195 protein-coding genes, 3 tRNA genes and 5 pseudogenes are annotated in these 218,080 nt (G+C 68.5%); 93 read left to right on the top strand and 110 right to left on the bottom strand.

From position 1 onward, the window contains the following. Nucleotides 1-1,969: hypothetical protein (locus tag AC3A6X_RS26115; protein WP_487844903.1), on the top strand; the 1,969-nt coding region annotated here is incomplete at its 5' end. Between the two features lie 102 nt (nucleotides 1,970-2,071). On the opposite strand, the gene AC3A6X_RS26110 is transcribed toward AC3A6X_RS26115, so the two are convergent. The 7 genes and pseudogenes from AC3A6X_RS26110 to AC3A6X_RS26080 all read right to left on the bottom strand — a co-directional run bounded on the left by AC3A6X_RS26110 (nucleotide 2,072) and on the right by AC3A6X_RS26080 (nucleotide 13,787). Continuing rightward, a complete protein-coding gene (locus tag AC3A6X_RS26110; protein ID WP_487844902.1) occupies nucleotides 2,072-3,226 on the bottom strand; it encodes a porin in 1,155 nt (384 codons plus the stop codon). A gap of 455 nt (nucleotides 3,227-3,681) precedes the next feature. After that, nucleotides 3,682-4,506: an undecaprenyl-diphosphate phosphatase gene (locus AC3A6X_RS26105; RefSeq protein ID WP_106561362.1), complete on the bottom strand. Its 825-nt coding sequence runs from the start codon at nucleotides 4,504-4,506 to the stop codon at nucleotides 3,682-3,684. Between the two features lie 70 nt (nucleotides 4,507-4,576). Next, nucleotides 4,577-6,797 (bottom strand): annotated as a pseudogene (locus AC3A6X_RS26100) (autotransporter family protein); the annotation flags it as partial. Nucleotides 6,798-7,028: 231 nt separating this feature from the next. Next, nucleotides 7,029-10,592, bottom strand: a pseudogene (locus tag AC3A6X_RS26095) (autotransporter-associated beta strand repeat-containing protein); the annotation flags it as partial. Between the two features lie 261 nt (nucleotides 10,593-10,853). Further along, a complete protein-coding gene (locus AC3A6X_RS26090) occupies nucleotides 10,854-11,504 on the bottom strand; it encodes an aspartate/glutamate racemase family protein (RefSeq protein WP_487844901.1) in 651 nt (216 codons plus the stop codon). Nucleotides 11,505-11,520: 16 nt separating this feature from the next. Next, on the bottom strand, nucleotides 11,521-12,426 hold the full coding sequence (locus tag AC3A6X_RS26085) for a transporter substrate-binding domain-containing protein (RefSeq protein ID WP_487844900.1): 906 nt from the start codon (nucleotides 12,424-12,426) through the stop codon (nucleotides 11,521-11,523). 20 nt (nucleotides 12,427-12,446) lie between these two features. Beyond that, a complete protein-coding gene (locus tag AC3A6X_RS26080; RefSeq protein WP_487844899.1) occupies nucleotides 12,447-13,787 on the bottom strand; it encodes an aspartate aminotransferase family protein in 1,341 nt (446 codons plus the stop codon). Nucleotides 13,788-13,910: 123 nt separating this feature from the next. Between AC3A6X_RS26080 and AC3A6X_RS26075 the strand changes: the two genes are divergently transcribed. Then, nucleotides 13,911-14,780 carry a MurR/RpiR family transcriptional regulator gene (locus AC3A6X_RS26075; protein WP_487844898.1) on the top strand — a complete coding sequence of 290 codons (870 nt, stop codon included), beginning with the start codon at nucleotides 13,911-13,913 and terminating at the stop codon, nucleotides 14,778-14,780. 142 nt (nucleotides 14,781-14,922) lie between these two features. Here the strand turns inward: AC3A6X_RS26075 and AC3A6X_RS26070 are convergent, their stop codons facing one another. From AC3A6X_RS26070 to AC3A6X_RS26055, 4 genes are read right to left on the bottom strand one after another with little or no spacing between them, the layout of a single operon-like run. After that, nucleotides 14,923-16,371, bottom strand: coding sequence for an efflux transporter outer membrane subunit (locus AC3A6X_RS26070; RefSeq protein ID WP_487844897.1), 1,449 nt, complete (start codon nucleotides 16,369-16,371; stop codon nucleotides 14,923-14,925). Between the two features lie 32 nt (nucleotides 16,372-16,403). Continuing rightward, nucleotides 16,404-19,715: an efflux RND transporter permease subunit gene (locus AC3A6X_RS26065; protein WP_487844896.1), complete on the bottom strand. Its 3,312-nt coding sequence runs from the start codon at nucleotides 19,713-19,715 to the stop codon at nucleotides 16,404-16,406. A gap of 18 nt (nucleotides 19,716-19,733) precedes the next feature. Then, nucleotides 19,734-22,856, bottom strand: a complete 3,123-nt coding sequence (locus tag AC3A6X_RS26060) for an efflux RND transporter permease subunit (RefSeq protein ID WP_487844895.1) — start codon at nucleotides 22,854-22,856, stop codon at nucleotides 19,734-19,736. Nucleotides 22,857-22,869: 13 nt separating this feature from the next. After that, a complete protein-coding gene (locus AC3A6X_RS26055; protein WP_487844894.1) occupies nucleotides 22,870-24,156 on the bottom strand; it encodes an efflux RND transporter periplasmic adaptor subunit in 1,287 nt (428 codons plus the stop codon). Nucleotides 24,157-24,382: 226 nt separating this feature from the next. Here AC3A6X_RS26055 and AC3A6X_RS26050 point away from each other — a divergent pair, with 226 nt between their 5' ends. The 4 genes from AC3A6X_RS26050 to AC3A6X_RS26035 all read left to right on the top strand — a co-directional run bounded on the left by AC3A6X_RS26050 (nucleotide 24,383) and on the right by AC3A6X_RS26035 (nucleotide 27,174). Next, nucleotides 24,383-24,910: a DUF6622 family protein gene (locus tag AC3A6X_RS26050; RefSeq protein ID WP_487844893.1), complete on the top strand. Its 528-nt coding sequence runs from the start codon at nucleotides 24,383-24,385 to the stop codon at nucleotides 24,908-24,910. Nucleotides 24,911-24,974: 64 nt separating this feature from the next. Then, complete coding sequence (locus tag AC3A6X_RS26045) at nucleotides 24,975-25,265, top strand: 2TM domain-containing protein (protein ID WP_487844892.1); 291 nt, start codon at nucleotides 24,975-24,977, stop codon at nucleotides 25,263-25,265. Continuing rightward, nucleotides 25,262-26,335 (top strand): sensor histidine kinase, encoded by a 1,074-nt coding sequence (locus AC3A6X_RS26040; RefSeq protein ID WP_487844891.1) that lies wholly within the window; start codon nucleotides 25,262-25,264, stop codon nucleotides 26,333-26,335. The genes AC3A6X_RS26045 and AC3A6X_RS26040 overlap by 4 nt, the downstream gene beginning before the upstream one ends. Beyond that, the gene (locus AC3A6X_RS26035; protein ID WP_487844890.1) at nucleotides 26,332-27,174 is read left to right on the top strand and encodes a LytR/AlgR family response regulator transcription factor; all 843 of its coding nucleotides are present in this window, start codon (nucleotides 26,332-26,334) and stop codon (nucleotides 27,172-27,174) included. The genes AC3A6X_RS26040 and AC3A6X_RS26035 overlap by 4 nt, the downstream gene beginning before the upstream one ends. 153 nt (nucleotides 27,175-27,327) lie before the next feature. Here AC3A6X_RS26035 and AC3A6X_RS26030 read toward each other — a convergent pair whose 3' ends face one another. Further along, nucleotides 27,328-27,684 (bottom strand): hypothetical protein, encoded by a 357-nt coding sequence (locus AC3A6X_RS26030; RefSeq protein WP_487844889.1) that lies wholly within the window; start codon nucleotides 27,682-27,684, stop codon nucleotides 27,328-27,330. A gap of 137 nt (nucleotides 27,685-27,821) precedes the next feature. Between AC3A6X_RS26030 and AC3A6X_RS26025 the strand changes: the two genes are divergently transcribed. Then, nucleotides 27,822-29,621 carry a glutamine--tRNA ligase/YqeY domain fusion protein gene (locus AC3A6X_RS26025; RefSeq protein WP_487844888.1) on the top strand — a complete coding sequence of 600 codons (1,800 nt, stop codon included), beginning with the start codon at nucleotides 27,822-27,824 and terminating at the stop codon, nucleotides 29,619-29,621. A gap of 14 nt (nucleotides 29,622-29,635) precedes the next feature. Here AC3A6X_RS26025 and AC3A6X_RS26020 read toward each other — a convergent pair whose 3' ends face one another. After that, nucleotides 29,636-30,574: a M14 family metallopeptidase gene (locus AC3A6X_RS26020; RefSeq protein WP_487844887.1), complete on the bottom strand. Its 939-nt coding sequence runs from the start codon at nucleotides 30,572-30,574 to the stop codon at nucleotides 29,636-29,638. A gap of 127 nt (nucleotides 30,575-30,701) precedes the next feature. Here AC3A6X_RS26020 and AC3A6X_RS26015 point away from each other — a divergent pair, with 127 nt between their 5' ends. Together AC3A6X_RS26015 and AC3A6X_RS26010 are read left to right on the top strand one after the other, a co-directional pair. Further along, a complete protein-coding gene (locus AC3A6X_RS26015) occupies nucleotides 30,702-32,369 on the top strand; it encodes an HsdM family class I SAM-dependent methyltransferase (protein ID WP_487844886.1) in 1,668 nt (555 codons plus the stop codon). Then, nucleotides 32,366-33,697, top strand: a complete 1,332-nt coding sequence (locus tag AC3A6X_RS26010) for a restriction endonuclease subunit S (RefSeq protein ID WP_487844885.1) — start codon at nucleotides 32,366-32,368, stop codon at nucleotides 33,695-33,697. Before AC3A6X_RS26015 ends, AC3A6X_RS26010 begins: the two co-directional genes overlap by 4 nt. 16 nt (nucleotides 33,698-33,713) lie before the next feature. Here AC3A6X_RS26010 and AC3A6X_RS26005 read toward each other — a convergent pair whose 3' ends face one another. The 4 genes from AC3A6X_RS26005 to AC3A6X_RS25990 all read right to left on the bottom strand — a co-directional run bounded on the left by AC3A6X_RS26005 (nucleotide 33,714) and on the right by AC3A6X_RS25990 (nucleotide 37,249). Beyond that, a complete protein-coding gene (locus AC3A6X_RS26005) occupies nucleotides 33,714-34,001 on the bottom strand; it encodes a putative quinol monooxygenase (RefSeq protein WP_487844884.1) in 288 nt (95 codons plus the stop codon). Between the two features lie 86 nt (nucleotides 34,002-34,087). Beyond that, nucleotides 34,088-35,257 carry a DUF4172 domain-containing protein gene (locus AC3A6X_RS26000; protein WP_487844883.1) on the bottom strand — a complete coding sequence of 390 codons (1,170 nt, stop codon included), beginning with the start codon at nucleotides 35,255-35,257 and terminating at the stop codon, nucleotides 34,088-34,090. Nucleotides 35,258-35,340: 83 nt separating this feature from the next. Beyond that, a complete protein-coding gene (gene ylqF / locus AC3A6X_RS25995; RefSeq protein ID WP_487844882.1) occupies nucleotides 35,341-36,297 on the bottom strand; it encodes a ribosome biogenesis GTPase YlqF in 957 nt (318 codons plus the stop codon). Nucleotides 36,298-36,358: 61 nt separating this feature from the next. Next, entirely contained in the window at nucleotides 36,359-37,249 is an 891-nt protein-coding gene (locus AC3A6X_RS25990; protein ID WP_487844881.1) for a LytTR family DNA-binding domain-containing protein, read from the bottom strand. A gap of 141 nt (nucleotides 37,250-37,390) precedes the next feature. Here AC3A6X_RS25990 and AC3A6X_RS25985 point away from each other — a divergent pair, with 141 nt between their 5' ends. Then, nucleotides 37,391-38,572 (top strand): acyltransferase family protein, encoded by a 1,182-nt coding sequence (locus AC3A6X_RS25985; RefSeq protein ID WP_487844880.1) that lies wholly within the window; start codon nucleotides 37,391-37,393, stop codon nucleotides 38,570-38,572. A gap of 56 nt (nucleotides 38,573-38,628) precedes the next feature. Here the strand turns inward: AC3A6X_RS25985 and AC3A6X_RS25980 are convergent, their stop codons facing one another. From AC3A6X_RS25980 to AC3A6X_RS25965, 4 genes are all read right to left on the bottom strand, one after another. Further along, nucleotides 38,629-39,543 (bottom strand): aminotransferase class IV, encoded by a 915-nt coding sequence (locus AC3A6X_RS25980; RefSeq protein ID WP_487844879.1) that lies wholly within the window; start codon nucleotides 39,541-39,543, stop codon nucleotides 38,629-38,631. A 20-nt stretch (nucleotides 39,544-39,563) separates the two neighbouring features. Beyond that, complete coding sequence (locus AC3A6X_RS25975; RefSeq protein ID WP_487844878.1) at nucleotides 39,564-40,037, bottom strand: MerR family transcriptional regulator; 474 nt, start codon at nucleotides 40,035-40,037, stop codon at nucleotides 39,564-39,566. Next, nucleotides 40,027-40,446, bottom strand: a complete 420-nt coding sequence (locus AC3A6X_RS25970; protein ID WP_487844877.1) for a nuclear transport factor 2 family protein — start codon at nucleotides 40,444-40,446, stop codon at nucleotides 40,027-40,029. The genes AC3A6X_RS25975 and AC3A6X_RS25970 overlap by 11 nt, the downstream gene beginning before the upstream one ends. 100 nt (nucleotides 40,447-40,546) lie before the next feature. After that, the gene (locus tag AC3A6X_RS25965) at nucleotides 40,547-40,924 is read right to left on the bottom strand and encodes a response regulator (protein ID WP_487844907.1); all 378 of its coding nucleotides are present in this window, start codon (nucleotides 40,922-40,924) and stop codon (nucleotides 40,547-40,549) included. A 145-nt stretch (nucleotides 40,925-41,069) separates the two neighbouring features. Here AC3A6X_RS25965 and AC3A6X_RS25960 point away from each other — a divergent pair, with 145 nt between their 5' ends. Beyond that, complete coding sequence (locus tag AC3A6X_RS25960) at nucleotides 41,070-42,086, top strand: ornithine cyclodeaminase (protein WP_487844876.1); 1,017 nt, start codon at nucleotides 41,070-41,072, stop codon at nucleotides 42,084-42,086. Here the strand turns inward: AC3A6X_RS25960 and gshA are convergent. Then, nucleotides 42,081-43,658, bottom strand: a complete 1,578-nt coding sequence (gene gshA / locus AC3A6X_RS25955; protein WP_487844875.1) for a glutamate--cysteine ligase — start codon at nucleotides 43,656-43,658, stop codon at nucleotides 42,081-42,083. The two genes, AC3A6X_RS25960 and gshA, sit on opposite strands and share 6 nt — an antisense overlap. A 185-nt stretch (nucleotides 43,659-43,843) precedes the next feature. Here gshA and AC3A6X_RS25950 point away from each other — a divergent pair, with 185 nt between their 5' ends. Further along, nucleotides 43,844-45,094 (top strand): DUF2252 domain-containing protein, encoded by a 1,251-nt coding sequence (locus AC3A6X_RS25950; RefSeq protein ID WP_487844874.1) that lies wholly within the window; start codon nucleotides 43,844-43,846, stop codon nucleotides 45,092-45,094. On the opposite strand, the gene AC3A6X_RS25945 is transcribed toward AC3A6X_RS25950, so the two are convergent. After that, nucleotides 45,057-45,725, bottom strand: a complete 669-nt coding sequence (locus tag AC3A6X_RS25945) for an alpha/beta hydrolase (RefSeq protein WP_487844873.1) — start codon at nucleotides 45,723-45,725, stop codon at nucleotides 45,057-45,059. The two genes, AC3A6X_RS25950 and AC3A6X_RS25945, sit on opposite strands and share 38 nt — an antisense overlap. Nucleotides 45,726-45,929: 204 nt before the next feature. Between AC3A6X_RS25945 and AC3A6X_RS25940 the strand changes: the two genes are divergently transcribed. Next, nucleotides 45,930-47,267 (top strand): MFS transporter, encoded by a 1,338-nt coding sequence (locus AC3A6X_RS25940; protein ID WP_487844872.1) that lies wholly within the window; start codon nucleotides 45,930-45,932, stop codon nucleotides 47,265-47,267. Nucleotides 47,268-47,428: 161 nt separating this feature from the next. After that, nucleotides 47,429-50,167: a YadA family autotransporter adhesin gene (locus tag AC3A6X_RS25935; protein ID WP_487844871.1), complete on the top strand. Its 2,739-nt coding sequence runs from the start codon at nucleotides 47,429-47,431 to the stop codon at nucleotides 50,165-50,167. Between the two features lie 18 nt (nucleotides 50,168-50,185). Here AC3A6X_RS25935 and AC3A6X_RS25930 read toward each other — a convergent pair whose 3' ends face one another. After that, nucleotides 50,186-50,578 (bottom strand): hypothetical protein, encoded by a 393-nt coding sequence (locus tag AC3A6X_RS25930; RefSeq protein WP_487844870.1) that lies wholly within the window; start codon nucleotides 50,576-50,578, stop codon nucleotides 50,186-50,188. A 95-nt stretch (nucleotides 50,579-50,673) separates the two neighbouring features. Then, entirely contained in the window at nucleotides 50,674-53,499 is a 2,826-nt protein-coding gene (locus AC3A6X_RS25925; RefSeq protein ID WP_487844869.1) for an autotransporter outer membrane beta-barrel domain-containing protein, read from the bottom strand. 150 nt (nucleotides 53,500-53,649) lie between these two features. On the opposite strand from AC3A6X_RS25925, the gene AC3A6X_RS25920 reads away from it, so the two are divergent. After that, on the top strand, nucleotides 53,650-53,868 hold the full coding sequence (locus AC3A6X_RS25920) for a hypothetical protein (RefSeq protein ID WP_106558694.1): 219 nt from the start codon (nucleotides 53,650-53,652) through the stop codon (nucleotides 53,866-53,868). Continuing rightward, entirely contained in the window at nucleotides 53,868-54,917 is a 1,050-nt protein-coding gene (gene mnmH / locus AC3A6X_RS25915; RefSeq protein ID WP_487844868.1) for a tRNA 2-selenouridine(34) synthase MnmH, read from the top strand. Before AC3A6X_RS25920 ends, mnmH begins: the two co-directional genes overlap by 1 nt. Here the strand turns inward: mnmH and AC3A6X_RS25910 are convergent. After that, entirely contained in the window at nucleotides 54,909-55,826 is a 918-nt protein-coding gene (locus AC3A6X_RS25910) for a DUF808 domain-containing protein (protein WP_487844867.1), read from the bottom strand. The genes mnmH and AC3A6X_RS25910 overlap by 9 nt on opposite strands. Nucleotides 55,827-55,848: 22 nt before the next feature. Next, entirely contained in the window at nucleotides 55,849-56,367 is a 519-nt protein-coding gene (locus tag AC3A6X_RS25905) for an N-acetyltransferase family protein (protein ID WP_487844866.1), read from the bottom strand. Here AC3A6X_RS25905 and AC3A6X_RS25900 point away from each other — a divergent pair. Both AC3A6X_RS25900 and AC3A6X_RS25895 read left to right on the top strand, forming a co-directional pair. After that, nucleotides 56,305-56,595: a hypothetical protein gene (locus AC3A6X_RS25900; RefSeq protein ID WP_487844908.1), complete on the top strand. Its 291-nt coding sequence runs from the start codon at nucleotides 56,305-56,307 to the stop codon at nucleotides 56,593-56,595. The genes AC3A6X_RS25905 and AC3A6X_RS25900 overlap by 63 nt on opposite strands. Next, nucleotides 56,592-56,894: a 2Fe-2S iron-sulfur cluster-binding protein gene (locus AC3A6X_RS25895; RefSeq protein ID WP_487844865.1), complete on the top strand. Its 303-nt coding sequence runs from the start codon at nucleotides 56,592-56,594 to the stop codon at nucleotides 56,892-56,894. Before AC3A6X_RS25900 ends, AC3A6X_RS25895 begins: the two co-directional genes overlap by 4 nt. Here AC3A6X_RS25895 and AC3A6X_RS25890 read toward each other — a convergent pair. Further along, entirely contained in the window at nucleotides 56,891-58,126 is a 1,236-nt protein-coding gene (locus tag AC3A6X_RS25890) for an MFS transporter (protein ID WP_487844906.1), read from the bottom strand. The two genes, AC3A6X_RS25895 and AC3A6X_RS25890, sit on opposite strands and share 4 nt — an antisense overlap. Before the next feature lie 107 nt (nucleotides 58,127-58,233). Here AC3A6X_RS25890 and AC3A6X_RS25885 point away from each other — a divergent pair, with 107 nt between their 5' ends. Continuing rightward, nucleotides 58,234-58,875: an RluA family pseudouridine synthase gene (locus AC3A6X_RS25885; RefSeq protein ID WP_487844864.1), complete on the top strand. Its 642-nt coding sequence runs from the start codon at nucleotides 58,234-58,236 to the stop codon at nucleotides 58,873-58,875. A 19-nt stretch (nucleotides 58,876-58,894) separates the two neighbouring features. Here AC3A6X_RS25885 and AC3A6X_RS25880 read toward each other — a convergent pair whose 3' ends face one another. From AC3A6X_RS25880 to egtB, 5 genes are all read right to left on the bottom strand, one after another. Further along, nucleotides 58,895-59,332: a universal stress protein gene (locus AC3A6X_RS25880; protein WP_106558688.1), complete on the bottom strand. Its 438-nt coding sequence runs from the start codon at nucleotides 59,330-59,332 to the stop codon at nucleotides 58,895-58,897. 108 nt (nucleotides 59,333-59,440) lie between these two features. Beyond that, nucleotides 59,441-60,184: a 2OG-Fe dioxygenase family protein gene (locus AC3A6X_RS25875; RefSeq protein ID WP_487844863.1), complete on the bottom strand. Its 744-nt coding sequence runs from the start codon at nucleotides 60,182-60,184 to the stop codon at nucleotides 59,441-59,443. Beyond that, the gene (locus tag AC3A6X_RS25870) at nucleotides 60,181-60,462 is read right to left on the bottom strand and encodes a DUF427 domain-containing protein (RefSeq protein ID WP_309964130.1); all 282 of its coding nucleotides are present in this window, start codon (nucleotides 60,460-60,462) and stop codon (nucleotides 60,181-60,183) included. The genes AC3A6X_RS25875 and AC3A6X_RS25870 overlap by 4 nt, the downstream gene beginning before the upstream one ends. Nucleotides 60,463-60,499: 37 nt before the next feature. Next, nucleotides 60,500-61,486 (bottom strand): L-histidine N(alpha)-methyltransferase, encoded by a 987-nt coding sequence (gene egtD, locus AC3A6X_RS25865; RefSeq protein WP_487844862.1) that lies wholly within the window; start codon nucleotides 61,484-61,486, stop codon nucleotides 60,500-60,502. After that, complete coding sequence (gene egtB, locus AC3A6X_RS25860; RefSeq protein ID WP_487844861.1) at nucleotides 61,486-62,736, bottom strand: ergothioneine biosynthesis protein EgtB; 1,251 nt, start codon at nucleotides 62,734-62,736, stop codon at nucleotides 61,486-61,488. Before egtB ends, egtD begins: the two co-directional genes overlap by 1 nt. 168 nt (nucleotides 62,737-62,904) lie before the next feature. Between egtB and AC3A6X_RS25855 the strand changes: the two genes are divergently transcribed. The 5 genes from AC3A6X_RS25855 (at nucleotide 62,905) to AC3A6X_RS25835 (ending at nucleotide 66,128) form a co-directional block, all read left to right on the top strand. After that, nucleotides 62,905-64,251 carry an NAD(P)/FAD-dependent oxidoreductase gene (locus AC3A6X_RS25855; RefSeq protein ID WP_487844860.1) on the top strand — a complete coding sequence of 449 codons (1,347 nt, stop codon included), beginning with the start codon at nucleotides 62,905-62,907 and terminating at the stop codon, nucleotides 64,249-64,251. 62 nt (nucleotides 64,252-64,313) lie between these two features. After that, nucleotides 64,314-64,724 carry a VOC family protein gene (locus AC3A6X_RS25850; RefSeq protein ID WP_487844859.1) on the top strand — a complete coding sequence of 137 codons (411 nt, stop codon included), beginning with the start codon at nucleotides 64,314-64,316 and terminating at the stop codon, nucleotides 64,722-64,724. Between the two features lie 63 nt (nucleotides 64,725-64,787). Further along, a complete protein-coding gene (locus tag AC3A6X_RS25845; protein WP_309964117.1) occupies nucleotides 64,788-65,210 on the top strand; it encodes a GNAT family acetyltransferase in 423 nt (140 codons plus the stop codon). Beyond that, nucleotides 65,207-65,692 (top strand): RidA family protein, encoded by a 486-nt coding sequence (locus AC3A6X_RS25840; RefSeq protein WP_487844858.1) that lies wholly within the window; start codon nucleotides 65,207-65,209, stop codon nucleotides 65,690-65,692. Before AC3A6X_RS25845 ends, AC3A6X_RS25840 begins: the two co-directional genes overlap by 4 nt. Before the next feature lie 46 nt (nucleotides 65,693-65,738). After that, nucleotides 65,739-66,128 carry a lysozyme inhibitor LprI family protein gene (locus AC3A6X_RS25835; protein WP_487844857.1) on the top strand — a complete coding sequence of 130 codons (390 nt, stop codon included), beginning with the start codon at nucleotides 65,739-65,741 and terminating at the stop codon, nucleotides 66,126-66,128. Nucleotides 66,129-66,150: 22 nt separating this feature from the next. Here AC3A6X_RS25835 and AC3A6X_RS25830 read toward each other — a convergent pair whose 3' ends face one another. Beyond that, on the bottom strand, nucleotides 66,151-67,842 hold the full coding sequence (locus AC3A6X_RS25830; RefSeq protein ID WP_487844856.1) for a long-chain fatty acid--CoA ligase: 1,692 nt from the start codon (nucleotides 67,840-67,842) through the stop codon (nucleotides 66,151-66,153). A 189-nt stretch (nucleotides 67,843-68,031) separates the two neighbouring features. Here AC3A6X_RS25830 and AC3A6X_RS25825 point away from each other — a divergent pair, with 189 nt between their 5' ends. From AC3A6X_RS25825 to AC3A6X_RS25785, 9 genes are all read left to right on the top strand, one after another. Further along, nucleotides 68,032-68,472: an OsmC family protein gene (locus AC3A6X_RS25825; protein WP_162574215.1), complete on the top strand. Its 441-nt coding sequence runs from the start codon at nucleotides 68,032-68,034 to the stop codon at nucleotides 68,470-68,472. Nucleotides 68,473-68,514: 42 nt separating this feature from the next. Beyond that, on the top strand, nucleotides 68,515-69,480 hold the full coding sequence (locus AC3A6X_RS25820; RefSeq protein ID WP_487844855.1) for a Bug family tripartite tricarboxylate transporter substrate binding protein: 966 nt from the start codon (nucleotides 68,515-68,517) through the stop codon (nucleotides 69,478-69,480). Nucleotides 69,481-69,558: 78 nt separating this feature from the next. Beyond that, nucleotides 69,559-70,353, top strand: a complete 795-nt coding sequence (locus tag AC3A6X_RS25815) for a GntR family transcriptional regulator (protein WP_487844854.1) — start codon at nucleotides 69,559-69,561, stop codon at nucleotides 70,351-70,353. After that, complete coding sequence (locus AC3A6X_RS25810) at nucleotides 70,350-71,141, top strand: transporter substrate-binding domain-containing protein (protein ID WP_487844853.1); 792 nt, start codon at nucleotides 70,350-70,352, stop codon at nucleotides 71,139-71,141. The genes AC3A6X_RS25815 and AC3A6X_RS25810 overlap by 4 nt, the downstream gene beginning before the upstream one ends. A 131-nt stretch (nucleotides 71,142-71,272) precedes the next feature. After that, nucleotides 71,273-71,929 carry an amino acid ABC transporter permease gene (locus AC3A6X_RS25805; protein ID WP_487844852.1) on the top strand — a complete coding sequence of 219 codons (657 nt, stop codon included), beginning with the start codon at nucleotides 71,273-71,275 and terminating at the stop codon, nucleotides 71,927-71,929. A gap of 7 nt (nucleotides 71,930-71,936) precedes the next feature. Next, nucleotides 71,937-72,590 (top strand): amino acid ABC transporter permease, encoded by a 654-nt coding sequence (locus AC3A6X_RS25800; RefSeq protein ID WP_309964092.1) that lies wholly within the window; start codon nucleotides 71,937-71,939, stop codon nucleotides 72,588-72,590. Next, nucleotides 72,574-73,359 (top strand): amino acid ABC transporter ATP-binding protein, encoded by a 786-nt coding sequence (locus tag AC3A6X_RS25795; RefSeq protein WP_487844851.1) that lies wholly within the window; start codon nucleotides 72,574-72,576, stop codon nucleotides 73,357-73,359. Before AC3A6X_RS25800 ends, AC3A6X_RS25795 begins: the two co-directional genes overlap by 17 nt. A 30-nt stretch (nucleotides 73,360-73,389) precedes the next feature. Next, nucleotides 73,390-73,968 (top strand): DUF1439 domain-containing protein, encoded by a 579-nt coding sequence (locus AC3A6X_RS25790; RefSeq protein WP_487844850.1) that lies wholly within the window; start codon nucleotides 73,390-73,392, stop codon nucleotides 73,966-73,968. After that, nucleotides 73,965-74,954, top strand: a complete 990-nt coding sequence (locus tag AC3A6X_RS25785) for a glycerophosphodiester phosphodiesterase (protein WP_487844849.1) — start codon at nucleotides 73,965-73,967, stop codon at nucleotides 74,952-74,954. Before AC3A6X_RS25790 ends, AC3A6X_RS25785 begins: the two co-directional genes overlap by 4 nt. A 20-nt stretch (nucleotides 74,955-74,974) precedes the next feature. Here AC3A6X_RS25785 and AC3A6X_RS25780 read toward each other — a convergent pair whose 3' ends face one another. Then, complete coding sequence (locus tag AC3A6X_RS25780) at nucleotides 74,975-75,448, bottom strand: Cd(II)/Pb(II)-responsive transcriptional regulator (protein ID WP_487844848.1); 474 nt, start codon at nucleotides 75,446-75,448, stop codon at nucleotides 74,975-74,977. 55 nt (nucleotides 75,449-75,503) lie between these two features. Between AC3A6X_RS25780 and AC3A6X_RS25775 the strand changes: the two genes are divergently transcribed. Together AC3A6X_RS25775 and AC3A6X_RS25770 are read left to right on the top strand one after the other, a co-directional pair. Beyond that, complete coding sequence (locus AC3A6X_RS25775; RefSeq protein ID WP_487844847.1) at nucleotides 75,504-76,154, top strand: cation efflux transmembrane domain-containing protein; 651 nt, start codon at nucleotides 75,504-75,506, stop codon at nucleotides 76,152-76,154. A 94-nt stretch (nucleotides 76,155-76,248) separates the two neighbouring features. Continuing rightward, nucleotides 76,249-77,277, top strand: a complete 1,029-nt coding sequence (locus tag AC3A6X_RS25770) for a P1 family peptidase (protein WP_487844846.1) — start codon at nucleotides 76,249-76,251, stop codon at nucleotides 77,275-77,277. A 220-nt stretch (nucleotides 77,278-77,497) separates the two neighbouring features. On the opposite strand, the gene argC is transcribed toward AC3A6X_RS25770, so the two are convergent. The 9 genes from argC to AC3A6X_RS25725 all read right to left on the bottom strand — a co-directional run bounded on the left by argC (nucleotide 77,498) and on the right by AC3A6X_RS25725 (nucleotide 86,634). After that, nucleotides 77,498-78,478 carry an N-acetyl-gamma-glutamyl-phosphate reductase gene (gene argC / locus AC3A6X_RS25765; protein WP_487844845.1) on the bottom strand — a complete coding sequence of 327 codons (981 nt, stop codon included), beginning with the start codon at nucleotides 78,476-78,478 and terminating at the stop codon, nucleotides 77,498-77,500. Between the two features lie 161 nt (nucleotides 78,479-78,639). Further along, nucleotides 78,640-79,152 (bottom strand): N-acetyltransferase family protein, encoded by a 513-nt coding sequence (locus AC3A6X_RS25760; protein WP_487844844.1) that lies wholly within the window; start codon nucleotides 79,150-79,152, stop codon nucleotides 78,640-78,642. 10 nt (nucleotides 79,153-79,162) lie between these two features. Continuing rightward, complete coding sequence (locus AC3A6X_RS25755) at nucleotides 79,163-80,035, bottom strand: alpha/beta hydrolase family protein (protein WP_487844843.1); 873 nt, start codon at nucleotides 80,033-80,035, stop codon at nucleotides 79,163-79,165. 391 nt (nucleotides 80,036-80,426) lie between these two features. Continuing rightward, the gene (locus tag AC3A6X_RS25750) at nucleotides 80,427-81,209 is read right to left on the bottom strand and encodes a LuxR family transcriptional regulator (RefSeq protein ID WP_487844842.1); all 783 of its coding nucleotides are present in this window, start codon (nucleotides 81,207-81,209) and stop codon (nucleotides 80,427-80,429) included. Between the two features lie 21 nt (nucleotides 81,210-81,230). Further along, the gene (locus tag AC3A6X_RS25745; RefSeq protein ID WP_487844841.1) at nucleotides 81,231-83,330 is read right to left on the bottom strand and encodes a peptidase domain-containing ABC transporter; all 2,100 of its coding nucleotides are present in this window, start codon (nucleotides 83,328-83,330) and stop codon (nucleotides 81,231-81,233) included. 7 nt (nucleotides 83,331-83,337) lie between these two features. Continuing rightward, nucleotides 83,338-84,615, bottom strand: coding sequence for an HlyD family secretion protein (locus AC3A6X_RS25740; protein WP_487844840.1), 1,278 nt, complete (start codon nucleotides 84,613-84,615; stop codon nucleotides 83,338-83,340). Nucleotides 84,616-84,621: 6 nt separating this feature from the next. Then, nucleotides 84,622-84,900, bottom strand: a complete 279-nt coding sequence (locus AC3A6X_RS25735; RefSeq protein ID WP_487844839.1) for a hypothetical protein — start codon at nucleotides 84,898-84,900, stop codon at nucleotides 84,622-84,624. A 526-nt stretch (nucleotides 84,901-85,426) separates the two neighbouring features. Next, nucleotides 85,427-85,651, bottom strand: a complete 225-nt coding sequence (locus AC3A6X_RS25730; RefSeq protein ID WP_487844838.1) for a hypothetical protein — start codon at nucleotides 85,649-85,651, stop codon at nucleotides 85,427-85,429. A gap of 74 nt (nucleotides 85,652-85,725) precedes the next feature. Then, nucleotides 85,726-86,634: a helix-turn-helix transcriptional regulator gene (locus tag AC3A6X_RS25725; protein ID WP_487844837.1), complete on the bottom strand. Its 909-nt coding sequence runs from the start codon at nucleotides 86,632-86,634 to the stop codon at nucleotides 85,726-85,728. Between the two features lie 28 nt (nucleotides 86,635-86,662). Here AC3A6X_RS25725 and AC3A6X_RS25720 point away from each other — a divergent pair, with 28 nt between their 5' ends. Further along, nucleotides 86,663-88,006, top strand: coding sequence for a TAXI family TRAP transporter solute-binding subunit (locus tag AC3A6X_RS25720; RefSeq protein WP_487844836.1), 1,344 nt, complete (start codon nucleotides 86,663-86,665; stop codon nucleotides 88,004-88,006). Here AC3A6X_RS25720 and AC3A6X_RS25715 read toward each other — a convergent pair whose 3' ends face one another. The 3 genes from AC3A6X_RS25715 to ettA all read right to left on the bottom strand — a co-directional run bounded on the left by AC3A6X_RS25715 (nucleotide 88,007) and on the right by ettA (nucleotide 91,547). Further along, complete coding sequence (locus AC3A6X_RS25715; RefSeq protein ID WP_487844835.1) at nucleotides 88,007-88,357, bottom strand: hypothetical protein; 351 nt, start codon at nucleotides 88,355-88,357, stop codon at nucleotides 88,007-88,009. A gap of 129 nt (nucleotides 88,358-88,486) precedes the next feature. Next, nucleotides 88,487-89,590 carry a PQQ-dependent sugar dehydrogenase gene (locus AC3A6X_RS25710; protein ID WP_487844834.1) on the bottom strand — a complete coding sequence of 368 codons (1,104 nt, stop codon included), beginning with the start codon at nucleotides 89,588-89,590 and terminating at the stop codon, nucleotides 88,487-88,489. A gap of 295 nt (nucleotides 89,591-89,885) precedes the next feature. Further along, entirely contained in the window at nucleotides 89,886-91,547 is a 1,662-nt protein-coding gene (gene ettA, locus AC3A6X_RS25705) for an energy-dependent translational throttle protein EttA (protein ID WP_309964077.1), read from the bottom strand. Between the two features lie 246 nt (nucleotides 91,548-91,793). Here ettA and AC3A6X_RS25700 point away from each other — a divergent pair, with 246 nt between their 5' ends. From AC3A6X_RS25700 to AC3A6X_RS25685, 4 genes are all read left to right on the top strand, one after another. Beyond that, the gene (locus AC3A6X_RS25700; protein ID WP_487844833.1) at nucleotides 91,794-93,014 is read left to right on the top strand and encodes a methyltransferase domain-containing protein; all 1,221 of its coding nucleotides are present in this window, start codon (nucleotides 91,794-91,796) and stop codon (nucleotides 93,012-93,014) included. A 222-nt stretch (nucleotides 93,015-93,236) separates the two neighbouring features. Beyond that, nucleotides 93,237-95,054: a DEAD/DEAH box helicase gene (locus AC3A6X_RS25695; protein WP_487844832.1), complete on the top strand. Its 1,818-nt coding sequence runs from the start codon at nucleotides 93,237-93,239 to the stop codon at nucleotides 95,052-95,054. Nucleotides 95,055-95,179: 125 nt separating this feature from the next. Then, nucleotides 95,180-96,979 carry a bifunctional metallophosphatase/5'-nucleotidase gene (locus tag AC3A6X_RS25690; RefSeq protein WP_487844831.1) on the top strand — a complete coding sequence of 600 codons (1,800 nt, stop codon included), beginning with the start codon at nucleotides 95,180-95,182 and terminating at the stop codon, nucleotides 96,977-96,979. A gap of 50 nt (nucleotides 96,980-97,029) precedes the next feature. Next, nucleotides 97,030-98,082 (top strand): hypothetical protein, encoded by a 1,053-nt coding sequence (locus AC3A6X_RS25685; protein WP_487844830.1) that lies wholly within the window; start codon nucleotides 97,030-97,032, stop codon nucleotides 98,080-98,082. 61 nt (nucleotides 98,083-98,143) lie between these two features. Here AC3A6X_RS25685 and AC3A6X_RS25680 read toward each other — a convergent pair whose 3' ends face one another. From AC3A6X_RS25680 to AC3A6X_RS25655, 6 genes are all read right to left on the bottom strand, one after another. Then, nucleotides 98,144-99,214 (bottom strand): ABC transporter ATP-binding protein, encoded by a 1,071-nt coding sequence (locus tag AC3A6X_RS25680; protein ID WP_487844829.1) that lies wholly within the window; start codon nucleotides 99,212-99,214, stop codon nucleotides 98,144-98,146. Between the two features lie 14 nt (nucleotides 99,215-99,228). Next, nucleotides 99,229-100,080 carry a carbohydrate ABC transporter permease gene (locus tag AC3A6X_RS25675; RefSeq protein ID WP_487844828.1) on the bottom strand — a complete coding sequence of 284 codons (852 nt, stop codon included), beginning with the start codon at nucleotides 100,078-100,080 and terminating at the stop codon, nucleotides 99,229-99,231. Continuing rightward, nucleotides 100,077-100,946 (bottom strand): carbohydrate ABC transporter permease, encoded by an 870-nt coding sequence (locus AC3A6X_RS25670; protein ID WP_487844827.1) that lies wholly within the window; start codon nucleotides 100,944-100,946, stop codon nucleotides 100,077-100,079. The genes AC3A6X_RS25675 and AC3A6X_RS25670 overlap by 4 nt, the downstream gene beginning before the upstream one ends. A gap of 92 nt (nucleotides 100,947-101,038) precedes the next feature. Then, a complete protein-coding gene (locus tag AC3A6X_RS25665) occupies nucleotides 101,039-102,415 on the bottom strand; it encodes an ABC transporter substrate-binding protein (RefSeq protein WP_487844826.1) in 1,377 nt (458 codons plus the stop codon). A gap of 62 nt (nucleotides 102,416-102,477) precedes the next feature. Further along, nucleotides 102,478-103,224 carry a FadR/GntR family transcriptional regulator gene (locus AC3A6X_RS25660; RefSeq protein ID WP_487844825.1) on the bottom strand — a complete coding sequence of 249 codons (747 nt, stop codon included), beginning with the start codon at nucleotides 103,222-103,224 and terminating at the stop codon, nucleotides 102,478-102,480. Between the two features lie 6 nt (nucleotides 103,225-103,230). After that, complete coding sequence (locus AC3A6X_RS25655; RefSeq protein WP_487844824.1) at nucleotides 103,231-104,190, bottom strand: 2-hydroxyacid dehydrogenase; 960 nt, start codon at nucleotides 104,188-104,190, stop codon at nucleotides 103,231-103,233. A 163-nt stretch (nucleotides 104,191-104,353) separates the two neighbouring features. Here AC3A6X_RS25655 and AC3A6X_RS25650 point away from each other — a divergent pair, with 163 nt between their 5' ends. The 6 genes from AC3A6X_RS25650 to AC3A6X_RS25625 all read left to right on the top strand — a co-directional run bounded on the left by AC3A6X_RS25650 (nucleotide 104,354) and on the right by AC3A6X_RS25625 (nucleotide 110,497). Then, on the top strand, nucleotides 104,354-106,090 hold the full coding sequence (locus tag AC3A6X_RS25650) for an IlvD/Edd family dehydratase (RefSeq protein ID WP_487844823.1): 1,737 nt from the start codon (nucleotides 104,354-104,356) through the stop codon (nucleotides 106,088-106,090). Nucleotides 106,091-106,125: 35 nt separating this feature from the next. Continuing rightward, nucleotides 106,126-107,019: a 2-dehydro-3-deoxygalactonokinase gene (locus AC3A6X_RS25645; protein WP_487844822.1), complete on the top strand. Its 894-nt coding sequence runs from the start codon at nucleotides 106,126-106,128 to the stop codon at nucleotides 107,017-107,019. 55 nt (nucleotides 107,020-107,074) lie between these two features. Beyond that, the gene (locus AC3A6X_RS25640; RefSeq protein WP_487844821.1) at nucleotides 107,075-107,716 is read left to right on the top strand and encodes a 2-dehydro-3-deoxy-6-phosphogalactonate aldolase; all 642 of its coding nucleotides are present in this window, start codon (nucleotides 107,075-107,077) and stop codon (nucleotides 107,714-107,716) included. Nucleotides 107,717-107,745: 29 nt separating this feature from the next. Further along, nucleotides 107,746-108,513 (top strand): aldolase, encoded by a 768-nt coding sequence (locus tag AC3A6X_RS25635; protein ID WP_487844820.1) that lies wholly within the window; start codon nucleotides 107,746-107,748, stop codon nucleotides 108,511-108,513. 213 nt (nucleotides 108,514-108,726) lie between these two features. Beyond that, on the top strand, nucleotides 108,727-109,935 hold the full coding sequence (locus AC3A6X_RS25630; RefSeq protein WP_487844819.1) for an NEL-type E3 ubiquitin ligase domain-containing protein: 1,209 nt from the start codon (nucleotides 108,727-108,729) through the stop codon (nucleotides 109,933-109,935). Between the two features lie 121 nt (nucleotides 109,936-110,056). Continuing rightward, nucleotides 110,057-110,497 (top strand): hypothetical protein, encoded by a 441-nt coding sequence (locus AC3A6X_RS25625; protein ID WP_487844818.1) that lies wholly within the window; start codon nucleotides 110,057-110,059, stop codon nucleotides 110,495-110,497. Nucleotides 110,498-110,699: 202 nt separating this feature from the next. On the opposite strand, the gene AC3A6X_RS25620 is transcribed toward AC3A6X_RS25625, so the two are convergent. The 4 genes from AC3A6X_RS25620 to AC3A6X_RS25605 are packed head-to-tail and all read right to left on the bottom strand — an operon-like array spanning nucleotide 110,700 to nucleotide 114,573. Beyond that, nucleotides 110,700-111,401 carry an SDR family oxidoreductase gene (locus AC3A6X_RS25620; protein WP_487844817.1) on the bottom strand — a complete coding sequence of 234 codons (702 nt, stop codon included), beginning with the start codon at nucleotides 111,399-111,401 and terminating at the stop codon, nucleotides 110,700-110,702. Between the two features lie 38 nt (nucleotides 111,402-111,439). Further along, complete coding sequence (locus AC3A6X_RS25615; protein WP_487844816.1) at nucleotides 111,440-112,843, bottom strand: MATE family efflux transporter; 1,404 nt, start codon at nucleotides 112,841-112,843, stop codon at nucleotides 111,440-111,442. 13 nt (nucleotides 112,844-112,856) lie between these two features. Continuing rightward, the gene (locus AC3A6X_RS25610) at nucleotides 112,857-114,116 is read right to left on the bottom strand and encodes an MFS transporter (RefSeq protein ID WP_487844815.1); all 1,260 of its coding nucleotides are present in this window, start codon (nucleotides 114,114-114,116) and stop codon (nucleotides 112,857-112,859) included. Further along, complete coding sequence (locus tag AC3A6X_RS25605) at nucleotides 114,109-114,573, bottom strand: MarR family winged helix-turn-helix transcriptional regulator (RefSeq protein WP_309964028.1); 465 nt, start codon at nucleotides 114,571-114,573, stop codon at nucleotides 114,109-114,111. The genes AC3A6X_RS25610 and AC3A6X_RS25605 overlap by 8 nt, the downstream gene beginning before the upstream one ends. Before the next feature lie 59 nt (nucleotides 114,574-114,632). On the opposite strand from AC3A6X_RS25605, the gene AC3A6X_RS25600 reads away from it, so the two are divergent. Then, a complete protein-coding gene (locus AC3A6X_RS25600; RefSeq protein ID WP_487844814.1) occupies nucleotides 114,633-115,169 on the top strand; it encodes a PaaI family thioesterase in 537 nt (178 codons plus the stop codon). 6 nt (nucleotides 115,170-115,175) lie between these two features. Here AC3A6X_RS25600 and AC3A6X_RS25595 read toward each other — a convergent pair whose 3' ends face one another. Beyond that, nucleotides 115,176-116,378 (bottom strand): iron-containing alcohol dehydrogenase, encoded by a 1,203-nt coding sequence (locus tag AC3A6X_RS25595; RefSeq protein ID WP_487844813.1) that lies wholly within the window; start codon nucleotides 116,376-116,378, stop codon nucleotides 115,176-115,178. 146 nt (nucleotides 116,379-116,524) lie between these two features. Between AC3A6X_RS25595 and AC3A6X_RS25590 the strand changes: the two genes are divergently transcribed. Continuing rightward, on the top strand, nucleotides 116,525-117,340 hold the full coding sequence (locus AC3A6X_RS25590) for an IclR family transcriptional regulator (protein WP_487844812.1): 816 nt from the start codon (nucleotides 116,525-116,527) through the stop codon (nucleotides 117,338-117,340). A gap of 8 nt (nucleotides 117,341-117,348) precedes the next feature. On the opposite strand, the gene AC3A6X_RS25585 is transcribed toward AC3A6X_RS25590, so the two are convergent. Genes AC3A6X_RS25585 through AC3A6X_RS25565 form a run of 5 tightly spaced genes read right to left on the bottom strand, consistent with a single transcriptional unit; the run spans nucleotide 117,349 to nucleotide 122,286 of the window. Continuing rightward, on the bottom strand, nucleotides 117,349-118,335 hold the full coding sequence (locus tag AC3A6X_RS25585) for a Bug family tripartite tricarboxylate transporter substrate binding protein (RefSeq protein WP_487844811.1): 987 nt from the start codon (nucleotides 118,333-118,335) through the stop codon (nucleotides 117,349-117,351). A gap of 14 nt (nucleotides 118,336-118,349) precedes the next feature. Further along, nucleotides 118,350-118,964 carry a DsbA family protein gene (locus AC3A6X_RS25580; protein ID WP_487844810.1) on the bottom strand — a complete coding sequence of 205 codons (615 nt, stop codon included), beginning with the start codon at nucleotides 118,962-118,964 and terminating at the stop codon, nucleotides 118,350-118,352. A gap of 28 nt (nucleotides 118,965-118,992) precedes the next feature. Further along, nucleotides 118,993-119,721 (bottom strand): SDR family oxidoreductase, encoded by a 729-nt coding sequence (locus tag AC3A6X_RS25575; protein ID WP_309964016.1) that lies wholly within the window; start codon nucleotides 119,719-119,721, stop codon nucleotides 118,993-118,995. A gap of 37 nt (nucleotides 119,722-119,758) precedes the next feature. Beyond that, nucleotides 119,759-120,733, bottom strand: a complete 975-nt coding sequence (locus AC3A6X_RS25570; protein ID WP_487844905.1) for an NAD(P)H-dependent flavin oxidoreductase — start codon at nucleotides 120,731-120,733, stop codon at nucleotides 119,759-119,761. After that, nucleotides 120,730-122,286 carry a class I adenylate-forming enzyme family protein gene (locus AC3A6X_RS25565; protein ID WP_487844809.1) on the bottom strand — a complete coding sequence of 519 codons (1,557 nt, stop codon included), beginning with the start codon at nucleotides 122,284-122,286 and terminating at the stop codon, nucleotides 120,730-120,732. Before AC3A6X_RS25565 ends, AC3A6X_RS25570 begins: the two co-directional genes overlap by 4 nt. 298 nt (nucleotides 122,287-122,584) lie before the next feature. On the opposite strand from AC3A6X_RS25565, the gene AC3A6X_RS25560 reads away from it, so the two are divergent. The 6 genes from AC3A6X_RS25560 (at nucleotide 122,585) to AC3A6X_RS25535 (ending at nucleotide 128,056) form a co-directional block, all read left to right on the top strand. Beyond that, complete coding sequence (locus tag AC3A6X_RS25560) at nucleotides 122,585-123,637, top strand: Fe(3+) ABC transporter substrate-binding protein (protein WP_487844808.1); 1,053 nt, start codon at nucleotides 122,585-122,587, stop codon at nucleotides 123,635-123,637. Between the two features lie 160 nt (nucleotides 123,638-123,797). Beyond that, nucleotides 123,798-125,438 (top strand): ABC transporter permease, encoded by a 1,641-nt coding sequence (locus tag AC3A6X_RS25555; RefSeq protein WP_487844807.1) that lies wholly within the window; start codon nucleotides 123,798-123,800, stop codon nucleotides 125,436-125,438. Continuing rightward, nucleotides 125,435-126,109: an ABC transporter ATP-binding protein gene (locus tag AC3A6X_RS25550; RefSeq protein ID WP_487844806.1), complete on the top strand. Its 675-nt coding sequence runs from the start codon at nucleotides 125,435-125,437 to the stop codon at nucleotides 126,107-126,109. The genes AC3A6X_RS25555 and AC3A6X_RS25550 overlap by 4 nt, the downstream gene beginning before the upstream one ends. 98 nt (nucleotides 126,110-126,207) lie before the next feature. Beyond that, nucleotides 126,208-126,897 carry a glutathione S-transferase family protein gene (locus tag AC3A6X_RS25545; RefSeq protein ID WP_487844805.1) on the top strand — a complete coding sequence of 230 codons (690 nt, stop codon included), beginning with the start codon at nucleotides 126,208-126,210 and terminating at the stop codon, nucleotides 126,895-126,897. A 43-nt stretch (nucleotides 126,898-126,940) separates the two neighbouring features. Then, nucleotides 126,941-127,351: a lactoylglutathione lyase gene (gene gloA, locus AC3A6X_RS25540; RefSeq protein WP_487844804.1), complete on the top strand. Its 411-nt coding sequence runs from the start codon at nucleotides 126,941-126,943 to the stop codon at nucleotides 127,349-127,351. A 123-nt stretch (nucleotides 127,352-127,474) separates the two neighbouring features. Next, nucleotides 127,475-128,056, top strand: coding sequence for a hypothetical protein (locus tag AC3A6X_RS25535; RefSeq protein ID WP_487844803.1), 582 nt, complete (start codon nucleotides 127,475-127,477; stop codon nucleotides 128,054-128,056). A gap of 113 nt (nucleotides 128,057-128,169) precedes the next feature. Here AC3A6X_RS25535 and AC3A6X_RS25530 read toward each other — a convergent pair whose 3' ends face one another. From AC3A6X_RS25530 to AC3A6X_RS25515, 4 genes are all read right to left on the bottom strand, one after another. After that, entirely contained in the window at nucleotides 128,170-128,895 is a 726-nt protein-coding gene (locus tag AC3A6X_RS25530; protein WP_487844802.1) for a haloacid dehalogenase type II, read from the bottom strand. Further along, complete coding sequence (gene eda / locus AC3A6X_RS25525; protein ID WP_487844801.1) at nucleotides 128,892-129,536, bottom strand: bifunctional 4-hydroxy-2-oxoglutarate aldolase/2-dehydro-3-deoxy-phosphogluconate aldolase; 645 nt, start codon at nucleotides 129,534-129,536, stop codon at nucleotides 128,892-128,894. The genes AC3A6X_RS25530 and eda overlap by 4 nt, the downstream gene beginning before the upstream one ends. Next, nucleotides 129,527-131,365: a phosphogluconate dehydratase gene (gene edd / locus AC3A6X_RS25520; protein ID WP_487844800.1), complete on the bottom strand. Its 1,839-nt coding sequence runs from the start codon at nucleotides 131,363-131,365 to the stop codon at nucleotides 129,527-129,529. The genes eda and edd overlap by 10 nt, the downstream gene beginning before the upstream one ends. Nucleotides 131,366-131,481: 116 nt before the next feature. Then, nucleotides 131,482-132,015, bottom strand: a complete 534-nt coding sequence (locus AC3A6X_RS25515; RefSeq protein ID WP_487844799.1) for an OmpA family protein — start codon at nucleotides 132,013-132,015, stop codon at nucleotides 131,482-131,484. Between the two features lie 120 nt (nucleotides 132,016-132,135). On the opposite strand from AC3A6X_RS25515, the gene AC3A6X_RS25510 reads away from it, so the two are divergent. Continuing rightward, the gene (locus AC3A6X_RS25510; RefSeq protein WP_487844798.1) at nucleotides 132,136-132,798 is read left to right on the top strand and encodes a gamma-glutamylcyclotransferase; all 663 of its coding nucleotides are present in this window, start codon (nucleotides 132,136-132,138) and stop codon (nucleotides 132,796-132,798) included. A 2-nt stretch (nucleotides 132,799-132,800) separates the two neighbouring features. Next, nucleotides 132,801-133,340 (top strand): superoxide dismutase family protein, encoded by a 540-nt coding sequence (locus tag AC3A6X_RS25505; RefSeq protein WP_487844797.1) that lies wholly within the window; start codon nucleotides 132,801-132,803, stop codon nucleotides 133,338-133,340. 40 nt (nucleotides 133,341-133,380) lie between these two features. Here AC3A6X_RS25505 and AC3A6X_RS25500 read toward each other — a convergent pair whose 3' ends face one another. Then, nucleotides 133,381-133,935 (bottom strand): nucleotidyltransferase family protein, encoded by a 555-nt coding sequence (locus AC3A6X_RS25500; protein ID WP_487844796.1) that lies wholly within the window; start codon nucleotides 133,933-133,935, stop codon nucleotides 133,381-133,383. Between the two features lie 42 nt (nucleotides 133,936-133,977). Here AC3A6X_RS25500 and pdxH point away from each other — a divergent pair, with 42 nt between their 5' ends. Beyond that, a complete protein-coding gene (gene pdxH / locus AC3A6X_RS25495; protein ID WP_487844795.1) occupies nucleotides 133,978-134,625 on the top strand; it encodes a pyridoxamine 5'-phosphate oxidase in 648 nt (215 codons plus the stop codon). Nucleotides 134,626-134,634: 9 nt separating this feature from the next. On the opposite strand, the gene AC3A6X_RS25490 is transcribed toward pdxH, so the two are convergent. Beyond that, complete coding sequence (locus AC3A6X_RS25490; RefSeq protein WP_487844794.1) at nucleotides 134,635-135,582, bottom strand: AEC family transporter; 948 nt, start codon at nucleotides 135,580-135,582, stop codon at nucleotides 134,635-134,637. Between the two features lie 119 nt (nucleotides 135,583-135,701). On the opposite strand from AC3A6X_RS25490, the gene AC3A6X_RS25485 reads away from it, so the two are divergent. Beyond that, nucleotides 135,702-136,712, top strand: coding sequence for an aldo/keto reductase (locus tag AC3A6X_RS25485; RefSeq protein ID WP_487844793.1), 1,011 nt, complete (start codon nucleotides 135,702-135,704; stop codon nucleotides 136,710-136,712). Between the two features lie 30 nt (nucleotides 136,713-136,742). Here the strand turns inward: AC3A6X_RS25485 and AC3A6X_RS25480 are convergent, their stop codons facing one another. From AC3A6X_RS25480 to msrA, 3 genes are all read right to left on the bottom strand, one after another. After that, nucleotides 136,743-138,848, bottom strand: a complete 2,106-nt coding sequence (locus AC3A6X_RS25480) for a TonB-dependent receptor (protein ID WP_487844792.1) — start codon at nucleotides 138,846-138,848, stop codon at nucleotides 136,743-136,745. 78 nt (nucleotides 138,849-138,926) lie between these two features. Beyond that, complete coding sequence (locus AC3A6X_RS25475; protein WP_487844791.1) at nucleotides 138,927-139,304, bottom strand: hypothetical protein; 378 nt, start codon at nucleotides 139,302-139,304, stop codon at nucleotides 138,927-138,929. Nucleotides 139,305-139,313: 9 nt separating this feature from the next. Then, nucleotides 139,314-139,868, bottom strand: coding sequence for a peptide-methionine (S)-S-oxide reductase MsrA (gene msrA, locus AC3A6X_RS25470; RefSeq protein WP_487844790.1), 555 nt, complete (start codon nucleotides 139,866-139,868; stop codon nucleotides 139,314-139,316). A gap of 106 nt (nucleotides 139,869-139,974) precedes the next feature. On the opposite strand from msrA, the gene AC3A6X_RS25465 reads away from it, so the two are divergent. The 8 genes from AC3A6X_RS25465 to AC3A6X_RS25430 all read left to right on the top strand — a co-directional run bounded on the left by AC3A6X_RS25465 (nucleotide 139,975) and on the right by AC3A6X_RS25430 (nucleotide 149,070). Beyond that, the gene (locus AC3A6X_RS25465; RefSeq protein ID WP_487844789.1) at nucleotides 139,975-140,652 is read left to right on the top strand and encodes a TetR/AcrR family transcriptional regulator; all 678 of its coding nucleotides are present in this window, start codon (nucleotides 139,975-139,977) and stop codon (nucleotides 140,650-140,652) included. Beyond that, a complete protein-coding gene (locus tag AC3A6X_RS25460; protein ID WP_487844788.1) occupies nucleotides 140,649-141,800 on the top strand; it encodes an efflux RND transporter periplasmic adaptor subunit in 1,152 nt (383 codons plus the stop codon). The genes AC3A6X_RS25465 and AC3A6X_RS25460 overlap by 4 nt, the downstream gene beginning before the upstream one ends. Nucleotides 141,801-141,812: 12 nt before the next feature. Beyond that, a complete protein-coding gene (locus tag AC3A6X_RS25455) occupies nucleotides 141,813-145,046 on the top strand; it encodes an efflux RND transporter permease subunit (protein WP_487844787.1) in 3,234 nt (1,077 codons plus the stop codon). Nucleotides 145,047-145,095: 49 nt separating this feature from the next. Then, nucleotides 145,096-145,779 carry a protein-L-isoaspartate O-methyltransferase family protein gene (locus tag AC3A6X_RS25450; RefSeq protein WP_487844786.1) on the top strand — a complete coding sequence of 228 codons (684 nt, stop codon included), beginning with the start codon at nucleotides 145,096-145,098 and terminating at the stop codon, nucleotides 145,777-145,779. Next, nucleotides 145,779-146,117, top strand: a complete 339-nt coding sequence (locus AC3A6X_RS25445) for a rhodanese-like domain-containing protein (RefSeq protein WP_487844785.1) — start codon at nucleotides 145,779-145,781, stop codon at nucleotides 146,115-146,117. Before AC3A6X_RS25450 ends, AC3A6X_RS25445 begins: the two co-directional genes overlap by 1 nt. 22 nt (nucleotides 146,118-146,139) lie before the next feature. Then, entirely contained in the window at nucleotides 146,140-147,663 is a 1,524-nt protein-coding gene (locus AC3A6X_RS25440) for a TolC family outer membrane protein (protein ID WP_487844784.1), read from the top strand. 137 nt (nucleotides 147,664-147,800) lie between these two features. After that, nucleotides 147,801-148,532 (top strand): oxygen-binding di-iron domain-containing protein, encoded by a 732-nt coding sequence (locus AC3A6X_RS25435; RefSeq protein ID WP_487844783.1) that lies wholly within the window; start codon nucleotides 147,801-147,803, stop codon nucleotides 148,530-148,532. Nucleotides 148,533-148,569: 37 nt separating this feature from the next. Further along, complete coding sequence (locus AC3A6X_RS25430) at nucleotides 148,570-149,070, top strand: CDGSH iron-sulfur domain-containing protein (RefSeq protein WP_487844782.1); 501 nt, start codon at nucleotides 148,570-148,572, stop codon at nucleotides 149,068-149,070. A 33-nt stretch (nucleotides 149,071-149,103) separates the two neighbouring features. Here AC3A6X_RS25430 and AC3A6X_RS25425 read toward each other — a convergent pair whose 3' ends face one another. The 3 genes and pseudogenes from AC3A6X_RS25425 to AC3A6X_RS25415 form a co-directional block, all read right to left on the bottom strand. Then, nucleotides 149,104-149,745, bottom strand: a complete 642-nt coding sequence (locus tag AC3A6X_RS25425) for a hypothetical protein (protein ID WP_487844781.1) — start codon at nucleotides 149,743-149,745, stop codon at nucleotides 149,104-149,106. Between the two features lie 110 nt (nucleotides 149,746-149,855). After that, complete coding sequence (locus AC3A6X_RS25420) at nucleotides 149,856-150,221, bottom strand: nuclear transport factor 2 family protein (protein ID WP_487844780.1); 366 nt, start codon at nucleotides 150,219-150,221, stop codon at nucleotides 149,856-149,858. Nucleotides 150,222-150,309: 88 nt separating this feature from the next. After that, nucleotides 150,310-150,390, bottom strand: a pseudogene (locus AC3A6X_RS25415) (hydrolase); the annotation flags it as partial. Nucleotides 150,391-150,514: 124 nt separating this feature from the next. Here AC3A6X_RS25415 and AC3A6X_RS25410 point away from each other — a divergent pair. The 4 genes from AC3A6X_RS25410 to AC3A6X_RS25395 are packed head-to-tail and all read left to right on the top strand — an operon-like array spanning nucleotide 150,515 to nucleotide 154,356. Continuing rightward, nucleotides 150,515-151,006: a thermonuclease family protein gene (locus tag AC3A6X_RS25410; protein ID WP_487844779.1), complete on the top strand. Its 492-nt coding sequence runs from the start codon at nucleotides 150,515-150,517 to the stop codon at nucleotides 151,004-151,006. A gap of 31 nt (nucleotides 151,007-151,037) precedes the next feature. Beyond that, nucleotides 151,038-152,003, top strand: a complete 966-nt coding sequence (locus AC3A6X_RS25405; protein WP_487844778.1) for a protein kinase family protein — start codon at nucleotides 151,038-151,040, stop codon at nucleotides 152,001-152,003. 30 nt (nucleotides 152,004-152,033) lie between these two features. After that, on the top strand, nucleotides 152,034-153,011 hold the full coding sequence (locus tag AC3A6X_RS25400) for a VWA domain-containing protein (protein ID WP_487844777.1): 978 nt from the start codon (nucleotides 152,034-152,036) through the stop codon (nucleotides 153,009-153,011). Between the two features lie 10 nt (nucleotides 153,012-153,021). After that, a complete protein-coding gene (locus tag AC3A6X_RS25395) occupies nucleotides 153,022-154,356 on the top strand; it encodes an adenylosuccinate synthetase (protein WP_487844776.1) in 1,335 nt (444 codons plus the stop codon). 2 nt (nucleotides 154,357-154,358) lie between these two features. On the opposite strand, the gene AC3A6X_RS25390 is transcribed toward AC3A6X_RS25395, so the two are convergent. Then, entirely contained in the window at nucleotides 154,359-155,675 is a 1,317-nt protein-coding gene (locus AC3A6X_RS25390; RefSeq protein ID WP_487844775.1) for a hemolysin family protein, read from the bottom strand. A gap of 24 nt (nucleotides 155,676-155,699) precedes the next feature. On the opposite strand from AC3A6X_RS25390, the gene AC3A6X_RS25385 reads away from it, so the two are divergent. Next, nucleotides 155,700-156,560 (top strand): symmetrical bis(5'-nucleosyl)-tetraphosphatase, encoded by an 861-nt coding sequence (locus AC3A6X_RS25385; protein ID WP_487844774.1) that lies wholly within the window; start codon nucleotides 155,700-155,702, stop codon nucleotides 156,558-156,560. On the opposite strand, the gene AC3A6X_RS25380 is transcribed toward AC3A6X_RS25385, so the two are convergent. From AC3A6X_RS25380 to guaD, 4 genes are all read right to left on the bottom strand, one after another. Then, on the bottom strand, nucleotides 156,553-158,019 hold the full coding sequence (locus tag AC3A6X_RS25380) for a DEAD/DEAH box helicase (protein WP_487844773.1): 1,467 nt from the start codon (nucleotides 158,017-158,019) through the stop codon (nucleotides 156,553-156,555). The genes AC3A6X_RS25385 and AC3A6X_RS25380 overlap by 8 nt on opposite strands. A 97-nt stretch (nucleotides 158,020-158,116) precedes the next feature. Beyond that, nucleotides 158,117-158,995, bottom strand: a complete 879-nt coding sequence (ypfJ, locus tag AC3A6X_RS25375; protein WP_487844772.1) for a KPN_02809 family neutral zinc metallopeptidase — start codon at nucleotides 158,993-158,995, stop codon at nucleotides 158,117-158,119. Between the two features lie 156 nt (nucleotides 158,996-159,151). Then, nucleotides 159,152-159,718 (bottom strand): dCTP deaminase, encoded by a 567-nt coding sequence (dcd, locus tag AC3A6X_RS25370; protein WP_106555705.1) that lies wholly within the window; start codon nucleotides 159,716-159,718, stop codon nucleotides 159,152-159,154. 57 nt (nucleotides 159,719-159,775) lie between these two features. Beyond that, nucleotides 159,776-161,065: a guanine deaminase gene (guaD, locus tag AC3A6X_RS25365; protein WP_487844771.1), complete on the bottom strand. Its 1,290-nt coding sequence runs from the start codon at nucleotides 161,063-161,065 to the stop codon at nucleotides 159,776-159,778. A 185-nt stretch (nucleotides 161,066-161,250) separates the two neighbouring features. Here guaD and AC3A6X_RS25360 point away from each other — a divergent pair, with 185 nt between their 5' ends. Both AC3A6X_RS25360 and AC3A6X_RS25355 read left to right on the top strand, forming a co-directional pair. Further along, entirely contained in the window at nucleotides 161,251-162,396 is a 1,146-nt protein-coding gene (locus tag AC3A6X_RS25360) for a glycosyltransferase family 4 protein (protein WP_487844770.1), read from the top strand. Next, the gene (locus AC3A6X_RS25355; protein ID WP_487844769.1) at nucleotides 162,393-163,055 is read left to right on the top strand and encodes an acyltransferase; all 663 of its coding nucleotides are present in this window, start codon (nucleotides 162,393-162,395) and stop codon (nucleotides 163,053-163,055) included. The genes AC3A6X_RS25360 and AC3A6X_RS25355 overlap by 4 nt, the downstream gene beginning before the upstream one ends. Before the next feature lie 123 nt (nucleotides 163,056-163,178). Here AC3A6X_RS25355 and AC3A6X_RS25350 read toward each other — a convergent pair whose 3' ends face one another. Next, complete coding sequence (locus tag AC3A6X_RS25350; RefSeq protein WP_487844768.1) at nucleotides 163,179-164,267, bottom strand: BMP family ABC transporter substrate-binding protein; 1,089 nt, start codon at nucleotides 164,265-164,267, stop codon at nucleotides 163,179-163,181. A 224-nt stretch (nucleotides 164,268-164,491) separates the two neighbouring features. On the opposite strand from AC3A6X_RS25350, the gene AC3A6X_RS25345 reads away from it, so the two are divergent. After that, nucleotides 164,492-165,235, top strand: a complete 744-nt coding sequence (locus tag AC3A6X_RS25345; RefSeq protein WP_487844767.1) for an EAL domain-containing protein — start codon at nucleotides 164,492-164,494, stop codon at nucleotides 165,233-165,235. Nucleotides 165,236-165,267: 32 nt separating this feature from the next. Here AC3A6X_RS25345 and AC3A6X_RS25340 read toward each other — a convergent pair whose 3' ends face one another. From AC3A6X_RS25340 to AC3A6X_RS25325, 4 genes are all read right to left on the bottom strand, one after another. Beyond that, nucleotides 165,268-167,151, bottom strand: coding sequence for a GspE/PulE family protein (locus tag AC3A6X_RS25340; RefSeq protein WP_487844766.1), 1,884 nt, complete (start codon nucleotides 167,149-167,151; stop codon nucleotides 165,268-165,270). A 115-nt stretch (nucleotides 167,152-167,266) separates the two neighbouring features. Beyond that, nucleotides 167,267-170,311, bottom strand: coding sequence for a sensor domain-containing diguanylate cyclase (locus AC3A6X_RS25335; RefSeq protein WP_487844765.1), 3,045 nt, complete (start codon nucleotides 170,309-170,311; stop codon nucleotides 167,267-167,269). A 137-nt stretch (nucleotides 170,312-170,448) separates the two neighbouring features. Then, nucleotides 170,449-170,988, bottom strand: coding sequence for an N-acetyltransferase family protein (locus AC3A6X_RS25330; protein WP_487844764.1), 540 nt, complete (start codon nucleotides 170,986-170,988; stop codon nucleotides 170,449-170,451). 1 nt (nucleotide 170,989) lies between these two features. After that, nucleotides 170,990-171,580, bottom strand: a complete 591-nt coding sequence (locus tag AC3A6X_RS25325; protein WP_487844763.1) for a helix-turn-helix domain-containing protein — start codon at nucleotides 171,578-171,580, stop codon at nucleotides 170,990-170,992. 206 nt (nucleotides 171,581-171,786) lie between these two features. On the opposite strand from AC3A6X_RS25325, the gene AC3A6X_RS25320 reads away from it, so the two are divergent. Both AC3A6X_RS25320 and AC3A6X_RS25315 read left to right on the top strand, forming a co-directional pair. Further along, on the top strand, nucleotides 171,787-172,173 hold the full coding sequence (locus AC3A6X_RS25320; protein ID WP_309963923.1) for a hypothetical protein: 387 nt from the start codon (nucleotides 171,787-171,789) through the stop codon (nucleotides 172,171-172,173). Between the two features lie 18 nt (nucleotides 172,174-172,191). Further along, a pseudogene (locus AC3A6X_RS25315) lies at nucleotides 172,192-172,344 on the top strand (pyridoxamine 5'-phosphate oxidase family protein); the annotation flags it as partial. A 13-nt stretch (nucleotides 172,345-172,357) separates the two neighbouring features. Here the strand turns inward: AC3A6X_RS25315 and AC3A6X_RS25310 are convergent. The 11 genes from AC3A6X_RS25310 to xdhA all read right to left on the bottom strand — a co-directional run bounded on the left by AC3A6X_RS25310 (nucleotide 172,358) and on the right by xdhA (nucleotide 187,212). Continuing rightward, complete coding sequence (locus AC3A6X_RS25310) at nucleotides 172,358-173,383, bottom strand: GSU2403 family nucleotidyltransferase fold protein (RefSeq protein WP_487844762.1); 1,026 nt, start codon at nucleotides 173,381-173,383, stop codon at nucleotides 172,358-172,360. Between the two features lie 61 nt (nucleotides 173,384-173,444). Beyond that, nucleotides 173,445-174,503 carry an adenosine deaminase gene (locus AC3A6X_RS25305; protein WP_487844761.1) on the bottom strand — a complete coding sequence of 353 codons (1,059 nt, stop codon included), beginning with the start codon at nucleotides 174,501-174,503 and terminating at the stop codon, nucleotides 173,445-173,447. Between the two features lie 149 nt (nucleotides 174,504-174,652). After that, nucleotides 174,653-175,660: a Rieske 2Fe-2S domain-containing protein gene (locus tag AC3A6X_RS25300; RefSeq protein ID WP_487844760.1), complete on the bottom strand. Its 1,008-nt coding sequence runs from the start codon at nucleotides 175,658-175,660 to the stop codon at nucleotides 174,653-174,655. Between the two features lie 61 nt (nucleotides 175,661-175,721). Further along, nucleotides 175,722-176,891, bottom strand: a complete 1,170-nt coding sequence (locus AC3A6X_RS25295) for a BMP family ABC transporter substrate-binding protein (RefSeq protein WP_487844759.1) — start codon at nucleotides 176,889-176,891, stop codon at nucleotides 175,722-175,724. Between the two features lie 49 nt (nucleotides 176,892-176,940). Then, on the bottom strand, nucleotides 176,941-177,861 hold the full coding sequence (locus tag AC3A6X_RS25290; protein WP_309963904.1) for an ABC transporter permease: 921 nt from the start codon (nucleotides 177,859-177,861) through the stop codon (nucleotides 176,941-176,943). Between the two features lie 85 nt (nucleotides 177,862-177,946). Continuing rightward, the gene (locus AC3A6X_RS25285; protein WP_487844758.1) at nucleotides 177,947-179,101 is read right to left on the bottom strand and encodes an ABC transporter permease; all 1,155 of its coding nucleotides are present in this window, start codon (nucleotides 179,099-179,101) and stop codon (nucleotides 177,947-177,949) included. Continuing rightward, nucleotides 179,094-180,632: an ABC transporter ATP-binding protein gene (locus AC3A6X_RS25280; RefSeq protein ID WP_487844757.1), complete on the bottom strand. Its 1,539-nt coding sequence runs from the start codon at nucleotides 180,630-180,632 to the stop codon at nucleotides 179,094-179,096. Before AC3A6X_RS25280 ends, AC3A6X_RS25285 begins: the two co-directional genes overlap by 8 nt. Nucleotides 180,633-180,715: 83 nt before the next feature. Beyond that, the gene (locus tag AC3A6X_RS25275; RefSeq protein ID WP_239142917.1) at nucleotides 180,716-182,062 is read right to left on the bottom strand and encodes an NCS2 family permease; all 1,347 of its coding nucleotides are present in this window, start codon (nucleotides 182,060-182,062) and stop codon (nucleotides 180,716-180,718) included. A 92-nt stretch (nucleotides 182,063-182,154) separates the two neighbouring features. Beyond that, the gene (locus tag AC3A6X_RS25270) at nucleotides 182,155-183,108 is read right to left on the bottom strand and encodes a LysR family transcriptional regulator (protein ID WP_309963897.1); all 954 of its coding nucleotides are present in this window, start codon (nucleotides 183,106-183,108) and stop codon (nucleotides 182,155-182,157) included. An 82-nt stretch (nucleotides 183,109-183,190) separates the two neighbouring features. After that, on the bottom strand, nucleotides 183,191-185,617 hold the full coding sequence (gene xdhB / locus AC3A6X_RS25265; protein WP_487844756.1) for a xanthine dehydrogenase molybdopterin binding subunit: 2,427 nt from the start codon (nucleotides 185,615-185,617) through the stop codon (nucleotides 183,191-183,193). A gap of 2 nt (nucleotides 185,618-185,619) precedes the next feature. Beyond that, the gene (gene xdhA, locus AC3A6X_RS25260; protein WP_487844755.1) at nucleotides 185,620-187,212 is read right to left on the bottom strand and encodes a xanthine dehydrogenase small subunit; all 1,593 of its coding nucleotides are present in this window, start codon (nucleotides 187,210-187,212) and stop codon (nucleotides 185,620-185,622) included. Nucleotides 187,213-187,407: 195 nt separating this feature from the next. Between xdhA and AC3A6X_RS25255 the strand changes: the two genes are divergently transcribed. The 4 genes and pseudogenes from AC3A6X_RS25255 to AC3A6X_RS25240 all read left to right on the top strand — a co-directional run. Beyond that, complete coding sequence (locus AC3A6X_RS25255) at nucleotides 187,408-188,079, top strand: alpha/beta hydrolase family protein (RefSeq protein WP_487844754.1); 672 nt, start codon at nucleotides 187,408-187,410, stop codon at nucleotides 188,077-188,079. A 3-nt stretch (nucleotides 188,080-188,082) separates the two neighbouring features. Continuing rightward, a complete protein-coding gene (locus tag AC3A6X_RS25250; RefSeq protein ID WP_487844753.1) occupies nucleotides 188,083-189,042 on the top strand; it encodes a diacylglycerol/lipid kinase family protein in 960 nt (319 codons plus the stop codon). After that, nucleotides 189,039-189,851, top strand: coding sequence for a metallophosphoesterase family protein (locus tag AC3A6X_RS25245; protein WP_487844752.1), 813 nt, complete (start codon nucleotides 189,039-189,041; stop codon nucleotides 189,849-189,851). Before AC3A6X_RS25250 ends, AC3A6X_RS25245 begins: the two co-directional genes overlap by 4 nt. Continuing rightward, nucleotides 189,844-189,993, top strand: a pseudogene (locus AC3A6X_RS25240) (type II toxin-antitoxin system TacA family antitoxin); the annotation flags it as partial. The gene AC3A6X_RS25245 and the pseudogene AC3A6X_RS25240, both read left to right, overlap by 8 nt. 145 nt (nucleotides 189,994-190,138) lie before the next feature. Here AC3A6X_RS25240 and AC3A6X_RS25235 read toward each other — a convergent pair. After that, nucleotides 190,139-191,071: a dihydrodipicolinate synthase family protein gene (locus AC3A6X_RS25235; RefSeq protein ID WP_487844751.1), complete on the bottom strand. Its 933-nt coding sequence runs from the start codon at nucleotides 191,069-191,071 to the stop codon at nucleotides 190,139-190,141. A gap of 20 nt (nucleotides 191,072-191,091) precedes the next feature. Further along, nucleotides 191,092-192,846, bottom strand: a complete 1,755-nt coding sequence (locus tag AC3A6X_RS25230) for an IlvD/Edd family dehydratase (RefSeq protein WP_487844750.1) — start codon at nucleotides 192,844-192,846, stop codon at nucleotides 191,092-191,094. A gap of 485 nt (nucleotides 192,847-193,331) precedes the next feature. Between AC3A6X_RS25230 and AC3A6X_RS25225 the strand changes: the two genes are divergently transcribed. From AC3A6X_RS25225 to AC3A6X_RS25200, 6 genes are all read left to right on the top strand, one after another. Then, nucleotides 193,332-193,802: an Ohr family peroxiredoxin gene (locus AC3A6X_RS25225; RefSeq protein WP_487844749.1), complete on the top strand. Its 471-nt coding sequence runs from the start codon at nucleotides 193,332-193,334 to the stop codon at nucleotides 193,800-193,802. A gap of 127 nt (nucleotides 193,803-193,929) precedes the next feature. Next, on the top strand, nucleotides 193,930-194,592 hold the full coding sequence (locus tag AC3A6X_RS25220; protein WP_487844748.1) for a response regulator transcription factor: 663 nt from the start codon (nucleotides 193,930-193,932) through the stop codon (nucleotides 194,590-194,592). A gap of 124 nt (nucleotides 194,593-194,716) precedes the next feature. After that, nucleotides 194,717-195,094: a response regulator transcription factor gene (locus AC3A6X_RS25215; RefSeq protein ID WP_487844747.1), complete on the top strand. Its 378-nt coding sequence runs from the start codon at nucleotides 194,717-194,719 to the stop codon at nucleotides 195,092-195,094. Continuing rightward, entirely contained in the window at nucleotides 195,091-200,208 is a 5,118-nt protein-coding gene (locus tag AC3A6X_RS25210; RefSeq protein WP_487844746.1) for a trifunctional serine/threonine-protein kinase/ATP-binding protein/sensor histidine kinase, read from the top strand. Before AC3A6X_RS25215 ends, AC3A6X_RS25210 begins: the two co-directional genes overlap by 4 nt. Nucleotides 200,209-200,398: 190 nt before the next feature. Next, nucleotides 200,399-200,872 carry a lecithin retinol acyltransferase family protein gene (locus tag AC3A6X_RS25205; RefSeq protein ID WP_487844745.1) on the top strand — a complete coding sequence of 158 codons (474 nt, stop codon included), beginning with the start codon at nucleotides 200,399-200,401 and terminating at the stop codon, nucleotides 200,870-200,872. A 20-nt stretch (nucleotides 200,873-200,892) separates the two neighbouring features. Next, the gene (locus AC3A6X_RS25200; protein WP_487844744.1) at nucleotides 200,893-202,461 is read left to right on the top strand and encodes a phospholipase D-like domain-containing protein; all 1,569 of its coding nucleotides are present in this window, start codon (nucleotides 200,893-200,895) and stop codon (nucleotides 202,459-202,461) included. Between the two features lie 75 nt (nucleotides 202,462-202,536). Here the strand turns inward: AC3A6X_RS25200 and AC3A6X_RS25195 are convergent, their stop codons facing one another. Next, complete coding sequence (locus AC3A6X_RS25195) at nucleotides 202,537-202,731, bottom strand: hypothetical protein (protein ID WP_487844743.1); 195 nt, start codon at nucleotides 202,729-202,731, stop codon at nucleotides 202,537-202,539. A 69-nt stretch (nucleotides 202,732-202,800) separates the two neighbouring features. Between AC3A6X_RS25195 and AC3A6X_RS25190 the strand changes: the two genes are divergently transcribed. Both AC3A6X_RS25190 and AC3A6X_RS25185 read left to right on the top strand, forming a co-directional pair. After that, entirely contained in the window at nucleotides 202,801-204,117 is a 1,317-nt protein-coding gene (locus AC3A6X_RS25190) for an epoxide hydrolase family protein (protein WP_487844742.1), read from the top strand. Nucleotides 204,118-204,201: 84 nt separating this feature from the next. Next, nucleotides 204,202-205,356 carry an epoxide hydrolase family protein gene (locus AC3A6X_RS25185; protein WP_487844741.1) on the top strand — a complete coding sequence of 385 codons (1,155 nt, stop codon included), beginning with the start codon at nucleotides 204,202-204,204 and terminating at the stop codon, nucleotides 205,354-205,356. A gap of 111 nt (nucleotides 205,357-205,467) precedes the next feature. Here AC3A6X_RS25185 and AC3A6X_RS25180 read toward each other — a convergent pair. The 9 genes from AC3A6X_RS25180 to folC all read right to left on the bottom strand — a co-directional run bounded on the left by AC3A6X_RS25180 (nucleotide 205,468) and on the right by folC (nucleotide 212,748). Continuing rightward, a tRNA-Asp gene (locus AC3A6X_RS25180) sits at nucleotides 205,468-205,544 on the bottom strand. 70 nt (nucleotides 205,545-205,614) lie between these two features. Continuing rightward, nucleotides 205,615-205,690 (bottom strand) — tRNA-Glu (locus tag AC3A6X_RS25175). A gap of 52 nt (nucleotides 205,691-205,742) precedes the next feature. Then, a tRNA-Ala gene (locus tag AC3A6X_RS25170) sits at nucleotides 205,743-205,818 on the bottom strand. Nucleotides 205,819-205,853: 35 nt separating this feature from the next. Further along, nucleotides 205,854-207,236, bottom strand: coding sequence for a glutamate--tRNA ligase (gene gltX / locus AC3A6X_RS25165; protein WP_487844740.1), 1,383 nt, complete (start codon nucleotides 207,234-207,236; stop codon nucleotides 205,854-205,856). Nucleotides 207,237-207,240: 4 nt separating this feature from the next. Further along, nucleotides 207,241-208,455, bottom strand: coding sequence for an O-succinylhomoserine sulfhydrylase (locus AC3A6X_RS25160; protein ID WP_487844739.1), 1,215 nt, complete (start codon nucleotides 208,453-208,455; stop codon nucleotides 207,241-207,243). Between the two features lie 4 nt (nucleotides 208,456-208,459). Continuing rightward, nucleotides 208,460-209,977 (bottom strand): amidophosphoribosyltransferase, encoded by a 1,518-nt coding sequence (purF, locus tag AC3A6X_RS25155; RefSeq protein ID WP_309963863.1) that lies wholly within the window; start codon nucleotides 209,975-209,977, stop codon nucleotides 208,460-208,462. Between the two features lie 18 nt (nucleotides 209,978-209,995). Then, complete coding sequence (locus AC3A6X_RS25150) at nucleotides 209,996-210,481, bottom strand: CvpA family protein (protein WP_487844738.1); 486 nt, start codon at nucleotides 210,479-210,481, stop codon at nucleotides 209,996-209,998. Nucleotides 210,482-210,487: 6 nt separating this feature from the next. Next, the gene (locus AC3A6X_RS25145; protein ID WP_487844737.1) at nucleotides 210,488-211,378 is read right to left on the bottom strand and encodes an SPOR domain-containing protein; all 891 of its coding nucleotides are present in this window, start codon (nucleotides 211,376-211,378) and stop codon (nucleotides 210,488-210,490) included. 62 nt (nucleotides 211,379-211,440) lie between these two features. Next, nucleotides 211,441-212,748 (bottom strand): bifunctional tetrahydrofolate synthase/dihydrofolate synthase, encoded by a 1,308-nt coding sequence (gene folC / locus AC3A6X_RS25140; protein ID WP_487844904.1) that lies wholly within the window; start codon nucleotides 212,746-212,748, stop codon nucleotides 211,441-211,443. A gap of 34 nt (nucleotides 212,749-212,782) precedes the next feature. On the opposite strand from folC, the gene AC3A6X_RS25135 reads away from it, so the two are divergent. The 4 genes from AC3A6X_RS25135 to argG all read left to right on the top strand — a co-directional run bounded on the left by AC3A6X_RS25135 (nucleotide 212,783) and on the right by argG (nucleotide 215,548). Next, complete coding sequence (locus AC3A6X_RS25135; protein WP_487844736.1) at nucleotides 212,783-213,136, top strand: ArsC family reductase; 354 nt, start codon at nucleotides 212,783-212,785, stop codon at nucleotides 213,134-213,136. Nucleotides 213,137-213,210: 74 nt separating this feature from the next. Next, nucleotides 213,211-213,753, top strand: a complete 543-nt coding sequence (locus AC3A6X_RS25130; protein ID WP_487844735.1) for a hypothetical protein — start codon at nucleotides 213,211-213,213, stop codon at nucleotides 213,751-213,753. A gap of 120 nt (nucleotides 213,754-213,873) precedes the next feature. After that, nucleotides 213,874-214,197, top strand: a complete 324-nt coding sequence (gene ppnP / locus AC3A6X_RS25125; RefSeq protein WP_487844734.1) for a pyrimidine/purine nucleoside phosphorylase — start codon at nucleotides 213,874-213,876, stop codon at nucleotides 214,195-214,197. A 16-nt stretch (nucleotides 214,198-214,213) separates the two neighbouring features. Next, the gene (gene argG / locus AC3A6X_RS25120) at nucleotides 214,214-215,548 is read left to right on the top strand and encodes an argininosuccinate synthase (protein WP_487844733.1); all 1,335 of its coding nucleotides are present in this window, start codon (nucleotides 214,214-214,216) and stop codon (nucleotides 215,546-215,548) included. Between the two features lie 66 nt (nucleotides 215,549-215,614). Here the strand turns inward: argG and AC3A6X_RS25115 are convergent, their stop codons facing one another. Together AC3A6X_RS25115 and murB are read right to left on the bottom strand one after the other, a co-directional pair. Beyond that, a complete protein-coding gene (locus AC3A6X_RS25115) occupies nucleotides 215,615-216,412 on the bottom strand; it encodes a glycine-rich domain-containing protein (RefSeq protein ID WP_487844732.1) in 798 nt (265 codons plus the stop codon). Next, nucleotides 216,409-217,461, bottom strand: a complete 1,053-nt coding sequence (murB, locus tag AC3A6X_RS25110; RefSeq protein ID WP_487844731.1) for a UDP-N-acetylmuramate dehydrogenase — start codon at nucleotides 217,459-217,461, stop codon at nucleotides 216,409-216,411. Before murB ends, AC3A6X_RS25115 begins: the two co-directional genes overlap by 4 nt. 44 nt (nucleotides 217,462-217,505) lie before the next feature. Here murB and AC3A6X_RS25105 point away from each other — a divergent pair, with 44 nt between their 5' ends. Further along, complete coding sequence (locus AC3A6X_RS25105; RefSeq protein WP_309963848.1) at nucleotides 217,506-217,991, top strand: YajQ family cyclic di-GMP-binding protein; 486 nt, start codon at nucleotides 217,506-217,508, stop codon at nucleotides 217,989-217,991. Nucleotides 217,992-218,080 lie beyond the last annotated feature (89 nt).

Genomic DNA, 218,080 nt, shown 5'->3' with positions numbered 1-218,080 from the left:
TGCGACGGAGCAAACCAGCCCCGTCGCCCCCGCCCCCGCCCCTGCCGCTGCTCCTGACCCTGCTCCCCTTCCCAAGCCTGCTCCCGCGCCCTTACCCATCGCCGGCGACGTGGTGGACAGCTCCGGCGCGATCGTCGCAAGCGCCTACGAGAGCATCGCCTACAAGTTCGGCTTGCCCGAGGGCGTTGCGTACCGCTTCGGGCCGGCGGCCAGCAAGACCGGCGTCGGCACATTGCCCTTGCAAGCAGACGTGGGCGCGATCAACCACGGGCCAGGCAACGATCTCTACTACCAGCTCGGTGCGGAAAACAACGCCGCGTACAACTACTACGTGAGCATTCATGGCGCGGCGATCGGCACGCCCGCCAGCGGGAGCTCGTTGTCGAACGCGCTCGGATGGTTCCAGACGCAGGCGACCGACCGGGTGACGTTCATGCAACGCCCGCAGTTGTTGTGGCAAGACCGGCGACTGCTGCCGAGCGCGATCGATCAGTACTACGCCACGGGCGTGTTGTCGCCGAACGACCCGGCAGACCTGCCCATCGTCGAAGACCGCGGCGAGAACGCAGCGGACAGCCCCTCGACACGCCTCTCGCTGATAGCGACACAAGGCAGCCCGACAAAAGCGGCGACCATCTTCACGGTCGGCACGTACACCGCGCAGAACCGCGCCAGCGTCAAGCTCGCCCTCGGCAAGGTGCCGACCGCCATCTCCGTCACCGGCGGCGGCGAGTTCGCCTTCGTCACGGTGTGGGACACCCTCAACCGCAAGGGCCAGGTCGCCGTGATCTCGCTCGGCGGCAGCTGCCAGGGCTGCACGCTCAATGGTCCCAAGTACGACTGGTGGCACGACTGGATGGACATGGTGCATCCCGGCTTCTTCAACCAGGGCAACTACATCTTCATGAAGGTGCTCGGCTACGTCGATCTGCCTGCCAACATGAAGGCGCCGACCTCCATCAAGGTGACCACCGGCATGCACCCGTATGCGGCCGTCGTGTACACCGGCAGCGGTGGCTTGTCGGGCATGGCCAAGGAAGCCTCGCCCATGGCCAGCAACCGGGCCAAGCTGCTGCCCGGCGGCGAGTACTACGAGAAGTACGCCAAGGGCGGCGTGGCCGTGGTGGCTTCGAAGTCGGAGAAGACCGTGGCCTTCCTCGACCTCGGCCCGCTCTTCAAGTACACGAACGACATGTACCTGGGCGGCGCCGCGAGCAACCTGGAGACGCAGAACGTCGGCCTCGCCTCCACCCAGTGGCCTTACCTGCTCGCGGATCGTCCGCAGGCCACGCCGACGGTCATCAAGACGATCACGCTGGCCGACAAGCCGACGAGCGTGCTGACGACCTCGACCTACAACCACTGGAGCAAGGACGATCGGCGTCGCATGGCGCCGCCGAACGACATGTACTGGGAATCGAATCCGCACTACCCACGCGCATGGGTTGCCACCGAGAACGGCAAGGTGCACATGTACGCACTGGGGGCGTACGTGCAGGGGCCCAAGCCGGCGGCCGGCACGCCCGCCGAGATCGCGGAAGTCGGCGTCGTGACAGGCCTCGGCAGCAACATCACGCACCTGGCGGCGGCCAAGGACTACCCGAACCAGACGGATACCCTCAACACGATGCTGATCTTCACCGATCGGGCCAATCGGAAATGGGGCTGGGTGAAGTTCGCCGGCGACGGCAACAGCGGCACCATCCTGCGCACGATGGAAGACTCCCGCGTCGACCCGATCATGGTGACGATGTCCGACAACTACTCCACGCGGGGCAACATCGTCAGCGTGGCGAACTACAGCGGCCAGAGCATCGACAACTACCGCTTCGGCGACCTGATCTACCCGGACACCAACTTCTGTTCCGCGGCTGGTGCCTGCCCGACACTTGCGTCCAACGGCGAGTACGCCGGCAAGCTGGCCCTGCCCTTCAAGCCGTTCGCGGTCCACGCGTCGAACGTGCCGTGACGCGCTGAGCCAGTAGCCGTCAAAGACAGCAGCCGCCGATGCATGCGACGCATGCACCGGCGGCTGCACAACACATGGCCCGCCGTAGCGGGCCATGCGCGCTTAGAACGCGTGGCGGATGCCGAAGTCGTAGCCCGTGGAGCTGCGCGGCAGGCCTGCGCCGTAGCTCACGCCGCCGTAGCCCGTGGTGCTCGCGGAGACCAGGCTGCCCGTGTAGGCCGCGTCGTTCTTGTTGCTGACGCGAGCGACCGTCGCATAGAGCGCGGTGCGCTTCGACAGGTTGTGGACGTAGCCGATGGCCAGCTTGTTCACGCGCGGGTCGTCGCCGGTGAGACCGTAGGCGCCTTCGTTGTAGCGCACGGCGGAGTACGACGCGCGGATCAGGCCCGGGCCCACCGGCATGGTGGCGCCGAGCAGGTAGCCGTTGTAGCTGTCGTGGTAGGTGATGGCCGGGATCTCGAACTTGTTCTGCACGCTGGAGAGCTCGCCGAACAGCTTGACCATGCCGAAGTCATAGGAAGCGCCGAGGTTGACGGTCTGCACCTTGCGCGTCAGCGCGGTGGTGTCCACCGCGAGGTTCTGTCCCGCCGAGACCGCGACGTCGAGCGGGCCGTTCGCATAACCGAAGCGGCCACCGATGTAGCGGCCGGCATTGGTGTTGGCGGTGGTCGTGGTCGACGAGGTGCTGGTGTCGGTGTTCTCGTGGAAGCTGTACTGCAGCTGGCCGTAGAAGCCGCCGAGGTTCGGCGGCAGGAAGTAGCCGATCGCGTTGCTGGCGCGCACGTAGTTGGCGTTGTCGATGCCGGCGCTTCCGCTCACGGTGTTGATCACGTTGGCACCCGAGCCGTTGGTGCCGAAGGGATCGAAGACCGTGTCGTTCCAGAAGGTGGGCGTGTAGTCGCGGCCCAGGCGCAGTTCACCGAAGCCGCCGGAGAGGCTGACGGTGGAGCGGCGGTTGAAGGTCGAGACACCGGTCGCGCCGTCGTCGTTGGTGATCGGCGCTTCGAGCCAGAAGCTGGCAGCCAGGCCACCGCCCAGGTCTTCCGTGCCGCGGAAGCCGAGGCGGCTGGAGTTGTAGCCCGAGTTGGCGAGGCTCCATTTGCTCTGCGTGACGCTGACGCCGGTCGCGGCATTGCGCGAGGTGGCGGATTGATAGGCCACGCCCGCATCGACCACACCGAACAGGGTAACGGACGATTGAGCGGCTGCCAGGCCGGTCGCGGCCAGAGCGGCGATCACGGTCAGTGATTTTTTCATTCAGGGTTCTCCGGTTTCAAGCGATCCTTGCGCGGCGACGGACCATGGCCCGATTGCCATGCCGAAGCCGCTCAAGGTGTCATGTCGCCGCTCTTCATCAAGCAGCTGAGGGCATGGTCTCGTTCAAGTCCGGAGGAATCTGGTAGTTGCGGCCCGGCGCGCATGAAGTGTTGCTTGCATGCAGCACACGCTGTCTCGCGAAGGCGCAAGCCGATGAGCCGCATCCTGCTGGTGCAGGAAAGGCTGGACGCCGCCCTGGCGCTGCTCGACGAACTGCAGCGCGCCGGCCACGAGGTCGAGCCGGTCGAGGACGGCGCCGCGGCCCTGCATCGCATGCTGACCTCGCCGCCCGAACTCACCCTGCTCGGCAGCGGATTCGTTACGGCGTCGGCTTCGTGTGGGATGCGCCGGCGAGCGCCGATCATTGAGCGGCGGCACCTGCGACGGCGCAGCGCCTATTCGGCCCACACCACGGCCCCGCTCCACGCGGTGGCCAGCACCACGATGCCGAAGGCGATGCGGTACCAGGCGAAGGGCACGAAGCTGTGGCTGCTGATGTACTTCAGCAGCCAGCGCACGCACAGCCACGCGCTCGCGAAAGAGAAGACGAGACCGACCGCGAACATCGGCAGGTCCGCCGCCGACAGCAGCGCCCGCTCCTTGTAGAGGCTGTAGGCGCCCGCGCCGATCAGCGTCGGGATGGCGAGGAAGAAAGAGAAGTCCGTCGCCGCCTTGCGCGACAGGCCCAGCAGCATGCCGCCGATGATGGTCGCGCCGCTGCGGCTGGTGCCCGGGATCATCGCGAAGCACTGCACCAGGCCGACCTTGAGCGCGTCCCACGGCGTCATGTCGTCCACGTGCTCCACACGCACCGCGCCGGGCGGGCGCTTCTCGGCCCAGAGGATGATGAAGCCGCCGATGATGAAGGTGCTGGCGACCACCACCGCGGTGAACAGGTGCGCCTTGATCAGCTTGCCGAACAGCAGCCCCAGCACCACCGCGGGCAGGAAGCCGATGAGCACGTTGAGCACCAGGCGCTGCGCCTTGTGCTGCCGCGGCAGCGCCACCAGGGTGGAATGGATCTTCTGCCAGTAGACGATGATCACGGCGAGGATGGCGCCGGTCTGGATCGCGATGTCGAAGACCTTGGCCTTGTCGTCGTCGAAGCCCAGCAGCGAACCGGCCAGGATCAGGTGGCCGGTCGACGAGATGGGCAGGAACTCGGTCAGTCCCTCGACGATGCCCATGATGGCGGCCTTGGCCAGCAAAACGATATCCACGCGCGCTCCTTTTTCAAGAGCGCCGATTATCGCGAGGAGGCCGGTCAGCTTCCGTTCAGCACGCCTTGCTCTACCAACGCACCCTGAGGCCTACGGAACCGTTGAGCTGCGACTTCACGCGGGTGTCTCCACCTGATGCCCACAGCTTGCCCACTTCACCGTAGAGGCTGGTCGATTCGCTCAGGCGCAGCGTGAAGCCTGCGGCCAGCTCGGTGGAGGTGCTGCCCGTGCTGCTGGCGATGGCCGTGCTGGCAGCTGGATTGATGAAGCGGGTGCTGTCGTTGCCGCCCGAGGCGCGGTACAGGTTCACTCGCGCATAGGGCTGCAGCCGGCCTGCACTCGTGGCGATGTCGCCCTTCACGCGCACGCCCACGCGGGCGACCCAGTTGCCGTCACGCTCCTGGCGCACGCGCGCGCCGGTGATGTCTACGTCGTCGAGGTCCAGGCGCTGATGCACCAGCTGGGCCTGCGGCTGGATCTGCCAGCCCTCGCCGAGCGCGAAGGACTGGCCGATCTCCAGCGAGGCGCTCAGGCTGCTGCCCTTGCCCTTGGTGCGCAGAGTGGTCTGCGGCTTGACCTCGTAGCTGTGGCGCCCGGCCTGCAGCACGGCATCGGCGTAGAAGCCGCTGTCGCTGCTGTAGGTGGCGTAGCCGCCCAGGTACTGGCTGCGCAGGTCGTTGCTGCCGACGGCCAGGTTGGCGATGCCGCGGGCGAAGCCCTTGACCTGGAGATCGCCGTCGAGTTGGCCGACGTAGAGGCCGGCGCGCCAGTTGGGGGGCGGTCCACAGGTCGGTGCCGGCCTGCAAGCCGCTCAGGCGGCCATCGCTGTGCGGGCTGACGGTGCCGCTTTGCTGGATGTTCAAGCGGGTGCTGAGGACGCGGCCCCAGGCACGGCGCTCGCCAGTGGGGGGCGTTGTTGCGCTGCCTTGAGCGCCGGCAGCCATCTTCACATCGTCGTCGCCGATGCGCTGGTGCAGGTTGCCAAGCATCGCGAGGTTGCCCTGGCGCAGCTGCTCGGGCAGGGCTGCGAAAAGAGGGACTTCGGCACGGTAGGTGGGCACCTGGATGGGGGCTGCTGCTGGAGCCGGCGGTGGGGAAGGTGGAACCGCGGGTGCTGGAGGCTCCCCGGGCGCCGGCGGGGCTGGGGGTGTCGGGGGTGCGGGCGGGGCCGGCGGGATGATGGTGCTGGTGGAGCGCAGGTACCAGTTCTCTCCGGCACCGGCGGCATCGCCGGCCTGCAGGCGGTATTCGTAGGCCCCTGCATCCACATGGCCGCCCTGCAGGGCGAAGGCATCCTTGGTGCTCTGCGCGGTGGTGGTGGCGCCGTTGAGGGCGCTCACGAGCTCGATGCCGTTGCCGGTGGTGAGCGCCCCCAGTCCGCCGAGGTTGACGACCTGCACGGTGGTGCGGCCGCTGGCGACGGCACTCGGCCCGCTGAGGACAAGCCGGTCGCTCGCGCTGGCGCTGTCGCCCAGGAAGGTGCCCAGGCGCAGGAGGCCGTTGTTGCCCACGTAGGGGCCGGTGACGGTGAGGGTGGTGCCAGGAGTAGCGCCGATGAGCGAGACGGTGCCGGCGTTGGTGAGGCCCGCCACGTTCTGGCTGAAGCCGGCAAGGTCGAGCGTGGCACCCGCGGCGACGCTGTGTGCGGAAGCCGGACTGAAGGTGTTGGGCACACCAGCACGCAAGGTGCCCTCGGTGACTGCAGTGGCGCCGGTGTAGGTGTTGGCGCCCGAGAGGATGAGGGTGCCGCTTCCGATCTTGCTGAGGTCGCCAGGCCCGGTGATGGCGCCCGTCAGAGTCGCAGTGAAGGGGCCGGTGTCGACGATGGGATCGACGGCATCGGTGAAGGCAATGGCGTTGTCCAGGGTGAGCCCATCGGCGGCGAAGCGCAGCGTGGTGCCTTCATGCATGGCGAGCTCGCCAGTGCCCAGAGCGCGGTTGTTGCGCACGGCGACACGGCCCTCCTTGAGGTCGGTGCCGCCGCTGTAGCTGTTCTCGCCACTGAGCGTCAGGGTGCCGGCACCGGTCTTGGTCAGGACGCCGGCCCCGTCGACAGCCCCCTGCTGCGTCAGCATCGTTTCCGCAAGGGTGTCGATCGCACCGCCCTGCGTGTCGAGCGTGATGGCACGGTTCATCGTGATGTCGGCAGTGGTCTTCAGAGCCCCGCCGTTGAAGACGAGGCGGCCGGCGGCATCGCCCAGGTGGGCGTTGTCGGATACGGAGACCGCGCCCGCATTGAAAACCGTGCCGCCGGTGTAGTTGTTGAAGCCCATCAATATCAGCGTCCCTGCGCCGGTTTTGGTGAGGGCACCCGCGCCGCTGACGACGCCGCTCGCGGTGAGATCGACATCGGTCTGCAGAGTACCGCCGCCCGCGCCGAGGTTGACGCCGCGCGCGGTGGTGAAGGCACCGGTGGTGCGCAGGGTGCCGCCATCGAGGTTCAGCGGGCCTGCGGCTGCGCCCAGATTCTGATCTGCAGAGATCGACAGTGCACCCCCTGCGACGGTGGTGCCGCCTGCGTAGGTGTTGGTCCCGGTCAACGTCAGCGTGCCGGCGCCGGTCTTGGTCAAGGAGCCGCTGCCGGCGAGGGAGGTGGCAAGGCTTGCATCGCCGGACTGATCGATGAAGAGTGCGGCGTTGTTGGTGATGGCGCCGCTGCCGAAGCTGGCGGCGCTGCCGGTCACGGCGCCGGCGTTGATGGTGGTGCCGCCCGCGTACGTGTTCTCGCCTGTCAGGGTCAGCATGCCCGCACCGGTCTTGGTCAGGCCGCCCGCCCCGCCGATCACGCCTTGGTGCGTCAACGCCGTGCCCGCGAGCGTGTCGATCGTGCCGCCCTGCGCATCGAGCGTGGTGGCACGGTTCATCGTGATGTCGGCGGTGGTCTGCAGGGTGCCGCCGCCGAACGCGAGACCGCCTGCCGCATCGCCAAGGTTGGCATTGCTGGATACGGAGAGCACGCCCGCGTTGAGGCGCGTGCCGCCCCTGTAGCTGTTGTCGGCGGTCAGGAAGGTGGTGCCGGTGCCGGATTGAGTCAACCCGCCCGTGCCGCTGATCGAGTCGCCGAACGTCAGCGCGTTGGAGCGGTTGATGGCCAGCGTGCCGTTGGTGTCGATCGGCCCCGTGATCGAGCCGACCGTGCCGCCATTGCCGAGCTGAAACGTGCTGTCCGCCGCGATGGTCGTGCTCGCCGGGGCGAGGTCCCGGTCAATGATCCACGTTCCGCCGCCTTGGCCGACCAGCTTGCCGGCGAACTGGATGCCATCGGTCACCGCATTCGAAAGCAGTTGCTGGCCTGATCCATCCAGTATCAGGCTCGATGCGGTGTTGGTGCCGATGTCCAGATTGCCTTGCAGCGACGAGCCGGTAAACAGCGTCGCCGTGTTGACGAAGCCCGTGCGATTGGGATCGAACACTACGCGCCCGACCAAGGCGCCCTTGTTGATAAGCGTCGCGTCACCGCCATCGATGTAGACGGAGGCCGCCCTGATGGAGAAAGGAAGGTCTTGGCTCCGGATCGTCGAATTGACATCATTGACCACAGTGCCGCCGTTGAGCATGAGGACGCCCACGAGCGCGCCCGTGATGGTTCCACCAGCTTCGTTGACGACTGTGACAGGGCCACCCTGCACACCGATGCCATTGCCTCCTTGGATCAGGCCGCCGGTATTGGTGACAGCCCCGGCCCCACCCTCCAGCGTCACGCCAGCACCATCTCCGATGATGGTCCCGGTCGCGGAGTTGTTGACTGTGCCGCCACGCACCGCAACCGCGACACCTGGCCCGGCGGGATTGCTCGCCGTGATCGCACCGGAATTGTTGAGCGTGCCCTGATTGCTGACGAACACCGCGTTGTCGATATGGACGCCAGCATCGACCTGAAGCGTAGCATTCCGATTGGCGCTGTTGTCGACCGTGATGTCTCCGGAGCCCGCCGCGCCCGTCGTTGCGAGCTCGAGCGTACCGCCGGCAACGGTGGTGCCACCGCTGTAGGTGTTGGTCCCCGTCAGCGCCAGCGCGCCGGCACCGCTCTTGACCAGGGTACCGCTGCCGGTGATGGTGTTGGCGAAGGCGGCATTCACGGACTGATCGATCCGCAGCGCGGCGTTGTTGGCGATAGCGCCGCTGCCGAAGCTCGTGGCGCTGCCGGTCAGGGTGCCGCTGCTGATCGTGGTGCCGCCGCTGTAGGTGTTGATGCCCGAGAGCGTCTGGGTGCCGCTCGACAGCGTCACCCCGCCCGTACCGCCGATGACGCCGGCAAACGTTCCGTTCGCGTTGGACAGCGTCAGGGTCTGGGCTCCCAGGGTGACGCTGCCGTTGCCCGCCAGGCTCGTGAGCGTGGCACCGTTGAGGGTGCCGCTGATGTCCAGGTTGCCATTGGCAATGACAGCGCTCGATGCAGCGATGCTGCCCGCGCCGCTCAGCGCCAGCGTCCCCTCGCTGATGTTGGTGGTGCCGGTGTACGTGCTGTCCCCGGTGAGCGTCAACGTGCCGTCGCCGATCTTGGTCAGCGACCCCGCTCCGCTGATCGTGCCGGCATACACGGCGGACACGGCGCTGTTGGCGTTGCCGCTGCCTTGATCGAAGGTGACGCCCGGGTTGCCGGCAGGCGACGCGGGTGCGAAGTTGATGTGGCCGGCGAAGGTGTTCGCATCGCCTTGCAGCGTGCCGTCTTCGATCGACCAGTGCTGGCCGGCGCTGCCGTTGCCCGTGAGCCGCCAGGTGCTCGCGCCGGTCTTGGCAAAGTGCGCAAAGCCCACGTACTGCGTGCCGGCGTACGAGGCCGGCAAGGTGCCCACGATGTTGGAAACATTGAAGGCGGCCGATGGGCTCGCATCGCCGCCGAGCACCAGCGCGTCACCGCCATAGGCCGCCGGCCTGCTGACCACATTGCCAATGAAGGCATAGCCGGCCTGCAGGGTGAGCGTGTTGTTGCCACCGGACAGCTCGACGGCGTTCGCGCGCGTCGCGCCGCCATTGCCGCTCAGGCCACCGCTGATGGTGCCGGCGTTGGTGATGCTCACATTGCCGGTTGCCACGACACCGGCACCTCCAACGCCAGGGAGAAGGCGAGGGTTAGGCGGGACATTCGGGTTGTAGCTGGTCGACGAGCCCCCCACGCCGCCCTGGATCGTGCCTGCGTTCAGTACGGTGCCACCGGATGTGAGCAAGACACCAGCGCCGCCGTTGCCGCCAACGAGAGAATTGCTTCTTGAATAGTTGCCCGCGCCGCCCGCGCCTCCGGCAATGACGCCGGTGTTGTCGATCCCGCCGCCTCCGGTGAGTGCAATGCCCATGCCGCCGTCGCCGCCGGTGTCTTCGCCCAGGTTGCCCCCTGCGGATTGCCCCCCTTTTCCCCCTGACACGGAACCACTGTTCGAAAAGCTGATTGCGTCTGTGAACAAGGCCCCGCCGCCACCGGCGCCACCGCCGCCGCTGCCCGCGTATTGCCCGACGCTGCCAGAGAAGCGCATGCCCCCGCGGCCGCCGCTCCCACCGTCACCACCTTCGATCTGCGACGAGTTGCCTGCAAGGCCAGCGCCCGAGAGGACCAGGCCAAACCCACCGCCGCCGCCACCACCACCGCCGCCGCCGCCTTCGACATCTCCGTCTCCGCCCTGCGCGCCGTTCTGGCCTGCCCCACCGATCAGCGGGACGGTGTTGATCCCTTGGGTCGTGCTGGCGACGCTTCCGCCGCTACCGCCCTGCCCGCCCGCGCCCGTCACGTGTTCGCCATGCCCGCCCGTGCCGCCTTTGCCTCCGACACCGGTCGACAAGCTGACACCGCCACCGCCACCGCCACCGCCACCGTCGCCGCTGAGATCGCTCGATCCAGTCGATCCATCTGGAACAGCCGACGAACCGCCGGCGGCGACCCCGTCGCGGCCCCCTCCCTCGCCCCCTTCGAGGCCCAGGGACTGGGCCTGCACCTGCGTCGTTGTCGCGGCGCTCAGGGCCAGCACGACGATGCAAGCCCTCGCGATGCGCGAAGCGCTGTTGCTGCATTTGCCTCGCGCGCGGGCGTTCTCGGGAGCAGCCACCCAGGCGCCCAGCGCGGGGTTCCAAAGACTGCGATACGTTCTGTTCATGGGCGGTCCCGGGTCGTTCTCGGGCCATCCGTGCGACATGCACGTGGTGGGCAAGGCCGCCTGCGTAGCGACCAATGGCTCCGACCACGCGCCGGGAGCTCAGGCCGCAGTTTGTAGAACCGAGGGGCTGGCGACCATGGAATGGTAGAAATGCCAGGGGGCGCAGTCAGGACAAAGCGAGAAAAAGCGAGAATTCATCCGCAACCCGGCATGCCCGTCCGCGGATCGGCATGCGCACATGGATCGAGGAGCCGACGCCTGTTATGAATGCCTTGTCAGGCGCGTGCGCAAGGCTCTCACCGCGCTGTCGACTGTGGTCAGCACCGGCAACCCGGAAGCCGCCTCGCAGGCTGCACGGGCGCGTGCCATGCTGAACTGGGCAAGCGCAATGCGGGTACAGCCCTTGTCGCGTAGGGCACGGGCTTGCACCGCGATGCGCTCATCGTGCGTCCGGGTGTCGCCCGCGTTGAGCGCGTCGAGCGCCCCTTCGGCCAGCGCGAGTTCGAGCTCGACGCCGGCCGGAAATTCCGGCGGCATGGATTCGAGCGTCGGCCCGAAGGTGGCAATCAGCCCGAGCTTGCCGGCGCCGGCCGCCGCCTCCGCGATCATGGCCTCGTTGGGCTTGAGCACCGGCATCCCCGCATGCCGCCGCGCCACCGCCTCGATGCACGGCCCGAAGGCCGAGCAGGTGAAGAGAATGCCTTGCGCGCCGGTGTCGACGGCGTACTGCGCCAGCCGCTGAAAGCGCTCGTGCATCGCCGCGTCCAGCCCTCGCCCTTGGCGCGCCAGGTCGGCCGAGAGGCTGTCGTCGAGCAGGTTCATCCGCAGCGCCTCGGGCCAGTCGCGCTCGAAGGCGGCGTTGATGGGAGCCACCGAGTGAGCGAGCGCATGGATCAGGGCGATGCGGGTCATGAATGAAGCTCCGGGCTCAGATACCCTTCGACGACGGATTGGCAAATCCCTCCTTCGTCTCGGCATTGAGCGGGTAGTTGATGTTGATGTTCTTGGGCGGGATCGGCGACATGAACCACTGGTTGTAGAGCTTCTCCATCTCGCCCGACTTCATCATGCCACCGACCACGCGGTCGACCAGCGCCTTCATCTGCGGATCGTCCTTGCGGAACATCAGCGCCTGGTTCTCGGTACGCAGGCTCTCGCCAGTGATGATGAAGTCCTTGGGGTTGCGCGCATTGGCCATCTGCCCGGCCAGCAGGATGTCGTCGAGCACGAAGGCCTGGGCGCGGCCGCTCTCCACCAGCAGGAAGGAGTCGGTGTGATCCTTGCCCGCGAGGTTGTTCACTTCCAGGTTGCGGCCCTTGTCGGCCTCGCGCAGCAGGCGGAAGGAGGTGGTGCCGGTGGTGGTGACCACCGTCTTGCCCTGCAGGTCAGCGATGCTCCTGATGCCCGAATCGGCCTTCACCAGCATGCGCACGTTGTAGCGGAAGATGTCCGGCGAGAAGGCCACCTGCTTCTGGCGCTCGACCAGGTTGGTGGTGGAGCCGCACTCGATGTCCACCGTGCCGTTGGTCACCAGCGGGATGCGGTTGGCCGAGGTCACGGCCTGCCAGCGGACCTCGATGGCCGGCATCTTCAGCTCGGCCTTCATCGCCTCGACGATGCGCTTGCAGATCTCGATGCTGTAGCCCACCGGCTTGAGATCGCTGTCGAGATACGAGAAGCCGAAGGAGGATTCGCGGTGCCCGATGGTGATGGCGCCGCTGGCCTTTACCTTGGCCAGCGTGCCGCCCTCCTGCGCGTGCGCCGCGCCCAGGGGCATCAGGGTGAAGGCGGCCGCGAAGACGGCGCCGGCGATCTGCAGGCGTGGGAAGACCATGGAAAACTCCTCGAGGGTGGTTAGGAATTCGTGATGGCGGCGCGCACGACGGCGTCGACGGACGCGGCCAGCCGCGTCGCGATTTCGCGCAGGTCGTCGCGGCTCGCGATGAAGGGCGGCGCGAGCAGCACGTGGTCACCCAGCTTGCCGTCGACCGTGCCGCCGAAGGGGTAGCACAGCAGGCCCTGGGCCATGGCTTCCTTCTTGATCTGCACGTGCAGGTTCAACGCCGGGTCGAAGGGCGCCTTGCTCGCGCGGTCGGCCACCAGCTCCACGCCCCAGAAGAAGCCGCGGCCGCGGATGTCGCCCACGTTGGGATGCGCGCCCAGCGCCTCGCGCAGCATGGCGCCGAAGGCCTCGCCGTCGCTGCGCACCTTGGCCAGCAGGCCGTCGCGGTGGATCACCCGCTGCACCGCCAGCGCGGCGGCGCAGGCCACGGGGTGCCCCAGGTAGGTGTGCCCGTGCTGGAAGAAGCCGCTGCCCTGCGACATCGCCTCGACGATCCTCCCCTGCGCCAGCACTGCGCCGATCGGCTGGTAGCCGCCCCCCAGGCCCTTGGCGATGGTGACCAGGTCGGGCACCACGCCCTCCTGCTCGCAGGCGTAGAGCGTGCCGGTGCGGCCCATGCCGCACATCACCTCGTCGAGGATCAGCAGCACGCCGTAGCGGTCGCAGACCTCGCGCACCGCCTTGAAGTAGCCCGGCACCGGCGTCAGCACGCCGGCCGTGGCGCCGCCCACCGTTTCGGCCACGAAGGCGATCACGCTGTCGGGGCCCTGCCCCAGGATCGCGGCCTCGAGCTCGTCGGCGAGGCGCCGGCCGTACTGCTCGGGCATTTCCCCGGCACGCTGCTCGCGGTAGGGATAGCAGGGCGAGACATGCGTGGCCGGCACGAGGATGGGCGCGAAGGGCGCGCGCCGCCAGGCGTTGCCGCCCACGGCCAGCGCGCCCAGCGTATTGCCGTGGTAGCTCTGGCGTCGGGCGATGAAGTGGGTGCGCTGCGGCTGGCCGAGCTCGACGAAGTACTGCCGCGCCATCTTGAGCGCCGACTCCACCGCCTCCGAGCCGCCGCTCACCAAATACACGTGGCTCATACCCGCAGGCGCGGTGCGGATCAGCTCGTCGGCCAGCTGCTCGGCCGGCTCGCTGGTGAAGAAGCTGGTGTGGGCGTAGGGCAGCTTGTCGATCTGCGCGTGCATCGCGGCGATCACGTCCGGATGGCCGTGGCCCAGCGAGGACACCGCGGCGCCGCCCGAGGCGTCGAGGTACTCGCGGCCCTCCGCGTCGCGCAAGGTCATGCCGCTGGCGGCGACGGCGAGCCTGGGCGTGTGGCGGAGATGGCGATGGAAGACGTGCGTCATGGCCTGAACAGTATGGAACTAATGTGTTGCTGGAATTATTGTTTGGAACATTTGTTCCGTCAACAGAATCATGCAACAGCCGCTGTTCCATCCGGTACATTCGTTCCAACCGGAGACCAGACCATGGGCGTCAAAGACGATCTGCGCCAGCGCTACGACAGCCTCAGCCCTGCCCTGCAGCAGATCGCCAAGCATGTGCTCGACCACCCGAACGAGGTGGTCACCAGCTCGATGCGCAGCGTCGGCACGCGCGCCGGCGCCACGCCGGCCACGCTGGTGCGCTTTGCGCAGCACCTGGGCTACGCGGGCTGGCCGCAGTTCAAGGATGCGGTGGCGGCGGAGATGGGGCTCGGGACTTCGGACGCCTACGGCGCACGCGCCAAGACCCTGATCGGCCGCGCCCAGGACCAGGGCCTGGCCGGCGAGATGTTCGAGGTGCAGCGGCGCAACCTGGACAACACCCACCGCCAGAGCGAGGCCGCGCTGCAGCGCGCCTGCGCGGTGCTGGAGAAGGCGAACGCGGTGCACGCGGCGGGTTTTCGCGCATGCTTTCCGATTGCCTTCTCTTTCGTCTACGTGTACCGGATGTTCCGCGCCAGCGTGCATCTGCTCGACGGCCAGGGCGGCTCGCTGGAGATGCAGCAGCGCGCCTTTGCCAAGGGCGATGCCCTGCTGGTGGCCAGCTTCGCGCCCTACTCGCGCGAGGCGCTGCAGGTGGCGCAGGCGGCGAAGGCGGCGGGGCTGCGCATCGTGGCGGTTACCGACAGCATCGCGTCGCCGCTGTCGCTGCTGGCGGACGAGACGCTGCTGTTCGCGATCGACAGCCCTTCCTTCTTTCCGTCGGTGGCGGCAGGGGTGGCGGTGACCGAGGCGCTGGTGGAGATGCTGGCGAGCCGGGCGGGGAAGCCGGTGATACGGCGGATCGATGAGGCGGAGGCGCAGTTGTTCGAGTCGGGGGCGTATTTGCAGCCGCCACGGCTGCGAGGCGCTTGAGTCCTTGCTCCTCGGTATTGCTCCCTCTCCCTCCGGGAGAGGGTTGGGGTGAGGGCACTGGGCGCGTGCTTCGGCGTTGCGCTTGATCGAGCGCCCAGAGCCCTCACCCCAGCCCTCTCCCGCAAGCGGGAGAGGGAGCAAGTCAGGAGCCGGGGCGTGGCGTCGCGGTTGCCATCCACTCCGCCTGCCACCCCCCACCCAAGCCCTGGATCAACCCCACCGCCGCGTTCTGCCGGCTCACCTGCAACTGCAGCACCGTGCGCCGCGCATTCAGCGCCGACGCCTGCGCCGTCACCACATCGGTATAGCTCACCTGCCCCTGCCGGTAACGGTTGAGGAACTGCTGCTCGCTCAGGTCCGCCGCCGCCGAAGCCTCGCGCCGCAGTCCTTCCTGCTGCGCCAGGCTCGCGCCCGCGGTGAGCTGGTCTTCGACATCCTGGAAGGCAGTGAGCACGGTCTGGCGGTAGCGCGCTACCGCGGCCTCGTGCGCCGCCTTGGCCTGGTCGACCTGCGCCCCGATGGCGCCGGCATCGAACACCGTCTGCGCCACCGACAGGCCCAGCGACCACAGCGTGTTCGAGGCGTTGAACAGATCGCCCACCCGGCTCGCGTTGGTGCTGAGCGCGCCGCTCAAACTGAAGCTCGGGAAGTAGGCGGTCCGCGCGATCCCGATCTGTGCATTGGCCGCCGCCACCGCGCGCTCGGACGCGGCGATGTCGGGCCGGCGCTGCAGCAGCGTCGAAGGCACGCCGGAGGGGATGCCGGGCATGGTGGGCTTCCAGTCGGCCGCGGGCAGGCTGAACTCGGCCGGCGCCGCGCCGACCAGCACCGCGATCGCATGCTCCAGCGTGTCGCGGGTGCGCTTCAGCGCCACGCGCTCGGCCTGGGTGTTGACGTAGAGCGCCTGCGCCTGCAGCACGTCGGTCTGGGCGGCGATGCCGGCGTTGTAGCGGTTGCGCGCGATCTCCAGGCTGCGCTGGTAGCCCTCCAGCGTGACCTCCAGCAGCCGCAGCTCGGCATCGGCCTCGCGCAGCGAGAAGTAGTTGGTCGCGAGCTCGCCCACTGCCGACAGGCGCGCCGAGGCCAGGTCGGCCTCGCTGGCCTGGGCGCTGGCCTGGGCGCCGCCCACCGCCTGGCGCAGCCGGCCCCAGACGTCGGGCGCCCAGTCGGCGCGCAGCGCAGCGCCGGTGGCAGTGCTGGGCGAGGTGTTGCGCGCGCCGGAACGGGTCGCGCTGCCGCTGGCCGAGACCGTCGGGAACAGCGCCGCGCGCTGCTCGCGCACCACCGCCTGGGCCTGCGCATAGCTGGCCACGGCGGCGGCGATGTTCTGGTTGGAGATCTGCACGCGCGCGGCCAGTTCGTCGAGCGCGGGGTCGCCGAAGAGCTTCCACCATTCGCCGCGGTCCAGGGCGTCGGCGGGGGCGGCGGGGAGCCAGCCTTCGGCGGCGGGGGCTTCCTTCCACGCGGAGGGCGCGGCGGTGGAGGGTTGCTCGTAGGTCGGGCCGATGGCGCAGGCGCTCAGGGCCAGAGCCAAGGCGACGACGGCAGCGCAGCGTGTGCGTCGGTCGAGCGAAAAGTTCGGAGCGATCATGGGCGTTGCGAGGTCATCGAGGGTCGGTGCCCTCACCCCAGCCCTCTCCCGGAGGGAGAGGGAGCCAGAGAGGGGTCGGGGGCAAGGGAGGGGTCGGTCGCCTCGCGGCTCAGGTACTTCTCGTTGGCCGGGCGGCGGCGCAGCTTGTCGAGCAGCACGTAGACCACCGGCGTGGTCAGCAGGGTCAGCAGCTGGCTGGCGATCAGGCCGCCGATGATGGCCACGCCCAGCGGCTGGCGCAGCTCGGCGCCCTCGCCGAAGCCGATGGCCAGCGGCAAGGCGCCCAGCGCGGCCGCCAGCGTGGTCATCAGGATGGGGCGGAAGCGCAGCAGGCAGGCCTCGCGCACCGCCTCCACCGCGCTCAGGCCGCGGGCGCGCTCGGCCTCGAGCGCGAAGTCGATGATCAGGATCGCGTTCTTCTTGACGATGCCGATCAGCAGGAACACGCCGATCAGCGCAATGATCGAGAACTCCATGCGGAACAGCAGCAGCGCCAGCACCGCCCCGACCCCGGCCGAGGGCAGCGTGGTCAGCACCGTGATCGGATGCACCAGGCTCTCGTAGAGCACGCCCAGCACGATGTAGATCACGATGAGCGCCGCCAGGATCAGGAACAGCTGCTGCGCCTGCGACTGCTGCGCCGCCAGCGCGGTGCCCTGGAAGCTGCCGCGCACGTTGATCGGCATGGCGATATCGGCCTCGGCCTGGGCCACGACGCGGCGCGCGTCTGCGATGCTCACGCCGTCGGCCAGGCTGAAGGAGATGGTGCTCGCGAGCTCGGTGTCCTGGTGGTCGATCGAGCTCGGCACCGCGCGCTCGCTGAGCTTGGAGAAGGCGGCGAGCGGCACCATGGGCGTGGCGGTGGTCGCGATCTGCTGACCCGCGGAGGAAGTGCGCGAGGCCGGGTTGGCCGAGGTGGTGGTCGAGGTGCCGGTCGTCGCGTCGGTGTCGAAGTCCACCGAGCTGACCGTGCTCGCGCCGCTCGCGCTGGTGACGGTGTTGAGCGTCGAGGGCACGTAGAGGTCCTTCAGCACGATCGGCGCGCGCTGAAAGCGCGGCGCCCACTCCATGATCACCGAGTACTGGTTGAGCTCGTCGTAGATGGTGGCGACCGAGCGCTGGCCGTAGGCGTTGTAGAGCGCGTTGTCGACCGCGCTCGAGGTGACGCCCAGGCGCGCCGCGGCGTCGCGGTCGACCTCCACGAAGGTCTCGACGCCGTTGGCCGAATCGTCACTGTCGATGTCGGTCAGCGCGGTCTCCTGGCGCAGGCGGTCGGCGAGCTTGGCGGTCCACTTGCGCAGGTCGTCCAGGTTGTCACCCTTGAGCGTGTACTGGTAGCTGGAGTTGCTGGAGCGCCCGCCCATGCGCAGGTCCTGCACCGGGAACAGGAACACGCGCAGGCCCGTGAGCTGGTTGAGTTGCGGGCGCAGGCGGTCGATGACGACCTGCGTCTTCTCGGTGCGCTGCGCGAGCGGCTTCAGGTTGACGAACATGAAGCCGCCGCCCGCGCGGCCGCCGCCCGAGAAGCCGACCACCGTGGCCACCGCCGGGTCCTTGCGGATGATGTCCACCGCCTGGCGCAGCTTGTCGGCGACCGCAGCGGAGGAAATGCTCTGGTCGGCGCGGATGCCGGCGTTGAGCTGGCCGTTGTCCTGCTGCGGAAAGTAGCCCTTGGGGATGGCGTTGAAGAGGTAGACATTGAGTCCGATCACGGCCAGCAGCACCACCATCACCACGCCTTTGCTGGCGAGCGCCCAGTCCAGGCTGTGGGCGTAGACGCGCAGCGTCCACTGCCAGGCGCCCTCGAAGCGCCGGCCCAGCCAGGTCCGCACGCGCCCGTGCTTCTTGCCCGGCCCCTCCTCCGCTTCGCTGCGCAGCAGCATGGCGCAGAGCATGGGCGTGGTGGTGAGCGAGATCACCAGCGAGATCAGCACCGAGGCCGAGAGCGTGACCGCGAACTCGCGGAACAGCCGGCCCACCTGCCCGCCCATGAACAGCAGCGGGATGAACACCGCCACCAGCGACAGGCTGATCGACAGCACCGTGAAGCCCACCTCGCGCGCGCCGCGCAGCGCCGCCTCGATGCGGTTCATGCCGGCCTCGACATGGCGCGCGGTGTTCTCGAGGACCACGATCGCGTCGTCGACCACGAAGCCGGTGGCCACCGTCAGCGCCATCAGGCTCAGGTTGTTGAGGCTGAAGCCCAGCAGGTGCATCACGCCGAAGGTGCCGAGCAGCGAGACCACGGTCGCCACCGCGGGGATGATGGTGGCGCGCGCCTTGCGCAGGAACAGGCCCACCACCAGCACCACCAGCACGATCGAGATCATCAGCGTGGTCTCGATCTCGCGCAGCGAGGCGCGGATGGAGTTGGTGCGGTCCGAGGCGATCTGGATGTCGATGTCCTGGGGCAGCTGCGCGCGCAGCTCGGGCATCAGTTCGCGGATGCCGTCCACCGTGTCGATGATGTTGGCGCCCGGCTCCTGCGTGACCAGTATCACCACCGCAGGCTCGCCGTTGAACAGGCCCAGCGTGCGGGTGTTCTCGACGCTGTCGATGACCCGCGCCACGTCGCCCAGGCGCACGGGCGCGTCGTTGCGCCAGGCGATCACCAGGTCGCGGTAGTCGCTGGCGCGGCGGCCCGGCGCGGGGGTGTAGATCTGCAGCCGGCGGTCGCCGCTCTCGATCGCGCCCTTGGGCCGGTTGGCGTTGTTGGCCTGGATGGCGGCACGCACGTCCTCGCTGCTGATGCCCATGCGGTTGAGCGAGAAGGGCTCCAGCTCCACCCGCACCGCCGGCAGCGAGCCGCCGCCGATCTCGACCTCGCCCACGCCCTCGACCTGCGACAGGCGCTGGCTCACGATGTTGGACACCGCCTCGTAGATCTGGCCCGGCGTTCGGGTCTTGGAGGTGAGCGCGAGGATCATCACCGGCGCGGAGGCCGGGTTGCGCTTGCGGTAGGTCGGGTTGCTGCGCAGCGTGGCCGGCAGGTCGGCGCGGGCGGCGTTGATGGCGGCCTGCACCTCGCGCGCGGCGCTGTCGATGTTGCGCTTGAGGTCGAACTGCAGCGTGATGCGCGCCGAGCCGTTGGAGCTGGTCGAGGTCAGCTCGTTGACGCCCGGGATGATGCCCAGCCGCCGCTCCAGCGGCGTGGCCACGCTGGAGGCCATGGTGCTGGGGCTGGCGCCTGCGAGGCTGGCCTGGACCGAGATGGTCGGGTAGTCGACCTGCGGCAGCGGCGACACCGGCAGCACGAAGAAGGCGACGATGCCGGCCAGGGCGATGCCGATGGTCAGCAGGACCGTGGCGATGGGGCGTTCGACGAAGGGGCGGGAGAGGTTCACGCGCCGCCCTCCCGAAGCTCAAGCGGCGTGCGCGGCATCACGCTTCCCCCGGAACCTGCGCCCCATCCGATCGAAGGCCAGGTAGATCACCGGCGTGGTGAACAGCGTCAGCACCTGGCTCACGACCAGCCCACCGAAGATCGCCAGGCCCAAGGGTCGCCGCAGCTCCGCACCCTCGCCCCAGCCGAACATCAGCGGCAGCGCCGCGAACAGCGCCGCCAGCGTGGTCATCAGGATCGGCCGGAAGCGCAGCAGCGCCGCCTGGTGGATCGCCTCCTGCGGCGACTTGCCTTCATGCCGCTCGGCGTCGATCGCGAAGTCGATCATCATGATCGCGTTCTTCTTCACGATGCCGATCAGCAGGATGATGCCGATGATCCCGATCACCCCCAGGTCGTTGCCGGTCACCATCAGCGCCAGCAGCGCGCCCACGCCGGCCGAGGGCAGCGTGGACAGTATCGTCAGCGGATGGATGTAGCTCTCGTAGAGCACGCCCAGCACGATGTACACGCACACCACGGCCGCCAGGATCAGCCACAGCTGGTTGGTCAGCGACTTCTCGTAGGCCCCGGCCGCCCCCAGGAAGTTCAGCCGCACGCTCGCGGGCAGGCCGATCTCCTTGGCCGCTGCGCGGACTGCCGAGACCGACTTGCCCAGCGCCACGCCGGGCGCGGTGTCGAAGCCCACGGTGGCGGCCGGGTACTGCGCCACGCGCGTAACTTGCAAGGGCGCCAGCTGCTCGCGCACGGTGGCCAGCGCGGACAGCGGCGTCGGCGCGCCCGCGCCGGTGCGCAGCTGCAGGTTGCCCAGCCCCTGCGGCGAGGCCAGCGCCTCGCGCTGCGCCTCCAGGATCACGCGGTACTGGTTGGTCTCGGTGAAGATGGTGGAGACGATGCGCTGGCCGAAGGCGCTGTAGAGCGCATCGTCGACCGAGCTGGCCGTGACCGAGAGGCGCGATGCGGTGTTGCGGTCGATGTCCACGTAGGCGGCCAGGCCCTGCGCGCCGGCATCGGTGGTGGCGTTGCGCACCTGCGGCGTGCTGCGCAGCCGCTCGACCAGCTTCTTCGCCCAGTCGTTCACCACGGTGGTGTCCACGCCCTCGAGCGCGACGCGGAACTCGGTCGGGCCGGTCTCGGCGTCGATGGTCAGGTCCTGCGTGGGCTGCAGGTAGAGCATCACGCCCGGCACCGCGCGCACGCGATCGCGCAGGCGCTGCATCACGCTGGCCTGCTCGTCGCGGTCCGAGCGCAGGTTGATCAGCATGCGCCCGGTGTTGAGCGCGGTGTTGTTGGCCGCGTCCACGCCCACCACCGAGCTGAGGCTGCGCACGTCGGGGTCCGCCAGGATGGCCTCGGCCGCGGCCTTCTGCAGCTCGGCCATGCGCACGAAGGACACGTCCTGCGCCGCCTCGATGCGCGCCTGCAGCTGCCCGGTGTCCTGCGTGGGGAACAGGCCCTTGGGGATGGCAACGTAGAGCAGCACCGTCAGCGCCAGCGTCAGCAGCGCCACCAGGAGCGTCAGCGGCTGGTGGCGCAGCACCCATTGCAGCTGGCGGTCGTAGCGTGCGATCACGCGCTCGAAGAACTGCTGCACGCGCGCGCCGAAGCGGCCACCCTCCTCGGCCTGGGGCCGGAGCCAGCGCGCCGACATCATGGGCACGAGCGTGAGCGAGACCACGGCCGAGATCAGGATGGTGATCGCCAGCGTGACCGCGAACTCGCGGAACAGCCGCCCCACCACGTCGCCCATGAAGAGCAGCGGGATCAGCACCGCCACCAGCGACACCGTCAGCGAGATGATGGTGAAGCCGATCTGCGTCGCCCCCTTGAGCGCGGCCTTGAAGGGCGGCTCGCCCTCCTCCAGGTAGCGCGCGATGTTCTCGATCATGACGATCGCGTCGTCCACCACGAAGCCGGTGGCGATGGTCAACGCCATCAGGCTCAGGTTGTTGAGGCTGTAGCCCAGCAGGTACATGATGCCCAGCGTGCCGATCAGCGAGATCGGCACCGCAATGCTGGCGATCACGGTGGCGCGCAGGCTGTGCAGGAACAGGAAGATCACCAGCACCACCAGCACCACGGCCAGCGCGAGCTCGAGCTGCACGTGATTCACCGAGGCGCGGATGCCGGTGGTGCGGTCGCTCAGCACCTCGACCTTGAGCGCGCCGGGCAGCGAGGCCTCGAGCTCGGGCAGTTGCTTCTTGATGGCGTCGACGGTGCCGATCACGTTGGCGCCCGGCTGGCGCTGCACGTTGAGGATGATTGCAGGATAGAGGGCTGCGGTGCTCTGGTCGTCCCTCGACTCCGCACGCGCCGCTGCCCAGGCGCCCAGCTGCGTGTTCTCCGCCCCATCGACCACCCGCGCGACGTCGCTCATGCGCACCGGCGCGCCGTTCTTCCAGGCGACGATCAGGTTCTTGTAGTCGGCCGCAGCGACCAACTGGTCGTTGGCGTTGATCGTGTAGGCGCGCTGCGGCCCGTCGAAGCTCCCCTTGGCACTGTTGGCGTTGGCCGCGGCGATGGCCGTGCGCAGCGTGTCGAGGCCGATGCCCACCGAGGCCAGCGCGTTGGTGTCGGCCTGGATACGCACCGCCGGTCGCTGGCCGCCCGACAGCGAGACCAGGCCCACGCCGGCCACCTGGCTGATCTTCTGCGCGAGCCGCGTGTTGACCAGGTTCTGCACCTCGGTCAGCGGCATGGTGTTGGAGCTCACGGCCAGCGTGAGGATGGGCGCGTCGGCCGGGTTGACCTTGGCGTACACCGGCGGCGCCGGCAGGTCGGCCGGCAGCAGCGAGCCGCCGGCGTTGATCGCGGCCTGCACCTGCTGCTCGGCGACGTCGAGGGTCTGGTCGAGCGCGAACTGAAGGGTGACGATGGAGACGCCGTTCGAGCTCACCGTGCTCATGCGGTCCAGCCCCGCCATCTGGCCGAACTGGCGCTCCAGCGGCGCGGTGACGGTGCGGCTCATCACCTCGGGGCTGGCGCCCGGGTAGAGGGTCTGCACCTGGATGGTCGGGTAGTCCACCTGCGGCAGGGCCGCCAGCGGCAGGAAGCGGAAGCCCACCAGGCCCGCGAGCACGATCGCGAGCATCAGCAGGGCGGTCGCCACCGGCCGCTCGATGAAGGGGCGCGATGGGCTCATCGGCGTCGCTCCTTCACTGCGGCGGCGCTTGCCGGCGGCGGCCCTCGCCGCGCGGCCCGCGCGGGCCCGAGGCGCCCGGGCGCGGGCCGGCCGCCGGCTTGTCGCCCTGCAGCAGCACCTGCGCGCCGTCCTTGAGGCGGTCACCCCCTTCGGTCACCACCTTCTCGCCGGGCTCCAGGCCCTCGGTGATCGCTGCCAGCTCGACCGTCGACTCGCCCCGCTTGACCGGGCGCATCGTGACCGTGCGGTCCTCGTTGATCACGTAGACGTAGCTGCCGGTGGGCCCGGTGCGGACCGCGGTCACCGGCACGACGATCGCGCTGAGGGTGCGCAGCGTCATCTGCACGTTGACGAACTGGCTGGGGAACAGCGTGGTCTGTGCGTTGGCGAAGCGGGCCTTGCCCTTGATGGTGCCGGTGCTGGTGTCGACCACGTTGTCGAGCGTGGAGAAGCCGCCGGTGTCCAGCGTGGTGCTGCGCGTGCGGTCCAGCGCCTTGACCGGCAGCGCCACGCCCTTGGCGAGCTGGGCCTGGATGTCGGGCAGGCGGTCTTGCGGCACGGCGAACTGCACGTCGATGGGGTTCATCTGCGTGATCACCGCAATGCCGGTGCTCGCATTGGCCGTCACCGTGTTGCCGGGGTCGACCGTGCGCAGGCCGATTTTCCCGGCCACCGGCGCGGTGATGCGCGTGTATTCGACGTTGAGCCTGGCCGCGGCCTCGGCGGCACGGTCGGTCACCACCGTGCCTTCGAGCTGCTTGACCAGCGCGGCCTGGGTGTCGACGTCCTGGCGGGCGATGGAGTCCTGCGTGAGCAGCGTGCGGTAGCGCGCCAGCGTCACGCGCGCGGCCTCGAGCTGCGCCTCGTCGCGCACGCGCGTGCCCTGGGCCTGCATCAGCGCCTGCTCGTAGGGGCGCGGGTCGATGCGGGCCAGCAGCTGTCCCTTGGTGACCGTCTGGCCCTCGGTGTAGAGCACCTCGGTGAGCACCCCGCCGACCTGCGGCTTGAGGGTGATGGTTGCCAGCGGCGTCACGGTGCCCAGCGCATCGATGGTCACGGGCAGCTCGGCACGACGCGCGACCGCATGGCCGACGGTGGAGCCGGGTGCGCCGAAGCCGCCGCGGCCGGCCACCGGCTCGCCCGAGCGCTTGATGAGATACCACGCCCCACCGCCCAGGGCCAGCACGAACAGCAGCGCGGCCAGGCTGCCCAGCCAGCGCCGCCGGCGCGACGGCGGCCGCGGCGCGGGCGGTTCGGCGAGGGGGGCGGTGGCAGCGGGCTCGGGGGCGGGGGAAGACATCGGCAACAGGGCAGTTCGCAGGCAGCCCGTAGTGGAGCGCCGAATCGTAGCGCCCAGTTCTTACGGACCGTAAAGCCCCGGTAAAGCCGGCGTTGAGCTTTGCGTCCGGCGACAGCGGATTGCAACTCGCGCCGGCCGGCTGCAGCTCGTCGCAAGCGCGTGGCGGGGCCGCGGGTCCGCCGGCACAGTCCGCCCATCGACGCATCAACCTTCAAGGAGAAGCAACATGCAGATGCTGACCCAGATCCTGACCCACACCCCGCGCTGGGTGTACGCCCTCTTCGCCCTGCTCGTGTGGATGGGCGCCAAGCAGCTGCTCGCCGGCACCGTGAGCCTGACCCGCGTGACGCTGCTGCCGATCGCCATGACCGGGCTGTCCTTCTACGGCATGCTCTCGGCCTTCGGCGACTCGCCGCTCGCCCTGCTCGGCTGGGCCGGCGCGGCCACCCTGCTTCTACTGACGGTGCAGCGCTGGCCCCTGCCTGCCGCCGCGCGCTTCGACGCGGCGACCCGCACCTTCCACCTGCCAGGCAGCGCGGTGCCGCTGGCGCTGTTCATGGGCATCTTCTTCACCAAGTACGCGGTCGGCGTGCTGCTGGCGATGCATCCGGAGCTGGCGCGCCACGCAGGCTTCGCCCTGGGCATCGGCACGCTCTACGGCGCCTTCAGCGGCATCTTCGCGGCCCGGTCGCTGCGCCTGTGGAAGCTGGCCATCCGCGAGGACCGCGAAGCCCTGCCGGCGGCCGGTGTCTGAGCAGGAAACGCAACGCGGCCCTGTTCTTCCGCAAGAATCCATCATCGCTTCAAGAGGTCTCACCATGAACGACGCCCTTTCCTCCAACGACCGCACCGAACGCCTCGCCCGCCGCCGTGCCGGCGCCAAGATGGGCTGGTACCTCCATGCCACGGTCTACGTGCTGGTCAACCTGTTCCTCGTCATCCTGGCGAGCTCCCGCGGGCAGAACTGGGCCATGTACCCGCTCCTCGGCTGGGGCCTGGGGCTGCTGATCCATGGCGCGGTGGTGTTCTTCGTCGCGCCGGGCGGCAACTTCTACGACCGGCTGCTCGAACGCGAGCGCAAGGCGCTGCGCGGCGGAGACCGCGGGTGAGCGGCACCCTGTCGCGCAACTTCTCGCCGCAAAACCTCCGGCACGTGCTGCGTCACGGCATCTCGACCGCCGGCTTCTGCTGCGTCATCGCGGTGGGGCTGTCGGTCTCGGGCCGGGGCGCCTGGGCGCCGCAGTTCGTCTACTCGCTCTCGATCGGGCTCATCAGCTGGCTGGTGATCGACATCGGCCGGCTGGTGCTCGCGGGCCGCACGGCCAAGCCCTGGCCGCAAGGGTGGCGCGGCGTGGTGCTGGTCATCGTGGGCATCGCGGTCGGCTTCCTCGGCGGCAACGTGATCGGCGACGCCTGGACGGGCAAGCCCCTGCTCGAATTCTTGAGCTTCTCGCGGGACAAGCTCGCCTCCACGGTGCTGATCACGGTGGTGGCCGGCGTCGTCATCTGCTACTTCTATTACAGCCTCGGCAAGAGCAAGTACCTCGAAGGCGAGATCGCGCTGGCCCAGCGTGACGCCGCCGATGCGCGCCTCAAGCTGCTGGAGACCCAGCTCGAGCCGCACATGCTCTTCAACACGCTGGCCAACCTGCGCGTGCTGATCGCCACCGACCCGCCGCGCGCCGTGGCCATGCTCGACCGCCTCAACAGCTACCTGCGCGTGACCCTGAGCGGCTCGCGCGCGCTCGCGCATCCGCTCGCGGCCGAGTTCCAGCGGCTGGGCGACTACCTGGAACTGATGTCCGTTCGCATGGGCCCGCGGCTCGCCTACCGGCTCGAGCTGCCCGACGATCTGCGCGAGGTGCCGGTGCCGCCGCTGCTGCTGCAGCCGCTGGTGGAGAACGCGATTCGCCACGGACTGGAGCCGAAGGTCGAGGGCGGCGAGATCGCGGTCGGCGCGCGGCGCGAAGGCCGGCGCCTGGTGCTCGAGGTGCGCGATACAGGCGTCGGCATCGCCATCGATCCGCACGACAGCACGCCGCGGCCCGACGGCGGCTTCGGCCTCTCGCAGGTGCGGGAACGCCTCGCCACCGCCTACGGCGAGCAGGACGGCCTGCAGCTGGCAGCAGGCCCCGCAGGCGGCACCTGCGTCACCATCAACCTCCCCCTGTCCGCATGAAGACCACCGCCCTCATCGCCGAAGACGAACCCCTGCTGGCCCAGGCCCTGCGCGCCGAGCTCGCCGCCGCCTGGCCCGAGCTCGAAGTGCTCGCGACGGTAGCCGACGGCCGCAGTGCGGTGCGCGAAGCACTGCAGCTGCTGCCGCAGGTGCTGTTCTTCGACATCCGCATGCCGGGCCAGGACGGCCTGGCCGCCGCCGCCGAGCTGGCCGACGCCTGGCCGGCCGACGAGGCGCCGATGCCCCAGCTGGTCTTCGTGACGGCTTACGACGAATACGCGGCCCGGGCCTTCGATGCCCAGGCCATCGACTATGTGCTCAAGCCGGTGCAGCCCGAGCGGCTGCGGCGAACTGTCGCGCGGCTGCAACAGGCGCTGGAGCCGCAACGCAACGGCGCCGCGCCCAGCGCCGAGGATGCGCTGGCGGGCACGCTCGCGCAGTGGCGGCAGGTGCTGGCCGCGGCCGGCGGCGCGGGGGGACTTCCCGCTGCGGGTGGCGCGGCGCCGCTCAAGCTGATCGCCGCCAGCGAGGCCGGCAGCGCCGGCAGCACGGTGCGCATGGTGCCCATCGACGAGGTCCTGTACTTCGAGGCCGCCGACAAGTACGTGCGCGTGCTCACCGCCACCCGCGAATACCTGATCCGCACTCCCCTCAAGCAGCTGCTGCCGCGGCTCGACGCGGGCGTGTTCTGGCAGGTGCATCGCGCCACGGTGGTGCGCAGTGATGCCATCGAGTCGGTGCATCGCGACGAGGCGGGCAAGCAGCACCTCGCGCTGCGCGGGCGTGCTGAGAAGATCCCCGTCAGCCGCCTCTACGCCCACCTCTTCAAGGCCATGTGAGCGCCCATGAAAAATGGCCCCCACGCTCCCCTCACTTCGTGTGGTCGCTGCCCCCCGAGGGGGCGATTTTCATCTTGGGGTGGCCCGGCGATGAAAAAACCGGCCGAGGGCCGGTTTTTTCATGTGACAGCAGGCAATCGTGGCTGTCTACGCTCAACGCCAGTGACCGTGGCCGTGGCCGTGGCCGTGGCCGTAACCGTGGTGACGGTAGTAGCCGCGCGGCGGGCCATAGTAAGCGGGCGCCGGGGCGTAGTACACCGGGGCCGGACGGTAGTAGACCGGCGGCGGCGGGGCGTAGTAAACCGGGGCGGCCGGACGGTAGTAAACGGGCGGCGGCGGTGCGTAATACACCGGGGGAGCAGCGACGCCAACGGCCACGCCGGGAGCGCTGATGCCGACCGACCAGCTCACGTCGCCGCGAGCATTGGCCGAGGCGGCAGTGAACAAGGCGCCCGCTGCGACAGCGCCGGCGGCAGCCCATTTGAAGAAGGTGGATCGGGTGAGGCTCATGGTGTGGATCTCCTTGTTGAGGGGGACGCATGCGTCCATGTCCGTATTGAACGCATCAAATGTCACCCCGGTTCACACTGCACAGTGAAGAACGTTTCCAAACGTAACTCCACAGAACCGCCACCTAGAATGAAGAGATGACTTCCGCTGCCGACCACGATACCTCCAAACCCAGCCATTTCCTGCGCCACGTCATCGAAAACGACCTCCAACAGGGCAATTACGCCGGCCGCCGCTGGGGCGGCTCCCCCGGCGACGCCGCGCACCACGCCCAGGGCATGCAGGACCCGGCCCGCGTGCGGCTGCGCTTTCCGCCGGAGCCCAATGGCTACCTGCACATCGGCCACGCCAAGAGCATCTGGCTCAACTTCGAACTGGCCCGCGAATACGGCGGCGTGTGCCATCTGCGCTTCGACGACACCAACCCCGAGAAGGAGGAGCAGGAATACGTCGACGCCATCCGCGACGCGGTGAAGTGGCTGGGCTACGACTGCAGCCTGGCCGACGATCCGGCCCGGCCCGGCCAGCCCAACGAGCACGTCTACTTCGCCAGCAACTACTTCGACTTCATGTACCGCGCGGCCGAGTACCTGATCGGCGCCGGCCTGGCCTACGTCGACGAGCAGAGCGCCGAGCAGATCCGCGCCACCCGCGGCGACTTCAACACGCCCGGCACCGACAGCCCCTTCCGCAGCCGCACGCCGGACGAGAACCTCGTGCGCTTTCGCGCGATGCGGGACGGCCAGTTGCCCGACGGCGCCGCCGTGCTGCGCGCGAAGATCGACATGGCCAGCCCCAACATCAACATGCGCGACCCGGCGCTCTACCGCATCCGCCGCGCGACCCATCACAACACCGGCGACACCTGGTGCATCTACCCGATGTACACCTTCGCCCACCCCATCGAAGACGCGCTGGAGCAGATCACCCACAGCATCTGCACGCTGGAATTCGAGGACCAGCGCCCCTTCTACGACTGGCTGCTGGACCGCCTGGCCGAGGGCGGCCTGATCGCCTCGCCGCACCCGCGCCAATACGAGTTCGCGCGGCTCAACGTGACCCACGTGATCACCAGCAAGCGCCGCCTGCGCCAGCTGGTCGAGGAGGGCCATGTCGACGGCTGGGACGACCCCCGCATGCCCACCCTGGCCGGCCTGCGCCGGCGCGGCTACACGCCCGATGCGCTGAAGCTCTTCTGCGAGCGTTCCGGCGTCACCAAGTCGGGCGGCTGGATCGACTACGCGAGCCTGGAGGCCGCTCTGCGCGACACGCTGGACCCGGTGGCGCCGCGCGCCATGGCCGTGCTCGACCCGGTCAAGCTGGTCATCACGAACTGGGACGAACTGATGGGCGCCGGCTTCCTCGACGAATGCACGGCGCCCGTGCATCCGCACCATCCGGAGATGGGCAAGCGCAGCTTCAAGCTGGGCCGCGAGGTCTGGATCGAGCGCACGGACTACGAGGACGTGCAGCCCAAGGGCTTCTTCCGCCTGTTCCCGGGCAACAAGGTGCGCCTCAAGTACGGCCACGTCATCGAATGCACGGGCGGCACGCGCGATGCAGACGGCAAGCTCACAGAGGTGCAGGCCAAGCTGGTGCCGGACACCAAGAGCGGCACGCCGGGGGCGGACGCGATCAAGGTCAAGGGCAACATCACCTGGGTGGCGGCGGCCGATGCGGTGCCGGCGGAAGTGAGGCTGTACGAGCGCCTGTTCGCGGCGGCGCAGCCCGGTGCCGGCGAAGTGCAGGACGAGCTGAACCCGAGCAGCCTGGTGGTGACGCAGGCCTATGCCGAACCGGCACTGGCCAAGGCCACGGCCGGCCAGGCCTTCCAGTTCGAGCGGCACGGCTACTTCGTGCCGGACAGCCGCCAGGCCGCAGGCGCCGGACTGGTGTTCAACCGCGCGGCCGGCATGAAGGACAGTTGGGGAAAGTGATCGATCCGCGGCGGCTACAGCGGCCGCGTCAGATACACCCCTTCCCGCCCCACGATCGGCACCCTGGCCGGCATCAGCACCGTGCAGTCCTCGCACGGCGCGCGGATCTCCTCGTCGCCGTCGATCGCGATCAGCTCGTCCTTGGCGAACACCTCGAAGCCGACGAGCGGCCGCACGAAGCGGAATTCCGGCGTCTTGACCATGCGCGTCTCCAGCAGCTCGAAGCGCCGCTGCGGCCCGGGTGCCGGGGCGTCGACCTCGCGCTCGACCAGCCCGAAATGAGCCAGGAAATCGAAGGTCACCCCCACCGCCGTATCCGCCGTGGCCTGCAGGAAATGCTGCCCGCACTCGGCCACCAGCGCCGCGCCGGCCGGTCCTTCGTCCTCGCCGTGGCGGCCGTGCTGGATCAGCGGCGTGCCCGAGCCCAGGCCCTTGGGCATCACCAGGTGCACCGACGGGCGCCCGATCGCCAGCGCCACGGCCGCGTTGCGCGCGAAGGCCGGGTAGACCCAGAAGGGCACCACGTCCTGGCTGGTGGAGTGCAGGTCGAGGATGTGGTCGGCCGCGGCCACCACCGGCCGCAGTTCGCGGGCCCGGCGCAGCTCGGGACTGTCCTCGGCCCCCTCCAGCCATTCGTCGGACCAGATGCGGTTGAGGTTGTGCACCAGCTGCCGGTTCTCGAAGGGCTTCTCGGCGTCGAAGGCGTTGTAGGCCTCCACATGGGCAAAGCTCACCGTGAGCGTGCCGATCCTCGGTCGCACACCCTCGTCGAGCAGCCGGGTGGCGGCCACCATCCCGCAGATCTCGTTGCCATGGGTCAACGCGTTGATCAGCACATGCGGGCCCGGCTTGCCGGATTCGAAGCGGTGGACGTAGTCGACGCCGGTGTTGCCTTGGCGGTAGGCGGAGAGATCGCCCTGGACGACTTCGAGGCGCGGGAGGATCGGGGGCATGGCAAAGTGACGCTGCGGCGTGTGGGTGCGAGGCCTTTAGTTTGCTACAGCTGCGGCAACGGGGACCTCCCGTTTGCCTCGTAGACTCGCGACCCACAACCAAAATTATTTCGAGCCCCCTCCCCTCATGCCCCTGACTGCCGACATGCGACGGTCGATCGACCAGATTCGCGACTATCTCTTTGGTGGCGGCTACCCGGATCCCGTCGGCAACACCGAACAGCTCTGCTTCCTGTTCTTCTTCTACCTGGTCCAGGGCATCGACGCCGAAGCCGGGGCGCGCGCGCGGGCACTCGACGTCCCGTTTCGCAGCCTGTTCGACGGCGAATGGGAGCTGCGCAATCCCGCCAACGCCCAAGCGCCGGCCGTGCGCGAAGGGGTGCTGCCGATGACCGTGCTGCACACCGGCCAGCCTTGCATCCCGCGCGACCGCTTCCGCTGGTCCTGGTGGGCCGAGGCGCTGTCGGGCGAGGTGCTGGTGCGCTTCGTGCGCGACGAGGTCTTCCCCTTTTTCGCCGAAATCGGCGAGGCCTCGGCCCACGACTTCATGCGCGGCGCGCGCCTGGGCATCGACGAGCCGACGGTGCTGACGCAGGTCATCCGCCTGGTCGGCGACCTGCGCCTGGACCAGGCCGATGCCGACACCAAGGGCGACCTGTTCGAACACGTGCTGCGCCAGATGAAGCAGGCCGGCGAGCTGGGCCAGTTCCGCACGCCGCGCCACGTGATCCGCGCCATCGTCGAGATGATCGATCCGAAGGTGGGCGAGACCGTCTACGACCCGGCCGCCGGCACCGCGGGCTTCCTGGTGGCGGCCTACAACCACATGCGGCTCGCGCACTCCTCGCCGGAAAGCATTGTGGAAGCCGAGCTCGAAGGCAAGACGCACCGCCGCGGCCTGGGCGACCGGCTGACGCAAGCGCAGCTCGCCACCCTGCAGCGCGGCAGCTTCTTCGGCAACGACGTCGACCCGAAGATGGTGCGGCTGGCCACCATGAACCTCACGCTGCGCGGCCTGGGCCATGTGCGCATCCTGCAGCGCAACGTGCTCACGACCCTCCTCGACGAGAAGGTCAAGACGCGCCTGGGCCTGCCCGGCGAAGGCTTCCACGTCGTGCTCGCGAATCCGCCCTTCTCCGGCCGCATCGACAAGGATCGCATCGTCGACGAGGTGAAGCTCGGCAGCACCAGCGCCACCGAGCTGCTGTTCCTCAAGTACATGCTCGACAGCCTGCGTCCCGACGGCCGGGCCGCGGTGGTGGTGCCCGAGGGCGTGCTCTTCGGCGCCACGCTGGCGCACCGCGAGCTGCGCAGCCAGCTGATCAACCAGCATTGCGTCGAGGCCGTGATGAGCCTGCCCGGGGGTGTCTTCCAGCCCTATTCGGGCGTGAAGACCTCGGTGCTCTTCTTCCGCCGCGGCGGCCGCACCCAGCGCGTGCAGTTCCTGCACGTCGAGGACGACGGCTACCGGCTGGACGCCAACCACGACACGCCCACCGAATCCGACGACCTGCCCGCGCTGGCGCAGGCCTTCATCGGCCGCGAGGCGGCCTGGGCCCGCTGGCAGGCGCGCGACCCGGAGGCCGAGTGGCACGAGAAATGGTGGTTCGCCGACGCCGCGGCGCTGCGTGCGAACGACCTCAGCCTCTCGGCCAGCCGCTACCGGCCGATGAGTGCCTCGCAGATCCAGCACCAGGACCCGCGCGAACTCCTGGACGAGCTGGCTGCGATCGAGTCGGAAATCGAGAAGGAAATCGAGACGCTGCGCGCACTGCTTGCGGAGCTGGACCCATGAGTGATGCCTTGCCCCCCGAAGACGCGCTCGCCGCCGCCGAAGGCGAAGGTGCTCCCCTGAGCACCGCACGGCCGCCCGAAGACGCTCGCACTTCAGCGCGCAATTTGGAGCCTTTTCCGGCGAACCCTCCAGCCCGCAAGGCCACGCTGGGCGAAGTCTGCGAGATCAATCCCAGGCTGCCGAAGGACCACGGCCTGCAGGAGGACAGCGAGGTCGCCTTCGTCCCGATGGCCGCGGTGAGCGAGATCAACGCCGACATCGCCCAGCGCCTGACGCGGCCCTTCGCCGAGGTGAGAAGGGGCTACACCCCTTTCGCCGAGGGCGACGTGCTGTTCGCGAAGATCTCGCCCTGCATGGAGAACGGCAAGGTGGCCCTCGCGCGCGACCTGGCCGGCGGCCGCGGCTTCGGCTCCACCGAGTTCCACGTGCTGCGCGCCCGCGAGGCCGTGCTGCCCGAGTGGATCTACTACTTTCTGCGCCAGAAGCGCTTCCGCAACGCGGCGCGGCGCAGCTTCACCGGCACCGCCGGCCAGCAGCGCGTGCCGGCCGCGCACATGGCCGGCGCTGCCATTCCGGTGCCCGAGCTGGCCCATCAGCGCCGCGTGGTCGAGATGCTCGGCTGTTCCGACGGCATGGTGCGCCTTCAGCGCCGGGCGCGCGCGCTCACCGAGCTGGTGGCCCCGGGCCTGCTGGCCGACTTGTTCGGCGACCCGGCGAGCAATCCGATGGGTTGGCCGGTGGTGAAGCTGGGCGAGCTGCTCGACGGCATCGACAGCGGCAAGAGCCCGCGCTGCCACGACCGGCCGAAGACCGAGAACGAATGGGGCGTGCTGCGCTTGAGCGCGCTGAAGAACGCGCTCTACGACGAATCCGACCACAAGACCCTGCCCGAGACCGAACGGCCGGACGCGCGCAACGAGGTGCGGGCCGGCGACCTGCTGATCAGCCGCAAGAACACGATGGAACTGGTCGGCACACCGGCCTACGTGTGGGAGACCCGCGGCCGGATCCTGCTGCCCGACCTGATCTTCCGGCTGCGCCTGCGTCCCGACGCGGGGGTGCATCCGCTCTACCTGTGGGCGATGCTGCGGGCGCCGGCCATGCGAAGGGGATTGCAGTTGCTGGCCAGTGGGACCGCTGCCTCGATGCCCAACATTTCCAAGGAGCGGCTGCGCACGCTGCGGGTGATGGTGCCGCCGGCGGACCTTCAGGAGACTTTTGCGCAGCGGGTGGCTGGGCTGCATGTGGTCGCGCAGCAGCAGGACGCCGCGCTGAGCCGTGCGAAAGCCATCTTCGAGGCGCTGCTGGCGCGCGCCTACGAATCGTAGCCGCCGCCCTCTCGATCTAGAGAAGCCGGCTGTACGCCACGATTTCCGGCACGCCCGCCAGGAGCGGGCTTGCCGCGGCGATCGCCGCGCCGACATGCAGGCTCTGCATGTGCGCCTCGGCATCGGCCTTGTCCTTCCACTGCTCCACGGTCTGGAAGATGTGCGGGGCCCCGGTCTGCTGGAACAGCTCGTAGCCCATGCAGCCGGCATCTTGCCGCGACCTGGACGCCAGTTCGACGAGGATGCCTTTCGCGAGCTCGGCGACCTCGGGTTTGACGGTGATGCGTGCGAGGACGTAGTGCATGGGAGGCTCCACCCGGAATTGTTCTTGAGGCACATCTTGACCCGGCGCCGCGGCCACGTGGCCCGGAGTTTCCCGGTGCGATCGCCTCAGATGCGGCTCGAGTTGAGAGGCACCAGCGCATAACGCGTGCCACGCCCCTGTCCGCTTCGCTCCAGCAGGCCGGCCTCTGCAAGCTGCGTGAGCTCCCGATAGGCGGTCGCACGCGACACGCCGGTGATCGCCGTGTATTTCTCGGTGCTCATGCCGCCCGCAAATCCCTGAGGCTGGGCATCGAAGAGCTTGTTCAGCACCTTGCGCTGGCTGGGTGTCAGCTCGGGATGAGCGGCCTGGAGGTCGAGCCAGAAGGCGCTCTTGCCCGCCGCCGTCTGCATCTGGTCCAGGGTGGCGAGACAGGCCTGCTCGACACGCGCCGCGAACCATCGGACCCAGGGCGTCACATCCATGCCCGGACCGCGGCTCGCACTTTGCAGCTGCGCGTAGTAGCCCTGGCGATCCAGCCAGATCTGCTGCGAGAGGCTGAACAGGCGTTGGCCGCTGCGCATGTCCTGAGCCAGCGCCAGATCGCTCAGCGCCCTGCCGATGCGGCCGTTGCCGTCCTCGAAGGGGTGAATGGTTTCGAACCACAGGTGCGCCACGGCTGCGCGCACGATGCCGTCGATGCCGCTGCGCACCTTGTCGTCGTTGAACCAGTCGATCAACGCCTGCATTTGCGACGGGACGTCCCGGGAAGGCGGTGCCTTGTAATGCACGGTGTCGGGCTTGCCCAGCCTGGGCGTCACGATCTGCATGGGTTCGGGGTGCGTCCGGTACGCGCCGGTCACGATGCGGGTGATGCCGCTGCGGCCATTCGGGAACAGCGCAGCGTGCCAGTCGAAGAGACTGGATTGCGCGAGCGGCTGCGGCCATTGCGCCACCGCAGCCTCGATCACGTCCAGTGTGGCCTCGGCGCGGGGCTCACGCTGCGTCAGGCGCGCGCGGCTGCTCTGACTAAGGCCGAGGCGGCGCGCGGCCGATGCGCGCACCGAATTGATCTGGAGCAACTCGCCCTCGATCTGCGCTGTGGCCACGGCTTCCAGCGCCCATTCCGTGAGTTGCAACTCGCCGAGGTCGACCAGCTGCAGCCCGCTCGCCATGCCGAGCATGCGGCCCTGGGCCACGCGTGCAGCTGCCAGAGCGGGCTGCAGCGCCTGTGCGTCGAACGTGAAATGGGGCCAATCGGCGCTTTGCCAGATCCACATGAAGCGCATCTTAGCCATTTGCGCTTCACGTTTGAAGCGCAATTCATCGCCTTTCGCTTCACGGAAGCAAATTCGCGGAGGCCCGGTTCACTTCCGCCTCGCTAGGTCGCGTCGGGCGGCGCCTCCTCGCGACCCGGTGCGCGCTTCTTCCCTCGCGCCCGCGCCTCCTTCTTCGCCTGCCGCTCCGCATCCAGCAACTGCCCCGCCGCCAGCCATTGCCCGAACTCCTGCGGCGTCTCCAGCGTGATGCGCCCCAGGCTGGCGCTGCGGAACTCGTTCATCACGATCTCGGCGGCCTTTTGCAGGTTCACGCGGCCCTTGCCCAGCAGGGCGCCGCGCTGGCGGCCGATGGCCTCGAGCAGTTCCTCATCGCCGAGGCCGGCGACCGCATCGAGCTTGAAGCGGGCCTCGAGCAGCCCCGCGTAGTGCCGCTTGAGATACCCCAGCAGCTCCAGCGCCACCAGTTCCTCGTCGAAGGCGTTGCGGCCGATGGCCCCGCTGGCCGCCAGGTTGTAGCCGCTCTGCGCCACGATGATGCGCGGCCATAGCATGCCGGGCGTGTCCCAGAGGTAGAAGCCGTCGGCCAGCACGATGCGCTGCTCCAGCTTGGTGACGCCGGCCTCGTCGCCGGTCTTCGCCTTGCGGGTGCCGACCAAAGTGTTGATCAGCGTGGACTTGCCCACGTTGGGGATGCCGCAGATCAGCACCCGCATCGGCTTGGCCATGCTGCCGCCGCGCTGTGGCGCCAGCTGGCGGCAGGCCTCGATCAGCTGGCGTGCCGGCGCTGTCTGGCTGGCATCGAGGCCGATGGCGCGGGTGGCCGGCTGCGCGTTGTAGTGGGCCAGCCAGAGCGCGGTGCGCTCGGGGTCGGCCAAGTCCTGCTTGTTGAGCACCTTGAGCCCCGGCTTGTGGCCGGTCAGCTCGGCCAGCATCGGGTTGGCGCTGGAGCCGGGCAGGCGCGCATCGAGCAGCTCGATGACCACGTCGATCTCGGCGATGCGCTCGGCGATGGCCTTCCGGGTCAGGTGCATGTGGCCGGGGAACCACTGGATGGCCATCGGGGACTTCTTTCTTGCTCGGGGATCGGGGGAGCCGGCGATTGTCGCCGCTCGCCTCCTCTCAGGCGCGCAGCGCGTCGCGGTAGCGCCGGCTGCAGGGGATGCGGGTGCCGTCCTGCATCAGCAGGCGCGCATCGCCGCCGTCCAGCGGCTCGATCTCGGCCACGCGGTCCAGGTTGGCCGCATAGCTGCGATGCACGCGGGCATAGCGCGCCGGGTCGAGCTGCGCGAGGAAGTCGGTCAGGGTGGCGCGCAGCAGGTAATCGTGGCCCTTCACCCGCAGGCCGACGTAGTTGCCCTGGGCCTGCAGCCAGTCGATGTCGCTGGCGGCAATCAGGAATTCGCGCCGCAGCTTGCGCACCAGGAAGCGCTCGGGCCGCGCCGGCGGCGGCTGCTCCGGCGCGGGCGGCGCCGTGCCCGCGGGCTCCTCCGGCGGATCGAGCACGCGCGCCTCGCCCTGCAGCCGCAGCATGAAGAGGCGGTAGCTCAGGATCGAGATCAGGAACAGCGCGTAGACGCGCACGTCCTTGAGGTATTCGTACACCCACTGCTCGGCGCCGCCGAAGTCGTAGCGGCCGCCGGCCCAGGCATAGGCGGCCTTGCGCAACGCCACCATGCCTGCCACGTGCAGCAGGCTGAAGACCACGCTGCCCGCCAAGTGCCAGGGCAGGTTGCGGGCGAAGCCGGCGAAGCCGAGCGGAAAGCGCCGCTCGAAGGCGACCACGGCCGGCACCAGCGCCAGCAGCACCAGATGGCTGGACAGCTCCCAGGTCACCGGCTGCCAGGTCGGCAGCGCCCGCCCGGCGCGATCGGCGTCGATCACCGCGACCACGCAGTTGAAGGCGGCCTGCAACGCCATCAACAGCACCCAGAAGGCGACTTCGGCGTGCCGGCGGTAGGGCTGGTAGCGCTCGAACAGGTTCTTCGGGGTTGGGCCGGGGGTCTCGGGCATGGCGGCATTCTCCTGAATCCGGGCCCGGCTTCGTCCCTGCGGGCCGCCGTTCGTCCCAAGAGCCCGGCGGATCGTCACTTCGGGGCCCCTCGAGGCAGGGGCCGCGCCCAGCATGGCTGCCTTCGAACACCTGGAGCCGCCATGCCCCCCGAATCCCGACGCCACGACATCGATGCGCTGCGCGCGCTGGCCTTCGGCCTGCTGATCCTCTACCACGTGGGCATGTACTACGTGGCCGCCTGGCCCTGGCATCTCAAGAGCCCGCAAGCGGCGGCCTGGCTGCAGGCGCCCATGCAGGTGGTGAACATCTGGCGCATGGACCTGGTGTTCCTGGTCTCGGGCGTGGCGCTGGGCTTCATCTTCCGCGGCCGGGACCCGCTGGCGCTGATCCGGCAGCGCGCGCTGCGCCTGATGCTGCCGCTGGTCTTCGGCATGACGGTGGTGGTGCCCTACCAGGCCTATGCCGAGGCGCTGGCCCGCGGCCTGGTGGCGCCGGGCTTCGGCGGCTTCATGCTGCGCTACCTGGCGATGGGCCCCTGGCCGAAGGGCGCCTTCGCGGGCTCCGACTTCGGCATGACCTGGAACCACCTGTGGTACCTGCCCTACCTCTTCGTCTACACCGCGCTGGTGGCGCTGCTGCAGCCCTTGCTGGGCTCGGCCGCCGGGCAGCGGCTGCGCGCCGCCTTCACCGGCCTGCGGCGCTGGCGGCTGCTGGTGCTGCCGGCCCTGCCGCTGCTGCTGTACGCGCTGACGCTGGCGCCGCGATTCCCGGCCACCCACGATTTGCTCCACGACGGCTACCTGCACCCGCTCTATTTCACGGTCTTCCTCTACGGCTACTGGATGGGCATCGATGCCGGCCTGTGGCGCGAGCTGGAGCGCCTGCGCGGCTGGGCGCTGGCGCTGGCGGTCGGCTTGGTGGCCGCCTACCTGGCGCTGCGGGCAGCGGGCGCCGAGGCCTGGCTGCTGCGCGGTCTGCGCGCCTTCTACCTGTGGACGGCGATCGCCGCCATCCTGGGCTTCGCCCGCCGCTACCTGGACCGCCCCTGGCCCTGGCTGCACTGGGCCAACGAGTCGGTCTATCCCTGGTACATGCTGCACCAGACCCTGATCGTGGCCGGCGCCGTACTGCTCGCTCCCTGGCGGCTGGGGCCTGTGCTGGAGCCCGTGCTGCTGGTCGCCTTCACCCTGGGAGGCTGCTGGGTCCTCACGGACGGGCTGATCCGCCGCATCGGCTGGCTGCGCCCCCTGTTCGGGCTCAAGTCGCGGCGCGTACCGGCAGCTGAAGATCCGCGCCGATTTCGAGACTTCGTAGCGCGCTGAACATGTAATACGCCCCCTAGAATCCCCCGCTGCGCGCCGCCCCGGCCCGCGACGGCTCAGCGGCTGCCGTAGTCGATGGGCTGGCTGTACGCGGGGTCGCGGTGCCAGTCCCAGTAGGTGGCGAGTAGCCGCTGCGTGACCGGCCCGGGCCGGCCGGTGCCGAGCACCTGGTCGTCCACCCGCGTCACCGGCAGCACGCCGCCGCCCGAACTGGTGAGGAAGGCTTCGTCGGCGCCGCGCAGTTCCTCGGCCGGCAGCGCGCGCAGTTCGACCCGCAGGCCTAGCGAGCGGGCGATCTCGATCACGGTGCGGCGAGAGATGCCCTCGAGCACGCCCTCCTCCGGCGTCACGAGCCCGCCGTCCTTGACACAGAAGATGTTGAAGCCGGGCCCTTCGACCACGTGGCCCGCGGCATCGCTCAGCACCACCGTGTCGGCGCCGGCGTCGAGGGCGCCGAGCAGGCCCATCGTGAGGTCGTTCCAGTGGTAGTTCTTGGCCTTCGGGTCGACCGAGCTCGAGGGAATGCGCTGCACCGCGCTCACCTTCAGGTGCAGGCCGCGCTCGCGCTGCGCCTCGTTGGCGATCCAGACAAAGGGCACCGCGAAGGCGTAGAAGCGGTTCACGGCCTGGCGCGGGTCGCGTGAGCCCCAGGGCGGCTGGCCGCGCGTGACGATCATCTCCACATAAGAATGGCGCAGGCCGCTGCGCCGTACGCATTCGGCCAGCACCTCGGCGATCTGCGCCGGCGCAAGGCCGGGGTCGAGACGGAAGCGCTCGCAGCTACGCATGAAGCGCTCCAGGTGCGCATCGAGCCGGAAGAAGGCGCCCTCCCACACCGTGACCACGTCGTAGGTGGCGTCGGAGCGCAGGAAGCCCCAGTCGGTGATCGGGATCGCGGCCTCGGCGATCGGGACATAGGCGCCGCGCACGTAGGCGACGCCGTCGGCCAGTGGATGGGGATCGGCAGGCACGTCTTGGAGCTCCTTCGGTTTCATGCGCGCTTCGCCGCCTTGCGGGCGGACGAAGGCGCGGGCAGCGCCGGCTTGCGCACCGCGCGCGGCGTCTGCGCGGGGATGAGCGGCGGCCGCTGCCCGGTGTGCATCCAGGCATCGTAGAAGTCGATCTTCTTCTCGACCAGCGTCAGCGCGCGCTTCCACTCGGCGATGGTCGCGTTCACGCGCTCACGGTGGGCGGCGAGCAGGTCGCGGCGCTGGCGCAGACTGCGGCTGCCCTGCATCACCAGCACGGTGTACTCGCGCATCTCGGCGATCGACATGCCCGTGGCGCGCAGGCGCTCCATCAGGTCCAGCCAGCCGACGTGCAGCTCGCCGTACACGCGCCGGCCGCCCTCGTCGCGCGCCACGCCGGGCACGAGGCCCTGGGCTTCGTACCAGCGGATGGCGTGCACGCTGCGGCCGGTGCGCTCGGCCAGCTCGCCGATGCGCAGGCTGGGGCTAGCCGGCACGGGCGGGTGCCTCCAGCACGGCGTCGACCAGGGCGGTGTCGAGGTACTCCGTCAGTGCCACGACCTTGCCGCCGGCCAGGCGGTAGATAAAGCAGTACTCGTTGTCATAGCGCTGCCCGGACTTCGTGCTCACCTCTCCCCGGCACTGCACGACGACCTGGTCGCCCTCGGCGATGAAAGACTCGGCGGTGTTGCGGTAGCGGCCCTCGAACTGGGCGTACAGGGGCGCGAGCAGTTGGTCCTGCACCACCTGCCGGCCCGCGTAGGTGCCCGACCAGGCGGTGCGCCCCTTCATGGTCCAGCGGAAATCCTGCGCCAGGCTCTCGATGAAAGGCCTGCCGTTGCCCTGGGCGAGCTCGGCGTGGATGTGCTGGACGATCTGCTTGTTGGTGTTGGCGACGGCGTTCATGGCATGGTTCCTTTGGATGGACCGGACGACCCGGTTCATTCATTGGAAATGCTGGAGCGCACTCTAGGTCAAGCGCGCCGCGAACTCAACGCCCCGCGGCTCAGTTGCTGCGGCTCAGCCGCTCGCAATAGTCGAGCAGCAGCTCGATCTCGGCCGACTTGTCGAAGAAGGCATCCGCGCCCAGCGCCTTGGAGCGCGCCCGCATGTCTGGCGTGGCGTAGTTGCTCAGCACCACCACCTTCTGGTGCGCGGCCCGCCGGCGCACGGCATCCAGCACGCCGAGTCCATTCCCCTCCTCGAGGAACAGATCGACGATGGCCATGTCCCAGCCATCGCGGTGATGGGCCAGCCAGTCCACGGCCTCGCGCTCGCCGGCCGCATGCGCCACCACGGTGGCGTCCGCGACGTCTTCCAGGAAGCCCACCAGGTTCTCCCGGATCACGGGATTGTCTTCAACCAAGTAGGTCTTGAAAGTCATGGCGGCGGAGAAGCGAAAGGTTTGTCGTCTGCTTTTTTCTGGCTTGATGTCATCATCAACCGCATCCGGCTGCCGCCGGTGGGTCATCGGGTTCAACGCGGGTAGGTAAAGGCCTACCTGACTAATACGAAGGTTTTGCTCAGGCATGGCAACAACACGTTTCGTCGATATCCAGGCGTTATCGGCCCTGGTCCGAACGATGGGAGTACCCCGCTTCCTCGAGACGCTGGCCCAGACCCTTCGCGAAGATTTTCTGCGCTGGCCCGACTTCGACAAGTCGGCCCGCCTGGCCAGCCATTCGCCGCTGGGCGTGATCGAGCTGATGCCGGTGTCGGACGCCACGCACTATGCCTTCAAGTACGTCAACGGCCACCCCGCCAACACGGCCCGCGGCCTGCCCACGGTGATGGCCTTCGGCGTGCTGGCCGAGGTGGAGACCGGCTTCCCGCTGCTGCTGGCCGAGCTCACGCTCACCACCGCGCTGCGCACCGCCGCCATGTCGGCGCTGGCGGCGCAGGCGGTGGCCCGCCCCGGCGTGCGCAGCATGGCGCTGATCGGCAACGGCGCCCAGGCCGAGTTCCAGGCCTTGGCCTTCCACGCGTTGCTCGGCGTCGACGATCTGCGGGTCTACGACCTCGATCCGGCCGCCACCGACAAGCTGGAGCGCAACCTCGCGGCCTATCCGGCGCTGCGCGTGCAGCGCGCGGCCGGCATCGCCGAAGCCGTGCGCGGCGCCGACATCGTGAGCACGCTGACCGCCCGCAAGGCGCGCGCGACCATCCTCACGCCCGACATGATCGAGCCGGGCATGCACATCAACGCGGTCGGCGGCGACTGTCCCGGCAAGACCGAGCTGCACGTGGACGTGTTGAAGGCCTCGCGCGTGTTCGTCGAGTACGCGCCGCAGACGCGCATCGAGGGCGAGATCCAGCAGCTGCCGGCCGACTTCCCGGTGGTCGAGCTGTGGCGCGTGCTCGCGGGCGCGGAGCCCGGCCGGCAGGACGAAGCCGAGGTCACGGTGTTCGACTCGGTGGGCTTCGCGCTGGAGGACTACTCGGCGCTGCGCCTGGTCCACCGCCTCGCGCTGGAGCACGGCCTGGGGCAGGACGTCGCGCTGGCGCCGCCGGACGGCGACCCCAAGGACCTGCTGCGCCTCTTATAGCGCCGCCGGCTGGCTGGCCATGTGCGGCGCGTCGATCCAGTGCTTGCGGAAGCCCAGGCGCGCCGGCGAGACGTATTGCTCGCGGTAGAGCTCGAAGGGCATGGTGTCGGCAGCCTCGATCTGCTTCTGCGCCTCGACGGAGTCCCGCGACGCGCGCTCGAACCGCGCCTGCTGCTCGGCGCTGAAGGGCAAGGCCAGCAGCGCGGCACGCGTCTCCTCGGAGCGCGCACGCACGAAGCCGACGAAGGAATCGTCGTGCGACTGCGCCATCGCCTCGAGCACCCGCGCCGAGGGCAGCCCTGCCGGCTCGGCCAGCGCCTTGCGGGCGGCGCGCACCGCCTCGGCGTGGCGGCTGCCGCCGTGGGCCGCATCGAGCGCGTCGGCGATCGGCCCGAAGGCCTCCAGCAGCTCGGCGCCCCATTCGGTCAGCCCCTGCTCGCGGCCGCTGCGCAGCAGCTTCAGCCCCGGCTCGCGCCCGCGCGCGGCCGTGAGGTGCTGGTTGTGGGCCAGCTCGGCGATCTCGTCGCGGGTATCGGGCGGGCTGTCGGCCAGCAGGCAGTGCAGCAGGAACACGTCCAGGAAGCGCATGGTGGAGGCGTTGATGCCGATGGGCTCGAAGGGGTCGAGGTCCATCAGCCGCACCTCCACGTACTCCACGCCGCGCTCGCGCAGCGCGTGCAGCGGCCGCTCGCCGGGGAAGATCACGCGCTTGGGCCGGATCGTGCCGTAGAACTCGTTCTCGATCTGCAGGAGGCTGGTGGCGAGCTGGTTGTACTCGCCGCCCAGGTTCTGGATGCCGATCGTCTCGTAGGCCGACCAGGGCCGCGTCAGCGCGTCCTGCAGCGATGCGGCGTAGCCGTCGAGGCTGTTGTAGCTCACCGCCAAAGAGGCCTGGGCCTCGCTCTGGTAGCCCAGCCGTCCCATGCGCAGCGAGGTGCCGTGGGGCATGTGCATGCTGCCCTCGCCCAGCGGCTTCAGCTCGTGCGCACGGCCGGCCACGAAGGTCGAGCACACCGCCGGCGACGCGCCGAACAGGTAGAGCAGCAGGAAGGCATGGCGGCGGAAGTTGCGGATCAGCGCGAAGTACTGCTCGCTCGACACCTCCGGCAGCGACCAGTTGTAGTGGATGCCCGAGATGGTCTGCATGCGCCGCCCGTAGCGGTGGCTCAGGCCCATGCGGTAGACGCTCTTGGCGCGGCCCACGTTCGAGGAGCCGTAGCGGCCGATCGGGATGGTCTCGTCCGGCGGCAGGCCGCAGGGCATGCTCGACACCCACAGCCGCTCGTCGCCGGCCTCGGCCAGCACGCGGTAGGTGAACTGGTGGACCTGCGTGAGCTCGGCCAGGCAGGCCTCGACGTCGGCATGCACGCCGGTGATGAGCTCCAGCTGAGATTCGCTGAAGTCGGTGGTGATGTGGGGATGGGTCAGGGCCGACCCGAGGGCGGCCGGATGCGGCGTCAGCGCGAGCTTGCCGTCGGGCTGGGCGCGCAGGCTCTCCTTCTCGATCCCTCGGCGGACTCCCTTCAGGCGCGCGGGTGTGAGCGCTCCCAGGCGCTCCTGCAATTTGCTCATGTCGTTATGACCCGTGAATCTTTGTGGGGCGGAAGGTAGCACGGCCGCAGACAGCCTGCTGACACCCGGTATTAAACGCCGGAACGACCTTTCTGCTATAGCCGGGAACACCCACTGCTTCCTGCTGCGCGCCCCCTGCTAGCATGCGCCGGCGCCGGCATGCCGCCGGCCAGGAGGAGAGAGCCATGGTCGATGTGGTGCAGAGCGTCCTGTCGTTCAATGCGGGGCGCGACCCCGATCGCCTCCAGAAGAAGTACAAGGCCATGCGCAAGGACGCCTTCGTCTTCCTGCGCGGCAGCTGCCACCGCTTCTACGAGGGCCTGGCTCCGAACGCCCTGCCCGCCTCGCCGCTCGGCTGGGTCTGCGGCGACCTGCATTTCGAGAACTTCGGCAGCTTCAAGGGCGACAACGGGCTGGTCTACTTCGACATCAACGACTTCGACGAGGCCGCGCTCGCGCCCACCGCGTGGGACCTGGTGCGATTGCTCGCCAGCGTGCGCGTCGGCGCGGCCAGCATCTCGCTGCGCAAGCCCGAGGCGCAGCATCTTTGCCGGAGCTTCGTCGACGCCTACGCCGACGCCCTGGCGCTGGGCGAGGTGCGCTGGGTCGAGCGCGACACGGCCAAGGGCCTGGTCGGCACGCTGCTGAAGGGGCTGCGCGAGCGCAAGCCCGCGCGCTTTCTCGCCGAGCGCACGCGGCTCAAGCGCATCGACGGCAAGCAGGTCCGCCGCCTGGTCACCGACGACAAGGGCAAGAACAAGACGCCCATGCCCGTCGGCGACGAGCAGCGCGAGCAGGTGAAGCAGCTGCTGCGCGCCTTTGCCAAGACCCAGCCGGACCCTCGCTACTACCGGGTGCTGGACGTGGCGCGCCGCGTCGCCGGCACCGGCAGCCTGGGCATGGAGCGCTACGTGATCCTGGTCGAGGGCAAGGGCTCGGGCGGCAGCCATGCGCTGCTCGACCTGAAGCGCACGAGCGCCTCCTCGCTGCTGCCGCACGTGGCGACGGCCCAGCCGGCCTGGCCCAGCGAGGCCGAGCGCGCGATCGCGCTGCAGCAGCGCGTGCAGGCGGTGTCGGCCGGCCTGCTGCAGCCGCTGCACATGAACGGGCACAGCCTGGTGCTGCGCCACCTGCAGCCCTCCGAGGACCGGGTGACGCTGGACCGCTCGGCGCAGTCGCTGAAGTCGATGGAGCAGGTGCTGCGCACCATGGGCCGCATGGTGGCCTGGGGTCAGCTGCGCAGCGCGGGCCGCCAGGGCTCGGCCATTGCCGACGAGCTCATCGCCCATGCCCACGACCGGCGCTGGCGCCAGCCCCTGCTCGATGCCTCGCGCGCCTGCGCGGCGCAGGTCGAGACCGATTGGGCGACCTACCGCGAGGCCTACGACGACGGCGTCTTCAGGCTGTGGCCAGAACCCGAAGCAAAAAGCGGTTGAGGTCGGCGATTTCTTCCATGCACACCGAGTGCTCCATCGGGTACTCGTGCCATTCGACGGCGTAGCCCAGCGCGGCCAGGGCATCGCGTGACGCGCGGGCGCGTTCGATCTGGACCACGCCGTCGCGCGTGCCGTGGCCGAGGAAGATCGGCGTCCCGTGATTGGCGGCATGGCGCTCGGCGGCCGTGGTCGCGGCCAGCGGCAGGTAGCCGGAGAGCCCGACGATCCCGCCCAGCCGCTCGGCATGGCGCAGCCCGGTCAGCAGCGCCATTGCGCAGCCCTGGGAAAAGCCGGCGATCACGATGCGATCGGCGGCGATGCCGCGCTGCTTCTCGTTGGCGATCAGCGCCTCGATCGAGACCTGCGAGCGGCGCAGGCCGGCCTCGTCTTCGCGCTTGACCAGGTCGGCCGCGGCGATGTCGTACCAGGCCGGCATGCGGTAGCCGCCGTTGATGGTGACCGGGATCACCGGCGCGTTGGGGAACACGAAGCGCACCGCGCCGACGGCCGACAGGTCGAGCTCGTTGGCGATGGGCACGAAGTCATTGCCGTCGGCGCCCAGGCCGTGCATCAGCAGGATGGTGGCGGTGGGGTTCGGGCCGGTTTCGATTTCGATGGGGGCGAGGGACATGGGTGGGTGACGTTGCCTGGATGATGCCGGGAGTGTGCCGCATTCGGCCCCGGCGCAGCCCGGCGCGCAGGGCCCCCTCAGGAGCGCGCCGGGCTTCACAAAAACATATAGTTACCGACTTCGTTGAATTATCGTCTTTGCATGAGCACGGCCAGTGCCCAGCATCCCGGCGCGACACGCCGCCCTCACAACAACAGGAAACAGATGACCTCGCAACTCTCGCCCATGAGCCGGCGCAAGACCATCATCGCCACCACCATCGGCAACGGCCTGGAGTTCTTCGACTTCACCATTTACGGGTTTCTCGCGCTGGTGATCGGCAAGCTCTTCTTCCCCACGCTCGACGGCTACGGCCAGCTGCTGCTGACGGTGGGCACTTTCGGGGTCGGCTTCATCATGCGGCCGCTGGGCGGCATCGTGATCGGCGCCTACGCGGACCGCGCGGGGCGCAAGAAGGCGATGACGCTGACCATCTTCCTGATGGCGCTGGGCTGCGCCATGATCGGCTTCGCACCCACCTACGCGCAGATCGGCGTCGCGGCGCCGATCCTGATCGTGCTGGCGCGGCTGATCCAGGGCTTCTCCGCCGGCGGCGAGGTCGGCGCCTCCACCACCCTGCTGGTCGAGCACGCGACGCCGGCCAACCGCGGCTACATGGCCAGCTGGCAATTCGCCAGCCAGGGCCTGGGCATCCTGCTCGGTGCGGCGGTGGCCGGCGGCCTGACCGCGGCACTCGGCCCGCAGGGCATGGAAGCCTGGGGCTGGCGCGTGCCCTTCTTCATCGGCATGCTGATCGCGCCGGTGGGCATGTACATCCGCCGCCACCTGCACGAGTCGCTGGAAACCGCGGGCACGCCCGCCGCCTCGGCCGCGCGGCGCAGCAGCTTGGCCGAGGTCTGCGGCGAGCACGGCAGGACGGTGCTGGCGGCCATCCTCAGCGTGCTCGGCGGCACCGCCGCGGCCTATGTGGTGACCTTCTACATGCCGACCTACGCGGTGCGCGAGCTGGGCCTGCCGCCGACGGTGGCGCTGTTCGGCGCCGTGCTCACGGGCCTGTTGTCCTTCGTGCTGTCACCGCTGGTGGGCCTGGCCTCCGACCGCGTCGGGCGCAAGCCGCTGATCGTGTGGGGCCGCATCGCGATGGCGCTGCTCATCTATCCCGGGTTCTGGTGGCTCAACGCCGCGCCCTCGCCGGTGGTGCTGTTCATCGTGGTCGGGCTGCTGAGCACGGCGCTGGTGGTGCAGACCGTGCCCACCATCACCATGCTGCCCGAAATGTTTCCCAAGCACGTGCGCGCCAGCGGCATGTCGCTGGTCTACAGCGTGGGCGTGGCGCTGTTCGGCGGCTTCTCGCCCTTCGTCAGCACCTGGCTGGTGGGCGTCAGCGGCAACAAGCTGGCGCCGGCCTGGTACCTGCTGGGCATGACGCTGGTGTCGCTGCTGGGCCTGCTCTGGCTCAAGGACTTCACGGGGCGCGACATCGACGACGCCGCGGCCCACCAGCCGGAGGCCGAACCCTCTGCGAGGACAGCGCGCGCATAGCAGCGCCGCCCTCGCTACTCCTTCGGACAGCTGCGCCGGGGCCCGCCGCAGGGCCCTCCAAGCCGCCGACGCGCGGGCTGCGGAGCCTGATCAATTGTGACAACGACGCCGCGACGGCTCGATGGTTCGGCACCATTCCGAGCTTTTGGTTGTTGCAAACAATGGTTAACAAAGCTTGGACGCGCGAGAAGGGCCAGGCACGGCCCGGACAGCTTCGATCACTGGTGGTGCTGCTTGGCTTCAGTGGCTGCCTCGGCATCGGCGCGGCGCATGCGCAAACGCAAATTTTCGCAGGGCCGAAGGCGGCGCCCGCAACGCCTCCCAAGGTCACGACCAGCACGACCCAGGTAGGCCTGGGCCAAGCCAGCTGCGCGCAACAGCTGGATGACCGGACCATCAAGGTCCAGAAAAGGATCAATGAGCTGAATTCCGGACTGCTGGCCACCCAATCGGCGGCGGCAGTCGCCGACATCGCGGGCCTGGCTGCGGAAGCCGTCGGGGCGGCCATCGTCGTTGCCGAAATCCCGGGCATCGTGGCACAGGGCGCCGCCGCGGCTGCCAATCTGGCCGGCCTGGGCGTCGCCATCGCGGGCCAGATCAACAACAAGGAGTTGACCGATCTCGATGAAGAGGCCCGCGGCCTCCCCAACTGCGATCAGGATTTCACGGGTACCGTGACGGTCCAGGCGGGCGGCACCCACGTGTCGGGCGATTCCATCTTCAACAACAACCTTGCCGTGGCTGGTCGGCTCGATGTGAAAGGCACCGTGTCTGCCAATTCACTGGATGCCTCGCAAGGCGTCTCCGCCATGGGCGGCGCGCTTCGCCTCGGCAACGCCGATGGCCAGACTTATGCGCCCGGCATCACGATGGGCGGCGGCGCCGTCTCCGGCCTGGGCGGCAGCAACGGCCGGGCCGCGCAGACGGCGAATCCGGACGCGATCGCCGTCGGCAACGGCAGCACCGCCAGCATGGGGACGTCCACGGCCCTGGGCACCGATGCGCAGGCAACAGGAAGCGACACGACCGCGCTCGGGGCGGGAAGCCAGGCAACCGCTGCCCGCGCAACAGCCGTGGGCGCCGGCGCCACCGCGACCCAGGCCGATGCCACCGCGCTGGGCCAGGATGCACAGGCCACCGGCGCCAGCTCGACCACCGTAGGCCAGGCCAGCCGCGCCACCGCGGACGGCACCACCGCCGCAGGCCAGGACGCACGCGCCACGGCCACCGGTGCAACGGCCGTCGGCCAAGGAAGCCGCGCGACGGCGAAGGGCGCGACCGCTGCTGGCCAGGACGCCCAAGCCATCGCCACCGGCACCACCGCAACCGGCGCAGGCAGCCGTGCTACCGGGGAGAACGCCACGGCCGGCGGCCAGGACGCCCAGGCCACGGACACGAATGCAACCGCGACCGGTCAGGGCAGCCGGGCGAGCGCGCAGAACGCGACTGCCAGCGGCCAGGCGAGCGTTGCGTCGGACGTCAACGCGACGGCCACCGGACAGAGTGCTTACGCCACGGCTGCCGGCGCAACCGCAACCGGCCAGAGCAGCCGCGCCACCGCGGTGGGCGCCACGGCCGCAGGCCACGAGGCGCAAGCCACGGCAGGCTTTGCCAGCGCCTATGGCGAGGCCAGCCTGGCCAGCCAGATCAATTCGACCGCGAGCGGCCAGGGCGCACAAGCCACGGGCGCCAACACCACCGCGAGTGGACAGTCGAGCGTGGCGGCGCAGGCGAATGCAACCGCCAACGGCCAGGGCGCCCGTGCGGCAGGCACGAATGCGACTGCGATCGGCCAATCGAGCCTGGCCGACGGCGACAACGCCTCGGCCGTGGGACAGGGCGCGCGTGCATCGGGCGACGGGGCCACCGCATCGGGCCAGGGCAGCGTCGCCAGCATGAGCCGGACCACCGCAACCGGCCGCGGTGCGCAGGCTGCCGCCGAGCGGGCGAGCGCCTACGGTGCCGACGCGCTGGCGTCGGGCAGCCAGGCGAGCGCGGTGGGTGCGGGCTCCCAGGCCGTGCAGGACGACACCACCGCAGCCGGGGCGTCCGCCTTGGCCACCGGCTTGCGCTCCACCGCCGTGGGCGTGGCCAGCCATGCAGCAGCGACGGACTCCGCGGCCCTCGGCCACACCGCTTCCGCGCTCGGAACAGGCAGCACCGCCATCGGTGCCGGCAGCGAGGCGCGCGCGCTCGACACGGTGATCGGTTATCAGGCGCGGGCCACTGCCGATGGCGCATTCGTGGGCGGCACCCGTGCGGAGGTTGCTTCACCGGGCGGCGTGGCCATCGGCTTCAACGCAGCGGTTGCCGAGTCCGCGCCGGCAGCCGTCGCGATCGGCGCCCAGTCGCGCATCGCGCCGGGCGCTTCCGGCGGCGTCGCCATCGGCGCCAACGCCGCGGCGCTGGCTGTCAACAGCGTGGCCCTGGGCGATTCGTCGGTGGCAGCGCGTGCCAACACGGTTTCCGTCGGCAGGCCGGACGGCGAGCGGCAGATCAGCAACGTGGCGCCGGGCTCGGCCGGCACCGATGCAGTGAACGTGAACCAGCTGCAGGCGGTGGTCACCGATGCCAGCCGGGACTTGCAGACGCTTGCCGCCAACACCCAGCGCGACCTGCAAACTGTTGCCGCCAACGCCCAACGCGAGCTGCAAATGGTCGCCGCCAATGCCTACCGCGGCGTTGCCATGACGGCGGCGCTCGCGGAAGGCGTGCCAGACCTCAAGCCCGGGGAGACGGCGGGCTTTGCCGGCATCGGCGGCTATCGCGGCTATGGCGCCATTGCGGTCGGCGTGGTCCACGTGGCATCCGATGCCCGCACGCGCTACAGCGTCGGGGTGGGCACGACCGGCAGAGACGCCGTGGTGCGCGCGGGATTTTCCTTCCGCTTCAACGACTGAACGGCAGCCCCGTGCCTCTCACTGCCGCGCCGCCAGCTCGCGGCACTTCTGCAGGTTGGCGTTGAAGCGGGCCGGCAGCCCAGGCTCGCAGGCATCGGCCGTGGTCATGATGCGGCACATGCCGACCACCAGGAAATCGGACACCGCCTCGGTACACATCGGATAGCGGCCGAGGGCCGGGTTGTCCTGCGACCTGAAGCCCCAGCTGCCGGAGAAGTCGAGCATGCGGCCCATCGCCTCCTCGAAGTAGTCGCGGTCGCGCGCCGCGACGGCCGCCTCCATCTGTGGCAGCTCGGTGCCGAGGAAGCTCATGGCGGCGGCGGGGAAGCGGTCGGCGGGCTGTTGCTGGGCGCCGGCCACGGAGGCGGCGAGGCACAAGGCGGCGAGAAGGCAATGGCGTGGAAGTCCCATGGTCTCAAGGTCTGCAATGGCTTCGAGGGTGGCCCGCCGGGCGGCGGGCGCGAAAGCGCTATTGGAACCCAAGACGGCCGGGACTCCGGCGAGGTCTACCAGCGCAGCTTCACGCCGACCGAGCCCTGCACCGAGGACTTGACCCGCGCATCGCCGCCGATCGCGAACACGCGACCCAGTTCGCCGTACAGGCTGGCGGCCGGCGTCAGCGCCAGCGTGAAGCCGCCCGCCACCTCCGCCGCGCTGTAGCCGCTGGCGCTCGCGAAGCGGGTCGAGCCTGCCGGGCCCACGAACTCGGCGACGTCGGCGCCGGCACCGGCGCGGTAGAGGTTCACCCGCGCATAGGGCTGGAGCCGGCCCGCGCCGGTGGCGAAGTCGCCCTTGATGCGCACGCCCAGGCGGGCGATCCAGCCGGCATCGCTGTCCTGGCGCACGACGGCGCCGGCGATGGACACGGCATCGGAGTGCGCGCGCTGGTAGATCAGCTGCGCCTGCGGCTCGACGGTCCAGCGCTCGGACAGTGCGAAGGACTTGCCGGTCTCGATCGAGGCCGTGAAGCTGTCGCCCTTGCCGGCGGCGCTGGGATTGCCGTCGGGCCGCACGGTGTAGCGGTGGCTGCCGCCCTGGATCACGGCGTCGGCGTAGAGGCCACTGGCGTCCATCCAGGTGGCATAGGCGCCGAGGTAGCGCGAGCGCAGGTCGTTGGAGCCGACGCGGCCGAAGGTTCCGCGCGCATTGCCGCTCACGTCGGCGCTGCCGTCCAGGAAGCCGAGGTAGAGGCCGGCGCGCCAGTTGCCGCTGGCCAGCAGGTCGGTGCCGGCTTGAAGGCCGCTCACATGGCCGCGGCTGTGCGCATCGGCGATGCCGTCCTGGCGGATGTTCAGGTCGCTGTAGACCGCGCGCGCCCAGGCGCGGCGCGGCGCCGGGTCGCTGCCGGCCATCGCCGCGTCCTGGTCGCCGATGCGGCGGTGCAGGTTGCCGAGCATGGCGAGGTCGGCCTGGCGCAGCTGAGCGGGCAGCGCGGCGAACAGCGGGACCTCGGCCCGGTAAGTCGGCACCAAGATGGGCAGCACGGGCAGCTTGACGGTGGTGAAGGGGTCGGGCGGGTTCTGCGGCTCCGCGGGGCTGGCAGGTTCCGGGGGACGGGCCGGGTCGATGGGATCGGCCGGCGTGGCCGGCGTGGCCGGTGTGGTCGGTGTCGCCGGTGTGGCCGGCGGCTGCACGGTGGTCGTCGAGCGCAGGTACCAGTTCTCGCCCACACCCTGCGCATCGGCGGCGTAGAGCCGGTATTCATATGCGCCCGCATCCACATGGCCGTTGGCCAGCGTGAAGGCATCGCGCGTGGTCTGGGCGGTGGTGGTGGCGCCGTTGCGCGCGCTCACCACCTCGATGCCGTTGCCGGCGGTCAGGGCGCCCAGGCCGCCGAGGTTGGTGATGCGCAGCGTGGTGTGGCCGCTGGCGCTGGCGCCGGGGCCGCTGAGCACCAGCCGATCGCTCAGGCTGCTGCTGCCGCCGAGCACCGTGCCCAGCTTCAGCACGCCGCCCTGGCCCACGTAGGCGCCGGTGACGGTGAGCGTGCTGCCGGCCTGGCTGCTCAGCAGATTGACGGTGCCGGCGTTGTTCAGCGAGGCCACGCGCTGGTCGAAGCCGGCCGTATCGAGCGTCGCGCCTGCGGCCACGCTGTGCGCGGAAGCGGCGCTGAAGGTATTGGCGGCGCCCGCCTTCAGCGTCCCGGCCGCGACCGTGGTCGCGCCGGTGATCGCCTGCTCGCGCGTCAGGGTCAGCCGGCCGGCGCCGGTCTTCTCGATGCCGCCCGTACCGGAGAGCAGGCCGGTGTAGCTCGCGTCGTTCGGCTGCGCGAAGCGCACCAGGCCGTTGTCCGTGATCGCCAGCGGCGCGAACTGCGCGGAAGTCTGCAACACACCCGCCGCATCCACCGTCATGCTGCCGGTGTAGCTGCTGGCATCGGCGCCGAGGATCAGCGTGCCCGCGGCCACGCGGGTGCTGGTGATGCCGGAGCCCGGCAGCGCGTTGTCGAAGGTCCAGGTGCCGCTGTCCCGCTTCACCAGGGTCTGGAAGTTCGACAGGGTCTGCGCGAAGCTGGCGGTGCCCGTGCCGTCGAGCGTCAGCAGGTTGTTGCCCCCGCCGCCGTCGATGGCGCCGGTGATGGACGAGCCGGTGTGCACGTGCAGCGCGTCGTCGCCGTTGGCGAAATTCAGCACGCCGATCAGCCTGCCCTGGTTCGTGAAATCCACGGCCATCGTGCCCGACACGCCCAGGATGTTGCCCGCGCCGGCCTTGTACTCGATGACGCCGGTCGCGCCATTGACCACCGTGTTCGAGCCGCTCGAGGCCTCCAGCCAGATGGCGGCGCCACCGGCCTGCGAGCGCACCTCGCCGTGGTTGACGATGAGGTTGCCGGTGCCATGCGGGTTGATGGCTTCCGCGTTGTGCGCCGTGCCGTTGGAGAGCACCTTGGCGCCCTCCTCGATGGTCAGCGTGGTGTTCGAACGGAACTCGATGGTGTTGGCGCCGGTGCCGTAGTGGCCGTTGGCGCTGCCGGCGGCATTGTTCTGCACGGTCGCATCGCGCTGGACGCGGATCGTCCCGTTGTCGCCCATGCTGATGGCCGGCAGGTCCGTGGTGCTGATCACGGCGGTGGGTTGCACATCCACCGTGCCGCCGGGCGTGGCGTCGTAGCCGCCGATGACGACGAAAGTCTGCGGCGTTCCCGGCGTGCAGGTGATGGTGCCGCCGCTGGGGCCGCTGCAGTCGGCGGCCGCGCTTCCGGCCAGGCCCAGCAGGGCCAGGGCCACGATCGGCGCCTGGGTGCTCGATTTGCCCAGCCCGCGTGCCAGCTCGGAGGCTACGGTCCAGAGCCTTTGCGTCGGGTTCCAGACCACCCGGAAAACGCGGTTCATACAATTCTTTCGTATTACATTGAATACTTAAGAATGTAGTTCTTAGGTTCACATCTTCTAAGGAAGTACTTCACAGAATCGGGGACGGATGCTCGGGCTTGGTGCACTTCAGGGCGGCAGGCTGTGCTACCCGGCCCCGTAAACTCGGGCATGGCTTCCAGACCTTCCAGGGCCCCCCGCATGTTCGAGCGCGGCCTGTTGTGCATCTTCATCGGCGCGGCCGTCCTGATCGCGCCCCACTTCCTGACATCGCCGCACTGGCGCGACATGATCGCCGGCGCCAACGTGGTGGGCTGGTTCGCGCTGGTGCTCGGCATCGCCCTGGTGGTGGTGGACCTGGTCCAGCGCGCCAGGGGCAAGGCCCGCTGATGCGCGCTCCGGCACCCGTTCGCGTGGAGGACCGCGATCGCTTCGACACCCTGATCGACGCGCGCTCGCCGGGCGAGTACGCCATCGACCACATCCCCGGCGCCATCAACTGCCCGGTGCTCGACGACGAGGAGCGCCGCATCGTCGGCACGCTCTACAAGCAGCAGGGTGCCTTCGAGGCGCGCCGCGTGGGCGGTGCGATGGTGGCGGCGAACCTCGCGCGGCACCTCAAGGAACGCTTCGCCGACCAGCCGGCCGGCTGGAAGCCCCTGGTCTACTGCTGGCGCGGCGGCCTGCGCAGCGGCTCGATGGTCACCTGGCTGCGCCTGGTGGGATGGGACGCGCAGCAGCTAGCCGGCGGCTACAAGAGCTGGCGCCGCCACGTGATCACGCAGCTGGCCCTGCTCTGCCCGCAGCTCGACCTGCGCGTGCTGTGCGGCGCCACCGGCAGCGCCAAGACGCGCGTGCTGCAGGCGATGGCGCTGCAGGGGCGGCAGGTGCTGGACCTCGAAGGGTTCGCGGCTCACAAGGGCTCGCTGCTGGGCGCCCTGCCCGGCACGCCGCAGCCGTCGCAGATCGCCTTCGAGACGCGCATCGCCGAACTGCTGGAGCGGATCGATCCGGCGCAGCCGCTCTACGTCGAGGGCGAGAGCCGGCGCATCGGCCGCCTCGACGTTCCGCTGCCGCTGGTGGCGCACATGCGGGCCAGCCGCTGCATCGAGATCGAGGCCACGCCCGAGGCCCGACTGGCCTACCTGCTGCGCGACTATGCCTACCTGGGCGACGACCCCGAGGGGCTGTCGCGCCAGCTCGGGCTGCTCAAGGAGCTGCACGGCAAGGCCGTGATCGGCCGCTGGCAGCAATGGGCCGCCGCGGGCGAGCTGCCGGCCCTGTTCGCCGAGCTGACCGCGCTGCACTACGACCCGGCCTACAAGCGCTCGCAAGCCAGCCATTTCGAGCGCTGGGGCGAACGACAGACGGTGACGGCCGACGATCTTTCCGATGCGGCCATCGACGCACTGGCGCGCCGCGTGGCGGCGCTAGGCTAGGCTTTTCTTTCTCCCGAACGCCTTCTTCGCGAGCTCGACCGCCGCCAGCACGATCGCGCCGGCCACGATGCCGACGCCCGCGTTGACGCCCATCGAGCCCAGGCCGCCCAGCAGGCTGCCCGCGTTGACTGCCCAGGCCTCGACCGCATGGCCGAGGGCCGGCACGCCGTGCACCAGGATGCCGCCGCCCACCAGGAACATGGCGGCCGTGCCGGCGATGGAAAGCGCCTTCATGAGCCAGGGCGCCGCCGCCAGGATGCCGCGGCCCAGCGCCTGCGAGGCGGCGCCTTCGCGCCGGCTCAGGTAGAGCCCGGCGTCGTCGAGCTTCACGATACCGGCGACCAGGCCGTACACGCCGATGGTCATGATCAGCGCGATGCCGACCAGCACCGACAGTTGCGTGGTGAAGGGCTGGCCCTGCACCGTGCCCAGCGTGATGGCGATGATTTCCGCCGAGAGGATGAAGTCGGTACGCACCGCGCCTTTGATCTTGTCCTTCTCGACCGCGACAAGGTCGACGGCGGGATCGGCCAGCGCCTGCTCGAGCTGCGAGACGTCGGCCGCATGCTCGTCCTTGTGCAGGAACTTGTGCGCCAGCTTCTCGCAGCCCTCGAAGCACAGGAAGGCGCCGCCGATCATCAGCAGCGGCGTCACCAGCCAGGGCAGCCAGGTGCCGATAAGCAGCGCCGCCGGCACCAGGATCGCCTTGTTGATGAAGGAGCCCTTGCACACCGCCCACACCACGGGCAGCTCGCGCTCGGCTTTCACGCCGCTCACCTGCTGGGCGTTCAGTGCCAGGTCGTCGCCCAGCACGCCGGCGGTCTTCTTGGCAGCGACCTTGGTGAGGATGGAAACATCGTCGAGGACGGTGGCGATGTCGTCGAGCAGGAGCAGAAGACTGGAGGCCATGAATGAGCTTGTTCTTGAAAGGTCAGGCGACGTTTCGCTTGAGGCGGATCTCTTCGATCTTCGTGCCGCCCAATGACGTCGTCTTGGCAGTCTTCATCTCGCGCTTGAAGCCGGCCAGCTCGTAGAAGCGCAGCGCGCGGTCGTTGCGCAGCGGCACCCAGACGGTGACCAGCGTGCAGCCCTCCTCCTCCAGGCCGTCGCGCGCGGCATCCCAGAGCGCCACGCCCACGCCCTTGTCCCAGTGCTCGGGCTTCACGTAAAGGGCCCAGATCTCGCCGGTGGTCGAGGGCGTCTTGGGATCGCGCGAGCGGTCGAAGCCGACGAAGCCCACCACCTCCTCGCCCAGCACGGCCACGTGTACCTGGGGCTCGCTGAACTCGATGGCCTCGCGCCATTTGGCCTCGCGCGTGGAGGGCGCCAGCGCGCGCAGCTGGTCTTCGGGAAGGATGTCCACGTAAGCGGCACGGGCGGAGGCAACGTGAACGTCGGCGATGGCCTTGGCATCGCGCATGGCGGCGGGGCGAACTTCGTAGTCGGGCATGAAAGCTGGGAAACGATCGATAAAGGGTTGTATTGTCGCTGCCTCGCTAAACTGATTCACCACTCATCGGAGGAACACATGCCCAAGGGACAGCAACGCAGCAACAAGGAATCCAAGAAACCGAAGAAGGACACGTCGCCTCCGAAGGCGCCGGCCGCCGGCTTCGAACCGGTCCGCACGGTCACGACGGCGGTCATTCCGCGCGGCAAGGTCAAGAACAAGGAATGAGCAGAGGCGCGCCGCAGACCACGGCGCAGATCGAGCCGGGCGGCTTCCGCTTCGAGACCGAAGCCGGCCGCACCTTGCTGGAATCCGCCGAATCCGCCGGCATCGAGCTGCCCAGCTCCTGCCGCAACGGCACCTGCCGCACCTGCATCTGCCGTCTGCTCGACGGCGAGGTGCGCTTCCGCATCGAATGGCCCGGCCTCAGTCGGGAGGAAAAGGCCGAGGGGTGGATCCTGCCCTGCGTGGCGGAGCCGGTGGGCGACGTCAGGCTGGACGTGCCCCTGGCCTTCTCGCAGTTCTAGGGGCTTTGGGAGCCCTGGGAGCCCTGGGAGCCCTGGGAGCCTTGGGTGTCTTGGCTATCGGGCCTCACCATACGATCGCGCGCCGCCAGCGACGGAAAGAGCCGGAACCAGGCCAGCGCCACCAGCACGGTGCCGACGCCGCCCACCACCACCGAGCCCACCGGCCCGAGCAGCGCCGCGGTGGCGCCCGACTCGAACTCGCCGAGCTGGTTGCTGGCGCCGATGAAGATCGAGTTGACGGCGCTCACCCGCCCGCGCATCGCGTCCGGCGTTTCCAGCTGCACCAGCGTCTGCCGGATCACCACGTTGACCATGTCGGCGCCGCCCGAGACGGCCAGCGCCAGCAGCGAAACAATGAAGCTGCTCGACAAGCCGAACACGATCATGCACACGCCGAACATCGCCACGGCGATCAGCAGCGCGCGGCCCACGTGCCGCTCGATCGGCCGCCGCGTCAGCAGGATCGAGGCCACGAGCGCCCCGACCGCCGGCGCGCTGCGCAACAGCCCCAGCCCCCAGGGGCCGGTGTGCAGGATGTCCTTGGCGAAGATCGGCAGCAGCGCGACCGCCCCGCCCAGCAGCACCGCGAACAGGTCCAGCGAGACCGCACCCAGCACCGGCTTGCGGTGCCAGATGAAATTCACGCCCGCCAACACCGTGGCCAGCGAGACAGGCTCGCGCGGCGGTGGCGCGTGGTCGTAGCGCACCTGCACCACCAGCAGGCTGCCCATGGCGAAGAAGAGCAGGCTCGCTGCATAGACCACGCCGGTGCCCGCGGCGAACAGCAGGCCGCCCAGCGCCGGGCCGCCGATGATCGCGCCCTGCATGCCGGCCGAGCTGAAGGCCATGGCGCGCGGGAGCATCAGCGGCGGCACAAGCAGCGGCGTCAAGGCCTGCTGCGCCGGCATCTGGAAGGCCCGCACCGCGCCGAGCACCAGCGACAGCCCGAGCAGCAGCGCGCGCGTGTCGTGGTGGCCACGCACGGACACGAGCAGCGCCAGCGCGACCAGCCCCTGCACCGCGAAGCAGGCGGCGACGATGCGGCCGCGATGGTGGCGATCGACCACGTGGCCTGCGAGCAGCGCCAGCAGCAGCGCCGGCACGAACTGGTAGAGCCCCACCAGCCCCAGGTCCCAGGCGCTGCCGGTCAGCTCGTACATGTGCCAGCCGATCGCGACCAGCAGCATCTGGCTGCCCGCGGTGCCGAAAAGGCGCGCGGTCCACATCCGCATGAAGGGCCGCTCGCGCGTGAGATCGGAAAAATTCGGCGAGGCGGCGGCGGGGACGGACATCGCGTCGAGGATAGCCCAGCCTCGAAGCCTCATAGACTCGCTCGGCCATGAATGCGCTCGCCCTGATCCACGAGGACGCCGACCTGCTGGTGCTCGACAAGCCCGCCGGCCTCCTGTGCGTGCCCGGCCGCGGCGAGGACAAGCAGGACTGCCTCAGCGCCCGTGCGCAGGCGCGATGGCCCGACGCGCTGGTGGTACACCGGCTCGACATGGCCACCAGCGGCCTGGTGCTGATGGCGCGCAATCCCGCCATGCAGCGCGCGCTCGGCGATGCCTTCGCCGGGCGGCGCGTGCACAAGCGCTACGAGGCGATCGTCGACGGATTGCTGCCGGTGTCCGACGCCTGGTCGCTGATCGACGCCCCGCTCGTCGCCGACTGGCCCAACCGCCCGCTGCAGAAGATCGATGCGCAGAACGGCAAGCCCAGCAGCACGCGCTGGCGCGTGAAGCGGCTCCTGCCCGAGCGCGATGCCACGCATCTGTGGCTGGAGCCGCTGACCGGCCGCAGCCACCAGCTGCGCGTGCACCTGCTGTCGATCGGCCATCCGATCCTCGGCGATGCGCTCTACGGGAGCGAGGCCGTGCAGCGGCGCGCGGACCGGCTGCTGCTGCATGCGAGCGAACTCGAGTTCGCCCATCCCGCCGATGGCCGGGTGCTGCGCTTCGAGAGTGCGCCGCCTTTCGCCTGAGTGGTGTCTGGTCCGGTGCTCAGCCCTTGACCACGAGCACCGGCACCTTGGCGTCCTGCAGCACGCGCTGCGTGACGCTGCCCAGCAGCAGCTTCTCGATGCCCGAGCGCCCGTGCGAGCCCATCACGATCAAATCGGCCCCGATCGCGTCCGCGGTGTCGACGATGCCTTCGTGCACCACATGGCCGTCGATCACGCGCTGGTCGCTGTGCAGGCCTTCGGCGGCCAGCGCGGCGACGCCGCGTGCCAGCGCCGCGTTGGCGCTGCTGGTGGCGGCCGCCAGGTATTCGTTCTGGCCCAGCGCATAGTCGGCGCCGACGCCGATGAAAGGGTAGTTGTCGACCACGTGGATCAGGGTGATGCGGCTGCCGAAGGCCAACGCGAGCCCGCTGGCCTTGCTGACTGCGAGCATCGACGTTTCGGACCCGTCGATCGGAACCAGGATGTGATTGAACATGACAGACCTCGTTTGTTCACATGACGGCTCGCAGCCGAACCGGGCCCTGAATGTACATCCAAGGAATGGGAACCGGGCGTAGGACTGCTACGGACCGGCAGGTGGTGCTCAATCGCCCTGGAAGGAGCCGGCGCGGCAGGTCACGACCAGGGTGTCGCGCCAGCCCGGCTGGCTGTCCACCAGCGGCTGGATCGGCGTCGATTCGTGGATCACGCGCGCATCGTCGATGACCATCAGCGTCCACGGCTCCGTCATCGTGAAGCGCTCGCCGCGGCGGCCCGCGGCCTCGAACACGCGGGTCTCGCCGCCCTTGATGTTGTGGCGGCCGACCAGCGCCACCGCCACCAGGTCGACACCGTCGCGGTGCGCGCCCTCGGGCGTCGGCCGGCCGATGCCTTCGGCCGTGTCGATGCGGAACTGGTGCGCTTCCACGTACCAGCGCTGCGTGCCGCGCAGGCCGCTCGCCACCTCGGCCAGGCCCTTGATGAGCGCCTGCCAGGCCGGCTGCACGAGCGTGCCCGACTCCATCGGCGCAAACCAGCGCTGCATGCCGCCATGCAGCGCGTTGTACTCGACCGGCTGCCAGTGCGCGCGATGCGGCACCTGCTCGATGATCGCGTCCTCGACCGTGAAGCAGGCATGGCGCCGCGTGCGGTAGCGGCCGCCGTCCTTCAGGTATTCGTCCAGCGGCAGTTGGTTCCAGTCGGCATGCAGCACTTCGAGCTGCGAGAGCGGGCTGCCCAGCCACTGGGCCACGCCCTGCGGGCTCAGCACCGCGTAGCCGTCCTGGCGCAATGCCGGAACGAGCCGGTCGAGGGGTGTGAACGGCGGGTCGAAGTTCCCTGCGCTCACTCCGACACCTTCACGCCCTTCCAGAAGGCGACGCGGTCGCGCACCATCTCGGCCTCGGGCTTGGGGTCGGCGTAGTACCAGACGGCATCGGTGTTGAGCTCGCCGTTGACCAGCAGCGAGTAGTAGCTGGCCATGCCTTTCCACGGGCAGGTGCTCTTGTGGTTGCTGAAGCTGACGTAGTCGCGGTTGAGCGCGCTCGCCGGGAAATAGTGGTTGCCTTCGACGAGCACGGTGTCGTCGCTCTCGGCGATGGTGACGCCGTTCCAGGTTGCTTTCATCCAGGTCTCCAAGCCCGCCGAACGCGGGACGACGGAGCTATTGTGCCGCGGGCGACTGCAGCCAGTGCACGCTGAAGAGCCGCTCCGGGTCGGTCCATACCGCCGCCGGCCTGAGCCCCGCCTTCACGGCCAGCGCGTGCAGGCCCTCGACGGTGAACTTGTACGAGTTCTCGGTGTGGATGGTCTCGCCCTCCTCGAAGTCGAAGCGCTGGCCGTCCAGCCCGACGCTCTGCGCGCGGCGGCTCACCAGGTGCATTTCGATGCGGCGCAGGGGCGCGTTGTAGAAGGCCGCGTGCGTGAAGCCCTCGAGGTCGAAGTCGGTGCCGAGCTCGCGGTTGGCGCGGCGCAGCAGGTTGAGGTTGAAGGCCGCGGTCACGCCCTGCGCGTCGTTGTAGGCGGCATGCAGCCGCGCCGGGTCCTTGACCAGATCCACGCCCAGCAGCAGGCCGCCACCGCGCAGCAGGCGCTGCGCGAGCTGCAGGAAGGCCAGCGCCTCCTCGGGGCTGAAGTTGCCGAGCGTCGAGCCGGGGAAAAAGCCCACGCGCTGGCCCAGGCCCTCGCCGCGCGAGGGCAGCACCAGCGGCATGGTGTAGTCGGCCACCACGGGCTGTACCGCGAGCCGCGGATAGTCGGCACGCAGGCGCTGCGCCGCCGCTTCGAGATGCTCGCCCGAGATGTCGATCGGCACATAGCGCCGCGGCGCATGCAGCGCGTCGAGCAGCAGCCGCACCTTGGTGAGCGAGCCCGCGCCGAACTCGACGACGTCGGCGTTCGGTCCGATCTGCGCCGCGATCTCGGGGGCGCATTCGGTGAGGATGCGCATCTCGGTGCGCGTCGGGTAGTACTCGGGCAGATCGCAGATGCGGTCGAAAAGCTGCGAGCCGGCCACGTCGTAGAAGAACTTGGGCGAGATGCTGCGCGGGCTGCGGCAGAGGCCCTCGAACAGCTCGCGGCCGAAGTCGGAGAGCGGCGCTGCGCGCTGCGCGCTGCGGAAGGCATGCAGGCTCGTTGAAGGCAAGGCCATCAGAGATCCTTCGCGAGCCGCAGCCCGGAAAACTGCCAGCGCGCGGCCGGCGGGAAGAAGTTGCGGTAGCTGGGCCGCGCATGGCCCGCGGGCGTGGCCACGCTGCCGCCGCGCAGCACCAGCTGGCCGACCATGAACTTGCCGTTGTATTCGGCCGCCACGCCCGACAGTGGGCGAAAGCCCGGATAGGGGTCGTAGGAGGAGCGCGTCCACTGCCAGACCTGGCCGCTCATCTGCGAGATGCCGGGCGCGTCGTGCGCGGCCTCCCACTCGAACTCGGTGGGCAGCCGCGCGCCGGCCCACTCGGCGTAGGCGGCGGCTTCGTAGAAGCTCAGTTGCGAGACCGGCGCCTCGGGCTCCAGCGGCCGCACGCCGTGCAGGCCGAAGACGTGCCAGCCTGCGGTCGCGCCGTGATGGACGAGGCGCGGATCGTCGGGCGCGAGCCAGTACGGCGGATGGCGCCAGCCCTGCGCCTGCACCGCGGCCCAGCCGTCGGAGAGCCAGAGCTCGGGCCGCTGGTAGCTGCCGTCGGCGATGAACTGCGCGTACTCGCCGCAGTTCACCAGCCGGTCCGCGATCGCGTAGGGCTGCAGCAGAGTCGCGTGGCGCGGCGTCTCGTTGTCGAAGCTGAAGCCGCCGCCGGCATGGCCGACCTCGACCACGCCGCCCGGCCGCGAGAGCCAGCGCATCGCCGGCGCTACCGAGGCCAGCCGCAGCGCCGGCGTGGGCGCCGCGCGGTAGGCCGGCAGCAGCGGATTGCAGGACAGCGCGTGCAGGATGTCGGTGAGGATCAGCTCCTGGTGTTGCTGCTCGTGGTTCAGGCCCAGCTCGATGATCGGCGCGATCGCCTCCCAGTCCGTGTCCTCGCCGGCGCCGGCGAGCAGCGCATCGACCGCCTCGTCCACATGGCGCCGGTAGGCCTGCACCGCCTCGAGCGAAGGCCGCGTCAGCAGCCCGCGCTGCGGACGCGGGTGGCGCGGCCCCAGCGCCTCGTAGTAGGAATTGAAGAGGTAGGCGAAGGCCGCATCGAAGACGCGGTAGCCCCTCGCATGCGGTTGCAGCAGCACGGTCTCGAAGAACCAGGTGGTGTGCGCCAGGTGCCATTTGGTCGGGCTGGCATCGGGCATTGACTGGATGCACTGGTCCTCAGCCGAGAGTGGCGCCGCCAATGCAAGGCTGAGCGCACGCACCGATTGAAAACGATCGCGCAGCTCGTCCGCCGCAGGCCTGGCCGGCTGGATGAGGTTCATGGGGTCTCCATTGTGGATCGGAAGGTTTTTAGCCCATGCACGGAGGTCGGCGCCGTAGGACAAGGGCCCGCAGCGCGGCACCCGACCGCAGCGCCTGGGCCCCCGTCGAACGCGCCACTTTGGCACAAGATGCCGGGACGTGCATGGCGGCTGCGTATCATCCGGCGCATGAGTACGCCCCCCTCTTCCGGCCGCCCCAGGATCGTGATCATCGGCTGCGGCTTCGGCGGCCTCGAGGCGGCGCGCAAGCTGCAGCACGCGGCGGTCGACATCACCATCGTCGACAAGACCAACCACCACCTGTTCCAGCCGCTGCTCTACCAGGTCGCGACCGCCGGCCTGGCGGCGCCCTCGATCGCCGCGCCGGCGCGCCTGCTGTTCCGCAGCCAGCCCAACATCACCACCCTGCTCGGGGAAGCGACGCGGATCGATCCCGCCGCGCGCGAGGTGCACCTGGCCGACGGCACGCGCCTGCCCTGGGACCACCTCATCGTGGCTGCCGGCGCGACCCACAGCTACTTCGGCCACGACGACTGGTCGACCGTGGCGCCCGGCCTCAAGACCCTGGCCGATGCCTTCGAGATCCGGCGCCGCATCCTCATGAGCTTCGAGGCGGCCGAGGTCGAGCCCGACCCGGTGCGCCAGCGCGCCCTGCTCACCTTCGCCGTGATCGGCGCCGGCCCGACCGGCGTGGAGATGGCCGGCACGCTGGCCGAGATTGCGCGCCACACCCTCCGCGGCGAGTTCCGCCGCATCGATCCGCGCACGGCCGAGGTGCTGCTGATCGAGGGCGGCCCGCGCGTGCTGCAGGCCATGCCCGAGGTCCTGAGCCAGCGCGCGCTCGAGCAGTTGCAGAAGCTGGGCGTGCAGGTGCGCCTGAACGCCCGCGTGACGGCGGTCACGCCCGGCGGGCTGGAGGTGGAATCGCCCTTCAGCGACGGCGGCGCCGGCACCGGCACCCATCGCATCGCCTGCCATTGCGTGATCTGGGCCGCCGGCGTGGCCGCCTCGCCGCTGGGCCGGCTGCTGGCCGAGGCCACCGGCGCCGAATGCGACCGCGCCGGCCGCGTGAAGGTGCAGCCCGACCTCAGCCTGCCCGGCCATCCGGAGATCAGCGTGGTGGGCGACCTGGCTGCCGCCATGAGCTACCGGCCCCGCAAGGACCCCACGCCGGTGCCCGGCGTCTCGCCCGGTGCCAAGCAGGCGGGCCGCGCCGCGGCAGCGAACATCCTGCGCCGCATCGCGGGCAAGGAGACGGTCCCCTTCCGCTACCGCGACTACGGCAACCTCGCCACCATCGGGCGCAACTCGGCCGTGGTCGACCTGGGCACGCCGCTCGGGCCGCTGCGCTTCTCGGGTCGGCTGGCCTGGCTGTTCTGGCTCTTCGCGCACGCCTATTTCCTGATCGGCTTCCGCAACCGCATCGTGGTGCTGATGGACTGGGCCAGCGCCTACTGGAGCTTCCAGCGGCATGCGCGGGTGGTGGCGGAGGTGCGGGGCCGGGGCGAGTCCTGACGGGGCCGCCGATCTCCTTCGACGTCCGCCGACAGGTGGTGTACGGTGACTGAGAGGACGCCATGATCCACATCCGCGACATCGACCACATCGTGCTGCGCGTCGTCGACCTCGACGCGATGATCCGCTTCTACTGCGACGTGCTCGGCTGCACGGTCGAGCGCCGGCAGGAGGCCATCGGCCTGATCCAGCTGCGCGCCGGACGCTCGATCGTGGACCTCGTGCCCGTCGATGGCGAGCTGGGCCGCGCCGGCGGCGCGCCGCCGGGCCGGGAAGGCCGCAACCTCGACCATTTCTGCCTTCGCGTCGATCCTTTCGATGAGGCCGTGATACGCGACCATCTCGCGGCCCACGGCGTGCAGGCCGGACCGACCGAAGCGCGCTACGGCGCGGAGGGCCGCGGCCCTTCCATCTATCTCCAGGACCCGGAGGGCAACGTGGTCGAGCTCAAGGGTCCGCCCGATGGCGTCTGAACGGCTGCGCCGGCCTGCCTGCCAGGCGACACTCGCCCTCTTCCCGACTCGCCCTTTGCCCTGATGAAGATTCGCTCTTTCCAGCCCGCCGACGAAGCCGGCGTGATCGCCCTCTGGCAGGCCTGCGGCCTCACGCGCCCATGGAACGACCCGCACCGCGACATCCAGCGCAAGCTCGGCGAGCAGCCCGAGCTCTTCCTGGTCGCCACCGGCAGCGACGGCGCGCTCGTCGGCTCCGCGATGGTGGGCTTCGACGGCCACCGCGGCTGGGTCTACTACCTCGCGGTCTCGCCCGGGCACCGGCGCATGGCCATCGGCCGCGCGCTCATGCACGAGGCCGAGCGCTTGCTCATCGAGCGCGGCTGCCCGAAGATCAACCTCCTCGTGCGCTCGTCGAACGCCGAGGTCGTCGCCTTCTACCGCAAGCTCGGCTACACGCAGGACGACGTGATCAGCCTCGGACGCCGTCTCATCCACGATACATGACACAGATCGAACGCAAGCTCCAGTCGCTCGGCCTGGCCCTGCCGCCGCCCCTGCCCATGCCCGCCGGCGTGGTGCTGCCCTTTCCCTGGGTGCGCATCGTCGGCAACCGGGCCCTGGTCTCGGGCCACGGCCCGCAGAACGCCGACGGCTCGCTGGCCACGCCGCTCGGCAAGGTCGGGCGCGAGCTCACGCTGGAACAGGGCCACCAGGCGGCGCGCCTGACCGCGCTCGGCATCCTCGCGAGCCTGCAGCGCGCCCTCGGCGACCTGGACCGCATCACGGCCTGGGTGCGCGTGTTCGGCATGGTCAACGCGGCGCCGGGCTTCGACCGCATGCCCGCAGTGATCAACGGCTTCTCGGAACTGATCCTCGAGCTCTACGGCCCCGAGGTCGGCGCCCATGCGCGCAGCGCGGTCGGGCTGGCCGAGCTGCCCTTCGGCATTCCGGTGGAGATCGAGGCGGAGGTCGAATTCCGGGATTAGGCGGCGCAGAATACGTGCTCCGACCCCAGCGATCGCGGAGTACAAAATGAAGAAGCTGCCCTGCCTCGGCGCCGCCCTGCTCCTGCTTCCCGGCATCGTCTTCGCCCAGGAGCCGTGCAGGACCCGCAACACCGTCGAGATCAACCAGTGCGCCCAGCAGGCGCTGGCGCGCAAGGACAGGGAGCTCAACGCCGCCTACCAGTCGCTGATGAAGTCGCTCGAGTCCGACGGCAAGAACGAAGCCGTCGACTACGCGGGCACCCGCAGGCTGCTGCAACAGGCGCAGCGCGCCTGGGTCCAGTTCCGCGACAACGACTGCAAGGCCAAGTACATGCTCAATGCAGGCGGCACGGTGCGCGACATCGCCGCGCTCGGCTGCCAGATCGAGCACACCGAGCAGCGGACCAAGCAGCTGAGGGATTGGCTCAAGGCCTGAGGACGCGCCCGCGGGCCGCCGCTCAGTCCTTGTTCTCCGCCTCTTGCAGCAACCGCCACATCACCTTCCCGCTCCCGCTCTTCGGCAGCACATCGACGAACTGCACGGCGCGCGGGATCTTGTAGACCGCCATGTTCTCGCGGCACCAGTCGATGATCTCCTGCTCGGTGGTGTTCTTGTGGCTGGCGCGCAGCACCACCACGGCCTTGACCGATTCGCCGCGGTAGGCGTCCTTGGTGCCGATCACGCAGGCCTCCTGGATCGCGGGGTGGCGGAACATCAGCAGCTCGACCTCCGCCGGCCAGACCTTGAAGCCGCTGGCGTTGATCATGCGCTTCAGGCGGTCGGTCATGAAGAAATAGCCGTCCTCGTCCATGCGGCCCATGTCGCCGGAGCGGAAGAAGCGCTTGCCCTCGAACTCGACGAAGGCCGCCGCCGTTGCATCGGGGCGCTTCCAGTAGCCCTGGAACACCTCGGGCCCGTGGATGATGATCTCGCCCGATTCGCCGATGGGCATCTCCTTGAGCGTGTCGGGATCGACCACGCGCGCGTCGGTGCTCATGAAGGGGATGCCCAGGCACTGCTGCTTGGGGTTCTCGAACGGGTTGGTGTGCGAAGGCGCCGCGGTCTCGGTGAGTCCGTAGCCCTCCTGGTACTTGAGCCCGTACTGCTCGTACAGGCGCTGCGCCACCGCCTGCGGCATCGCGGCGCCGCCGCCGCCGATGTGGACCAGGCTCGTGAGGTCGAAGCTCGCGAAATTGGGGCTGCCCAGCAGGTCGATCACCATGGTGGGGATGTTGGTCCAGCTCGTGACCTTGCGGCGCGAGATCAGCCGGCCGGCCACTTCGCGGTCCCAGCGCGGCATGACGACCAGCGTGCCCGCGCTGATGATCACGGTGTGCAGCACGCTCACCGTGCCGGTGATGTGGAACATCGGCACCACCGCCAGCACCACCGTCTCCGACGAGGCCAGGCCCCAGAGTTGGCAGGCGTACGCGTTGTGCATCAGGCTGGAGTGATGGTGGACGCAGCCCTTGGGCAGGCCGGTGGTGCCGCTGGTGTAGGGCAGCAGCGCCATGTCGTTCGCGCCCACCTCGTGCGCGGGCGGCGCGTGGCCGGCGGCCAGCGCATCGGTCCAGGCCATGACCTCGCCGCCGGCCAGCGCGGGCAGCGGATGGCGCGTGAGCAGCCAGTCGCGCCAGGCCGGCGGCGGCGCCTCGTCGCCCTGCGCCTCGGGGTCGAAGGCATCGGTGAACTGCGTGACGATCAGGTGCGCCAGGCGCTCGCCGGGAGCGAGCGCGTCGCTGGCCTTGGCGAGCTCGGGCGCCAGGTCGCCGGTGGTGATGGCGACCTTGGCATCCGGGTCGGTGATGTAGTGCTTGAGCTCCTCGGCCCGGTTCATCGGATTGACCGGCACCACCACCGCATTGGCGCGCAGGATCGCGAAATGCGCGACCACCAGCTGCGGGCAGTTCTGCATGTCCAGCACCACGCGGTCGCCGCGCTTCACGCCCAGCGCGTGCAGCGTGCCCGCCAGCCGCTCGGCCTGCGCCGCCAGCTCGCGGTAGGAGGTCTCGCGGCCGAAGAAGACCAGCGCCGTCTTGTCGGGAAAGCGCTCGGCGGCGGTGGCGAGGTTGTGCCACAGCGAGGTGGCGGGAACGGTGAGCGAGCGAGGCAGGCGCTGCGGCCAGAACTTGAAGTGCGGACGATCCATACAGGCTCCAATGGGAGGGGCAAGCCTACGACGCCACGCCCGCCGGCCGCATCGGGGAAGCCCCGACGGCGTCACATCGGCGACTTCCCGCCGAAAGATGCTCTGTCCGGACTGGCCGACAGACAGCTGGCCCGTTCTGCCGTACAACGGCGGATCCTTTTCTTCATCCCCCACCACCGAGGAGCTCACATGGCAGCAGACAAGCGCGCAAGTGTTCATTGGGAAGGCGCCGGCAAGACCGGCAAGGGCCAGATCAGCACCGAGACCGGTGCACTCAAGGACTACCCCTACGGCTTCAAGAGCCGCTTCGAGGACGACCGCACCGGCACCAATCCCGAGGAGATCCTAGGCGCTGCGCATGCGGGCTGCCTCACGATGGCCCTGGCCTTCGCACTCGAGGGCGCGGGCTTCACCGCCACTCGCATCGACACCCAGGCCGCGGTGCGCCTGGCCAAGGATGGCCCGGGCTTCAAGATCGACCGTATCCAGCTCGAACTGGAAGCGGTGATTCCCGGCATCGACGAGGCCAAGTTCCAGGAGCTGGCAGCCGGCGCCAAGGCCGGCTGCCCGCTGTCGAAGGCGCTCGCGAGCGTGCCCGAGATCACGCTGAAGGCCACGCTGAAAACCTGAGCAAACGCTGTTTATGATCGTCCGCCCACCGAGGAGACGAACATGAACAGCAGCAGCAAGACACTGGTTGCGGCCTGGTGCCTCGCGGCCTCGGCCGCGGCCCTGGCGGCCTTTCCTGAAAAACCCGTCAAGGTCGTGATCGGCTTTCCGGCCGGCGGCCCGCTGGACCAGCACGCGCGCCTGCTCAGCGACAAGCTGCAGGCCGTGCTCGGGCAGCCGGTGTTGATCGACTACAAGCCCGGCGCCGGCGGCTCCGTGGGCGCCGACGCCGTGGCCAAGAGCCCTGCGGACGGCTACACCCTCATGCTCGCCAACACGGGCGTGGCCGTGATCAACGGCGCGCTCTACAGCAAGCTGCCCTACAACACCCTGCGCGACTTCACGCCCATCGCGCGCACTGCGATGCAGCCGCTGGCGCTGCTGGTCACGCCCAAGCTGCCCGTGAACAGCCTCGAGGAGTTCGTGCGCTATGCCAAGGCCCGCCCCGGGCAGATCAACTACGGCTCGGCAGGCAACGGCGGCATCAGCCACCTGGTGCCGGAGATGTTCAAGACCGCCACCGGTCTCTACATGGTCCACATCCCCTATCGGGGCAGCGCGCCGGCCTTTACCGACCTGATGGGCGGCCAGGTGCAGTTCATGGCCGAATCCATTCCGCAGGCGGCCAACTACCACAAGCAGGGCAAGGTGCGGGCGCTGGCCGTTACCAGCGCCGCGCGCAACCCCGCCCTGCCCGACATCCCGACCGTCATCGAGTCCGGCATCAAGGGCTTCGAGGTGGTCGGCTTCTATGGCTTTCTCGCGCCGGCCGGGACGCCGAAGGAGGTGGTCGCGAAGCTCGCCGACGCCTTCCGGCAGGTGCTGAGCAACCCGGAGGTGCGCGAGCGCATGACCAGCCAGGGCGCCGACCCGGCCTTCCTGGGCAGCGAGGATTTCGCCCGCTTCCTGGCCGCGGAAACCCCGCGCTGGGAAAAGGCCGTCAAGGCCTCGGGCGCCAGGATGGACTGATGTTGGGCATCCGGTGCGCCTGATTGGTGCACAGATCTTGCATACAAGCAGGCATGGAACCTGCTGGCATGCAGGCACATGTCCATCACCGCTCCCGAAATCAGTGCACGCATCGTCGAAGCGGTGATGGCGCAGAAGCTCGCCCCGGGCGCGCGCCTGGGCGAGCAGCAGCTCGCGATGCTGTTCGACTGCAGCCGCACCATCGTGCGGGAGGCGCTCACCCGCCTGGCGGCGCGCGGCATCGTCACGGTGAGCGCCCGGCGCGGCTGGTACGTGATCGAGCCCTCGCAGGACGAGGCGCGCGAGGCCTTCGAGGCGCGCCGCGTGATCGAGTCCGGCCTGATCCGCAGCGCCGGCCGCATCGGCAAGGACGCGCTGCGCTCGCTCAAGGCGCACCTGCAGCGCGAGAAGGCCGCGCTCAAGGGCAGCGACGTCGGCACGCGCAGCTACCTGCTGGGCGACTTCCATGTGTGCCTGGCCGAGTGCCTGGGCAATTCGCTGCTGGCCGACACGCTGCGCGACTTCACCGCGCGCACCACGCTCATCGCCATGCTCTACCAGTCCTCGCACGACGCCGCGCAGTCCTGCGAGGACCATGTGCGCATCGTCGCGGCGCTGGAGCGCGGCGACACCGCCGGCGCCGAGGCGCTGATGGTCGAGCACATCGGCACCGTTCAATCGGCCCTGCGCGTGCAGGCCCAGGCCGACCCGCTGGCCCAGCTGCGCGACGCGCTCGCACCGCTTCAGGGCACGCCGCCCGGCGCCAAGGCCAAGGCACAGCTCTTGCGTAGCCGGGGCAAGACCAAGACCCAGGCCTCCGGCGCCACCCCCTCACCCGACGATTCTTCGACTTACCTAGGAGCCCTGTTATGAAGATCTCGAAGCGCCAGTTCGCGCTGACCCTCGCCTCGGCCGCCCTGCTCGCCACCGGCGCTGCCCACGCCCAGAGCGCGCTCGACAACGTGCTGAAGTCCAAGACCCTCAAGGTCGCCATTCCCACCGACTACCCGCCCTACGGCTTCGTCGGCCCCGACATGGCGCCCCAGGGCCTCGACGTGGAGATGGCCAAGCTGATCGCCGCCAAGCTGGGCGTCAAGGCCGAGCTGGTGCCCGTCACCAGCGCCAACCGCATCCCCTACCTGCAGACCAAGAAGGCCGACCTCGTGATCTCCACGCTGGGCAAGAACGCCGAGCGCGAGAAGGTGATCGACTTCAGCGCCGCCTACGCGCCCTTCTTCCAGGCCGTGTATGCGTCCAAGAGCCTCAGCATCAAGAGCTTTGCCGACATGGCCGGCAAGAGCGTGGCCGTGACCCGCGGCGCCATGGAAGATCAGGAGCTCGCCAAGGTGGCGCCGGCCAACGTCGACTACAAGCGCTTCGAGGACAACAACGCCACCATCGCCGCCTTCGTCGCCGGCCAGACGCAGACCATCGCCACCAGCGCCGCCGTGGCCGGCAACATGATGCAGAAGAACCCGCAGCTGGGCGCCGAGTACAAGCTGCTGCTGAAGGACAGCCCCTGCTTCGTCGGCATCGCCAAGGGCGAGGACGCGCTGAAGGCCAAGGTCAACGAGATCATCGCCGCCGCCAAGAAAGACGGCACGCTCGATGCCATGTCGAAGAAGTACCTCGGCAAGGAAGCCGGCGACCTGCCGTCATGAGCCCACCCCCGTTTCTTGCTCACTTCGTGTAGCCGAATCCCCCCTCAAGGGGGCGACACCAGCGGCCCGGCAAAGCCGGTTCCGCGGTGTCTCCCGAACAGTCGCGGCGCCGCCGCTCCTCAAGGTCCGTTATGAACTTCGATTTCGGCGCAGTTCTTGTCGATTGGCCGCTGCTGGCCAAGGGCATCCTCTGGACGCTGGGCCTCACGCTCGTCGCCACGCTGATCGGCATGGCGGTGGGCATCGCCTGCGCCTGGGCCCGCGCGAGCGGGCCGGCCTGGCTGCGCTGGATCGTCGGCAGCTACGTGGAGCTGATCCGCAACACGCCCTTCATCGTGCAGCTCTTCTTCATCTTCTTCGGGCTGCCGGCGGCGGGCTTCAAGCTCTCGCCCGAGGTGGCCTCGGTGATCGCGATGGTGATGAACCTCGGCGCCTACGCCACCGAGATCATCCGCGCCGGCATCGAGGCCACGCCGCGCGGCCAGATCGAGGCCGCCGTCAGCCTGGCGCTGAACAAGGTCCAGGTGTTCACGCGCGTGGTGCTGCCGCCCGCGCTGAAGAAGGTGTGGCCCGCGATGGTGAGCCAGATCATCATCGTGATGCTGGGCTCGGCCGTGTGCAGCCAGATCTCGACCGAGGAGCTGAGCTACGCGGCCAACCTGATCCAGAGCCGCAACTTCCGCGCCTTCGAGGCCTTCATCATCGCGACCGTCATCTACCTGGCGCTGTCGGTGGCCGCACGGCGATTGCTCAACTGGGCGGGGCCGAAGTTCTTCTTCGGAAAATAGGTCGAACATGGTCGAGTTCTCCCTCTGGGACATCCTGCGCAACCTGCTGCTGGCCTTGCGCTGGACGGTAGCGCTGTCGCTCATCGCCTTCGTCGGCGGCGGCGTGGTGGGCGGCTTGCTGCTGTTCCTGCGCCTGTCGGGCGGCCGCGTTGCCGAACGGCTGATCGGTCTCTATGTACAACTGTTCCAGGGCACACCGCTGCTGATGCAGTTGTTCCTGGCCTACTTCGGCATCGCGCTCTTCGGCATCGAGGTCTCGGCCTGGACCGCGGCCTCGGTGGCGCTCACGCTCTACACCAGCGCCTTCCTCACCGAGATCTGGCGCGGCTGCGTGGCCGCCATCCCCAAGGGCCAGTGGGAGGCCTCTGGCAGCCTGGCCCTGAGCTTCGGCGAGCAGATGCGCCATGTGATCCTGCCGCAGGCCACGCGCATCGCCATCGCGCCCACCGTGGGCTTCCTGGTGCAGGTGATCAAGGGCACGGCCCTGGCCTCGGTGATCGGCTTCGTCGAGCTGACCAAGGCCGGCAGCATGATCTCCAACGCCACCTTCAAGCCCTTCGTGGTCTTCAGCTGCGTGGCCCTGCTCTATTTCGCGCTGTGCTTCCCCGTGAGCCTGTACGCCAAGAACCTCGAAAGGAAGATCCATGGCGCTCGTCGCTGAAGCTCCCGCCGCCGCTGCAGAAACCGCCGGCGGCGCGCCCATCGTCCGCATCACCGCGCTGCGCAAGGCCTACGGCAGCAACGAGGTGCTCAAGGGCATCGACCTCGAAGTCAAGCGCGGCGAGGTGATCGCCATCATCGGCAAGAGCGGCTCGGGCAAGAGCACGCTGCTTCGCTGCATCAACGGCCTCGAGGCGTTCCAGGAAGGCTCGCTCACGGTCGACGGCAAGCCGCTGCTGCACGAGAGCGCGATGGCGATGCGCGAGCTGCGGCAGCACGTGGGCATGATCTTCCAGAGCTTCAACCTGTTCCCGCATCTCTCGGTGGGCCGCAACGTGATGCTGGCGCCGACGCTGGTGAAAAAGCGCAGCAGCCTGGAAGCCGCCTCGCAGGCCCGCAAGCTGCTCACCCGCGTGGGCCTGGAGCAGAAGTTCGACGCCATGCCCGACCAGCTCTCGGGCGGCCAGCAGCAGCGCGTGGCCATCGCGCGCGCCCTGGCGATGGAGCCTGCCGTGCTGCTGTGCGACGAGATCACCTCGGCGCTCGACCCGGAGCTCGTGGGCGAGGTGCTGCGCGTGGTCGAGTCGCTGGCCGACGAGGGCATGACGCTCCTGATGGTGACGCACGAGATGAGCTTCGCGCGCAAGGTCAGCGACCGCGTGATCTTCATGCACCAGGGGCGCGTACACGAGATGGGGCCGCCGGCCGAGCTGTTCGGCAATCCGCAGACGCCCGAGCTGAAACAGTTCCTTTCGTCGCTTCACGATTGAACCATCGGGCTGTGGCAAGCTCGCAGCGGTATGCACTACCGCTCCTTCTTGCCGCCGTCCCGCCGTCTTGTTCTTCGCGCCCTGCTCGGTGGCGCCGCGTCCGCCCCCATCGCAGCGCTGGCGGGCTTCAATTTCTTCACCAGCGAATACACCGCGAGCCGTGAAGAGCTGCAGGCGCAGATCGCCAAGCGCTTCCCGGTTCAGCAGCGCTACGCCGAGATCTTCACCGTCGCACTGCGCGATCCGCAGTTGGGCCTGGACGCCGCCGCCAACCGCGCCGCGATCACGGCCGTGCTGAGCATCGCGAGCCCGCTCCTGCGGCCGTCGACGGTCGAGGGCGTGGTCTCGGTCAGCAGCGCGCTCAGGTACGACGTACCGGCCCGCGCGCTGCGGCTCGACCAGCCCAAGGCCGAGCGGCTCGAGCTGCAGGGCGTGACCGGGCGCGATGCCGAGCGCCTGCAGCAGATCGGCGCGGTGGTCGCGCAGGAGCTGCTGCGCGACCAGCCGCTGCGCACCTTCACCGCCGAGGAACTGACGGTGGGGCGCAAGACCTACGAGATCGGTGACATCACGGTGCAACAGGACGGCATCAAGGTTCAATTGAAATGAAGCTCATCCACTGCGCACCCTGGCTGCTCGCTGCATCGCTGCTCACGGCATGCTCGGCGCTCGCGCCCGCTCCGAAGCGCGACTTCGACCTCCAGGCCCACCGCGGCGGCCGCGCGCTCGCGCCGGAGAACACGCTGGCCGCCTTCGACAACGCGATGGAGATGGGCGTGACCACGCTCGAGCTCGACATCGGGCTCACCGCCGACGGCGTGGTGGTGATCTCGCACGACACGGTGCTCAACCCCGAGCACACGCGCGATGCGAACGGCGCCTTCCTCACTGCCAAGGGCCCGGCAATCCGCGCGCTGACGCTCGCGCAGCTGCAGACCTACGACGTCGGCCGCATCGACCCCGCCACCCACTACGGCAAGCAGTTCGCCCTGCAGGTGCCGCGCGACGGCGAGCGCATCCCGACGCTGGCCGCGCTTTTCGAGCGGGTGCGCGCACGCGGCGCGGCGCAGGTGCGCTTCAACATCGAGACCAAGCTGGACCCGAGCCGGCCCGAGGAAACCGCAGCGCCGGACCCGATGGTGCGCGCGCTGCTGGCCGAGATCGACAAGTCCGGCATGGGTCCGCGCGTGACCGTGCAGAGCTTCGACTGGCGCACGCTGGCGCTGGTCGGCCAGTGGGCGCCGCAGTTGCAGCGCGCCTATCTCACGACCGGCCGCACGCTCAGGGACCCGCGCTGGACCTCCGGCCTGCGGCTCGAGGACTTCGGCTCGGTGCCGCGCCTGGTGAAGGCCGCGGTCGGCAACAGCCCGGGCCCGGTGATCTGGTCGCCGGCCTTCGCCGACCTCACGGCGGCGCAGGTCCAGGAGGCGCAGGCGCTGGGCTTCCAGGTCGTGCCCTGGACGGTGAACCAGCGTGCCGACATGGCGAGGCTGATGGACTGGAAGGTCGACGGCCTCATCACCGACGACCCGGCGCTGCTGCGCGACCTGATGCGCGAGCGCCGCATGCCGCTGCCGGCGCCTGCGAAGCCCTGAGCGTTCTTGCGGCAGCGATGCTAGACGTGGCGCGTGGCCCGCGTCCCGCGCGCCTCGCCCGAGGGCTGTGCATCGGCGCGCGCATGCAGCGTCTCGATGATGTGGCATTGGGCATCGCTGCCGTCGCAGCAGTCGCGCAGCGCGATCAGGTCCTTCTCGAGCGAACGCAACTCGCACAGCCGCTCGCGCACGTGGCCCAGGTGCGTGTCGAGCGCCACGCTGGCCGCGGCGCAGTCGGCCTTGCTGCGCAGGTCCAGCCCGAGCAGCGCGCGCACCTCGTCCAGCGACATGTCCATGGCGCGGCACAGGCGGATGAAGCGCAGCCGATGCACGTCGGCATCGGTGTAGAGCCGGTAGCTGTTGTCGCCGCGGGCCTGCGGTGCGACCAGGCCCTCCTTCTCGTAGTAGCGGATGTTGGTGGCGCTCAGGCCGCTTCGGGCGGCGGCGTCGCCGATGCGGTAACCCTGGTCCGAGGGCAGGTTTGCGACAGGCATGGGTTGACCTTCCAGTGACTTCAACCTTTCCAATGCTGCCATCACTGGAGAAACCATGTCTGCGAGCTGCTGCGAACACGATCACGACCACGAACACCTCACGGCCTCCGACACCCCGCGCTACCGGCGCGTGCTGTGGGTGGCGCTGGCCCTCAATGCGGCGATGTTCGCGGTCGAGATCGGCGCCGGCTTCCGTTCGGGCTCGGTCTCGCTGCTGGCCGATGCGATCGACTTCTTCGGCGATGCGGCGAACTACGGCGTGACGCTCGCCGTGCTCTCGATGGGCCTCGCCTGGCGCGCCCGCGCGGCCGTGCTCAAGGGGCTCAGCATGGTGGGCTTCGGCCTCTTCGTGGCCGGCAAGACCCTGTGGTCGGCGATGCAAGGCGTGCCGCCCGAGGCCTTGACCATGGGCCTGGTGGGCACGCTCGCGCTGGGGGTGAACGTGGCGGTCGCCCTCATGCTCTACGCCTTCCGCGAGGGCGATGCCAACATGCGCAGCGTCTGGCTGTGCTCGCGCAACGATGCCATCGGCAACGTGGCGGTGATGCTCGCAGCCCTCGGCGTCTTCGGCACCGGCTCGGCCTGGCCCGACCTGGCGGTGGCCGCGGTGATGGCGGCGCTGGCGCTCAGCGGCGGCTGGTCGGTGCTGCGGCAGGCGCGCGGCGAGCTCGGCCGCACTGATGCGGGCCGGGCGACGCGGGCCTGAGCCGCCTGGCCGCTCCCCTGGCGAACAGCACCACCGCCGAAGGCGAAGGTACGCCAGTGAGCCGCTTGGGCCGGCGGTTCCATAATCGTCGGCGATGTCCCATCAGCCCTCCTCTCCTTCCTCTTCCCCGGCGCCGCGCGCGGGCGCCATCACCGACGTCGCCGGCATCGAGGTCGGCCATTTCAGCGACCCGCGCCGGCCCACCGGCTGCACCGTGATCCTGGCGCGCGAAGGCGCGGTGGCCGGCGTGGACGTGCGCGGCGCCGCGCCCGGCACGCGCGAGACCGACCTGCTCGCGCCCGGCAACTTCGTCCGGCAGGTGCATGCCGTGATGCTCGCGGGCGGCAGCGCCTGGGGCCTGGCGGCGGCCGAGGGCGCGATGCGCTGGCTGGAGGAGCGCGGCGTCGGCCTCGACGTGCGCTTCGGCACGCTGCCGATCGTGCCGGCGGCCGTGCTCTTCGACCTGCCGCTCGGCGACGCGCGCATCCGGCCCGATGCCGCGGCCGGTTACGCGGCCTGCGAGGCCGCGTCGAGCGCAGCCCCGGCAGAGGGCAATGTCGGCGCCGGCAGCGGCGCGCTGGTGGGCAAGCTCTTCGGCGTGCATCGCGCGATGAAGGGCGGCATCGGCACCGCGTCTGTCACTGTCAATGGCGTGACGGTCGGCGCCCTGATCGCCTGCAACGCGCTGGGCGATGTGCTCGACCCCGACACCGCGCAGGTGGTGGCCGGCGCCCGCACCGAGGATGGCCGCGCGCTGCTCGACACCCGCCGCGCCTTGCTGCGCGGCGAGTTGCCGCAGCCGCTGCTGGCGGGCACCAACACCACGCTGGGCGTGGTCGCCACCGACGCCCGGCTCACCAAGGTCCAGGCCAACCGCCTCGCGGCCGTGGCCCACGACGGCCTGGCGCGCGCGATCAACCCGGTGCATACGATGAGTGACGGCGACACACTCTTCGCGCTCGCCACCGGGCGCGTTCCGCTCGAGGGCGACGCGCCGGGGATGACGGTGCTGGGCACGATGGCGGCGGAGGTCGTGGCGCGGGCGACGCTGCGGGCGGTGCTGGCGGCGCGCACGGTGCGGGTTGCGGGGACCGTGTTTCCGAGCGCGTCGGAGCTGGGGTAGACGCACTTCTCGAACGTCGGGCACGGCCGCAGGCCAGAAATGTGGCGGGGCGGGGCAGACCCTCCCGATCACGCGGCGACGCAGTTCGCTCAACGGGCGCGCGAATCGGCTTTGTTCGAGTTTCCTCAGCGAGAGCGTGCGGACCAAAAGCGAACGCCCTTTCGGGTCATTTCGCCCCGAAACGCTCCTTGCTCAGGCATGTGCAGCCCCGCAGCGGACTTCACGGCCACACCGGCGCGCCGTCCAGCCCCGCCGTCTCCGGTAGGCCGCACATCAGATTCGCGTTCTGCACAGCCTGGCCGGCCGCCCCCTTGCCGAGGTTGTCCACAACGCCCATCGCAATCACAAGGTTGCGCTCCGGATCGGCGGCGTAACTGACGAACGCAAGGTTCGAGCCGGTGGCCCATTTCGTGTGCGGCGGTTTGTCCGTCACGCGGACGAATGGCCGCCCGGTGTAGAACTGCCTAGCCGCGTCGAAGCATTTCTCGCTCGTCACCCGGCCGCGGCAGTAGATCGTCGCGAGGATGCCGCGGGTCATCGGTACGAGGTGGGGTGTGAACACCAGCCCGGCCGAGTTGCCCCCGCCGCTCAGGCGCCTGATCGTCTTCTCAATCTCGGGCATATGGACATGCTTGAGCAGGCCGTAGGGCGCCAAGTCCTCGTTCACGTCGGCGTAGCTGAACTTGTTGTCGCCGCTGCCCCGGCCGGCGCCGGAGACGCCGGTCTTGACGTCGATCACTATGTTGCTCGGCTCGATCAGTTTGTCGGCCAGCAGCGGTGCCAGCGCGATGAGCGAGGCCGCGGGGAAGCAGCCGGGGTTGGCGATGCGGCTCCTGCCCTTGATCTGCTCGGGCCACACGTCGGCCAGGCCGTAAGCCCAGCCCTCGGAATAGCGATGGTCACCACCGATGTCAACGATCTTCACTTCCTTCGGTACGCACGCCAGTGCGTCGGCCGAAGCGCCGGTCGGCAGCGACGCGAACAGCACGTCGAGCTTCGGCAGTGCGCTCGGGTCCCACTTCTCGATCACAAGATCGGCCAGCTTGGCCGGTGCGCCAGGAAAGCGGTCGCAAAGTCGGCTACCCGCACTGCCATCGCCAGCGGCATAAACCAGTTCGAACGACGGGTGGCTCGCGACGAGGCGCATCGCCTCACCGCCGCCGTAGCCGCTGATCCCGACGATGCCGACGCGAATACTCATGGTGCTGCTCTGTCGCTGGTGTGAGCGGCAAAGTGTAGTGGAGCCCAGTCACCCACAGGCAGCTGAGGCCTGGGGTTCGTCGTAGGCGGAGCGTCTGCGGTTCAGGCTGCAATCGGACGCTCCATGAAGACGGATCACACGCCCATCGCTTCCGAGTTGGGTTAACCGCTCTCGATTGCCGACATCAGGTACTCATCCACATAGCGTCCCTCGAGGGCGAGCGAGGCGCGACGCAGCCCTTCGACCTGGAAACCGGCGCGAAGGCACAGCGCGACGGCGCGCAGGTTGATCGTGGGCACCGTCAATTCCAGCCGGCGGATGCCCTGCTCGCGGCTCCACGCCACGGCGGTCTCGATCAGGCGCGAACCGATGCCGCAGCCCCAGTGCGCTTGCGCCACACCGAGGGCAAGCGCAGCGGCATGACGAAGCCGCTGCAGATCGTCGCCGATGGCGGCCAGGGTACCGACCAGCGCCCGCCCTTGCTCGGCCACCAGGATCAGCGAATGGGATCGAGCGCTGAACAGGCGAATGCGCTGCGCCTCGTCCCGCGCGGAGTGACGACATTCCGAAGGCTCCAGCAGCATGAAGGGCGTCTCGGCAGCGAGCCAGCGACGCAACCGCAGCAAGCGAGCCGCATCGCCAGGCACCGCAGGACGAATGATCACGTCGGGCACGCCTTCCAGGTCAGCCGACCTTCCGAGCCCCGATCGATCGATCGCCTAGAAACGACCGGATCCTCGCAGCCCAGATCGGCATCGCATCGGCATTGGAGAAGATGTCGTGCGGATCGCCGCGATAGATCGGCACTTCGGAGAACTCGGCCGTACCGCCCGATGCTTTGAAAAGCCGCAGGCACTCGGCAACGAGGGGTGCGGGAAACACCACGTCATTCGGAGAATAGAGCCACAGCGTGGGCACTGATACTTCCGAACCGAATCGGGAGAAGGAAGAGAGCAATTCCTGCGGATAGCAATCCCTGGCCATCGGCCCTCTCAGTCGCCTGCCTCCGGAAAAATTGATCACGCCCAGTACCGCGGGACCGATTCTTGCCGCCGCCGCAAAGGACGCCAGCGCCCCCGCGGAGACCCCAAGCAGGACGATCGCGTCCGGTCTCGTGTATGGAAGCGACTGCAGATGTCGTACTGCGGCGTCGATGTCCTTGGCCTCCTCCCACGCCGTGCGATGGATGTCACAGGAAAAGGAAGGCATGCCGCCTTCGGACTGGCCGTAGCCGCGTCGCATCGGAATCGCAACGACAAAGCCGGCTGATACGAAGAACCGCGCTTGCGAGACAGGCCTCGCGCGCCGGAGCAGCGCTGCCTGGCTCTTGTTGGCAGGGACACCATGGTTCATCAGGAGGACCGGGAGCCTGATGTCGATGGTCGGCGGACGCATCAGCGTCATTTCCAATTGGTAGTCGACATCACCATCCACCAGCGGAAAGCGGATCACCTCCTCGATGAGTTCATCCGACTGCGCCAAGGGCTGTGCTGCGGCTCTTAGGGCACTCACCGACGCCGCGGCCAGGAGGATCTTTCGGCGGAGTTCGCTCGCCATCGACATTGCAGCCCTTTACCACCGCATGCGGGACGAAGTGGCGTCAATACCCGAACAGTTTGGCAAACAGGCCAGGGTAGTTCGGGATGTCTACACTGTCCCCTCCAGAGGCGCAGTCGCCGCAATCCCCCGGCCCGCACCCTCCACCATCGTCACCCCCCGAAACGAAGTGCAGCTCACTGGGAGCAAGTTCACGAAAAGACCAAGCATTCAGCTTGGGCTGGCCTACCATGTCGATGAAGGACATGTTCAGTTTCCCTGTCGAGTTCATGTCTATGCCTCTGCGGGCACCGCCAACGGCAGAAGCTCATCATCGGGTGTCTGCCGCGTCACAAACTGTATTCAGGCCGAGTGAGTTCATCCATACCCCCGATCGGGTGTATTGACGACCTCATGGGCCGCTGCTAGTGGCGTTGTGCTCAGGAGATGAAGCCATTTCATTCGTCGAAACCAGGTGCGCCAGTTCGGTCCGATTCCTCACCTCGAGTCTGCGCATCAGCAATGAGAGCCGATGCTTGACGGTCTCAGCACTCTTTCCGAGTTGTCTTGCGATCTCCTTGTTGGTCTTCCCACGCAGCAAGAGGTCGACGATTGCCCGCTCGGTAGGCGCGAGCGTCAACGTGCGAGTTGCCACCGATGTGGGAGGGCCGGGGCGCGCTTGAGCTTGATAGACACGCCTCAATGCAGCATGCAGGTGCGGCATCACCACCTGCTGGAGCACACGGCCTTGCGTCTCCATGCCCGAGTTCACGTTGTAGAAGGCCGCCGAGGTCAACAGCAATTGATCCCCTTCGCCGTCGCAATATGCAAGACCCAGCACGTTGCGCCACCCGGCGAATCTGAAGTTGCCTCGCCATGCGGGATCGAAGTCTGTGCGCTCATCGTCGACGTCAAAGAACTCCGGGTCGCCCGTACGCATCAGGCGTGTGAGGATCGGGCTGCGCGCATTGCCACCCACGCATGCGATCTTCGCCCTGTACGCCGACGGCACACCGAAACTCCATGCCTGGATCGCGGTGTAGCCGCCAGAGTGAGCGACCGACTGCCCGCAGAGCATCGCCGCATGGGGCAGAACGGCCCGAACGGGCCCCTGCGCCCACACCGTCAGCGTTTCTGCATCGACCACGCGGCGCGCGGTGCTCTCCAGAAGGTCTTTCGACGTTTCGGTTTTCATTTTTTGAGCCGCACGATGACTTCACCCATGGAGACGGGTGCAGTGCAGCAGATGGATCACACGCCCCATCGCTTCCAGGGTCTGCGGACGATGGGCGATGACGATGCGCGTGATGTCCAACTGCCGCACCGCGCTGTTGACCACGCTTTCGGTCACGGTGTCCAAATGGCTCGTCGCTTCGTCCAGCAGCAAGATCCGCGGGCGCTTGTAAAGCGCCCGTGCCAGCACGACCCGTTGGCGCTGACCACCCGACAAGGCGCTTCCCATGTCTCCGACAGGGGTGCTGTAGCCCATCGGCATGCGGGCAATCTCGTCATGCACGGAAGCCAGCCGCGCGACCTCTTCGATGCGAGCGTGATCGGGCTGGGCATCGAACAAGCTGATGTTCTCGGCGATCGAGCCGGCGAACAGGCGATCGTCCTGCATGACCACGCCGATCTGCTCACGGTAGTGCCACAAGCCGAGCTGCCGAAGCGGGACGCCACCCACGCTGACGCTGCCCTCCTGCGGCTCCAGTTGTCCCAGCATGACCTTGAGCAAGGTCGTCTTCCCGCAGCCCGAAGGTCCTGCGATCGCCACCGATTCGCCGGGCTCGATCTTCAGGCTCACATCCTTCAGGATCCAGGGATCGTCCGGCGCGTACCGAAAGCTGACATTGCAGAGCTCGATGGAAGCGGCAATGCCTTCCTGCGAACGATGAAGGGCAGCATCGCGCACCGATTCTGGCTCGGCCAACACGATGTCGGCGAGCCGCTCGGTTTGCAAGCCCAGCATCTTGAACGACAGGAGCTGGTCGACCAGGGCCGACGCCCGACCGACAAACTGCGTCCTGTAGCCCAGGAACGCGATCAGCATGCCGACCGACAGCTGGCCACCCAGGACGAGCCTCGCACCCAGATACAGCACCGCGGCGTTCTCCAGCACCATCAGCATGGCGTTGAGCGCGTTGAAGAACATCATCTGCCGCTGCACCGTCAACCCTGCATTGGTGCTCGCGACCGCGAGGTTCATGTACCTGCGCTGCCGGTCTTCCTCGCGGTTGAAGAGCTTGAGCACCTGAATGCCGCGCACGCTTTCCATGAAGTGACTCTGCTGCTTGGCCGAGCGCACGATCTGCTCCCCGCTGGCACTGCGCAGCGCGCCGTAGCGCAGGACGCGAATCAGGGTGTAGAGCAGAACCACGCCGCTGGCGACTGCCGCCAACTGCGGGCTGTAGAACAGCATGACGATCAAGGTGATCGTGGCCATGATGCCGTCGACGACGACCCCCACCATGCCGCCGGTCAGCGCTTGCTGCAGTGCGCCGATGCTCCCGAAGCGCGAGACGATATCGCCCAGGTGCCGCTTCTCGTACCAGGCCATGGGCAGGTGCAGCAGATGCGCGAAGCTGCTGCTCGTCCATTGCAGATTCAGTGTGGTCGTCAGGTGCAAGAGAACCTTTGCGCGCACCCAGCCGGCCGCAACCTGGAAGCTGCCCACGAGCACCAGGCCCGCGATCAGCACCGCGAGCAGGTCCGCATCGCCGGAGACCAGGACGTCGTCGATCACCCATTGCGAGAAGAAGGGCAGCACCAGGCCAAACGCCTCCAGCGCGGCTGCGAGAACGAGCACCTGCACCAGCGAGCGGCGCAGACCGCGCGCCCTTGCGAGAAGCGTACCGAGCCGCAATTGCTGCCGCTCTTTCCGTGGCTTGAACGAGAGGCCCGGAACCATCTCCAACGCGATGCCCGTGAACGAGCGCCCCGCCTCATCGTGCGTCAGCGTTCGCGAGCCGTGTGCGGGGTCCAATATGTCGATGGACTCACGACGCACACGCTGTAGCACGACGAAATGCTTGAGGTCCCAGTGCAGGATGCAGGGTGTTTCCAGCTTGTCCAGATCTTCCAGGCCGAGCCGCAAGGGTCGGGTTTGAAACCCCAGTGCCTCGGCGATCTTCATCAAGTGCGCCAGCGTGGCGCCCTTGAGAGAAACCGCGTACCTGGCACGCAAGCTCGGCAGATCCGTGTCGTAGCCGTGGTAGCCAGCCACCATCGCCAACGAGGCCAGGCCGCACTCGGCGGCCTCGGTCTGCAGGACGAGGCGCAGCTTGCGGCCGAAGCCGAACTGAAGACCTTCGAGCATCGATGGATCAGTGAATCCAGTTGCCCGAGATGGAGAACAGCGGCTCGAACACCCATTCGAGCAGAGTGCGCGTGTCGAGAATCAGGTTGGCGTCGAAGCCCATGCCCGGCTGAAGGGGTTCTTCCTTGCCATAGGCCGACACCGACTTCTTGGTGAGAGCGAGGCTCGCGATATAGAACAACTCGCTCGGCGCTGCAGCAGGTGGCGGGTACGGCAACTCGCTCCCGCTCACGGCGACCCGGGACAACTTGATCACGCGTGCCTCGTGGCTTCCGAACTTTTGATAGGGGAAGGCCTGGAACTGCAAAAGGGCTCGGGTTCCCAGGCGCACGAAGCCGGCCGCCCTGGAAGGGAGGTACACGTCCGCCTGCAGCTCCGATCCTTCCGGGATGAGGTTGAGCAAGGGCTGGCCGGGCACTGCCAGCTTGCCCCGGTCCGTCAGGATTGCGGTCACCACCCCAGCCTGGGGTGCCTTCAGCAACAACTCGCGCCGGGATTCGTTCTCGACGCGATCCTGCTCGATCGAAGAAAGAGCGCGATCGTTCGCCGCCAGCGCGTTGAGGTGCTTCGCAGGCAGCGCTGCCACGTCGGCCTCGACCGCGCCCGTGTCGCGCAGCAAGCTGGTCTCGTTGCGACGAATCGATTCGAGCGCTGCCAGATCGGCCATGCGCTCCTGTTCCTTCTGCTGCAACGCCATGTCGGAGACAAACTTCGCAGCGTGCAGTTCGCGCTGCCTGGCGAGCATCTGGTCGGTGAGGCGAATCCGTTGCTGTTGAAGCGACAAGGTCGTTCGTACCTGCGCCAACTCGGTCCGCAGGTTGATTAGGCGATCGCCGAGTGCTTTGCGCTGTTGGTCGTGAAGTTCATCGAGCTTGGCCCGCTCCTGCCTCAACGACGTGCGGCGAAGCTGGAGTTGCTTGTCGATTTCGATCAGCGCATCGCCGGCGCCCGTGAAGCGTTCGGAGTTCATAACAGCCAATGTTTCGCCGAGCGCGACACGCTGACCTTCCACGACCGAGAGCCGCGTCACGATGCCGGCTTGCGAAGCCGTCACTTTGACGACTCCGGCATTGGGCACGAGATAGCCGCTGGCGCGAATCTTTCGGGTGTATTGACCGACAACCAGGTAGAGAAGCAAGCTCCCGGCAAGGACGGCAAAGCCAATGGAAAGTGCGACGAAAGAAAAGGGTCTGCTGACGACGATTTCGCCGAGCCACGCGTCTTGGCGCGCCGCAAAAACCTCCTGGCGAAAAAGCGGATTCTCAACGGAAGAATGGGACTCCATGGCTCCTCATTGTGAATCCGGAGTCGAATCCTCGACATGAGGGGATGATGAGTTCTCAGGAATAAATTTTTCTCTTACCGCCCCCAAGAATTCTTCCACCACAAACCACTCTGTCAACCCGCACGTGCCGCACACGCGAAGACGATACCTGGGGTTTTTCAACCACTCGGCAAAACCCAAAGGCAATACGCTGGGAAAAATACCGCCACCCGCGTTAACCTCTGTCAAATAATGATCACCACCCCCACAGTTGCGGCAACGAGGTTTCGATTCAGCGGTCGGCATGTCACTCCTCCTATAATTCTTCTTTAAGAAAATTGAGGCCAGCCTGGGCCTCAATCGTTTTATGAAATGTCGATTACGGTCCGCCTACAGGGTCGCCCATTTGGTTGACCGAAGGCATAGATGACGCGCCCTGAGCACCAACTGAATTGCCGAGAGCGTTGACTCCGGCTGCAATTGCGCCAAGCGCTGCAGCTATCGCGCCAGCAGGCGTCGCGGCGCCAGCCAACCCGATAGCTGCTCCGATCCCCGCGATCGCCGAAGCGATCGCTCCGAAGGGACTTGCACTGCTGGAAGAATCCGAGCAACCGCCGCCTCCACATCCTCCGTCGCCGCAGCTCGAGCCGCCAGCACCGCAGCCCGCTTCACCTCCGTAGACGAGCATCATCGTCGGTGAGACTTCGAATTCCACTGGCCCTCGTCGTTCCGAGCATGCGGCTAGTCTCAATTTTCATTTTTTCCATCTTTCCCTTTAACTTCTCATGAAATAATTTTCCCATGAGATTTGACCGCAAAATTGCAGCCAAATTCATTTACCCTCACTTGTCAGTTTTGCTTTCAGGGCATTGATAAATGCACCCAACGCAACCGCTGCAATCACCCCAACTGCACCGATTCCGTAATAAACAGCAAACTCCCACGGCAAGATCAATGGAAATATCCATTGACTCACCGCAACCATCGAACAACCCAACAAAAGCAGCACTGCAATCGCCTTGAACAACAAGACTACTTTCGTGGCAAAACTGGTCATTGGTCCCATGCAGGTCGGCTGTCGGCGATGCATCGCCACAAGACCCGGGATTTGGCGCGAAACGCGCCGCCGCTTCAATCCCCCGATCGGGTTATTCGAAATGACCCGATCGGGTCAAAGCCGTTCATGCGCGAAGGCACCGATGGCTGCACCGCGCCCGATGCCCCGCCCGAAAGGACCCGGTGCGCCAACTCCACGCGGTTCCTCGCGCCGGTTCGTTTCATCAACACGGCGAGCTGCCGCTTGATGGTCTCGCCGCTCTTGCCGAGTTGCCGGCCGATCTCCTTGTTGGTCATGCCTTGCAGCAGCAGGTCGAGGACGGCGCGCTCGGCGAGCGTGAACGCCATCAAAGGGGCAACAGCGTTGGAGAGGGCGTTGGCCTGCTCGCAGCGATACAGGCTGCTGAGCGCGGCGTGCATCGCCGGCATGACCCGCCGCTGCAGCGCATGGCGATCGGCGACCGCCTCCGGTCCCACGTCGTAGAAGGCGGCCGCGGTAAGCACCCGCTCGTTTCCCTCGCCCTCCAGATGCGAAAACGCCAACAGGTTTCGCCAACCGGCGCGCCGGAAGGTCGTGCGCCACAAAGGGTCGATGTCGGCACCTCGGTCCTGCTCGACGTCGAAGAACTCGGGCCCGCCGGACTGGATCAGCCGCGTCAGGATCGGGTTTCGCACATTGCCGCCGACGCAAGCAATCGCGGCCTGGTAGAGGGGCGGCAAGCCAAAGCTCCAGGTCTGGATCGCCGAATAGCCGCCGGAATGCGGGACCGACTGCCCGCATAACACCTCAGCGTTCGGCAGGACGGTGCTCAGCAGTTCCTCGACCCACCACTTCAAGCTGTCGGCATCGCTGATGAGCCGCGCGGCACTGGCCAAAGCATCCCTGGACGTTCGTGTTCTCATTTTTTCGTATCCCTGAAATCGTCGCGCTTTGTAACCGAGCCAGCGCAAAAAGCCAATCAAAATGCGCTGCCGTGCGCCCACCGCGCTTGAGCCCCTACCCGCCCACCGCATGCCCCGCACCGTCCGCCTCATCCTCCTGTCCATCCGCGACCTGATCGTCTCCGCCGGCCCGGTGGTGTTCATCGTGATCGGCCTCCTGATCGCCGCCTACTGGTGGCTCGATCCACAGCCGCCCAAGCACGTGACCCTCGCCACCGGCCCCGCGGGCAGCGCCTATGCCGAGTTCGGCAAGCGCTACGCGGCGGCCCTCAAAGCCAACGGCATCGAGGTCGTGCTCAAGCCCACCGACGGCTCGCAGGACAACCTGCAATTGCTGCGCAGCGGCGGCGCCGATGTGGGCTTCGTGCGCGGCGGCAGCGCCGAGCCGGTGGCCGACGAGGAAGCGGGGCTGACTTCGCTGGGCAGCCTGTTCTATGAGCCCCTGTGGTTCTTCTACCGCGCCGACGCGGCCCACGCGATCGACCGCAAGACCGGCCGGCTGAGCTCGATCGCCCAGTTCAAGGACCTGCGCGTCAACGTCGACAAGCCCGGCAGCGGCGTGCCCGAGATCATGGAACGGATGTTCCGTGCCAACCACATGGAGCCGCAGGCGCTGCAGCTGTCCAACCTCGAGCAGACGCCGGCCACGGAGGCGCTGCAGGCCGGGCTGCTCGACGTGATCGTGCTGGCCTCGGCACCGCAGTCGCCGCTGGTGCAGCGGCTGCTGCGCGCGCCGGACATCCGGCTCATGGAGTTCGACCAGAGCGACGCCTACTCGCGCCGCTTCGCATTCCTCCAACCCGTCACGCTGCCGCGCGGCGTGGTCGACCTGGCGACCGACCTGCCGCCGCAGGACAAGCCACTGCTCGCGGCCACCACCTCGCTGCTGGCCAGCGAGAAGACGCACCCCGCCCTGCGGCAGCTCTTCGCGCAGAGTGCCCAGACGCTGCACAGCGGCGCGGGCTGGTTCAACCGCGCGCGCGACTTCCCGAACACCCGCACCAGCGAACTGCCCGTCAGCCCCGAGGGGGACCGCGCCATCAACGGCACGCCGCCCTTCTGGCAGCGCTACCTGCCCTTCTGGGCCAGCAACCTGGTGGAGCGCATGTGGCTGGTGCTCGGCGGCCTGCTGGTGCTGATGCTGCCGCTCAGCCGCGTGGTGCCGCCGCTCTACCAGTTCCGCGTGCGCCGGCGCGTGTTCCGCTGGTACGCGCGGCTGCGCGAGGTGGAGCACAAGCTGGAAGCCGGCAAGGGCGGGCGCGAGGCGCTCATCGAGGAGCTGGACAACGTCGACCGCGTGGTCAACAAGGTGGCGGTGCCGCTGTCGTATGCCGAAGAGCTCTACGCGCTGCGCAACAACATCTACGCGGTGCGCAAGCGGGTGCTGGCCCGGATGCCGCAGCCGGCTGGCTAGTCAGGCGGAATCGGTGCTCGCTCGGCGCACGGGCTCAGGCGTCGCATACATGCGTGCATGGGCGCGCCGCCGGCGGTACGCGATCCAGGTGACGACGCTGCAGCCGGCGAGGTTGATGAGCGACACCGCAACGAGGAAGGCATCCGCGACCACCAGGGCGCCGTACAGCAGTGCGGTGAGGTGCGACACGCTCCACGATCCCCAGGTCGTCAGCGAGATCGACTGCGCACCGTCGCGGCAACGCCAGACCACGACGATCTGCGGCACGTAGGTCAGCACGCGGCAGGCGTTCGTGAGCAGGTAGGCCCAGCCGATGGCGGCCAGCCAGAAGTCCGGCGGCAGGTTCTTCACGATCACCCCCCTTCGACTGCAGGTCGATCGATCGCAGTGGGTCGATGATGCGGATCAACGAGCGGCCACACATCCTCCCGCCAAGGGAGGGCGCCACGGCGCAGCGCCGGGCTATAGCGTTCGCAGGGCTCAGCGCTCCAGTCGCAGCAGCTTGCCGTTGCTGCTGTCCGTCAGCAGATAGAGCCAGCCGTCGGGGCCCTGCCGCACGTCGCGAATGCGCTCGCCGCGATCGGCCAGCAGGCGCTCGCGCGCGGTCACCGTGTTGCCGCTGAGCGTGAGCCGCCACAGCGCCGTGCCCGCCAGCGCGCCGACGAAGAGGCTGCCCTTCCAGTCGGGCAGCGCATCGCCGCTGTAAAAGGCCATGCCGCTGGGCGCGATGGAAGACTTCTGCGTGCCGGGCGTCCAGGCCAAGCCGTCGATCTTCTCCCAGTAGCTCAGCGGTTGTTCCATGCCGGCCTTGGCCGTGCCTTCGCCGACCTGCGTGAGCGTGCCGTACTCCTGGCCGTAGCTGATGACGGGCCAGCCGTAGTTCCTGCCCGGCAGCGCGAGGTTGACCTCGTCGCCGCCCTGCGGGCCATGCTCGTTCACCCACAGCTCGCCGGTGGCCGGATGCAGCGCCGCGCCCTGGACGTTGCGATGGCCGTAGCTCCAGATCTGCGGCTGTGCACCGCCCACGCCGAAGTTGGGATTGCCAGGCGCCGGCGCGCCGTCGGTGGTGATGCGCATCACCTTGCCGTGGCCGCGCGTCAGGTCCTGCGAGAAGCCGCGCTGGTCGTTGTTCAAACGCTCGCCGAGGGTGATGAACAGGTGGCCGCTGCGGTCGAAGACGAGGCGCGAGCCGAAGTGCGCGCTGCTCTGCGCCTTGGGCAGCTGGCGAAAGATCACCACCAGGTTGCTCAGGCTGCGGTTGGCCGTGTCGAGCTCGGCGCGCGCGACCGCCGTGCCGTTGAAGCTGACGTCGGTGCCGTCGCGCTCGGCATAGCTGAAGTAGATGCGGCGATTGGTGGCGAAGGCCGGGTCCACCGCGACGTCGAGCAGGCCGCCCTGCCCCACTGCCTCGACCGCCGGCAGGCCGCTGACCTGATCGGCGCCGCCATTGACCGGCGTGCCGTCGGCATTGCGCAGGCGCAGCTGGCCGCTGCGCTGCGTCACCAGCAGCTTGCCGTCGGGCAGGAAGGCGAGGCTCCAGGGGTTGGCGAATCCGCTGGCCAACTCGACCACCTTGACATTCATCGGGCCGGGTACCGGCGCAGGTGCGGGCGCAGGTGCCGGGGCCGGTGGAGCCCCAGGAGCTGGAGCTGGAGCCGGTGCCGGCGCTGGTGCAGGAGTGGCCGACCCGCTGACCCCGAAGGCGTTGATCGCTACGCTGCCCCCGCCGCCGCCCCCGCCGCAAGCCGCGAGAAGAAGGGTCGCCCCCGCCGTCCACCGCCATGCTGCTGCAGCCATGTCCACTCCTTCAGGCGTCCTGAGCGCCGGATTGGAAGTGGACGCCGGATTTCATGCCGGCGCTGTCAGCGCACGCCGTTTCTTACTTCAGCGCCTTGAAGCGCATCCGATGCGGCTTGGCGCCTTCCTCGCCCAGGCGCTTCTTCTTGTCGGCCTCGTACTCCTGGTAGTTGCCGTTGAAGAAGGTCCATTGGCTGTCGCCCTCGGCCGCGAGGATGTGGGTCGCGATGCGGTCCAGGAACCAGCGGTCGTGGCTGATCACGAGCACCGAGCCCGCGAACTCCAGCAGGGCGTCCTCGAGCGCGCGCAGCGTCTCGACGTCCAGGTCGTTCGAGGGTTCGTCCAGCATCAGCACGTTGCCGCCGGCGATCAGGGTCTTGGCCAGGTGCAGCCGGCCGCGCTCGCCGCCGGAGAGCGTGCCGACCTTCTTCTGCTGGTCGGCGCCGTTGAAATTGAAGCGCCCCGCATACGCGCGGCTCGCCATCTGGAACTTGCCGACGTTGATGATGTCGAGGCCGTTCGAGATGTCTTCCCACACCGTCTTCTCGTTGGCGAGCGCATCGCGGGTCTGGTCGACGAAAGCCATCTTGACCGTCTGGCCGACCACCACCTCGCCGCTGTCCGGCTTCTCCTTGCCCGCGATCAGCTTGAAGAGCGTGGACTTGCCCGCGCCGTTCGGGCCGATGATGCCGACGATGGCGCCGGCCGGGACTTCGAAGCTCAGGTTGTCGATCAGCAGGCGGTCGCCGAAGGACTTGCTGACGTTCTTGAACTCGAAGACCTGATTGCCCAGGCGTTCCGCCACGGGGATGAAGATCTCCTGCGTCTCGTTGCGCCGCTGGTATTCGTAGTCGGACAGTTCCTCGAAGCGGGCCAGGCGCGACTTGCTCTTGGCCTGGCGCGCCTTGGGGTTCTGGCGCGACCATTCGAGTTCCTTCTTCAGCGCCTTGGCGTGGGCTTCCTCGCTCTTCTGCTCTTGCGCCAGGCGTTCGCCCTTCTGCTCGAGCCAGGTGCTGTAGTTGCCCTTCCACGGAATGCCACGGCCGCGGTCGAGTTCGAGAATCCACTCGGCCGCGTTGTCGAGGAAGTAGCGATCGTGGGTAATGGCCACGACGGTGCCCGGAAAGCGCTGCAGGAACACTTCGAGCCACTCGACCGATTCGGCATCCAGGTGGTTGGTGGGTTCGTCGAGCAGCAGCATGTCGGGCTTGGACAGCAGCAGCCGGCACAGCGCCACGCGGCGCTTCTCGCCGCCCGAGAGCACGCCGATGTTGGCCTCCCACGGCGGCAGGCGCAGCGCGTCGGCAGCGATCTCGAGCTGGTGCTCGGAGTCGGTGCCGGCGGTCGCGATGATGGCTTCGAGCTGGGCCTGCTCGGCCGCCAGCGCGTCGAAGTCGGCGTCTTCCGCGCCGTAGGCCACGTACACCTCTTCGAGGCGGGCCTTGGCCGCGTAGACCGCGCCCATCGCTTCCTCGACCGACTCGCGCACGGTGTGCGCCGCATTGAGCTTGGGCTCCTGCTCGAGGTAACCGATCGTGAGGCCGGGCATCGGCAAGGCCTCGCCTTCGATTTCCTTGTCGAGGCCGGCCATGATCCTGAGCAGCGAGGACTTGCCCGAGCCGTTCAGGCCCAGCACGCCGATCTTGGCGCCGGGGAAAAAGGAAAGCGAAATGTCCTTCAAGATCTGCCGCTTGGGTGGCACGGTCTTGCTGACCTTGTTCATGGTGTAGACGTACTGGGCCATGGCTATGTCCGTTCGATGATGGGAGCTGCTCGGGGTGGCCGGGAAACCTGGCAACGATCTTGCGCGAGGATCGATTGCGAGTCAGCCTTGCATGGCAGGCGCTTGCTGCTGCAGCGCGATTTCCGACCGGGTCTGCCGCCAAGTCTAACGCAGGCCCCTCGAAGGGGTGCTCGAGCCGCTGCTATTCTTTGGGCCGTCCGGGCCTGCGACACCGTCCCGCGCCGGCCACACCCTCTTCTCCATTCCATGAGCGCCACGCCCACCCACGACGCCTTCGAGCAGGCCAAGCAGCTGTTCCTCCAAGGCCTGAAGGACTTCGAGGCCGCCCGCTTCGAGGCCGCCGAACAGCGCTTCCGGTCTTCCCTGGCCCTGCTGCCGGGCCGCGTCTCGACCCTGGTGAACCTCGCCGCGACGCAGCTGAAGCTGGGCCGCCCACAGGATGCGCTGGCCACGGCGCAGCAGGTGCTGGCACTCGAGGCCGGCAACGCCGATGCCTGGTTCCACAAGGCCGGCGCCCTCGGGCAGCTGAACCGCCACCAGGAGGCCCTGCTCGGCTACGAGAAGGCGATCGCGCTCGCCCCACCGGGCGCCGCTCCACTCTGGTTCTGCCATGGCCAGACCCTGCAGGCGCTGGACCAGCCCGAGCGCGCCCTCGCCTCCTACGAACGCGCGCTGGCCATCGACCCCGGCCTGGCGCAGGCCTGGAGCAACCGCGGCGGCATCCTGCGCGAGATGAAGCGCAACGAGGAAGCCGCCCACGCCTTCCGGCAGGCCCTGGCCCATGGCGCCGATCCCGAATTGCACCAGTACTACCTGGCCTCCGTCTCGGCGCAGTCCGTTCCGCCGGTGGCGCCGGGCCACTACGTCGAGACACTCTTCGACGACTATGCCGAGCAGTTCGATGCGCACCTGGTGGGCACGCTCGGCTATCGGGCGCACGACACGCTCGTCAAGCATCTGGCAGCGCTGGGCCGCGGGCCTTTCCGCTCCACCCTCGACCTCGGCTGCGGGACGGGCCTGTGCGCCCCCTTGCTCAAGCCGATGACGCAAAGGCTCGAAGGCGTCGACCTGTCGAGCCTGATGCTGGACAAGGCACAGGCCCTCGGGCTCTACGACCGCCTCGTGCACGCGGACATCGTGGATCACCTCCAGGGCACGGACGAGCGCTACGACCTGGTCACGGCGGCCGACGTCTTCATCTATGTCGGCGACCTGGAACCGGTCTTCGCAGCGCTGGGCCGTACGCTGGAAGCCAATGGGCTCTTCTGCTTCTCGGCCGAATGCGCCGCCGATGAAGCCGTCGACTTCGAGCTGCTGCCGAGCCTGCGCTATGCCCAGTCCGAACGCTACCTGCGCGCGCTGGCCGAGCGGCACGGATTCGACCTGCTGCAGCTGATTCGTGCCCCGATCCGCGAAGACCAGCGCGAGCCCATCCACGGCATGTACGTTTATCTGGCACGCCGATGACCCCGGCTTTTCGCCGGGCAAAGCCGAGTCGTGCGACAATCCGGGACGTTGCCGGGTCCAGTTGCCCGCAATACCGGCTCCCTGCCGAGGACGAAGAAGGCCCAAACCAAGGCCCCTCGCGCTCCACTCCTGACCCCTATCTGCCCCTACTGGCCCGACGTCATCGATGACGCCCGGGTGGGCCGATACCACCGCGCCGTGGAAGGCGCTTGTTTGAACTCAATGAACTTTGACGATCTGAAGCTGGCCCCGGCCATCTTGAAAGCCGTGCACGAGCAGGGCTACGAAACCCCCACCCCGATCCAGGCCCAGGCGATTCCCGCAGTGCTCGAAGGCCACGACCTTCTGGGCGGCGCCCAGACCGGCACCGGCAAGACCGCCGCCTTCACCCTTCCCCTGCTGCACAAGCTCACGATGAGCCGCAGCGCCACCAACAAGTTCGGCGGCACCGGCGTGCGCGCCCTGGTGCTCACCCCCACCCGCGAGCTCGCGGCCCAGGTCGAGGAATCGGTACGCACCTACGGCAAGTACCTGCAGCTGAGCTCCACCGTGATCTTCGGCGGCGTCGGGATGAATCCGCAGATCAGCAAGCTCAAGAGCGGCGTCGACATCCTGGTGGCCACGCCCGGCCGCCTGCTCGACCTGCAGCAGCAGGGCATGCTCGACCTCTCCACCGTGCAGATGCTGGTGCTCGACGAGGCCGACCGCATGCTCGACATGGGCTTCATCCACGACGTGAAGAAGATCCTCGCGCTGGTCCCCTCGGAAAAGCAGAGCCTGCTGTTCTCCGCCACCTTCAGCGACGAGATCCGCGACCTGGCCGCCACGCTGCTCAAGAACCCGCAGAGCATCCAGGTCACGCCGCGCAACACCACGGTGCAGCGCATCACGCAGGTGATCCACCCGGTGGGCCGCGGCAAGAAGAAGGCCCTGCTCGCCCACATCATCAACGAGCACGACTGGAGCCAGGTGCTGGTGTTCACCCGCACCAAGTTCGGCGCCAACAGCGTGGCCGAATTCCTCTGCAAGAACGGCGTCGAAGCGATGGCGCTGCACGGCAACAAGAGCCAGAGCGCGCGCACGCAGGCGCTGGCCGGCTTCAAGAGCGGCGAGATCCGCGCCCTGGTGGCCACCGACATCGCGGCCCGCGGCATCGACATCGACGAGCTGCCGCACGTGGTGAACTACGAGATCCCCAACATCAGCGAAGACTACGTGCACCGTATCGGCCGAACCGGCCGCGCGGGTGCCAGCGGCGAGGCGGTGAGCCTGGTCTGCCTGGATGAAGAAGGCTTCATGCAGGAGATCGAGCGCTTCACCAAGCAGCAGATCCCCGTCAAGGTCATCGAGGGCTTCGGCCCCGAGGAAGGCGAACGCGCCGAGCCCATCGCGATGGGCCGCCAGACCCTGTGGGGCGGCGCCGGCCGTCCGCCGAGCCGCGACGTGATGCAGGCGGCCGCCAAGGCGGCGCGCCAGGAAATGATGCAGCGCATCCGCGACAACAAGGCGGGGCAAGGCGAGCGCGGTGGCAATGCCGGTAACGGCGGCAATGGTGGCAACGGCGGTCAGCGCCGCGGCGGCCAGGGCGCGCCGGCGGGCCGCAACGGCGGCGGACAAGGTCAGGGCCAGGGCCAGCGCGCCCAGGGCGGCCGTGGCCAGGGCCCGGCGCGGGCGCCGCACCACGCGCCCCACCATGCTCCTCATCACGCGCAGAACCACCTGCCGCACGAAGAGCGCCAGCCGCGCCACCACGGCAACACCCACAGCCCCACGCAGGCCGATGCACTGGCGCACCAACGTGCCGAGGCGATCGCCGGCGCAGCAGGCCAGCCTGACCCGTTGCGCACCAGCGTCGACAGCTTCGGCGGTCGCGGGCGTCGTGGCGGCGGTGGTGGCGGCGGTGGTGGTGGCGGCGGCGGTGGTGGCGGCGGCGGTGGTGGCCGCGGCGGACGCTCCGGCGGCGGTGGCGGTGGCGGCGGTCGCTCCGGCGGCGGCTATGGCGGCGGCTACGGCGGCGGCGGCCGCTCCTTCAGCCGCTGAGCCAGCGAGCCGCAGGACTCCAGACTCCACACCCAGGGCGCTTCGGCGCCCTTTTTTCATGCGCGCGTGATCGTCCGCTCGCAGTGCACTAGCATGCCCGCACCCACAAGGAGCGGAGCCGTCCCATGCCCATCTCGCCGAAGCGCGCCGCACTCGCCGGCGCCGTCACCGTCGCCCTGCTCGCCGCCGTTGGCTGCGGCAGCCCCGGCGGCGTCTCCATGCCCCCGTCCATCCCGGCCGCGCCGGGACAGGTGCAGGTCAAGCTGATCGGCTTCAACGACCTGCACGGCAACCTGGAGCCGCCCAGGCTCGCCATCAGCGCGCCCGCGGCGGGCGGCGGAACGATCCCGGTGCCGGCTGGCGGGGCGGCCTACATGGCTTCGGCCATCGCCGCGCTGAAGGCGAAGAACCCGAACCACGCGGTGGTCTCGGCCGGCGACATGATCGGCGCCTCGCCGCTGGTCTCTGCCCTCTTCCTCGACGAGCCGACCATCGAGGCGGTGAACGAGATGAAGATCGACTTCAACGCCGTCGGCAACCACGAGTTCGACAAGGGCCAGACCGAGCTGCTGCGCATGAAGAACGGCGGCTGCGCCCGGAACACGCCGCTCGCGCCCTGCCGCGTGAACAAGTCCTTCCCGGGCGCCAACTTCGGCTTCCTCGCGGCCAACACGGTGAAGCACGACGGCAGCACGCTGTTCCCGGCCACCGGCATCAAGAGCTTCACGCAGGGCGGCGCGACCGTGAAGGTGGGCTTCATCGGCATGACGCTCAAGGGCACGCCGACCATCGTCTCGCCCGCGGGCGTCGCCGGCCTGAGCTTCAAGGACGAGGCCGACACCGCCAACGCGCTGATCCCGCAGCTCAAGTCGCAAGGCGCCGACGCCATCGTCGTCGTGATCCACGAAGGCGGCATGACCTCCGTGGGCTACAACGACAAGCGCTGCACGGGCCTCTCGGGCGACATCGTGCCGATCCTCGAGCGCCTCGACGCGCAGGTCGACGTGGTGATCTCCGGCCACACCCATCGCGCCTACATCTGCGACTACGGCAGGGTCAACGCCGCCAAGCCCTTCCTGCTGACCAGCGCGGGCCAGTACGGCACGCTGCTGACCGACATCGACCTCGCGATCGATACGCGCACGCGCAAGGTCACGGCCAAGTCGGCCAGCAATGTGATCGTGCAGGGCGAGGCCTTCACCAGCGGCACCAACACGGTCGCGACCACCGACCAGTACCCGAGCTTCGCCAAGAACCAGACGATCGCCGCGCTGATCTCCAGCTACGCCGGCGTCGCCGCGCCGCTGGTGCAGCGCGTGGTGGGCCGGCTCACGGCCACCGCCACGCGCACCCAGGTGGCCTCGCGCGAGAACGTGCTGGGCAACCTGATCGCCGATGCCCAGCTGGCCGCCACCGCCGCGCCGGCCAAGGGCGGCGCCCAGATCGCCTTCATGAACCCGGGCGGCGTGCGCGCCGACCTGGCGCCGGCCGCCAACGGCGACGTGAGCTACGGCCAGATCTTCACCGTGCAGCCCTTCGGCAACAGCCTGGTGGTGAAGACGATGACGGGTGCGCAGATCAAGGCCGTGCTCGAGCAGCAGTTCAACAGCGGCACCAACACCGTGACCCAGCCGCGCGTGCTGCTGCCCTCGAAGTCATTCAGCTACAGCTACGACCTGTCGAAGCCGGCGGGTGCGCGCATCACGGCGATGGCGCTGAACGGGACCGCGATGAGCGATGCCACCCGCTACCGCGTGGCGATGAACAGCTTCCTGGCGACCGGCGGCGACAACTTCACCGTGTTCACTCAGGGCACGGAGCCGCTGGGCGGGGATCAGGACATCGATGCGCTGGAGGCGTACATCGCGGTCAACAGCCCGTTGGTGCTGCCGGCGGCCGATCGGATCACGAATTTGACGCCCTGAGGGCGCGTCGCACGCGATCCACAGACGCTCCCAAAAGCCAAGACGACGCAATGCTGAACCTCGCACGTGCACTGTTCGGAAGGAAATCGAGTTCACCAAAGCCCGAAGGCGTCGAGACGAACGGTCGCGCGATGGCCCCTCCGGCTGTGGTTCCTGCCAAGGGGCTGCCCGATTTCCAGATGGTTCAACATCTGGACTATCACGAAGGTTTCCCTTTTCTGAAATGGGCTGATGCCGAATCCTGGCTCTCCGACCTGGAGTCGCCTTCGTCCAAGGCCGCCGCTTGGGAGGCCGCCGAAAGAGCTTGGCTGCTTCACTTTCGCGACGCACTGGGCCCGCAGTTTCACCTTCGCGAAACAAAAAGCGCGATGCTTTTGTCGTCGCTGGACGACGGCGTTGCAAAGGCCACGCTCGACTACATGGAACGAACGCTCAAGCGAGTGGCTGGCACGCTGGACGGCCTCGCTGAGATACCGCCATGGGGGAAAGACATCCTGATTGCTTTCGACGATGTCGAGAGCTACTACAGGTACGTGTCTTACTACTACCCCGATGCGGGCGAGTTCGCATTCAGCAGTGGGATGTATGTGGACGGCGGCTGTGCCCACTTCGTCACTGTGAAAGCGGATCTCCATGCGATCGAGCCGATCATTGCGCACGAAATGACGCACGGGTGCCTCGCCCACCTCCCCCTCCCGCTATGGTTGAACGAGGGACTGGCGGTCAACACCGAGCATCGGATCGCAGGTGTTCCAGGACAGCCTTTGACGGCGCAGGAATTGCACAAGAAGCATTCGAGCTTCTGGGGCCCGCAGGAGATTCAAGAGTTCTGGTCCGGCGAGTCATTCAAAAGGGCCGACGACGCAAACATGCTGTCCTACGATCTTGCAAGGCTACTCGTTGCGCAGTTCGCCAAGGACTGGGAGGCATTCAAGCGCTTTGTGCTTGAGGCAGATGCCGTCGATGCGGGTGCAGCCTCGGCACAAGAGAACTTGCAGATGGATCTTGGTGCCGCGGTTTGTGCCTTGCTTGAAAAAGGCCCGGCTTCGCAGTGGGGCCCTGAGCCGTCAACGTGGCCATCGCCTACTGCCGCCATGTCATAGCAAGGCCGCCCCGCGAGCAGCAGCCTTGCTTCTTGCCCCAATAAAGAACGAACGACGATGTCTAATTCAACCGCCGCCCGCTCTGCCGGTCGAACAGATGCGCGCTGTCGGGACGAATGACCAGACCGATCGTGTCGTCCGGTTCCGCCTGCACGCGCCCGTGTACCACCAGGCTCAGCTTGGCCTCGCCCACCTGGACCAGCAGTTCGGTCTCGTTGCCGGTCGGCTCCACCACGATCACGCGGGCCGGCACGCCGCTGCCCGCATCGCCCAGCACGATGTCGCCGGGACGGATGCCGTAGTGAACCGCCTGGCCTTCCGCGGCCTGGCTCGCGCCTGGCGCGGGCCAGTGCGCGCCGTGGGCCTCGACGCTGACGCCCGCGCCATTGCGCCGCAGCACGCCCTCGACCACGTTCATCGCCGGCGAGCCGATGAACTGCGCGACGAACAGGTTGTCGGGGCGGTCGTAGAGCTCCAGCGGCGTGCCGATCTGCTCGACGATGCCGTCGTGCATCACCACGATGCGGTCGGCCATGGTCATGGCCTCGATCTGGTCGTGCGTGACGTACACCGTGGTGGTCTTGAGCCGCTGGTGCAGCGCCTTGATCTCGGCGCGCATCGCCACGCGCAGCTTGGCGTCGAGGTTGGACAGCGGCTCGTCGAACAGGAACACCTTGGGATCGCGCACGATCGCGCGGCCCATGGCCACCCGCTGGCGCTGCCCGCCCGAAAGCTCGCGCGGATAGCGGCCGAGCAAGGTGTCGAGGTTGAGGATCTTCGCGGCATCGGCCACGCGCTGCTCGGTGACCGACTTGTCGGCATTGCGCAGGCGCAGGCTGAAGCCCATGTTCTCGCCCACCGTCATGTGCGGATAGAGCGCGTAGCTCTGGAACACCATCGCGATGTCGCGGTCCTTGGACTCGAGCTCGTTCACCACCCGGCCGTCGATCAGGATCTCGCCGCCGGTGATGTCTTCCAGGCCGGCCAGCATGCGCAGCAAGGTGGACTTGCCGCAGCCCGAAGGGCCGACCAGCACGACGAATTCGCCGTCGGCGATGTCGAAGCCCAGCCCATGCAGGATGTCGACCTTGCCATAGGACTTCTTGACGTTGTTGAAGGATACGGATGCCATGTCGTTCGTTCCCCTTAGCTCTTGACCGCACCGGCCGTCAGGCCACCGACCATGTAGCGTTTGAAAGCGTAGTAGATCGCTGCCGGCGGCAGCGCATAGACGAAGCCGGTGGCCATCAGCAGCTCCCAGGGCGAATCGTCGGCCGCCAGGAAGTTGCCCAACGCCACCCCGAGCGTGATGTCGGTTTCGTTGGACAGCAGCAGGAAGGCGTAGAGGTATTCGTTCCAGGCCAGGAGCAAGGCATAGGTGCCTACCGCCACCATCGAGGGCACCATCAGCGGCAAGTACACCAGGCGAAACAGTTGCACCGGCGTGGCGCCGTCCATGCGCGCGGCCTCGTCGAGTTCGTAGGGCAGCTTATCGGACGCCTGCTTGAGCACCCAGATGCAGTAAGGCGAGGCAATGGTGACCATCGCCAGGATCAGCGACCACTGGTTGTTGAGCAGCCCGTAGTTGGCCATGGTCTTGTACATCGGCACCGCCAGGAACGCGGCCGGGATGAAGTAGGTGAACAAAGCCATGTTGAGCACGGTGCGCCCGCCGCGCACCCGCAGCCGGCTGATGGCGAAGGCGGCCGTGGTGGCCACGATCAAGGTGATCAGGCCCACCGCGATCGCAATGACCAGCGAGTTGCCGAGTTGCTGCCAGAAGTGCGAGAGGTAGAAATGCTTCTGCTGGAACACGGTCTCGAAGTTCTGCAGCGTCGGGTTCTTGGGCCACAGCCGGCCCGAGGTCGCCGACTCGCGCTCCGAGATCGCGAAGATGAACATGTGGTAGACCGGGATGATGGTCCACAGAAACACAGGGATGCCGATCAGCAGCAGCTTGGCTTCGGCGGTGACGGAGCGCAGGGTCCATCGCTTCATTTCGACAGCCTCTTCATCATGAAATAGACCAGCGGCAGTACCATAGGCAATGCCACCACGATGGAGGCCATGGCCACATCCATCTGGTCGAGCCGCAGGTAGCGGATGCCCAAGGTGGCCAGCACGTGCGTCAGATCGGCCGGCCCGCCGCCCGTGAGCAGGTAGACGCTGTTGAAATCGCCCAGCGTCCATATCGCCGACAGGATGGTCGACGTGATGTAGAGCGTGCGCATCGCCGGCCAGGTGATGAAGCGGAATTTCTGCCAATTGCTCGCGCCGTCGACCGAGGCAGCTTCGTACTGCTCGCTCGGGATGGACAGGCGCCCGGCCACCAGGATCAGCGTCCAGAACGGCAGCGACTTCCATATATGCATCAGCATCGACAAGGACAGTGCGAGCGTCGGATCGTTGAGCCAGTTGGGGCCGTCCAGTCCCGTCAGGCGGAAGATCACCGAGTTGATGACGCCCCACTCCGGGTTGAGCATGAAGCGCACCGACAGGATGGTCGGGATCGAGGGCACCGCCCAGGGCAGGATGAACACCACCGACAGCGCCTTGATCCACCAGCGCGTCTTGATGAAGAAGCCCGACAGCACCAGCGCGGCGATCATCTTGAGGTTGATCGCCACCACCAGGAACACGATGGTGTTGACGGCACTGCGGAAAAAGATCGGGTCATCGAACAGCTTGGTGTAGCTGGCCGGGTGCCGGGCCAGCCACAGGCCGTAGCCCACCGGGTACAGCACGAACACGATGAACACGAGCAGATAGGGCACGACGAACAGGCGCCCCCAGAATTCCCAGCGGGACAGGCTGCGGGACGCCGGCGCCGCAACGTTCGGCAATGCGGTGACAGCTTGAGTCATGGTTCAGTTCACCCCGATGTCGTTCAAGCGGAAATGAGGATGGATGGAACGGCCGGCCGCGGCACCGGGCCGCGGCCGGACCACGCGAACGCTCAGCCCGCAACCGACTTGATGCGCGCGATCATCTCGTCCACGGCCTTGTCCACCGGCACCTTCTCGTTGAGGATCCGGTTCGCCGCCTTGGCCCACACGTTCTCGTTGTTGAGCACCGTGAACTTGTAGTTCTTGGTGAACTCGAATGGCGAGGTGCCGGCCATGAACTGGTTGTAGACGGCCGTGCGGTGCGGGTCCTGCTTCCAGAATGCGCTTTGCTGCGCCGCCTTGGTCACCGGGAACCAGCGCCCGAGCGAACCTTCGACATACGGCGTGAGATTGGCGTCGTCGAGCAGGAAGGCGACGAACTTCTTCGCGGCCTCCTTGTTCTTGGCGTCCTTGAAGATCACGCCGGTCTTCACGGCCGCGCGGTAGACCATCTTGGAGCCATCCGGCTTGTTCGGGAAGCCTGCTGTCGCAATCTTCTCGGTGTAGTTCACCTTGGCGGCGTCGCGCTGCGCTTGCGTGAGCGATTGATTGTTCGAAGCGTCGAGCTGCGTGGCTGCAATCGAGATCGTCGCGTTGTGCGTCAGGATCGTCGTCTTGTTGGCAAAGGCGACGTTGTTGTCCGGATCCTTCCAGTTGGTAGCAGACGGCGGCGCGCAGCCCTTCGAATACACCTGCGTGTAATCGGTCAGCGCGTTGATCAGGCCCTGGCGCACCGCCGGATCATCGACCAGCAATTTGCCCGCGTCGTTGACCAGCTTGACGTTGTAGGCGTCCATGAACGTCAGGAACGAGAAGAAGGAGTCGCTCGAGTCCACGCCCAGCGGCTGGCCGATCCCGAAGCTGCGGGTACCCGACTTTTGACGGTAGGCTGGTTGCACCTTGTCGCACCAGAAGCTCCAGTAGCCTTTCCAGTCGGTCGGGATGTCGCTTTCCTTGAAGCCTGCCTCGGCCAGCATGTCCTTCCAGTACTGGATGTGCATGGTCTGCTGCTTGATCGGATAGGCGTAGTAGGCCCGGCTCTTGGTGGTGTCGTTGTAGAGGAAGGTGGTGGCCAGCGCCGCGGGCTCGAACTTGGCGCGCATCGGATCGAGGATGCTGGTCACGTCTTCGAGCTTGCCGTCGTAGGCCCACTTGGCCGTGACCTGGAAGTCGTAGACGTCGCCATAGGCCACGTCGGGCGGATTGCCGGCGTCGAGCGCAGCCACCGACTTCGGAACCATTTCCTGCGGCGCATAGAGCGACAGCTCGACCTTGATCTTCGGGTTCTTGGCTTCGAACTTCTTGATGGCGGAAAGCAGTGCGTCGTCTTCCGCCTTGTAGAAGCCCTTGCCCCACCAGACGGTGAGCTTCTCCTGGGCGGCCGCCTGGCCGGCGATGGCCAGGCCCAGCGCTGTCAGCGCGGGTATCACGAGTGTCTTGAACTTCATGCTTTGTCTCCTCTTCGGTGGGATGCTCGATCCACGAGCGGGGGCTAAAAAAATGGAAGGCCTCAGGCGGCCGCCTTGACCCGCGGCGGCGCGCGGCCGTGGCGCGGCGGGCTGCGGCGCAGGGAGAGCACCTCTTCGATGTCCTCGCGCGCGCCGTCGATCAGCTTGACGATGGCGCGCTCGGCGCGCGCCGGGTTGTGGGCAATGACGGCATCGAGCACCGCGCGATGCAGCGGCAGCGACAGGGCCGGCCCGTCCTTCTTGGCGGTGGAGAGCTCGAAGCTGGTGCGCAGCAGCGCGTCCAGCGCCTTGCTCATCTGCGCCAGCATGCGGTTCTGCGCGGCCGCCAGCAGGCCGTGATGGAAGCGCAGGTCGTTGGCGACGTAATCGCCGTCCTGCTCGATCGCGTGCTTCATGCCCGCGTAGGCCTCTTCGATCCTCGCGATGTCGGCCGCGCTGGCGCGCTCGGCTGCGAGCCGCACCGCCGCCGGCTCGACCACCCGCCGCAGGTCCAGCAGGTCGCGCAGGAATTCGGGCGTGAGGCCGGCCCGCGCCTGCCAGGTGATCACGTCGGGGTCGAACCAGTTCCAGCGTTCTTCCGGCAGCACGCGGGTGCCGACCTTGGGGCCGGTGACGATCAGCCCCTTGGCCACCAGCGATTTCACCGCTTCGCGCACCACGGTGCGGCTGACGCCGAACTCCTCGCACAGCAGGGGCTCCGCGGGCATCGGCGCGCCGATGGCATAGCGGCGCGACACGATGGCCTCGCCGAGCAGGTCGAGGGTGCGGCCGTGGATGTTCTTGCTCATACCTTCTCAGGCGCCGACGGGCGTCAACAGGGGCGTGCCCGCGAAATGCGCGCGCAGGTTGTCGAAGGTCAGTTGCGCCATCGCCTCGCGCGTCTGCTTCGTGCCGCTGGCCATGTGCGGCGTGAGCACCACGTTGGGCATGGCACGCAGCTCGGCCGGGACTGTCGGCTCGTTCGCGAAGACATCGAGCGCAGCGCCGGCGATGACGCCCTTCGACAATGCCGCGATCAGCGCCGCCTCGTCGACGACGCTGCCGCGCGCGACGTTGACCAGGTAGCCCTGCGGCCCGAGCGCCTCCAGCACGCGCGCATCGATCAGCCCGCGCGTGGCCGCGCCGCCGGGCGTGATGACAACCAGGAAATCGACCGCGGCGGCCAGCGCCACGGCGTCGGGGTGATAGGCGTACTCGACGCCGGCACGCGGCGAGCGCGCGGTGTAGGCGATCTGCATGCCAAACGCGCGCGCCCGGTGCGCGATGGCCTGGCCGATGCGGCCCATGCCGACCACGCCCAGCCGGGCGCCCGAAACCTTGCGGCTCAGCGGGAACGGGCCCTGCGGCCACTGCCCGTCGCGCACGAAGCGGTCGGCCTGCGGGATGCGGCGGGCGATCGACAGCAGCAGGCCGATGGCGAGATCGGCCACGTCGTCGTTCAGCACCTCCGGGGTATTGGTGACGGGCACGCCGCGCTCGTGCGCCGCAGGCACGTCGACGCCGTCGTAGCCGACGCCGAACACCGAGATCATCTCGAGCGCCGGCAAGCGCTCCATCAGCGTGCGCGGCACCTTGGCCTCGCCGTTCGCGACCACGGCACGGATGCGCGGGGCGGCGGCGGCGAAGGCGTCGGGGTCGTTCATGTGGATGCGGTCGTGCACGACGTACTCGCGCTGCAGCGCCTCCATCAGGAAGGGCATCAGCGGTGCAACCACCAGCACCTCGGGACGTGCGTCGTTCAACGAATGGGGCACTGCCTTGTCTCCTGCTGGGGTTGGGCTTTCGGCGGCAAGTCCGCTCGAAAACCCTGCCTGTGTTTGCCTCTTGCGGCTTATCATATGATGATTGAAATAACGACCCGGCAGGACAAACCCTGATTCGCCGAGGCCTCGTTGGCACCCCGCCGGAGACAACACGATGAGCAGTCCACGCCGCAAGCCCACCCACGAACTGCGCAGCCAGCAATGGTTCGGCCGCAACGACCGCGACGGTTTCATCTACCGCAGCTGGGTCAAGGGCAAGGGCGTGCCGCACGACCAGTTCGACGGGCGTCCGGTCATCGGCATCTGCAACACCTTCAGCGAGCTCACGCCCTGCAACTCGCACTTCCGCACGCTGGCCGAGCAGGTGAAGATCGGCGTCTACGAAGCCGGCGGCTTTCCGCTCGAGTTTCCGGTGATGTCGCTGGGCGAAACGCTGCTGCGCCCCACCGCCATGCTCTACCGCAACCTCGCGAGCATGGACGTGGAGGAAAGCATCCGCGCCAACCCGATCGACGGCGTGGTGCTGCTGATGGGCTGCGACAAGACCACCCCCGCACTGATGATGGGCGCCGCCAGCGTGGACCTGCCCACCATCGGCGTCTCCGGCGGCCCGATGCTCTCGGGCAAGTGGCGCGGCCAAGAGCTCGGCTCGGGCACCGGCGTCTGGCAGATGAGCGAGCAGGTGCGCGCCGGCACGCTGAAGCTGCAGGAGTTCTTCGAGGCCGAGAGCTGCATGCACCGCAGCCACGGCCACTGCATGACCATGGGCACGGCCAGCACCATGGCCAGCATGGTCGAGTCGCTGGGCATCGGCCTCCCGGGCAATGCGGCCTACCCCGCGGTGGACGGCCGGCGCAACGTGCTGGCGCGCATGGCCGGGCGGCGCATCGTCGACATGGTGCACGAGGACCTGCTGATGTCGAAGATCCTCACCCGCCAGGCGATCGAGAACGCGATCAAGGTCAACGCGGCGATCGGCGGTTCGACCAACCTGGTGATCCACCTGCTCGCGATCGCCGGGCGCATCGGCGTGGAGCTCACGCTCGACGACTTCGACCGGCTGGCCTCCGACCTGCCCTGCCTGGTCAACCTCCAGCCCTCGGGGCAGTACCTGATGGAAGACTTCTGCTACGCGGGCGGGCTGCCGGTGGTGATGAAGGAGATCGCGCAACACCTGCACAGGGACATCGTCACCTCCACCGGCCAGAGCGTCTGGGACAACGTCAAGGATGCCGAGAACTACAACCCGCAGGTGATCCAGCCGCTGGCAAGCCCCTTCAAGGACAAGGCCGGCATCTGCGTGCTGCGCGGCAATCTGGCGCCCAACGGCGCCATCATCAAGCCCAGCGCTGCAACGCCGGAGCTGCTGGTGCACAAGGGCCGCGCGGTGGTCTTCGAGAACGCGGACGATCTGCACAAGCGCATCGACGACGAGGCACTGGACATCGACGAGCACTGCATCATGGTGCTCAAGAACTGCGGCCCCAAGGGCTACCCCGGCATGTCCGAGGCGGGCAACATGCCGCTGCCGCCCAAGGTGTTGCGCAAGGGCATCACCGACATGGTGCGCATCAGCGATGCCCGCATGAGCGGCACCGCCTACGGCACGGTGGTGCTGCACACCGCGCCCGAGGCGGCGGCCGGCGGCCCGCTGGCGCTGGTGCAGGACGGCGACATCGTCGAGCTCGACGTGCCGAAGCGCCTGCTGCACCTGCACGTGAGCGACGAGGAGCTGGCGCGCCGCCGCGCGCAATGGACGCCGCCGAAGCCGGCGCTGGACTCGGGCTACTGGAAGCTCTACGTGGACAATGTGCTGCAGGCCGACCAGGGGGCCGACTTCGGATTCCTGCGCGGCAAGCGCGGTTCCTTCGTTCCCAGGGACAATCACTAGGACTAGGCTCAACTCTCGCTTATCAACGGTCCGGTATGCATCTGATCGCCATCGACTGGGGCACCAGCTCCTTGCGCGGCGCATTGCTCGACGGCAAGGGGCATGTGCTCGAGGAACGCAGCCACCCGCGCGGCATCCTCACGGTGCCGCCGGGCGGCTTTTCTGCGCTCTTCGAGGAACTGTTCGGCGACTGGATGCGCCCCACCGGCAGCTTCTGCCTGATCTCGGGCATGGCCGGCAGCAAGCAGGGCTGGGTCGAGGCGCCCTACTGCCCCTGCCCCTCGGGCCGGGTCGAGGTGGGCAATGCCATCGTCGAGATCGAGCCGGGCCGCATCGCGGTCGTGCCCGGCATGAGCGACATGCACGATGGCGTGCCCGACGTGATGCGCGGCGAGGAGGTGCAGATCTTCGGCGCCATGGCGCTGGCCGGCCTGTCCGACGGCCTGTTCGTGCTGCCTGGCACGCACAGCAAGTGGGTCACGGTCAAGCGCGGCCGCGTGACCGGTTTCCGCACCTTCATGACGGGCGAGTTCTACGCGCTGCTGAGCCAGCATTCGATCCTGGCGCGCACGCTCGATGCGCAGGCGCCGCTGGACGAAGTCGCCTTTCTCGAAGGCGTGACGCAGGCCGACAACGGCCAGGGCCTGCTGCACAACGCCTTCGGCGCACGCACGCTGGCGCTGTTCGACCGCATGCCGGCCGGCGAGCTGGCGAGCTATCTGTCCGGGTTGCTGATCGGCGAAGAGCTGCGCACCCAGTCCATCCACGCCGGCGACCTGGTGCTGATCGGCAGCCCGGCGCTGACCCAGCGCTACCTGCTGGCGCTGGAGATCTCCGGCAACACCGCGCGCACGCTAGGCGCCGAGGCCACCTGGGCCGGGCTGCATGCGCTGGCGGCCATTCATCTCTCGAACAAGGCAAGGTCATGAGCCGCACGGCCGTTCCGAAGGCGAATAGCACCGCAGCCGAAGCGAAGGTACCCCAATGACGCCTCCTCACGAGCAGTTTTCCACCGCCCTGCAGCAGCTGCCGCTGGTGGCCATCCTGCGCGGCCTGAATCCGGCCGAGGCGCCGGAGATCGGCGATGCCATCGTCGGCGCCGGCTTCCGGCTGCTCGAGGTGCCGCTCAACTCGCCCGAGCCGCTGAAGAGCATTGCGCTGCTGCGCGAGCGCTTCCCCGGCGCGCTGGTGGGCGCCGGCACCGTGCTCGGCGCGCAGCAGGTGCGCGAAGTGCACGCCGCCGGCGGGCAACTGATCGTCGCGCCCAACTTCAACCCCGAGGTGCTGGCGGAAGCGGCGCGCCTCGGCCTGGTGAGCCTGCCGGGCGTGATGACGCCGACCGAGGCCTTCGGCGCGCTCGCGGCGGGCGCCGCCGGGCTCAAGCTCTTCCCGGCCGAGTTGGCCTCGCCGGCGGTCGTCAAGGCCCTGCTCGCGGTGCTGCCGCCGGGCACGCCGCTGCTGCCCGTGGGCGGCATCACACCGGCCGGCATGCAGGCCTGGCGCGAGGCCGGCGCGGCCGGCTTCGGCATCGGCTCGGCGCTCTACAAGCCCGGCAAGAGCGCGGCCGCGGTGCGCGAGGCGGCGATGGAGTTCGTGGCGGCCTTCAATGGGAGCCTGCGGATATGAGTTCCGCAATGCCTGGAACGGAGATCGAGATGAGCCCTGAAGCCGAGTACGCCAGCCCCGCCATCCGCGCCTTGCGCGAAGACCTCGCCTTGGCGCTGCGCGCCGCCGCGCACCACGGCCTCTCCGAAGGCGTGTGCAACCATTTCAGCGTCGCCCTGCCCGGCGCGCAGGACCGCTACCTGATCAACCCGCGCGGCCTGCACTGGAGCGAGATCGGCCCCGAGGACATCGTGCTGATCGACGTACACGGCGAGGTGCTGGCCGGGCGCCACCGGGTCGAGCCCACCGCGCTCTTCATCCACGGCGCGGTACACCGCGTGACCGGCCGCGCGGTAGTGCTCCACTGCCACATGCCCTACGCGACCGCGCTCACGCTCACCACCGACCGCGCGCTCGACCCGACGCTGAGCCAGAACGCGATGCGCTTCGTGGACCGCATCGCCGTCGACGCGACCTACAACGGCCTGGCGCTGGACGACCGGGAGGGCGAGCGCATCGCGCACGCCATGGCAGGCAAGGACATCGCCTTTTTGGCGAATCACGGCGTGATCGTGGCCGGGGCGAGCATCGCGCATGCCTACGACGACCTTTACTACCTGGAGCGCGCCTGCCTGCACCAGGTGATCGCGCAATCCACCGGCCGGCCGTTGGCGCCGGTCGATGCGAAGCTGGCCGCGCAGGTGGCGGCGCAGATTCAGGGTGAGCGGGAGCAGTCCGATTTGTTCTTCGAGGCGCTGCGTCGGTTGCTGCCGGTGCCGCGCGCCGAGCGCCCTCTTCTTCAGCGCGCGGCTGCGTAGGCCGGCGGGTCGATGACCCGAGCCTGCGGGCTAGATGGGCCGTCGCGTCATCCGGTGAGCTCGTGGCGCCCGGCATAACTCGTCGCCGAGGTCTTGATCACCCGGGAACCGCGATTGCTGCGGTGTTACTGAACTTAGGTCGTTGATCGACAGGCTTGGTCGGGAACTCGCCCGGCCTTGTCTTCAAGTCCTCTATCAAGTTCAACAGCCCCCATGAAACCCAATCTCTTTCATAACTACAGCCCCTGGCCCTCGCTCGTCGTCACAAACCAATCGGCCGCCAAGACCGACGCATCCCCGAGACGCAGCGCCAGTGCTGAGGAGCAACGATTCACGTCCGAAGCCTCGCGCTACCAAGAGCATGCCGCGGCAACCCATGGTCCCCCCGGACACCTGGAACTTCGTGCCCCGGTTAGCTACGAGTCCGGCTCGACCCAATTCTGCTCGACCCTATCCGGCTCGACCCTGTCCGACCGCTCCATTTTCGAAGTTCAAACCGTGGGACCCGAGACAGGAGTGCCTGCGACGGCCACCAATCCAGCCGATACCTTGTTCAACGCGCTGCCGGAGCTGAACCCCGCGTTGCGCATGTCCAAGGAATGGAAGGAGTTCGAACAAGACACCCACAATCTTTCGCTGCTGGCGAATCTCGTCGTATTGGCCAATCCGAGTCTCAAGCCGATTGTTCGGCATCTGGTCGCGGAGATGGTTGCCGAACCCACTCTGGCCCAACGGATCTTCGGCGTGATCCAGGGCGGCAACGCCAGCTGCGGTGATCGTGCCTTGCTTGCACTACACACCGCGGAAGAGGAATTGCTTGCCCAGGGAGTCTGGAACGGCACTCTTGACAACAACCTGCCGGCGGTGGTCAACATTGCACGCCAGGTGTTTCGCCGCACGTACATTCACCGCTTGGCGGAGGAAAAGGTGAAGGCCATCAACGCTGAAATACGCGCCGCAAATCTGCGCGACCACACCCATCTGCCCGAACACACTGAGGAGGTCGAGACTCATCTCGCCTACATCGTTGGACTGCACGAATCGCTCCAGCTGGGAGGCCACAAGCCGGATGCGCAATTCCTCGGTCTCTCAGGCGTCGCTCCCCAAGACCTTGAGATCGCCCAAAAAGTGGTATTGGACGAAGAGGCGGTGCACTTCACGAGCTTCCTTGCCACCTGGAAACCCTGGCAAGAGGTTCTGCGCCGAAGATTTCCAAACGACGTGGCCGTGATCGAAGAGAAGCTCACCAAACACAGGGCGCTGATCGAAAAGAAGTTGACCGAAGAAGCAGTGAAGGCCAGCGTGCCGCTCCCGATTCGGCAGGACGGCATCACGCGCGCCATCGTCCAGAGCGACAGGGATGAGGGGAAGAAGCTGTGGCTGGGCTTGACCGAGCACGTGTTGCAGACCCCGCTCGGTTGATCGATGCCGCAACGGCAAACTGCGCGCGTTTCTCCCGCCCGGCGCGCAGGATCGCCACCTGATCAACCGGCGCGGCCTGCACTGGAGCGAGATCAGCCCCGAGGACATCGTACTGATCGACGTGCACGGCGAGGTGCTGGCCGAGCGCCACCCCGTCGAGCGCACTGCCCTCATTCATCCACGGCGCGATGCATCGCGTGACCGAGCGCGCGAGGCGGCCAGCACCTCGCAGCACGGCGACCAGACGGCCTACTTCGAGGTGCTGAAGATGGCAACCGTCAAACTTCAACAGCCCCCCATGATTCCTCGTTCCAGCTACCTGCTGCCGACTCAAACCATCATCGCCAGTCCTCGGGGCGAGCCCCCGCAGGACGCGGACCTACCCAACTCCACGAACAATTGCTCGGACGCCTCGTATTCGAATCCAGGAGTCTCGACCGAAGAGGCCGCACCTGTTTCACCCGATGAGCGCTTTGCCCGTAACCTCGCGCTCTTGCACTTGCCCGAAGCGATGGCTCGCGACCCTTTCAGTGTTGCATGTCCACAGCCCGGAGAAGGCTGAGTCGCACGGTGCTCGGTGAGCCACTGCGGACAGCCGACTGGGCACGCGCTCTGGAAAGACGCGGTACGACTCTGGCAGTCTTTGACCATGAAGGCGTTGAGCGATCAGCGCAGTTGATCGAATGGCGGGCGCGGCATGCTGCACACGGTTCAGGGGTGATTCATGGATCGCATCGCTGCTGGCAATGGCGCGCACCGGCCCTTCAGCCCGCCGCAGCGTAGGCCGGCGGCATCGCGACGAAGCCCTGCTTCACTTGCCGCGCCGTCGCGTCAGCCAGCACCTCCGGCTCCCCCGCTTCCACCGCAGCCAGCGTCTGGCGCGCCACATCGTCGGGCGAGGTCTTGTCGCCCGGCACATGGCTCGCCATGTCGGTATCCATGTAGCCCACATGCACGCTGACGACCTGCGTGCCCTGCGCGGCGAGCTCGTTGCGCAGGCCGTTGCTCAGCGACCAGGCGGCCGACTTCGAGGCGCTGTAGGTGGCCACGGAGGGGAAGCTGATCCAGCTCAGCGCCGACAGCACGTTGACGATGGCGCCGCCGCCGTTCTTCGCGAGCGCCGGTGCAAAGGCTCGGCTCATCGCCCAGAGGCCGAAGAAGTTGGTGTCGAACTCAGCCCGCGCCGCTTCCAGCGCGCCCTCCGAGAGCAGCCCCGAACCGCGCGAGATGCCGGCGTTGTTGATGAGCAGCGTGACGTCGCCGCAGGCCTGCGCGGCAGCCTCGATCTGCGCCGGCTGCGTGACGTCGAGCGCAACGGGCACCACACCTTCGAGCGTGATGGACTTCGGGTCGCGCGCGGCCGCATAGACCTTCTTGGCGCCGGCCGCCAGGGCCGCCTTCGCATAGGCCAGACCCAGACCACGATTGGCACCGGTGATGAAAACGACAGCGTCCTTGATCTTCATGGTGAAGCTCCAAAAAATGAGAGGGATGACAGTGGAAATCAGGAGGCCCCGACCCGCCGCAGCAGCCCGGTCGTGCTGCGCGGCCAGCCCACCGGCCCGAACCAGGCACCGCCCGCGATGGCGCCGGCGATGACGACTCCGTAGACCACCAGCGCCACGGCCTGGGCCACGAACACATGCACCAGCTCGCCGCTCCAGCGCAGCGCCAGCCAGCCGCCGAGCGCGGCGACCGCCAGCCGCGCCAGGTTGCCCAGCACCGGCCACAACAGCCGCCCCGCGCCCTGCGAGGCGAAGTACAGCACCAGGCCGACGCCGAAGAAGCCATAAAAGGGCCCCACGGCACGCAGGTACTGCGTGCCGGCCTCGAGCATCGCTGGGTCGTTGCCGAAGAGCAGCAGCCAGGGGCGCGGGAACAGCGCCGCTGCGAGGCCCACGGCCTCGGCCATCGCGAAGGCCATGGCCACGCCGACCCAGGTGGCTCGTAGCGCCCGCTCGCGCTGGCCGGCGCCGATGCAGGTGCCGACCATCGCCAGCAGGGGCGCGCCGAAGCCGAAGACCAGCGGCACCAGCAGATATTCGAGGCGCGAGCCGGTGCCGTAACCTGCGATCGCGCCGGCGCCGAACTGACCCGTCAGCGCGGTGGCGACTGCGATCGAGAGGTTGACGCAGACGGTGGCAATGGAGGAGATCAGGCCCACGCGCAGGATGTCGCGGAACAGCGGCCAGCGCAGGCGCACGCCCGCGAAAGAAAGCTTCAGGTAGCTGCCGCTCGAACGCAAATAGGCCAGCAGCGCCAGCGACCCCACGAGGTAATAAAGCAGCAGCGCAATCGCGCCGCCCGCGATGCCGAGCGCGGGAATCGGACCCCAGCCGAAGATCAGCAACGGCGACACGGGCACAAGAAAGAACACGCCCCCCACGGTCACCCTGGCCGGCACCGCCATATTGCCGGTGCCGCGGATCACGGCCGCCAGCGAATTGAAAAGCCACACCAGCACCGCGCCGGCGAACACCCAGTGCGAGTAGGTCACGGCCGCTTCCAGCGAAGCCCCCTCCCCGCCCATGCGCGCATAAAGCGCGCGACCGCCGACCAGCAGCACAGCGCTGAAGACCAGGCCGAAGCCCAGCGCCACCAGCATCGCGTGCAGCACCAGCGCGTTGGCATCCTCGCGTCGCTTCCCGCCAAGGGCGCGCGCAATGGAAGAAGCGATGCCGCCGCCCACGGCGCCGGCCGAGGTCATCTGCATCAGCATGACGATCGGGAACACCAGCGCCATGCCGGCCAGCGCATCGGTGCCCAGCTTGCCGACAAAGTAGGTCTCGATGAGGCCGACCGCGGCCTGCGCGATCATCACCAGCACGTTGGGCATGGCCAGGCGCAGCAGGGTGGGCGCGATCGGCGCCTCCAGCAGCAGGCGCGTGCGCGCATCGACGGTCGTCATGGCCGTCCGGCGCTCAGGCCGCCGCCTTGGCGACACGCGATGGCAGGTGCGCCTCGCGGATCGGCAGATTGACCAGTGCAGCGCCGGCCGCCAGCACGATGTCGATGTACCAGACCCAGTCGTAGCTGCCCGTGGCCTCGAAAATGGTGCCGCCCAGGTAGGCGCCGAGGAAGCCGCCGACCTGGTGCGCCAGCATCACGATGCCGAACAGCATCGCCATGTTGGCGGGGCCGAACATCTTGGCCACCAGGCCCACGGTCGGGGGCACGGTCGAAAGAAAGGTCACGCCCATGACGGCCGCGAAGAGCAGCATGACCAGCGTCGTCTTCGGCGCCAGCAGGAAGACGAGCACGGCCACGCCGCGCGATGCATAGAGCAACGCCAGCAGCGACTTCATGCGCCAGCGCCCCACCGCCCAGCCCATCGCAAGGCTGCCGACGATGTTGAAGAGGCCGATCATCGCGAGGGACCAGCCGCCCACTTCCGGCGGCAGGCCGCAGGCCGCCACCACGCCCGGCAGGTGGGTCGCGAGGAATGCGACGTGGAAGCCGCAGACGAAGAAGCCCAGGCTCAGCAGGCGGAAGCTCGGCAGCGCCAGCGCCTGCCCGAGGGCTTCGCGCGCGCTCAGGTGCTTGGCGCCCGAGGCTGCGGCGAGCGCGTTGGAATTGCCCTTGAGCACGAAGACCGCCGGCAGCGCCAGCAGGATCAGGAAGCCCAGGATTTGCATCGCGTTGGCCCACCCGTAGGCCGTGGTGAGGCCGATGGCGATCGGCGCCATCGCGAACTGCCCGAAGGAGCCGCCCGCGTTCACGATGCCGGTGGCCAGCCCGCGCTGCGCAGGCGATACCAGGCGCGCGGTGGCCCCCATCAGCACCGAGGGCCCGGCCATGCCGGCACCGCCCGCGGCCAGCACGCCGATCGCGAAGATCAAGCCGGCGGTGGTGGTCATGAACGGCGTGATGATGGTGCCCAGCGCCACCAGCAGCACGCCGATGAAGACCACGCGGCCGGTGCCGATGCGGTCGGCCACCGCGCCGGCGAAGGGCTGGGTGAGCCCCCACCAGAGCTGGCCGAAGGCGAAGGCCAGGCTGATGCTGGCGACCCCCAGGCCGGTCGAGGTGTTCACCGCCGACAGGAACAGGCCCATGGTCTGGCGCACGCCCATGGTGAGCGCGAAGGTGCCGGCCGTGGCCAGCAGCACCAGCCACAGCGCGTAACGACGCACGGCCGGGCTGCCCGCGCTCGCGGCGGGCGTGGGATTGGAGTCACTCATCGTTGCCTTCCTCGTCTTTCAAGCCGGCGCGCTGCAGCAGCGCAATGCTCTCGTCGATCAGCAGGTGCAGGGCCGCGACGCGCTCGACGCCGAGCATCTCGTTCAAGCCCACTTGCGCGGCGCGCCACAGGCGCTGGGCCTCGGCGCGCTTGGCGCGACCGGCCTCGGTGATGGCGATCAGGCGACTGCGCGCATCGGGCCCCTCGGTCTGGGTCAGCCAGCCGGCGGCCAGCATGGGCTTGAGGTTGCGCGTCAGCGTGGAGGCCTCGACGTTCATCGCCTGCGCCAGGTCGACCGGCCGCAGCGGGCCCAGGCTCAACACGTGCGAGAGCAGCGAGTACTGCGTGGTCTTGAGGCCGGCTGCGGCGACGTGCGCGTCGTAGTGCCGTGACACCATGCGGGTCAGGCGGCGCAGCCTGAAACTGGTACAGCCCTGCGGCTTTGCGATAGCATCCATGGCTGAAGATTGTAGCTACAACCGTTGCATATGCAACCTTTATGTCGGAGAAAACCTTGATGCAGAACACGACCCTTGAAGCCTGGCTTGCCGAAGAGCGCGAGGTCCTCGCCCGTCTGGAGGCAGGCCCCGGCCCCGGGCTGGCGAGCCCCGAGCAGGTCGAAGGCAAGACCGGACTGGAGATGATGCAGGCCATGCTGCGCGGCGACATTCCCTACGCCGCGATCGCCAAGACCCTGGACTTCACGATCCTCTCGGTGAGCCCCGGCGTCGCGGTGTTCCAGGGGACGCCGCTGCCGCAGCACCTGAACCCGCTGGGCACCATCCACGGCGGCTGGGTCGCCACCCTGCTCGACTCGTCGCTGGGCTGCTCGGTGCACACGATGATGCCGCCGGGCCGCGCCTACACCACGGCCGAGCTGAGCGTGAACTACGTGAAGGGCGTCACGCCCAAGGTGCCGCGGGTGCGCGCCGAAGGCAAGGTGATCCATTGCGGCCGCCAGCTCGCCACCGCCGAGGCGCGCCTCTACGGGCCCGACGGCACGCTGTACGCGCATGCCACCACCACCTGCCTGGTGTTCGAGGCGAAGCGCTAAAGACGCTCAGGCCGCCAGCCGCAGGATCTCCAGCACCTCGCCCGGCCCGGAGATCTTGCGCGCGTTGCCGTGGATGAAGAGCTCGCGCATGCTGGTGCGCGCGATCATCTCGAATTGGCTTTCACTGACGCCGACGTCGCGCAGCGTTGCGGGCAGGCCCAGCGTCTTCACGAGTTCGGCGAAGGCCTCGGCCGCCGGCAGCCCGGGGCGGCCCAGCGCCTGGGCCAGCTGACGCTGGCGCGCCGCGGTCGCGGGCTCCGACCAGCGCAGGATCGCCGGCATCATCACCGGCGTGCAGTAGTAGTGCGGCACGCCGCAGCTGCCGCCCAGCACATGGCCGATTGCGTGGCTCGGGCCCATCATCACGCCGCCCTGCGGGCCGCGGCTGGACAGCCCGTAGGAACAGAGCCAGCTCGCCACCTGGCACTCGGCGCGCGCCGCCAGGCTGGCCGGCTCGGCGCGCCACGCCGGCAGCGCACGCGCCATGCGCGCGATGCCGTCGAGCACCACTGCATCGGCCATCGGCGTGGGCGTGGTGGACAGCAGCGCCTCGATGGCATGGTCGAGCGCGCGTGTGGCCGAGCCCAGCCACAGCGACTCGGGCGTGTGCAGCGTCAGGGCCGGATCGAGCACGACGGTGCGCGGCATCATGAGCGGGTGGAAGAAGGTCTGCTTGAGCTTGCGGCGCTCGTCGGTCACCAGGCAGCCGCCGTTGAACTCGCCGCCGTTGAGCGTGCTGGGCACCGCGATCATGCGCAGCGCGGGGCCGTCGAAGACGGGCCGCACGGGCTTGCCATCGTCCCCCAGCTTGACTTCGAAGCGGTCGAGCGCCTCCAGGTGCTCGTCGGTCATGCCGTGGCGCATGCACAGCAGCACCATCTTGGAGGCGTCGATGACGGAGCCGCCACCCACCGCCACCACCAGGTCGGCGTCCGCCGCCAGCGCCGCGGCCGTGGCACGCGCGACGCCGCTGCGGGTGGTGTGCTGCGGGATGCCGTCGAAGGTGGCCGCGTGCCGCTCGCCGAGCGCCTCCTCGATCGCGCGGATGACGCCGGTCTGCGTGCGCAGCGTGCGGCTCGCCACGATGAAGACCCGCCGGCTGCCCAGCCGCGCGGCCTCGGCCGCGATCACGCCGGCCGCCGGCTGGCCGAAGACGACGCGCTCGATCGAAGCGAAGTTGTGGGCGCCGGTGGCGATGGTTTGCTCCATGGTCCGTCTCCTGCAAAGAGCACTGCATTTGTTTTGCAGTGCGGTTCATAATTCTGCAATTGTGGGATTCGGCGACCGGGCTTCATAGGCCCGAATGCGTCGCGGCACCCAGATCGATACCGCTGTGCAGAACACAGGAGACCGTCATGAAGAATTTTCCCGCCTCCTTCGATCCGGATGTGCTGGACGAGGGCCGCGAAGACCGCCATTTCGTCACCGCCCTGGCGCGCGGCCTCGACGTGCTGCGCTGCTTCAAGTCCGGCGAGGAGCGGCTCGGCAACCAGGAGCTCGCGGAGCGCTGCAGGTTGCCCAAGTCCACCGTCACGCGCCTGACCTACACGCTGACCCGGCTGGGCTACCTGCATCACGTCGAGGAGTCGGGCCGCTACCGGCTCGGCATGGCCACGCTGATGCTCGGCGGCACCACGCTGGCGCGGCTCGACGTGAAGGAGATGAGCCGGCCGCTGATGCAGCAGCTGGCGATCGACACCGGCACCCAGGTCTCGCTCGGCCTGCGCGACGAGATGTCCATGCTCTACATCGAGAACTGCCGCGGCCATTCGATCGTGACGCTCAGGCTGGACATCGGCGCACGCATCCCGCTGGCCACCACCGCGATGGGCCGCGCCTACCTGGCGGCCGCGCCGGAGAACGTGCGGCTGGCGCTGGAGGAACGCATCCAGGCACTCGACCCGATCGCCTGGCCGCGCATCGAGAAGGGCCTGCGCCAGGCCTGCGCCGACCTGGCCGAAAGCGGCTGCGTCGGCTCCTTCGGCGAGTGGCAGAAGGAGATCAACGGCATCGCCGTGCCCTTCCAGCCGGGCGGCGGGCTGCCGCTGATGGTGATCAATGCGGCGGGGCCGGCGCAGTCGATGTCGCGCGACACGCTGCTGGGCGAAGTGCGGCCCAAACTGATCGCGATGGTGCGCGAGATCGAGCAGGGCCTGGGCGCGCGGCGCTAGGCGCTGCCCTACTTCTCCCGCACGAAACCGATGGCGTCGAGCATCTGCTTCTCGCGCTGCGTCGACTCGGCCGCGAACTGCTGGTAGCGCGCCGGGCTCATGTAGACCGGCTCCATGTAGTACTGCGCCAGCGCGTTGCGAAAGCCCGGCTGCTCCATCGCCTGCTTGAAGGCGTCGTGCAGCTTGGCCACCACCGCCTGCGGCGTGTTCTTCGGCACCGCCAGCCCCCAGGCGGCGGAAGGCGGCGGGATGTCGATGCCGACTTCTTTCAAGGTCGGCACGTCCGGGAAGCGGCTCATGCGCTTCTCGCCGAAGGTGACCAGGAGGCGCAGCTTGCCGCTTTCCACATAGGGCCCCCAGCCCGAGGTCTCGGCCGCCGACATCACGTGCGCGCCCACCACCGCCTGCAGCGACTCGGCCGTGCCCTTGTAGGGCACGTGGCTCAGCTGGATGTTCTTGATGCGCGCGATCTGCTCCATCGCCAGGTGCTGCGCGAGGTAGGCGCCGGGCGTGGCATAGGTCAGCTCGCCGGGATGCGCCTTGGCGTAGGCCACGTAGTCGTCCATGCTCTTGATCGGCGAAGCCGCCGGCACCACGATGCCGTAGACGAAGGAGGTCAGGCCGATCACGTAGCGCAGGTCGGTGGCCGGGTTCCAGTTCATGGTGCCGGTGTAGGGCAGGCGGAACAGGTTGGCCGGGATCACGCCGACCGTGTAGCCATCGGGCTGCGCGCCCTGCAGCAGCTGGGCCGGCATCAGGCCGGCCGCGCCGGGCTTGTTCTCGATCACGACGGGCTGCTTGAGGATCTTCGAGGCGTCCTCCGCCAGCACGCGCATCGGCGAATCGGTGGAACCGCCCGGCGGGAAGCCGAGCATGATCTTGATGGGCCGCGTGGGGAAGCCTGCCGCGTCCTGTGCCCAGGCCGCGGGGCCCGGCACGCCGAGCCCCCACAGTGCCGCGATGGCGGCAGTGCCGAGAAATTGTCTTGTCTTCAAGCTTGTCTCCTTGATCAGGCTGCGTTGGCCCGCACGATCTCTTCCTCGACCTCGCGCAGCCGGTCCTTGCCGAAGAAAATCTCGCTGCCGACGAAGAAGGTCGGCGAGCCAAAGGCGCCGCGCTCGAAGGCGGCCTGCGTGTTGGCCATGAGGAGGCTCTTTACCTCCGGGTCCTGCGTGCCGGCGTAGAGGCGCTGGCCGTCGAGGCCCGCTTCGTTCAGCGTTTGCACGATGACCTCCGGGTCCTCCATGTTGCGGGCCTCCTCCCACATCGCCACGTAGACCGCCTCGACATAGCGCTCGAAGCAGCCCTGCTTCTGCGCTGCCACCGCGCCGCGCATGATCTGCAGGGTGTTGACCGGCCAGAAGGGGTTGTGCCGGTAGCGATCGAGCTGGTGCTTCGCGACGAAGCGCTTGATCTCCAGCTGGTCGTAGGCGCGCTTGTTCGGAATGCCCGCGAAGGCCTCGGCCGGCGAGCGGTTGCCGCTGAGCTTGAAGATCCCGCCGAGCAGGACGGGGACGTACTCGAAGGTCACGCCGGTGCGTGCCTCGATCGCGGGAATCACGCGGTGGCACATGTAGGCATTGGGGCTGCCGAAGTCGAACAGGAACTGGACGGGGACTGTCATGGCGCTGCTCCTTTTTCTTCCTTCTCTCTCACCAGCTTTCCAGCCAGGGGCGCAGCTCGGTCTCGTGCGTCCAGGCATTGCGCGGCTGCATGTGGATCTGCCAGTAGGCGTCGGCGATGCTCTCGGGCTGCAGGATGCCGTCCTGCTCCTTCAGCGCGTAGCGCTCGGGGAACGTCGTGCGGATGAACTCGGTGTCGATGGCGCCGTCGATCACCGGATGCGCCACGTGGATGCCCTTGGGCCACAGCTCGCGCGCCATGCTCTGCGCCAGCGCGCGCAGCGCATGCTTGGCGCCAGAGAAGGCGGCGTAGCCGTCGCGGCCGCGCAGGCTGGCGGTGGCGCCGGTGAAGATGATGGTGCCGCGGCCGCGCGGCAGCATCGCCTTGGCGACTTCGCGCCCCATCAGGAAGCCACCGAAGCAGGCCATCTCCCACACCTTGTGATACACGCGGGCGGTGGTCTCGGTGATGCCGAAGCGCACGTTGGCACCGATATTGAAGACGGCCACCTCGATCGGCGCGATCTCGCGCTCGATCTGCTCGACCAGGGCGACCATCTCCTCCTCCTTGCGCGCATCGCTGCCGAAGCCGTGCGCCTGCCCGCCCTCGGCCTTGATCTGGTCGACCAGCGGCTGCAGCTTGTCGGCCTGGCGCCGCGTGACGCAGGCGATGTAGCCCTCGCGCGCGAAGCGGCGCGCGATGGCGCCGCCGGTGGCGTCGCCGGCGCCGATGACGAGGATGGCTTTCTTGTCGCTCATGGTTCAGTCTCCTTGGGTGTTTGTGAAGATCGTGCGCTCAGACCGCCAGTTGCGCCAGTGCGCCTCGGTACTCGCGCGTCATGCGCTGGACGAGCTCTGCCGTGGGCAGCACCTCGTCGATGTTGCCCACGCCCTGCCCCGCGCCCCAGACGTCCTTCCAGGGCTTGACGCGCGTGGCGCCGAAGTTCATCGATGACTTGTCGGCCGTCGGCAGCTGCGCCGGGTCGAGGCCGGCAGCCGCGATGCTGCGCGTCAGGTAGTTGCCGTGTACGCCGGTGAAGAGCGGCGTGTACGTCACCTCGGACGCGGCGCTGTCGACGATCATCTGCTTGTAGGCCTCCTGCGCGTTGGCCTCGGGCGTGGCGATGAAGCGCGTGCCGACGTAAGCCAGGTCGGCGCCCATCGCCAGCGCCGCGGCCACGTGCGCGCCGGAGGTGATCGAGCCCGACAGCGCGATCGGCCCGTCGAAGAAGCGCCGCACCTCGGCCACCAGCGCGAAGGGGCTCATCGTGCCGGCATGGCCGCCGGCGCCCGCGCACACCAGGATCAGCCCGTCGACGCCGGCTGCCAGCGCCTTCTGCGCGTGCTTGACGTTGGTGACGTCGTGGAAGACCAGCCCCCCGTAGGCATGCACCGGCGCCACGTAGTCCGTCGGCGCCGACAGGCTGGTGATGATGATCGGCACGCGGTGCTTCACGCACAGGTCCATGTCGTGGTCGAGCCGGTCGTTGGACGGATGGATGATCTGGTTGACTGCGAAGGGCGCGATGCGGCGCGCGGGCTCGGCCTCGCGGGCCGCATCGAGGGTCGCGGTGATGTGCGCGAGCCATTCGTCCAGCAGTTCCTTGGGCCGCGCGTTGAGCGCGGGGAAGGAACCCACCACGCCGGCCAGGCACTGGGCCAGCACGAGATCGGGGTTGGAGATGATGAACAGCGGCGAGCCGATCAAGGGCAGCGAGAGCTTGTCTTTCAGGAGTGCGGGCAGTGCCATGCGAGGGTCCTCGGGGTTCAGCTTGCAGTACGGCCTTGCAGGGCCAGGGTCTTCAGTTCGCTCTTCAGGATCTTTCCGGTGGGTGCGGCCGGCAGCTGCGCGAGAAAGCGGATCTCGCTCGGCACCTTGTAGGGCGACAGCCGCTCGCGCAGGTACTGGCGCATCGCCTCCTCGCCCGGCTGCGCATCCGACACCAGCTCGACGAAGGCGACCACCTCCTCGTTGTGCTCCACCGTGCGCCCCACCACCGCGGACTGCACCACCGCCGGATGGCTGTTGAGCACCTGCTCGACCTCCACCGGGTAGACGTTGAAGCCCGAGCGGATGATCAGCTCCTTGCTGCGGCCCACGATGTGCAGCGCGCCGTCGGCGTCGCGGCGCGCCATGTCGCCGGTGTTGAACCAGCCCTCGGCGTTGACCGCCTCGCGCGTCAGCGCCTCGTTGCGGTAGTAGCCCTTCATGAGGTTGGGCCCGCGCACCCACAACTCGCCGATCTCGCCGGCCGCCCGCTCGGCACCCGAGGCTGCATCCACGATGCGCGTCTGCACGCCGGGCAGCGCGAAACCGACGGTGCAGTCCTGCCGCGGCGCCTCGATGCGGGTCTGCGCCACGGTGGGCGCGGTCTCGGTCAGGCCGTAGCCGTTGTGCAGCGGCAGCCCGAGCGCGGCTTCGACGCCGGCCTTCAGGCTGGGCGTGAGCGGCGAGCCGACCACGCACACGAAGCGCAGGGCCGGCGCCTCGAGCGCCTGCCCCTTCTCGCGGGCCCAGTCCAGCAGCTTGGCGAACATCGCCGGCACGCCGGTGAAGGCGGTCACGCCCTGCTGCGCCAGCGCCTGCGCCAGCGTCGCAGGCGAGAAGCGCGCCTCCAGCACCAGTGCCGCGCCGCTCGCGATGCAGCCGAGGAACTGGGTCGAGAGGCCCACCACATGGGCCATCGGCAGCGCGCCGTAGATCAGGTCGCCGGGGCCCAGGCGCCGGATGTCGCGTGCGCTGGCGGCGGCGAAGATCAGGTTGGCGTGGGTGAGCATCACGCCCTTGGGCGCGCCCGAGGTGCCCGAGGTGTAGATCAACGCCGCCACCTGGTCCTTCGCCTCTGGCGCGCAGGGCTCCGGCTGCACCTCGCCGGCCAGCGGGCCGACCCAGAGGGTGCCGGCCCCGTCCCAGGACTGCGCGACGGCGCCATGTCGCTGCGCGTGCTTCTGCGCATCGGTCGACACATGACAGGTGTAGATGACGCGGCGGGCGCCGGCGTGCGCGATGAAGGTGTCGATCTCGCGCTCCGACAGCCGCGCATTGGCCACGATCGACCAGGCGTCCAGCCGGCTGAGGGCCAGCACCAGCACGCCGATGGCCGCGCAGTTCTCGCCGACCACCAGCACCCGGTCGCCAGCGCGTACCTGCAACTCGGCCAGTTGGCGGGCCGCCGATTCCGAGGCCTCCTTCAAGGTCAGGTAGCTCAGCGAGAGCTCGGCGTCCTTCAGCGCCAGCGCGTGGGGCTGGCTGTGCACCCAGCCGTCCAGCAGGTGATGAATGCGCGTGGGCGCGGCGGCGGGGCCGGGAGAAAGGCTCGTCATGTCTCCGTCCTGTGGGTGTCGCCTGGAGTGGCGATTTTGCGGAATCTTATTCCGCTCAGCAGTTTTTGGACGTCGGAATGATGGTTGGCTCAATGGGCAGTACTGCAGAGCGGAACGACGATCGACGGCGCCTGCGCGAGGCAAGTCCTGGGGCGAGGCAAGGTCGGTGCCCCGAGACGCCACCGACCTCCTAAGGAAATTCGCCCGCCGCCCCGGAGCAACACTGATAATGATTCGTATCAGCGCCCAGAGGGGCGCCGATCACTGTCATCACATCCAGACCCCGGAGGACCACCCCATGAGCACCGTTTCGCGCGCCCGCCGCGCCCGCACCCTGGCCTGCATCGCCCTTGCCGGCACCGGCTGGCTTTCCGCACCGGCCTTTGCCGCCGGCGAAGTCACGCTCTACACCACGCGCGAGCCCGGCCTCATCCAGCCGCTGCTCACGGCCTTCAGCTCGCAAACCGGCGTCAAGGTCAACACGGTGTTCGTCAAGGACGGCCTGCTCGAACGCGTTAAGGCCGAGGGCGCCCGCTCCCCCGCCGACGTGTTGATGACGGTGGACATCGGCAACCTGATCGACCTGGTCGAGGGCGGCGTCACGCAGCCGGTGAAATCGGCCGCGCTCGAGTCCGCCGTGCCCGCCAACTTGCGCGGCGCCGACGGCCAATGGTTCTCGCTGTCGATGCGCGCGCGCGTGCTCTATGCCGACAAGAGCCTGCCCCTCACTTCCTTCCGCTACGAAGACCTCGCCAATCCCAAGTACAAGGGCAAGGTCTGCATCCGCGCCGGCCAGCATCCCTACAACACGGCGCTGGTCGCCTCGCTGATCGCGCACGACGGCGAGGCCAAGGCCGAGCAGTGGCTGCGCGGCGTCAAGGCCAACCTGGCGCGCAAGGCCACCGGCGGCGACCGCGACGTGGCGCGCGACATCCTGGGCGGCATCTGCGACGTCGGCCTGGCCAACTCCTACTACGTGGGCCAGATGAAGAGCGCCAAGGAAGGCAGCGACGCGCGCAAGTGGGGCGACGCCATCAAGGTGATCCGCCCGACCTTCGCCAACTCGAAGAGCGGCGGCACGCACGTCAACGTCAGCGGCGCCGCGGTCGCGAAGAACGCGCCGCAGCGTGCCAATGCGGTCAAGCTGATGGAGTTCCTGGTGTCCGAGCCGGCCCAGGCCTTCTATGCCGAGACCAATTTCGAATACCCGGTGCGCAGGGGCGTGGCGCTCGACTCGATCACCGCCTCCAGCATCGGCGAGCTGAAGGTCGACCCGCTGCCCATCACCGAGATCGCGAAGTACCGCAAGCAGGCCAGCGCGCTGGTGGACAAGGTCGGCTTCGACCAGTGACGACGCGCCGACGGGCCGCCCCTAGGCACGTCAGCCCCCTCGGGGCTGAGGCCCGCGGCTCCAAGCCTGCCTGCGCAGGCTTGGACGGGCTGAAGAGGCGACGCGTCTCGCGGCGCCACGTCCAGCGAGGACACGCAGTGCCGAGCGTGGGGGCACCGATATGAGACCGGTCGGACCGGTCTGGCGCGCTGCATCGGTCGCCATCGCCTTAGGCGTCCTCGCGCCGGTGCTCAGCCTGGCCTGGCTGGCCTTCGGCGCCGACCTCTCGCACTGGACGCACCTCGCGCGGCACGTGCTGCCGCAGGCCGCGCTGAACACCGCCCTGCTGCTGGCCGGCGTGGGCGTACTGGTGCTGCTGATCGGCACCGGCTGCGCCTGGCTGGTCACGGTCTGCGAGTTCCCGGGCCGCCGGATGCTGCACTGGGCGCTGCTGCTGCCGCTGGCCATGCCGACCTACATCGTGGCCTTCGCCTACCTCGACCTGCTGCATCCCATCGGCCCGGTGCAGGGCGCGATCCGCTGGGCCCTGGGTTTCGACAGTCCGCGCCAGTTCCGGCTGCCGGACCTGCGCTCGATGCCCGGCGCCATCCTGGTGCTCGGCTTCGTGCTCTACCCGTACGTCTACATGACGGCGCGCGCCATGTTCATGACCCAACCCGCCCACCTGATGGAGGCGGCCCGCACGCTCGGCGAGAACGCGGCCGGCGCCTTCTTCCGCGTCGCGCTGCCGCTGGCGCGGCCGGCGCTTGCCGTGGGCCTGAGCCTCGCGCTGCTGGAAACGCTCAACGACATCGGCGCCTCCGAGTTCCTCGGCATCCAGACGCTGACGGTGGCGGTCTACACCACCTGGATCGCGCGCTCGGATCTCGCAGGCGCCGCGCAGATCGCGTGCGCCATGCTGGTCGTGGTGGTGGCGCTGGTGCTGCTCGAGCGCCACGGCCGGCGCCACCAGCGCTTCGGCTCGGCGCAGCGCATGCGCGCCATCGAACCGCGCCGCCTGCACGGCGCTGCCGCCTGGCTCGCCTGCATGGCGGCCGCGCTGCCGGTCGTGCTCGGCTTCGTCGCGCCGGCCCTCTACCTGCTCTGGGAAACGGCCAAGCGGCTGCGCCTGGGCGGCGGCATCTCCGACGGCTTGCTCGCCAGCCTGGGCAACACCCTGGCCCTGGCCTCCGGCGTGACGGTGACCACCGTGGCCGCAGGCCTGGTGGTGGCCTGGGCGGTGCGCAGCCAGGGCTCGACCATCAACCCGGCGCGCTGGCAGGCGCGCGCCGCCACGCTCGGGTACGCACTGCCGGGCACGGTGCTGGCCATCGGCCTGCTGACGCCGGCGCTGGGCCTGGACGCCCTTCTCGCCGGCGTGCTGCGCCAGGAAGGCCTGCCCTTGATGAGCGCCGGCATCGTGCTGGTGGTCGCCTGCGCGATCCGATTCCTGGCCATGCCGGTGGGCGGCATCGAGGCCGGACTGGCGCGCATCCCGCCGGCCCTCGAACAGGCCTCGCGCCTCCTCGGCGAAAGCGCGGCCGGCACCCTGCGCCGCGTGCATCTGCCGCTGCTGCGGCCGGCGATCGCGGCCGGCGCGCTGCTGGTCTTCGTCGATGCGATGAAGGAGTTGCCCGCCACCCTGCTGCTGCGGCCCGCGAACTTCGACACCCTGGCGACCTGGCTCTACGCCGAGGCCGCGCGCGGCACCTACGAGGAAGGCGCAATCGCCGCCCTGGCCATCGTCGCCGCGGGGCTGCTGCCGGTGATGCTGCTGGCGCGCAACGGTCTGGGCGTTCAGGCCGAGGGCTTGCCGGAATGAGCGCCACCCTGCAGCTCGACGACGTGCGCCTGGCCTACGACGGCGCGCATGGCCTGCACACGGTCGTCGACGGCTTCTCGCTCGCGCTCGACGCCGGCCGCATCGGCTGCCTGCTCGGCCCTTCGGGCTGCGGCAAGACCACCGTGCTGCGCGCGATCGCGGGCTTCGAGCCCCTGCGCGCGGGCAGCATCCGGCTCGGCGATCGGCTGCTGTCTTCCGCCGGCGTCCACCTGCCGCCCGAGGAGCGGCGTGTCGGCATGATGTTCCAGGAGTACGCGCTGTTCCCGCACCTCACGGCGGCGCAGAACGTGGGCTTCGGCCTGCGGCGGCTGCCGCAGCCGGACCAGCGCGCACGCGTGGCCGAGATGCTGGCGCTGGTGGGCCTGGCCGAGTCCGGCGGACGCTATCCGCACGAGCTCTCCGGCGGCCAGCAGCAGCGCATCGCGCTGGCCCGCGCGCTCGCGCCCTCGCCGGCGCTGCTGCTGCTCGACGAGCCCTTCTCCAACCTCGATGCCGCGACGCGCGAACGGCTCACGGTCGAAGTGCGCGAGATCCTCAAGGCCGCCGGCCAGACGGCGGTGCTGGTCACGCACAACGAGGCGGAGGCGCAGGCCATGGCCGATCACATCGGCCTGATGCACAACGGACGGCTCACACGCTGGACCGCTTAGCACAACGGCCGTTTTTGACGATGAGCTTTTTTAGATAAGGTTTTCGAGCCTCGGAAGAATCGCGCTTCCCGCCCCCTCCACCAAGACGGAAGCGAACGATGACCCAACCAGCACTCACCCTCGTCAGCCACCTGCTGTGCCCCTACGTGCAGCGCGCCGCCATCGCCCTGCGCGAGAAAAACGTCCCCTTCGAACGCGTCGTGATCGACCTGGCGAACAAGCCCGACTGGTTCGTGAAGATCTCGCCGCTCGGCAAGGTGCCGCTGCTGCGCGTGCCGCGGCCCGAGGGCGGCGAGAGCATCCTGTTCGAGAGCAACGTGATCTGCGAGTACATCGAGGACACGCAGCCCGGCCCGCGGTTGCATCCCGAAGACCCGCTGCAGCGCGCCGAGCATCGCGCCTGGATGGAGTTCGGCTCCGCGATCCTCGCCGACCTGTGGGGCTACGAGACCACGCGCGATGCCGAGGTCTTCGAGCAGAAGCGCCAGGCCCTGGCCGCCAAGTTCGCGCGCGTCGAGGCGGCACTGGGTGCAGGCCCCTTCTTCGCGGGCGAGCGCTTCAGCCTGGTCGATGCGGTCTTCGCGCCGGTGTTCCGCTACTTCGAGCTGTTCGACGAGTTGCATGACTCGCACGTCTTCGACAAGACGCCCAAGGTGCGTGCCTGGCACCAGGCACTTCGGGAACGCCCCAGCGTGCGCGACGCCGTGGCGCCCGAGTACCGGCAGCAGCTGCGCGCCTTCCTGGAAAAGCACGAGGCGCATCTGCTGACACTCGCCGGCCGCAACTGACACGACAATCCGCAAGCCACGACAACCCTCCACATCCCACGACATGCGACTCCTCCACACCATGCTGCGCGTCGGCGACCTGCAGCGCTCGATCGACTTCTACACCCGCGTGCTCGGCATGCAGCTGCTGCGCACCTCCGAGAACCCCGAGTACAAGTACAGCCTGGCCTTCGTCGGCTACGAGGGCAACCCGGCCCAGGCCGAGATCGAGCTGACCTACAACTGGGGCACCGACACCTACGAGCTGGGCACGGCCTACGGCCACATCGCGCTGGGCGTGCCCGACGCCTACGCGGCTTGCGACAAGATCAGGGCCGCGGGCGGCAACGTCACGCGCGAGCCCGGGCCGGTGAAGGGCGGCAGCACGGTGATCGCGTTCGTGACGGATCCGGATGGGTACAAGATCGAATTGATCCAGCGTGCCAGCGAGGCCGGTGGCGCAGGGCTGCGTTGACGCCTCGAAGATTGATCCCGCTCGGCATCGGATATGCTCCCGGCCGCGCCGATTTGGCGCGTCACAAAGGGAGTACCCACAATGCACATTCAAGGTTCGCCGTCGTCACTGTCAAAGCCACAGATGACAGAAAAGCAAGAGCTCAACCTTAAGGAGTCGATGCGACAAAAGACGCATGCAGAGCATCTGACATCATTGAACAAAAAAATGGGCGAGTTCATAGGGGAGTGGACGAGAGAACCTGGGGATGCCGAACTCGATCGCGTGCATGTCACGAAGTGCGTCCTGGCAGCATTGGTCAAGCGCCAGGAGAGATCCGACGGGCAATCGGATGGAAGAGACGACTTGCCAGGCAAGCTGAATTTCGGCAACCATGCCACAGCGGCCTGCATGAAATTGCCCATCAAATTGATCGAATCGCTGAACGCCGCCGCGGAGCTGCAGAATAATCCGGTGAAAGTCGCGCAGTTGCCACCTGGTCTCGAGGCGATGCCGCGGTGGCTGCGTGCCCTGCCCTCTCTCGAGAGCCTGGTGGTCGATGCGTTCGCGGGACCCGTTCTCGACCTCACGGATGTTCCTCACTCCGCGTCCGTTCAGGTCGTGCGAAAGGTGGACGCAGCCCCTATCAACACGATCATCAATCCCCGCGAAATTCGCGTGGATGTGTTGGCTGAAATGCCGCAGCCGAAAGACAGCGACGACTGATACGACGCCGTTTCATCGAGCCTGCACGGGTCCGCCGCCTACAGCGCAGAGGTCCGCTCGGCCGCTCGAAATGCGGCTGACGCGAACGCCTCCGCTGAGTCGCCAAGGCGGCCTCAGCAGCCCAGCAGATCCGCCAGCGCCCCGATGTCGCGCGCATGCAGCGTGTTGTCGGCACGCGGCGAGACGTCCTTGGGCCGATCCGGCCCGAACTCCAGCGGCCGCTCGATGTAGCCGGTGCGCAGGCCGCAAGTGCGCGCCGCGGCCAGGTCGTCGTGATGCGCCGCCGCCAGCATGACCTGGCTGGGCGTCACGTCGAACACCGCCGCCACGCCGAGGTAGGTGCGCGGGTCGGGCTTGTAGGCCTTGAAGACCTCGGCCGACAGCACGCAGTCCCAGGGCAGGCCGGCGTTCTTGGCCATTTCCGTCAGCAACCCGATGTTGCCGTTCGACAGCGTGCAGATGATGTACTTGCGCTTGAGCCGCGCCAGCCCTTCGACCGCATCGGGCCAGGCCGGCAGCCGGTGCCAGGCCTTGTTGAGCTCGCGCTTGCGCGCCGCGTCGAGTTCACGGATGCCGAAGTCGCGCAGCACGCCTTCGAGGATGCCCATGTGCAGCTCGTCCAGCAGCGTGAAGCCGCCCTCGCCCGCCGCCAGCCGCTCCATCACGCTCTTCATCGCCGGCTGGTAGCCGGCGCGCCAGGCCAGCGCAAAAGCGCTGCCGTCGACGCCGGGCAACAGGCGCTCGGCCTCGGCGGCAATGCCGCTGTACCAGTCGACCACGGTGCCGAAGACGTCGAAGGCGATGACCTTGAGCTCGCCCGGATCGAAGTCGCCGTTCATCGCGCCAGCTGGCTGGCCTCGCGTGCCAGCGCCTCGATGCGGGCCCAGTCGCCTGCAGCAATCGCATCGGTGGGCACGATCCACGACCCACCCACGCAGGCCACGTTGGCGAGCGACAGGAACTCGGGCGCATTGGCCGCGGTGACGCCGCCCGTGGGGCAGAACTTCACGTCGCCGAAAGGCCCTTGCCAGGCCTTGAGCATGGCGATGCCGCCGGCCTGCACGGCCGGAAAGAACTTGAGCTCGGTGAAGCCGTCCTCCTGCGCCGTCATGATCTCGCTGCCGGTCGCCACGCCGGGCAGCAAGGGCAGGCCGAGGTCGTGGCAGGCCTTGCCCACGGCACGCGTGTAGCCCGGACTCACGCCGAACCTGGCGCCGGCCAGCGCCGAGGCCTGGGCATCGGCGGCGCTGCGGATAGTACCGGCGCCGGGCACGGCATCGGGCACTTCCTTGGCGATGATCTCGATGCATTCGAGGGCCTCGCGCGTGCGCAAGGTCACCTCGAGCATGCGGATGCCGCCGGCCACCAGCGCGCGCGCCAGCGGCACCGCGTCCTTGACGTCGTGCAGCACGATCACGGGGATCACGGGCGCATCGCGCATCACCTCGATGGCGGTGATGGTCTTGGTTTCTACAGCCATGTGCAGGCTCCTTCTTCGGCAGTCAAAGCATTGCGGCGCATGCCGGCGAACAGGTCGCGACCCAGGCCGTGGCCGTTGTCGCTGCGCTGCGCGTCGGGCATGGTCGCGGTTTCTCTCTCGGCCCACTCGTCGGCGGGCAGCAGCACCGCCAGCGTGCCGGCCACGGCATCGAGGCGGATCAGGTCGCCGTCGCGCACCTTGGCCAGCGGGCCGCCGGCCGCCGCCTCGGGCGAGACATGGATCGCGGCCGGCACCTTGCCCGAGGCGCCGCTCATGCGGCCATCGGTCACCAGCGCCACGCGGAAGCCCTTGCCCTGCAGCACCGACAGCGGCGGCGTGAGCTTGTGCAGCTCGGGCATGCCGTTGGCCTGCGGGCCCTGCCAGCGCACCACGCAGACCACGTCGCGCTCCAGCTCGCCGGCATTGAAGGCCTGCTGCAGCGCGCCTTGCGAGTCGAAGACGCGCGCCGGCGCTTCGATCACGTGCCGGTCGTCCGGCACCGAGGAGACCTTGATCACGCTGCGGCCCAGGTTGCCGGCCAGCAGCTTCAGCCCGCCCGTGGCGCTGAAGGGCGCGGAGGCCGGGCGCGCCACGGCCTCGTTCTTCGAGGGCGCGGCGGCGTGCCACTCGAGCACGTGTTCCTCGGACGGCGCGCCGGTCAGGCTCGGGATGTTCGCGAACTCGCGCAGGCCGCCGGCACGCACCGTGAGCACGTCGCCATGCATCAGGCCGGCGTCGAGCAGTTCGCCGATCACGAAGCCGGGGCCGCCCGCGGCCTGGAACTCGTTGACGTCGGCGCTGCCGTTGGGGTAGACGCGCGTCAGCAGCGGCACCACCTCGGAGAGCTCGGAGAAGTCGTTCCAGTCGATCAGGATGCCCGCCGAGCGCGCGACCGCGACCCAGTGGATCAGGTGGTTGGTCGAGCCGCCGGTGGCCAGCAGCGCGGCCATGGCGTTGACGATGCAGCGCTCGTCCACCATCTCGCCGATCGGCGGCATGGCGTATGGCTTGTCGGCCGCGCGCCCCAGCACCGTGCGCACGGCTTCGCGCGTGAGCGCCTCGCGCATGGCGTCGCCGGGCTGGATGAAGGCGGTGCCCGGCACATGCAGGCCCATCGCCTCCAGCAGCATCTGGTTGCTGTTGGCGGTGCCGTAGAAGGTGCAGGTGCCCTGCGCGTGGTAGGCCTGCATCTCCGCATCGAGCAGGCCCTGGCGGCCGACCAGACCCTGCGCCGCCTGCTCGCGCACCTTGGCCTTGGCGCTGTTCGACAGGCCCGAGGGCATCGGGCCCGCGGGCACGAAGACGGTGGGCAGGTGCCCGAAGTGCAGCGCGCCGATCAGCAGGCCCGGGACGATCTTGTCGCACACGCCGAGCAGCAGTGCCGCATCGAACATATCGTGCGTCAGCGCCACCGCCGTGCCCATCGCGATCACGTCGCGGCTGAACAGGCTCAGCTCCATGCCGGGCGTGCCCTGGGTGACGCCGTCGCACATCGCCGGCACGCCGCCCGCCACCTGCGCGGTGGCGCCGAGGCGGCGCGCCTCGTGCTTCACGATGTCGGGGTAGCCCTGGTACGGCGCGTGGGCCGAGAGCATGTCGTTGTAGGCGGTGACGATGCCGATGTTGGGCGCGCGCTCGCTCACCACCTTGAATTTGTCGCTGGCCGGGATGCCGGCCACGGCATGCGCCACGTTGGCGCAGCCCATGCGGTCGGAGCCGCGGTCGCGCTGGCGGATCTCGGTGAGGCGTTGGAGGTAGGCGCTTCGCAGGTCACGGCTGCGCGCACGGATGCGCTCGGTGACCTCGCGGACGGTAGGGTGTGGGGTCATGGGTATGTCGCTCTGCCGGAGGCCGCAGCGGACGCGCGGCCCGAAGGGCGATGGTAACAAGCCCGAATGAAAAAGCCCGGACACGCCGGGCCTATATCTGCGTGGCGCTGTCGCCTTCAGCCGACCAGCTTGACTTCGACGCGCCGCGCCTGCGCATCGGTGCCCGAACCGGTGGTCACGGCCGGCTTCTGCAGGTCGATCTTCGCGGCCGGCACGCCCAGGCCGGTGAGCACGTCCCGCACCATCTCCGCGCGCTTCTGCGCGAGCTGCTCGTTGAGGGCCGGGTCGCCGGTGGTGTCGTGGAAGCCCGAGACCACCGCCTTGCGGCCGCCCTCCACGCCCTTGATGACCGCGGCCAGCGCCTCGGCAGCGCGCGGGGCCAGGTCGGCGCTGGCGGTGGCGAAATAGAAGTTCACCGTGTCGCCCACCACGCGGATGCTCGCGCCGTCGGGGATCACCACCGACACGGTCTCGGTCACCACCGCCACGACCGTGGCCGGCGCAGCGGCCGTAGCCGTACGCGCCTTGTCCTTGTGGTTGTGGCTGTAGACCGCGATGCCGATCACGAGCAGGATCACCAGGGCAATCAGCCCCAGCACGAAGGCAAGAATGAAGTTCTGCTGGCTCTCGTCGTCGGCGACTGATGACATCGGTCGATCTCCGTAGCTGAGGGGTCGGTAAATAATGGTGCGGTGAACCATGACCGCGAAATTCTAGGCGCGGCTGCGTTGCAGCCCGCAGGCAACCCTGGCCCACCCGGATTGGACCCCATGCCGACGCCCTTGCGCGACCCGAAACCGATGCTCGACCGTGTGATCGAGGAATGGGGCGGCCACGAGGACCTGTGGGTGTTCGGCTACGGCTCGCTGATCTGGCGTCCCGAGTTCGGCTTCATCGAGCGGCATCCGGCGCGGGTCCACGGCTGGCACCGGGCGCTCAAGATGTGGAGCCGCATCAACCGCGGCACGGTCGAGAACCCCGGCCTGGTGTTCGGCCTGCTCTCGGGCGGCAGCTGCCGCGGGATGGTGTTCCGCGTGCCGGCCGCCGACGGCCTGGAGACGCTGGGCCGGCTCTGGCTGCGCGAGATGCCCACCGGCGTCTACGACCCCAGGTGGCTCGACTGCGCGACTCCGCACGGCTCCGTGCGCGCCCTGGCCTTCACCCTGTCGCGGCGCAGTCCCAACTTCACCGGCAACCTCGACGACGAGCGCTATCGCCACATCTTCTCCAGTGCGGTCGGCCGCTACGGCAGCTCGCTGGACTACGCGCAGCAAACGCTGCTGGAACTGCGGCGCCACTCGATCCATGACGCGGCGCTGGCGCGGCTGGTCAGGCTCGCAGAGGCCGGGTTGTCGGAGTCTTCCGATTGCAGCGACGCAGCGGCTCCGGTATATCCTGCGGCTCGTTCATCTCATTCTTCATCCAAGGAGTAGCCATGTCCCCTCGCCTCATCGTCCCCGCCCTGGCCGTCGTGGCAGCAACCAGCCTTCTGGCCAGCTGCGGCACCCTGGGGGGCAAGGCGAGCGCCAGCGCCAGCCTGGCGCCGACCGGGGCGATCTCGCCGAACCCGACCGTGGGCAACGTGACCTTCACCGCGCTGGACCACGGCGTGCGCGTGGCCGGCGAGGTGCGCGGCTTCGCGCCGGGCACGGAGCACGGCTTCCACATCCACGAGAAGGGCGACTGCGGCGACAACGGCAATGCGGCCGGCGGCCACTTCAATCCCGCGGGCGGCACCCACGGCAAGTTCGGCGCGCCCGGCAGCCACGCCGGCGAGTTGCCCAGCCTGGTGGCCGATGCGAGCGGCACGGCGCGCTTCAGCGTCGACGTGCATTCGATCTCGCTGACCGACGGTGCCGCCAACAACGTGGTCGGCCGGGCGCTCGTCGTGCACCGCGACCGCGACGACTTCACCTCGCAGCCGGCCGGCAATTCGGGGCCGCGCGTCGCCTGCGCGCTGATCACGCGGCGCTGATTTACCCCCTCTCCCGCAAGCGGGAGAGGGAGCAAGACAGCTAGGCGCGGCGCGACAGCAGCAACGCCTCCGCCCGCGCGAGGTCTTCGAGCGTATCGATGTCCGTCACCACGCCGGCATCGTCCACCTCCACCTCCCCCACCGCATTCATCGCCCGCAAGGCGCGCAGCACGGACGCTGCCCCCACGGGCCCCGCCAGCGCCATGAGCGCCGCACCGTTCGATGCCGCGAAGCCCACCGGATGGCCGCGCGCTCCCGCGTGCACCGGCTGCACCGCCTGCCATTGCGACAAGGCCAGGGCGATGCGCCGCATCGTCGCCGCCTGTACCAGCGGAAGGTCTGCCGGCAGGATCAGCCAGCCGCCCGCATCCGCCGTCGCACGAACGGCCGCCGCGATGGAATCGCCCATGCCCGGATGGCCCACGTCCTCCAGGTGCCATGGCAGCCCGCTCTCGCGCACGGCCGCCAGCGTGTGCTCGAGCACCGGCCGCCCGCCCAGCAGGGCCGACAGCTTGTGCGCCGTGCCGCCGGACGCGAGAAAGCGCTCTCCGCGGCCGGAGGCAAGGACGATCACGGTGGGTGGCGGCAATTCCATCCCCGCAGTATCCACGGCCGCGCCTGCGCAACAATGCGCCTCATGAGTTCCCTCAACGACACCCTGGCCGCGCTGCGCAAGAGCTACGAGCGCGCCGAGCTGGACGAGACGAGCAGCGCGCCCGACCCGCTGATGCAGTTCGAGCGCTGGCTCGCCGAGGCCATCGACGCCCAGCTGCCCGAGCCGAACGCGATGACGCTGGCCACCGTCGGCGGCGACCTGCGGCCCTCGACCCGCATCGTGCTGATCAAGGGCTACGACGCGCGCGGCATCGTCTGGTACACCAACTACGACAGCCGCAAGGGGCAGGAGCTCGCGGGCAACCCCTGGGCCGCGCTGCAGTTCCACTGGGTCGAGCTGGAGCGCGTGGTGCGCATCGAGGGCCGCGTCGGCAAGGTCGACGAAGCCGAGAGCGATGCCTACTACGCCAGCCGCCCCCTCGATTCGCGCGTCGGCGCCTGGGCCAGCCCGCAGAGCCAGGTCATCAGCGGGCGCGACGTACTGGTGAAGAACGCCGCCATCCTCGCCGCCAAGTACCTGCTCTCGCCGCCGCGGCCGCCGCACTGGGGCGGCTTGCGGCTGGTGCCCGACCGCTGGGAGTTCTGGCAGGGGCGCAAGAGCCGGCTGCATGACCGGCTGCGCTACCGGCGCGAGGATGGGGCGTGGGTGCGCGAGCGGTTGGCGCCTTGAACGAACACATCAAAGCGACCCCACCAGCGCCATCACGACCGACACCGTGACCAGCGCCAGCGCCGTCGACACCGCCACGCTCGCCGTCACCAGATCCTCCGCGGTCTTGTAGCGCTGCGAGAAGAGGAAGACGTTGGCGCCGATCGGCAGCGCCGCGGCCACCACCATCACCTGCAGCGGCAAACCGCGCAGGCCCAGCAGCCAGCCCAGCAACGCGACCAGCGCCGGGTGCGCGAGGTTCTTGATCAGCGCCTGCGTCAGCGCCGCGCGCCATTGATGGCCGATGGCCGTGGACGCCAGCGTGATGCCCACCATCACCAGCGCGATCGGGCCGAAGGCCTGGCCCAGCCAGGCGATGGGCTTGTCGACGGACTCGGGCAAGGTCAGGCCGGTCTGCGCGAACAGCAAGCCCACGATGATCGGCAGCGGCACCGGATGGACGATGGCGTTGTAGAAGGCGCGCCCCAGCGTGCGCAGGATCGGCGTGCGCTCGCCGCCGGGCCGGCGCGCCTGCTCGCGCGCCACCGCCAGCTCCAGCACCAGGGTGGCGCTGGTCAGCAGCACCAGCGAATGCAGCGAGATCAGCGTCAGCACCACCACCATGCCCTCGGGACCGAAGGCCAGGCCGATCAGCGGGATGCCGATCATCACGGTGTTGCTGAAGGTGTTGGCCAGCGCGATCACGGCCGCAGTGCGGTTGAAGCCGCGCACCACGAGCGTGGCCGCGAAGATCAGCCCGGCTGCGAGGAAGTAGGCGGCCACCGGCCCCAGCTTCAGCTGCTCCACGTGAACCGTGCTCATGGTGCGAAAGAGCAGCGCGGGCGCCAGCAGCAGGAAGATCAGGTTGGAGAGGTCGCGCACCGCGCCGCCGGTGACCCAGCCCCGCCGCCCTGCCAGGAAGCCCGCGCCGATGAGCAAGACCACAGGCACGAGCGAGGAGAGGACCGATGAATTCACCGCGCGGAGCATACAGGCGGCTAGATGCGCGACGCCGGTCGGCAGCAGCCCCTGCACGTTCCTGCGCGCCTGACTATGATGGCCCGCTCCCCTCCCGTCCCTCCCCTCAGGACCCATCCATGAGCATCCCCACCACGCGCCTCGGCCGCACCGGCCTCACCGTCTCGCGCCTCGCCCTCGGCACCATGACCTTCGGCCTGCAGACCGACGAGGCGGTCTCGTTCCAGGTCCTCGACAAGGCGACCGAGGCCGGCATCAACTTCCTCGACACCGCCGACGTCTATCCGCTCGGCGGCACCGTCGAGACCACCGGCCGCACCGAGGAGATCATCGGCCGCTGGCTGCAATCGAAGGGCCCGGGCGCGCGCCGGCGCTTCGTCATCGCGACCAAGGCGGTCGGCAAGGTCGGCCCCAATCCCTGGGACCAGGGCGCCTCGCGCAAGCACCTGCTCGATGCCATCGATGCCTCGCTCGCGCGCCTGCAGACCGATCACGTCGACCTCTACCAGCTGCACAGCGACGACCGCGCGACGCCCCTCGACGAGAGCCTGGAAGCGCTCGACACCATCGTCCGCTCGGGCCGCGCCCGCTACATCGGCGTGTCGAACTTCCTGGCCTACCGGCTGGCGCGCGCCATCGGCGTGGCGGAGCTGCACAAGCTCACGCGCCTGGTGTGCGTGCAGCCGCGCTACAGCCTCTTGTTCCGCGAGATCGAGCGCGAGCTGCTGCCGCTGGCCGGCGAGGAAGGCCTGGGCGTGATCCCCTACAACCCGCTCGCGGGCGGGCTGCTCACGGGCAAGTACAAGGCCGGCGCCAGGCCGGCGGACAACACGCGCTTCACGCTCGGCACGGCCGGCTCGATGTACCAGGACCGCTACTGGAACGAACGCAGCTTCGCGACCGTCGCGCAGTTGCACGCGCTGGCCGACGAGGCCGGCGTGCCGCTCGCGACGCTGGCGGTGGCCTGGGTGATGGCCAATCCGCTCATCACCGCACCGCTGCTCGGCGCGAGCCGGCCGGAGCAGCTCGACGCAACGATCGCTGCGGCCGGCTATGCGCTGGACCCTGCCCTCAAGCAGCGGCTCGACGAGTTGACCGCCGAGTACCGCAAGGGCGACGCGCCGCGCTGAAGAACAGCGCGATGCGCCCGCGGGCCTCGATCAGAAGCTCGCCCGCAGCCCCACCTTCAGGCTGCGCCCGGGCAAGGGCGCGTCCGGGAAGGCCGTGGTGGTGAGGATCGAGCTCGCGCTGTAGGCCAGCTTGTTCGTCAGGTTGTCGATGCGCGCATACCAGGTGAGGCTCGCGCGTTGCACCTTCATGCGGTAGGTGATGGCCGCGTTCCACAAGGTGAAGGCATCGGTCGGACGCGCGCCGATGCTGGGCACGCGGCGCTGCGCTGCGTAGTAGTCGAAGCCCAGGCGCGCGGTCCACGGGCCGTTGCCGTAGGCCAGCGTGGCCCCCACGCGCGCCGGCGCGATGCGCGGCAACGGCTGGCCGGTGTCGGTGTTCTTCGCGCGCACCAGGTCGCCGCGCCATTGCAGGTCCAGCGTGGAGTCGTCGGCCATCTTCGCGAAGCCGTCGGTGCCCAGCAGCCGCAGGTTGCCGCTGGCCTCGAGGCCGGTGAAGCGGGCGCGCACGCCGCGGTAGACGTACTCGTCTACCACGTCGGGGAACACCAGGCCCTCCGCGGTTTCCACCGGGCCCGGGTTGATGTTGCCCTCGCTGTCGCGCACATTGCCCGAGGCCTCGAGGCCGATGTAGTTGCGAAAGCGCGTGACGTACCCGTTGACGCGCGCGTTGTTGGCGCCGGACTTCCATTGCGCCCCGAGGTCGAAGCCCACCGACTTCTCCTTCTGCAGGTCGGGATTGCCCAGCTCCCACGCCGCGGTCGCCACGTGCGGCCCGTTGGCGAAGAGCTCGTAGTCCTTGGGCGCGCGCTCGGTGTAGGCCAGGTTCGAGGTCAGCTGCCACTGGGGCGTCAGGTTGACCAGCGCGCCCAGCGCTGCGCTGTGCGGATGGAAGTCGCGCTCGCCGACCGCGAAGCGCGTGATGTCCGGATCGGACGAACCGAGGGACGTCACCTTCACCTGCTCGGTGCGCGCACCGAAGCTCAGGCGGCCCCACGAGGTGCCCAGTTCCTCGTGCAGGAACAGCGCGTTAGAGCGCGTGCGGCTGTGCGGCGCGAAGGCCTCCTCGCCGTCGGCCGAGAAGCGGCCGGTCTCGCTGCTGAAGCCGATCACGCCCTCCAGGCCCGCAATCTTGCGGTGCCGTGCCTCGAGGCGGAAGTCGTGGCTCTTGTTGGCGAAGGTGGTGCCGGGCTCCTGGCCTTCGAACTCGGTGTGCCGGTAGTCGGTGTAGCTGAACTTGCCGTGGATGCTGGTGAAGAAGCCGCCTGGCCGCCATTCGCCCTCGAGCGCATAGCGGTCGGACTTCATGTCGATGGTGACGTCGTCCTCGGCCACCGTGCCGTAGTTGCTGCGGTAGGTGCTGGCCGAGGCGCCGATCCAGCCCTGGTCGAAGAACAGCGTGCCGCCGATCGCGCCGCCATCGGCCCGGTTGGCCGAGTTGCAGATCCTGCGCGCCAGCCCGGGCCGGCGCGGGTTCTCGCAGTTGAGCTCGATGGGCACCTTGGTGTCGTCCGCGTCGCGGCTGAAGGCGTCGACATGCAGCGCATAGCGGTCGTTGCCGCCTTCGAGCACGACGCCGCCGCTCTTCTCGCGGCTGCCCGTGGCATAGCCGGCATCGACGCGGCCGCCGAAGCCTTCCAGCGGCTCGCTGGGGATGCGGTTGTCGATCACGTTGACCACGCCGCCGACCGCGCTGCCGCCGTACTGCAGGGCCGAAGGCCCGCGCAGCACCTCGATGCGCTCGGTCACCAGCGCATCGACCGGCACCGCGTGGTCGTAGCTCAGTGCCGACGCATCGGGCGCCGCGCCGCCGTTCTGCAGGATGCGGATGCGGTCGCCATCCTGGCCGCGGATCGTGGGCCGGCTCGCGTTGGGGCCGAAGTAGGTGCTGCTGACGCCGGGCAGGTTGTTCAGCGTCTCGCCCAGGGTGGGCTGGGCGCGCAGCAGCAGTTGCTGGCCCGACACCGAGGTGGTGGGCGCGATCAGATCGCTGGCGCCCAGCGGGTTGCCGGTGACGGTGACTTCGGGCAGCGCGGCGCCGCCGGTCGTGGCGGAGCTATCGGATTGCGCCCAGGCAAGGCAGGACACGAGGGAAAGAACGGCAAGGCCGACGGCATTGCGCGCGAAATGGGATGACATGTTGAACACTCGTTGAATCGATGAAAGGCCGGCCGCGGCCCGCAAGGCAGGCGCAGCAGCTCGGTCGAAAAGCCGGATTCAGCGAGCGGAAGGCGGGCCACGCGCGTCGAAAAGCGCGACCCAGCGGGCGAGTGCCTCGCCCTCGAGGTACAGGAAGGTGGCGGCCGGCAGCAGGGCCGGCAGCACCAGGGCCGGCACGCAGAGCGCGGCCGGGCCGTGGGACAGTTGGTCGTAGAGCCGGCAGTCGGCGTCGCTGTGCGCGCCGAAGAGTGCCGAGAGGCCATGGGCGGCATGGTCCGCCTGGCCCTCATCGACCACGGCGACGGCCTGCGCCTGCGCGGCCGCATGGCCATGGATCGTCCGGTGCAAAAGCCCCAGCGTGGTCGCGAACCAGAGCGCGAAGGCCAGCACGCACAGCAGTGCGCGGGCCTGGGCGGGACGGGACGCGAGACGCATGGATGAAGCTCAGGCCTTCTTGAGCCTGGAAGCGAAGGTCTTCTGAAACTTCTCGACCTTGGGCCCGACCACGAAGGAGCAATAGCCCTGGTTCGGGTTGTTCAGGAAATAGTCCTGGTGGTAGGCCTCGGCCGCCGAGTAGTTGGCCAGCGGCGCGACCTCGGTCACGACCGGCGAACGGTAGGTCTTGCTCGCCTCGATCTCGCGGATCACTGCCTCGGCCACCTGCTTCTGCGCATCGTCGCCGTAGTAGATGCCGCTGCGGTACTGCGTGCCCACGTCGTTGCCCTGGCGGTTGGGCGTGGTCGGATCATGCACCACGAAGAAGATTTCCAGGATCTCGCGCAGCGTGATCTGCGCCGGATCGAAGACCAGCTTCACCACCTCGGCATGGCCGGTGCGGCCCGTGCAGACCTGCTCGTAGCTGGGATTGACGGTCTCGCCGTTGCTGTAGCCGGACTCGACGTCCAGCACGCCCTGCACGCGGTCGAAGACCGCTTCCGTACACCAGAAGCAGCCGCCGCCCAGCACGATGGTCTCGGTATTCGGTGATGGCGTGGACATGGAATCTCTCCGGATGGGGTCGAAATTGGCGAACCCCGCATTGTCGCGGGTTGACGGGTCCGGGCGCGCTCACTACATTACTAACCCGTCAGTCATTAAGAAATCGATGCCCGCCTCCCGCTTCATCAGCGACAAGTTCCTGCCCGAGCGCGCCAAGCGCGAGCGCCGCAAGGAGGCGCGCCCCGGAGAGCTGCTGGAAGCGGCCCTGGACCTGTTCGTCGACAAGGGCTTCGCCGCCACCCGGGCCGAGGAAGTGGCGGCGCGCGCCGGGGTCTCCAAGGGCACGCTGTTTCTCTATTTCCCGAGCAAGGAAGAGCTCTTCAAGGCGGTGGTGGTCGAGAACCTGTCCGGCCGCTTCACCGAGTGGAACGCCGAATTCGAGGCCTTCGAGGGCAGCACCTGCGACATGCTGCGCTACTGCATGCGCATCTGGTGGGAGCGCGTGGGCTCGACCAAGGCCTCCGGCCTGACCAAGCTGATGCTGAGCGAGGGCCGCAACTTCCCCGAACTCGCCGAGTTCTATCGCCAGGAGGTGGTGCGGCCCGGGCATACGCTCCTGCGGCGCATCATCCGCCGTGGCATCGACAGCGGCGAGTTCGCGCCGGTCGACGTCGACCACGCGATCTACGCCGTGATCGCGCCGATGATCTTCTTGATGCTGTGGAAGCACTCGGCCATGATCTGCGTCGACGGCCAGTCCGAGATCGACCCCGAGAAATATCTCGAGATCCAGGCCGAGACCGTGCTGCACGGCCTCAGCATGCCGCCGAAGGCGGGCACATGAAACGCGCTTTGAAATGGGCCGCCGTGGCGCTGGCCCTGGTGCTTCTCGCCGCAGGCGTGCTGCGCGCACTCGAGGCGCGCCGCGCGCAGCAGGCCGCGGCCGCCTCGACCGCGCCGGTCGAGACGGTGGTGCAGCTCGCACCCGCCGACGTGGTGCGCGCGGCGAAGCGCGAGCTGGCACAGACGCTGGCGGTCTCGGGAACGCTGCGGGCCGTCGACTGGGCACTGGTCAAGGCGCGGGTGCCCGGCGAGCTGGTGGGCCTCACGGTGCGCGAAGGCGACAGGGTGAAAGCCGGCCAGGTGATCGCCCGCATCGAGCCGACCGAATACCACTCGCGCGTGCGCCAGGCCCAGGAACAGGCCGAGAGCGCCCGCGCCCAGGCCGAGGTCGCGCAGCGCACCTACGACAACAACAAGGCGCTGGTGGACCAGGGCTTCATCTCCCGTACGGCTCTCGACACCTCGCAGTCGAACCTCAATGCGGCGCGCTCCACGCACCGCGCGGCGCTCGCGGCGGTGGAGATGGCGCACAAGTCGCTCAGCGACACCGTGCTGACCAGCCCGATCGACGGCCAGGTGGCACAGCGCCTCGCGCAGAACGGCGAGCGCGTCTCGGTCGATGCGCGGGTGATCGAGGTGGTGGACCTGAGCCGCATCGAGGTCGAGGCCACGATGTCTGCGGCCGACTCGGTCGCGGTGCGGGTGGGCCAGCGCGCGGCGCTGCAGATCGAAGGCAGCGGCGGGCTCGCCCCCGCAGGCGCCGAGCGCAGCGTGGGCGCCAGCGTGGTGCGCGTCAACCCGAGCGCGCAGGCCGGCAGCCGCAGCGTCCTGGTCTACCTGCGGCTGGACCGCAGCGACGGCTTCCGCCAGGGCCTGTTCGCGCAGGGCACGCTGGACGTCGGGCGCACCGAGGCGCTGGCGCTGCCGCTGTCGGCGGTGCGCATCGACAAGCCCGCGCCCTATGTGCAGATGGTGATCGAGGGACGCATCGCACACCGCCAGGTCAAGACCGGCGCGCGCGGCCAGGTCGGTGGCCAGACGCTGGTCACGGTCCAGGGCGTCGACGAGGGCGCGGTGGTGGTGGCCGGCAGCGTCGGCCCGCTGCGCGAAGGCACCGCCGTGCGCCTCGCACCGGCCACGGCCCCCTGAGGCCGCACAGCCATGTGGTTCACCCGCGTCAGCCTGAAGAACCCGGTCTTCGCGACCATGTTGATGCTGGCGCTGGTGGTGCTGGGCATCTTCTCGTACCAGCGGCTGCAGGTCGACCAGTTCCCCAACATCGACTTCCCGGTGGTGGTGGTGATCACCGAATACCCCGGCGCCTCGCCCGAGATCGTCGAGAGCGAGGTGACCAAGAAGGTGGAGGAAGGCGTCAACTCGATCGCCGGCATCAACGCCCTCACCTCGCGCAGCTACGAGGGCCAGTCGGTGGTGATCATCGAGTTCCAGCTCTACGTGGACGGGCGCAAGGCGGCCGACGACGTGCGCGAGAAGGTGGCGGCGGTGCGGCCGCTGTTCCGCGACGAAGTGAAGGAGCCGCGCGTGCTGCGCTTCGATCCGGCTTCGCGGCCGGTGTGGTCGGTGGCCGTGTTGCCGGACGGGGGGAAGGGCACCCAGCCCAGCGCCGTGGAACTCACCAACTGGGCCGACCAGGTTTTGAAGAAGCGCCTGGAAAACGTGCGCGGCGTCGGCTCGGTCACCCTGGTGGGCGGCACCAAGCGCGAGATCAACATCTACCTCAACCCGCAGGCCATGGAGGCCTTCGGCGTCAGCGCGCAGCAGGTGGTGGAGGCGGTGCGCAGCGAGAACCAGGCGCTGCCGGTGGGCTCGGTGCGCTCGCTCGAGCAGGAGCGCGTGGTGCAGATCGACGCGCGCATGGAGCGACCCGAGGACTTCGGCCGCATCATCCTCGCGCGCAAGGGCGGCGCGCCGATCCGCATCGACCAGGTGGCCAGCGTGCGCGACGGCGCGCAGGAGATCGACAGCCTCGCCCTCTACAACGGCCAGCGCACCCTGCTGCTGTCGGTGCAGAAGGCGCAGGACGAGAACACCATCCAGGTGGTGGACGGCCTGCGCAAGGCGCTGACGGACATCGGCCCGCAGCTGCCGCCGGGCATGAAGCTGGAGCCCATCGGCGACGCCTCGCGCCCGATCCGCGTTGCGGTGGACAACGTGCGCAAGACGCTGATCGAGGGAGCACTGCTCACGGTGCTGATCGTCTTCCTCTTCCTCAACTCGTGGCGCTCGACCGTGATCACCGGCCTCACGCTGCCCATCGCGCTGATCGGCACCTTCTGGTTCATGGCCATGTTCGGCTTCACCATCAACATGGTGACGCTGATGGCGCTGTCGCTGTGCGTGGGTCTCTTGATCGACGACGCCATCGTGGTGCGCGAGAACATCGTGCGCCACGTGCAGATGGGCAAGGCGCCCTACACCGCCGCACTCGACGGCACGCAGGAGATCGGCCTGGCGGTGCTGGCGACCACGCTGTCCATCGTCGCGGTGTTCCTGCCCATCGGCTTCATGGCAGGCATCATCGGCAAGTTCTTCCACGAGTTCGGCATCACCATCGTGGCCGCGGTGCTGATCTCGATGTTCGTGAGCTTCACGCTGGACCCGATGCTGTCGAGCGTGTGGCACGACCCTTCGATCCACACGCAGGGGCAGCACGGGCAGCGCAAAGCCGGCCTCTACGACAAGACCATCGGCCGCGTCACCGGCTGGTTCGACCGCGCGACCGATCGCCTCGGCGCGGGCTACCAGTCCATCCTGCGCTGGTCGCTCGCGCACCGCCTCGCGACCGTGTTCGCGGCCGTGGGCATCTTCGTCCTCAGCGTGACGATGGTCCCGCTCTTGGGCACCGAGTTCGTGCCGAAGGCCGACTACTCCGAAACCACCATCAGCTTCTACACCCCGGTCGGCTCCTCGCTGGAAGTCACCGAGGCCAAGGCCCGCCAGGTCGAAGGCATCCTGCGTGAGATGCCCGAGGTGCGCTACACCCTCAGCACCATCAACACCGGCGACGCGCAGGGCAAGATCTACGCGAGCATCTACGTGCGACTGGTCGACCGCAAGGAGCGCAGCCGCAGCGTGGACCAGATGTCGACGGTGCTGCGCGAGCGCCTGCGCACCGTGCCCGGCATCACCGTCACCCACGTGGGCCTACGCGACTCGGTGGGCGGCAACAAGCAGATCGAGTTCTCGCTGCAGGGCCCCGACCTGCAGGAGCTGGAGCGGCTCACGCAGCGGGTGATGGAGGCCATCCGCCCCATCCCCGGCCTGGTCGACCTCGACTCCAGCCAGAAGCCCAACAAGCCGACCGTGAACGTGGTGCTGCGGCGCGACGCCGCCTCCGACCTGGGCCTGGGCGTGGCCCCCATCGCCGCTGCCCTGCGCACCCTGGTGGCCGGCACCACGGTGGGCAATTGGCGCGCGCCGGACGACCAGACCTACGACGTCAACGTGCGCCTCGCGCCCGAAGTGCGCAATTCGCCGGCCGACCTGGCGCGCCTGCCCTTCGTCAGCACGGCCATGGGCGCCAACGCCGACGGCTCCAGCCGCATCGTGCGCCTGCAGCAGGTGGCCGAGGTGCGCGAAGCGACCGGGCCCAACCAGATCAACCGGCGCGCGCTGGCGCGCGAGGTCAGCATCAACGCCAACGTCGCCAACCGCTCCGCGGGCGAGGTCTCGGCCGACATCCGCCAGGCGCTGGCCGGCATCGCCTTCCCGCCGGGCTACGGCTGGCAGTTCAGCGGCTCGACCAAGAACATGCAGGAGTCCTTCGGCTACGCGGTGTCGGCGCTGGCGCTGGCGATCATCTTCATCTACATGATCCTGGCCAGCCAGTTCAAGAGCTTCCTGCAGCCGCTGGCGCTGATGACGGCGCTGCCGCTCACGCTCATCGGCGTGGTGCTGGCGCTGATGATGTTCGGCTCCACGCTCTCGATGTTCTCGATCATCGGCATCGTGATGCTGATGGGCCTGGTGACCAAGAACGCGATCCTGCTGGTGGACTTCGCCATCCGCGCGCGCGAACCCGTGCTGGCGGCCGACGGCAGCACCACGCCCGGCCTGCCGCGGGCCGAGGCCCTGCTGCTGGCCGCCCGCGTGCGGCTGCGCCCCATCCTCATGACCACGCTGGCCATGATCTTCGGCATGGTGCCGCTGGCCTTTGCGCTCAGCGAGGGCTCGGAGCAGCGCGCGCCCATGGGCCAGGCCGTGATCGGCGGGGTGATCACCTCCTCGCTGCTGACCCTGGTGGTGGTGCCGGTCGTCTATTGCTACATGGACGATCTTGCCCAATGGGCGAGGCGCACCTGGCGCGGCGAGAAGAAGCCGGCGCAGGGCACGGACACGAAAAGGCTGGCCCCTAAAATCGAAAGTTTGTCTTGAATCGACCCCCTACACCCCCCACACACCCGATCGGCACGAGGAACACCCCATGAACGCCACCCACGACCTGGAGCGCCTGCGCTTCAACATGATCGAACAGCAGATCCGCCCCTGGGATGTGCTGGACCTCGAGATCCTGGACCTGCTCGCGCAGATCCGGCGCGAGGACTACGTGCCCAAGGCGCATCGCAGCCTGGCCTTCTTCGACATGGAGATCCCGCTGGAAGGCGCCACCCGCAAGGAGCCCGGCCAGTGCATGCTCTCGCCCAAGGTCGAGGCCCGCATGCTGCAGGACCTGCACGTGAAGAAGCACGAGACGGTGCTCGAGATCGGCACCGGCTCCGGCTTCATGGCCGCGCTGCTGGCGCATCGCGCCGCGCAGGTGCTGACGCTGGAGATCGACCCCGGCCTCGCGGCGGTGGCCGCCGAGAACCTGCGGCGCAACGGCGTCCACAACGTCGAGGTGCGCCAGGCCGACGGCGCGGTACCGCTGTCCAGCGGCCCGACCTTCGACGTGATCGTGCTCAGCGGCTCGGTCGCGCGCCTGCCGCAGGGCCTGATGGGCTCGCTCAAGATGGGCGGCCGCCTCGCCGCCATCGTGGGCGACGAGCCGATGATGCGCGCCCACTTCGTCACCCGCGTGGGCGAAGGCAAGTGGGACATCCTGCAACCCTGGGACACGGTCGCGCCGCGCCTGCTCAACTTCCCGGCGCCCTCGCGCTTCGCCTTCTGATGATCGACCAGGTCCCTCCGGGCCGGTTGGCCGACTGGTTCGCGCTCGACGCATCCGCACCGCCGGTGCTGCTCGACGTGCGCGAGCCCTGGGAAAGGCAGACCGCGAGCGTCACGCCGCAGGGCTTCACGCTGGTCGCCATTCCGATGAACGAGATCCCCGCGCGCCTCGCGGAGCTCGATCCGGCGCAGCGCATCGCCTGCCTGTGCCACCACGGCGCGCGCAGCCAGCGCGTGGCCGCCTTCCTCGCCCAGAACGGCTTTGCCGAAGTGGCGAACGTCGCCGGCGGCATCGACGCCTGGTCGCTACAGCACGACACCTCCGTTCCACGCTACTGACCCCGCAGATCAAGGACCCTTCATGCCCGTGCCCCGGCTTCTCCCCCTCACGGCGGCCATCGTCGCCGCGATCGCACTGCCGGCGCACGGCCAGAGCCTCATCGACCTTTACGACTCGGCCCGCGGCTACGACGCGACCTACCAGGCCGCTCGGGCACAGTACGACGCCAGCCTGGCGCGCGCCGCCCAGGCCAAGGCCGGCATCCTGCCCAGCGTCGGGCTGTCGGCCGGCGCCTCGCACACCGAGCTGGACGTGAACACACCTGCCGGCGGCGCCAACCGCGGCTTCAACACCCAGACCGCCGGCATCAACGCGACGCAGCCGCTCTACCGCCCCGCGAACTGGGCCACCTACGAGCAGGGCAAGCGCCAGGTCGACATCGCGCAGGCGGTGCTCACCATCGCCGACCAGGACCTGGTGGTGCGCGTGAGCCAGGCCTACTTCGACGTGCTGGCCGCGCAGGACACGCTGTCGCTGGTACGCGCACAGAAGGCCGCGGTGGCCGAGCAGCTGGCCGCCGCCAAGCGCAACTTCGAGGTCGGCACCTCGACCATCACCGACACGCGCGAGGCGCAGGCGCGCTTCGACCTGGTGGTGTCGCAGGAGATCGCGGCCGAGAACGACCTGCAGGTCAAGAAGATCGCGCTCGACCAGCTGGTCGGCCGCCCCGGCAGCGTGCCGGTGCCGCTGGCCGCGCCGGTGCTGCTGCCCGATGTGGCCCCGGCCGACATGAACGCCTGGGTGGCGCAGGCCGAGGAGGTGCATCCCTCGATCCGCCAGGCGCGGCTCGGCCTCGACGTGGCCTCGCTCGAAGTCGAGAAGGCGCAGGCCGGCCACAAGCCCACCCTCGACGCCAACCTGGGCTACAACGTCAGCAACAACCCGCAGGGCACCAGCACCACCACGACCAAGTCGCGCATCAACGCCGCGACCATCGGCGTGACCTTCAGCATGCCGCTGTTCGCGGGCTACGCCATCGAGAACCGGGTGAAGGAAACGCTGGCGCTGGAGGAGCAGTCCCGATCGGTGCTCGAATCGACGCGCCGCAGCGTGACCCAGGCCACGCGCGCGGCCTATCTGGGCCTGGTCTCCGGCGCCGGCCAGGTGAAGGCGCTGGAAGCCGCCGAGTCCTCCAGCCAGAGTGCGCTCGACGCCAACCGCCTGGGCTACCAGGTAGGCGTGCGCATCAACATCGACGTGCTCAACTCGCAGAGCCAGCTCTACCAGACCAAGCGCGACCTGGCAGTGGCGCGCTACAACGTGCTGCTGGGCAACCTGAAGCTGCGCCAGGCCAACGGCACGCTGACGCCGGACGACCTGCGCGCCATCAACGGCACGCTGGCCACCGACGGCCGGCCTGCGGTGGACATGACCTTGACGCCGCCGCAACCACCGGCCTCGCAGCCGGTACCGGGCACGCGCCCGCCCGGCGCGCCGACGGCGATCCCGGTGGTGCCGCCGGTGCCGGTGCCGCCCTTCACGCCCCCACCGCCGGTGATGCCTTCGCCGCCTCCGCCGCCGGTGATCCTGCCGCCGACGCGATAGCCTTCGGTCGGCGCGGCCACGCAGCCTTCGCCACGTCGATCCGGGACTCGAAGACCCGGCTGCGCCCGGCCGCCGAATCGGAGTAAGGTGGTGCGCCGTGGCGACGCGGTCGCCGCACCACAGCGCAGGAGACACGCATGACCACCGACCCACAGGCGGGCACCAACGTGCAGGAAATCGCGGCCGGCATCTTCCGCATCAACACGCCCGTGCCGCTGCCCGACGGCCAGCTCTTCAGCTTCAACCAGTACCTGGTGATCGATGACGAGCCGCTCCTGTTCCACTCCGGGCCACGCCAGCTTTTTCCGCTGGTGAGCCGGGCCATCGCGAGCGTGATGCCCCTCGAGCGCCTGCGCTACGTCGGACTGTCCCATGTGGAGGCGGACGAGTGCGGCGCCTTGAACCTGTTCCTGGCGGCCGCGCCGCAGGCCGTGCCCCTGTGCGGCAGCCTCGCGGGCATGCTCTCGATCGCCGACATGGCCGACCGCCCGCCCCGAACGCTCGCCGACCGCGAGGACCTCGTGATCGGCAGCCATACGATGCGCTGGTTCGACACGCCCCATCTTCCGCACGGCTGGGAGTGCGGACTGATGATGGACACGCAGACGCGCACCTTCTTCTGCGGCGACCTCTTCACGCAGCCGGGCAACAGCGAGCAGGCGCTGATCGATGCCGACATCCTCGGGCCCAGCGAAGCATTCCGGCATCAGATGGACTACTACGCGCACTCGCCGCAAACCGCCGCCATGCTGGCCGGGCTCGCGCAGCAGGCGCCGCGCACGCTCGCGTGCATGCACGGCAGCGCCTGGCAGGGCGACGGTGCATCGCTGCTGGGCGAGCTCTCGGACGCACTGTCGACTGCGCGTTGAGCCATGCGTGGCCGCGTTGCGCTGGAAGGAGTTGCAAATGAAGCAGGAAACCGTCGCGCCCTTGTCGCGTGAGGCCGGGGGCCCATCCCCGCCGGACAAGCCAAGACCTCGCATCAGGCTGTCGCGCGACGGCCCCTATCTGGTCACCGTCGATGACCTGACGAACTCGAAAGGGGAGCGGCTGAGCGGCTCGCTCGGCATCGCGCTGTGCCGCTGCGGTGCGTCGCGCAACAAACCGTTCTGTGACAGCTCGCACATCCGGATCGGCTTCTCGGACGATCGACGCCCGGAGCGCACGCCTGCCGCCCAACCCGAGACACGGCACGACCAGCCCGGTCCCCCTGCGGTGGGTGCGCCCCGCATTCGCATCTCACACAACGGCCCCTACGAGGTCCAGGGCTTCGATCTCGATACCGGGAACTGGCCCGAAGGCGCGTCGCGAGAGTGCTTCTTTCTCTGCCGGTGCGGCGGATCGAAGAACAAGCCCTTCTGCGACGGGACACACCGGCGCATCGATTTTCAGGACGACAGGAACTGACCCGCGTCGCGAAGCGTGCGCCCCCGGGAAGGCCTACCCGGCCCGGCAGCTCCCGAACTCGCAGCGCACAGCCATCGTCTGGCCGTTGCTGCAGGGAATGCTGTGGCGCTCGTAGCCGGGGCCCTTCTCGACCAGGGTGGCCATGGGCAGAACGCTGCAGCGGCGGGTCTTGGCGAACTGCTCGGCGCTGTAGGTGTCGCGCCCGGTGCTGCGCAGCGCGGGCTCGGCCGAGCGCTGGCCCGGAGGCACCCAGGTCACGCGCACGCTCGGATCGGTGTTGACGTAGCCCTTCTGCGCCAGGCAGTTGAGCATGGAGGTTTCCTGCCTGGCATGCCAGACGCGGCGCTCGGGCGTGTACACGGCCTTCTGGAAGGCATAGAGGCCGCCGCCCACCGCGACACCGCTCAGCGTCGGGATGCCGGCCATCCAGCCGACGCCGACCACGCCGGTGTCGAGCACGACGAGCGCATCGTCATGCTGGCTGGCGCGGAAGGGGATGCTGGCGGCCGAGGCGCGGCAGCGGGCCAGGTCCTGTTCGTAGGCCGCCGGGTCGCCAGGTGCCTGCACGGCAGGAACGTAGTCCGCGCCGGAACCGGACCCGGGCCCCGCATTGGGGCGGGTCGCGCAGCCGGCCGCCAGGGCGGCGATGCAGACGATGCTCAGCAGTCTTTTCATGGATGTCCTCGACGGTTCCTCTACTCCGCCGCCGATTGAAGCACACAAATAGTTACTTTCTCAAGCGACTTTTTTGGCACGACGGGGCGTCGGCGCGACAGGACGGGCCCTCAGCCGCGGGCCTTGCGCCACGAGTTCTTGAGCTGGATGCGGCCGTCGCGAAAAGTGAAGTGGTCGCAGCCGTTGGTCTCGATGCGCACCCCGTCGCTGGCCCGGGTGCCGACGAAAGTCCATTCGGAGACGCCCCGTTCGCCGGCGATGAAGTGCCGGGCGCCGAGCCATTGGGCGTCGGGGTAGTCGTGCCAGACGCGGCTGAAAGCTTCGCGCACCGCCTGAGGGCCGACGTAGCGCGTGCCGCAGGCCTCGGGGCCGGCGCTGGCCTCGAAGACGCAGTCCTCGGTCATGAACTGCATCAGGGCGTCGATGTCGTGGCGGTTCCACGCGTCGGCGAAAGCCTGGAGGAAGGATTCGGTCATGGCGGTCTCCTCGTTCGGTCGGCCTCGATCCTACCGGGCAGCGGCCGGGCGCGGTTCATTCCGCCGCGCTGCGGGTGGCCGCATCCGGTCACTTGGCCAGCTGGCTGTAGCTGGTCATGAGGTTGCGGTAGTCGGGGATGTGGTTGGAGAACAGCGTGCCCAGCCCCTGATGACGGCATGCGCGATCTGAACGATCTCTTCCTGCGCACGGCAGCGGTCGCCGGCGAGCGCTTCGAGGAGCTCGAGGAGGACTGAGTCCGGCACGGCACGCTAGCATCGGCGGCTTTGGTTTCATGCTTTCCGCCGCCCTCTTCTGCCTGGTCGTCGCCATCAGCGACGGCGACACCCTCAAGCTTCGCTGCGGCGAAGCCGGCGCGTTTCGCCAGCTCACCGTGCGCCTGCATGCCGTTGACGCGCCCGAGCTGAGCCAGCCCTTCGGCCGGCGCGCCAGGCAGGCGCTGTCGCAGATCGCCTACCGCAAGACCGCGCGCCTGGACTGCGAGGACGACGAGGACCGCTACCACCGCCGCGTCTGCCGGGTGAAGGTGGCCCCGAACTCCTGCACCGAGGCGCACTGCGCGAAGACGCTGGACGCCGGCCTGGCGATGCTCACCGTGGGCATGGCCTGGTGGTCGCGCGCCTATGCCGACGAACAGAGCCCTACCGAGCGCGGCCAGTACGCCTTCGCCGAGTTGGAGGCCAAGGGCAAGCGCGCCGGCTTGTGGGCCGATCGCCGCCCCGTGCCGCCCTGGACCTGGCGCGCCGCGCATCCGCGTACTCGCTGAATCGCACGGCATCGGATAGGCTTCGGCCCCAATGCCCGCCTTGCTCGCCCTGACCTGCCCCCAATGCTCGGCACCGCTGCCGCGGGCAGCGCGCTGGCGAACGGTGAACTGCGAATGGTGCGGCGCCACCGTCGTGCGCGGCGAGCAGACGGTGGAGCGCGAGCGCTTCCGCGCGGCGCTGCGGCGCGCACAGGCGCATGACGGCGCCGGGCGCCTGCTGCAATGGCGAGGCGCGCGCTATCGCGTGCTGGCCACCCTGGGCGCCGGCGAGCATGCCCAGGTGCTGCTGGCCGAGCGACTGGGCGCCCTGCCCGAACGCGTGACGCTGAAGCTGGCGCGCACGACCGAAGGCGCCGATGCGCTCGCGCGCGAGGCCGCGGCGCTGGCGGCCCTGCAAGCGCTCGCGGTCCCGGGTGCGGCCTACTTCACGCGGCGACTGCCGCAGCCCCTCGGCATCGGCCTGGCCGAGGGTTGGGCCGACGAAGCCCGTCAGGCGCTGGCGCTGCGCCATCCCACCGGCTTCTGGGGCAGCCTGCAGGCGGTGCGGGAGGCCAATGTCCGAGGCATCGATCCGCGCCACGCGGTCTGGATCTGGCGCCGCCTGCTGGACGTGCTGGCCTTCGTGCACGAAGCCGGCTGGACGCACGGCGCGCTGGCGCCCGAGCATGCACTGGTGCATCCGCGCGACCATGGCGTGCTGATCGTCGGCTGGTCGCGCGCACGGCAGCACGCGGGCACGGCCGCGGCCGCGCGCGACCTGATGCAGACGGCCTGGACGATCCGGGCCCTGCTGCACGGGCCCGCCGGCGATGCGCCCGGACTCGGCACGCACACCCCGGCGCCGTTGGCCGCCCTGCTGCGCGAATGCAGCGAGGACGCCCGCGCCTGCGAGCGCCTGGGCGCACGCGGGATCGAGGCCGCCCTGTCGGCGGCGGCGCGCGAATCCTTCGGCGCGCCGCAGTTCGTCCATTTCGATCCGGCGCCGCCGCGCGCTTGAGCTTCAGCATCAGGAGAACGAGGACAAAAAATGGGCTACGGAAACTACTCGCATGCCGCGCACGCGGCACTCGTGGCGGACCGCGCGACGCGCTCGGGCGCCGAGGTCTTCAGGCAGAGCGCGACGCACGCGCTGATGAACCCGCATGGCCTGCGGGTGCGCGAGTCGCGCGACAACGCCGACCATCCGAACTCGCTGGGCATCGCCTTCGCGCTCGACGTCACCGGCTCCATGGGCGACATCCCGCAGACGCTGGCGCGGCGCGAGCTGCCCACCTTCATGAAGCTGCTGACGGACTGCGGCGTGGCCGATCCGCAGCTGCTGTTCATGGCCATCGGCGACGCCACCTCCGACCAGGCGCCGTTGCAGGTGGGCCAGTACGAGAGCACCGCCGAGCTGATGGACCAGTGGCTCACCTGGAGTTTCCTGGAAGGCGGGGGCGGCGGCAGCGGCTCTGAAAGCTACGAGCTCGCCTTCTACGTGATCGCGCAGCACACCGACCTCGACTGCTGGGTCAAGCGCGGCAAGCGCGGCTACCTGTTCATGACCGGCGACGAGCTGCCCTACCCGGCCGTCTCCCGCCATCAGGTCGAGGCGCTGATCGGCGAGAAGCTGGACGAGGACATCCCGATCGAGGAGGCGATCGCCGCGGCGGCCGAGACATGCCACCTGTTCTTCCTGATCCCCGACGCCCAGCGCCGGCGCAACTGCGAGCCGCGCTGGCGCGAGCTGCTGGGCGATCACGTGATCTGCATGGATTCGCCCGACGATGCCTGCGCGGTGGCGGCCGGCATCGTGGCGCTGACCGAGAAGGCGGTGCCGGGCCTCGACGGCCTCGCCCAGGTGATGGGCGCGCACGGCATGCCGCGCGAGCGCGTCAACGCGGTCGCCCATGCGCTCGAAGGCTATGCCGCGCTGCTCGACCCGAACGCGCCGCGGCGCGTCCACACCGGCGCCAGCGGCCCGGGCACGGCGCGCAGCTCGTGGTGGAAGCGGCTGTTCGGTTGATCCGCGCCGCGTGAGCACGCGCTACGTCTCGCTGCTGGGCCTGGGCTTCGGCGACTGCGGCAAAGGCCTCTACACCGATTTCCTGGCCCGTGCATGGGGCGCGCACACGGTGGTGCGCTTCAACGGCGGCGCGCAGGCCGGCCACAACGTGGTGCTGGCCGACGGGCGGCACCACACCTTCTCGCAGTTCGGCGCCGGCAGCTTCAATGCCGGCGCCTGCACGCTGCTGGCGAGCCCGGTGGTCGTGCATCCAAGCGCGCTCCTGGTCGAGCACGAGGCGCTGCGGCACAGCGGCGTACACGACGCCCTGGCGCGGCTGCGCATCGATGCGCGCTGCCGCGTGACCACGCCCTTCCACCAGGCCGCGGGGCGGCTGCGCGAATGGGCGCGCGGAACCGCGGCGCACGGCAGCTGCGGCGTGGGAGTGGGCGAAACGGTGCGCCAGGCGCTGGCCATGCCGGACACCGCGATGCGCTACGGCGACCTGGCGCGGCCGTCGCACGCGCTGGAGAAGCTGGAGGCCGTTCGCGAGACGCTGCGGCGCGAGCTCGAGGCGCTGCCACTACCGCCCACCGAAGCCGCGGCGCAGGAGCGGGCGATGATCGAGGACCCCACGCTGGCGCGCCGCTGGCTGGCCGCGGTCGAGCCCTGCCTGCGACACGCTGCGCCCGCCGGCCGCGACGCGATCGCCGCGCAGCTCGCGCGCCCGGGCACGGTGCTCTTCGAAGGCGCACAGGGCGTGCTGCTCGACGAATGGCAGGGCTTCCATCCGCACACCAGCTGGAGCACGGTCTCCACCGCCGCCGTCGAGGCGGTGCTGGCCGATGCCGGCATCGCCGCGCGCGTGCGGCACCTGGGCGTGCTGCGCAGCTATCTCACGCGCCATGGCGCCGGCCCGCTGCCCACGCAGGATGCCGCACTCGACCGCCTGGCCGAGCCGCACAACGCCGACGCCGGCTGGCAGGGGCGCTTTCGCCGCGGCCAGCCGGACGCCGTGCTGTGGCGCTACGCCCTCGCGGCCGTGGGCCCGCTCGATGGGCTGGCGGCCAGCCATCTCGATGCGATCAGGCGCGCCGGCGGCCTGCGCTGGTGCAGCGCCTACCGGGTGGCCGGCGAGGCGCAGCCCTTGACGGCCTTGCGGCGCAGCGCGGCGCCGGATCTCGCGCACCAGGAAGGCCTGACCCGGCTGTTGGCGTCGGCCGAGCCTCTGTACGAGCCACTCGCGGTCACCGCGCCGGCGGCGTGGATCGATCGCATCGAGGCCTTGAGCGGCTGCCCGGTGCGCTATGGCGCTTTCGGGCCCGAGGCCGAGGCCGTCCAGGCCTTTCGTGCGCTCGACTTCTGAATTCAGGCGGCCGCGTCGTGCGGGGCCGCGGTGATCGATCGGGCCGTCACCCGGTCGATGCGCTTGCCGTCGAGCGCCACGATCCTGAAGCGCCAGCCCTCGCAATCGATCTCCTCCTCCACCTCGGGCAGGTGGCCGGACACGAAGATCAGCAGCCCCGCCACCGTGTTGTAGCGCCCGCGCTCCTCGTCGGGCAGCTCGCGGATGCCCAGGCGTGCGCGCAGCTCGGCCACCGGCATCAGCCCGTCGAGCTCCCACTCGCCGTCGGGCCGCTTGTGGGCCCAGGCGTCGGCCTGGGTTTCGGTCTGCAGCTCGCCGGTGATGGCCTCGAGCAGGTCGCCCGGCGTCATCAGGCCCTGCACCACGCCGTATTCGTCGACCACGAACACCATCCGCGCGGCGCGCGCGCGGAACTGCTCGAGCAGCTCCATGCCCGTCAGCGTCTCGGGCACGAAGATCGCCGGCTGCGCCGCTTCCTCGATGGTGCCGGGATGCGCCAGGCCCAGCGCCAGCAGCCTGCCCACGCTGATGGTGCCCACCACGTCGTCCAGCGAGCTCCTGCACACCGCGTACCAGGAGTGGACCTCGTCGCGCACCGCTTCGGCCGACACCTTCTGCAGGGCCTGTGCGACCGTGTCGGAGGCCTCCAGCCACTCGATGTCGGCGCGCGGCACCATCAGCGAGCTCAGCCGCCGGTCGTCGAGGTGGAACACGTTGCGCACCATCTGGTGCTCGTGCATCTCGATCACGCCGGCGTCGACGCCCTCCTCCAGGCTGGCCGAGATTTCTTCCTCGGTCACCATGCGGCCTGCGTTCAGGTCGATGCGCAGCAGCTTCAGGGTCGCGGCCGTGGCACCCGACAGCAGCAGCACGAAGGGCTTGGCGGCGGCGGCCAGCATGTGCATCGGGCGTGCGACGTGGCGTGCCACCGGCTCGGGATAGAGCTGGCCGATGCGCTTGGGCACCAGCTCGCCGAAGATGATGGTGAAGAAGGTGATGCAGCTCACCACCACGGCAGTAGAGACGAAGCTGGCCGTCCCAGGGCCCATGCCCGAGCGCTCCATCCAGGCAGCCAGCGGCCCGGCGAAGGCAGCCTCGCCGACGATGCCGCTCAGCATGCCGATCGAGGTGATGCCGATCTGCACCGTGGAAAGGAACTGTGTGGGCGATTCCATCAGGTCCAGCGCGGCTGCGGCGCCGGCATCCCCCGTCTCGGCCAGCGCGGCCAGGCGCGCGCGGCGGCTGGTGGAGAGGGCCATTTCGGACATTGCGAACGCCGCGTTGAGCGTGGTCAGCAAGGCCAGCAGAAAAACATCCATGGAGGGGGGCGAGAATGAGGACCCATGGCACTCTACCTGATCGGCGATGTGCAGGGCTGCGACGAAGCCCTGGCGCGCCTGCTCGACGACATCGCTTTTTCCCCCAGCCGCGACCAACTGGTGCTGCTGGGCGACCTGGTCAACCGCGGACCCGATTCATTGGCCGTGCTGCGGCGCGTGCAGCGCCTGGACGGCGCCGCGCAGAGCGTGCTGGGCAACCACGACCTGCACCTGCTGGGCGTGGCCCAGGGCGCGCGCAAGAACAGCCGCAAGGACACGCTGGCCGAAGTGCTGGCCGCACCCGACCGCGAAGCCCTGCTCGACTGGCTGCGCCGGCAGCCGATGGCGCTGCACCGCGAGCTCGCCGACGGCGAACTGCTGATGCTGCATGCGGGCGTGCTGCCGCAGTGGAGCCTTGTGGACACGCTGGCGCTGGCGGCCGAGCTCGAATCGGTGCTGCGCGGGCCCGCGCTGACCGAGTTCCTGCAGACCATGTACGGCAACGAGCCCGCGCAATGGAACGATTCGCTCACGGGCAGCGCGCGGCTGCGCGTCATCGTCAATGCCTTGACCCGGCTGCGCTTCTGCAGCGCGGAGGGGGTGATGGAGTTCGAAGCCAAGGACGGCGCGGGCGCCGCGCCCGAGGGCTTCATGCCGTGGTTCGACGTGCCGGGGCGGCGCACGGCGAGTGTCACCATCGCCTGCGGCCACTGGTCGACACTGGGCTGGGTCTCGCGGCCCGACCTGATCTCTGCCGATACGGGCTGCGTCTGGGGCGGCTGCCTGAGCGCGGTGCGCATGGGCGCGACGAGCGCGGATCGCGAGCTGATCCAGGTGCGCTGCGCGCAGGCGCAGAAGCCGGGCCGAACAGCCTCGCTCAGCTAGGCTGCGGCGCCGCGGCCTTGAACAGCGCGGGCACCTTGCGCTTGCTCTTGATGTTGCTGGAGATGCCGCGCGCGGGCGTGGCCTTGGCGGCGGCCTCCCAGGAGGGCGCGGCCTCGCGCTCGGGGCTTTCGTAAGGCTTCTCGAAGAAGGGATCGCGCGGCGCCGCCGGCGTGCGGTGCGGCCGCGTGTTGCGCCCGAAGCGGGCTTCGCCGTTGCGCTCGCGCGGCTGGTCGAGCACGTCGCGCGCGTCGCCGGCCTCGCCCTCGTCGCGCCAGTGGCGGCGACCGTCGTTGATGCGGCCGCGCGGGCGGTCCTCGTCGAACTCCACCGGCTCCAGCTCGATCTTCTTCTTGATCAGCTTCTCGATGTCGGCCACCAGCCGCACGTCGTTGCCGCCGCTGGCGAAGCTCACCGCCAGGCCCGAGGCGCCGGCGCGGCCGGTGCGGCCGATGCGATGCACGTAGTCTTCGGCGTTGAAGGGGATGTCGAAGTTGAAGACCGCGGGGACGTCCTTGATGTCCAGGCCACGGGCTGCCACGTCGGTGGCCACCAGCAGGTCGACCTCGCCGGCCTTGAAGGCGGCCAGCGACTTCAGGCGCTCGTCCTGGCTCTTGTCGCCGTGCAGCGCGGTGGTGTTGAGGCCTTCGCGCTCGAGCGAGCGCGCAAGCCGCGCGCAGCCCAGCTTGCTGTTGACGAAGACGAAGGCTTGCTTGAGGCCGCGCTGCCTCAGGATCTGTTTCAACGCGCGGCGCTTGTCGTCGTCGCTCACGCTGTAGAAATGCTGCTCGACGGTGGAGGCCGTTTCGTTCGGCCGCGCCACCTCGATGGTGACCGGGTTCTGCAGGTAGCTGCCGGCCAGGCGCCGGATCTCGGGCGAGAAGGTGGCCGAGAACAGCAGCGTGGTGCGCTGCTTGGGCAGGTACGAGAGGATGCGCTGGAGGTCGGGCAGGAAGCCGATGTCGAGCATGCGGTCGGCCTCGTCGAGCACCACGTACTCGACCTGGTTGAGCACCGCGTTCTTGGCCTCGATGTGGTCCAGCAGCCGGCCCGGCGTGGCCACCAGGACCTCGACACCCTTCTTGAGCTCCAGGGTCTGCGGCTTCATGTCGATGCCGCCGAACACCACCGTGCTGCGCAGGTTGGTGTGCTTGGCATAGAGCTTGACCTGCTGCGCCACCTGGTCGGCCAGCTCGCGCGTGGGCAGCAGCACCAGCGCCCGCACCGGGTGGCGCGCCGGCGAGGTCGAGCTGTTCTCGTGCTTGAGCATGCGCTGCAGGAGGGGCAGCGAGAAGGCCGCTGTCTTGCCGGTGCCGGTCTGTGCGGCGCCCATCACGTCCTGGCCTGCGAGCACCACCGGAATGGCCTGCTCTTGGATCGGCGTCATGGTCTCGTAGCCCATTTCGGCCACGGCCCGCGCCAACGGCTCGGCCAGGGAAAGATTGGAGAAGGAACTGGTCATGAACCTTCTATTGTCGCACTGCGGCAAAAAACGGGGATGACAGTGCGGTGACTCGTGGTTTCGCTATGTTTTCAATAGCAACAGATCGCTGCCTGAACTAGAGGCTGCGCGCGGCGAACGTGTCGCAGTCCTGGATCTTGCCGCTCTTGTAGCCGGCGCTGAACCAGCGCTGGCGCTGGGCGCTGGTGCCGTGGGTGAAGCTGTCGGGCACCACGGCCCGGCCGGCCGAGCGCTGCAGGGCGTCGTCGCCGATCTTCTGCGCGGCGTTCATGGCCGCCTCGATGTCGCCCGGGTCCAGCCACTTCTTCGACTCCTGCGAATGGTGCGCCCAGATGCCGGCGAAGCAGTCGGCCTGCAGCTCGACGCGCACGCTCAGCGCATTGTTCTGCGTCTGGCTCAGGCGCCCGCGCATCTGGTCGACCTTGCCGGTGACGCCCAGCTCGTCCTGCACATGGTGACCCACTTCGTGCGCGATCACGTAGGCCCGGGCGAACTCGCCGGGTGCGCCGAGCTCGCGCGAGAGGGTGTCGTAGAAGGCCAGGTCGATGTAGACCTTCTTGTCGCCGGGGCAGTAGAAGGGCCCCATGGCCGACTGGCCGGTGCCGCAGGCGGTGGGCGTGGCGCCCCGGAACAGCACTAGGCGGGCGGGCGTGTAGCTGCCGCCGTTCTGGCGGAAGACGTCGCTCCACACCACCTCGGTGTTGCGCAGCACGGTCGAGACGAAGGCCGCCTCGCGGTCATTGGCCGGCGGCTTCTGCGCCGGCCCCTGCTGCTGCACCTGGGCGGGCGGTTCGCCGCCGCTCATCAGGCCCAGCAAGGTGAGCGGGTTGATGCCGAAGATCCATCCCGCGATCACGGCCACCGCGACCGTGCCCAGCCCGACGCTGCGCCCGCCGATCGGCAAACCGCCGAAGCCCCCGCCTCCGCTGCGGCGGTCCTCGACGTTGTCCGATTGTTCGTTGCCTTCCCATCTCATGATGCGTCTCCTTGCCGCCCCATGGCGGCCGCCGCTCCCGATAGTACGCGCCCGGCCTGGGCGCGCATGTCCATGGCTGGACATCCTTGCGCCGGTCCGCCGGGGCCGCAGGGCCCGCGAGGCGCGAGCGCGTGCAGGACAGCGCCGCGAAGTGGATCAGGCCTTGGGCAGGGTCACGCCGCGCTGGCCCTGGTACTTGCCGCCGCGGTCCTTGTAGCTGGTCTCGCAGACCTCGTCGCTCTCGAAGAAGAGCACCTGGGCGCAGCCCTCGCCGGCGTAGATCTTGGCCGGCAGCGGGGTGGTGTTGCTGAACTCCAGCGTCACGTAGCCCTCCCACTCCGGCTCGAAGGGCGTGACGTTGACGATGATGCCGCAGCGCGCGTAGGTGCTCTTGCCCAGGCAGATGGTCAGCACGTTGCGCGGGATGCGGAAGTACTCGACCGTGCGCGCCAGCGCGAAGCTGTTGGGCGGGATGATGCAGGAGTCGCCGTGGAAGTCGACGAAGCTCTTCTCGTCGAAGTTCTTGGGGTCGACCACCGTGCTGTGGATGTTGGTGAAGACCTTGAACTCGGGCGCGCAGCGGATGTCGTAGCCGTAGCTCGAGGTGCCGTAGCTGATGATGCGGTGGCCGTCCTGCTCGCGGATCTGGCCCGGCTCGAAGGGCTCGATCATGCCGTTCTTCTCGGCCATGCGCCGGATCCACTTGTCGCTCTTGATGCTCATGTCGGGTCCTTCCTTGGGGCCGCTATTCTAGGCAGCGGCTTCCCCACCCCGTCGAGCTCAGGCTGCCGGCGCCTGGGAGATCACGGTGCGCTCGACCAGCCGGTCGTCGCCCAGCACGATCAGCGCGAACAGCAGCTCCTCCAGGCTCTCCGCCCGCGCCGTCTTGCGCGCGAGCATCGGCGTGACCTTGGGGTCGAGCACCAGGAAGTCGGCCTCGCAGCCCGGCTGCAGGTTGCCGATGGTGCCTGCGAGCCCCAGCGCGCGCGCCGCGCCGCCGGTGTGGCGCCACCACAGCTGCGAGGGCGCGATGCTCAGGCCAGGCTTGGTCTGGCCCTCGCGGCCCACGTAGTAGGCGGCCAGCATGGTCGAGAAGGGGCTGAAGCTGGTGCCGCCGCCCACATCGCTGGCCAGGCCGTAGGCGCAGCCGATGCGGTCGGCCCCCTCGAAGTCGAAGAAGCCGCTGCCCAGAAACAGGTTGCTGGTCGGGCTCACGGCGGCGGCGGTGCCGGTCTCGCGCATCAGGCGGCGGTCGTCGTCGTCGAAATGGATGCAGTGGGCATAGACGGCGCGCTCGCGCATCAGGCCGAAGCCGCGGTAGACGTCGAGGTAGGAACGGGCGCCGGGGAAGAGCTCGCGCGCCCACTTCACCTCGTCCTTGTTCTCGGCCACGTGCGAATGGATCCAGGTGTCCGGGTACTTCGCGGCCAGTTCGCCCGCGCCGCGCAGCTGCGCGTCGGTGCTGGTGGGCGCGAAGCGCGGGGTGATCGCGTAGCCCAGGCGATCCACGTTGTGCCATTGGCGGATCAGCGACTCGGTGTCGATCAGGCTCTGCTCGGTCTGGTCGCGCACGCCGTCGGGGGAATGGCGGTCCTGCAGCACCTTCCCCGTGATCATGCGCAGGCAGCGGCGCTGCGCTGCCTCGAAGAAGGCCTGCACCGAGGCCGGATGCGAGGTCGCGAAGGTCAGGGAGGTGGTGACGCCGTTGCGCAGCAGCTCGTCGAAGAAGACCTCCGCCACCTCGGCCGCATGGGCCGGCTCGGCGAAGCGGCTCTCGGCCGGGAAGGTGTAGTTCTCGAGCCACGGCAGCAGCCCTTCGGAGGGGGCGCCGATGATGTCGGTCTGCGGAAAGTGGATGTGCATGTCCACGAAGCCCGGGGCGATGATGCGGCCCGGCCAGTGCGTGACCGCCACGCCCGGATGGCGCGCCGCGACGCTGCCGAAGGCGCCGGCGTCCACGACCCGCTGCCGGCCGGCGGCATCGGGGCCGACGACCAGCAGGCCGTCCTCGTCGAAGACGGGCTGGCCGGCGGCGTCGAATCGCAAAAGGGAGGCGCGGTAGGCTTGCATGGGCTGGGAGGGTAAGGCAGGGAAGCCGGTACGGAATGTGCGAGCGCATATGGAGGCTATATGACAGCCCCGCCGTCCGTCCTGCCCATCCCGGGGTGCCCCTGGCGCTAGAACATAATTCTTCCCTCAACCCCAACTGGAACATCGATGACTTCACGCGACGCAGACCGCCGCGCACGTCCAGCATGAAAGTGCTCCTCATCGGGAACTATCTCCCCGACGGCCAGACCAGCATGCTGGCCTTCAAGCGCATCCTGGAGCGCGAACTTCCCCACGCCGGCTGCGAGCTGCGGGTGCTGACGCCTCCGCGGCGGGTGCTGCGGGTCCCCACTTCCTCGCGCCTGTGGAAGTGGCTGGGCTATGTGGACAAGTTCATCCTCTTCATCCCCTCGATGGCCCGCCATGTGCGCTGGGCCGACGTGGTGCACGTGACCGACCACTCCAACGGCATGTACATCCCCTGGGTCCGGTCGAAACCCAACGTGATCACCTGCCACGACGTGATCGCGGTGCAGGCCGCCAAGGGCATGGTGGACGGCTGGGACGTGGGCTGGACCGGCCGCCTGTTCCAGCGGCTGATCGTCAAGGGGCTGGCAGCGGCCGACCTGGTGGCCTGCGTCTCGCACCTGACCCGGCGCGAGCTGCTGGCGCTGGGGCTGGCCGAGGAGCCGAAGGTCACCGTGGTCCTCAACGGCCTGAACGACGATTTCCGCCCGGTGCCGCCCGAGGAGGCGCAGGGGCTGATCCGGCGCTTCGGCATCTCCACCGATGACAAGTTCCTGATCCACGTCGGCTGGGACCTGGCGCGCAAGAACCGCCGCAAGGTCCTGGAGGCCTTCATCGCGCTGCACGAGCGCGCGGCGGCGAGCGGGCGGCCCGCGCCGGCCGAGCTGCTGGTGTTCGTCGGCCCCGAGCTGGTGCCGGAGATGGCCGAGCTGGCGCGCAAGCACGGCGTGGCCGACCGGATCAAGACGGTGCAGAAGGTGTCGCACGAGGAGCTGCGCGCGCTTTACGCCAGCGCAACCGCCCTGCTCTTCCCTTCGCTGCAGGAGGGCTTCGGCTGGCCGGTGATCGAGGCCCAGGCCTGCGGCTGCCCGGTCTTCACCTCCGACCTGGCGCCGATGAACGAGATCGGCGGCGAAGGCGCGGTCTACGTGGACCCCAACGATGCCGAGGCCATGGCCGCCGCCATCGAGGAAGCCGCGCCGCGCTTCGAGCAGATGCGCCGCCTGGGCATCGAGAACGCCACGCACTACACGGCGCACCGCATGGCCTCGAACTACGTGGCGACCTACCGGCGTGTGCTCGAGGAGCGGAAGGTCCGCCTGTGAAGCGCCTGCTCGGGCTGCTGGTGGTCTTCCTGCCCTGGCCGCTGAAGCGCGCGGTGCTGCGCCGCTTCTGGGGCTACGAGATCGCCGACGGCGCGCGCATCGGGCTTTCCTACGTCTTCCCGGGACACTTGGTAATGGGTGAAGGGGCCTACATCGGCCACTTCAACGTGGCCATCCACCTGGGCCGGCTCGAGTGCGGCGCGCATTCGGTGATCGACCGCTCGAACTGGATCACCGGCCATCCGCCGGCCGGCGCCCATTTCACGCACCGCACCGGGCGCGATCCGACGCTCTCGCTGGGCGAGCATGCGGCCGTCACCAAGCAGCACATCATCGACTGCACCGACCGCGTCGACATCGGCGCCTTCACCACGATCGCCGGCTACCACTCGCAGCTGATCACGCACGGCATCAACGCGGTGGAGAACCGGCAGGACTGCAAGCCCATCCGCATCGGCGCCTACTGCCTGGTGGGCACGCGAGTGACCGTGCTCGGCGGCGCCGCCCTGCCCGATCGCTCGATGCTGGGGGCGGGGTCCGTGCTGAACAAGGCGCACGGGGAGGAGTACGCGGTGTATGCGGGGTCGCCGGCGGTGCAGGTGAAGAAGCTGGATCCCGAGGCGGCGTACTTTCATCGGGAGCGTGGGTTTGTGCATTGAGGTCGCTCGATGAACGCGCCGGTCGCCATCGCGGCAGCGGCGGACTTCATGTGCCGAGTCACGGCTGAGGAGTCGGCGTCTTTAAGGTCGCAGCTCGCGACCTTAAAGACCGGGCGCTAACCCTCACCGCGCAATCCGCCCCTGCACGCCCTCGACCAGCCAGTCCATCATGAGGATCTGGTCGTCGCGCAGCCCCGTGCCCTTGGCGATGACGACCTTGCCCTCGTTGTCGCGCACGTCCTGCGCCGCGCGGAAGACCTGCAGCTTGCCGCTGGCGATGTCCTGCTGGCGCGCCAGCACCTCGTCCTGCACGGCCTTGGGCACCTTGGGGCCGAAATCGCCGACGCGGATCATCCCCTCCTTCACGCCGCCCCAGATGCTGACCGGCTTCCAGCTGCCGTCGAGCACCGCCTGCGCGCGCTGCGTGTAGTAGCCGCCCCATTGGTGAGTGACGGCGACGATCTGCGCATCGGGCGCGACCTTGCGCATGTCGGAGTGGTAGGCGACGGCCATCTTGCCGCGCTCCTGCGCGGCGGCCATGACGGCGGTGGAGCCGGTGTGGAAGGCGATCACGTCCACGTCCTGGTTGAACAGGGTCATCGCGGCGTCGCGCTCGCGCGGCGGATCGAACCAGGCGTCCAGCCACACCACCTTGACTTGCGCCTTGGGGTCGACCGAACGCATGCCCAGCGTGAAGGCATTGATGCCCTGCAGCACCTCGGGGATCGGGAAGCCCGCCACGTAGCCCGCGACATGGGTCTTGCTCATGCGCCCGGCCGCGATGCCGGCCAGGTAGCGGCCCTGGTAGTAGCGGGCGTTCGCGGTCGCGACATTGGGCGCGGGCTTATAGCCGGTGATGGACTCGAACTTCACGTCGGGGAAGTCGCGCGCCACCTTGAGCGTGGGCTCCATGTAGCCGAAGCTGGGCGTGAAGATCAGCTTGTGGCCCTGCTGCGCCAGGTCGCGGATCACGCGCTCGGCATCGGCGCCCTCGGGCACGTTCTCGACGAAGGTGGTCTTCACCTTGCCGGCCAGCGCCGACTCGACGGCCTTGCGGCCCTCCTCGTGCTGCCGCACCCAGCCGGCATCGGTGATGGGCGCGACGTACACGAAGCCGATCTTGAGCGGGTCCGCCCGGGGGACGGACTGCGAATACGAAGGCGATATGAAAAAACAAGCGGCCGCGAACGCGGCGGCGAGGTTTTTGTACATGGTGTTCCTCTACATGGCCCGGAGCAAAAAAATTGACGCTGCGGGGCAGCAGCGCCGGGACGTATTTTACCGGGCGGCCCTGCCGCGACCCGGCCGGTCCGAATGGACCCGGAGCACCTGGCCACCTGCGCGACGCACAACGCAGGCACGAAGGGTTAGCATTCACGCTCCGGCGCCGCCCGTTCGAGGCACCTGCCCATCACCGCCCGCGAGGTCCTATTCCCGTGACTGCCCCCACCCGTGCCGACGCCGCGTCCCCAGGCGACGGCTCGGCGTTCACGATGGCCTTCCAGCCGATCGTGGACCTGGAGCGGCGGGAGATCTTCGCGCACGAGGCGCTGGTGCGCGGCACGACCGGCGAAGGCGCTTCCGAGGTGCTCGGCCGCGTGAGCCCGCAGGACCGCTTCGCGTTCCACGAGGCCTGCCGGGTGAAGGCGATCGAGATGGCCACCGCATTGGGCATGCAATCGAGGCTCAGCCTCAACGTGATGCCCAACGACGTGGCGGGCCAGGAAGCCTGCTTCCGCACCGCCATGGCCGCGGCGAAGCGCTGCAACTTCCCTGTTCACCGGCTGATGTTCGAGATCACCGAGGGCGAGCGCGTCGACGACCTGCCCGGCCTCGCCGCCACCTTCCGCACCTTCAAGCGCTACGGATTCACTTCGGCCATCGACGACTTCGGCGCGGCCTATGCCGGCTTCGAGCTGCTCGCCGCCTTCCAGCCCGACGTGGTGAAGATCGACATGAGCCTGGTGCGCGGCATCCACCAGGACCCGGTGCGCATCACGATCGTGAAGGGCTTCGTGGCGACCTGCGACGAGCTGGGCATCCGGGTGATCGCGGAAGGGGTCGAGGCCTGGGATGAGGTCAGCGTGCTGCGCGCACTGGGCGTGGAACTCTTCCAGGGCTTCCTGCTCGCGAGGCCCGCGATCGCCGCCCTGCCGGCCGTGGCGTGGGACGCCGCCTGACGCTGGCCTGAGGTGGGGTTCGACCCACGCACTCAGACGTTGCTTGTCGCGCGCACCTCGTCGATCGTCGTCTGCCCGGAAAGCACCTTGGCGATGCCGTCCTGGCGCAGGGTGCGCATGCCCTCGCGCAGCGCCGCCTGCTGAATCTCCTCGGCGCGGGCGCCGCTTTGCACCAGGCGGCGCAGCCCCTTGGACATCAGCATCAGCTCGTGGATGCCGACGCGCCCCCGGAAGCCGGTGTCCTTGCACTGCTTGCAGCCGGCGCTCGAGAAGCTCATGAGCCGCCCGTCGCGGGCATGGCGTCGTTCCCAGGAAGCGACCACCCCTTCGCGATCGGACGGCGAGGCCTTCACCGCGTAGGCATTCAGGTAGTCGGACACCAGCTCGTCGATCTCTTCCGGGGTCAGGGGGCGGCTGCTGATGCAGTGGGTACACAGGCGGCGCACCAGCCGCTGCGCCAGCACGGCCAGCAGCGAGTCCGCGAAATTGAAGGGGTCCATGCCCATGTCGAGCAGCCGCGTCACGGTCTCGGGCGCGCTGTTGGTGTGCAGCGTCGACAACACGAGGTGGCCCGTGAGCGAGGCCTCGATCGCCATCTTCGCGGTCTCGTCGTCGCGGATCTCGCCGACCATGATCACGTCCGGATCGGCGCGCACGAAAGCCCGCAGCGCCTTGGCGAAGGTCCAGTCGATGCGCGGGTTGATCTGCACCTGACGCAGGCCCGCCTGCGTGATCTCGATGGGGTCTTCCGCAGTCCAGATCTTGCGCTCGGGCGTGTTGATGTGCATGAGCGCCGAGTGCAGGGTCGTGGTCTTGCCCGAGCCGGTCGGCCCGACGCACAGCACCATGCCGTAGGGGCGCTCGATGGCCTCGGTGAGGCGCGCCAGGTTGCGCCCCGACAGCCCCAGCGCATCCAGCGCGATGGGCTTGGCCGACGCCAGGATGCGCATCACCACGTCTTCCAGCCCGCTGGTGGTCGGAATGGTCGCGACGCGCAGTTCGATGCGGTGCTGGGGCGAGAACTTGGCGAAGTTGATCTTGCCGTCCTGGGGCTTGCGCTTCTCGCTGATGTCGAGGTCGCACATGATCTTCACGCGCGCGACGATCGCGTTGCGGTAGCTGGGCGGCAGCTCCAGGTAGGTGTAGAGCCGGCCGTCGCGACGAAAGCGGATGCGGGTCTTCTCGCGCCCGGGGTAGCTTTCGATGTGGATGTCCGACACGCCCTCGCGGTGCGCTTCCTGGATCATGCTGTTGATCATCCGCACCAGGGAGTTGTCCGACTGCTCGATGGGCGCGTCCTCGTCGGCCGGAGCCCGGACCTCCTTCTCGAGGGTCTCCAGCAGCTCGCTGGTGCCGGCCAGGTCGAAGTCGATGCTCATCGGGTCGGCCGCGGCCGGGCGCCCCTCCGCCTGAGCACCGATCTTCTCGTAGGCCTTCTGCAGCACGTCGTCCAGGTCGCGGCACTGGCCGATCACCGGCACTACCTTCATCTGGCCGATGAACTCCACCTCGTCGATGGCCGCGTGCCGGCTGGCCGGGTCGTCGAGCGCGAGCACGAGGCGGCCCTCATGGATCATCAGCGGCATCACCTGCAGGCGCCGCGCCACGCCATGGCTGATCTTGCGCAGGGCCTCGGCCGCGGGCGGGAACAGCTGCAGGTTGACCAGCGGATAGCCCATCTTGCGCACCAGCGCGAGCTGCAGTTGCGAACGGCTCACCACGCCCATGCGCACCAGCGTCTCGCCCAGCGGCACGCTGCGGTCGAGCTGCTGCTGCGCCAGCGCGGCCTCCAGCTGATCTTCCGTGACCATGCCCAGCGAGACCAGCGCCTGGCCGATGCGCATGATCGGCATGCGGCCCTGGGCCTCGAGCTCCTTCAACAACTGATCCGGCGTGACGACTTCCGCAGACGACATGGCTTTGGCCTCTCTTGTCGGGTTTTTCTTGGGGAACTCCAGGGCTCCCAGCAGCGATTTCAGCACAGCTGCGCGCGCCGCACGAGGAAGGCTCCCGCCCTCATTACGAAAGTATTCAGCCTGGAGCGAAGGCGAAGGTGTTGCGCCCCGCCGCCTTCGCGGCGTAGAGCCCGGCATCCGCGCGCGCCAGCAGCTCGGACGGCGTGACGGCCGCATCGGAGGGCGGATGAAAGGCGACGCCGATGCTGGTCGTGACCTCCAGCTCCCGGCCGTCGAGCCGGAAGGCCGGCGCGTTGATGCGCGCGACGATCTTGCGGGCCACGGCCGCGGCCGCCTCCGGCGCAGGCAGGTTCTCCAGCACGATCACGAACTCGTCGCCGGCCAGCCGCGCCACGGTGTCGGTGCCTCGCACGCTGTCCTTCAGGCGCCGGGCGAACTCGGCCAGCACGCCGTCGCCCACGGCATGGCCCAACGTGTCGTTGATGCTCTTGAAATGGTCGATGTCGAGAAACATCAGGGCGAGCGCGCATCCCGTGCCGTCGGCCGTCGCGATGGCTGCCGGCAGCAGCTCGTTGAAGGCCAGCCGGTTCGGCAGGCCCGTGAGGGTGTCCACCCGCGCGAGCTCGATCAGCTTGCGCTCCACCGCCTTCAGCGCGGTGATGTCCAGGCTGAGCGAGAAGATGCCGTGCGTCGCGCCGTCGGGGCCGATGTCGGGCACGTAGATGACGTGGGTGACGCGATCGAAATCGCCCTTCTTGGTCGCCGCCTCGAACTCGACGCGCTCGCCCGCCAGCGCGCGCTCGATCATGGCCCTGCGCGACTCGTACAGCTCAGGCCCCGCGATGTCGCGGATATGGAGCCCCGCCAGCTTGGCGGGATCGAGCCCCAGCCACTCCCGGTAAGTGCCGTTCGCGAAAGTGACCTTCTGCTCGCGGTCGATGTAGGTGATCAGCGCCGGCATGTTGTCGGTGATGGTGCGCAGGCGCATCTCGCTCTCGGCCTGGCGCAGCTCCGCCTCCTTCAACGCGGTGATGTTGAAGGTCATGACGTAGAAGCCCAGGACCCGCCCCTGCAGGTCCTTGTCCGGAATCAGGTTGACCTGGAAATGGCCGGTCTTGCCGCGCAGCGGCGCCTCGACCGGAAAGCTCGCCGCCTCTCCCGCCAGCACCCTCGGAAGAAAGGGCAGCTGCTGCGCGTACACCGCCTCGCCCACCGCGGAGCGCAGGGTCACGCCGTCGAGCGGGCCGTCGTCCAGGCCGGCCATCTGCCGCGCCCGGCTGTTGCCGTAGAGGCAGTTCTGATCGCGATCGAAATACCCCACCAGGGCCGGAATGCTGTCGGTGACGTCGCGCAGCCGCTTTTCCTGCTCGCTCAGGGCCTTGCGGATGTTGACCTCGTCGGTGATGTCGAAGGTCATGGCGAACACGCCCTGCACCATGCCGACGTCGTCCTGGTCGGGGATGTAGTGGGCTTTGTAGGTCCGCTCGCCGATGCCGAGCATCGCATCGCCGGCCTTCTCGACGATCACCGTCTCTCCCGCGAGCGCGCGCCGGTAGTAGGGCTCGACGACTGCGAAGTCCGCGGCGCCGCGCTTCTCGGGCATCGACTTGCCGACCATCGCGTCGTCGCGGTGCAGCGCCCTGACTTTGGCATTGACGAAGGTGTAGTGCAGCGAGGCGTCGACATGCGACACCAGCGCCGGGATGTTGTCGGCGATGGTGCGGACCTGCGCCTCGCTGTGCGCGAGGCTGAGCTCGGTGCGCTTGCGCTCCGTCACGTCGGAGGTCATCGCGTAGTAGCCGCGGACCGCGCCCGCCTGGTCCAGGTCGGGGATGAGCTCGGTCTGGAAGAAGCGGGGTTCCCCGCCGCGCCGGATGGACCCCCGGCGCTCGAAGGTCACCGGCTCGCCGGCCAGCACCCGCTGGAGGTAGCGCTCGGGGATGGCGCTCTGGTCGGCGCCGTGGGCATCCCGTACCGGCTGGCCGAGCAGTTCGGCCGCGCTGCGGCCCAGCTTCTCGCACAGGCGCGCGTTCACGAAGGTGTAGCGGCCCTGTGCATCCGCGTGCGACACCATCGCCGGCAGGTTGTCGGTGATGTCGCGCAGGAACTTCTCGCTGGCTCGCCGCTGCTGCATCAGTTCGTCGAAGGTCCGCCACAGGTCGCCGATCTCGTCGTGGGCATAGGCGCCGGGCGCCGCGACCTCCTCCGGCGCGGCCTGGGCATCGAGCATGCGCCGGTGCAGGTGCGACAGCGGCTGCAACTGGCCGCGCACCAGGGCCAGCGCGGCGGCCCCCGCCAGCACGGCCAGCACGAAGGCTCCGCCCCAGGCCACGCGCTCGATGGCATCGATGTGCGCGAAGGCCTCGCTGCGCGGGTACACCGCGCCCAGGATCCAGCCGGTCTGCCGGATGCGCTTGAACGCGTAGAGGGCGTGCGCCCCGTCGAGGTCCGGCCCTTCGCTGGTGCCTTCGAAGCCCGCGATCGCGCGCTGGATCTCGGTGTCCGCGGCACTGTCGGCGCCGGCGCGATTCAGCACAAGCGCCGCTCGCGGATGGTCGATCACGACGCCGTCCGCGGAAAGAATGAAGAGGTAGCCCGTCTTGCCGAACTTGACGTCGGCCAGATCCCCCAGGATGTTGCGCTCCTTCAGGTTGATGGAGCCCCAGACCACGTAACGCAGGCGCCCCGCGGCGTCCTGAACCGGCTGCGTGATGGCCACCTGCGCCAGGCCATTGATCCGGTTGCGGTACGGCTGCGAGATGACGCCGACGCCGGTGGAGACGGTGTCCGCGAAGTACGGACGGTCCCGAACATTCACACGGCCGATCTGCTGCGCCCCGTTCAGGTTGGCGACGATCTCGCCGTCGAGACCGATGAGCGCGACGTTGTCGAAGGCCTCGCGCAGCGACTGGTGCTGTTCCAGCAGGCCCTGCAGCGGCGCGGTGTTCGGGAAGTCGTGCGACTTCACGCTGTCGGCAAAGGTCTTCAGCAAGGTCCGCCGGCCGATGAACTTCTGGTCGACTGCCTCGGCGATGGCGGAGACGCGCGCCAACTCCTCGCCGGCGATCGACGCCTCCATGCTGGCCTTGACGAGGTGCAAGGCGACGGTGGCGATCGCGAAGGTCGCCGCCAGCACCACCGCGGCCACGGCGGCGCTCAAACGCGTATTCAGGCTGATGCGGATGTTGCGGAGACCTGGCGATTTCATCAGGATGGGCAGCATAAGCCAGACGGGCGCACCGGCCGCTGACCGGCCCGTCGGGGGGCCGGCCACTGTGCAGACGGCCGGGCGTGGCCTCAGCCGTCCAGCACGCGGTAGAAGAAGGTGGTGTCGCATGGCCCGCCCTGCGGCCACAGCGCGTACCCCGGGATCGTGCCGCAGCGCTGCCAGCCGCAGCGCACATAGAGACGCTCGGCATCGCCGCTCGAGGTGTCGAGCACCAGCAGGGTCTTGCCGGCCTCGCGCGCGGCCTGCTCGGCCGCCTGCATCAGCGCCTCGCCCCAGCCCCGGTGCCGCGCGCGGCGATGCACCAGCATCTTCGCGACATCCGCCCGGTGCGGCTGGTTCTCCGGCTGCACCAGCACCAGCTGTACCGTGCCCACGATGCCGGTCGCATCCTCGGCCACCAGCAGCACGCGCTCGCCGCGGGCCGCGCTCTCGGCCATGCGGCGCCAGAAGGCCAGCGCCTTCGGCATAAACAGCGGCTGCATGAAGCTCACCGAGGCGCCGCCCTCAACGCAGTCGATCAGCAATTCGGCCAGCTGCTTCAGCTGGGACTCGCCGACAGCGGCCATGCGGCGAATGCCGGGGACGGAAGTCGAAGCTTGCAGGGACATGTCATCTCCGGGGCGTGGGCGGGGTGGTGATCACCACCGCATAGCGCGCGGCCTTGCGCGTGGGGTTGTGGTAGGCAATGGGCCGGTCCAGCACCATGGCCAGGCAGTCGCCCTCGCCGAGCCGGTGCACTTGCTCGCCGACCGTGACTTCGATCGTCCCGTCCAGCACCCAGACCTGCTGGTCGATGCGTACGTCGCGCGCGCTGGTCTCGTAGGCCACGCGCGCCTTGGGTGGGAAGTGGACTTCGACGATCTGGATCGGCGAGGCCACGCCGCCGGGCGAGACGTTGCGCCGCACGTAGCCCGAATGGGGATCGCGCCACGAGGGCTGGGCGGCCCGCCGCGCCACCGGGTCCTGGCCGGGCTCGGGCGCATCGAAGAGCGAAGCGAGCGCCACGCCGAGGCCGGTGGCCAGCCGCTCCAGCAGCACGGCGGTCGGGCTGCTCTCGCCGCGCTCGATCAACGAGATCATGGAGCGGCTCACGCCGCAGTGGGCGGCCAGCGCGTCGAGCGAGAGGCCGCGGGCGGCGCGCAGCTCCCGCACGCGGCGGGCGATGCGGTCGTTCAGGGCGGGGGGCTGCGCTTCCTTCATAGCGGATGAAATGTCCACCATACTGGATACCCGGTCAAGCCGGCAGGAAGCTGGGCGTCGCGCGGCCGCCACCGCATCGATGCAAATGCGCAACTCCGCGTGCGCTCCGGGCATTAGTTCACGCACATGCCATGCGGCGGTCGCGATGCAGCAGTACGATGCAGACGACGAACCCCTCAGCGTTCGTGAAGCGGCAGGCAGGTCCTATGAAAGCGCGTGTTGAACTGGGAGCATTTCTAACGGCATCGGTCATCGGCATCTCCCTGCCGGTGGATGCGCAGACCACGCGACAGTTCGCTGCGCCGACCGCCGCCGAGCAGCAGGAGGCCGATTACCGCGTGATCGCGGCACGCTGCGGCACCCCGGCCTTCGAGAAAGGCTTCTTCAAGAGCTCCAGGGCGGCCGTCGCGGCCGGACTGGTCAACAAGCACCGGATGCCGGCCGACGTCGAGAAATCGGTCGAGGCGCTGCGGCGCAGCCCCTTCGTGCTGGTGGCCAGCAACGCGGACTGCCCGAATCAGCTGGCGCAGCTCAAGGAGCTGCAGAAGACCCGCCAGGCAGCGATCCACTCCGGGCGCGGGCGCAGGCCTTAGCGCACGGCACGGCTGCAGGACGCCTCGCCGCGCGGCGATCCGCCGGGCTTCGTCGCCGTGCAGGACGAGAAGACGCTGCTGCTGCCCGAGCGCCGCGGCAACCATCGCATCGACAGCCTGCGCAACATCGTGGCGGACCCGCGCGTGGCCCTGCTGTTCCTGATTCCCGGCGCAGCCCCTTTGACTACCCGAGGAGTGCTTCGAACTGTTCGAGCGCTTGGGGGTGGGCCGCCAAGGCGCGGCGCAACGCAGGCAGCCGCTTCTTGACGGCCTGGCGCACGGCGGGGGGCGCATCGCTGAACGAATCGGACAGCACTTCGTCGTGCTGCTCGACCAGGACGGCCGCCAGGGTCGCTGCCTGCACCAGGTCTTTTTCCGCCTTCTCGGGAAAGCTCTGGCGCGAGGTGCTCGAGAAAAGCTTGTGCCAAACGAATCGTTCGGGTTGCGGGAGCATGAGCGGAATGCAATGCCCTCCGGCAAGGAGTGCTGCCTGCCGGAGCTCGTCAAGATGATAGGCGTAGTGAGGCACCGTTTGAGCACTCCACATCAGCTGGGGGATCGGAACGGTCTTTCCCAACCTGTCGCCGTGCGTCAGCACATCGACCCGCAGGCCGTCACGCCCTTTCTGCTTGACGGAGGTGGACGGCGACTGGCTGGGCATGCCGGGCACAGGCGCGAAGTCGAGGCGGGTCGCTTCCATCGCCTCGATAAACGACGCCGGCACGGCCAGGGCCAGCTTCTGCCGCGCGGCAAGATCGATGTGCTGCGTCCGAGCGGAAACCGCCTTGGCGCCGAGCTCGTTGAGCCATGCCATGTAGCACAGCGTCCCCACCAGCGTCACGCCCGAGCGCAGGATGCCTCTGTTGTGAAGTTCGACCAGGACGCCGGCGACGCCCTTGTCGGCGACCTGGAACTGGAGCTTTCGAAGATCGCGGACCTGGGCGGCGGCCCATTGGGCGAACTCAATCTGGCGTTCGACGCTTTCCAGCGTCTCGACGTCCCCGTCCCTGCCGACGAGTTGTTCGGCCTGCCGGCCCGGAACCGGGTAGTAAACCCTGTACCAGTACGCATATCCTGTGCCTTCCCGTTTGACCAAGGTCCCGGGCGTTCCGTAGAGCAGACTGCCAACCGAGCCGGCACGCTCCTTCAGTTCGGCGTACTGCGTCCGGAATGCCAGCTCTTGCGGGCGATACAAGGTATGCGGCGACATGGCGAACTTACCCAACAAAAATAAATTTTATTGGGTAAATGCAGGCAGGGCGAGCAGAAGCTCAGGCCTTGCCGAACTGCGCAAAGCTCTCGTCCAACCGATCCATCCAGCCCGCCTTGGTCGCCGCATCGACGAAGCTGCCCTCGAAGCTGTTGGCCGCCAGCTGCCACGCATGCTTCGCCGTCAGCCCGGTTGCCGCGAAGGTCTGGATGAAGTTCTCGTTCATGTAGCCGCCGAAGTAGGCCGGGTCGTCCGAGTTCACGGTCGCGACCAGGCCGGCGTCGAGCAGTTGGCCGAGGTTGTGTTGCGCCAGGTCGGGGAACACGCACAGCTTGAGGTTCGACAGCGGGCAGACGGTCAGCGGGATGCGGTCCTGCGCCAGCCGCTTCATCAGCGCCGGGTCCTTGGCGCTCTGCACGCCGTGGTCGACGCGCTCCACCTTCAGCACGTCGAGCGCGCTCCACACGTAGGCCGGCGGGCCCTCCTCGCCCGCATGCGCGACGAGGTGCAAGCCCAGCTCGCGGCAGCGCGCGAACACGCGCGCGAACTTCTCGGGCGGGTGGCCGAGCTCGCTGGAATCGAGGCCCACGCCGATGAACTTGTCGCGAAAAGGCAGCGCCTGCTCCAGCGTGGCGAAGGCATTTTCTTCGCTCAGGTGGCGCAGGAAGCACAGGATCAGCGCGGCGCTCACGCCCAGCTTCGACTTCGCGTCGACGCAGGCACGGTGCAGGCCGTCGATCGCCGTCTGCATCGCGACGCCGCGCGCGGTGTGGGTCTGCGGGTCGAAGAACATCTCGGTGTGGACCACGTTGTCCGCGGCGGCACGCTCGAGGTAGGCCCAGGCCATGTCGTAGAAGTCCTGCTCCTTCAGCAGCACGCTGGCGCCGGCGTAATAGATGTCCAGGAAGCTCTGCAGGTTGGTGAAGGCATAGGCGCGGCGCAGCGCTTCCACGCTGGCGTAGGGAATCGCCACGCCGTTGCGCTGGGCCAGCGCGAAGATCAGCTCGGGCTCCAGCGAGCCCTCGATGTGCATGTGGAGCTCGGCCTTGGGCATGGCACGCAGCAGCGCGGGCAGGCGGTCGGGGGGGATGTCGTGGGCGAAGGGGCGCAGGTCGGTCATGGGGCGGTTGCGGGGAGTGTTTGCGCACAGCATAAGCGCAGCCGGGCGGGCTGGCCTGATACCGGGTGGCGCCCAGTATCGGCTCGATTTGTCAGTATCGGCTCAGAAAGCGAGCCAATACCGGCGGTATTGGCCGGCATCAGGGAAACTCAGGCTTGGATCGACGAAGGGCGCACGCCGACCGTGATGCCGCACTCACGCAGATAGCGCCGATAAAAGGACGAAGCCTTGTCCGCAGCCGTGTGCAGCTCCGAACGCAGGTCCAGCGGCAGGCTGCGCGGGCGCTGCGATTCGAGCACGGGCTTGTCCTGCAGGAAGATGGTGTCCTGGAAGGCACGCAGCTGCGCATCGTCTCGCTCGAAGTCGGCCGTGGCCATGCGGAACCACACGCGGCTGCGTTCGGCCTCCATCGGGCAGATGAAGAGCGCGATCGACTCCTGGTAGCCCTCGATACCCACGCTCGAAGCATCGGGCACCTTGGTCAGCACCGCGGCATAGGGTGCCGTGACCTCGTAGCGGTACTCGACCTGCGCCGGTGCGGTGGAGTGGAGGGTGGATTGCGGCTGCCAGGCCTTGCAGCCGGTGGCGAGCAGCCCTTGGGGCGTGGCCTCGACACGGTAGTCGTCGATCGCCGCCATGTCGCGCGCGCCGAGCCAGCCTTCGTGCACGAAGCCGAAGTGCGCCATGTCCAGGAAGTTCTCGACCAGGCGCGGGGCGCTGGTCTCCACGTCATAGGGCCCGCAGTTGATCTTGCGCAGCCGTGCGTCGTGCTCGGCCGCGAAGGCCGGCAGCTCGCCGCCCTCGCCTTCCAGGCGCACCCACACCAGGCCATGGGCCTCGCGCGCCGCATGGACCGTGGCGCGATGCGTCGGCGGCGGCACGAAGTCCGGCAGCGCCGGCACATGCACGCTGCGGCCACCCGCGGCGAAGCGCCAGCCGTGGTACGGGCATTCGAGCGCCGTGCCGCCATCGCAGGGCACCACGCGCCCCAGCGAGAGCTGCGCGCCGCGATGCGGGCAGCGGTCGGTCCAGGCCTGCACGACGCCCGCCGCGTCGCGCCACAGCACGAGGCCTTCGCCCAACAGCTGCACCGCGAGCGGCGCCTGCGCGAGCTCGTCCGCCAGCGCGACTGGATGCCAGAGTTCTTTTTCGATCATCGTGGGAGTGAAACGAAAAAGGGTTGCCCCGGGCAACCCTTCCAAGCGAAATCCAGGCCGCTTACTTCTTGTCGCCGCCCGGCACCTTGCCCTCGACGCCCTTGACGTAGAAGTTCACGCCCGAGAGGAACTTGTCGTCGGCGGCAGCGCCGGCAGCCACCAGCTCCTTGCCGTCCTGGCCCACGATCGGGCCCTTCCAGATCGAGAAGCTGCCGTCCTTCAGGCCCTTCTTGACTTCCTCGACCTTGGCCTTGGTCTCGGCCGGCACGTCCTCGGCGATGGAGACGATGTCGATCGCGCCTTCCTTCACGCCCCACCAGGTCTGGCCGGTGGCCCACTTGCCGTCCAGCGCGTCCTGCACGGCCTTGGTGTAGTACGGCGTCCAGTTGATGATGGCCGAGGCGAGGTGCGCCTTGGGGCCGTAGGCGGTCATGTCCGAGTCCCAGCCGAAGGCGCGCTTGCCCTTTTCCTGCGCGGTCTTGAGCACGGCCGGCGAGTCGGTGTTCTGGAACAGCACGTCGGCGCCGCCGTTGATCAGCGCGGTGGCGGCCTCGGTTTCCTTCGGCGGGCTGAACCACTCGTTGACCCACACCACCTTGGTCGTAACCTTCGGGTTGACCGACTGCGCGCCCATGGTGAACGAGTTGATGTTGCGCAGCACCTCGGGGATCGGCACCGAGCCGACCACGCCCAGCGTGTTGCTCTTGGTCATCGCGCCCGCGATGATGCCGGCCATGTACGCACCCTCGTAGGTGCGGCTGTCGTAGGTGCGCATGTTCTCGGCCGTCTTGTAGCCGGTGGCATGCTCGAACTTCACTTCCTTGTTGTCGTTCGCCACCTTGAGCATCGGCTCCATGTAGCCGAAGGTGGTGCCGAAGATCAGCTTGTTGCCCTGCCCCACCATGTCGCGGAACACGCGCTCGGCGTCGGCCGACTCGGGCACGCTCTCGACGAAGGTGGTCTTGATCTTGGCGCCGAATTCCTTCTCGACTGCCTTGCGTGCGTTGTCGTGCGCGAAGGTCCAGCCGCCGTCGCCCACCGGGCCCACATAGGCCCACGCGATGTTCAGCGCAGCGGCCGGCGCAGGCGCCGCGGCCGTCGGGGCCGGTGTCGGTGCAGCGGGGGCCGGGGCCGGCGCTTCTTCCTTCTTGCCGCAGCCGATGAGGGCGGCCGAGGCGACCGCGGACACGGCAGCCAGCTTGAGCAGGAAACGTTTGTTCAGATCATTCATTGGGGGAAATCCTCGAATGGTAGTTAGCCGGAAACAATTGTGAACGCGATTATGAGCCGGGGTAGAAGGGTTTCCCGATGGAAGCCGGCATGTTGATGCGGATGAAAGCCGGGTTGCGCGAGATCAGCGCCAGCACCACGATCGGCGCGATGTACTGCAGCATGCTGAGGAACTGGCTGGGCACGTTGACGCCCGTGCTCTGCAGGTGGAAGCCCAGCATCGAGACCCCGCCGAACAGGTAGGCCCCCAGCAGCACGCGCACCGGCCGCCAGGTCGCGAAGGTGGTGAGCGCGAGCGCGATCCAGCCGCGGCCGGCCACCATGCCCTCGACCCACAGCGGCGTGTAGACGGTCGAGAGATAGGCACCCGCCAACCCGCACAGCGCGCCGCCCGCGATCACCGCCATGAAGCGAATGCGCCGCACCGGATAGCCCAGCGCATGCGAGGACTCGGGCGACTCGCCCACCGAGCGCAGCACCAGCCCGGCGCGCGTGCGGTAGAGGAACCAGATCAGGCCGATGGTCAGCAGGACCGCGAAATACACCATCGGGTGATGGCGGAACAGGGCCGGCCCGACGAGCGGGATGTCGCCCAGGAGCGGCAGCGCGTAGCTGGTGCTCTCGGGCAGCTTGGCCTGCACGAAGTTGATGCCTGCGAAGGCCGAGAAGCCGACGCCGAAGAGGCTGAGCGCCAGCCCGGTCGCGTACTGGTTGGTGTTGAGCCAGATCACCAGCACGCCGAAGAAGGCCGCCAGCAGCGCCCCCGCCGCCATGCCGGCCGCGAAGCCGAGCCAGGTGTTGTGCGTGGTGACGACGGTGGCGAAGCCGGCGATGGCCGCGCACAGCATCATGCCCTCGGCGCCGAGGTTGACGATGCCGGCCTTCTCGTTGATCAGCAGGCCCAGCGCCGCGATCGCGAGTACCGTGCCGGCGCTGAGCGTGGAGCCCAGGAGGAGTGCGTAGCTTTCCATCATGCCTCCCGCCGGGCCGCCCCAAGGGAGGCATGCGCCCCCTCGGGGGGCAGCGAATACACGAAGTGATGAGCGTGGGGGTACATCAAATTGCTCCCTCGGTGGCTTGAGCGGTGACGGGCGCGGTCAGCGGCGTGCTGGCCTGCAGAGACGAAGTGCCCGCCGGTGCGGCCACCGGCTTGGGCGCCGACTTGCGCCGGATGCGGTAGGCGATCAGCGTGTCGCAAGCCAGCAGCGTGAACAGCAGCAGCCCCTGGAACACGCCCGTCAGCGATTTGGGCAGCCCCAGGCGCGACTGCGCCAGCTCGCCGCCGATGTAGAACATGCTCATCAGGATGGCCGAGAAGATCATGCCCACCGGATGCAGCCGCCCGACGAAGGCCACGATGATGGCCGCGAAGCCGTAGCCGGCCGGCACGTAGGGCGTGAGCTGGCCGATCGGGCCCGCCACTTCCAGCGCGCCCGCGAGGCCTGCCGCGCCGCCCGAGGTGAGCAACGCGACCCAGATGGCGCGCCGCGCCGAGAAGCCCGCATAGCGCGCCGCCGCCGGCGCCAGGCCGCCGACCTGTTGCGCGAAGCCGGCCCGCGTGCGGAACAGGAACACCCACAGCGCCGCCGCGCCTGCGAGCGCGATGATCAGCCCGATGCTCACGCGCGAGCCCTTGATGAGGCGCGGGATCTGCGTCACCGCCTCGAAGGTCTTGGTCTGCGGGAAGTTGTAGCCCATCGGGTCCTTCCAGGGCCCGTAGACCATGTAGCCCAGCAGCAGCGTCGCCACGTAGACCAGCATCAGGCTCACCAGGATCTCGCTGGCGTTGAAGCGGTCGCGCAGCAGGGCGACGATGCCGGCCCACACCATGCCGCCCAGGATGCCGGCCGCGAGGATCGCGGCCACGATCCACCCGCCGGTGCTCTTGTCGGCCATCAGGGCCACGCCGCCGGCCGCGATGGCGCCGAAGACGAACTGCCCCTCGGCCCCGATGTTCCAGACGTTGGAGCGGAAGCACACGGCCAGCCCGAGCGCGATGATGAGCAGCGGCGTGGCCTTGACCATCAGCTCGCCCAGTGCATAGCCGCTCTTGATCGGCTCCCAGAAGAAGACCAGCAGGCCCTTGACCGGGTCCTTGCCGAGCAGCGAGAACAGCACCATGCCGATCAGCACCGTGACGGCCAGCGCCAGGATCGGCGAGCCGTAGCTCCAGAAGCGCGAGAGCTGCGGGCGGGGTTCGAGCTTAAGCATGGGCCACCTCCTCTTTCTTCGTCGCGTGGGGCTGGCCGCCCCACAGGCCGCTCATCCACTCGCCGATCTGCGGCACGGTGGCCGCGGCGCGGTCGATGGAGGGCGACATCCGGCCCTTGGCAATGACGTGCAGCCGGTCGCTGATCTCGAACAGCTCGTCCAGCTCCTCGCTCACCACCAGCACGGCGCAGCCGGCGTCGCGCAAGGCCAGGATCTCGCCGCGGATCAGGGCCGCGGCGCCCACGTCCACGCCCCAGGTGGGCTGCGAGACGACGAAGATCTTCGGGTTGGCGTCGATCTCGCGCCCGACGATGAACTTCTGCAGGTTGCCGCCCGAGAGCGAGCGCGCCGCCGCGCCCGGCCCGCCGGCCTTGACCTTGAAGCGATCGATGATGCGGCCCGCATGCTGCTGCAGCGCGCTGGTGCGGATCCAACCGCCCTTCCCCACCGCGTTGCTGCGCGTCAGCAGCATGTTGTGCGCCAGGCTCAGCGTCGGCACCGCGCCGCGGCCCAGCCGCTCCTCGGGCACGAAGTGCAGGCCCAGCGCGCGCCGCCGGCGCGGGCGGAAATGCGCGGCGGGCTTGCCGAAGACCTCGATCATCCCGGCCTCGGCGCGCGTGTCCTCGCCGGAGAGCGCATACAGCAGCTCCTTCTGGCCGTTGCCCGAGACGCCCGCGATGCCCACCACCTCGCCGGCGCGCACCTCGAGCGAGACGCCGTCGAGGTCCACGCCGAACTGGTCCTCGCGCGCCAGCGTCAGGCCCTTGACCTGCAGAGCCACGGCGCCTGCATGCACCGGCCGGTGCTGCAAGGGCGGTGGTTCCGCGCCGATCATCAGGCGTGACAGCGATTCGTTGCTTTCGTTCTGCGGATTGCACACCCCCGTCACCTTGCCGCCGCGCAGCACGGTGCAGGCGGTGCACAGCTCGCGGATCTCGTGCAGCTTGTGGCTGATGTAGAGGATGCTGCAGCCCTCGGCCGCCAGCTTCTTGAGCACCACGAAGAGCTTGGTCACGGCCTGGGGCGTCAGCACCGAGGTGGGCTCGTCGAGGATCAACAGCTTGGGGTCGGTCAGCAGCGCGCGGATGATCTCCACCCGCTGCATCTCGCCCACCGAGAGGGTGTGGACCGGGCGCGAGGGGTCGATGTCCAGCCCGTACTCGCTGGCCTTGGCCGAGATGCGCTGCGTGACCTCGGCCAGCGTGAGGCTCTTCTCCAGCCCCAGCCAGACGTTCTCGGCCACGGTGAGGGTGTCGAACAGGCTGAAGTGCTGAAACACCATGCTGATGCCCAGCGCCCTCGCCTCCTGCGGGTTGCGCACGTTGACCGGCTGGCCGTTGAACATCACGCTGCCCTCGTCCGGCTTGACCGAGCCGTAGATGATCTTCATCAGCGTGGACTTGCCGGCGCCGTTCTCGCCGAGCACGGCGTGGGTCTCGCCCGGCGCCACCGTGAGCGAAACGTCGCTGTTGGCGACGACCGACGGGTAGCGCTTGGTGATGTTCGAGAGCTGGAGTCGTTGGATTGTCATGCCTGTGCCTGGCTTGTGGGTTGTTCGAATCGCCCTGAACCGCCCCGGCATCCGGCCCAGGGCGATCGCATTATTTTCTGTCGTCAGTGTCCGCCTATGTAGATGAACTTGAAGAGGAAAACCCCGCCGATCAGCCACACCATCCAGTGCACCTGCCTGGCGCGGCCGGTGAACAACTTCAGCACCGCATAGGTGATGAAGCCGAAGGCCAGGCCGTTGGCGATCGAGTAGGTGAAGGGCATGGCCAGGGCCGTGACCGCGGCCGGGATCACCTCGGTCGTGTCGTCCCAATCGAGCTCGGTGATATCCCTAAGCATCAAACAGGCCACGAAGAAGAGCGCGGGCGCGGTGGCATAGGCCGGCACGGCGCCGGCCAGCGGCGAGATCGCCAGCGCGGCCAGGAACAGCACCGCCACCGTGAGCGCGGTCAGGCCGGTGCGGCCGCCGGCCTGCACGCCGGCTGCGCTCTCCACGTAGGCCGTGGTGCTGGAGGTGCCCAGCAGCGAGCCCGCGAAGATCGCGCCGCTGTCGGCCAGGAGCGACTTGTTGAGCCGGTCCATCTTGCCCGGCACCAGCAGGCCGGCGCGGCGCGCCACGCCCATCAGGGTGCCGGTGGCGTCGAACAGCTCGACCAGGAAGAACACCAGGATCACGTTCAGGATGCCGCCCGACAGCGCCGACTTGATGTCCAGCTGCAGGAAGGTGGGCGCAATCGAGGGCGGTGCCGAGAACACGCCGTGGAAGGTGTTGCCGCCGAAGAAGAAGGACAGCACCGTCACGCCGAGGATGCCGATCAGGATCGCGCCGGGCACCTTCAGCCGGTCGAGGACCACGATGGTGAAGAAGCCCAGCGTCGCCAGCACCACCTGCGGCGTGTGCAGGTCGCCCAGCGTGATGTAGGTGGCCTTGGAGGGCGCCACGATGCCCGCGCTCTTGAGCGCGATGATCGCCAGGAACAGGCCGATGCCCACCGTGATCGCCAGGCGTATGGACTGCGGGATGCCGCGGATGATCAGCTCCCGCAGCCGGAACACCGTGACCAGCAGGAACAGGCAGCCCGAGACGAAGACCGCGCCCAGCGCCGCCTGCCAGGTGAAGCCCATCTGCAGCACCACCACGTAGGCGAAGTAGGCGTTGAGCCCCATGCCCGGCGCCAGCGCGATCGGGTAGTTGGCGTAGAAGGCCATGATCCCGGTGCCGAGCGCCGCGATCAGGCAGGTGGCGACGAACACCGCATCCTTCGGCATGCCCGCGTCGCCCAGGATCGACGGGTTGACGAAGATGATGTAGGCCATCGTCAGGAAGGTGGTGAGGCCGGCCACGATTTCGGTACGCACCGTGGTGTTGTGTTCCCTGAGCTTGAACATCCGCTCGGCCCAGCCGGTCGCCGGGGGTGCAGAGCTGGTGTCGTGCTCGCTGACATCGAGCATCTGTTGGGTGCGGTTCATCGCGTTGTCTCCGTCTCTCTTGTGGAATGGCGTAGGTCTGTGTCGCGACGCCGGGCGCGAGTTGGAAAGGCCGGCTATCCGGAGCCGGTCGAGGAAGCGGCAGGCCTCAGCGAGGCCGCCACCGATTTGGTCCGCTCGCGCAGCCAGCGCGCGGAGCTGGAGGAATGGGTGCGCTCATGCCACAGCTGGTAGTACATGAGGCGCGGCAGCGCGATCGGGCACGGGAGGATCGTGACCGGCAGGCGGTCGAGGAAGCGCTCGCAGTACTGCCGCCCGGTGGTGAGCACCAGCAGGCTGGAGGCCACCATGTCCGGGATCAGCCCGAAGTGGGCGCAGCGCGCCGTGATGTTGCGCTGCCGGCCCTGCTCGTCGAGCATCTGGTCGATGATGCCGCGCGCGCCCGGGTGCAGCGCCGTCGGCGCCACGTGCTCGGCCGCGAGCCAGCTGTCCAGGTCCCAGCCGCGGCGCACCGCCGGATGGTCCTGGTTGACCAGGCAGACGATCTCGTCGCCGAAGAGCCGCGCCATGTGCAGGTCTTCCGGCGGCTTGAGCCAGTTGCCGATCACCAGGTCGACCTGGCCGAGCGACAGGTGCGCGTGGTAGTCCGAGTCGGACGACAGCGCATGGATCTCGATGCCGCACAGCGGCGCCTGCGCCTTGACCTGCGCCACCAGCATGGGCAGGAAGAGCGGGTCCAGGTAGTCCGAGGCGGCGATGCGGAAGGTGGTCTGCGCGGTCTGCGGATCGAAGCCGCGCGCATCCGAGAACAGCATCTCCGCCGCGCGCAGGATGCTGGCGGCCGGGTCGATCATGCGCAGCCCCGCATCCGTGGGCACCATGCCCGAGCCCGAGCGCACCAGCAGCGGGTCGCCCGAGAGCTCGCGCAGCCGCTTCAGCGCGGCCGAGACGGCCGGCTGGTACATGCCCAGGCGGATGGCTGCGCGCGAGACGCTGCGGTCGGTCAACACGGTATGAAGCACCCGGATGAGGTGAAGGTCGATCTTGTCCAGAAGCGCTTGGTCTCTCATGGGCTGCCCGCAGGGTGATGGGAACGTGCGGGCAGTTATACAGCGCAGCATTCACATCGGGCCCCTTGTTCACTGGGCAGCTTCAGGCCGCGGCCGACTGCACCGCCGTCACGGCGCGCAGGATGGATTCGCTGGTGGCCGGCGCCGTCAGCGGCGGGTCCACCCGGTGCTCGCCCACCGCCGACACGGCGTCGCGGATCGCGAAGAAGACCGAGAAGGGCAGCAAGAGCGGCGGTTCGCCCACCGCCTTGCTGCGGTGGATGGAGTCCTCGAAGTTCTGGCCCTCGAACAGGCGCACGTTGAAGACCGGCGGGCAGTCGTTGGCCGTCGGGATCTTGTAGGTGCTGGGCGCGTGGGTTGTGAGCAGGCCGGTCTTGGGGTGCCACACCAGCTCCTCGGTGGTGAGCCAGCCCATGCCCTGGATGAAGGCGCCCTCGACCTGGCCGATGTCCACGGCCGGGTTCAGCGACTTGCCGGCGTCGTGCAGGATGTCGGCGCGCAGCAGCTTCCACTCGCCGGTCAGCGTGTCGACGATCACTTCGCTCACGGCGGCGCCGTAGGCGTAGTAGAAGAAGGGGCGGCCATGCATCTTGTCCTTGTCCCACGAGAGCCCCGGCGTGGCGTAGAAGCCGTCGGACCAGAGCTGCACGCGGTCGAGGTAGGCCTCGCCGACGACAGTGCTGAAGGACAGCGTGCGGCCGGCGACCTCGACCTGGTCGTTGGCGAAGCGCACCTCTTCCGCCTTGCCGCCGTGGCGCGCCGCGGCGCACGCGGCCAGCCGCTCGCGGATCTGGCGTGCCGCGTCCTGCGCGGCCTTGCCGTTGAGGTCCGCGCCGGTCGATGCGGCGGTGGCCGAGGTGTTGGCCACCTTCTGCGTGTCGGTCGCCGTGACGCGCACGGTCTCGAAGCTCACGCCCAGCTCGTGCGCCACCACCTGCGCCACCTTGGTGTTGAGGCCCTGCCCCATCTCGGTCCCGCCGTGGTTCACCAGGATCGAGCCGTCGGTGTAGACGTGGACCAGCGCGCCGGCCTGGTTGAAGTGCTTGACGTTGAAGGAGATGCCGAACTTCAGCGGCGCCAGCGCGATGCCGCGCTTGAGCACCGGGCTCGCCGTGTTGAAGGCCGCGATCTCCTCGCGCCGCGCGCGGTAGGCGCTGGTGCCCTCCAGCTCGGAGACCAGCTCATGGATGATGTTGTCGGACACGACCTGGCCGTAGGGCGTGACGTTGCGCTCGCCCTTGCCGTAGAAGTTGACGCGCCGCACGTCCAGCGGATCGCGCCCCAGCTCGCGCGCCACGCTGTCGAGGATGTTCTCGATCGCGATCGCGCCCTGCGGGCCGCCGAAGCCGCGGAAGGCGGTGTTGCTCTGCGTGTTGGTGCGGCCAGAGTAGCCGTGCATCGCCACGTCGGGCAGCCAGTAGGCGTTGTCGAAGTGGCACAGCGCCCGCGTCATCACCGGGCCGGAGAGATCGGCCGAGTGGCCGGCGCGCGAGACCATGCTGATCTCGGCGCCGAGGATGCGGCCCTCGTCGTCGAAGCCCACTTCGTACTCGTACCAGAAGCAGTGGCGCCGGCCGGTGATCAGGAAGTCGTCGTCGCGGTCCAGCCGCAGCTTGACCGGGCGCTTCAGCTTGTTGGCCGCCACCGCGGCCACGCAGGCGAACAGCCCCGACTGCGACTCCTTGCCGCCGAAGCCGCCGCCCATGCGCCGGCATTCGACCTGCACCTCGTTGGCGTGCAGGTGCAGGGCGTGCGCGACCAGGTGTTGCATCTCGCTCGGGTGCTGGGTCGAGCAGTGCACGTGCATCGCACCGCCCTCCTTCGGGATCGCGTAGCTGATCTGGCCCTCGAGGTAGAACTGCTCCTGCCCGCCGACGTCGAGCGTGGCCTTGAGCCGGTGCGGCGCCTTGGCGATCGCGGCCTTGGCGCCGCCCTCGTTCGTGCTGCGCACCAGGTGCATCGGCGGCAGCACGTACTGGCCCTTCTCGTGCGCCTGCTGCGGCGTGATCACCGGCGGCTCGGCCTCGATGTCCAGCGCGTCGTTGGCGCGGGCGGCGGCGCGGCGCGCGGCGTCGCGCGTCTCGGCGATCACCGCGAACACGGGCTGGCCCAGGTAGCGGATGTCGCCGCTGCAGAGGATCGGGTCGTCGTGAATGATGGAGCCGCAGTCGTTGCTGCCCGGGATGTCGGCCGCGGTGAGCACCGCCACCACGCCGGGCATGGCGCAGATCGCCTCCAGCTTCATGTTCTTGAGCCGGCCGTTGGCCACCGGCGACAGGCCCAGCGCGCAATGCAGCGTGCCCGCCAGCTCGGGGATGTCGTCGATGTAGGTGGCCTCGCCGGCCACGTGCAGGTGCGCCGACTCGTGGGGGCGGCTGATGCCGACGCGGGCGCCGCCGTCGTGCGCCTTGGCTTCGGCGCGGACGTCGATGCGCGCGGCGGTGTTCTTCAGGTAGTCGGCGAAGGCTTCGGCCGATTGCAGCAGTGCGGGGTCGATGGGCTTGTTCATGTTCAGACTCCTTCGGCGGTCGCGACGGCGTGCGGCATCACGCTCCAGACACTGGTGGCCTCCACCGGCAATGGATCCTTGGCGCGCGTTTCCAGCCACAGGCGCTGCAGCAGGTTCTGCGCCACCAGCAGGCGGTAGTCGGCGCTGGCGCGCATGTCGGTCAGCGGCTTGAAGTCCTGCGCCAGCGCCAGCTTGGCGGCATTGACGCTGGCCTGCGTCCAGGGCTTGCCGAGCAGCGCGGCCTCGGCCTGCGCCGCGCGCTTGACGATCGCGGCCATGCCGCCGTAGGCCAGGCGCACGGCCTTGACGACGTCGCCGTCGAGCTCGACGGCGAAGCCGCCGCACAGGGCCGAGATGTCGCAGTCGAAGCGCTTGCTGATCTTGTAGGCCCGCACCTGGCGCTTCATCGCCGCGAGCGGCACGGCCAGGCCCTGCACGAACTCGCCGGGCTCCAGCTTGTTCTTCATGTAGTCGACGTAGAAATCGGGCAGCGGCATGCGGCGCACGCGCTCGCCGCGGCGCAGCTCGATCTCGGCGTCCAGCGACATCAGCACCGGCGGCGAGTCGCCGATGGGCGAGCCGTTGGCCACGTTGCCGCCCATGGTGCCGGCATTGCGGATCGGCGGCGAGGCGAAGCGCAGCCAGACGTCGGTAAGGCTGGGCACGCGCGCAGCCAGCGCGCGGAAGGCGTTCTCGAGCGAGGCGCCGGCGCCGATGTAGAGGGCGGGCGTGCCGTCGAACTCGCGCTCCTCCACCACCTTCATCTCGGCCACGTCGCCCACATAGATGATGTCGCCCAGGTCGCGGAACTGCTTGTTGACCCAGAGGCCCACGTCGGTGGAACCGGACAGAAGCTGCGCGGCCGGCTTGGCCTCGCGCAGCGCGGCGAGCTGGGCCAGCGTCGTGGGCGCGTGGAAATGGTCGATGCGCTGGCCCAGCGGCGCGGCGTAGTCGAAGCTGGGCTCGTGCTTCAGGCTCTGCAGCGCGGCCACCACGGGCTCGGTGTCCAGCCGCACGGCGGGCAGGTCGAACATGCGCTGGCCGGCATCGAGGATGGGGCGGTAACCGGTGCAGCGGCACAGGTTGCCCGAGAGATCGTCGGCCAGCTGCTGGCGCGTGGGTTGCGTGCCCGCGTCCTGGTGGTGCTCGTAGGTGGACCACAGCGACATCACGAAGCCCGGGGTGCAGAAGCCGCACTGCGAGCCGTGGCAGTCGACCAGGGCCTGCTGCACCGGGTGCAGGTGTATGGCCGTCTGCTTGTCGCGCGGCGCCCGGTCGCGCTGGCGGGTGCACTGGGCCTTGAGGTCCTCGACCGTGAACAGCGCCTTGCCATGCAGCGTGGGCAGGAACTGGATGCAGGCGTTGACGGTCGAGAGGCGCAGGCCGCCCACCGCTTCCTTCTCGCCCGCCTCGGCGAGCTCGCCGATCACCACCGTGCAGGCGCCGCAATCGCCCTCGTTGCAGCCTTCCTTGGTGCCGGTGCAGCGCGCGTCCTCGCGCAGCCAGTCCAGCACCGAGCGGGTCGGATGGACGCCGCTCACGTCGACGATCCGGCCGCGGTGGAAGAAGCGGATGGGTTGGGTGTGGTCGGTCATGCTCATGCTCGTGGGGCGGTCTTCGTTGCGATCAAAAATCGTGCCTGCGAAAGGTATTCCTTTGCGAGGCCTTAGGCATACAGACGTGCCCATACGGCCTATGTGGGGCTTGCTATATAACGCCCGGGAAAACCCTTGATTCGGGCTGTTTAGTGCGCCGCAGGCCGCACACTGGGCGCTCCGATGGAATCCAGCATGAGCCTCCACACGCAACAAATCAACTTCCAGGTCGGCAGCCATGGCACTGTCTCGGGACTGGTGCAGTCGCCGGCCGACCCCCTGGCCTGCTATGTCTTCGCCCACGGCGCGGGCGCGGGCATGGGGCATTCGTTCATGAGCGCGGTGTCGGCCGGGCTGGCGGCGCGCGGCATTGCCACGCTGCGCTACCAGTTCCCGTCGATGGAACAGGGCAAGAAGCGGCCCGATCCGCCGCCCGTGGCCCATGCCGCCGTGCGCGCGGCGGTGGCGCAGGCGGTCGAACGCTTCGGGCCGCTGCCGCTCTTCGCGGGCGGCAAGTCCTTCGGCGGGCGGATGACTTCGCAGGCGCAGGCGCTCGATCCGCTGCCGGGGGTGAAGGGCCTGGTCTTCGTCGGCTTTCCACTGCATCCGGCGGGCACCCCCTCGACCGGGCGCGCCGACCACCTGGCCGATGTGCAGGTGCCGATGCTGTTCGTGCAGGGCACGCGCGACGAGTTGGCGGACCTGGCCAGCATCCGGGGCGTGGTCTCGAAGCTGGGGGCGTCGGCAACGCTGATGGAGATCGCCGAGGCCGACCACGCCTTTCACGTGCTGCGCCGGTCCGGGCGCAACGACGAGGAGGTCCTCGCGGAAATCCTCGACGGCATGGCGACCTGGATGCGGGCATAGCCCATGTCCCCGTGCCGCTCGCACGAGCGATCGCCGCTCTTCATCGTCTTCAATGTCCACTCGGGCCGCGGCAGCGCGCAGGCCCTGCGCGACGCAATCGCAGCGGCCTGCGCAGCGCAGGAGCGAGCCTACCGGCTGTTCGAGGTCACGCGCCTGCACCGCCTGCCGGAGCGAATCCGCGAGGCTGTCGACGCCGCGCGGGCGGAGGCCGGCGTGGTGGTCGCGGCCGGCGGCGACGGCACCATCAACGCGGTGGCGCAGGCGCTGCTGGGCAGCGGCTGCGCGCTGGGCGTTCTGCCGAAGGGCACGTTCAACTATTTCAGCCGCACCCATGCCATTCCCACGGACACCGGCGAGGCGCTGCGGGTGCTGCTCGGCGCCCGGCCGGTGCCGGTGCAGGTCGGCCTGGTGAACGAGCGGGTCTTCCTCGTCAATGCCAGCCTCGGGCTCTATGCGCGCGTGCTGGAGGACCGGGAGGTCTACAAGTCCCGCTATGGCCGCAGCCGGTGGGTGGCGCTCTGGTCGGCCGTGGTGACCGCGATGCGCCGTCATCCGGGATGGGACCTGCACATCCGATGGCGCGGCGAGGAGCACCTGGTGCGCACCCCGACGCTCTTCGTCGGCAACAACGCACTGCAGCTGCAGCAGGTCGGCATGCCGCGGCCCGAGGCGGTGGAGCAAGGCGAGCTCACGGCCATCGCATTGCGCCCCACGGGCCGGCTCGCGCTGTTCGCGCTGATGCTGCACGGCGCCCTGAGCCGGCTCGGCGATTCCGACAACGTCATGCATGCGTCCTTCCGCTCGATGTCGGTCAGCCCGGCCCAGCGCAGGCGGCGGCGCGCCAAGGTCGCGACGGACGGCGAGGTGCAGCGCATGGACATGCCCCTGCACTTCCGGGTCGCGCCCGAGCCGCTGTGGCTCATCAAGCCGGGGCCGGGCGAGCGGGAGGACGCGCGTCGATGAGCTGCCTCCTGCACATGTCCGACCCGCATTTCGGCACCGAGCAGCCCGAGGTGATGCGCGCGCTGGCCGCGCTGGTGCAGGCCGAGCGGCCGGATGCGCTCGTGCTCTCCGGCGACATCACGCAGCGGGCGACGCGCGCGCAGTTCGCGCGGGCCCGCGCCTTCGTGGACAGCCTCGCCGTCGCGCGGATGCTGGCGATACCGGGCAATCACGACATCCCGCTGTTCGCGCTGTCCACCCGCGTGCTGGCGCCCTATGCGCGCTACCGCCAGGCCTTCGGCCACTCGCTCGCGCCCGTGGTGGATTCGCCCGATTTGCTGGTCGTCGGCGTCAACACCACGCGCTGGTACCGGCACGAGAACGGCGCAGTTTCGGCGCAGCAGGCCGAGCGCGCGGCGCAGCGCCTCGCGCAAGGCACGGCCCGGCAGCTGCGGGTCGTGGTGGTGCACCAGCCGGTCGCGGTCACGCGCGAGGAGGACCGCAAGAACCTGCTCATCGGCCGCGAGGAGGCCGTGCGAATCTGGGCCGAGGCGGGGGCGGACCTGGTGCTCGGAGGGCATATCCACCTGCCCTTCGTCCTGCCACTGCACGAAAGTGCCGGCGGGCTGGCGCGCCGGATCTGGTGCGTGCAGGCGGGCACCGCCGTGTCGACCCGGCTGCGCGCGGGTGCCCCCAACTCGGTGAACCTCATCCGCTTCGAGGGCGAGGCCGGCGAACGGCGCTGCACGGTGGAGCAATGGGACTGCGCCGCCGGCGGTGCGCCGTTCCGGCGTGCCCGCGTGCACACCCTGGCGCTGGACAATGCGTAAAGATACCAGCCGCACCGACCATATTGAAGTGCGCATTGCGCCGGACGTGCCAGCTGTCATCCGGCGTGCTGCAGAGATCGAGGGACGCAGCGTCAGCGACTTCCTCATGGGGGCTGCGCAGCAGGCCGCGCGCCGCACGCTTGAACAGACGGACATCAGCGAATGCCCACAAGAAACTGATCGCGCCGTCCCGGTGACCGCGCCGACTTCGCTTGCGGGGGCGAGGCGCTCGACCAGTATTTTCGGGAGGAGGCGTTACAGGACACGCGACGCCGCGCGAGCGGCTGCTAATGGCTGGGTGCGAGCCTCGGATAGCCCGGCATGTCGAACGCGATCGCCTGCAGTTCTGCTTCAACCTTGCGGCCGGTCGTCTCGTCCAGCTCGACCAGCGGCGGGCGCACCCGGCGCCATTGCGCATCGCCTGAAAACTTGGCGACGGCGTGCTTCATCGCAGGAATCATGTAGCCGCCCTGGAACACCTTGCGAACGGCGTCGGCCTTGGCCTGCAATTCCGGACCTTCATCGCTGTTCCAGCCTTCGAACACGCGATGGATGCCCGCCGGGTTCATGTTCACCGTGGCGCTGATGCAGCCTGCTGCGCCGATCGGCATGGCCGCAGAGAGAAACGATTCGCTGGCCGGGAACACGTCGAAGCCCCCGGCCGCAAAGTTGTCGATCATGGCCTTGGTATTGCTCCAGTCGCCCGAGGAATCCTTGGCGCCCGCGATCACCGTCGGGAAGCGCTTCCGCAGCCGCTCGATCAGGCTGAGCGTGATCGGTACGCAAGTGAACTGAGGGATGTGATAGAGATAGATCGGCGCGCAGCCGGCGCCGACGCGCTCGATGATCTCCGCGTAGTACGCGAACACGCCGTCATCGGAGACGCCCTTCAGGAAGAACGGCGGCAGGACCAACAGCCCGGCGGCACCTGTCTTGCTGGCGTGGCGAGAGAGTGCGACGGCGTCGGGCAGCGCGCAGGCGCCGGTGCCCGGCATCATCCTCGCGGGCGGAATGCCCGCCTCCACCAGCGCGTCCGTCAGGGCCAGGCGCTCGGACACGGAAATCGAAGCCGCTTCGGAGTTGGTGCCGAAGATGGCCAGTCCCGCGTGGTTGTCCACCAGCCAGCGGCAGTGCGCGATGAAACGCCCGACGTCGGGCTCGAGTCGGTGATCGAAGGGAGTCAGTACCGGCGCCAGAACGCCGCGCAGTCTTGTCGTCATCGGCTACTTTCCATGAAGCACTACTGGGGAACTTTGCCGAGCGAGTGCGGAGCGCGCAGGAAATCGAAGTCGACACCCTGATCGGCCTGCGTCACGGACTGCAGGAAGAGCTTGCGGTAGCCGCGCTCGGCAGTTGGCGCCACCACCGGCGACTCCTTTGCGCGGCGCGCCAGTTCTTCGTCGGACACCAGCAGCGTGATCTCGCGGCTTGCCACGCTCAACCGAATGCGGTCGCCGTTGCGCACATGGGCGAGCGGACCTCCGATGGCGGATTCGGGCGTCACGTGCAACACGATGGTGCCGAACGCGGTGCCGCTCATGCGTCCGTCGGAGATGCGCACCATGTCCTTGACGCCGGCGCGCGCCAGCTTGCGCGGGATCGGGAGATAGCCGGCCTCGGGCATGCCCGGCGCGCCCTTGGGGCCGATGTTCTTTAGCACCAGGACGTCCTGCGGCGTGACGTCGAGCGCGTCGCTGTCGATCCGCTCGGCCAGGTCCTCGACGTTCTCGAAGACCACCGCGCGGCCTTCGTGCTCCATCAGCTTCGGATCGGCCGCCGATTGCTTGATGATCGCGCCGCCGGGGGCCAGGTTGCCGCGCAGCACCGCAATGGCACCTTGCGGGTAGATCGGCCTGCTGGCCGGGCGGACCACGTCTTGCGGGAACCCCGGGCCTGCGCGTTCGATCTCTTCGCCGAGCGTGCGGCCGGTGACGGTCAGCGCGTCGAGCTCGAGCAGGGGCTTGAGTTCGCGCAGCAGCGTCGCCATTCCGCCGGCCGCGTGAAAGTCCTCCATGTAGTGCTGACCCGAGGGCTTGAGGTCCAGCAGCACCGGGGTTTCGCGCCCCATGCGATCCAGCGCGGCCAGGTCGATCTCCAGGCCCATGCGGCCGGCAATCGCGGCGAGGTGGACGATGCCGTTGGTCGAGCCGCCGATCGCGAGCAGCACGCGCATCGCGTTCTCGAACGCCGCGGGCGTCAGCACCTTGTCGATGGTCAGGCCCTCGCGCGCCATCTGCACCGCCTGGGCGCCGGTCTGCTCCGCGATGCGGATGCGGTCGGCCGTCACTGCCGGCGGTGAGGCGCCGCCCGGCATCGTCATGCCCAGCGCCTCGGCCACGCAAGCCATGGTGCTGGCGGTGCCCATCACCGAGCAGGTGCCGACGCTGGCCACCAGCTGGTTGTTCACGTCGACGGTTTCTTCCGCCTCGATCTCCCCGGCGCGGAACTTTGCCCAGTAGCGCCGGCAATCGGTGCAGGCACCGACACGCTCGCCACGGTGGCTGCCGGTCAGCATCGAGCCGGTGATGAGCTGGATCGCGGGGATGCCGGCCGAAGCCGCGCCCATCAGTTGCGCCGGCACGGTCTTGTCGCAGCCACCGATCAGCACCACGGCGTCCATCGGCTGGGCGCGCACCATCTCCTCGGTGTCCATGGACATCAGGTTGCGCAAGTACATGCTGGTCGGCGCCGCGAAGCTTTCGTGGATCGAGATCGTCGGAAATTCCATCGGTAGCCCACCGCCCAGCATGACGCCACGCTTGACCGCTTCGATCAGCTGCGGCGCGTTGCCGTGGCAGGGGTTGTAGGCGCTGCCGGTGTTGGCGATGCCGACCACCGGGCGGTCCAGTGCCGCATCGGTGAAGCCCGCGCCCTTGATGAAGGCCTTGCGCAGGAACAGGGAGAAGCCCTGGTCGCCGTAGCTGGTCAGGCCCTTGCGCATGCCCGACTTGTCCTGGGAGTCATCGGGCTCGAACGGGAATTTGGGGGTGGGCATGGGGGGTGTCTCAGGAGGAAGCGCGCCGACGGTCAGCGTACGCGAGGATTGGGCCAGCTGGTCGGCCAACAGCTGCCGGCTGCGACTTCGAGACGGCGCCGACCGACAACCTGCACACACTGGGGCTGGTCGAGGCCATCTGCGCGCCTGGGGGCAATTGAGTGGAGGATCGTTGATGACAAGCGAGGCAGTGGTGGACGCCGATATCCCGAAATCGGCGCTGGCTAAGGACGATCGATCATCTTCGGCCAGCCTTCCCCCGAAACCAAGGTTTAGAGCGCCCAACGATGTGCGCAGGCTCTCGGCCCGCTGGTTGAATACTGCCTGCGTTTCGCACGCAGCAATCGTGCGCGGCGATACCAAGAGGTCGAAGCGCTCGACCACGGCGCAATACAAGCCAACCCCGGTGCCCGGCATCCTTGCTCCCGGGTTGTGAACATTTGCAGTCACACCCGAATTCAACCCCAACTTATCAGGACTCCGCAATGACCACCAAGATCCAAACCGTTCTGCTCACCGGCAAGACCCACACGACGGCGGCCAGCCACCGTGAAGGCGCCCCGCGCGGCGATGACCGCCTCGACATCCGGCTCTCGACCCCCGGCAACGCCGGCAACGACTTCGGGTTCACGGCGATTCAGGCGCATCCGGCGGCAGAGCAGCTGTTCGCCGGCGCCTGGTCCGCCTGCTACACCGGCGCGCTCGGCCTCGTGGCCAAATCGAAGAAGGTGACGCTCCCCTCCGACATGTCCGTCGACATCGAGGTGGATCTCGGCAAGACCGGCAATGCGTACTTCATCCAGGCCCGGATCGACGTCCGCATGCCGGGCGTTGCGCTCGACGTGGCAGAGGCCATCGCGCACGCGGCGCACGAGGTCTGCCCGTACTCGAAAGCCGTTCACGGCAACATCGACGTCGTCACGAACGTCGTCGCCACGGACGCCGTTGCAGCGTGATGCGCCGGGCGGCACGGCAGCCACAAGACCAATACGGCCCCGTGGTCTTGCCTGCCGCCCCGGATGCGTGGACGATAGCGCTCGATCAGGTCGCAATGTGACGACTTGCAACGAGGAGGGCCTCCTGGTGGAACTTCAATCGCCAACGAAAGCGGCGCCGGACTCAGATGCCTGCGTGGTGGTCATCGACGACGACGCGGAATTTCGCCAGTCGCTCGAGCGACTGCTGCGCTCGGCCGGTCTGCGTGCACTGGCGTTTGCATCGGTCGCCGAGTTTGCCAAATCCGAGCGGCCCGAGAGTCCGACCTGCCTGGTTCTCGATGTGAGAATGCCGGGGAGGAGCGGGCTGGAATTCCAGCGCGATCTTGCCGCGGCGGGCGCGGCGCTCCCGATCGTCTTCATCACCGGACATGGCGACATTCCGATGTCGGTACAGGCTATGAAGGCGGGCGCCATCGAGTTTCTGACCAAGCCGTTCCGGGACCAGGATCTTCTGGACGCCGTAAACGTGGGGCTCGCTCGAGACCGCGCACGCCGCGAGAACGACGAATCCCTGAGCGCGCTCAGGGCTCGATTCGAAGAACTGACGCCGCGAGAGCGCGCAATCCTGATCCAGGTCGTGCAGGGCCGGTTGAACAAGCAGATTGCCGACGACATGGGCATCACCGAGACCACGGTGAAGGTTCACCGGAGCAACATGATGCACAAGATCGAGGCCGCTTCGCTCCCGGAACTCTGCCGCATGGCGGACAAGCTCAATCTGCTGCCGAAAAAGGCCGAGCGCTCTTAGTCGCCCAGACCCTAAACCAAGGCTTAGAGACCCAGCCTCGCCAAGGCAGTACGCTCGGCAACAAGCGGTACTCGTTGCCGAGTCTGCAAGCGACGCACCGGAAACTGTCGTGCCAGAGCCATCCTTGATCTCCATCGTCGATGACGACCAGTCCTTTCGCGACTCCATGCGAAGACTGCTCAAGTCGCACGGCTACACCGTCGCGGTGTTCCCGTCCGCGGCCGAATTCCTCGCCTCCACCCGGCTGCCCGAGACTGCCTGCCTGGTCACCGATGTTCACATGCCTGTGATGACGGGTGTGGAGCTCTACAGGCACCTGATCGCGACGGGGCGCGCGATCCCGACGATCCTGATCACGGCCCATCCGGAAGAAGGCGTCCGCCAACACATGCTGAGCCTGGGTGTCGGCTGCTACCTTCCCAAGCCCTTGGACGAGGCCGTCCTGATCGATTGCCTTCGTCGCGCCTTCGCGCGCCATCAGGCGCACCGAGCCGCGCCATGAGCACGGAAGTGCTGTGGGAAGACGTCGAGCGTGTCTTCTGCAGACTCCGCAGCGACGATGCCGGGCGCGATCGATACGCCTTCACGCCAACGCGCTCCGGCGCCGAGCATCTGCTGCGTCAGGGAACTCGTCGCCTGACGCACGAATACGAACTCAAGGATGACCTCGACGCTGCATGGGCGTTGCGGCCCATCGAACTCGTGCACGAGCACGGGCAGACGACGCTGTTCGTCGAGTTCTCTGGGGGCATCCCCCTCGATCGCCTCATCGCCGAGCCCATGGACATCCGACGATTCCTGCGCCTGGCGGCGGCGATGGCGTCCACACTCGCCCGGCTGCACGGACGCGGCCTCATCCACAAGGACATCAAGCCTTCCAACGTGATCGTGGATCCGGCGGAGGAGCGCATCTGGCTCACCGGCTTCGGCATTGCATCCCGCTTCCCGCGAGAGCGCCAGGCGCTCGAAGCGCCCGAGTTCATTGCAGGAACCCTCGCCTATATGGCGCCCGAGCAAACGGGGCGAGTGAACCGCTCCATCGATTCCCGAAGCGACCTGTACTCGCTGGGCGTCACCTTCTATGAAATGCTGACAGGCTGTCTTCCGTTCACGGCATCCGAGCCGATGGAGTGGGTGCACTGCCACATCGCGAGGCAGCCGACAACGCCCAGCGAACGGTTGGCGAGCATTCCGATCGCGGTCTCCGCCATCACGATGAAGATGCTCGCCAAGACCGTCGAGGAGCGATACCAGACGGCGGCGGGTGTCGAGAGCGACCTCAGGCGCTGCCTCTGCGAATGGAACGCGGACGGGCGCATCCACGATTTTGCGCTGGGCGATCATGACGCTCCGGATCGCCTCATGATCCCCGAGAAACTCTACGGCCGCAGATCGGAGGTCGGCACCCTGCTCGCCGCCTTCGATCGCATCGTCGCCGGGGGCAGGCCCGAGGTGGTGCTCGTCTCCGGCTACTCGGGCGTCGGAAAATCCGCTGTCGTCAACGAACTCCAGAAGCCGCTCGTTCCTCTTCGCGGGTTATTCGCGTCAGGCAAGTTCGACCAGTACAAGCGCGACATTCCGTATGCCACGCTGGCACAGGCGTTCAGAGGGCTGATTCGCCAGCTCCTGAGCAAGGACGAAGAAGACCTGGGCAAATGGCGCGACGCGCTTCGCGAGGCGCTGGATCCGAACGGACTGCTCATGGTCGAGCTCGTCCCGGAACTGAAGCACATCATCGGGGAGCAGCCGCCGGTGCCCGAGCTTCCTCCGCGGGATGCGCAGGGGCGCTTCCAGCTGGTATTTCGGCGCTTCATCGGCGTATTCGCGCAGCCCGAGCATCCGCTCGCCCTCTTCCTCGACGATCTGCAGTGGCTGGACACGGCAACGCTCGACCTGCTCGAGGACCTGCTGACGCGCTCCGATCTGAAGCACCTTTTGCTGATCGGCGCTTATCGCGACAACGAGGTCAGCGCCACCCACCCTCTGGTGCGCAAGCTGGATGCCATCCGCCAAGGCGGGGCCGTGTTGCAGGAAATCGTCCTCGCCCCGCTGGATGGCGACAACCTGGGACAACTGCTGGCCGACTCTCTTCGCTGCGACCCGGGGCGCGTCGAGCCGTTGGCGCAGTTGATTCACGAGAAGACGTCCGGCAATCCGTTCTTCGCAATCCAGTTCATTTCCGCACTGGCAGACGAGGGCTTGCTCGCCTTCGACTACGGTGAAGGGCGATGGTCATGGGATCTGGGCCTCATCCATGCCAAGGGCTACACCGACAACGTCGTGGAGCTGATGGTCGGGAAGTTGAACCGCCTGCCCATGGCAACGCAGAAAGCGCTGCATCAGCTTGCCTGCCTGGGAAACAGCGCCGAGTTCGACGTGCTGCGCATGGCCTGCCAGGAGTCGATCGAGGAATTGCACGACCATCTGTGGGAGGCGGTTCGTGCCGGCTTGATCTTCCGCTCGAACGACGGCTACCTCTTTCTTCACGATCGCGTGCAGGAGGCGGCCTATTCGTCGATTCCCGAGGAACTGCGCGCCGAGACGCATCTGCGGCTTGGCACGCTCCTGGCCGAGCACACGCCTGCGGAGAAGCAGGAAGAGGTTATCTTCGAGATCGTCAATCAACTGAACCGCGGCTCCCAACTCATCACCTCGGTCGAGGAGCGGGAGAACGTTGCGGGCCTCAATCTGATCGCTGCTCGGCGCGCAAGGATCTCGACCGCCTATGTCTCGGCGCTCAAGTACCTCGGCGCGGGCAGCGCCCTCCTTGCAGAGGGGACCTGGGCCGGCAACTACGCGCTCATGTTCTCCATCGAGTGCCTGATGGCCGAGTGCGAACTGCTGACGGGAGCCATGTCGACGGCCGAGCATCGGCTCTCGCGGCTGGCCGAGCGCGCCAGGAGTCGCCATGACTATTGCGTCGCGACGCGTCTGCGGATCGCGCTTTACACCAATTGGGACAAGAGCGATCAGGCGCTCGACGTGTTCCTGGAGTGGCTCCGCCGCGATGGCACGGTCTGGTCGAAACATCCCACACGGGAAGAGGCGATGCGCGAGTACGCACGAACCCGGACGCTGCTTGGCAGCCGGCAGATCGAAGAGCTCGTGAACCTGCCTCTGATCACGGACCCGGACGTCCTGGACACGGTGGACGTCTTTTCGGAAGCCGCTACGCCCTCCTACTTCTTCGATGAACACCTGGCATCGCTCGTCGTCTGCCGCCTGGTCAGCCTCAGCCTCGAACATGGAAACTGCGATGCGTCGTGTTTCGGCTATGTCTGGATGGCCTTTTTCGCCGGACCGCGCTTCAACGACTACACAGACGGACTTCGGTTCGGCCAACTGGGCTATGACCTGGTCGAGAAGCGCGGACTGACTCGCTACCAGGCGCGGACCTACTTGTGTGTGGGTGCGCTCGTCATACCGTGGGCAAAACACCCCGCCAGCGGGCGCGAGCTCGTACGCCGTGCATTCGACGCCGCGTATCGGAGCGGCGAACTCGCCTTTGCAGGCTATAGCCTGGAGAGGTCGATCACGCTCAGTCTGGCGGCAGGCGATCCCCTCACGGAAGTGCAAAAGGACGCCGAAGGCGGTCTTGCCTTTTCCAGCCAGGCCCAATTGGGTCTCGTCAATGCCATCTGCGGCGCGCACCTTGGGCTCGCACGTACCCTGCGCGGATCGACTGCAGCCTTTGGGCGGCTGGATTACGAGGGCTATGACGAGCGCGACACCGAACGCCATCTGGCCAGCGAGCCCAATCTGGGGCTTGCCGAATTCGACTATTGGGTCCGCAAGTTGCAGGCACGATTCCTTGCCGGGGACCACGCCTCCGCGCTCGACGCTGCCCAGAACGCGCAACGGCTGCTTTGGATCGCGGCGGCCAACTTCGAAACCGCCGAGTTTCAACTCTATGGTGCGCTCGCGCATGCTGCAGCCTGTGAATCCGTCTCTGGTGACCAGAGGCGGCAACACGTCGAGGCCTTGATCGGTCACCACAAGCAGCTCGAAACGTGGGCCCAGCACAACCCTGTGACCTTCGAGAATCGCACAGCCATCGTGGGTGCGGAAATCGCCAGGATCGAAGGCCGCGTGCTCGAAGCCCAAGACCTCTACGAGAAAGCCGTGCGTTCGGCGCAGGTCCACGGCTTTGTCCACAACGAGGCGATCGCCAACGAGCGCGCCGGGTGCTTCTACGCGGCGCGCGGCTTCGAGAAGATTGCGACGAGCTACCTGCGCGATGCGCGGGAGTGCTACCGCCGTTGGGGCGCTGAAGGCAAGGTTCGACAGCTCGAGCAGTTGTACCCGCACCTCAGGGCGGACAAGCCGATCCCGCAGCCCGGCACCACGATCGACACATCCGTCGAGCGCCTCGATCTGGCGACCGTGATGAAGGTCTCCGAAGCGCTGTCGGGCGAGATCGTCCTGGAGAAGCTGATCGACACGCTCATGCGCACGGCCATCGAGCATGCCGGCGCCGAACGAGGTGTGCTGATTCTTCCGAGCGGGAATGAATACCGGATAGAAGCGGAAGCCACGACCGGCAGCGGCCAGGTGGAGGTTCATCTCCGGCAAGCGGCCGTCACCGCAGCAGATCTGTCCGAGTCCGTCTTCCGCTACGTCGTTCGTACCAAGGAAGGCGTGCTGCTGCACGACGCCTCGGGCCAGAACGCCTTCTCCGCCGACGACTACATTCGCGAGCACCACGCGAGGTCGCTGCTGTGCCTGCCGATACTCAGGCAGACGAGACTGCTGGGGGTGCTGTACCTGGAGAACAACCTGACGGTCGACGCCTTCACGCCCGCTCGAATGGCAGTGCTCAAGCTGCTGGCATCGGAGGCCGCCATCTCGATGGAGAACGCGCGCCTGTACCGCGACCTTGCCGAACGCGCGGACGCGATGCGCGATGTGCAGACGGAGCTGGCGCGCGCGAACCGCCTGGCCACCATGGGACAGCTCGCGGCTTCCATCGCCCATGAAGTCAACCAGCCGATCGGCGCGGCACGCAACAACGCTCACGCGGCGCTGCGCTTTCTCGCGAGAGATCCACCGGAGCTGGCGGAAGTCAACGAGGCGCTCGAGTGCGTGGTCACCGATACCTACAGGGCCGGCGACATCATCAGCCGGATCCGCGATCAGGTCAGAAGAGCGCCGCCTCGCAAGGAGAGCATCGACCTGAACGATGCCATCGGCAACGTGGTTGCACTCGCGCGAGGCGAGCTGTCGAAGAATGGCGTGACGGTCCACACGCAGCTCGCGCAGGGACTGCCGCCCGTTCACGGAGATCGGATTCAACTGCAGCAGGTGATGCTGAACCTGATCCTCAACGCGAACGAGGCCATGCTGGGCGTCAACGCCGAAACGCGAGAACTGCTGATCAGCACCGAATCGAATCCGTCGCAGGGCCTGCTCGTCACGGTCGGCGACACGGGTCCCGGGATCGCACCGGAGCATCGCGAGCGGGTTTTCGAATCCTTCTACACCACGAAGTCCAGCGGCCTGGGAATCGGGCTGTCGATCTGCCGCTCCATCATCGATGCCCACGGCGGCAAGCTATGGGTGGACTCCCACGGGCCGCGCGGCGCCGCTTTCAGGTTCACGCTGCCAGCCCTGATCTGAACCAAGGTTCAGAGCCCCCAACCCTGCGCACAGGGCCTCGGCCAGCTGGTTGAAGACCGCCTGCGTTTGGCGTGTGGCTGTCGTGCGCGGCTATACCAAGAGGTCGAACCAGCCGACCACGGCGCAATACAAACCAACCGCCGCGCGCCCCATGCTCACTCCCGGGTGATGAACATTCCGAGAGGCCGACATGACAAACGCGACGACTGAATCGACCGCTACGCGTGACGTGCATTTTCCGCTTGGCGCACACATCGTGACGCCTCGCCGCTGGTACACGCATCACGGCATCTACGTGGGAGCAGGCCAGGTCGTTCACTACCAGGGCCTGTCTTCGTCGCTGCGCCGCGGTCCGGTCGCGAAGGTCAGCCTCGCCGAGTTCGCCAACGGCCATCCGGTGCGTCTGCATGGCGAAGCGAACGCGGCGTACTCCGGCATCGAAGTCGTCGCCCGTGCCTGCTCTCGCCTGGGCGAAGACGCCTACGACGTGCTGCGCAACAACTGCGAGCACTTCTGCTCCTGGTGTCTGATCGGAGCCGCTCGCAGCCAGCAGGTGGAGCGCCTGTTGTCGAATCCGCGCGCGGTGGCGCTCGTCGCACGAGTCCTGACCGGCCTCATCAACGGGTGGAGTACCACCCGGGATGCACTGCCGCTCTTCAACTGACCCGCCTCGATGGAGCCCCGATGGCCTCCTTTGTTACGCTGGCGGGCTGCGCGCTCGTCGTGGCGGTGCTCACCGGCTGCGCCAGCCTGCCGGACAGCGTGCAGCGCCCCGTGTCGCAGGCCCGCACCGACGTCGCCGACACCCGCCTCGCCGCGGTGGCGGCCGCGTCCACGCCGGAAGGCAGCCGCCACCTGTCGGGCATGCGCCTCCTGCCCGACGGCGACCAAGCGTTCGAGGCCCGCATCGCCTTGGCCCGTGCCGCCGAAAAGACGATCGACGCACAGTACTACCAGATCGCCGACGACACGTCGGGCCGGCAGTTCCTGCGTGAGCTGAGCGCCGCCGCCACGCGCGGCGTGCGCGTGCGCCTGCTGGTCGACGACTTGCACGCGGCCGGCGAAGATGCGTTGCTGGCCGGCCTCGCAGCCCGCCCCAACGTCGAACTGCGCATGTTCAACCCGCTGCCGCTGCGCGACGGCAGCGTCGGCTCGCGCGTGCTGTTCTCGCTGCACCAGTTCTCGCGCGTCAATCGCCGCATGCACAACAAGCTGATGGTCGCCGACAACGCGTTCGCGATCAGCGGTGGGCGCAACATCGCCAACGAATACTTCGGCCGCAGCGAGCCCTCCAACTTCATCGACATGGACCTGCTCTCGGCAGGCCCGGTGGTGCAGGCGCTGTCGACGGTGTTCGACGGCTACTGGAACAGCGAACACGCCTACCCGATCCAGAGCCTTGCCGCGCAAGAGGCCGGCCCGGAGGCCGCGCGGCGCCGCTTCGACGAAGCCGTGCAAGTGCCCGCCGCCGTCGAGCTGCCGGTGGAAGCGTGCGATGCGCTCGGCCAAAGCAGCGTGGGCACGCAACTGGCGGGTGGCCGCGTCGAGCTGTACATGGCCAAGGTCCGCGTGTTCGCCGATGCACCGAGCAAGGTTGCCGAGGCGGGCCATGCGCAACGCGAAGACGGCACGGTCATGAACGCCAAGCTCGCGCTGCTGCAATCGGCTCGCTCCGAAGTGCTTGTCGCATCGCCCTACTTCGTCCCCGGCCGCCGTACGCTGGACATCCTCCGCCAGGCCACCGCCAGCCAGGTCCGCGTGTCGGTCATGACCAATTCGCTGGCAACGACCGACGAGCCTCTGGTGCACTTCGGCTACGCACGGTATCGCAGCGCCCTGCTGCAGATGGGCGTCTCGCTGTTCGAACTGATGCCCGACACCGACGTGCGGCAATCCGCCGGCGAGTTGAGCGCTTCGCTCGGTCGCCTGCATGCCAAGGTCGCAGTGGTCGACCAGCGCTGGCTCTACATCGGCTCGCTGAACATGGACCGCCGCTCGGCGCACTCCAATACGGAGATGGGCCTGATCGTGGACAGCCCGGAGCTGGCCGGCCAGGTGGCGAGCCTGCTGAGCAGCGAGCGCTTGCCCAGGAGCTACCAGGTTCGCAGCGCCGGAGACCGGCAGAGCCTTCAATGGGTCGCGCAGGCGGCGGGTCGGGAACAAGTGGTGCTCGACGCCGAGCCCAACTCGAACTGGCGCCTGCGACTGCGCATGTCGCTCGTGTCCATGGTGGTCGACGAGGAACTTCTGTAAGCGTCCACGCTTCTCGATCTGCTGCTGCAGCATCGATGCCCACGGCAGAAGACCTTGGGTGTACGCCCGTCGCCCTCACGGCGCGTCTTCAGCTTCGCGCTGCCAGCCATCCCCTGAACCAAGGTTCACTGCGCCCAACCCTGCGCACAGGCTCTCGGCCTGCTGGTTGAAGACCACCTGCGTTTCGCGTGCGGCAGTCATGCGCATCGATACCAAGGGATCGAACCGCGCGACCACGGCGCAATACAAACCAACAACGATGCTCGGCATCCTTGGTCCCGGGTTGTGAACGTTTGCAGTCACACCCGAATGCAACCACCGGTTGCCAAGGAGTTCGTCATGCAACAGACGCCCGATTTCGGTCGCCGTCTCTTTTGCGGAGCTGCAGCGGTAGCCGCTGTGAGCACCCTCAGTCTTCTCAATCTTTCAGAAAGGTCTCATGCCATGAATCAAGTGACGCAACAGATGGGTAGTGACGGGATTGCCATCCGTCCCTTTCATGTGAGTTTTCCGGAGTCGGATCTCACCGAACTGCGCCGGCGCATCAATGCGACAAGGTGGCCCGAGCGGGAAACGGTCTCGGACGACTCGCAAGGCGTTCAGCTCGCCACGATCCAGGCGCTTGCGCGCTATTGGGGGAAGGACTACGACTGGCGCAAGGTCGAAGCGAAGTTGAACGCCGTGCCGCAGTTCATGACCGAGATCGACGGACTGGACATTCACTTCATCCACGTCCGTTCCAAGCACGAGAACGCATTGCCGCTCATCGTCACGCACGGATGGCCCGGATCGATCATCGAGCAGATGAAGATCATCGACCCCCTGACCAATCCCACCGCGCATGGCGGCAGCGCATCGGATGCGTTCCACCTGGTGATTCCGTCGATGCCCGGCTACGGCTTCTCGGGCAAGCCGACTGCCGCCGGCTGGGACCCCGAGCACATCGCGCGCGCCTGGGTCGTGCTCATGAAGCGCCTCGGGTACACGAAGTTCGTGGCGCAGGGCGGCGATTGGGGCGCGATCATCACCGAGCATATGGGCGCGCAGGCGGCGCCGGAATTGCTCGGCATCCATACCAACTTTCCCAACGCGATCCCTGCCGACATCGACAAAGCGGCGTCCTCGGGTGCACCGGCGCCATCCGGCCTCTCGGCCGACGAGAAGATCGCTTACGAGCGCCTGCAGTTCGTCTACCAGAAGGGGATCGGCTACGGCTTCCAGCTGGGGTTGCGGCCGCAGACCATGTACGGCCTGGCGGATTCGCCGGTCGGCCTGGCGGCCTATTTCCTCGACCACGACCAGCGCAGCTACCGGCTGATTGCTCGCGTCTTCGCAGGCCAGGCCGCCGGCCTCACACGAGACGACATCCTCGACAACGTCACGCTCACCTGGCTGACGGGCACGGCGGTTTCATCGGGCCGCCTCTACTGGGAGAACAAGGGCTCGTTCTTCGGCGTCAAGGGCGTCACCGTCCCGGTTGCCGTGAGCGTCTTCCCTGACGAGCTCTATCCACTCCCGCGGAGCTGGGCGGAGCGGGCGTATCCCAAGCTCATCCACTACAACAAGGTCGACCAGGGCGGGCACTTTGCGGCCTGGGAACAGCCCAAAATCTTCTCGGAAGAGCTTCGCGCGGGTTTCAGGTCGCTGCGTGCCTAACGAGCTCGAGGAAGCTCCATGGATGAAGCATTGTCCGTGGAGCTTCCGAAGCCCATTCGTCCAAAATCACAGGAGATAGAAGAGATGGAACCATTTCGCGTCGATGTGCCCAATGAAGTGCTCGACGACCTGCGCACGCGTCTCAAGCTCACGCGCTGGGCCGACGACTTCGCCAACGAAGAGTGGCAGTACGGCACCAACACCGCATACCTCAGGGAACTGGTGGCCTACTGGATCGACGACTACGACTGGCGCAAGCAGGAACGCGCCATCAACGCCTATCCGCAGTTTCGCACCGAGATCGAGGGTGTGCCGATCCACTTCATCCACGTGCGCGGCAAGGGGCCCAATCCCAAGCCGCTGATCCTCTCGCACGGCTGGCCCTGGACGTTCTGGGAATATCACAAGGTGATCGGCCCCCTCAGCGATCCCGGCGCGCACGGCGGCGATCCTGCGGATGTCTTCGACGTGGTGGTGCCGTCGTTGCCGGGCTATGGCTTCTCCACGCCGCTGCGCAAGACCGGTGTCAATTTCTGGCGCACGTCAGGGCTTTGGGTGGAGCTCATGGAACGGCTGGGCTATCGGCGTTTTGCCGCGCACGGCGCCGACTGGGGGGCGCTGATCACGGCCGACCTGGGCCACCGCTATCCCGAGCGCATGATGGGCGTGCACTTTCCGATGATGCTGCCGCTGGATCTGTTCAGCGGAGGCATGCCGGCGCCCGAAGACTATGACGCCGACGAAGCGCCGATGGCCGCACGCCTGCAGAACTTCTTCGCCGCCGAGTCGGCCTACTCTGCGCTGCAAAGCACCAAGCCGCAGACCATTGCGGCAGCGCTCAACGATTCACCCGTGGGACTGGCGTCGTGGATCGTCGAAAAGCAACGCAGCTGGAGCGATTGCCACGGCGAGGTCGAGACCCGCTTCAGCAAGGACGATCTGCTGACCACGATCATGATTTACTGGGTCACGCAGAGCTACGGAACGTCGGCGCGCTACTACTACGAGGCCGCACACCATCCCTGGACGCCGGCGCACGACCGCATGCCCGTGGTCGAGGCCCCGGTCGGCATCTCGGTGTTGCCGGAGGAAATATGCAGCGCCCCGCGCCGCTGGGCCCAGCGCTACTACAACCTCAAGCAGAAGCGGCATCACGCCAGCGGCGGACACTTCGCGGCCTGGGAAGAACCGCAGGCCATCGTCACGGACGTCCGCGATTTCTTTCGAACGCTGAGCTGACCCGAGGACCCAAGCGAACCGAAGCACATTACAAAAATACGAATCCTTGGAATATGCCGGGCCCACAAAAGAAAACGGCCACAAGCTAAGTGCTTGTGGCCGTTTAAGTTTTGGCGGAGTGGACGGGACTCGAACCCGCGACCCCCGGCGTGACAGGCCGGTATTCTAACCAACTGAACTACCACTCCTGGTAGGCTGCGTTCGCTCTGGATAGAGCCAAGTGCTGCCGACTTGTGCCTTCTTCACTTTCGTGAAAACTGGCGACCCTACGGGGATTCGAACCCCGGTAGCCACCGTGAAAGGGTGGTGTCCTAGGCCTCTAGACGATAGGGTCATAAACCTAAGAACCGCGTTGCGATCAACGCTTGGTTGTCTCGACTCCCGAATGGTGGAGGTAAGCGGGATCGAACCGCTGACCTCTTGCATGCCATGCAAGCGCTCTCCCAGCTGAGCTATACCCCCTGTGGGTGTCGAGCCTCAAATTATAGCGTGGAAATTCAAGACGCCTGTAGGCGTTTCAAAATTTCTTCACGAGAGAAGAGTGCGAGCACGGCATCGAGCGACGGCGTCTGCGCCGTGCCCATCACGAGCACGCGCACCGGCATGGCCAGCGCGGGCATCTTGAGGCCCTGTGCGGTCAGCACTTCCTTGATCGCGGCGGTGATGGACGCCTTGTCCCACGCGACAGTTGTGAGCTTGTCGGCCAGCGCGGCGATCGCGGGACGCACCGCATCCGTCACGTGCTGCGCGCGATCGGCCTCGCTGGGCTGCACGTCCGCATAGAACGCCGCGGCCCAATCAGCCAGCGCCACCGTCGTGTCGCAGCGATCCTTGAACAGCGCGCAGATCGCCGGGAGCCGCTCGTCGGCGGCGATGCCGCGCTTGCTCAATTGCGCAGCAACCAGCGGTGCGAGCTCGGCATCGGGCTTGGCCTTGATGTACTGGGCGTTCACCCATGCGAGCTTGGCCGCATCCCATTGCGCCGGGCTTTTCGAGAGGTGCGTGCCGTCGAACCAGCCCACCATCTGCTCGCTCGTGAACAGCTCGTCGTCGCCGTGGCTCCACCCGAGACGCGCGAGGTAGTTGAGCATCGCCTCGGGCAGGTAACCGCCCTCCTCGTAGGCCGTCACGCTGACGGCACCGCGGCGCTTCGAGAGCTTCTGCCCGTCCTCGCCGAGGATCACGGGCACATGGCCGAACTGCGGCAGCGGCGCGCCGAGCGCGCGGAAGATATTGATCTGCCACGGCGTGTTGTTGATGTGCTCGTCGCCGCGGAACACGTGCGTGATGCCCATGTCCCAGTCGTCGACCACCACCGCGAAGTTGTAGGTCGGCACACCATCGGCACGCACGATGATGAGGTCATCGATCTCGCGGTTGTTGATGGTGATCGGGCCCTTGACGAGATCGTCCCAGCTCACGTCGCCCTCGGGCGGGTTGCAGAAGCGGATGACGGGCGGCACGCCTTCCGGGATGGGCGGCAGCACCTTGCCCGGCGCCGGGCGCCAGCGGCCGTCGTAGAGCGCTTTCTCGCCGCGGGCGCGCTGCGCTTCCTTCATCGCGTCGAGCTCGGCCGGCGTGCAGTAGCAGTGGTAGGCCGTGCCGGCCGCGAGCATTTGCTCGACGACCTGCTTGTAGCGGTCGAGGCGCTGCATCTGGTAGATGGGGCCCTCGTCGTAGTCGAGCCCCAGCCAGTGCATCGAGGCCAGGATCTGTTCGACCGATTCCTGGGTCGAGCGCGCGACGTCGGTGTCCTCGATGCGCAGCACGAACTGGCCGCCGTAGTGGCGCGCATAGGCCCACGAGTAGAGCGCGGTGCGCGCGGTGCCGAGATGGAGAAAGCCCGTGGGAGACGGCGCGATGCGGGTGCGAACGGTCATGGGGTCAGGTGGGTAGCGTGTCCAGGCCGCGCGAGAGATCGGCCCGGATGTCGTCGATGTGGTCGAGCCCGACCGCCACGCGGATCAGGCCCTGGCCAATGCCGGCGGCCTGGCGCTGCTCTTCGCTCAGGCGGCCGTGCGAGGTGGTGGCGGGGTGGGTGATGGTGGTCTTGGTGTCGCCCAGGTTGGCGGTGATCGAGAGCACACGGGTGCTGTCGATCACATGGAAGGCGTTGGCGCGCGCCGCCTCGGGCGTGTCGCCATAAACGTCGAAGGAGACCACCGCTCCGCCCTGCCCTGCCTGCTGGCGCATCGCGAGTTCGTGCTGCGGATGCGAGGCCAGGCCGGGGTAGTACACGCGCTTCACCCTGGGCTGCGTCTCCAGCCACTGCGCGAGCGCGAGGCCGCCGGCGCAATGGGCCTGCATGCGGATGCCCAGGGTCTCGAGGCCCTTGAGCACGATCCAGGCATTGAAGGGCGACAGCGCCATGCCGGCGGTGCGCACCACGGTGGCGAACACGTCGATCAGCTTCTGCGAGCCGCAGATGGCGCCGGCCAGGACGCGGCCCTGCCCCTCGAGGTACTTGGTGCCGGAATGGATGACCAGGTCGGCGCCGAACTCGGTGGGCCGCTGCAGCGCCGGCGAGCAGAAGCAGTTGTCGACCGCCAGCAGCGCGCCCGCGCCGTGGGCCAGGTCGGCCAGCGCGCGGATGTCGCAGACGTCGGTCAGCGGATTGGTCGGCGTCTCGGCGAAGAGCAGCCGGGTGTTGGGCCTGATCGCCGCCTTCCATTGCGCCACCTCGGTCTGCGAGACGAAGGTGGTCTCCACGCCGAACTTGCCGAACTCTCGGCCGATGAGGTTGAGCGTGGAGCCGAACACGGAACGCGAGCACACCACGTGGTCGCCAGCCTTGAGCAGCCCCATGCACATCATGAGGATCGCGCCCATGCCGCTGGCAGCGCCGATGGCGGCCTCGGTGCCTTCGAGCGCCGCGAGGCGCTGCTCGAAGCTGGCGACCGTGGGGTTGGAGGTGCGGGTGTAGGTGAAGCCTTCCTCGGTGCCGGCGAAGCGGCGCGCCGAGGTCTCGGCATCGGGCTGCACGAAGCTGCTGGTGAGGAACAGCGCCTCCGAGTTCTCGCCATACTGGCTTCGCTCGAGCGCGGCGCGCACGGCGAGCGTGTCGCGGTGCAAGCCGGGGGGCAGGGATCGGTCGGTCACGTTCTCAGGTCTCGCTCAGGTTGGGCAGTGCGAGGCGCGAGGAATCCTCTTCGGTTTCCTCGATGCGCGGGCGGTTGCCGTTCATGCGCTTGATGGCCTCGGTGTCGATGTCGCCGGTCACGTACACGCCATCGAAGCAGGAGGCATCGAAGCCGTCGAGCTTCGGCCCGTTGCCGGGCGCGGCCTTGAGCACCGCGCGCTTCATCCCCTCGACGTCCTGGTAGATCAGCGCATCGCAGCCGATCAGCTCGCGCACTTCCTCGACGGTTCGGTCATGGGCGACCAGCTCGTCCTTGGTCGGCATGTCGATGCCGTAGACATTGGGGTAGCGCACCGGCGGCGCCGCGCTGGCGAGGTAAACCTTGCGCGCGCCGGCCTCGCGGGCCATCTGCACGATCTCGCGGCTGGTGGTGCCGCGCACGATGGAGTCGTCGACCAGCAGCACGTTGCGGCCCTTGAATTCGCTGCCGATCACGTTGAGCTTCTGTCGCACCGACTTCTTGCGCACGCCCTGCCCTGGCATGATGAAGGTGCGGCCGACGTAGCGGTTCTTCACGAAGCCTTCGCGGTAGGGAATGCCCAGCAGATGGGCGAGCTGCGTCGCGCTCGGGCGGCTCGACTCGGGGATCGGGATGATCACGTCGATCTCGTTCGGCGGCACGGTGGAGATCACGCGCTGGGCCAGCGTCTCGCCGAGGTTGAGCCGAGCCTGGTAGACCGAGATGCCGTCCAGCACCGAGTCGGGCCGCGCCAGGTACACGAACTCGAACATGCAGGGGTTGAGGCTGGGCGACTCGGCGCATTGCTGCGCATGCAGCTGGCCCTGGAGGTCGATGAACACCGCCTCGCCCGGCGCCACGTAGCGCTCGAACACGTGGCCGGAGCCCTCGAGCGCCACCGTCTCGCTGGCCACCATGTAGGTGCCGTCGGCGCCGCGCCCGATGGCCAGCGGCCGGATGCCGTAGGGGTCGCGGAAGGCCAGCAGGCCATGGCCGGCGATCAGCGCCACCACGGCATAGGAGCCGCGCAGCCGGCGGTGCACGTTGCGCACGGCAGCGAAGAGCGTCTCGGAGTTGAGCATGCCGTCGCGCGTCGAGCGGTCGAGCTCGTGCGCCAGCACGTTGAGCAGCACCTCGGAGTCGCTGTCGGTGTTGGTGTGGCGATGGTCGGTGGAGAACAGCTCGGCGCGCAGCGCGTGCGCGTTGGTGAGGTTGCCGTTGTGGACCAGCACGATGCCGAAGGGCGCGTTCACGTAGAAGGGCTGCGCCTCTTCCTCGCTGAAGGCGTTGCCGGCGGTCGGGTAGCGCACCTGCCCCAGGCCCACGCTGCCCGGCAGGGCCCGCATGTTGCGCGTGCGGAACACGTCGCGCACCATGCCCTTGGCCTTGTGCATGAAGAACTTGCGCTCCAGCAGCGTGACGATGCCGGCGGCGTCCTGGCCGCGGTGCTGCAGCAGCAGAAGCGCGTCATAGAGCAGCTGATTGACGGGTGCGTTGCTGACAACGCCGACGATTCCACACATGAAGCGATCCTTTTAGGCTCAGGGCAGGTAGCTTGCCAATTTTTCAGGCAGCGCGGGTTTCAGGCCCTGCAATGCCGCATCCAGAACAGTGGCGCTGCGCGATTCCTGCCACCAGGCCGCGTCGCTCAGCGCGAGCAAATGAACCATGACCGCCGCGGCCAACAGCGCGACCGCGCCGCGCGCGAGGCCGAAGACCGCCCCCAGCAGCCGGTCCACCGGCCGCAGGCCCACCGCAGCGATGAGCTTGCGCGTGAGCGAGGCCAGCAGCCCCACGCCGAAAGCCACCACCACGAACACCAGCACGAAGCCCGCCGCATAGCGCCAGCTGGCCGCCGGATCGCCGAAGGGCAACCAGGCCCCCACATCACCGGCGAACCACTGCGCGCAGAAGAAGGCAGCCACCCAGCCGGCCAGCAGGATCACCTCGAACACCAGCCCGCGCACCAGACCGAAGAGCATCGACACCACGAGCAGCACGATGGCGATCCAGTCGAGCGCAGTCACGTCCGCCTACAAGCTGAGGACGGCGGCCGACAAAGACAAGCCCTTGACCCGGCTTGCCGCCTTGTCCGCCTCGGCGCGCGTGCCGAAGGGGCCGACGCGCACACGCGTGCGCTCGCCGTCGGCCGTCTTCGCGACATGGGCGTAGGTCTTGAGACCGGCCTTTTCCAGCTTCTGCCGGACCTCGCGCGCCTTGTCGGCGTCGGCGAAGGCGCCGACCTGGACCACGAAGCGGCCGTTCTCGTCCGCCGCCGCGGTCGGCTTGGCGGCCGTGGCGGCGGTGGTCTTGCCATCGAGCAGGGCACGGGCTCGGGCGGCGTCCTCGGCAGCCTTGGCGGCCTTGGTGTCGGGCTTCGCGTCCGCCTTGGCTTCGGCCTTGGATTCCGCTTTGGGCTCCGGCTTGGGCTTGGGTTCCGGCTTTGCTTCGGGCTTGTGTTCGGGCTTGTGTTCGGGCCTGGGCTCGGGCTTGGCCTCCGCCACGCGCGCCGGCTTGGTCTCGGCCGGCGGGGCGGACGGTACCGGCTTGGACGGCTGGATCTCGGTGCCGTCTGCCGCCTCGGTGATCATTTCGCTGCCCGAGGGCTTGGCGGCCACCGGCGGGCTCGACGGGGGCGCCGCCGTCGACGTGGCGGGCGCGGGCGCTGCCGGCAGGGGCAGCGGCTTGGTCTTGTTGCGGTCGGGGATCTCGATCGGGATGTCGACCGAAACCGGGCGCGGCTGGGTGTCGAACAGGAGCGGGAAGCCGATCACACCGACCAGCACCAGCACCGCGGCGCCCACCAGCCGGTGCCTGGCGCGGCGGCGCATCGCCTCGATGCTCTCGGCCGGCGCCGCCGCGACGCCGGTGTTTCGCCCTTCGCTGGCCTGCGGACCGCGGGTGCGGAACTTGAAGAACGCCATGAAATTCGATTCCCTGATGGAGTGCAGCGTGAGTTGGAAAAAGGCGCCGGAAATCAGGCCAATCAGGAGTCCGGCGACAGGTGCCGAGCCCGCAGACGAGGTGTTCCGTGCTCGAGCACACCACCCACTGTGAAGAACGATCCGAAGACGACGATTCTATCAGCGGGGTCCGCACGATCGATGGCCGCTTGCAGGGCTTCCATGGGGCCGGCATGCGCGCTCGCCGAGGCATCGGCGCGGGTGTTCTGCGCCTCCCAGCGCGCCTGCAGATCGGCGGCCTTGGCGGCACGCGAGGTCGGCAGGTCGGTGAAGTACCAGCGGTCGATCATCGGGCCGATGCGCGCGAACATCGGCGCCAGGTCCTTGTCCGCCATCACGCCGAACACGCCGTGGGTGGTCGGGTAGAAGCCCATGGCGTCGAGGTTCTCGGCCAGGGCCGCCACGGCGTGCGGGTTGTGCGCCACGTCGAGCACCAGGGCCGGCTCGCCCGGCACGATCTGGAAGCGCCCGGGCAGCTCGACCGAGGCCAGCCCGATGCGCACCGCCTGTGCCGTGACCGGCAGCCGCGGCCGCAGCGCCTCCAGCGCCGCCAGCACGCCGGCCGCGTTGACCAGCTGGTTGGCGCCGCGCAGCGCCGGGTAGGCCAACCCGCTGTAGCGCCGCCCGCGGCCGCTCCAGCCCCACTGCTGCTTGTCGCCCGAGACGTTGAAGTCGCGGCCCACGCGCCAGAGATCGGCGCCAACGGCTTCCGCGTGCGCGATCACGCTCTGCGGCGGCACCGGGTCGCTCACGATCACGGGGCGGCCTGCGCGCATGATGCCGGCCTTCTCGAAGCCGATGCTTTCGCGATCGGGCCCCAGGAACTCCATGTGGTCGAGGTCGATGCTGGTGATGATGGCGCAGTCGGCATCGACCACGTTGACCGCGTCCAGCCGCCCGCCCAGGCCGACCTCGAGAATCGCGACGTCGGGCTTGCTGGCCGTGGTGCACAGCAGAAGGGCGAGCGTAGTGAATTCGAAGTAGGTGAGCGTCATGTCGCCGCGCGCCTGCTCGACCGCTTCGAAGTGCGCCGCCAGCGCCTCGGCCTTCACGGCCTCGCCCGAGAGACGCAGGCGTTCCTCGAAATGCACCAGGTGCGGCGAAGTGAACACCGCAGTGCGGTAGCCCGCATGCATGAGGATGGACTCGAGCATGGCGCAGGTCGAGCCCTTGCCGTTGGTGCCGGCCACCGTGATCACGGGGCAGTCGAAAGCAAGGCCGAGCTTCTGGGCCATCGCGCGCACGCGCTCGAGGCCCAGCTCGATGTTCTTGGGATGCAGGTGCTCGGCGTGCGCGAGCCAGTCGGCGAGGCTTTTCATGGAGGCCGGAATTGTCGCCCACTCGCCGCGCGGGCATCATCGCGGGATGACCACGCTCTACGGCATCACGAATTGCGACACCGTCAAGCGCGCCCGCGCCTGGCTCGACGAATACGGCATCGCCTACCGTTTCCACGACTTCAAGAAGGAGGGCGTGCCCGAGGCCGAGTTGGACCAGTGGCTGCGCGCGCCCGGCTGGGAGGCCCTGGTCAACCGCCGCGGCACGACCTGGCGCAAGCTGGACGAGGCGACGCGCGCCTCGGTGGTCGATGCCGTCTCGGCCCGCGCCGCCCTGCTCGCCAACCCCAGCCTGATCAAGCGCCCGGTGGTCAACTGGGGCGCGCGGACCGGCGTTACCACGGGGTTCGATGCCGCCGAGTGGAAAAGCCACACTGTGTAAACGGTTGAACCCGGGGTACCGGATCGCGTCGAACAGGTTCAGGGCCCTCGCGCCCCACCCTCAGGAGTCTTGACATGCGCACCCATCCAAAAACCATTCGCAGCATTGCCGCCCTTTCCCTGCTCGCCGCCCTCGCCGGCACCGCCTCCATGGCCCAAGCGGAACAGGTCTGGGCCCGCGTGGTCTCGGTCACGCCCTCGCACGAGACCACCGGCAACACCCGATACAACGTCACCTACGAGTACGCGGGCCGCCACTACACCACCGTCACCGACACCCGCCCCGGCGCCAGCATCCCGATCGAGCTTGGCGACTACGGCGTCGCCACCACCTCCCCCGTCGCACCGCAGCCCGAGATCGCCGGCGGCCCGGTGGATGGCGGCCCCCGCCCCGAATGGAACAACGTGACGCCCGAGCAGGGCGTGGTGGTCTCCGGCGGCGGCGCCCCGGCGTATGCCCCGGCGCCGGTGTACGCGCAGCCGGCGCCCGTCTATTACCCGGCACCGGTCTATGTGGCACCAGCGCCCACGTACTACCCTGCACCCTACGTTTATCCGCCTGTCGGGCTGTCGCTCAATTTCGGCTATTCGCGCGGCTGGCGCGGCCACTGGCGCTGAGCGCTGCGGGCGGGCCTGCCGGCCCGGCCTAAAATCACCGGCTTTCCAACCATTGCACGGGTGCGCCTATGCGAGGGCGCGCGGCCGGCGGCCGAACGCCGGCGCCAGGCCCTTTTCGAGATGAGCACTACCGAATCATTCCAGAGCGCCACGGTATCGACCAAGGCCAACGTCTACTTCGATGGCAAGTGCGTGAGCCACAGCCTCACGCTGGCCGATGGCAGCAAGAAGTCGGTGGGCGTGATCCTGCCCTCCACCCTCACCTTCAGCACCGGCGCGCCCGAGATCATGGAAGGCACCGGCGGGCGCTGCGAATACCTGCTCTCCGGCAGCAGCGAATGGGTGGCCTCGGGCGCGGGCGAGAAATTCAGCGTGCCCGGCAATTCCAGCTTCCAGGTCCGCGTGAGCGGCGAGCCCTACAGCTACATCTGCCATTTCGGCTGAACCGGATTCGAACCCCATGGCCACCATCCTTCAGAACATTCCCGCCGGCCAGAAGGTCGGCATCGCCTTCTCCGGCGGCCTGGACACCAGCGCCGCGCTGCACTGGATGCGCAACAAGGGCGCCATCCCCTACGCCTACACCGCCAACCTGGGCCAGCCCGACGAGCCCGACTACGACGAGATCCCGCGCAAGGCCATGCTCTACGGCGCCGAGAAGGCCCGGCTGGTCGACTGCCGCACGCAGCTCGCCACCGAAGGCCTCGCCGCCCTGCAGGCCGGCGCCTTCCACGTGACCACCGCCGGCCTGACCTACTTCAACACCACGCCGCTGGGCCGGGCCGTCACCGGCACCATGCTGGTCGCGGCCATGAAGGAGGACGACGTCAACATCTGGGGCGACGGCAGCACCTACAAGGGCAACGACATCGAGCGCTTCTATCGCTACGGCCTGCTCACCAACCCGGCGCTCAAGATCTACAAGCCCTGGCTGGACCAGACCTTCATCGACGAGCTGGGCGGCCGCGCCGAAATGTCGGCCTTCATGCAGAAGGCCGGCTTCGCCTACAAGATGTCGGCCGAGAAGGCCTACTCCACCGACTCCAACATGCTCGGCGCCACGCACGAGGCCAAGGACCTGGAGCAGCTGAACAGCGGCATGAAGATCGTGCAGCCGATCATGGGCGTCGCCTTCTGGAAGGACGAGGTCGAAGTCAAGCGCGAAGAAGTCACCGTGCGCTTCGTGGAAGGCCGCCCGGTGTCCATCAACGGAGTGGAATTCCCCAGCCTGGTCGAGCTGCTGCTGGAAGCCAACCGCGTCGGCGGCCGCCACGGCCTGGGCATGAGCGACCAGATCGAGAACCGCATCATCGAGGCCAAGAGCCGCGGCATCTACGAGGCCCCGGGCCTGGCGCTGCTCTTCATCGCTTACGAGCGACTGGTCACCGGCATCCACAACGAAGACACCATCGAGCAGTACCGCGACCACGGCCGCCGCCTGGGCCGCCTGCTCTACCAGGGCCGCTGGTTCGACCCGCAGGCCATCATGCTGCGCGAGACCGCCCAGCGCTGGGTGGCGCGCGCAGTCACGGGCGAGGTCACCGTCGAGCTGCGCCGCGGCAACGACTACTCGATCCTCAACACCGAGTCGCCCAACCTCACCTACAAGCCCGAGCGCCTGACCATGGAAAAGGGCGAATCGACCTTCTCGCCGGCCGACCGCATCGGCCAGCTCACGATGCGCAACCTCGACATCGTCGATACGCGCGAGAAGCTGGGCATCTACACGCAGGTGGGCCTGCTCTCCGCGGGTCAGGGTGCCTCGCTGCCGCAGTTGAAGAACGGCACGGACTGAAACTGGTCAGCCGTACGCAGAAGGCGCTGTGTCCTCTGCGTACGGATGTGTGCTCTCGCGACCGTCTCAGTCGCCGCCTCCCCCGCAACCGCCGCCGCAGCCCGATCCGCCATCGCCGCCGCCGTCCCCGCCACCGGACTCGCTGCCGCCGAAGCTGCCCGAGTCGCCCGAGCTGCCATCGCTCGAGTCGCCGAAGCTGCTGCCGCAGTGCGTGCCTGAGCCGGCCTGCTGGTCGATGTCCCTGCAGTCGGGCACATAGCGGAATCCACCCTCCACTCCGAACTTCGCGTCCAGCGCGAACAGCAGCGGCAGCCGCGTCGGCGAGCGCGGATCGATGCTCTCCTCCTTGCAGGTCCAGTACCAGGTCCGGCGCAGCCCGTCGTTGCGGCGCGCGTCCCGGCCCAGCACCTCCGCCGGCGTGTGGTGCAGCAGGCCGCCGAAGGCCGCCGCGCACCAGCGCTGGTAGCCCTGGGTGTGCAGGATGAACTCGTGCCACGCGGCATCGACCAGCTTGGACGGCATGGCAACGAACTTGCGGTCGCTGCGCAGGTGCGCCATGAAGAACTGGCGCAGGCCGCGCAGGACCAGATCGGTGTCGCGCTCCTGCAGCTGCGGATAGGCGGCGCGCAGCTTGGCGCCGAGGAAGCGCGGGAAGGTGGCCTCGCGCACGAACTGGCGGCGAGCACTCATCTCCCAGGCCTTGAGCGCGCCCCCCAGCACGATGCCGATGGCGATGGCGGAGAACAGCGCCCAGCCCGTGCGCCAGTAAAGCACGGCCACGATGCCCGCCCCCCACAGCAACCGGCGGCCCCACAGCAACGCCTGGATGCGGCGCCGGAAATTAAGCTGCAGCAGCTCCGTCACACGACCACGGGCTCCGGCTCCAGCCGGATGCCGAAGCGCTCGTACACGCTCGTCTGGATGGCCTTGGCCAGGGTCATGACCTCGCCGCCGGTCGCCGGGTGCGCCGCGCCGCCGCGGTTGACCAGCACGAGCGCCTGCTTCTCGTACACGCCGGCGTTGCCGACGGTCTTGCCCTTCCAGCCGCAGGCGTCGATCAGCCAGCCGGCGGCCAGCTTGATGCTGCCGTCCGCCATCGGGTAGTGCACGATCTTCGGGTCGCGCGCAATGATGTCGGCGCATTGCTCCGGCGTGACGGTGGGGTTCTTGAAGAAGCTGCCGGCATTGCCGAGCACCCGCCAGTCCGGCAGCTTGGCGCTGCGGATGGCGCAGATCCAGTCGAAGATCTCGGTCGGGCTGGGCGTGAAATTGCCGGTCTCGGCCATCTTGCGCTCCAGGTCCAGGTAGCCCAGCACCGGCTTCCAGGGCCGCGGCAGCCGGAAGCGCACCCGCGTGATCAGCGCCCGGCCCGCCAGGCCGAAGCCGTTGACGCCGCCGGCCGCGTGCTTGAAGACCGAGTCGCGGTAGCCGAAGGCGCATTGGCCCGCGTCGAGGGTGAAGGCACGGCCGGTGACGAGGTCGATGGCGTCGAGCGAATCAAAGCGGTCCTGCAGCTCGACCCCGTAGGCGCCGATGTTCTGCACCGGCGCGCCGCCCACGGTGCCCGGGATCAGTGCCATGTTCTCCAGGCCGGGATAGCCCTGGTCGAGCATCCAGCGCACCGTGTCGTGCCAGATCTCGCCGGCGCCCGCCTCGAGCACCCAGGCGCGCGGCGTCTCCTCGACCAGCCGGCGCCCCTTGATCTCCACCTTCAGCACCAGCGGCTTGACGTCGCCGGTCAGCACGATGTTACTGCCGCCGCCGAGCACGAACTTGGGCGCGCCGCCCCAGGCCGCATCGGCCAGCAGCGCGGTGACGTCGGCCTCGCTCGCGATGCGCACCAGGTGCTGGGCGCGCGCGACGATGCCGAAGCTGTTGTGCTGCTGAAGCGGTACGTTGTGCTCCACGATCATGGGAGAATTGTCGCATTCACACCGTGAGGTTCAGAGGAGAGTCCATGCCGTCTTTCGATACCGTCTGCGAACCCAACCTGCCCGAGGTCAAGAATGCCGTGGAAAACACGGCCAAGGAAATCGGCACCCGCTTCGACTTCAAGGGAACCGCGGCTTCGGTCGAGCTCAAGGAGAAGGAAATCACGCTGGTCGGCGATGCCGAATTCCAGCTCGTGCAGGTCGAAGACATCCTGCGCAACAAGCTCACGAAGCGCAGCGTGGACGTGCGCTTCCTCGACAAGGGCGATGTCCAGAAGATCGGCGGCGACAAGGTCAAGCAGGTGATCAAGGTCAAGAGCGGGATCGAGAGCGAGACCGCCAAGAAGATCCAGCGCCTGATCAAGGACAGCAAGCTCAAGGTGCAGGCCGCGATCCAGGGCGACGCGGTGCGGGTGACCGGCGCCAAGCGCGACGACCTGCAGGCCGCAATGGCGCTGATCAAGAAGGACGTGCCGGACATGCCGCTGTCCTTCAACAACTTCCGCGACTAGGGCCTGTGAACCCATGAATCACCCCCGCGTGGGGCCCCAGAGAGGGCCCAATCTAGGCGCCAAGCGCAGCTGGGCTGGTGGCCCAGCGA

The sequence above is a fragment of the Variovorax sp. Soil_C_12 genome, from assembly GCF_057657375.1.
The sequence above is the reverse complement of the archived record's forward strand: the minus strand, read 5'-3'. Positions and strand labels throughout refer to the sequence as shown.

What these genes read in the sequence shown, in the direction of transcription:
- AC3A6X_RS26110 (WP_487844902.1), bottom strand. Translation starts at nt 3,226, where the DNA reads ATGAAAAAATCACTGACCGTGATCGCCGCTCTGGCCGCGACCGGCCTG.
- AC3A6X_RS26090 (WP_487844901.1), bottom strand. Translation starts at nt 11,504, where the DNA reads ATGACCCGCATCGCCCTGATCCATGCGCTCGCTCACTCGGTGGCTCCC.
- AC3A6X_RS26085 (WP_487844900.1), bottom strand. Translation starts at nt 12,426, where the DNA reads ATGGTCTTCCCACGCCTGCAGATCGCCGGCGCCGTCTTCGCGGCCGCC.
- AC3A6X_RS26080 (WP_487844899.1), bottom strand. Translation starts at nt 13,787, where the DNA reads ATGACGCACGTCTTCCATCGCCATCTCCGCCACACGCCCAGGCTCGCC.
- AC3A6X_RS26075 (WP_487844898.1), top strand. Translation starts at nt 13,911, where the DNA reads ATGGGCGTCAAAGACGATCTGCGCCAGCGCTACGACAGCCTCAGCCCT.
- AC3A6X_RS26070 (WP_487844897.1), bottom strand. Translation starts at nt 16,371, where the DNA reads ATGATCGCTCCGAACTTTTCGCTCGACCGACGCACACGCTGCGCTGCC.
- AC3A6X_RS26060 (WP_487844895.1), bottom strand. Translation starts at nt 22,856, where the DNA reads ATGAGCCCATCGCGCCCCTTCATCGAGCGGCCGGTGGCGACCGCCCTG.
- AC3A6X_RS26055 (WP_487844894.1), bottom strand. Translation starts at nt 24,156, where the DNA reads ATGTCTTCCCCCGCCCCCGAGCCCGCTGCCACCGCCCCCCTCGCCGAA.
- AC3A6X_RS26050 (WP_487844893.1), top strand. Translation starts at nt 24,383, where the DNA reads ATGCAGATGCTGACCCAGATCCTGACCCACACCCCGCGCTGGGTGTAC.
- AC3A6X_RS26045 (WP_487844892.1), top strand. Translation starts at nt 24,975, where the DNA reads ATGAACGACGCCCTTTCCTCCAACGACCGCACCGAACGCCTCGCCCGC.
- AC3A6X_RS26035 (WP_487844890.1), top strand. Translation starts at nt 26,332, where the DNA reads ATGAAGACCACCGCCCTCATCGCCGAAGACGAACCCCTGCTGGCCCAG.
- AC3A6X_RS26030 (WP_487844889.1), bottom strand. Translation starts at nt 27,684, where the DNA reads ATGAGCCTCACCCGATCCACCTTCTTCAAATGGGCTGCCGCCGGCGCT.
- AC3A6X_RS26025 (WP_487844888.1), top strand. Translation starts at nt 27,822, where the DNA reads ATGACTTCCGCTGCCGACCACGATACCTCCAAACCCAGCCATTTCCTG.
- AC3A6X_RS26020 (WP_487844887.1), bottom strand. Translation starts at nt 30,574, where the DNA reads ATGCCCCCGATCCTCCCGCGCCTCGAAGTCGTCCAGGGCGATCTCTCC.
- AC3A6X_RS26015 (WP_487844886.1), top strand. Translation starts at nt 30,702, where the DNA reads ATGCCCCTGACTGCCGACATGCGACGGTCGATCGACCAGATTCGCGAC.
- AC3A6X_RS26010 (WP_487844885.1), top strand. Translation starts at nt 32,366, where the DNA reads ATGAGTGATGCCTTGCCCCCCGAAGACGCGCTCGCCGCCGCCGAAGGC.
- AC3A6X_RS26005 (WP_487844884.1), bottom strand. Translation starts at nt 34,001, where the DNA reads ATGCACTACGTCCTCGCACGCATCACCGTCAAACCCGAGGTCGCCGAG.
- AC3A6X_RS26000 (WP_487844883.1), bottom strand. Translation starts at nt 35,257, where the DNA reads ATGGCTAAGATGCGCTTCATGTGGATCTGGCAAAGCGCCGATTGGCCC.
- ylqF (WP_487844882.1), bottom strand. Translation starts at nt 36,297, where the DNA reads ATGGCCATCCAGTGGTTCCCCGGCCACATGCACCTGACCCGGAAGGCC.
- AC3A6X_RS25990 (WP_487844881.1), bottom strand. Translation starts at nt 37,249, where the DNA reads ATGCCCGAGACCCCCGGCCCAACCCCGAAGAACCTGTTCGAGCGCTAC.
- AC3A6X_RS25985 (WP_487844880.1), top strand. Translation starts at nt 37,391, where the DNA reads ATGCCCCCCGAATCCCGACGCCACGACATCGATGCGCTGCGCGCGCTG.
- AC3A6X_RS25970 (WP_487844877.1), bottom strand. Translation starts at nt 40,446, where the DNA reads ATGAACGCCGTCGCCAACACCAACAAGCAGATCGTCCAGCACATCCAC.
- AC3A6X_RS25965 (WP_487844907.1), bottom strand. Translation starts at nt 40,924, where the DNA reads ATGACTTTCAAGACCTACTTGGTTGAAGACAATCCCGTGATCCGGGAG.
- AC3A6X_RS25960 (WP_487844876.1), top strand. Translation starts at nt 41,070, where the DNA reads ATGGCAACAACACGTTTCGTCGATATCCAGGCGTTATCGGCCCTGGTC.
- gshA (WP_487844875.1), bottom strand. Translation starts at nt 43,658, where the DNA reads ATGAGCAAATTGCAGGAGCGCCTGGGAGCGCTCACACCCGCGCGCCTG.
- AC3A6X_RS25950 (WP_487844874.1), top strand. Translation starts at nt 43,844, where the DNA reads ATGGTCGATGTGGTGCAGAGCGTCCTGTCGTTCAATGCGGGGCGCGAC.
- AC3A6X_RS25945 (WP_487844873.1), bottom strand. Translation starts at nt 45,725, where the DNA reads ATGTCCCTCGCCCCCATCGAAATCGAAACCGGCCCGAACCCCACCGCC.
- AC3A6X_RS25940 (WP_487844872.1), top strand. Translation starts at nt 45,930, where the DNA reads ATGACCTCGCAACTCTCGCCCATGAGCCGGCGCAAGACCATCATCGCC.
- AC3A6X_RS25935 (WP_487844871.1), top strand. Translation starts at nt 47,429, where the DNA reads ATGGTTAACAAAGCTTGGACGCGCGAGAAGGGCCAGGCACGGCCCGGA.
- AC3A6X_RS25930 (WP_487844870.1), bottom strand. Translation starts at nt 50,578, where the DNA reads ATGGGACTTCCACGCCATTGCCTTCTCGCCGCCTTGTGCCTCGCCGCC.
- AC3A6X_RS25925 (WP_487844869.1), bottom strand. Translation starts at nt 53,499, where the DNA reads ATGAACCGCGTTTTCCGGGTGGTCTGGAACCCGACGCAAAGGCTCTGG.
- AC3A6X_RS25920 (WP_106558694.1), top strand. Translation starts at nt 53,650, where the DNA reads ATGGCTTCCAGACCTTCCAGGGCCCCCCGCATGTTCGAGCGCGGCCTG.
- mnmH (WP_487844868.1), top strand. Translation starts at nt 53,868, where the DNA reads ATGCGCGCTCCGGCACCCGTTCGCGTGGAGGACCGCGATCGCTTCGAC.
- AC3A6X_RS25910 (WP_487844867.1), bottom strand. Translation starts at nt 55,826, where the DNA reads ATGGCCTCCAGTCTTCTGCTCCTGCTCGACGACATCGCCACCGTCCTC.
- AC3A6X_RS25905 (WP_487844866.1), bottom strand. Translation starts at nt 56,367, where the DNA reads ATGCCCGACTACGAAGTTCGCCCCGCCGCCATGCGCGATGCCAAGGCC.
- AC3A6X_RS25895 (WP_487844865.1), top strand. Translation starts at nt 56,592, where the DNA reads ATGAGCAGAGGCGCGCCGCAGACCACGGCGCAGATCGAGCCGGGCGGC.
- AC3A6X_RS25890 (WP_487844906.1), bottom strand. Translation starts at nt 58,126, where the DNA reads ATGCGGATGTGGACCGCGCGCCTTTTCGGCACCGCGGGCAGCCAGATG.
- AC3A6X_RS25885 (WP_487844864.1), top strand. Translation starts at nt 58,234, where the DNA reads ATGAATGCGCTCGCCCTGATCCACGAGGACGCCGACCTGCTGGTGCTC.
- AC3A6X_RS25880 (WP_106558688.1), bottom strand. Translation starts at nt 59,332, where the DNA reads ATGTTCAATCACATCCTGGTTCCGATCGACGGGTCCGAAACGTCGATG.
- AC3A6X_RS25870 (WP_309964130.1), bottom strand. Translation starts at nt 60,462, where the DNA reads ATGAAAGCAACCTGGAACGGCGTCACCATCGCCGAGAGCGACGACACC.
- egtD (WP_487844862.1), bottom strand. Translation starts at nt 61,486, where the DNA reads ATGGCCTTGCCTTCAACGAGCCTGCATGCCTTCCGCAGCGCGCAGCGC.
- egtB (WP_487844861.1), bottom strand. Translation starts at nt 62,736, where the DNA reads ATGAACCTCATCCAGCCGGCCAGGCCTGCGGCGGACGAGCTGCGCGAT.
- AC3A6X_RS25855 (WP_487844860.1), top strand. Translation starts at nt 62,905, where the DNA reads ATGAGTACGCCCCCCTCTTCCGGCCGCCCCAGGATCGTGATCATCGGC.
- AC3A6X_RS25850 (WP_487844859.1), top strand. Translation starts at nt 64,314, where the DNA reads ATGATCCACATCCGCGACATCGACCACATCGTGCTGCGCGTCGTCGAC.
- AC3A6X_RS25845 (WP_309964117.1), top strand. Translation starts at nt 64,788, where the DNA reads ATGAAGATTCGCTCTTTCCAGCCCGCCGACGAAGCCGGCGTGATCGCC.
- AC3A6X_RS25840 (WP_487844858.1), top strand. Translation starts at nt 65,207, where the DNA reads ATGACACAGATCGAACGCAAGCTCCAGTCGCTCGGCCTGGCCCTGCCG.
- AC3A6X_RS25835 (WP_487844857.1), top strand. Translation starts at nt 65,739, where the DNA reads ATGAAGAAGCTGCCCTGCCTCGGCGCCGCCCTGCTCCTGCTTCCCGGC.
- AC3A6X_RS25830 (WP_487844856.1), bottom strand. Translation starts at nt 67,842, where the DNA reads ATGGATCGTCCGCACTTCAAGTTCTGGCCGCAGCGCCTGCCTCGCTCG.
- AC3A6X_RS25825 (WP_162574215.1), top strand. Translation starts at nt 68,032, where the DNA reads ATGGCAGCAGACAAGCGCGCAAGTGTTCATTGGGAAGGCGCCGGCAAG.
- AC3A6X_RS25820 (WP_487844855.1), top strand. Translation starts at nt 68,515, where the DNA reads ATGAACAGCAGCAGCAAGACACTGGTTGCGGCCTGGTGCCTCGCGGCC.
- AC3A6X_RS25815 (WP_487844854.1), top strand. Translation starts at nt 69,559, where the DNA reads ATGTCCATCACCGCTCCCGAAATCAGTGCACGCATCGTCGAAGCGGTG.
- AC3A6X_RS25810 (WP_487844853.1), top strand. Translation starts at nt 70,350, where the DNA reads ATGAAGATCTCGAAGCGCCAGTTCGCGCTGACCCTCGCCTCGGCCGCC.
- AC3A6X_RS25805 (WP_487844852.1), top strand. Translation starts at nt 71,273, where the DNA reads ATGAACTTCGATTTCGGCGCAGTTCTTGTCGATTGGCCGCTGCTGGCC.
- AC3A6X_RS25800 (WP_309964092.1), top strand. Translation starts at nt 71,937, where the DNA reads ATGGTCGAGTTCTCCCTCTGGGACATCCTGCGCAACCTGCTGCTGGCC.
- AC3A6X_RS25795 (WP_487844851.1), top strand. Translation starts at nt 72,574, where the DNA reads ATGGCGCTCGTCGCTGAAGCTCCCGCCGCCGCTGCAGAAACCGCCGGC.
- AC3A6X_RS25790 (WP_487844850.1), top strand. Translation starts at nt 73,390, where the DNA reads ATGCACTACCGCTCCTTCTTGCCGCCGTCCCGCCGTCTTGTTCTTCGC.
- AC3A6X_RS25785 (WP_487844849.1), top strand. Translation starts at nt 73,965, where the DNA reads ATGAAGCTCATCCACTGCGCACCCTGGCTGCTCGCTGCATCGCTGCTC.
- AC3A6X_RS25780 (WP_487844848.1), bottom strand. Translation starts at nt 75,448, where the DNA reads ATGCCTGTCGCAAACCTGCCCTCGGACCAGGGTTACCGCATCGGCGAC.
- AC3A6X_RS25775 (WP_487844847.1), top strand. Translation starts at nt 75,504, where the DNA reads ATGTCTGCGAGCTGCTGCGAACACGATCACGACCACGAACACCTCACG.
- AC3A6X_RS25770 (WP_487844846.1), top strand. Translation starts at nt 76,249, where the DNA reads ATGTCCCATCAGCCCTCCTCTCCTTCCTCTTCCCCGGCGCCGCGCGCG.
- argC (WP_487844845.1), bottom strand. Translation starts at nt 78,478, where the DNA reads ATGAGTATTCGCGTCGGCATCGTCGGGATCAGCGGCTACGGCGGCGGT.
- AC3A6X_RS25755 (WP_487844843.1), bottom strand. Translation starts at nt 80,035, where the DNA reads ATGGCGAGCGAACTCCGCCGAAAGATCCTCCTGGCCGCGGCGTCGGTG.
- AC3A6X_RS25750 (WP_487844842.1), bottom strand. Translation starts at nt 81,209, where the DNA reads ATGAAAACCGAAACGTCGAAAGACCTTCTGGAGAGCACCGCGCGCCGC.
- AC3A6X_RS25745 (WP_487844841.1), bottom strand. Translation starts at nt 83,330, where the DNA reads ATGCTCGAAGGTCTTCAGTTCGGCTTCGGCCGCAAGCTGCGCCTCGTC.
- AC3A6X_RS25740 (WP_487844840.1), bottom strand. Translation starts at nt 84,615, where the DNA reads ATGGAGTCCCATTCTTCCGTTGAGAATCCGCTTTTTCGCCAGGAGGTT.
- AC3A6X_RS25735 (WP_487844839.1), bottom strand. Translation starts at nt 84,900, where the DNA reads ATGCCGACCGCTGAATCGAAACCTCGTTGCCGCAACTGTGGGGGTGGT.
- AC3A6X_RS25730 (WP_487844838.1), bottom strand. Translation starts at nt 85,651, where the DNA reads ATGACCAGTTTTGCCACGAAAGTAGTCTTGTTGTTCAAGGCGATTGCA.
- AC3A6X_RS25720 (WP_487844836.1), top strand. Translation starts at nt 86,663, where the DNA reads ATGCCCCGCACCGTCCGCCTCATCCTCCTGTCCATCCGCGACCTGATC.
- AC3A6X_RS25710 (WP_487844834.1), bottom strand. Translation starts at nt 89,590, where the DNA reads ATGAATGTCAAGGTGGTCGAGTTGGCCAGCGGATTCGCCAACCCCTGG.
- ettA (WP_309964077.1), bottom strand. Translation starts at nt 91,547, where the DNA reads ATGGCCCAGTACGTCTACACCATGAACAAGGTCAGCAAGACCGTGCCA.
- AC3A6X_RS25700 (WP_487844833.1), top strand. Translation starts at nt 91,794, where the DNA reads ATGAGCGCCACGCCCACCCACGACGCCTTCGAGCAGGCCAAGCAGCTG.
- AC3A6X_RS25695 (WP_487844832.1), top strand. Translation starts at nt 93,237, where the DNA reads ATGAACTTTGACGATCTGAAGCTGGCCCCGGCCATCTTGAAAGCCGTG.
- AC3A6X_RS25690 (WP_487844831.1), top strand. Translation starts at nt 95,180, where the DNA reads ATGCCCATCTCGCCGAAGCGCGCCGCACTCGCCGGCGCCGTCACCGTC.
- AC3A6X_RS25685 (WP_487844830.1), top strand. Translation starts at nt 97,030, where the DNA reads ATGCTGAACCTCGCACGTGCACTGTTCGGAAGGAAATCGAGTTCACCA.
- AC3A6X_RS25680 (WP_487844829.1), bottom strand. Translation starts at nt 99,214, where the DNA reads ATGGCATCCGTATCCTTCAACAACGTCAAGAAGTCCTATGGCAAGGTC.
- AC3A6X_RS25675 (WP_487844828.1), bottom strand. Translation starts at nt 100,080, where the DNA reads ATGAAGCGATGGACCCTGCGCTCCGTCACCGCCGAAGCCAAGCTGCTG.
- AC3A6X_RS25670 (WP_487844827.1), bottom strand. Translation starts at nt 100,946, where the DNA reads ATGACTCAAGCTGTCACCGCATTGCCGAACGTTGCGGCGCCGGCGTCC.
- AC3A6X_RS25665 (WP_487844826.1), bottom strand. Translation starts at nt 102,415, where the DNA reads ATGAAGTTCAAGACACTCGTGATACCCGCGCTGACAGCGCTGGGCCTG.
- AC3A6X_RS25660 (WP_487844825.1), bottom strand. Translation starts at nt 103,224, where the DNA reads ATGAGCAAGAACATCCACGGCCGCACCCTCGACCTGCTCGGCGAGGCC.
- AC3A6X_RS25650 (WP_487844823.1), top strand. Translation starts at nt 104,354, where the DNA reads ATGAGCAGTCCACGCCGCAAGCCCACCCACGAACTGCGCAGCCAGCAA.
- AC3A6X_RS25645 (WP_487844822.1), top strand. Translation starts at nt 106,126, where the DNA reads ATGCATCTGATCGCCATCGACTGGGGCACCAGCTCCTTGCGCGGCGCA.
- AC3A6X_RS25640 (WP_487844821.1), top strand. Translation starts at nt 107,075, where the DNA reads ATGACGCCTCCTCACGAGCAGTTTTCCACCGCCCTGCAGCAGCTGCCG.
- AC3A6X_RS25635 (WP_487844820.1), top strand. Translation starts at nt 107,746, where the DNA reads ATGAGCCCTGAAGCCGAGTACGCCAGCCCCGCCATCCGCGCCTTGCGC.
- AC3A6X_RS25630 (WP_487844819.1), top strand. Translation starts at nt 108,727, where the DNA reads ATGAAACCCAATCTCTTTCATAACTACAGCCCCTGGCCCTCGCTCGTC.
- AC3A6X_RS25620 (WP_487844817.1), bottom strand. Translation starts at nt 111,401, where the DNA reads ATGAAGATCAAGGACGCTGTCGTTTTCATCACCGGTGCCAATCGTGGT.
- AC3A6X_RS25615 (WP_487844816.1), bottom strand. Translation starts at nt 112,843, where the DNA reads ATGACGACCGTCGATGCGCGCACGCGCCTGCTGCTGGAGGCGCCGATC.
- AC3A6X_RS25610 (WP_487844815.1), bottom strand. Translation starts at nt 114,116, where the DNA reads ATGAGTGACTCCAATCCCACGCCCGCCGCGAGCGCGGGCAGCCCGGCC.
- AC3A6X_RS25605 (WP_309964028.1), bottom strand. Translation starts at nt 114,573, where the DNA reads ATGGATGCTATCGCAAAGCCGCAGGGCTGTACCAGTTTCAGGCTGCGC.
- AC3A6X_RS25600 (WP_487844814.1), top strand. Translation starts at nt 114,633, where the DNA reads ATGCAGAACACGACCCTTGAAGCCTGGCTTGCCGAAGAGCGCGAGGTC.
- AC3A6X_RS25595 (WP_487844813.1), bottom strand. Translation starts at nt 116,378, where the DNA reads ATGGAGCAAACCATCGCCACCGGCGCCCACAACTTCGCTTCGATCGAG.
- AC3A6X_RS25590 (WP_487844812.1), top strand. Translation starts at nt 116,525, where the DNA reads ATGAAGAATTTTCCCGCCTCCTTCGATCCGGATGTGCTGGACGAGGGC.
- AC3A6X_RS25580 (WP_487844810.1), bottom strand. Translation starts at nt 118,964, where the DNA reads ATGACAGTCCCCGTCCAGTTCCTGTTCGACTTCGGCAGCCCCAATGCC.
- AC3A6X_RS25575 (WP_309964016.1), bottom strand. Translation starts at nt 119,721, where the DNA reads ATGAGCGACAAGAAAGCCATCCTCGTCATCGGCGCCGGCGACGCCACC.
- AC3A6X_RS25565 (WP_487844809.1), bottom strand. Translation starts at nt 122,286, where the DNA reads ATGACGAGCCTTTCTCCCGGCCCCGCCGCCGCGCCCACGCGCATTCAT.
- AC3A6X_RS25560 (WP_487844808.1), top strand. Translation starts at nt 122,585, where the DNA reads ATGAGCACCGTTTCGCGCGCCCGCCGCGCCCGCACCCTGGCCTGCATC.
- AC3A6X_RS25555 (WP_487844807.1), top strand. Translation starts at nt 123,798, where the DNA reads ATGAGACCGGTCGGACCGGTCTGGCGCGCTGCATCGGTCGCCATCGCC.
- AC3A6X_RS25550 (WP_487844806.1), top strand. Translation starts at nt 125,435, where the DNA reads ATGAGCGCCACCCTGCAGCTCGACGACGTGCGCCTGGCCTACGACGGC.
- AC3A6X_RS25545 (WP_487844805.1), top strand. Translation starts at nt 126,208, where the DNA reads ATGACCCAACCAGCACTCACCCTCGTCAGCCACCTGCTGTGCCCCTAC.
- gloA (WP_487844804.1), top strand. Translation starts at nt 126,941, where the DNA reads ATGCGACTCCTCCACACCATGCTGCGCGTCGGCGACCTGCAGCGCTCG.
- AC3A6X_RS25535 (WP_487844803.1), top strand. Translation starts at nt 127,475, where the DNA reads ATGACAGAAAAGCAAGAGCTCAACCTTAAGGAGTCGATGCGACAAAAG.
- AC3A6X_RS25530 (WP_487844802.1), bottom strand. Translation starts at nt 128,895, where the DNA reads ATGAACGGCGACTTCGATCCGGGCGAGCTCAAGGTCATCGCCTTCGAC.
- eda (WP_487844801.1), bottom strand. Translation starts at nt 129,536, where the DNA reads ATGGCTGTAGAAACCAAGACCATCACCGCCATCGAGGTGATGCGCGAT.
- edd (WP_487844800.1), bottom strand. Translation starts at nt 131,365, where the DNA reads ATGACCCCACACCCTACCGTCCGCGAGGTCACCGAGCGCATCCGTGCG.
- AC3A6X_RS25515 (WP_487844799.1), bottom strand. Translation starts at nt 132,015, where the DNA reads ATGTCATCAGTCGCCGACGACGAGAGCCAGCAGAACTTCATTCTTGCC.
- AC3A6X_RS25510 (WP_487844798.1), top strand. Translation starts at nt 132,136, where the DNA reads ATGCCGACGCCCTTGCGCGACCCGAAACCGATGCTCGACCGTGTGATC.
- AC3A6X_RS25505 (WP_487844797.1), top strand. Translation starts at nt 132,801, where the DNA reads ATGTCCCCTCGCCTCATCGTCCCCGCCCTGGCCGTCGTGGCAGCAACC.
- AC3A6X_RS25500 (WP_487844796.1), bottom strand. Translation starts at nt 133,935, where the DNA reads ATGGAATTGCCGCCACCCACCGTGATCGTCCTTGCCTCCGGCCGCGGA.
- pdxH (WP_487844795.1), top strand. Translation starts at nt 133,978, where the DNA reads ATGAGTTCCCTCAACGACACCCTGGCCGCGCTGCGCAAGAGCTACGAG.
- AC3A6X_RS25485 (WP_487844793.1), top strand. Translation starts at nt 135,702, where the DNA reads ATGAGCATCCCCACCACGCGCCTCGGCCGCACCGGCCTCACCGTCTCG.
- AC3A6X_RS25480 (WP_487844792.1), bottom strand. Translation starts at nt 138,848, where the DNA reads ATGTCATCCCATTTCGCGCGCAATGCCGTCGGCCTTGCCGTTCTTTCC.
- AC3A6X_RS25475 (WP_487844791.1), bottom strand. Translation starts at nt 139,304, where the DNA reads ATGCGTCTCGCGTCCCGTCCCGCCCAGGCCCGCGCACTGCTGTGCGTG.
- msrA (WP_487844790.1), bottom strand. Translation starts at nt 139,868, where the DNA reads ATGTCCACGCCATCACCGAATACCGAGACCATCGTGCTGGGCGGCGGC.
- AC3A6X_RS25465 (WP_487844789.1), top strand. Translation starts at nt 139,975, where the DNA reads ATGCCCGCCTCCCGCTTCATCAGCGACAAGTTCCTGCCCGAGCGCGCC.
- AC3A6X_RS25460 (WP_487844788.1), top strand. Translation starts at nt 140,649, where the DNA reads ATGAAACGCGCTTTGAAATGGGCCGCCGTGGCGCTGGCCCTGGTGCTT.
- AC3A6X_RS25455 (WP_487844787.1), top strand. Translation starts at nt 141,813, where the DNA reads ATGTGGTTCACCCGCGTCAGCCTGAAGAACCCGGTCTTCGCGACCATG.
- AC3A6X_RS25450 (WP_487844786.1), top strand. Translation starts at nt 145,096, where the DNA reads ATGAACGCCACCCACGACCTGGAGCGCCTGCGCTTCAACATGATCGAA.
- AC3A6X_RS25445 (WP_487844785.1), top strand. Translation starts at nt 145,779, where the DNA reads ATGATCGACCAGGTCCCTCCGGGCCGGTTGGCCGACTGGTTCGCGCTC.
- AC3A6X_RS25440 (WP_487844784.1), top strand. Translation starts at nt 146,140, where the DNA reads ATGCCCGTGCCCCGGCTTCTCCCCCTCACGGCGGCCATCGTCGCCGCG.
- AC3A6X_RS25435 (WP_487844783.1), top strand. Translation starts at nt 147,801, where the DNA reads ATGACCACCGACCCACAGGCGGGCACCAACGTGCAGGAAATCGCGGCC.
- AC3A6X_RS25430 (WP_487844782.1), top strand. Translation starts at nt 148,570, where the DNA reads ATGAAGCAGGAAACCGTCGCGCCCTTGTCGCGTGAGGCCGGGGGCCCA.
- AC3A6X_RS25425 (WP_487844781.1), bottom strand. Translation starts at nt 149,745, where the DNA reads ATGAAAAGACTGCTGAGCATCGTCTGCATCGCCGCCCTGGCGGCCGGC.
- AC3A6X_RS25420 (WP_487844780.1), bottom strand. Translation starts at nt 150,221, where the DNA reads ATGACCGAATCCTTCCTCCAGGCTTTCGCCGACGCGTGGAACCGCCAC.
- AC3A6X_RS25410 (WP_487844779.1), top strand. Translation starts at nt 150,515, where the DNA reads ATGCTTTCCGCCGCCCTCTTCTGCCTGGTCGTCGCCATCAGCGACGGC.
- AC3A6X_RS25405 (WP_487844778.1), top strand. Translation starts at nt 151,038, where the DNA reads ATGCCCGCCTTGCTCGCCCTGACCTGCCCCCAATGCTCGGCACCGCTG.
- AC3A6X_RS25400 (WP_487844777.1), top strand. Translation starts at nt 152,034, where the DNA reads ATGGGCTACGGAAACTACTCGCATGCCGCGCACGCGGCACTCGTGGCG.
- AC3A6X_RS25390 (WP_487844775.1), bottom strand. Translation starts at nt 155,675, where the DNA reads ATGGATGTTTTTCTGCTGGCCTTGCTGACCACGCTCAACGCGGCGTTC.
- AC3A6X_RS25385 (WP_487844774.1), top strand. Translation starts at nt 155,700, where the DNA reads ATGGCACTCTACCTGATCGGCGATGTGCAGGGCTGCGACGAAGCCCTG.
- AC3A6X_RS25380 (WP_487844773.1), bottom strand. Translation starts at nt 158,019, where the DNA reads ATGACCAGTTCCTTCTCCAATCTTTCCCTGGCCGAGCCGTTGGCGCGG.
- ypfJ (WP_487844772.1), bottom strand. Translation starts at nt 158,995, where the DNA reads ATGAGATGGGAAGGCAACGAACAATCGGACAACGTCGAGGACCGCCGC.
- dcd (WP_106555705.1), bottom strand. Translation starts at nt 159,718, where the DNA reads ATGAGCATCAAGAGCGACAAGTGGATCCGGCGCATGGCCGAGAAGAAC.
- guaD (WP_487844771.1), bottom strand. Translation starts at nt 161,065, where the DNA reads ATGCAAGCCTACCGCGCCTCCCTTTTGCGATTCGACGCCGCCGGCCAG.
- AC3A6X_RS25360 (WP_487844770.1), top strand. Translation starts at nt 161,251, where the DNA reads ATGAAAGTGCTCCTCATCGGGAACTATCTCCCCGACGGCCAGACCAGC.
- AC3A6X_RS25350 (WP_487844768.1), bottom strand. Translation starts at nt 164,267, where the DNA reads ATGTACAAAAACCTCGCCGCCGCGTTCGCGGCCGCTTGTTTTTTCATA.
- AC3A6X_RS25340 (WP_487844766.1), bottom strand. Translation starts at nt 167,151, where the DNA reads ATGTCGTCTGCGGAAGTCGTCACGCCGGATCAGTTGTTGAAGGAGCTC.
- AC3A6X_RS25330 (WP_487844764.1), bottom strand. Translation starts at nt 170,988, where the DNA reads ATGTCCCTGCAAGCTTCGACTTCCGTCCCCGGCATTCGCCGCATGGCC.
- AC3A6X_RS25325 (WP_487844763.1), bottom strand. Translation starts at nt 171,580, where the DNA reads ATGAAGGAAGCGCAGCCCCCCGCCCTGAACGACCGCATCGCCCGCCGC.
- AC3A6X_RS25320 (WP_309963923.1), top strand. Translation starts at nt 171,787, where the DNA reads ATGAAAGCGCGTGTTGAACTGGGAGCATTTCTAACGGCATCGGTCATC.
- AC3A6X_RS25310 (WP_487844762.1), bottom strand. Translation starts at nt 173,383, where the DNA reads ATGTCGCCGCATACCTTGTATCGCCCGCAAGAGCTGGCATTCCGGACG.
- AC3A6X_RS25305 (WP_487844761.1), bottom strand. Translation starts at nt 174,503, where the DNA reads ATGACCGACCTGCGCCCCTTCGCCCACGACATCCCCCCCGACCGCCTG.
- AC3A6X_RS25300 (WP_487844760.1), bottom strand. Translation starts at nt 175,660, where the DNA reads ATGATCGAAAAAGAACTCTGGCATCCAGTCGCGCTGGCGGACGAGCTC.
- AC3A6X_RS25295 (WP_487844759.1), bottom strand. Translation starts at nt 176,891, where the DNA reads ATGAATGATCTGAACAAACGTTTCCTGCTCAAGCTGGCTGCCGTGTCC.
- AC3A6X_RS25290 (WP_309963904.1), bottom strand. Translation starts at nt 177,861, where the DNA reads ATGGAAAGCTACGCACTCCTCCTGGGCTCCACGCTCAGCGCCGGCACG.
- AC3A6X_RS25285 (WP_487844758.1), bottom strand. Translation starts at nt 179,101, where the DNA reads ATGCTTAAGCTCGAACCCCGCCCGCAGCTCTCGCGCTTCTGGAGCTAC.
- AC3A6X_RS25280 (WP_487844757.1), bottom strand. Translation starts at nt 180,632, where the DNA reads ATGACAATCCAACGACTCCAGCTCTCGAACATCACCAAGCGCTACCCG.
- AC3A6X_RS25275 (WP_239142917.1), bottom strand. Translation starts at nt 182,062, where the DNA reads ATGCTCGATGTCAGCGAGCACGACACCAGCTCTGCACCCCCGGCGACC.
- AC3A6X_RS25270 (WP_309963897.1), bottom strand. Translation starts at nt 183,108, where the DNA reads ATGAGAGACCAAGCGCTTCTGGACAAGATCGACCTTCACCTCATCCGG.
- xdhB (WP_487844756.1), bottom strand. Translation starts at nt 185,617, where the DNA reads ATGAACAAGCCCATCGACCCCGCACTGCTGCAATCGGCCGAAGCCTTC.
- xdhA (WP_487844755.1), bottom strand. Translation starts at nt 187,212, where the DNA reads ATGACCGACCACACCCAACCCATCCGCTTCTTCCACCGCGGCCGGATC.
- AC3A6X_RS25255 (WP_487844754.1), top strand. Translation starts at nt 187,408, where the DNA reads ATGAGCCTCCACACGCAACAAATCAACTTCCAGGTCGGCAGCCATGGC.
- AC3A6X_RS25250 (WP_487844753.1), top strand. Translation starts at nt 188,083, where the DNA reads ATGTCCCCGTGCCGCTCGCACGAGCGATCGCCGCTCTTCATCGTCTTC.
- AC3A6X_RS25245 (WP_487844752.1), top strand. Translation starts at nt 189,039, where the DNA reads ATGAGCTGCCTCCTGCACATGTCCGACCCGCATTTCGGCACCGAGCAG.
- AC3A6X_RS25235 (WP_487844751.1), bottom strand. Translation starts at nt 191,071, where the DNA reads ATGACGACAAGACTGCGCGGCGTTCTGGCGCCGGTACTGACTCCCTTC.
- AC3A6X_RS25230 (WP_487844750.1), bottom strand. Translation starts at nt 192,846, where the DNA reads ATGCCCACCCCCAAATTCCCGTTCGAGCCCGATGACTCCCAGGACAAG.
- AC3A6X_RS25225 (WP_487844749.1), top strand. Translation starts at nt 193,332, where the DNA reads ATGACCACCAAGATCCAAACCGTTCTGCTCACCGGCAAGACCCACACG.
- AC3A6X_RS25210 (WP_487844746.1), top strand. Translation starts at nt 195,091, where the DNA reads ATGAGCACGGAAGTGCTGTGGGAAGACGTCGAGCGTGTCTTCTGCAGA.
- AC3A6X_RS25205 (WP_487844745.1), top strand. Translation starts at nt 200,399, where the DNA reads ATGACAAACGCGACGACTGAATCGACCGCTACGCGTGACGTGCATTTT.
- AC3A6X_RS25200 (WP_487844744.1), top strand. Translation starts at nt 200,893, where the DNA reads ATGGCCTCCTTTGTTACGCTGGCGGGCTGCGCGCTCGTCGTGGCGGTG.
- AC3A6X_RS25195 (WP_487844743.1), bottom strand. Translation starts at nt 202,731, where the DNA reads ATGCCGAGCATCGTTGTTGGTTTGTATTGCGCCGTGGTCGCGCGGTTC.
- AC3A6X_RS25190 (WP_487844742.1), top strand. Translation starts at nt 202,801, where the DNA reads ATGCAACAGACGCCCGATTTCGGTCGCCGTCTCTTTTGCGGAGCTGCA.
- AC3A6X_RS25185 (WP_487844741.1), top strand. Translation starts at nt 204,202, where the DNA reads ATGGAACCATTTCGCGTCGATGTGCCCAATGAAGTGCTCGACGACCTG.
- gltX (WP_487844740.1), bottom strand. Translation starts at nt 207,236, where the DNA reads ATGACCGTTCGCACCCGCATCGCGCCGTCTCCCACGGGCTTTCTCCAT.
- purF (WP_309963863.1), bottom strand. Translation starts at nt 209,977, where the DNA reads ATGTGTGGAATCGTCGGCGTTGTCAGCAACGCACCCGTCAATCAGCTG.
- AC3A6X_RS25145 (WP_487844737.1), bottom strand. Translation starts at nt 211,378, where the DNA reads ATGGCGTTCTTCAAGTTCCGCACCCGCGGTCCGCAGGCCAGCGAAGGG.
- AC3A6X_RS25135 (WP_487844736.1), top strand. Translation starts at nt 212,783, where the DNA reads ATGACCACGCTCTACGGCATCACGAATTGCGACACCGTCAAGCGCGCC.
- AC3A6X_RS25130 (WP_487844735.1), top strand. Translation starts at nt 213,211, where the DNA reads ATGCGCACCCATCCAAAAACCATTCGCAGCATTGCCGCCCTTTCCCTG.
- ppnP (WP_487844734.1), top strand. Translation starts at nt 213,874, where the DNA reads ATGAGCACTACCGAATCATTCCAGAGCGCCACGGTATCGACCAAGGCC.
- argG (WP_487844733.1), top strand. Translation starts at nt 214,214, where the DNA reads ATGGCCACCATCCTTCAGAACATTCCCGCCGGCCAGAAGGTCGGCATC.
- murB (WP_487844731.1), bottom strand. Translation starts at nt 217,461, where the DNA reads ATGATCGTGGAGCACAACGTACCGCTTCAGCAGCACAACAGCTTCGGC.
- AC3A6X_RS25105 (WP_309963848.1), top strand. Translation starts at nt 217,506, where the DNA reads ATGCCGTCTTTCGATACCGTCTGCGAACCCAACCTGCCCGAGGTCAAG.